The 230,686-nt window shown below is 71.7% G+C and carries 163 protein-coding genes, 2 tRNA genes and 4 pseudogenes (2 of these 169 only partly in view); 96 read left to right on the plus strand and 73 right to left on the minus strand.

Going from position 1 to position 230,686, the window contains the following annotated elements; all coding sequences use genetic code 11:
- From AB5J54_RS33415 to AB5J54_RS33430, 4 genes are all read left to right on the plus strand, one after another.
- On the plus strand, positions 1-2,007 hold the 3' portion of the coding sequence (locus AB5J54_RS33415) for an aminotransferase class I/II-fold pyridoxal phosphate-dependent enzyme (RefSeq protein ID WP_369147651.1). The gene continues 384 nt to the left of window position 1, outside the view; only the last 2,007 of its 2,391 coding nucleotides appear in the window; the start codon falls outside the window, past its left edge; the stop codon is at positions 2,005-2,007.
- A gap of 191 nt (positions 2,008-2,198) precedes the next feature.
- Positions 2,199-2,995 (plus strand): IS5 family transposase gene (locus tag AB5J54_RS33420; protein WP_369149544.1). Its coding sequence is split into 2 segments (ribosomal slippage): positions 2,199-2,532 and positions 2,532-2,995, totalling 798 coding nucleotides; the frame shifts between segments, so codons are not numbered across the junction.
- A gap of 142 nt (positions 2,996-3,137) precedes the next feature.
- A complete protein-coding gene (locus tag AB5J54_RS33425; protein WP_369147652.1) occupies positions 3,138-3,353 on the plus strand; it encodes a hypothetical protein in 216 nt (71 codons plus the stop codon).
- 267 nt (positions 3,354-3,620) lie between these two features.
- Positions 3,621-4,445: an IS5 family transposase gene (locus tag AB5J54_RS33430; RefSeq protein ID WP_369147653.1), complete on the plus strand. Its 825-nt coding sequence runs from the start codon at positions 3,621-3,623 to the stop codon at positions 4,443-4,445.
- A 284-nt stretch (positions 4,446-4,729) separates the two neighbouring features.
- Here the strand turns inward: AB5J54_RS33430 and AB5J54_RS33435 are convergent, their stop codons facing one another.
- Positions 4,730-5,533, minus strand: coding sequence for an alpha/beta fold hydrolase (locus AB5J54_RS33435; protein ID WP_369147654.1), 804 nt, complete (start codon positions 5,531-5,533; stop codon positions 4,730-4,732).
- 1,410 nt (positions 5,534-6,943) lie between these two features.
- Here AB5J54_RS33435 and AB5J54_RS33440 point away from each other — a divergent pair.
- The 8 genes from AB5J54_RS33440 (at position 6,944) to AB5J54_RS33475 (ending at position 47,758) form a co-directional block, all read left to right on the plus strand.
- A complete protein-coding gene (locus AB5J54_RS33440; RefSeq protein WP_369147655.1) occupies positions 6,944-7,936 on the plus strand; it encodes a transcriptional regulator in 993 nt (330 codons plus the stop codon).
- Between the two features lie 895 nt (positions 7,937-8,831).
- Positions 8,832-9,041, plus strand: coding sequence for a hypothetical protein (locus AB5J54_RS33445; RefSeq protein ID WP_369147656.1), 210 nt, complete (start codon positions 8,832-8,834; stop codon positions 9,039-9,041).
- Positions 9,038-10,795 carry an acyl-CoA dehydrogenase family protein gene (locus AB5J54_RS33450; RefSeq protein WP_369147657.1) on the plus strand — a complete coding sequence of 586 codons (1,758 nt, stop codon included), beginning with the start codon at positions 9,038-9,040 and terminating at the stop codon, positions 10,793-10,795. Before AB5J54_RS33445 ends, AB5J54_RS33450 begins: the two co-directional genes overlap by 4 nt.
- On the plus strand, positions 10,785-12,458 hold the full coding sequence (locus tag AB5J54_RS33455) for an acyl-CoA dehydrogenase (protein WP_369147659.1): 1,674 nt from the start codon (positions 10,785-10,787) through the stop codon (positions 12,456-12,458). The genes AB5J54_RS33450 and AB5J54_RS33455 overlap by 11 nt, the downstream gene beginning before the upstream one ends.
- Positions 12,459-12,507: 49 nt before the next feature.
- On the plus strand, positions 12,508-12,753 hold the full coding sequence (locus AB5J54_RS33460; protein WP_369147660.1) for an acyl carrier protein: 246 nt from the start codon (positions 12,508-12,510) through the stop codon (positions 12,751-12,753).
- A 173-nt stretch (positions 12,754-12,926) separates the two neighbouring features.
- Positions 12,927-29,012, plus strand: coding sequence for an amino acid adenylation domain-containing protein (locus AB5J54_RS33465; RefSeq protein ID WP_369147661.1), 16,086 nt, complete (start codon positions 12,927-12,929; stop codon positions 29,010-29,012).
- Positions 29,012-40,639 carry an amino acid adenylation domain-containing protein gene (locus tag AB5J54_RS33470; RefSeq protein ID WP_369147662.1) on the plus strand — a complete coding sequence of 3,876 codons (11,628 nt, stop codon included), beginning with the start codon at positions 29,012-29,014 and terminating at the stop codon, positions 40,637-40,639. The genes AB5J54_RS33465 and AB5J54_RS33470 overlap by 1 nt, the downstream gene beginning before the upstream one ends.
- A 3-nt stretch (positions 40,640-40,642) precedes the next feature.
- Positions 40,643-47,758 carry an amino acid adenylation domain-containing protein gene (locus AB5J54_RS33475; RefSeq protein WP_369147663.1) on the plus strand — a complete coding sequence of 2,372 codons (7,116 nt, stop codon included), beginning with the start codon at positions 40,643-40,645 and terminating at the stop codon, positions 47,756-47,758.
- A 379-nt stretch (positions 47,759-48,137) separates the two neighbouring features.
- Here AB5J54_RS33475 and AB5J54_RS33480 read toward each other — a convergent pair whose 3' ends face one another.
- The 4 genes from AB5J54_RS33480 to AB5J54_RS33495 all read right to left on the minus strand — a co-directional run bounded on the left by AB5J54_RS33480 (position 48,138) and on the right by AB5J54_RS33495 (position 53,060).
- Entirely contained in the window at positions 48,138-48,908 is a 771-nt protein-coding gene (locus tag AB5J54_RS33480) for a thioesterase II family protein (protein WP_369147664.1), read from the minus strand.
- Positions 48,909-48,935: 27 nt separating this feature from the next.
- Positions 48,936-50,747 (minus strand): amino acid adenylation domain-containing protein, encoded by a 1,812-nt coding sequence (locus AB5J54_RS33485; protein WP_369147665.1) that lies wholly within the window; start codon positions 50,745-50,747, stop codon positions 48,936-48,938.
- Between the two features lie 78 nt (positions 50,748-50,825).
- Entirely contained in the window at positions 50,826-52,010 is a 1,185-nt protein-coding gene (locus tag AB5J54_RS33490; protein WP_369147666.1) for a TauD/TfdA family dioxygenase, read from the minus strand.
- Positions 52,011-52,121: 111 nt separating this feature from the next.
- Positions 52,122-53,060, minus strand: coding sequence for a TauD/TfdA family dioxygenase (locus tag AB5J54_RS33495; protein ID WP_369147667.1), 939 nt, complete (start codon positions 53,058-53,060; stop codon positions 52,122-52,124).
- A 491-nt stretch (positions 53,061-53,551) separates the two neighbouring features.
- On the opposite strand from AB5J54_RS33495, the gene AB5J54_RS33500 reads away from it, so the two are divergent.
- The 3 genes from AB5J54_RS33500 (at position 53,552) to AB5J54_RS33510 (ending at position 56,738) form a co-directional block, all read left to right on the plus strand.
- The gene (locus tag AB5J54_RS33500; protein ID WP_369147668.1) at positions 53,552-53,833 is read left to right on the plus strand and encodes an acyl carrier protein; all 282 of its coding nucleotides are present in this window, start codon (positions 53,552-53,554) and stop codon (positions 53,831-53,833) included.
- A gap of 819 nt (positions 53,834-54,652) precedes the next feature.
- Positions 54,653-56,434 carry a fatty acyl-AMP ligase gene (locus AB5J54_RS33505; RefSeq protein ID WP_369147669.1) on the plus strand — a complete coding sequence of 594 codons (1,782 nt, stop codon included), beginning with the start codon at positions 54,653-54,655 and terminating at the stop codon, positions 56,432-56,434.
- 46 nt (positions 56,435-56,480) lie between these two features.
- Positions 56,481-56,738, plus strand: coding sequence for a phosphopantetheine-binding protein (locus AB5J54_RS33510; RefSeq protein ID WP_369147670.1), 258 nt, complete (start codon positions 56,481-56,483; stop codon positions 56,736-56,738).
- Here AB5J54_RS33510 and AB5J54_RS33515 read toward each other — a convergent pair.
- Positions 56,669-56,977 (minus strand): hypothetical protein, encoded by a 309-nt coding sequence (locus AB5J54_RS33515; protein ID WP_369149632.1) that lies wholly within the window; start codon positions 56,975-56,977, stop codon positions 56,669-56,671. The genes AB5J54_RS33510 and AB5J54_RS33515 overlap by 70 nt on opposite strands.
- A 558-nt stretch (positions 56,978-57,535) precedes the next feature.
- Between AB5J54_RS33515 and AB5J54_RS33520 the strand changes: the two genes are divergently transcribed.
- From AB5J54_RS33520 to AB5J54_RS33540, 5 genes are all read left to right on the plus strand, one after another.
- A complete protein-coding gene (locus tag AB5J54_RS33520) occupies positions 57,536-58,339 on the plus strand; it encodes an alpha/beta fold hydrolase (protein ID WP_369147671.1) in 804 nt (267 codons plus the stop codon).
- Positions 58,340-58,384: 45 nt separating this feature from the next.
- Positions 58,385-60,358, plus strand: coding sequence for an ABC transporter ATP-binding protein (locus AB5J54_RS33525; protein WP_369147672.1), 1,974 nt, complete (start codon positions 58,385-58,387; stop codon positions 60,356-60,358).
- Positions 60,359-60,423: 65 nt separating this feature from the next.
- Positions 60,424-61,269 (plus strand): 4-hydroxyphenylpyruvate dioxygenase, encoded by an 846-nt coding sequence (locus AB5J54_RS33530; protein ID WP_369147673.1) that lies wholly within the window; start codon positions 60,424-60,426, stop codon positions 61,267-61,269.
- A gap of 55 nt (positions 61,270-61,324) precedes the next feature.
- Entirely contained in the window at positions 61,325-62,407 is a 1,083-nt protein-coding gene (locus tag AB5J54_RS33535) for a prephenate dehydrogenase (RefSeq protein ID WP_369147674.1), read from the plus strand.
- A gap of 359 nt (positions 62,408-62,766) precedes the next feature.
- Positions 62,767-63,309, plus strand: coding sequence for a hypothetical protein (locus tag AB5J54_RS33540; protein ID WP_369147675.1), 543 nt, complete (start codon positions 62,767-62,769; stop codon positions 63,307-63,309).
- Positions 63,310-63,938: 629 nt separating this feature from the next.
- Here AB5J54_RS33540 and AB5J54_RS33545 read toward each other — a convergent pair.
- Positions 63,939-64,154 carry a hypothetical protein gene (locus tag AB5J54_RS33545; protein WP_369147676.1) on the minus strand — a complete coding sequence of 72 codons (216 nt, stop codon included), beginning with the start codon at positions 64,152-64,154 and terminating at the stop codon, positions 63,939-63,941.
- 15 nt (positions 64,155-64,169) lie between these two features.
- Here AB5J54_RS33545 and AB5J54_RS33550 point away from each other — a divergent pair, with 15 nt between their 5' ends.
- The 10 genes from AB5J54_RS33550 to AB5J54_RS33595 all read left to right on the plus strand — a co-directional run bounded on the left by AB5J54_RS33550 (position 64,170) and on the right by AB5J54_RS33595 (position 72,059).
- A complete protein-coding gene (locus tag AB5J54_RS33550) occupies positions 64,170-64,877 on the plus strand; it encodes a helix-turn-helix domain-containing protein (RefSeq protein ID WP_369147677.1) in 708 nt (235 codons plus the stop codon).
- A gap of 319 nt (positions 64,878-65,196) precedes the next feature.
- A complete protein-coding gene (locus AB5J54_RS33555) occupies positions 65,197-65,331 on the plus strand; it encodes a hypothetical protein (protein WP_369147678.1) in 135 nt (44 codons plus the stop codon).
- Between the two features lie 712 nt (positions 65,332-66,043).
- A complete protein-coding gene (gene hppD / locus AB5J54_RS33560) occupies positions 66,044-67,075 on the plus strand; it encodes a 4-hydroxyphenylpyruvate dioxygenase (protein ID WP_369147679.1) in 1,032 nt (343 codons plus the stop codon).
- A 20-nt stretch (positions 67,076-67,095) separates the two neighbouring features.
- Positions 67,096-68,331: an alpha-hydroxy acid oxidase gene (locus tag AB5J54_RS33565; RefSeq protein ID WP_369147680.1), complete on the plus strand. Its 1,236-nt coding sequence runs from the start codon at positions 67,096-67,098 to the stop codon at positions 68,329-68,331.
- A complete protein-coding gene (locus AB5J54_RS33570) occupies positions 68,324-69,133 on the plus strand; it encodes a 4'-phosphopantetheinyl transferase superfamily protein (protein ID WP_369147681.1) in 810 nt (269 codons plus the stop codon). The genes AB5J54_RS33565 and AB5J54_RS33570 overlap by 8 nt, the downstream gene beginning before the upstream one ends.
- 28 nt (positions 69,134-69,161) lie before the next feature.
- The gene (locus AB5J54_RS33575; protein WP_369147682.1) at positions 69,162-69,530 is read left to right on the plus strand and encodes a hypothetical protein; all 369 of its coding nucleotides are present in this window, start codon (positions 69,162-69,164) and stop codon (positions 69,528-69,530) included.
- 1 nt (position 69,531) lies between these two features.
- Positions 69,532-70,032: a flavin reductase family protein gene (locus tag AB5J54_RS33580; protein ID WP_369147683.1), complete on the plus strand. Its 501-nt coding sequence runs from the start codon at positions 69,532-69,534 to the stop codon at positions 70,030-70,032.
- Positions 70,033-70,062: 30 nt separating this feature from the next.
- On the plus strand, positions 70,063-70,248 hold the full coding sequence (locus tag AB5J54_RS33585) for a hypothetical protein (RefSeq protein WP_369147684.1): 186 nt from the start codon (positions 70,063-70,065) through the stop codon (positions 70,246-70,248).
- A 162-nt stretch (positions 70,249-70,410) separates the two neighbouring features.
- A complete protein-coding gene (locus tag AB5J54_RS33590; RefSeq protein ID WP_369147685.1) occupies positions 70,411-70,995 on the plus strand; it encodes a TerD family protein in 585 nt (194 codons plus the stop codon).
- Positions 70,996-71,012: 17 nt separating this feature from the next.
- Positions 71,013-72,059, plus strand: a complete 1,047-nt coding sequence (locus tag AB5J54_RS33595; protein ID WP_369147686.1) for a hypothetical protein — start codon at positions 71,013-71,015, stop codon at positions 72,057-72,059.
- 15 nt (positions 72,060-72,074) lie between these two features.
- Here the strand turns inward: AB5J54_RS33595 and AB5J54_RS33600 are convergent.
- The 4 genes and pseudogenes from AB5J54_RS33600 to AB5J54_RS33615 form a co-directional block, all read right to left on the minus strand.
- Positions 72,075-72,955, minus strand: a pseudogene (locus tag AB5J54_RS33600) (IS5 family transposase).
- 194 nt (positions 72,956-73,149) lie between these two features.
- The gene (locus tag AB5J54_RS33605; RefSeq protein WP_369147687.1) at positions 73,150-73,695 is read right to left on the minus strand and encodes a hypothetical protein; all 546 of its coding nucleotides are present in this window, start codon (positions 73,693-73,695) and stop codon (positions 73,150-73,152) included.
- A 201-nt stretch (positions 73,696-73,896) separates the two neighbouring features.
- Positions 73,897-74,271, minus strand: a complete 375-nt coding sequence (locus tag AB5J54_RS33610; RefSeq protein WP_369147689.1) for a hypothetical protein — start codon at positions 74,269-74,271, stop codon at positions 73,897-73,899.
- The gene (locus tag AB5J54_RS33615; protein ID WP_369147690.1) at positions 74,271-74,423 is read right to left on the minus strand and encodes a hypothetical protein; all 153 of its coding nucleotides are present in this window, start codon (positions 74,421-74,423) and stop codon (positions 74,271-74,273) included. Before AB5J54_RS33615 ends, AB5J54_RS33610 begins: the two co-directional genes overlap by 1 nt.
- Positions 74,424-74,707: 284 nt before the next feature.
- Here AB5J54_RS33615 and AB5J54_RS33620 point away from each other — a divergent pair.
- The 3 genes and pseudogenes from AB5J54_RS33620 to AB5J54_RS33630 form a co-directional block, all read left to right on the plus strand.
- Positions 74,708-74,887: pseudogene (locus AB5J54_RS33620) on the plus strand (sporulation protein); the annotation flags it as partial.
- 248 nt (positions 74,888-75,135) lie between these two features.
- Positions 75,136-75,591, plus strand: coding sequence for a tellurite resistance TerB family protein (locus AB5J54_RS33625; protein WP_369147691.1), 456 nt, complete (start codon positions 75,136-75,138; stop codon positions 75,589-75,591).
- Positions 75,592-75,613: 22 nt separating this feature from the next.
- On the plus strand, positions 75,614-75,877 hold the full coding sequence (locus AB5J54_RS33630) for a GlsB/YeaQ/YmgE family stress response membrane protein (protein WP_369147693.1): 264 nt from the start codon (positions 75,614-75,616) through the stop codon (positions 75,875-75,877).
- A gap of 59 nt (positions 75,878-75,936) precedes the next feature.
- Here the strand turns inward: AB5J54_RS33630 and AB5J54_RS33635 are convergent, their stop codons facing one another.
- The 3 genes from AB5J54_RS33635 to AB5J54_RS33645 all read right to left on the minus strand — a co-directional run bounded on the left by AB5J54_RS33635 (position 75,937) and on the right by AB5J54_RS33645 (position 77,660).
- Positions 75,937-76,869 (minus strand): M56 family metallopeptidase, encoded by a 933-nt coding sequence (locus tag AB5J54_RS33635; protein ID WP_369147694.1) that lies wholly within the window; start codon positions 76,867-76,869, stop codon positions 75,937-75,939.
- 5 nt (positions 76,870-76,874) lie between these two features.
- Entirely contained in the window at positions 76,875-77,270 is a 396-nt protein-coding gene (locus AB5J54_RS33640; protein ID WP_369147695.1) for a BlaI/MecI/CopY family transcriptional regulator, read from the minus strand.
- A gap of 147 nt (positions 77,271-77,417) precedes the next feature.
- Positions 77,418-77,660 carry a twin-arginine translocase TatA/TatE family subunit gene (locus tag AB5J54_RS33645; protein WP_369147696.1) on the minus strand — a complete coding sequence of 81 codons (243 nt, stop codon included), beginning with the start codon at positions 77,658-77,660 and terminating at the stop codon, positions 77,418-77,420.
- Between the two features lie 282 nt (positions 77,661-77,942).
- Between AB5J54_RS33645 and AB5J54_RS33650 the strand changes: the two genes are divergently transcribed.
- On the plus strand, positions 77,943-80,495 hold the full coding sequence (locus AB5J54_RS33650; RefSeq protein ID WP_369147697.1) for a discoidin domain-containing protein: 2,553 nt from the start codon (positions 77,943-77,945) through the stop codon (positions 80,493-80,495).
- A gap of 91 nt (positions 80,496-80,586) precedes the next feature.
- On the opposite strand, the gene AB5J54_RS33655 is transcribed toward AB5J54_RS33650, so the two are convergent.
- Complete coding sequence (locus tag AB5J54_RS33655) at positions 80,587-82,935, minus strand: macro domain-containing protein (RefSeq protein ID WP_369147698.1); 2,349 nt, start codon at positions 82,933-82,935, stop codon at positions 80,587-80,589.
- 132 nt (positions 82,936-83,067) lie between these two features.
- Between AB5J54_RS33655 and AB5J54_RS33660 the strand changes: the two genes are divergently transcribed.
- Together AB5J54_RS33660 and AB5J54_RS33665 are read left to right on the plus strand one after the other, a co-directional pair.
- The gene (locus tag AB5J54_RS33660) at positions 83,068-83,625 is read left to right on the plus strand and encodes a PadR family transcriptional regulator (protein ID WP_369147699.1); all 558 of its coding nucleotides are present in this window, start codon (positions 83,068-83,070) and stop codon (positions 83,623-83,625) included.
- Between the two features lie 42 nt (positions 83,626-83,667).
- Positions 83,668-85,392, plus strand: coding sequence for an acyl-CoA dehydrogenase family protein (locus AB5J54_RS33665; protein ID WP_369147700.1), 1,725 nt, complete (start codon positions 83,668-83,670; stop codon positions 85,390-85,392).
- A 7-nt stretch (positions 85,393-85,399) separates the two neighbouring features.
- Here the strand turns inward: AB5J54_RS33665 and AB5J54_RS33670 are convergent, their stop codons facing one another.
- Both AB5J54_RS33670 and AB5J54_RS33675 read right to left on the minus strand, forming a co-directional pair.
- Positions 85,400-85,693, minus strand: a complete 294-nt coding sequence (locus AB5J54_RS33670) for an SCO0607 family lipoprotein (RefSeq protein WP_369147701.1) — start codon at positions 85,691-85,693, stop codon at positions 85,400-85,402.
- Positions 85,694-85,839: 146 nt separating this feature from the next.
- Positions 85,840-86,706 (minus strand): serine protease, encoded by an 867-nt coding sequence (locus AB5J54_RS33675; protein ID WP_369147702.1) that lies wholly within the window; start codon positions 86,704-86,706, stop codon positions 85,840-85,842.
- A 252-nt stretch (positions 86,707-86,958) separates the two neighbouring features.
- Between AB5J54_RS33675 and AB5J54_RS33680 the strand changes: the two genes are divergently transcribed.
- The 9 genes from AB5J54_RS33680 to AB5J54_RS33720 all read left to right on the plus strand — a co-directional run bounded on the left by AB5J54_RS33680 (position 86,959) and on the right by AB5J54_RS33720 (position 96,053).
- Positions 86,959-87,237: a polyprenyl synthetase gene (locus AB5J54_RS33680; RefSeq protein WP_369147703.1), complete on the plus strand. Its 279-nt coding sequence runs from the start codon at positions 86,959-86,961 to the stop codon at positions 87,235-87,237.
- Entirely contained in the window at positions 87,230-88,282 is a 1,053-nt protein-coding gene (locus tag AB5J54_RS33685) for a polyprenyl synthetase family protein (RefSeq protein WP_369147704.1), read from the plus strand. Before AB5J54_RS33680 ends, AB5J54_RS33685 begins: the two co-directional genes overlap by 8 nt.
- A gap of 22 nt (positions 88,283-88,304) precedes the next feature.
- A complete protein-coding gene (locus AB5J54_RS33690; protein ID WP_369147705.1) occupies positions 88,305-89,468 on the plus strand; it encodes an oxygenase MpaB family protein in 1,164 nt (387 codons plus the stop codon).
- Positions 89,469-89,576: 108 nt separating this feature from the next.
- Positions 89,577-89,661, plus strand: a tRNA-Leu gene (locus AB5J54_RS33695).
- An 83-nt stretch (positions 89,662-89,744) separates the two neighbouring features.
- On the plus strand, positions 89,745-90,254 hold the full coding sequence (locus AB5J54_RS33700; protein WP_369147706.1) for a hypothetical protein: 510 nt from the start codon (positions 89,745-89,747) through the stop codon (positions 90,252-90,254).
- 90 nt (positions 90,255-90,344) lie between these two features.
- Complete coding sequence (locus tag AB5J54_RS33705; protein WP_369147707.1) at positions 90,345-92,162, plus strand: ABC transporter ATP-binding protein; 1,818 nt, start codon at positions 90,345-90,347, stop codon at positions 92,160-92,162.
- A gap of 126 nt (positions 92,163-92,288) precedes the next feature.
- Positions 92,289-94,337 (plus strand): DNA helicase RecQ, encoded by a 2,049-nt coding sequence (recQ, locus tag AB5J54_RS33710; protein WP_369147708.1) that lies wholly within the window; start codon positions 92,289-92,291, stop codon positions 94,335-94,337.
- A gap of 171 nt (positions 94,338-94,508) precedes the next feature.
- Positions 94,509-95,474: a hypothetical protein gene (locus tag AB5J54_RS33715; protein WP_369147709.1), complete on the plus strand. Its 966-nt coding sequence runs from the start codon at positions 94,509-94,511 to the stop codon at positions 95,472-95,474.
- Between the two features lie 69 nt (positions 95,475-95,543).
- Positions 95,544-96,053 (plus strand): hypothetical protein, encoded by a 510-nt coding sequence (locus AB5J54_RS33720; RefSeq protein WP_369147710.1) that lies wholly within the window; start codon positions 95,544-95,546, stop codon positions 96,051-96,053.
- A 4-nt stretch (positions 96,054-96,057) separates the two neighbouring features.
- Here the strand turns inward: AB5J54_RS33720 and AB5J54_RS33725 are convergent, their stop codons facing one another.
- Complete coding sequence (locus AB5J54_RS33725) at positions 96,058-97,359, minus strand: YhgE/Pip domain-containing protein (protein ID WP_369147711.1); 1,302 nt, start codon at positions 97,357-97,359, stop codon at positions 96,058-96,060.
- 188 nt (positions 97,360-97,547) lie between these two features.
- On the opposite strand from AB5J54_RS33725, the gene AB5J54_RS33730 reads away from it, so the two are divergent.
- On the plus strand, positions 97,548-100,064 hold the full coding sequence (locus tag AB5J54_RS33730) for an ATP-dependent Clp protease ATP-binding subunit (RefSeq protein WP_369147712.1): 2,517 nt from the start codon (positions 97,548-97,550) through the stop codon (positions 100,062-100,064).
- Between the two features lie 60 nt (positions 100,065-100,124).
- Here AB5J54_RS33730 and AB5J54_RS33735 read toward each other — a convergent pair whose 3' ends face one another.
- From AB5J54_RS33735 to AB5J54_RS33745, 3 genes are read right to left on the minus strand one after another with little or no spacing between them, the layout of a single operon-like run.
- The gene (locus AB5J54_RS33735; RefSeq protein ID WP_369147713.1) at positions 100,125-101,054 is read right to left on the minus strand and encodes a LysR family transcriptional regulator; all 930 of its coding nucleotides are present in this window, start codon (positions 101,052-101,054) and stop codon (positions 100,125-100,127) included.
- A 48-nt stretch (positions 101,055-101,102) separates the two neighbouring features.
- On the minus strand, positions 101,103-101,945 hold the full coding sequence (gene fdhD / locus AB5J54_RS33740; protein WP_369147714.1) for a formate dehydrogenase accessory sulfurtransferase FdhD: 843 nt from the start codon (positions 101,943-101,945) through the stop codon (positions 101,103-101,105).
- Complete coding sequence (locus AB5J54_RS33745) at positions 101,933-104,251, minus strand: FdhF/YdeP family oxidoreductase (protein WP_369147715.1); 2,319 nt, start codon at positions 104,249-104,251, stop codon at positions 101,933-101,935. Before AB5J54_RS33745 ends, fdhD begins: the two co-directional genes overlap by 13 nt.
- Before the next feature lie 178 nt (positions 104,252-104,429).
- On the opposite strand from AB5J54_RS33745, the gene AB5J54_RS33750 reads away from it, so the two are divergent.
- Entirely contained in the window at positions 104,430-106,199 is a 1,770-nt protein-coding gene (locus AB5J54_RS33750) for an FUSC family protein (RefSeq protein ID WP_369147716.1), read from the plus strand.
- Positions 106,200-106,206: 7 nt separating this feature from the next.
- Here AB5J54_RS33750 and AB5J54_RS33755 read toward each other — a convergent pair whose 3' ends face one another.
- Entirely contained in the window at positions 106,207-108,528 is a 2,322-nt protein-coding gene (locus AB5J54_RS33755) for an FdhF/YdeP family oxidoreductase (protein WP_369147717.1), read from the minus strand.
- A gap of 207 nt (positions 108,529-108,735) precedes the next feature.
- Here AB5J54_RS33755 and AB5J54_RS33760 point away from each other — a divergent pair, with 207 nt between their 5' ends.
- The 3 genes from AB5J54_RS33760 to AB5J54_RS33770 are packed head-to-tail and all read left to right on the plus strand — an operon-like array spanning position 108,736 to position 111,179.
- Positions 108,736-109,725 carry a Dyp-type peroxidase gene (locus AB5J54_RS33760; RefSeq protein ID WP_369147718.1) on the plus strand — a complete coding sequence of 330 codons (990 nt, stop codon included), beginning with the start codon at positions 108,736-108,738 and terminating at the stop codon, positions 109,723-109,725.
- Positions 109,722-110,537: a family 1 encapsulin nanocompartment shell protein gene (locus AB5J54_RS33765; protein ID WP_369147719.1), complete on the plus strand. Its 816-nt coding sequence runs from the start codon at positions 109,722-109,724 to the stop codon at positions 110,535-110,537. The genes AB5J54_RS33760 and AB5J54_RS33765 overlap by 4 nt, the downstream gene beginning before the upstream one ends.
- 3 nt (positions 110,538-110,540) lie before the next feature.
- Complete coding sequence (locus AB5J54_RS33770; RefSeq protein WP_369147720.1) at positions 110,541-111,179, plus strand: DUF1345 domain-containing protein; 639 nt, start codon at positions 110,541-110,543, stop codon at positions 111,177-111,179.
- Between the two features lie 4 nt (positions 111,180-111,183).
- Here the strand turns inward: AB5J54_RS33770 and AB5J54_RS33775 are convergent, their stop codons facing one another.
- From AB5J54_RS33775 to AB5J54_RS33785, 3 genes are all read right to left on the minus strand, one after another.
- Positions 111,184-112,002 carry a hypothetical protein gene (locus AB5J54_RS33775; protein WP_369147721.1) on the minus strand — a complete coding sequence of 273 codons (819 nt, stop codon included), beginning with the start codon at positions 112,000-112,002 and terminating at the stop codon, positions 111,184-111,186.
- A 4-nt stretch (positions 112,003-112,006) separates the two neighbouring features.
- Positions 112,007-112,471: a GreA/GreB family elongation factor gene (locus tag AB5J54_RS33780; RefSeq protein ID WP_369147722.1), complete on the minus strand. Its 465-nt coding sequence runs from the start codon at positions 112,469-112,471 to the stop codon at positions 112,007-112,009.
- Between the two features lie 101 nt (positions 112,472-112,572).
- A complete protein-coding gene (locus tag AB5J54_RS33785; protein WP_369147723.1) occupies positions 112,573-113,817 on the minus strand; it encodes a serine hydrolase domain-containing protein in 1,245 nt (414 codons plus the stop codon).
- Between the two features lie 134 nt (positions 113,818-113,951).
- On the opposite strand from AB5J54_RS33785, the gene AB5J54_RS33790 reads away from it, so the two are divergent.
- The gene (locus AB5J54_RS33790; protein WP_369147724.1) at positions 113,952-114,602 is read left to right on the plus strand and encodes a 1,4-alpha-glucan branching protein; all 651 of its coding nucleotides are present in this window, start codon (positions 113,952-113,954) and stop codon (positions 114,600-114,602) included.
- 7 nt (positions 114,603-114,609) lie between these two features.
- On the opposite strand, the gene AB5J54_RS33795 is transcribed toward AB5J54_RS33790, so the two are convergent.
- The 3 genes from AB5J54_RS33795 to AB5J54_RS33805 all read right to left on the minus strand — a co-directional run bounded on the left by AB5J54_RS33795 (position 114,610) and on the right by AB5J54_RS33805 (position 122,110).
- Positions 114,610-115,683, minus strand: a complete 1,074-nt coding sequence (locus AB5J54_RS33795) for a serine protease (RefSeq protein WP_369147725.1) — start codon at positions 115,681-115,683, stop codon at positions 114,610-114,612.
- Positions 115,684-115,689: 6 nt separating this feature from the next.
- Positions 115,690-121,047: a trypsin-like peptidase domain-containing protein gene (locus AB5J54_RS33800; protein WP_369147726.1), complete on the minus strand. Its 5,358-nt coding sequence runs from the start codon at positions 121,045-121,047 to the stop codon at positions 115,690-115,692.
- Positions 121,048-121,216: 169 nt separating this feature from the next.
- On the minus strand, positions 121,217-122,110 hold the full coding sequence (locus AB5J54_RS33805) for a DNA/RNA non-specific endonuclease (RefSeq protein ID WP_369147727.1): 894 nt from the start codon (positions 122,108-122,110) through the stop codon (positions 121,217-121,219).
- 172 nt (positions 122,111-122,282) lie between these two features.
- Between AB5J54_RS33805 and AB5J54_RS33810 the strand changes: the two genes are divergently transcribed.
- Both AB5J54_RS33810 and rox read left to right on the plus strand, forming a co-directional pair.
- Positions 122,283-123,092, plus strand: a complete 810-nt coding sequence (locus tag AB5J54_RS33810) for a caspase domain-containing protein (RefSeq protein ID WP_369147728.1) — start codon at positions 122,283-122,285, stop codon at positions 123,090-123,092.
- Positions 123,093-123,250: 158 nt separating this feature from the next.
- Positions 123,251-124,678 carry a rifampin monooxygenase gene (rox, locus tag AB5J54_RS33815; protein ID WP_369147729.1) on the plus strand — a complete coding sequence of 476 codons (1,428 nt, stop codon included), beginning with the start codon at positions 123,251-123,253 and terminating at the stop codon, positions 124,676-124,678.
- Between the two features lie 182 nt (positions 124,679-124,860).
- Here rox and AB5J54_RS33820 read toward each other — a convergent pair whose 3' ends face one another.
- The 7 genes from AB5J54_RS33820 to AB5J54_RS33850 form a co-directional block, all read right to left on the minus strand.
- Complete coding sequence (locus tag AB5J54_RS33820) at positions 124,861-127,845, minus strand: AAA family ATPase (RefSeq protein WP_369147730.1); 2,985 nt, start codon at positions 127,843-127,845, stop codon at positions 124,861-124,863.
- Positions 127,846-128,071: 226 nt separating this feature from the next.
- Positions 128,072-129,769 carry a S8 family serine peptidase gene (locus AB5J54_RS33825; protein WP_369149545.1) on the minus strand — a complete coding sequence of 566 codons (1,698 nt, stop codon included), beginning with the start codon at positions 129,767-129,769 and terminating at the stop codon, positions 128,072-128,074.
- 465 nt (positions 129,770-130,234) lie between these two features.
- Positions 130,235-131,101 carry a GNAT family N-acetyltransferase gene (locus AB5J54_RS33830; RefSeq protein ID WP_369147731.1) on the minus strand — a complete coding sequence of 289 codons (867 nt, stop codon included), beginning with the start codon at positions 131,099-131,101 and terminating at the stop codon, positions 130,235-130,237.
- Between the two features lie 274 nt (positions 131,102-131,375).
- A complete protein-coding gene (locus AB5J54_RS33835; RefSeq protein WP_369147732.1) occupies positions 131,376-132,275 on the minus strand; it encodes a hypothetical protein in 900 nt (299 codons plus the stop codon).
- Entirely contained in the window at positions 132,272-133,282 is a 1,011-nt protein-coding gene (locus AB5J54_RS33840) for an SPFH domain-containing protein (protein WP_369147733.1), read from the minus strand. The genes AB5J54_RS33835 and AB5J54_RS33840 overlap by 4 nt, the downstream gene beginning before the upstream one ends.
- A gap of 81 nt (positions 133,283-133,363) precedes the next feature.
- Positions 133,364-134,422, minus strand: coding sequence for a DMT family transporter (locus AB5J54_RS33845; RefSeq protein WP_369147734.1), 1,059 nt, complete (start codon positions 134,420-134,422; stop codon positions 133,364-133,366).
- Entirely contained in the window at positions 134,419-135,312 is an 894-nt protein-coding gene (locus AB5J54_RS33850) for a phosphatase PAP2 family protein (protein ID WP_369147735.1), read from the minus strand. Before AB5J54_RS33850 ends, AB5J54_RS33845 begins: the two co-directional genes overlap by 4 nt.
- Before the next feature lie 150 nt (positions 135,313-135,462).
- Between AB5J54_RS33850 and AB5J54_RS33855 the strand changes: the two genes are divergently transcribed.
- Both AB5J54_RS33855 and AB5J54_RS33860 read left to right on the plus strand, forming a co-directional pair.
- On the plus strand, positions 135,463-136,065 hold the full coding sequence (locus tag AB5J54_RS33855; RefSeq protein WP_369147736.1) for a TetR/AcrR family transcriptional regulator: 603 nt from the start codon (positions 135,463-135,465) through the stop codon (positions 136,063-136,065).
- A gap of 150 nt (positions 136,066-136,215) precedes the next feature.
- The gene (locus AB5J54_RS33860; protein ID WP_369147737.1) at positions 136,216-136,584 is read left to right on the plus strand and encodes a DUF488 domain-containing protein; all 369 of its coding nucleotides are present in this window, start codon (positions 136,216-136,218) and stop codon (positions 136,582-136,584) included.
- On the opposite strand, the gene AB5J54_RS33865 is transcribed toward AB5J54_RS33860, so the two are convergent.
- Complete coding sequence (locus AB5J54_RS33865) at positions 136,573-137,028, minus strand: DUF309 domain-containing protein (RefSeq protein WP_369149546.1); 456 nt, start codon at positions 137,026-137,028, stop codon at positions 136,573-136,575. The two genes, AB5J54_RS33860 and AB5J54_RS33865, sit on opposite strands and share 12 nt — an antisense overlap.
- Before the next feature lie 290 nt (positions 137,029-137,318).
- On the opposite strand from AB5J54_RS33865, the gene AB5J54_RS33870 reads away from it, so the two are divergent.
- Both AB5J54_RS33870 and AB5J54_RS33875 read left to right on the plus strand, forming a co-directional pair.
- Entirely contained in the window at positions 137,319-140,003 is a 2,685-nt protein-coding gene (locus AB5J54_RS33870; RefSeq protein WP_369149547.1) for an AAA family ATPase, read from the plus strand.
- Between the two features lie 53 nt (positions 140,004-140,056).
- A tRNA-Pro gene (locus tag AB5J54_RS33875) sits at positions 140,057-140,130 on the plus strand.
- Between the two features lie 411 nt (positions 140,131-140,541).
- Here the strand turns inward: AB5J54_RS33875 and AB5J54_RS33880 are convergent.
- Positions 140,542-140,805, minus strand: a complete 264-nt coding sequence (locus tag AB5J54_RS33880) for a hypothetical protein (RefSeq protein WP_351858973.1) — start codon at positions 140,803-140,805, stop codon at positions 140,542-140,544.
- 430 nt (positions 140,806-141,235) lie between these two features.
- Positions 141,236-145,253: pseudogene (locus tag AB5J54_RS33885) on the minus strand (DUF6531 domain-containing protein); the annotation flags it as partial.
- Between the two features lie 716 nt (positions 145,254-145,969).
- Here AB5J54_RS33885 and AB5J54_RS33890 point away from each other — a divergent pair.
- The 7 genes from AB5J54_RS33890 (at position 145,970) to AB5J54_RS33920 (ending at position 154,326) form a co-directional block, all read left to right on the plus strand.
- Positions 145,970-147,469, plus strand: a complete 1,500-nt coding sequence (locus tag AB5J54_RS33890; protein ID WP_369147738.1) for a globin domain-containing protein — start codon at positions 145,970-145,972, stop codon at positions 147,467-147,469.
- A 74-nt stretch (positions 147,470-147,543) separates the two neighbouring features.
- Positions 147,544-148,269 carry a pyridoxamine 5'-phosphate oxidase family protein gene (locus tag AB5J54_RS33895; protein WP_369149548.1) on the plus strand — a complete coding sequence of 242 codons (726 nt, stop codon included), beginning with the start codon at positions 147,544-147,546 and terminating at the stop codon, positions 148,267-148,269.
- A 146-nt stretch (positions 148,270-148,415) separates the two neighbouring features.
- A complete protein-coding gene (locus AB5J54_RS33900; protein ID WP_369147739.1) occupies positions 148,416-149,120 on the plus strand; it encodes a PQQ-binding-like beta-propeller repeat protein in 705 nt (234 codons plus the stop codon).
- 129 nt (positions 149,121-149,249) lie between these two features.
- Positions 149,250-151,679 carry a WD40/YVTN/BNR-like repeat-containing protein gene (locus AB5J54_RS33905; protein WP_369147740.1) on the plus strand — a complete coding sequence of 810 codons (2,430 nt, stop codon included), beginning with the start codon at positions 149,250-149,252 and terminating at the stop codon, positions 151,677-151,679.
- Positions 151,680-151,707: 28 nt separating this feature from the next.
- On the plus strand, positions 151,708-151,947 hold the full coding sequence (locus AB5J54_RS33910) for an ABC transporter permease (protein ID WP_369147741.1): 240 nt from the start codon (positions 151,708-151,710) through the stop codon (positions 151,945-151,947).
- Positions 151,948-152,056: 109 nt separating this feature from the next.
- Positions 152,057-152,548, plus strand: a complete 492-nt coding sequence (locus AB5J54_RS33915) for a hypothetical protein (RefSeq protein ID WP_369147742.1) — start codon at positions 152,057-152,059, stop codon at positions 152,546-152,548.
- 125 nt (positions 152,549-152,673) lie between these two features.
- The gene (locus AB5J54_RS33920; protein ID WP_369147743.1) at positions 152,674-154,326 is read left to right on the plus strand and encodes an NB-ARC domain-containing protein; all 1,653 of its coding nucleotides are present in this window, start codon (positions 152,674-152,676) and stop codon (positions 154,324-154,326) included.
- Positions 154,327-154,370: 44 nt separating this feature from the next.
- Here AB5J54_RS33920 and AB5J54_RS33925 read toward each other — a convergent pair whose 3' ends face one another.
- The 4 genes from AB5J54_RS33925 to AB5J54_RS33940 form a co-directional block, all read right to left on the minus strand.
- Positions 154,371-155,783, minus strand: a complete 1,413-nt coding sequence (locus AB5J54_RS33925) for a cytosine permease (protein ID WP_369147744.1) — start codon at positions 155,781-155,783, stop codon at positions 154,371-154,373.
- 194 nt (positions 155,784-155,977) lie between these two features.
- Positions 155,978-157,246: an MFS transporter gene (locus AB5J54_RS33930; protein ID WP_369147745.1), complete on the minus strand. Its 1,269-nt coding sequence runs from the start codon at positions 157,244-157,246 to the stop codon at positions 155,978-155,980.
- A 14-nt stretch (positions 157,247-157,260) separates the two neighbouring features.
- Positions 157,261-158,658 carry a GH1 family beta-glucosidase gene (locus tag AB5J54_RS33935; protein ID WP_369147746.1) on the minus strand — a complete coding sequence of 466 codons (1,398 nt, stop codon included), beginning with the start codon at positions 158,656-158,658 and terminating at the stop codon, positions 157,261-157,263.
- A 126-nt stretch (positions 158,659-158,784) separates the two neighbouring features.
- On the minus strand, positions 158,785-159,456 hold the full coding sequence (locus tag AB5J54_RS33940) for a TetR/AcrR family transcriptional regulator (protein WP_369147747.1): 672 nt from the start codon (positions 159,454-159,456) through the stop codon (positions 158,785-158,787).
- Between the two features lie 91 nt (positions 159,457-159,547).
- On the opposite strand from AB5J54_RS33940, the gene AB5J54_RS33945 reads away from it, so the two are divergent.
- Genes AB5J54_RS33945 through AB5J54_RS33955 form a run of 3 tightly spaced genes read left to right on the plus strand, consistent with a single transcriptional unit; the run spans position 159,548 to position 161,467 of the window.
- Complete coding sequence (locus AB5J54_RS33945; protein WP_369147748.1) at positions 159,548-160,168, plus strand: hypothetical protein; 621 nt, start codon at positions 159,548-159,550, stop codon at positions 160,166-160,168.
- Positions 160,169-160,214: 46 nt separating this feature from the next.
- Complete coding sequence (locus AB5J54_RS33950; protein ID WP_369147749.1) at positions 160,215-160,868, plus strand: helix-turn-helix transcriptional regulator; 654 nt, start codon at positions 160,215-160,217, stop codon at positions 160,866-160,868.
- Between the two features lie 32 nt (positions 160,869-160,900).
- Complete coding sequence (locus AB5J54_RS33955) at positions 160,901-161,467, plus strand: DUF3291 domain-containing protein (RefSeq protein WP_369147750.1); 567 nt, start codon at positions 160,901-160,903, stop codon at positions 161,465-161,467.
- Between the two features lie 22 nt (positions 161,468-161,489).
- On the opposite strand, the gene AB5J54_RS33960 is transcribed toward AB5J54_RS33955, so the two are convergent.
- The 8 genes from AB5J54_RS33960 to AB5J54_RS33995 all read right to left on the minus strand — a co-directional run bounded on the left by AB5J54_RS33960 (position 161,490) and on the right by AB5J54_RS33995 (position 171,082).
- Positions 161,490-162,722, minus strand: a complete 1,233-nt coding sequence (locus tag AB5J54_RS33960; protein WP_369147751.1) for a serine hydrolase domain-containing protein — start codon at positions 162,720-162,722, stop codon at positions 161,490-161,492.
- Positions 162,723-162,896: 174 nt separating this feature from the next.
- Entirely contained in the window at positions 162,897-163,592 is a 696-nt protein-coding gene (locus AB5J54_RS33965) for an alpha/beta hydrolase (protein ID WP_369147752.1), read from the minus strand.
- Between the two features lie 19 nt (positions 163,593-163,611).
- On the minus strand, positions 163,612-164,409 hold the full coding sequence (locus tag AB5J54_RS33970; protein WP_369147753.1) for an alpha/beta fold hydrolase: 798 nt from the start codon (positions 164,407-164,409) through the stop codon (positions 163,612-163,614).
- Positions 164,410-164,596: 187 nt separating this feature from the next.
- Positions 164,597-165,118, minus strand: coding sequence for an EF-hand domain-containing protein (locus AB5J54_RS33975; protein ID WP_369147754.1), 522 nt, complete (start codon positions 165,116-165,118; stop codon positions 164,597-164,599).
- Positions 165,119-165,223: 105 nt separating this feature from the next.
- Positions 165,224-166,042 (minus strand): SDR family NAD(P)-dependent oxidoreductase, encoded by an 819-nt coding sequence (locus AB5J54_RS33980; protein ID WP_369147755.1) that lies wholly within the window; start codon positions 166,040-166,042, stop codon positions 165,224-165,226.
- A gap of 120 nt (positions 166,043-166,162) precedes the next feature.
- On the minus strand, positions 166,163-168,346 hold the full coding sequence (gene katG / locus AB5J54_RS33985; RefSeq protein WP_369147756.1) for a catalase/peroxidase HPI: 2,184 nt from the start codon (positions 168,344-168,346) through the stop codon (positions 166,163-166,165).
- Between the two features lie 150 nt (positions 168,347-168,496).
- Entirely contained in the window at positions 168,497-170,398 is a 1,902-nt protein-coding gene (locus tag AB5J54_RS33990) for a transketolase (RefSeq protein WP_369147757.1), read from the minus strand.
- Between the two features lie 45 nt (positions 170,399-170,443).
- The gene (locus AB5J54_RS33995) at positions 170,444-171,082 is read right to left on the minus strand and encodes an endonuclease (RefSeq protein ID WP_369147758.1); all 639 of its coding nucleotides are present in this window, start codon (positions 171,080-171,082) and stop codon (positions 170,444-170,446) included.
- Positions 171,083-171,355: 273 nt separating this feature from the next.
- Here AB5J54_RS33995 and AB5J54_RS34000 point away from each other — a divergent pair, with 273 nt between their 5' ends.
- From AB5J54_RS34000 to AB5J54_RS34015, 4 genes are all read left to right on the plus strand, one after another.
- The gene (locus AB5J54_RS34000) at positions 171,356-171,607 is read left to right on the plus strand and encodes a DUF6213 family protein (protein ID WP_369147759.1); all 252 of its coding nucleotides are present in this window, start codon (positions 171,356-171,358) and stop codon (positions 171,605-171,607) included.
- Between the two features lie 6 nt (positions 171,608-171,613).
- Complete coding sequence (locus tag AB5J54_RS34005; RefSeq protein ID WP_369147760.1) at positions 171,614-171,835, plus strand: hypothetical protein; 222 nt, start codon at positions 171,614-171,616, stop codon at positions 171,833-171,835.
- Positions 171,836-171,852: 17 nt separating this feature from the next.
- Positions 171,853-172,776 carry a Ku protein gene (locus tag AB5J54_RS34010; protein ID WP_369147761.1) on the plus strand — a complete coding sequence of 308 codons (924 nt, stop codon included), beginning with the start codon at positions 171,853-171,855 and terminating at the stop codon, positions 172,774-172,776.
- Positions 172,777-172,938: 162 nt separating this feature from the next.
- A complete protein-coding gene (locus AB5J54_RS34015; RefSeq protein ID WP_369147762.1) occupies positions 172,939-175,269 on the plus strand; it encodes a SpoIIE family protein phosphatase in 2,331 nt (776 codons plus the stop codon).
- 16 nt (positions 175,270-175,285) lie between these two features.
- On the opposite strand, the gene AB5J54_RS34020 is transcribed toward AB5J54_RS34015, so the two are convergent.
- From AB5J54_RS34020 to AB5J54_RS34030, 3 genes are all read right to left on the minus strand, one after another.
- The gene (locus AB5J54_RS34020; RefSeq protein ID WP_369147763.1) at positions 175,286-178,249 is read right to left on the minus strand and encodes a HAMP domain-containing protein; all 2,964 of its coding nucleotides are present in this window, start codon (positions 178,247-178,249) and stop codon (positions 175,286-175,288) included.
- A gap of 62 nt (positions 178,250-178,311) precedes the next feature.
- Complete coding sequence (locus AB5J54_RS34025) at positions 178,312-178,761, minus strand: ATP-binding protein (protein WP_369147764.1); 450 nt, start codon at positions 178,759-178,761, stop codon at positions 178,312-178,314.
- 71 nt (positions 178,762-178,832) lie between these two features.
- Positions 178,833-179,222 carry an STAS domain-containing protein gene (locus AB5J54_RS34030; protein ID WP_369147765.1) on the minus strand — a complete coding sequence of 130 codons (390 nt, stop codon included), beginning with the start codon at positions 179,220-179,222 and terminating at the stop codon, positions 178,833-178,835.
- Positions 179,223-179,384: 162 nt separating this feature from the next.
- Between AB5J54_RS34030 and AB5J54_RS34035 the strand changes: the two genes are divergently transcribed.
- Positions 179,385-179,798: a hypothetical protein gene (locus AB5J54_RS34035; RefSeq protein ID WP_369147766.1), complete on the plus strand. Its 414-nt coding sequence runs from the start codon at positions 179,385-179,387 to the stop codon at positions 179,796-179,798.
- Positions 179,799-179,800: 2 nt separating this feature from the next.
- Here the strand turns inward: AB5J54_RS34035 and AB5J54_RS34040 are convergent, their stop codons facing one another.
- Complete coding sequence (locus tag AB5J54_RS34040; protein WP_369147767.1) at positions 179,801-180,769, minus strand: SigB/SigF/SigG family RNA polymerase sigma factor; 969 nt, start codon at positions 180,767-180,769, stop codon at positions 179,801-179,803.
- Positions 180,770-180,954: 185 nt separating this feature from the next.
- Here AB5J54_RS34040 and AB5J54_RS34045 point away from each other — a divergent pair, with 185 nt between their 5' ends.
- Complete coding sequence (locus tag AB5J54_RS34045; RefSeq protein ID WP_369147768.1) at positions 180,955-181,296, plus strand: DUF3040 domain-containing protein; 342 nt, start codon at positions 180,955-180,957, stop codon at positions 181,294-181,296.
- 140 nt (positions 181,297-181,436) lie between these two features.
- On the opposite strand, the gene AB5J54_RS34050 is transcribed toward AB5J54_RS34045, so the two are convergent.
- The gene (locus AB5J54_RS34050; RefSeq protein ID WP_369147769.1) at positions 181,437-181,592 is read right to left on the minus strand and encodes a hydrophobic protein; all 156 of its coding nucleotides are present in this window, start codon (positions 181,590-181,592) and stop codon (positions 181,437-181,439) included.
- Between the two features lie 213 nt (positions 181,593-181,805).
- On the opposite strand from AB5J54_RS34050, the gene AB5J54_RS34055 reads away from it, so the two are divergent.
- The 4 genes from AB5J54_RS34055 (at position 181,806) to AB5J54_RS34070 (ending at position 186,056) form a co-directional block, all read left to right on the plus strand.
- Complete coding sequence (locus AB5J54_RS34055; RefSeq protein WP_369147770.1) at positions 181,806-182,372, plus strand: type 1 glutamine amidotransferase domain-containing protein; 567 nt, start codon at positions 181,806-181,808, stop codon at positions 182,370-182,372.
- 137 nt (positions 182,373-182,509) lie between these two features.
- Positions 182,510-183,304, plus strand: a complete 795-nt coding sequence (locus AB5J54_RS34060; protein ID WP_369147771.1) for a polysaccharide deacetylase family protein — start codon at positions 182,510-182,512, stop codon at positions 183,302-183,304.
- Between the two features lie 67 nt (positions 183,305-183,371).
- A complete protein-coding gene (locus AB5J54_RS34065) occupies positions 183,372-185,549 on the plus strand; it encodes a hypothetical protein (protein ID WP_369147772.1) in 2,178 nt (725 codons plus the stop codon).
- A 201-nt stretch (positions 185,550-185,750) separates the two neighbouring features.
- Positions 185,751-186,056, plus strand: a complete 306-nt coding sequence (locus tag AB5J54_RS34070; RefSeq protein ID WP_369147773.1) for a hypothetical protein — start codon at positions 185,751-185,753, stop codon at positions 186,054-186,056.
- A 65-nt stretch (positions 186,057-186,121) separates the two neighbouring features.
- On the opposite strand, the gene AB5J54_RS34075 is transcribed toward AB5J54_RS34070, so the two are convergent.
- Positions 186,122-186,613, minus strand: coding sequence for a carboxymuconolactone decarboxylase family protein (locus AB5J54_RS34075; RefSeq protein WP_369147774.1), 492 nt, complete (start codon positions 186,611-186,613; stop codon positions 186,122-186,124).
- Positions 186,614-186,731: 118 nt separating this feature from the next.
- On the opposite strand from AB5J54_RS34075, the gene AB5J54_RS34080 reads away from it, so the two are divergent.
- Positions 186,732-187,655, plus strand: a complete 924-nt coding sequence (locus AB5J54_RS34080; protein WP_369147775.1) for a pirin family protein — start codon at positions 186,732-186,734, stop codon at positions 187,653-187,655.
- A 127-nt stretch (positions 187,656-187,782) separates the two neighbouring features.
- Here AB5J54_RS34080 and AB5J54_RS34085 read toward each other — a convergent pair whose 3' ends face one another.
- Genes AB5J54_RS34085 through AB5J54_RS34095 form a run of 3 tightly spaced genes read right to left on the minus strand, consistent with a single transcriptional unit; the run spans position 187,783 to position 190,251 of the window.
- Positions 187,783-188,376: a hypothetical protein gene (locus tag AB5J54_RS34085; RefSeq protein ID WP_369147776.1), complete on the minus strand. Its 594-nt coding sequence runs from the start codon at positions 188,374-188,376 to the stop codon at positions 187,783-187,785.
- 5 nt (positions 188,377-188,381) lie between these two features.
- On the minus strand, positions 188,382-189,869 hold the full coding sequence (locus tag AB5J54_RS34090) for a hypothetical protein (RefSeq protein ID WP_369147778.1): 1,488 nt from the start codon (positions 189,867-189,869) through the stop codon (positions 188,382-188,384).
- 13 nt (positions 189,870-189,882) lie between these two features.
- Complete coding sequence (locus tag AB5J54_RS34095; RefSeq protein ID WP_369147779.1) at positions 189,883-190,251, minus strand: hypothetical protein; 369 nt, start codon at positions 190,249-190,251, stop codon at positions 189,883-189,885.
- 431 nt (positions 190,252-190,682) lie between these two features.
- On the opposite strand from AB5J54_RS34095, the pseudogene AB5J54_RS34100 reads away from it, so the two are divergent.
- The 5 genes and pseudogenes from AB5J54_RS34100 to AB5J54_RS34120 form a co-directional block, all read left to right on the plus strand.
- Positions 190,683-190,853 (plus strand): annotated as a pseudogene (locus tag AB5J54_RS34100) (pirin family protein); the annotation flags it as partial.
- Positions 190,854-190,906: 53 nt separating this feature from the next.
- The gene (locus tag AB5J54_RS34105) at positions 190,907-191,251 is read left to right on the plus strand and encodes a GNAT family N-acetyltransferase (protein ID WP_369147780.1); all 345 of its coding nucleotides are present in this window, start codon (positions 190,907-190,909) and stop codon (positions 191,249-191,251) included.
- Positions 191,252-191,640: 389 nt separating this feature from the next.
- On the plus strand, positions 191,641-193,053 hold the full coding sequence (locus tag AB5J54_RS34110; protein WP_369147781.1) for a family 2B encapsulin nanocompartment shell protein: 1,413 nt from the start codon (positions 191,641-191,643) through the stop codon (positions 193,051-193,053).
- A 98-nt stretch (positions 193,054-193,151) separates the two neighbouring features.
- Complete coding sequence (locus AB5J54_RS34115) at positions 193,152-194,519, plus strand: family 2 encapsulin nanocompartment cargo protein terpene cyclase (RefSeq protein WP_369147782.1); 1,368 nt, start codon at positions 193,152-193,154, stop codon at positions 194,517-194,519.
- Between the two features lie 15 nt (positions 194,520-194,534).
- Positions 194,535-195,419 (plus strand): geranyl diphosphate 2-C-methyltransferase, encoded by an 885-nt coding sequence (locus tag AB5J54_RS34120; RefSeq protein WP_369147783.1) that lies wholly within the window; start codon positions 194,535-194,537, stop codon positions 195,417-195,419.
- Between the two features lie 57 nt (positions 195,420-195,476).
- On the opposite strand, the gene AB5J54_RS34125 is transcribed toward AB5J54_RS34120, so the two are convergent.
- The gene (locus tag AB5J54_RS34125; protein WP_369147785.1) at positions 195,477-196,988 is read right to left on the minus strand and encodes an MFS transporter; all 1,512 of its coding nucleotides are present in this window, start codon (positions 196,986-196,988) and stop codon (positions 195,477-195,479) included.
- A gap of 155 nt (positions 196,989-197,143) precedes the next feature.
- Here AB5J54_RS34125 and AB5J54_RS34130 point away from each other — a divergent pair, with 155 nt between their 5' ends.
- On the plus strand, positions 197,144-197,587 hold the full coding sequence (locus AB5J54_RS34130) for a MarR family winged helix-turn-helix transcriptional regulator (protein WP_369147786.1): 444 nt from the start codon (positions 197,144-197,146) through the stop codon (positions 197,585-197,587).
- A gap of 32 nt (positions 197,588-197,619) precedes the next feature.
- On the opposite strand, the gene meaB is transcribed toward AB5J54_RS34130, so the two are convergent.
- From meaB to AB5J54_RS34145, 3 genes are read right to left on the minus strand one after another with little or no spacing between them, the layout of a single operon-like run.
- Positions 197,620-198,642 (minus strand): methylmalonyl Co-A mutase-associated GTPase MeaB, encoded by a 1,023-nt coding sequence (meaB, locus tag AB5J54_RS34135; RefSeq protein ID WP_369147787.1) that lies wholly within the window; start codon positions 198,640-198,642, stop codon positions 197,620-197,622.
- The gene (gene scpA, locus AB5J54_RS34140) at positions 198,639-200,813 is read right to left on the minus strand and encodes a methylmalonyl-CoA mutase (protein WP_369147788.1); all 2,175 of its coding nucleotides are present in this window, start codon (positions 200,811-200,813) and stop codon (positions 198,639-198,641) included. The genes meaB and scpA overlap by 4 nt, the downstream gene beginning before the upstream one ends.
- Positions 200,813-202,624: a methylmalonyl-CoA mutase family protein gene (locus AB5J54_RS34145; RefSeq protein WP_369147789.1), complete on the minus strand. Its 1,812-nt coding sequence runs from the start codon at positions 202,622-202,624 to the stop codon at positions 200,813-200,815. The genes scpA and AB5J54_RS34145 overlap by 1 nt, the downstream gene beginning before the upstream one ends.
- Before the next feature lie 150 nt (positions 202,625-202,774).
- On the opposite strand from AB5J54_RS34145, the gene AB5J54_RS34150 reads away from it, so the two are divergent.
- Positions 202,775-203,482, plus strand: coding sequence for a DUF2470 domain-containing protein (locus AB5J54_RS34150; RefSeq protein WP_369147790.1), 708 nt, complete (start codon positions 202,775-202,777; stop codon positions 203,480-203,482).
- 130 nt (positions 203,483-203,612) lie between these two features.
- Positions 203,613-205,895: an MMPL family transporter gene (locus AB5J54_RS34155; protein WP_369147791.1), complete on the plus strand. Its 2,283-nt coding sequence runs from the start codon at positions 203,613-203,615 to the stop codon at positions 205,893-205,895.
- Between the two features lie 86 nt (positions 205,896-205,981).
- On the opposite strand, the gene AB5J54_RS34160 is transcribed toward AB5J54_RS34155, so the two are convergent.
- Positions 205,982-206,908, minus strand: a complete 927-nt coding sequence (locus AB5J54_RS34160) for an LLM class F420-dependent oxidoreductase (protein WP_369147792.1) — start codon at positions 206,906-206,908, stop codon at positions 205,982-205,984.
- Between the two features lie 77 nt (positions 206,909-206,985).
- Between AB5J54_RS34160 and AB5J54_RS34165 the strand changes: the two genes are divergently transcribed.
- Positions 206,986-207,501, plus strand: a complete 516-nt coding sequence (locus AB5J54_RS34165; RefSeq protein ID WP_369147793.1) for an HD domain-containing protein — start codon at positions 206,986-206,988, stop codon at positions 207,499-207,501.
- A gap of 52 nt (positions 207,502-207,553) precedes the next feature.
- Here AB5J54_RS34165 and AB5J54_RS34170 read toward each other — a convergent pair whose 3' ends face one another.
- On the minus strand, positions 207,554-208,516 hold the full coding sequence (locus AB5J54_RS34170; RefSeq protein ID WP_369147794.1) for a glycerophosphodiester phosphodiesterase: 963 nt from the start codon (positions 208,514-208,516) through the stop codon (positions 207,554-207,556).
- Between the two features lie 220 nt (positions 208,517-208,736).
- Here AB5J54_RS34170 and AB5J54_RS34175 point away from each other — a divergent pair, with 220 nt between their 5' ends.
- Positions 208,737-209,465 carry an IclR family transcriptional regulator gene (locus AB5J54_RS34175; RefSeq protein ID WP_369147795.1) on the plus strand — a complete coding sequence of 243 codons (729 nt, stop codon included), beginning with the start codon at positions 208,737-208,739 and terminating at the stop codon, positions 209,463-209,465.
- A 167-nt stretch (positions 209,466-209,632) separates the two neighbouring features.
- Positions 209,633-210,103 carry a hypothetical protein gene (locus tag AB5J54_RS34180; protein ID WP_369147796.1) on the plus strand — a complete coding sequence of 157 codons (471 nt, stop codon included), beginning with the start codon at positions 209,633-209,635 and terminating at the stop codon, positions 210,101-210,103.
- 65 nt (positions 210,104-210,168) lie between these two features.
- Here AB5J54_RS34180 and AB5J54_RS34185 read toward each other — a convergent pair whose 3' ends face one another.
- The 4 genes from AB5J54_RS34185 to AB5J54_RS34200 all read right to left on the minus strand — a co-directional run bounded on the left by AB5J54_RS34185 (position 210,169) and on the right by AB5J54_RS34200 (position 215,015).
- On the minus strand, positions 210,169-211,611 hold the full coding sequence (locus tag AB5J54_RS34185) for a GH1 family beta-glucosidase (protein WP_369147797.1): 1,443 nt from the start codon (positions 211,609-211,611) through the stop codon (positions 210,169-210,171).
- Positions 211,612-211,660: 49 nt separating this feature from the next.
- Positions 211,661-212,566 (minus strand): carbohydrate ABC transporter permease, encoded by a 906-nt coding sequence (locus AB5J54_RS34190; RefSeq protein ID WP_369147798.1) that lies wholly within the window; start codon positions 212,564-212,566, stop codon positions 211,661-211,663.
- A 4-nt stretch (positions 212,567-212,570) separates the two neighbouring features.
- Complete coding sequence (locus tag AB5J54_RS34195; protein ID WP_369147799.1) at positions 212,571-213,575, minus strand: carbohydrate ABC transporter permease; 1,005 nt, start codon at positions 213,573-213,575, stop codon at positions 212,571-212,573.
- 90 nt (positions 213,576-213,665) lie between these two features.
- Entirely contained in the window at positions 213,666-215,015 is a 1,350-nt protein-coding gene (locus tag AB5J54_RS34200) for an ABC transporter substrate-binding protein (protein WP_369147800.1), read from the minus strand.
- 352 nt (positions 215,016-215,367) lie between these two features.
- Between AB5J54_RS34200 and AB5J54_RS34205 the strand changes: the two genes are divergently transcribed.
- Positions 215,368-216,438: a LacI family DNA-binding transcriptional regulator gene (locus tag AB5J54_RS34205; RefSeq protein ID WP_369147801.1), complete on the plus strand. Its 1,071-nt coding sequence runs from the start codon at positions 215,368-215,370 to the stop codon at positions 216,436-216,438.
- 59 nt (positions 216,439-216,497) lie between these two features.
- Here the strand turns inward: AB5J54_RS34205 and AB5J54_RS34210 are convergent, their stop codons facing one another.
- Together AB5J54_RS34210 and AB5J54_RS34215 are read right to left on the minus strand one after the other, a co-directional pair.
- A complete protein-coding gene (locus AB5J54_RS34210; RefSeq protein ID WP_369147802.1) occupies positions 216,498-218,252 on the minus strand; it encodes a glycoside hydrolase family 6 protein in 1,755 nt (584 codons plus the stop codon).
- A 16-nt stretch (positions 218,253-218,268) separates the two neighbouring features.
- Positions 218,269-219,759: a cellulase family glycosylhydrolase gene (locus AB5J54_RS34215; protein WP_369147803.1), complete on the minus strand. Its 1,491-nt coding sequence runs from the start codon at positions 219,757-219,759 to the stop codon at positions 218,269-218,271.
- Positions 219,760-220,167: 408 nt separating this feature from the next.
- Here AB5J54_RS34215 and AB5J54_RS34220 point away from each other — a divergent pair, with 408 nt between their 5' ends.
- The 5 genes from AB5J54_RS34220 (at position 220,168) to AB5J54_RS34240 (ending at position 228,533) form a co-directional block, all read left to right on the plus strand.
- Positions 220,168-223,032 carry a glycoside hydrolase family 48 protein gene (locus tag AB5J54_RS34220; RefSeq protein WP_369149549.1) on the plus strand — a complete coding sequence of 955 codons (2,865 nt, stop codon included), beginning with the start codon at positions 220,168-220,170 and terminating at the stop codon, positions 223,030-223,032.
- A gap of 587 nt (positions 223,033-223,619) precedes the next feature.
- Entirely contained in the window at positions 223,620-225,134 is a 1,515-nt protein-coding gene (locus AB5J54_RS34225) for an alpha-N-arabinofuranosidase (protein WP_369147804.1), read from the plus strand.
- Between the two features lie 142 nt (positions 225,135-225,276).
- Positions 225,277-226,599, plus strand: a complete 1,323-nt coding sequence (locus AB5J54_RS34230; RefSeq protein ID WP_369147805.1) for an ammonium transporter — start codon at positions 225,277-225,279, stop codon at positions 226,597-226,599.
- Positions 226,596-226,934 carry a P-II family nitrogen regulator gene (locus AB5J54_RS34235; protein ID WP_369147806.1) on the plus strand — a complete coding sequence of 113 codons (339 nt, stop codon included), beginning with the start codon at positions 226,596-226,598 and terminating at the stop codon, positions 226,932-226,934. Before AB5J54_RS34230 ends, AB5J54_RS34235 begins: the two co-directional genes overlap by 4 nt.
- 291 nt (positions 226,935-227,225) lie before the next feature.
- Positions 227,226-228,533, plus strand: coding sequence for a chloride channel protein (locus AB5J54_RS34240; protein WP_369147807.1), 1,308 nt, complete (start codon positions 227,226-227,228; stop codon positions 228,531-228,533).
- 36 nt (positions 228,534-228,569) lie between these two features.
- Here AB5J54_RS34240 and AB5J54_RS34245 read toward each other — a convergent pair whose 3' ends face one another.
- Together AB5J54_RS34245 and AB5J54_RS34250 are read right to left on the minus strand one after the other, a co-directional pair.
- Positions 228,570-228,857, minus strand: coding sequence for an SHOCT domain-containing protein (locus AB5J54_RS34245; protein WP_369147808.1), 288 nt, complete (start codon positions 228,855-228,857; stop codon positions 228,570-228,572).
- A gap of 57 nt (positions 228,858-228,914) precedes the next feature.
- Positions 228,915-229,373 carry a DUF6325 family protein gene (locus AB5J54_RS34250; RefSeq protein ID WP_369147809.1) on the minus strand — a complete coding sequence of 153 codons (459 nt, stop codon included), beginning with the start codon at positions 229,371-229,373 and terminating at the stop codon, positions 228,915-228,917.
- A 283-nt stretch (positions 229,374-229,656) separates the two neighbouring features.
- Here AB5J54_RS34250 and AB5J54_RS34255 point away from each other — a divergent pair, with 283 nt between their 5' ends.
- Positions 229,657-230,686, plus strand: partial view of a LacI family DNA-binding transcriptional regulator gene (locus AB5J54_RS34255; protein ID WP_369147810.1) — the 5' portion only. It continues 26 nt past the right edge of the window; only the first 1,030 of its 1,056 coding nucleotides appear in the window; the start codon lies at positions 229,657-229,659; its stop codon lies beyond the right edge, outside the window.

A 230,686-nucleotide genomic window follows, 5' to 3' on the forward strand; every position in this document is an offset into this window, starting at 1 on the left:
CGGGACCGGGCGACCACCCGGCAGCTGGTGGAGCGGGCCGAGCGGGCCGGCTTCGAGGCGCTGGTGCTCACCGTCGACGCGCCGCGGCTCGGCCGTCGGCTGCGCGACCTGCGCAACGACTTCCGGCTGCCGGACGGGATGGTGCCCGCCAACCTCACCGGTGGCGACTTCGCCTCCCCGAGTGCCCACGCGCTCACCGAGTTCGACCCCGCGTTGGACTGGTCGGTGATCGGCTGGCTGCGGGAGATCAGCTCACTCCCGGTGCTGGTCAAGGGAGTGCTGAGCGCCGCCGACGCCCGGGCTGCGCTGCGCGCCGGAGTCGACGGCATCGTGGTCTCCAACCACGGTGGCCGCCAACTGGACGGCGCCCCCGCCACGTTGGACGCGCTGCCGGAGATCACGGCGGCCGTCGCCGGGGCCTGCCCGGTGATGGTCGACGGCGGCATCCGCCGTGGCGCCGACGTGCTGGCCGCCTTGGCACTGGGCGCCGACGCGATCCTGCTGGGCCGGCCGGTCCTGCACGGCCTCGCGGTCGGCGGCGAGCAGGGCGCCACCAACCTGTTGGAGCTCATCACGGAGGAGTTGGTCGAAGCCATGGCGCTCACCGGAACCCCGTCGGTCGCCGAGGCGACCGCTGCCCTGGTCGGCGCCGAGCCGGCCCAGCCGCCGCACCCCGCCCCGACCTCCCAGCCCGCCGGGCTGCTCAAGGCGGAGCTGCACCGCAGCGTCAGCGACCCGGTGCTGGACACCATGAACTTCCTCAACGAAGTCACCACCCGTTACCCGCAGGCGATCTCGTTCGCCCCCGGCCGCCCGTACGAAGGCTTCTTCGACACCGAGCAGATCTTCACCCATCTGCGGCGCTACCTGGACCACCTGGAGGCGCAGGGAGCGTCCCCCGATCAGGTGCGCTCCACGCTCTTCCAGTACGGCCCGACCAGCGGCCAGATCCGCGAGCTGATCGCGGATTCGCTCCGCAAGGACGAGAACACCGACGTCGCCCCCGAGTCCATCGTGGTCACGGTGGGGTGCCAAGAGGCGATGTTCCTCGCCGTGCGGGCGCTGATCTCCGGACCCGAGGACGTGCTCCTGGTCTCCAGCCCCTGCTACGTGGGGATCACCGGCGCGGCTCGACTGCTGGACGTCACCCCGACCGCCGTGGCCGAGCGTGAGTCCGGCTTCGACTGCGCCGATCTGGAAGCGGCCATCCTGGCCGAGCGGGCCCGCGGCCGCCGTCCCCGGGCGTTCTACGTGATCCCCGACCACTCCAACCCCTCCGGCACCACGATGCCGCTGCAGACCCGGCTCGACCTGCTCGACCTGGCGCAGCGCCACGACATCCTGCTGCTGGAGGACAGCCCGTACCGGATGGTCAGCCCGGGGCAGCAGTTGCCCACGCTGAAGTCCCTGGACCGCCACCGGCGGGTGGTACAGCTGGGATCGTTCTCCAAGACGCTCTTCCCCGGTGCCCGGGTCGGCTACATGGTGGCCGACCAGGCGGTGGTGGATGCCGACGGCCGCACCGGCCTGCTGGCCGACGAGCTCGCCAAGATCAAGAGCATGATCACGGTGAATACCTCGGCCGTGAGCCAGGCTGTGGTAGCAGGCATGCTGCTCGCGGCCGACGGTCGGACCTCCGAGCTGAACAGCGAGACCGCCGTCTACTACGGCGACGCGATGCGGGTCACCCTGGAGGAGCTCGCCAAGCAGTTCCCGGCCGCCGAGCGGGAGGCCCTCGGGGTGCGCTGGAACGAGCCCACCGGCGGCTTCTTCCTCAGCCTCACTGTGCCGTTCCAGGCCGACAACGCGGCGCTGAGCCGCTCGGCCGAGGAGTTCGGTGTGATCTGGACCCCGATGTCCTACTTCTATCCGGACGGCGGTGGCGAGCATGCCGTCCGGCTGTCCGTCAGCTACCTGACGCACCAGGAGATAGCCGACGGGATGGAGCGGTTGGCGCACTTCATCAAGTCCCAGTCCCAGTTCCAGTCCCATACGGCCCGCGGCTGAGCCGTCCGCGCCCGAACCCCGAGGGAGCTGCCCATGCCGGCCTGCCGCTGACCCCGGCCGAGCAGCCCACCGGGCCGTTGCCGGTCGAGGCGCCCGACAGGGCGGAGGAGACCTGGACCAGGTTCGTCCGGGACCGCCGCGGCTAAGAGGTCGCCTCATTTGGCCTGCTGAGTAGTCTGCGCCGTGTGGTGATGGTCGAACATTTGGTGCCGGACAAGCTGTGGGAGCTGTTCCAGCGGGTGGTCCCGCCCGCTCCGGCACGACCGCAGGGCGGCGGCAGACGCCGGTACGGAGACCGCGAAGTGCTGGCCGCGATCGTCTTCGTGGCCACAACAGGCTGCACCTGGCGGCAGCTGCCGCCGATCTTCGGTCCGTCGGGACCAACCGCACACCGGCGCTTCGCCGAGTGGAGTACCGTCCGGGTCTGGGCCAAGTTGCACCGCGTCATCCTCGATGAGCTGGGCTCGCGCGGCAGCCTGGACTGGTCGCGCTGCGCGCTTGACTCGGTGAACATGCGGGCCCTGAAAGGGGGGACCTGACAGGCCCGAATCCTGTCGACCGGGGCAAGAACGGCTCGAAGATCCACTTGATCAGCGAGCGGACCGGTCTGCCCATCTCCGTCGGGATCTCCGGCGCGAACCTTCACGACAGCCATGCGCTTGAGCCGCTGGTCCGCGGTATTCCCCCGATCCGTTCGCGTCGCGGCCCGCGACGCCGACGACCCGCCAAACTCCACGCGGACAAGGGATACGACTACGACCACCTGCGCCGATGGCTCCGCTCGCGCGGCATCCGCCACCGCATCGCCCGCAGAGGCGTCGAGTCCTCCACGCGGCTGGGTCGGCACCGCTGGACGATCGAGCGCACGATGTCATGGCTGGGCGGCTGCCGCCGCCTGCACCGCCGCTACGAGCGCAAGGCCGAACACTTCCTCGCTTTCACCGCCATCGCCTGCACCCTCATCTGCTACCGCCGCCAGAAGCCGTGACCATTGCACCAGGGGCTGCGGCAACATGGTGCAGGTGAGCGCATCATCTGAGCAGGTTCAGAACGCAGCCCGTCTCTGGCACGAACACCGTCATGCACCCTTCCCCGCCAGTCTGCGCGGTGCCGAGTTCGGGGGTACAGACATGGTGTTGCTCGACGCGGATACCGCCGGCTGCGTTCTTACGTGGCTGAACAACGGCGGCGCTCTCGACCCGAAGCGCACCCGCATCCTGCAGAGCTGCATCGAGGACCTGGACCGTGTCATCCCTCAGATCACCGAACTCACAGGAATCCAGTACTACGAGCGCCTGCGTCAGCTCGCCCTACTCGTATCCAGGGCTCTCTCCAGGACCAGATGAGACGACCTCTAAGTGAGCGTTTTACTCATGCTCATGCCAGTTTGATGCGATTCTGAATCGTCGGCCTCGTAGGGTGACCGCACCTTATCCACCGGAATGTGTCTCTTCTTGAAGGCTACGGGCCAGGGAAACAGCTCGGTCTGCCCCAGAACATCCTGTCTCGATTACGCAAGCACCAGTTCGCGGCATACCCGGGCGCATACCAACGCTCCCCATACCCCCGCACACGCCCTCCCCGGCAGCCACCAGCGCCAGTAATCCCACATCATGCGACCACCCCGGCCCTACCCCAGCGACCTGTCCGACGCGCGATGGGAACTGATCCGCCCCACCCTCGAAACCTGGCGCCAGGCCCGCGCCGGGATCCGCCGGCCCCACCACGACCTGCGGGCCCTGATGAACGCGATCCTCTACGTCGACCGCACCGGCATCCCCTGGCGCTATCTGCCCCACGACTTCCCACCCTGGCAGAGCGTCTACGGCTACTTCGCCCACTGGCAGAACGACGGCATCTTCGACCAACTCAACGGCCTCCTACGCGGCCTGCTCCGCCAGGCCGAAGGCCGCGAACCAGAACCCACCGCCTGCCTGCTCGACTCCCAGAGCATCAAGACCTCCGCCAACGTCCACCTCGCCGACCAGGGCATCGACCCCGCGAAAAAGATCCTCGGCCGCAAGCGGCACATCGCCACCGACACCCTCGGCCTCCTCCTCGCCGTTCTCGTCACCGCCGCCAGCGTCCACGACTCCGCCGCCGGCACCCGTCTCATCGACGACATCGCCGCCCGCCACCCCACCATCACCAAAGCCTGGGCCGACAACGGCTACAAGAACAAAGCCATCGAACACGCAGCCACCCGCGGCATCGACCTCGAGATCGTCCAACGCGACCCCCACACCCGCGGTTTCACCGTCCAACCCCGCCGCTGGGTCATCGAAAGAACCCTCGGCTGGCTCATGCACCACCGCCGCCTGGCCCGCGACTACGAAACCCACCCACACAGATCAGCAGCCATGATCCAAATCGCCGCCATCAGCCTCATGACGCGACGCCTCACCCAACAGAACACACCCAACTGGCGCGACACCTGACCACAAACGAAACAGACAACCGAGAATCAAACGCTCACTAAGACGACGTCCCCGGCCCCCTCACCCGCTTCGCCGGCACCGCGACCGCCGGGAGCGCCTCATGACGATCACCGGACTCCTCACCACGCCCTGGTTCCGCGCACCCCGTCGGGTCGTCCACAGCGAGCCCGGCCCCGTTGATCCACCAGGAGCTGGAGCGCACCACCACCATCGACCGGGTGCGCCCGGGCCGGCGGCCAAGCGGGCAGGCTCATCCGAGTTCTCCGCGTTGTCCGGGGTGCCCGTCAGTACTTGCCGAGGAATTCGGTGATCGCGGCGTTGACCGCCTCCGGTCGCTCCAGGTGCCCCAGGTGTCCGGCGTCGGGGATCTCGACGAAGTCGCAGCCGGGGATGGCGTCGGCCACCTCCGAGACCAGGTGGGGCGGGCAGATCAGGTCGTCGGCGAAACCGATCACCCGACACGGCACCGTGATCGCGCGCAGCGCCTTGCGTCGGTCGCCGGTCTGGGTGACCCAAGCCTGGCCGTCGGCGGTATTGCTGCCGCTGCCGGTCAGTTCGAAGATGTCCAGCCAGGAGCGGATGGCGTCGTCGTCGTTCAGCGAGGCGGGGGAGAGCATCTTCAGGACGGTGTGGACCGCCTCGTACTTGGACGGCAGTTGGACGCGATTCTCCCGCATCAGCTGGTCGCTCTCCTGCATCGCCCGGCGCATCGCGTCAGACCGGGCCCTTGCCGCCATGAGGACAGCCGAGCGCACCAGATGAGGTGCCTCGATGGCCAGTTCCTGGGCGATCATGGCGCCCATGGAGTACCCGACGATCCGGCACGGGCCGAGGTCCAGCGCCTCGATGAGCCCCTTGGTGTCAGCCACCATGTCGGCCAGCGAGTACTTGCCCTCCGGTGCGTCCGAGCCGCCGATGCCCCGGTTGTCGAAGACGACCGCCTGGTAGCCGGCCTGGATGACGGCGGGAGTCTGGTGCATCGTCCAGACACGGCCCGCGGCCCCCGAACCCATGATGAACAGGACGGGTTCGCCCTGGCCAGAGCGCTGGTACGAGAGGCGGATGCCGTTGGTGCTCACCTGAGGCATGGCGTCGGGACTCCTGAGCGAGAGGGAATCGAGGTGGAGGAGGCCCGCCGATACGGCTCCGCTGCACCCACCTTGGCACCGCGGCGCGCCGGTCATCAAACCAGGTTGTCTGCCCGGCGGTTCAGGGTGAGGGCGGTGGCCGGCCGGAAGCCGGGGTGGGTCGGTGGATGTGCAGGACGACGGCGGTGGCGGTGACCAGCCCACCGAGGTTCTAGGCGAAGCAGGAGAGACGGCAGACGAAGCCGTCGGACCAGGCGAGCCGGATGGACGAGTCCCACCCGCACATGTCGGACGGGGCGATCGCGTGGACCGCGGGATGGGGGACGAAGGCCGCCGCGGCCGGTCCGCGATGTTCAGCTGAGGCGGTGCCGCAGTTGAACGCACGAGTCGGCCGGGATGGCAAGGTGCGCCCGCTCAACAGCGGAGCGAGGCGGCAGGGCCCGCGGAACTCATCGCCGAGCACCCGCAGGGCACGTTGCGTGAGGTCGCCCGGCTCGCCTTGGTCTCGGCAGCGACGGTCAGCGGCGTGCGCAAGCGGCATCAGCTCGGTGCCCCCGCGGCGGACACCGGGAGCAGCCCCGATGGGGCCGGCTCGAACTGCGCGGCCCTGACGTCGGTCGGGCACCCGAGCTGCGTGGCGAGCGGCGGCCCCGGCTGGTACAGCCGGACCCGGCCGCACCTTTTCATGTTGCACCACAAAATCAGGGATCAAAAGAACTTCTCCATGTCTCGGAGTGCTTGACCGGAACGCCTCCCGCGCTTCGCTGGTTCGGATGCGCTCGGGAATCGGCGGGCACTCCCGCCTTCCGCAGGTCGCGTTGAACGCGTGATGTCGCTGAATGTGCCTTCGACCGCTTCGGGCGCTATACCTCCCCTCTGTGAGGTATGTACAGGGAAAAGGCCTGACCGAAGGGCGATGGGCATTCCGGGTGCGGGGAGGAAGAACTCGCCAAGGGTGCCTCAGGGCACGGGTGGCGCGATGCGCGTGGACACTCGATCGGATAACACCGCTGATTCTCCATCAGTTCATCCTTTGTTACCCGATCAAGGTGTAGTCGTGTTGCTCAAAACGTCATGGGTGGGTCCATTTCCCGTGCCGGAACGGACCGATGTCACGAGAGGGGTTCACGGGCTGCCTGCAGGAATGACGTTCATTCAGTGGCTGATTCAAGCCAATTGATGAGCCGTACACGCTCACTGGTTGTGCCCCCTCGACAGTTCATGGGGCGGAAGTCATGATCGAGTCACTGGAGTTTGGCTGGGACGTGACCTTGAGGGTCGGCTTCGAACCTTGGCGGTGATGCGCGGAGCGAGCCTGCGGGACCTGGTAGGCGCCTCGCCGGGACGCCCCTGTGGAGTGTCGACACGCGTCTGGGCCCAGCTCGAGCCGACAACCATCAGGGGGAGCACGTGAGGCTGACCGTTAAAGACCGGAAATCGACCGTCGTGGTGCCGGCCGCCGTGTTGCAGTTGGGAGAGTCACCGCGCACCGGCGGCCGGGACGAGGAGCACATCGCCAGGTTGGCCGAGTTGGACGGCCCGCTTCCGCCGATCCTGGTCGAGCGGCACACCATGCGCGTGATCGACGGGACCCACCGGCTGCTGGCCGCGGTCTCCAAGGGCCAACTGGCCATCGAGGTCGAGTTCTTCGACGGCAGTAGTGCGGATGCCTTCCTGAAGGCGGTCGAGGCGAACGTCACCCATGGTCTGCCACTCTCCCTGGCCGACCGGCGGGCAGCAGCCGAGCGGATCGTGATCTCGCACCCGCAGCTTTCCGACCGGGCGATCGCCCGGACCGCGGGGCTGGGTGCCAAGGCGGTGGCGGCGATTCGCCGCCGCGTGGCTGAGACCGCGGATGGACCGCAGTTGCAGGTGAGGGTCGGTCGGGACGGCAAGGTCCGTCCGCTGAACAGCCTGGAAGGGCGCCGTCGGGCCGCGGAGCTGCTGGCCGAGCGCCCGGAGGCCTCGCTGCGCGAGGTCGCCAGGCTGGCCGGGCTCTCCCCGGCGACGGTCAGCGATGTCCGGCGCCGGCTGGCGGCCGGGGAGGCGAAGGCCACCGAGCAGGCGGGCGACGGCGCCATGGGCGTGGTGCTCCCGGCCCAGCGGACCCGAGCGACCGTGGCCCAGCACATGCGGCTGATGCGGTCCGACCCGGCCATGGTGCTGGAGAAGCTACTGCGCGACCCGTCGCTGCGCCACAAGGAGGAAGGCCGCCAACTGCTGCGTCTGCTGCAGCAGAACGCGATGGGGGCCAGTGAATGGTCCGAGCTCACCGAGGTCGTGCCCACGCACTGCGGGGCCCTGGTGGTGAACCTTGCCCGGCAGTGCGCCGAGACCTGGCTGGAGTTCGCGCAGCAACTGGACGAGCGGGTTCGCGCGGTGGACCAGGCCGCGACCGGCTGACCGAGTAGTGCCGGGCCCGTCGTGGCGGTCGCACACGGGCCCGGCACAGACCGGCAGGGCAGCCGATGGGGCGCTGCTGTCATGCGGCGCGGGATCAGGACGAGCGACCGTTGGGGTAGGGCTGTTGCCGTAGGTGGCCGTGCCGCTCGTCCCGGCTGCGGACGGCCGCTCCGCCGGTCCCCACCTTGTGCAGGGAGTGCAAGCCGCGTTGACGCGTACGTCACCGGGCCCGATTGGCCCGGTCGGCGGAGCCCGGTCGTCACGGGCAGACAACTCACGCTCGTCGACGCGCTGTTCAAGTGCCATGGGGATGCGGACCGAGGTGCGGCAGGCTGGCGAGTACCGCGAGACAGACCTCTCCATCCTCTTGGCAGAGCGCCACCGAACGACGGTGACGTCGCCACACAGGTGGGATGAAGCAGCCTGTCCAGGCTGCTTCGAAGAGCACCTCCGAGTCGGGCAGCCGCCCACGTATCCGATGGCAACGGGCCGCCAAGGCCGCGTTGTTCACAAGTGATGGTTTGGCATCGGCTTGAGCGAGGCGGTCCCGCTCGCCGGCGATCGGATGTTCAACCGACGGTGTGCGGCAGTTGGACACCCGCGCGCATTCGTCCGGGACCGAGCACCCTTGCATTCCAGCACCCCGCACCATCTGGGTGTTCAGGGTCACCGTGCGCTCTCGCACTTACCGAGCGACGAGGGCTGGGGCATAGTGGTCGGCGGGCCCCGCCATGATCCATTACGCCGACGCAACCGATGCCGCTGATGTGCGCTTCGCGAGCAGTCCGGCCTGGACGGCGACGCGAGGCGGCCGCATCTCGGCTGAGGAAGTCGGAACGGTGCGCCGCATCTCGGAACAACAGTGACTGACGGAGCAGCAGCCTAGGGGAACAGCATGGATTTCGATCTCGGCGGCTACCAGAGCCTGGGAGCTGCCTTCGACACGCGGATCACGCGTCACCCGGAGAAAGCCGCTCTCACCGTCACCCGTGGCACCGCCGAGGAAGACAACGGGAGCCTCGGCTTCACGGAGCCGGTGCGGCTCGCCCCGCCCCGCGAACTGGACCCCGAGGTGCGGCGCCCGGCGGCGGGAGACCTCAGGTGACCACCACTCGCACGGGCGCCGGGATCGCGGCCGCCCTGGACGAAGCCCTGGGCCCGCTCGACGAGACGGCCCGCCGGTCCGTGGAACTCGACGCGAACGATCAGTTCCCCGAGGACTTCTGTGCCCGCCTCGATGGGTTGGGCCTGTCGGCCTACTACGTGCCGACCGAGTGGGGCGGCGCGCTGTCCGACCACGAGGAGATGATCCGGCTCTGGCGCATCGTCGCTCGCCGTGACATCAGTGCACTGACGGCCCACGCCAAGACGTACCTGGGCGTGGCCCCGATCTGGATCGCCGGCAACCCGGAGCAGGCCAGGGCCACCGCTGACGCGGTGATGTCAGGTTCGCCGGTGGCTTGGGCGCTGTCCGAGCCGGAGCACGGTGCCGACCTGTTGAGCGGTTCCGTCACCGCCACGGCGGAGCCCGACGGCTACCGTGTCGACGGCGTGAAGTGGCCGATCAACAACGCCACCCGCTCTGGCCATGTCACTCTGCTCGCGCGTACCGGCCGGGACGGCTCCGGGCGTGGCCAGAGCCTCTTCTTCGTCGACAAGTCGGTGCTGCAGGCAGGTACTTGGCGGACACTGCCCAAGGTGCTGACGCACGGCATCCGCGGGATCGACATCTCCGGCATCGAGTTCGACGGTGCGCTGCTGCCGGCCGACGCATTGATCGGCCCGGAGGGAAGCGGGCTGGAGACGGTGCTGCTCGCGCTCCAGTTCACCCGGACGATGTGCACCGCACTCTCCCTCGGCGCCGGTGAGCACGCGCTGCGACTCGCGGCCCGGTTCGTGGGGGCGCGCATCATCCAGAAGCGCCCGCTGGCCGAACGGCCGTTCCCGGCCTCGGTCCTGGCCCGCAGCGCCGCGCTGCTGACGGCTACGGAAGCGACCGCGCTGGTCGCCGCCCGTTCGATCCACAGCCTCACCGCGGAGATGAGCGTGACCTCGGCGGCCGCCAAGGCACTCGCGCCCACACTGGTCGATGCCACGCTGGGGGAGCTCGCCGAACTGCTCGGCGCACGTTCCTTCCTCTCCGATGTGTACGAGTACGGCGCGTTCCAGAAGGTGTGGCGCGACCACCAGATCGTGGCGGTGTTCGACGGCAGTACCCCGGTGAACCGCGCCGCCCTGGTGCAGCAGTTCCCCAAGCTTGTCCGTGGCTTCGCCACCGGCACTGTCGATGCGGCCGGACTGGCGGAAGCCGTCTCGATCGGCAGTCCGGTCCGTCCCGTGGACCGGGGCGCACTGACCATGCTGTCCCGGCAGGGATGCTCCGTCGTGCAGGCACTGCCCGCACTCGTCGAGTCGATCGGCAGCCGGCCCGCCCCCACCGGGCTCGCCGACCAGGCCGTCGCACTGGGCGCCATGGCCGACCACCTGCACAGCCAGATGGCCGCCGTGGCGCCCGCCGCCCGTCCCGCCATGGCCGCGTACGAGCTGGCTGCCGCCTACGAGCTCTGCTACGCGGGTGCGGCCTGCCTGCACCTGTGGGCCACGGGTGAATCCGAGCACGCGGCGGAGCCGCTGTGGCAGGACGGCCTCTGGGTGCGGGCGGCGCTGCGCGCCCTGCTGGCCAGGCTCGCCACGGTACTGCGCGTTCCGGTGCCGGCCTCCGGGCCCGGCGACGACCGGCTCGACGCCGCACTGGCCGGTCTCGTCGTCGACGCCGCGAACACCGGTGCCCCCATCACCCCGTTCGGAGCGCCGGCGCCCCGAACGCTTCAGCAGGGGAAGGACTCACGTGAGCGCTGAGAAGTTGGACGCACTGTTCGGCGACCCACGGGACTCGGACAACCCGGTCGGTTACGCCGCCGTCCTCGCCGCCGATGAGCGGCACGAGATGCTCGCCGAGGGCGAACGCCTGCTGGAGGCCTACGGCATGAACGCCGAGTTCGTGCCGGCCGCGTACGGTGGCCGACTGGTGCGGGCCGACCGGCTTGCCGAAGTGCAGCGGGAGCTGTGGCGACGCGACCCCTGCCTCGGCCTCGGCTACGGCTTCAGCTCCCTCCTCGGATCGGTCAACATCTGGTCCGCCGGCACGCACGAGCAGCGCACGAAGGCAGCCGAGATCCTGCTGGGGGGAGGCCGGATCGCGGCCGCCTTCCACGAACTCGACCACGGCAACGACTTCGCGCACGCCGAGTGCGCTGCCGTTCCGAGCGACGACGGCTGGCTGCTGACCGGGCGCAAGGAGATCGTCACCAATCTCCGCCGTGCCGAGGCCATGGTGCTCTTCGCACGGACCAGTGAGGTCGCGGGCAGCCGCAGCCACAGCCAGTTCTTCGTCACCCGCGGCGAGTTGCCGGCCGACCGCGTGCTGGACCTGCCGCGGTTCCCCAGCTCCGGCATGAACGGAGTACAACTCGGCGGACTGCGGTTCTCCGACTGCCCGATCCCCGGCAACGCGATGCTCGGCCGGCCCGGCCAGGGCATCGAGAACGCCCTCCGCGCCTACCAGCTCAGCCGAGTGGTGCTCCCAGCCATCCTCGTCGGGCCGTTGGACACCGCGCTGCGTCTGGCGCTGGAGTGCGTGCACGAGCGGCGCCTGTACGGTGGCTTCGCCGCCGACCTGCCCTATGTGCGCGCCGCCCTCGCACGCGCCTACGCCGACCTGCTGGCCGTCGACGCCTTCTGTGGCGTCGGACTCCGGGCGCTGCACCTGGCCCCGGAGGCCACGCTGCTCTACGCACCGGCGGTGAAGTACCTGACGTCACGGATCGTGCTGGACGCCTTCGAGGATCTGCGTGCGGTCATGGGCGCCCAGGGCTACCTCCGCGAGGGCTCCTACGCGATGTTCCAGAAGCTCGTCAGGGACGCCGCTCCGGCCACCTTCGCCCACATCTCGCGCTCCGCCTGCCTGGTGCTGATCCTGCCGCAGCTGCCCCGGCTGGCGCGGAAGTCCTGGCTGGCCGACCCGGCCGCCCCTCAGCAGCTGTTCGACCTCGGCGCGGATCTGCCGCCGCTGGACTTCGACCAGCTCGCCGTCGGCATGCTGTCCGGCGACGGGCTGATCGGCGTGCTGGCCGAGACCGCCGAGCGCGAGTCGGCCGCCACCCCGGTCGGTCGGTTCGCCGTGCGCTTCAGGGACGAGGTGCTCGCACTGCGCGACCAGTGCGCCGCACTGGCTCCCTCGGACCTCACGATCGGGGCCTCTCCGGAGGCCTACGCGGTGGCCGACCGGTACACGGTGCTGCTCGCCGCCGCCGCCGCGCTCGCGGTCTGGCGCAGCGACGACCGTCAGCAGGAGGCGGTGCTCCTGGGGATCCTCGACCGGCTCTCCGGACGCCTCGGTGGCGTCCCGGTGCTCACTCCGGACGAGCGCGCGAGTGCAGAGCAGGCGCTGTTCGACATCGCTGTCGAGCGCTTCCAGGACGGGCGGCTCCTCGACCTGTCCGCACGTCATGTTTCCGGCTGAGAGAGGGACTTCGATGACTGATCGGGGAGTGGGTGTGCCGGTGTCGGGTGTGGACATCGAGCGGTGGTTGATGGAGCGGGTGTCCTATTACCTGGAGACGCCGGTGGGGGAGATCGATCCGGGTGTCTCGCTCGCCGAGTACGGGTTGGAGTCGGTGTACGCCTTCGCGCTGTGCGGGGACATCGAGGACACGTGGGGTGTGACCGTGGAGCCGACCCTGGTGTGGGATGTCGACACGGTTGCGGCTCTGACCGTTCACCTGGCCGGCCTGGTGGCCGATCTGCCGTCGGCCTGACGGTTCTTCTGGGCCTTCAAGGCCCGCAGGTCTCTTAGTGCACGTGTGTTTACCGGCGGCGGGGTCCGACGGGGTCCTGGGTCGGTCCGGTTGATTCGCGCGGTCCCGGTGCCGTGGTTCAGCGTCCTGCCTTTGTTCTTCCAGAGTGTGTCGATCGATTGAGGGATACGAGAATGGGTGCCTCCGCACAGGGTCCGTGGGATCTGATGTCCGGCCAGCTGGGGGTCTGGTACGCGCAGCAGCTCGCGCCTGACAATCCGGCGTACAACATCGGCGACTGCACGGAGATCCACGGCGAACTCGACGCGGATCTCTTCGTGCGTGCGCTGCGCCGCACGGTGCAGGAGGCGGAGGCTTTCCGTCTGCGCCTGTGTGTGGAGGGCGGGACGCCGCGGCAGTTCCTGGGGGAGGCCGGGGAGGTTCCGGTTCACGTGGCGGATCTCCGGGGGGAGGCTGATCCGCGTGCGGTGGCGCAGGAGTGGATCCAGGCTGATCTGGACACGCCGGTGGAGCTGGTGGGCGGGGCGCTGTCGGGGCATGCGTTCTTCGTGCTCGGGTCGGATCGCTTCCTGTGGTACCAGCGTGCTCATCACATCGTTCTCGACGGCAATGGTCTGTCGCAGTTCGCTGAGCGGCTGTCCCAGGTGTACGGGGTGCTTCGGGCGGGTGGGGATCCGGCCGAGAGTGCCTTGCGGTCGGTGTCGGAGCTGATCGAGACCGACGAGGTCTACCGGGATTCGCAGGAGCGTGACCGGGACCGGCGGTTCTGGCTGGAGGCGTTCTCGGACCAGGAGGAGGAGACGGCGTCCGAGGGGCCGCAGGGGCGGCGCCTCGCCGGCCGGCCGGTGACCCACCAGCAGGATCTCGGAGACGACGCGACCGCTCGGCTGCGGGCTGCCGCGAAGCGGCTTCGGGTCAGCTTCGCCGGTTTGGTGATCGCCGCGTCGGCCGTCTACCAGCACCGGTCCACCGGGGCGCAGGACGTCGTGCTCGGAGTGTCGGCCAGCGGCCGCACGAGCATGCGTGAGGTGGGCATCCCCGGCATGACATCGAACATCATGCCGATCAGGCTCAGGGTCCGTCCGGGCACGTCCGTCGAGGAGCTCGCGCGGCAGACGCAGCGAGCGGTCCACAGCGGTCTGCGTCATCAGCGCTACCAGTACCCGGACCTGCTCAGGGACCTGAAGCGGGTCGGCGGCACCCCGCTGTACGACATGATCGTCGACGTCATGGTGGCCGACCGCCGGATCGCGTTCGGCGACTGCGCGATCACCTGGACCGCCCTCTCCAGCGGGCCTGCCGAGGGCCTGAAGATCGACGTGTTCAGCAAGGTGGCCGAGGGCGGGGTGCAGACCCTCATCGAGATGAACCGCGAGCACCACGACGCCGAAGCGGCGTCGTCGGTGAGCCGCCGGTTCCTGGCCGTGCTGGACTGGTTCAGCAGTGCTCCGGCCACCGCCTCGGTCAGCACCGTCGACCTGCTCGACCCGGCTGAGCGACGGCTGGTGCTGGAGACCTGGAACGACACCGTGGTTCCCGGCGAGGCCCTGCCGGTACCGCAGCGGTTCGCGGCCCAGGTGGCCGCGACGCCGCAGGCGGTTGCCGTGGTGGCCGACGGCTCGGCGGTGTGCTACGCTGAACTGGACGCGCGAGCGAACCGGTTGGCGCACCACCTCCTCGCCCAGGGAGTCGGTGCGGAGTCGCCGGTGGGTCTGTGCCTGCCGCGCGGCCTGCAGGCGATCGAGGCGATCCTGGCGGTGTGGAAGGCGGGGGCGGCGTACGTGCCGCTGGACCCGGCGTACCCGGCGGAGCGGCTCGGCCAGATGCTGGCCGACAGCGGGGCCGGCCACGTGCTGGGCGAAGCGGCGCTGATCGAGGAGCTGGCGGCCCAGGGCGTGCGCACGATCGCCCTGGATGACCCGACGGTGCTGGCCGAGCTGGACGCACGACCCACCGCGGCGCCGGAACTCGACGTGATCGCCGACCAGTTGGCCTATGTGATCTACACCTCCGGCTCGACCGGCAAGCCCAAGGGCGTGGCCGTGACGCACCGCGGGCTCGCGAACTACGTGGCCTCGGTGCCAGGACACGTCGGCTTCGGTACGCCGGGCGGTAGGTATGCGCTGCTGCAGCCCACGGTGACGGACCTCGGTAACACCGTGGTGTTCGCGAGCCTGACGACCGGCGGTGAACTGCACATCCTGCAGGAGGGCGCGGTGACCGATCCGTCAGCCGTGGCCCAGTACCTGGCGGAGAACCGCATCGACTTCGTGAAGGTGGTGCCCTCGCACCTGGCGGCGCTGGGCGCGGCAGCCGGCCTGGCCGCTCTGATGCCGGCCGGGGCGCTGGTGCTGGGCGGCGAGGCGGCGTCGCCGACGCTGGTCGCCGGTCTGCTCGAAGTGGCCGGTGACCGTGGTGTGTTCAACCACTACGGGCCCACCGAGACGACCATCGGCGTGGTGGCCGGCCGACTCGACCGGAAGCCGGTTGCCGCGGGCGTGGTGCCGCTCGGGGTGCCGGTGGCCAACACCCGTGCCTACGTGCTGGACGGGTCGCTGAGCCCCGTTCCGGTCGGTGCGACGGGTGAGCTGTACGTGGCCGGTCCGCAGGTGGCGCGCGGGTATGTGGGGCGCGCCGGTCTGACCGCGGAGCGGTTCGTGGCCTGCCCGTTCGGCCCGGCCGGCGAGCGGATGTACGCGACGGGCGACCTGGTGCGGTGGACCACCGACGGCGAACTGGTGCACCTGGGCCGTACGGACGAGCAGGTGAAGGTGCGCGGCTTCCGGGTGGAGCCGGGTGAGGTGCAAGCGGTGCTGGCCGCGTACGAGTCGGTGGCACAGGCCGCCGTCGTCGTCCGCGAGGACTTCCCGGGCGACAAGCGCCTGGTGGCCTACGTCGTTCCCGCCGCCGCCGCGCGGACGGTTGACGCCGCGCGACTGAGTGAGCTCGTGTTCGTGTACCTGGCCGAGCGGCTGCCGGGGTACCTGGTGCCCTCCGCCGTGGTGGTGCTGGACGAGCTGCCCCTGACGGCCAACGGCAAGCTGAACCGCGCCGGCCTGCCTGCTCCGGACTATCTGTCCTCCACCGCCAAAGCCGTCGGCCGCGGTCCGGCGACGGTGCACGAGGAGATCCTCTGCGGTGTGTTCGCGCAGGTGCTGGGGGTGGCAAGGGTCGGCGTCGACGACGACTTCTTCGCTCTGGGCGGACACTCGCTGCTGGCGATCCGGCTGATCAGCCGGATCCGGACGGTCCTGAACGTCGAGTTGCCGATCCAGGTGTTCTTCGAGGTGCCGTCGCCGGCCGGGGTCGCGGCCTGGCTGGCCGAAACGGCGGTCACCGAAGGGCGTGCCGCGCTGGTGCCGGCGGAGCGGCCGGAGCGGGTGCCGCTGTCGTTCGCGCAGCGCCGCCTGTGGTTCCTGGGGCAGCTGGAGGGTCCGAGCGTCACCTACAACGCCTCGGTGGCGCTGCGACTGAGCGGAGACTTGGACCAGCAGGCACTGGCGGCCGCGTTCAAGGACGTGATCGGGCGGCACGAGGTGCTGCGCACGGTCCTGCCGGCGGTGGATGGTGAGCCGTATCAGCGTGTCCTGTCGGTGGAGGCGTGCGGGTTCGAGCTCGCGGTGGTCGAGGTGGCGCCGGAAGAGCTGGACGGCGCGGTGGCCGAGGCCTCGGGTTACGCGTTCGACCTGTCGGCGGAGATCCCGCTGCGGGCGACGGTGTTCGCGGTGGCGCCCCAGGAGCACGTGCTGGTGGTGCTCGTGCACCACATCGCGGGTGATGGTTGGTCGACGGGGCCCATGCTGCGGGATGTGTCGGCGGCGTACGCGGCACGGCTGGGCGGTGCGGCGCCGGAGTGGGAGCCGTTGCCGGTGCAGTACGCGGATTACGCGTTGTGGCAGCGGGAGCTGCTCGGCGACGAGAACGATCCGCAGAGCGTGATCTCGGGGCAGGTCGCGTACTGGCGCGAGGCGTTGGCGGGGGCGCCGGAGGAGCTGGAGCTGCCGACCGATCACCGGCGCCCGGCTGTCGCCTCGTACCGTGGGCACGAGGTGCCGCTGGACGCCCCGGCCGAGCTGCATGCGCGGGTGCGGGAGGTGGCGCGTGAGCGGGGGGTGACCCTGTTCATGGTGCTGCAGGCGGCGTTGGCGGTCACCCTGAACCGGATCGGCGCGGGCGCGGACATCCCGATCGGGTCGCCGGTCGCCGGGCGCACCGACGAGGCGCTCAACGACCTGGTCGGGTTCTTCGTCAACACCTTGGTGGTGCGGACCGACCTGTCCGGCGACCCGACCTTCGACGAGGTATTGGAGCGGGTCCGGGAGACCAGCCTGGGGGCGTTCGCGCACCAGGACGTGCCGTTCGAGAAGCTGGTCGAGGAGCTGTCGCCGACCCGGTCGATGGCACGCCAGCCGCTGTTCCAGGTCGTGCTCACCCTGCAGAACACGGAATCGGCACAGCTGGAGCTGCCCGGTCTGCGCGCCGACCGGATGCCCACCGGTCTGGTGCTCGGCAAGTTCGACCTGGACCTGAACCTGAGCGAGGCGTTCGACGCCGACGGTGCGCCGGCCGGCTTGCGGGGTGTGCTCCTGGCGGCGGCGGACTTGTTCGATGCGCAGTCCGTGCGGCGGATCGCGGGCTGGTTGCTCCAGGTTCTGGAGACGGTGACGGCGCAGCCGGAGACGCGGTTGAGTGCCGTGGACGTGATGGGCGCGGATGAGCGTCGCCTGCTCCTGGAGGAGTGGAACGAGACGCCGGTTGAGGTGGCGTCGTCGACGTTGCCGGAGCTGTTCGCTGCGCAGGTGGTGCGGACGCCGGATGCGGTGGCGCTGGTCTTCGAGGGCGTCGAGCTGTCGTACGCGGAGTTGGATGCGCGGGCGAACCGGCTGGCGCGGCTGCTGGTCGGGCGAGGTGTGGGCCCGGAATCGGTGGTCGCGGTGCTGATGGAGCGCGGCGTGGAGCTGGTGGTGGCGCTGCTGGCGGTCGTGAAGGCGGGGGGCGCGTATCTGCCGGTCGATCCGGCGTATCCGGATGACCGGATCGGGTTCACGCTGGGTGATGCGGGTGCGCGCCTGGTGCTGACCTCGGCCGAACTGGCCGGTCGGCTGGGTGGGTTCGGTGTCGAGGTGGCGGCGCTGGACGAGCCGTCGGTGGTGGAGGAGTTGGCGTCGCTCGATGACGCGGCGGTGGAGGGTGTCGTGTCGCCGGGGCATCCGGCGTATGTGATCTACACCTCCGGGTCGACGGGTCGGCCCAAGGGTGTGGTGGTGACGCATGCCAATGTGACCGGGTTGTTCGCGCAGACCGGGCCGCTGTTCGGCGGCTTCGGGGCGGACGATGTGTGGTCGTGCTTCCATTCGTTCGCGTTCGATTTCTCGGTGTGGGAGTTGTGGGGTGCGCTGCTGCACGGGGGTCGGGTGGTGGTGGTCCCGCATGGGGTGTCGCGGTCGCCGCAGGAGTTCCTGGCGCTGATCGAGCGCGAGCGGGTGACGGTGCTGAGTCAGACGCCGTCGGCGTTCTACCAGCTGGCGGCCGTGGAGGAGCAGCGGCCCGGCGCGGTGGCCTCGGTGCGTGCGGTGGTGTTCGGTGGCGAGGCGCTGGACCCGGACCGGCTGAGCGGCTGGTGGGGGCGTCACGGTGATGGTGGTCCGCGGTTGGTGAACATGTATGGCATCACCGAGACCACGGTGCATGTGACGTTCCGCGAGCTGTCCTCGGGTGAGGGCGGGTCGGGCAGTGTGATCGGGCGCGGTATTCCGGGTCTGGGTGTGTATGTGCTGGACGAGTTCCTGCGGCCGGTTCCGGTGGGCGTGACGGGTGAGATGTATGTCGCGGGCGGGCAGTTGGCGCGGGGGTATCTGGGTCGTCCGGGGTTGACCGGGGAGCGGTTCGTGGCGTCGCCGTTCGGGGTGCCGGGTGGGCGGTTGTACCGCACGGGTGACCGGGCGAAGTGGTCGGGCGACGGCGAGTTGGTGTTCGCGGGTCGTGCGGACGAGCAGGTGAAGATCCGTGGTTTCCGGATCGAGCCGGGTGAGGTGCAGGCCGTCCTGGCCGCACACCCGGGCCTGGAGCAGGCCGTGGTGCTGGTCCGTGAGGACGTGCCGGGTGACAAGCGCCTGGTGGCGTACGTCATCCCGGACGGTGACAGTGACGAACTCGCCTCGTCTGTCCGTGAGTTCGTCGCTGAGCGGTTGCCGGCGTACATGGTTCCGTCGGCGGTCGTGGTGCTGGACGGGCTGCCACTGACGGTGAACGGCAAGGTGGACCGCAAGGCGCTGCCGGCGCCGGAGTACGCGGCGGGTGCGGGTCGGGCGCCGGCGACGGTGCAGGAGGAGTTGTTGTGCCAGGCGTTCGCGCAGACTCTGGGTCTGCCGGCGGTGGGTGTGGACGACGACTTCTTCTCGCTGGGTGGACACTCGTTGCTGGCGATGCGGCTGCTGAGTCGGATCCGTTCGGTGCTGGGTGTGGAGTTGGCGGTCCGTGAGCTGTTCGAGGCGCCGACGCCGGCGAGCCTGGCGGGACGGCTTGGGCAGGCCCGCGAGGGCCGGTTGGCACTGCGTGCGATGGAGCGTCCGGAGCGGGTGCGGTTGTCGTTCGCGCAGCGTCGTCTGTGGTTCCTCGGTGAGTTGGAGGGTGCGAGCGCGACCTACAACACTCCGATGGCTCTGCGCCTGTCCGGGGAGGTGGACCGGGAGGCCCTCGCGGAGGCGCTGCGGGATGTCATCGGGCGGCACGAGGTGCTGCGGACGGTGTTCCCGGCAGTCGATGGTGAGCCGTACCAGCGGGTTCTCGCTGTGGAGGAGTGCGGGTTCGAGCTCTCGACGGTCGAGGTGGCGTCGGAGGGGCTGGAGGACGCACTGGCTGAGGCGGGCCGGTATGCGTTCGACTTCTCGTCCGAGATTCCGCTGCGGGCGACGCTGTTCGCGGTGAGTTCGGTCGAGCATGTGCTGGTGCTGCTGTCGCATCACATCGCCATGGACGGCTGGTCGAGTGCTCCGCTGGTGCGGGACCTGTCGGCGGCGTATGCGGCGCGGTTGGGTGGCGTGGCTCCGGTGTGGGAGTCGCTGCCGGTGCAGTATGCGGATTTCGCTCTGTGGCAGCGGAAGTTGCTGGGTGACGAGCGGGATCCGTCGAGTGTGCTGTCGCGCCAGGTGGATTACTGGCGTGAGGCGCTGGCCGGAGCTCCGGAGGAGCTGCCGCTGCCGTTCGATCGGCCGCGTCCGGCGGTCGCCTCGCACCGTGCCCACACCGTGGAGCTGGATGTTCCGGCCGAACTGCACGGGCGCTTGGTGGAGTTGGCGCGTGAGCGTGGGGTGACCATGTTCATGGTGCTGCAGGCGGCTGTTGCGGTGACGCTCAGCCGACTGGGTGCGGGGGCCGACATCCCGATCGGGTCGGCGATCGCCGGGCGTACGGATGAGGCGTTGAACGATCTGGTCGGGTGCTTCGTCAACACGGTTGTCGTGCGGACGGATCTGTCGGGGGACCCGACGTTCGAGGAGGTTCTCGGGCGGGTGCGCGAGGCGGGGTTGAGCGCGCTGGAGAACCAGGATGTGCCGTTCGAGAAGCTGGTGGAGGAGTTGGCGCCGGCGCGCTCGCTGGCCCGGCACCCGCTGTTCCAGGTCGTCCTGACCCTTCAGAACACCGGCTTGATCGCGGATGGCGGTGCGCTGGACCTGCCTGGCCTGGGGGCCGAACCGTTGCTGCTGGGCCGGGCGATGGCGAAGTTCGACCTCGATGTGATCCTGGGTGAGGCGTTCGGTGCGCAGGGCGCGCCGGCGGGGATCCGAGGCATGCTGACGGCGGCGGCGGATCTGTTCGATGAGGGTGTCGCCGGTCGGGTCGCGGGCTCTCTGGTGCGGGTGCTGACGGCGATGGCCGATGACCCGCGGACCCGGGTCGACACGGTGGGTGTGCTCGGTGCGGACGAGCGTCGCCGGGTGCTGTCGGAGTGGAACGACACCGGTGCTGCCGGATCCGGGTTGATGGTTCCGCAGGTGTTCGAGGCACAGGTGGCGCGGACGCCGGATGCGGTGGCCGTGGTGTCCGGTGGTGTGTCGGTGTCGTATGCGGAGTTGGATGCGCGGGCCAACCGCCTTGCCCACTATCTGGTCAGCCAGGGTGTGGGTCCGGAGTCGGTGGTGGGGTTGGCGTTGCCGCGCGGTGTGGAGATGATCGCCGGGATTCTGGCGGTGTGGAAGGCGGGGGCGGGTTATCTGCCGGTGGACGTGTCCCAGCCGGCGGAGCGGGTCGCGTTCACGGTGAAGGATTCGCGGGCGCAGTTGGTGTTGACCACTGATGAGGTGCTGGAGGACCTGCCGTCGGTGGGTGTGCGTCTGGTGGCGGTGGACGGCACGTTGACGGCGATGCAGCTGTCGGCGGCGCCGACCACCACGCCTGGCGTGGCGGTGGATCCGCGGTCGCTGGCGTATGTGATCTACACCTCCGGTTCGACGGGGCGTCCGAAGGGCGTGGCCGTGACGCACGGGGGTCTGGCGAACTACGTCTCCTCGGTGCCGGCCCGGGTCGGCTTCGAGGGTGGTAGGTATGCGCTGTTGCAGGCGCAGGCGACCGACCTGGGGAACACGGTGCTGTTCGCGAGCCTGCTGTCGGGTGGTGAGCTGCATGTCCTGGACGAGGAGGCGGTCACCGATCCGCGTCTGGTCGCGGACTATCTGGCCGAGCACGGGATCGACTTCTTGAAGGTGGTGCCCTCGCACCTGGCGGCGCTGGGTGCGGTGGGTGGTTTGGAGCGTGTGCTGCCGGGTCGGTCGGTGGTGCTGGGTGGTGAGGCCGCCTCGCCGGCGTGGGTGGCGGAGCTGCTGGCGGCTGCCGGTGAGCGGGATGTGTTCAACCATTACGGTCCGACGGAGACCACGATCGGTGTGGCGACCACCCGTCTGACGTCGGGTGGGGCGGTGCCGGTGGGTTCGCCGGCGGCCAACACCCGCTTCTACGTGCTGGACGAGCGCCTCGAACCGGTGCCGGTGGGTGTGGCGGGTGAGTTGTATGTGGCGGGTGCGCAGCTGGCGCGCGGCTATGTGCGCCGTCCTGGCTTGACCGCGGAGCGATTCGTCGCCGACCCGTACGGGCCGGCGGGCGGCCGGCTGTACCGCACGGGTGACCGCGCGAAGTGGTCGGGTGAGGGCGAGATCGTGTTCCTGGGCCGTGCGGACGAGCAGGTGAAGATCCGTGGTTTCCGGATCGAGCCGGGTGAGGTGGCCAGTGCCCTGACGGCTCACCCGCTGATCGCCCAGGCGGCCGTGATCGCCCGTGAGGACACCCCGGGGGACAAGCGCCTGGTCGCCTATGTGGTCGCGGACGACCCGGAGGATGTGGACGAGACACTCGCGGACGGGGTGCGGACGTTCGTCGCCGCCCGGTTGCCGGAGCACATGGTGCCCTCCGCTGTGGTGGTGTTGGACGCCCTGCCGCTGACGGGCAACGGGAAGTTGGACCGCAAGGCGCTGCCCGCGCCGGACTTCGCGTCGGTCGGTGGGGTGTCGAGCCGTGGGCCGGCATCGGTGCAGGAGGAGATCCTGTGCGAGGCGTTCGCCGAGGTCCTCGGGCTGGAGAGCGTCGGCGTCGATGACGACTTCTTCGCCTTGGGTGGACATTCGCTGTTGGCTGTGTCGTTGGTGGAGATGCTGCGGGCGCGCGGGGTCTCGGTGTCGGTGAAGGCGCTGTTCCAGACGTCGACCCCGGCGGGCCTGGCGGTCGAGGTGGGTGCGGAGCAGGTCGTCGTGCCGGCGAACCTCATCCCCGAGGACGCCACGGAGATCACCCCGGAGATGCTGCCGCTGGTGGAGCTGACCGAGGCCGAGCTCGAGTTGATCGTGGCGAAGGTGCCCGGTGGCGCCGCGAACGTCGCGGACGTCTACCCGCTGGCCCCGCTCCAGGAGGGCATCCTCTTCCACCACTTGATGAAGGCCGGGCGTGAGGGTGAGCGGGATGTGTATGCCGGGCCGACGGTGCTCGGGTTCGACTCCCGCACGCGGCTCGACTCCTTCCTGAACGCGTTGCAGCGGGTGATCGACCGGCACGACGTGTACCGCACGGCGATCGTGTGGGAGGGGCTGCGCGAGCCCGTCCAGGTCGTGGCCCGACACGCCGAACTGCCGGTCCGGGAGGTCGTGCTGGACCCGCAGGGTGCGGACGCGACGCAGCAGCTGCTGTCCATCGGCGGCGCCTGGATGGAGCTGGACCGTGCTCCGCTGATGGACGTGCACATCGCCGCCGAACCGAAGGGCGACGGCTGGCTGGCCCTGCTGCGCGTCCACCACCTGGTGCGGGATGACACCACGACGGACGCGCTGCTGGGGGAGGTGCGTGCCTTCCTGACAGGGCGGGGCGAGTCGCTGTCCAAGGGGCTGCCGTTCCGCGACTTCGTCGTCCAGGCCCGCCTCGGTGTGCCGCGCGCGGAGCATGAGCGGTACTTCGCCGGGCTGCTGGGCGACGTCACCGAGACCACCGCCCCGTTCGGCCTGCTGGACGTGCACGGAGACGGCACGACCGCGGTGTCGGTGCGTTCCTCGGTGGAGGCTGAGCTCACGCTTCGACTGCGGGCCGTCGCGCGCCGGATGGCCGTGAGTCCGGCGACGGTGTTCCACCTGGCGTGGGCGCGGGTGCTGGCCGCGGTGAGCGGTCGTGAGGACGTGGTGTTCGGCACGGTGCTGTTCGGCCGGATGAACGCCGGGGCCGGTGCCGACCGGCTCCAGGGTCCGTGCCTCAACACGCTCCCGGTGCGGGTGCGGGTCGGCACCTCCGCCGTGGGCGAGGCGCTGGCCGGGATGCGGCAGCAGTTGGCCGAGCTGCTGGTGCACGAGCACGCGCCGCTGGTGCTCGCGCAGCAGGCGAGCGGTGTGGCGGGCGGCAGCCCGCTGTTCACCGCCCTCTTCAACTACCGCAACGGCCGCGGCGGTACGACGGAGCTCGGCGCGGATCTGGGCACCGGGTTGGAGGAAGTGCGGATCCTTGCCGCCGAAGGGCGCACCAACTACCCCCTGGTCGCGAACGTCGATGATGACGGGAACGGGTTCAGCCTGACCATCGACGCGGTGGCGCCGGCCGATGCGGAGCAGGTGGGCACGATGCTGCACACCTGCCTCCTCCAGCTCGTGACCGCGTTGGAGGAGGATCCGCAGGCGCGGTTCGCGGCGCTCGACGTGCTGGCTGCGGATGAGCGCCGGCTGGTGGTGGAGAAGTGGAACGACACGGCGGTCGAGGTCGAGGCGTCGACGTTGCCGGGGTTGTTCGCTGCGCAGGTGGCGCGGACGCCGGATGCGGTGGCGCTGGTCTTCGAGGGCGTCGAGCTGTCGTACGCGGAGTTGGACGCGCGGGCGAACCGGCTGGCGCGGCTGCTGATCGGCCGGGGTGTGGGCCCGGAGTCGGTGGTCGCGGTGCTGATGGAGCGCGGCGTGGAGCTGGTGGTGTCGCTGCTGGCCGTGCTGAAGGCCGGTGGCGCTTACCTGCCGGTGGATCCGGAGTATCCGGCCGGTCGTATCGAGGCCGTCCTCGCCGATGCCGGGCCGGTGTGCGTGCTCAGCACCACCGCCCTGACCGGGGTGGTGCCGGATGGCGTGGCCCGGGTTGCAGTCGACGATCCCGCGGTGGTCGCGGAGTCGGCGGGTCTGTCGGCGCAGGCTCCCGTGGTGGGGGTGCTGCCCGGGCATCCCGCGTATGTGATCTTCACGTCGGGCTCCACCGGGCGTCCGAAGGGCGTTGCGGTGCCGCATGCGGGGATCGTGAACCGTCTGGCGTGGATGCAGGAGCTCTCCGGGCTGTCGGCCGGGGATCGGGTGCTGCAGAAGACGCCGTTCGGGTTCGACGTCAGCGTGTGGGAGTTCTTCTGGCCGCTGGTGCAGGGTGCGGCGCTGGTGCTCGCCCGTCCGGGTGGGCACCGGGAGCCGGCCTACCTGGCCGAGTTGATTCAGCGCCAGAACATCACGGTGACGCACTTCGTGCCGTCGATGCTGGAGACGTTCCTGCGCGAGCCGGCGGCCGCCGACTGCACCGGGCTGCGGTCGGTGTTCTGCAGTGGTGAGGCGCTGCCGGCGCCGCTGCGGGACCGGTTCCTCGAACTGCTGGACGGCGTCCCGCTGTTCAACCTGTACGGGCCCACGGAGGCGTCCGTCGACGTCACGGCCGCGCGCTGTGCCGTCAGCGACGGTGCGGTGGTGCCGATCGGTGGGCCGGTGGCCAACACCCGGGTGTATGTGCTGGACGGTTCGCTGTCCCCGGTGCCGGTGGGTGTCGAGGGTGAGCTGTATCTGGCGGGTGTGCAGCTGGCGCGCGGATATGTGGGTCGTGCCGGGCTGACCGCGGAGCGGTTCGTGGCCTGCCCGTTCACCGAGAGCGGGAGGATGTACCGCACGGGTGACCGGGTCCGCTGGAACGCCGACGGCGAGCTGGTGTATCTGGGCCGTGCGGACGAGCAGGTGAAGATACGCGGCTTCCGGATCGAGCCCGGCGAGGTCCAGGCCGTCTTGGCCGCCCACCCTGCCGTGGCCCAGGTCGCGGTTGTCGCTCGTGAGGACGTCCCGGGTGACATCCGCCTGGTGGCGTACGCCGTTCCGGCCGGATCGGACACGCCGTCGGCCGAACTCGTCTCCCTGGTGCGGGAGTTCGCGGGTGACCGGCTGCCGTCCTACATGGTTCCTTCGGCGGTCGTGCTGCTGGACGCGTTGCCGATGACGGTCAACGGCAAGCTGGACCGCAAGGCCCTGCCCGTCCCCGAGTTCGCCGCCGGTGCGGGCCGGGCACCGGCCAGCGTGCGGGAGGAGATCCTCTGCGAGGCGTTCGCCGAGGTCCTCGGCTTGCCGGCGGTCGGGGTCGATGACGACTTCTTCACGCTGGGCGGCCATTCGCTGCTGGCGGTGGCCCTGGTGGAACGTCTGCGAGTGCGGGGTGTGTCCGTGGCGGTGCGGGCGCTCTTCGAGACGCCGACGGTGGCCGGGCTGGCAGCCGCACAGGCCTCCGAGGGGGTCGTGGTGCCGGCGAACCTCATTCCCGTCGACGCGCGGGAGATCACGCCGGAGATGCTGCCCCTGGTGGACTTGGACGCCACCGAGATCGAGCGGATCGTGGCCACGGTGGAGGGCGGTGCGGCCAATGTGGCGGATGTGTACCCGCTGGCTCCGCTCCAGGAGGGCATGCTCTTCCACCACGTGATGGCGGATCAGGGCGCCGAGGCGGATGTGTACATGCGTCCGTCGGTGTTGGGGTTCGACTCGCGGGAGCGGGTGGACGCGTTCCTGGACGCGCTGCGGGAGGTGATCGACCGGCATGACGTCTACCGCACGGCGTTCGTGTGGGAGGGGCTGCGCGAGCCGGTGCAGGTGGTGTTGCGTCGGGTGGAGCTGCCGGTACAGGAGGTCGTTCTGGACCCGCAGGGCCCTGACCCGGTGGAGCAGTTGGCGGCCGTCGGCGGTTCGTGGATGGATCTGACCCGGGCGCCCCTGATGACGGTCCACCTCGCGGCGGAGCCCGGCGGTGACCGCTGGCTGGCACTGCTGCGAACCCACCACCTGGTGCAGGACCACACCTCCGTGGACGTGCTGTTCGGGGAGCTTCGGGCGTTCATGTCCGGTCGGGGCGACGCGCTGCCGGCGCCGCTGCCGTTCCGCGACTTCGTCGCGCAGGCCCGCCTGGGCACGCCGCGCGAGGAGCACGAGCGGTACTTCGCCGAGTTGCTCGGCGACGTCACCGAGACGACGGCGCCGTTCGGTGTGCTGGACGCGTACGGCGACGGCAGTACCACCCACCAGGCACGCCTGGTGGTGGACGATGAACTGTCCGTCCGCATACGTGAGTTGGCGCGGCGCGAGGGCGTCAGTGCGGCCACCGTCCTCCACCTGGCGTGGGCGCGGGTGCTGGGTGTGGTCAGCGGCCGTGACGACGTGGTGTTCGGCACGGTGCTGTTCGGCCGGATGAACTCCGGGGCGGGTGCCGATCGGGTGCCGGGCCTGTTCCTCAACACGCTGCCGGTGCGGGTGCGGTTGGACGAGCAGAGCGTGGGTGGGGCGCTGTCCGGGATGCGGCGCCAGTTGGCGGGGCTGCTGGTGCACGAGCACGCGCCGCTGTCACTGGCGCAGCAGGCGAGCGGGATGACGGGCGGCAGCCCGCTGTTCACCTCGATCTTCAACTACCGGCACAATCAGGCCGCCGCGCGGAACTTCGACTCGGGCTTCGAGGGCGTCGGCGTGCTCTCCACGCGGGACCTGACCAACTACCCCCTGAGCATTGCCGTCGACGACGATCAGACGAGGTTCGGCCTGACCGTCGACGCGGTGGCCTCGATCGACCCGCAGCAGGTGGGGTCGCTGTTGCACACCTGCCTGCGCAATCTGGTCGCGGCCCTGGAGGATGCTCCGGAGCAGACGCGGCTGGGAGAGGTCGGCGTCCTCGGTGAGGCGGAGCGGGAGCGGCTCCTGACCGACTGGAACGACACGTGTGTTGCTCCTCCTGCGCTGTCGGTGGCGGAGGTGTTTGCGGCGCAGGTGGCGCGGACGCCGGATGCGGTGGCGGTGGTGTGCGGGGACGTGGAGCTGTCGTACGCGGAGTTGGATGTGCGGGCCGCTGCGTTGGCCGGTGTGCTGCGGGATCACGGGGTCGGCGCGGAGTCGCTGGTCGGTGTGGTGATGGACCGCTCGGTCGAGCTGCTGGTGGCGTTGCTGGCGGTGGTGAAGGCGGGTGGTGCGTATCTGCCGGTGGATGTGGAGTATCCGTCGGAGCGGATCGCGTTCGTGTTCGAGGACGCGGCGCCGGTGTGTGTGCTGACCACGCGGGACGCTGCCTCGCGGGTGCCGGGGTCGGTGGAAGCGCCGGTGCTGGTGGTTGACGGTGAGCAGGTGCCGGCCGGGTCGGCTCTGGTGGGTGATGTGGGCGTGGGCCTGGAGTGCCCGGTGTATGTGATGTACACCTCGGGTTCGACGGGTGTGCCCAAGGGTGTGGTGACCACACAGCGGGATCTGGCGGAGCTGGCGTCGGCTTCGCATTGGGGTGTGGGTTCGGGGGATCGGGTGCTGTTCCAGGCCCCGCACGCCTTCGATGCCTCCTCGTACGAGGTGTGGGTGGCGTTGCTGTCCGGTGCGACGGTGGTGGTGGCGCCGACGGGTCCGGTGGATGCGGGGGTGCTGCGGTCGCTGCTGGTCGACCACGCGGTGTCGCACGTGCATGTGACGGCGGGTCTGTTCCGGGTGATCGCGGAGCAGGATCCGCAGTGCTTCGCGGGCGTGCGTGAGGTGTTGACGGGTGGCGATGTGGTGCCGCTCGGGGCGGTGCACCGCGTGCTGGAGGCCAACGCGGGTGTGGTGGTGCGGCACCTGTACGGGCCGACGGAGGTGACGCTGTGCGCCACCCAGCACGAGGTGGGCTCGCCGGAGGCGCTGGGTGAGGTGCTGCCGATCGGTGGCCCGCTGGACGGCACCCGGGTCTATGTGCTGGACGAGTGCTTGGCTCCGGTGCCGGTGGGCGTGGCGGGTGAACTGTATGTCGCGGGCGCGGGGTTGGCGCGGGGCTATCTGAACCGCCCGGGCCTGACGGGTGAGCGGTTCGTCGCGGACCCGTTCGGTGTGGCGGGCGGCCGGTTGTATCGCACGGGTGACCGTGTGAAGTGGTCGGCGGATGGTCGGCTGGTGTTCGCGGGCCGTGCGGATGAGCAGGTGAAGATCCGCGGGTTCCGGGTGGAGCCGGCCGAGGTGGAGTCGGTGGTGGCCGCGCACCCGCAGGTGGCGCAGGCCGCGGTGATCGCACGTGAGGGCGTGCCGGGTGACAAGCGCCTGGTGGCGTACGTCGTCGGGTCCGGCGACAGCACCGAACTGGCCACCGGGGTGCGTGAGTTCGTGGCCGGGCGGTTGCCGTCCTACATGGTTCCGTCGGCGGTGGTGGTGCTTGAGGAGTTGCCGCTGACGGTGAACGGCAAGCTGGACCGCAAGGCCCTGCCCGCCCCCGAGTACGCCGCCGGCGCGGGCCGCGCACCGGCCACGGTGCAGGAGGAGCTGCTGTGCCAGGCGTTCGCGCAGGTCCTGGGACTCGACCGGGTCGGCGTGGAGGACGACTTCTTCGCCATGGGCGGCCACTCCCTGCTGGCGACCCGACTGGTCAGTGAGGTGCGGGAGTTGCTGCGAGCCGAACTGCCCATCCGGGCGGTGTTCGAGGCACGGACGCCGGAAAGGCTCGCCGGCTGGCTCGACAGTCAGATCAAGAACCAGAGCATGGCTAGGCCCACTCTGCGGCCGATGCGTAAGCAGGAGGACAACTGATGATTCCCTTGTCGTTTGCGCAGCGTCGGCTGTGGTTCCTGAATCAGTTGGAGGGTCCGAGTGCGACCTACAACATTCCGATGGCGCTGCGGCTGACCGGTGAAGTCGATCGGGACGCCCTCGCCGAGGCGTTGCGGGACGTGGTGGGGCGGCACGAGGTGCTGCGCACCGTCTTCCTGGCCGAGAACGGGGAGCCGTACCAGCAGGTCCTCAAGGTCGAGGACTGCGGGTTCGAGCTTGCGGTCGAGGCGGTTTCCCAGGAGTCGCTGGCCGGCGCCGTGAGCGGGGCGGTCGAGTACGCGTTCGATCTTTCCGCCGAAATCCCCCTGCGGGCCACGCTGTTCACGGTGAGCCAGGACGAGCATGCGCTGGTGGTGGTGGTTCACCACATCGCCGGGGACGGCTGGTCGACGGCGCCGCTGGCGCGGGACGTGTCGGTGGCGTATGCGGCGCGGGCCGCCGGGCGGGCACCGGAGTGGGAGCCGCTGCCGGTGCAGTATGCGGACTACGTGCTGTGGCAGCGGGAGTTGCTCGGCGACGAGCAGAACCCGGAGAGCGTGCTCTCCCGGCAGCTGGCGTACTGGCGCAAGACGCTGGCCGGGGCGCCGGCCGAACTGGAGCTGCCGACCGATCGGCCACGTCCCGCCGTGGCCAGTCATCAGGGCCATGCGATGGCAGTCGAGCTGCCGGCCGACGTGCACGAGCGTCTGGTGAAGGTCACCAGGGAGCGGGGGGTGACCCTGTTCATGGTGGTGCAGGCCGCGCTGGCGGTCACACTCAACCGATTGGGTGCGGGGAACGACATCCCGATCGGGGCGGCGATCGCCGGACGCACCGAGAAGGCCTTGGAGGACCTGGTCGGGTTCTTCGTGAACACGCTGGTGATGCGGACGGACCTGTCCGGTGACCCGACCTTCGACGAGGTGCTGGAGCGGGTGCGGGAGACCAGCCTGCGCGCGTTCGAGCATCAGGACGTGCCGTTCGAGAAGCTGGTGGAGGAGTTGTCGCCGGTCCGGTCGATGGCCCGGAACCCGCTCTTCCAGGTCATGCTCACGGTGCAGAACACGGCTTCGGCGGCGTTGGATCTGTCCGGGGCGGGCTCGCTGCCTTCGGCTCTGGCGTCGTCAGCGGGTCTGGGGGCGTCGAAGTTCGACCTGGAAGTGAGTCTTGGTGAGGTCTTTGATGCCCAGGGCAAGCCGGCGGGCATCCGGGGAAGGCTGATCGCGGCTGCGGATCTGTTCGATGCGGGGACGGCGGAGCGTTTCGCGGGTTGGCTGCTGCGGGTCGTCGAGACGGTTGTCGCTGAGCCGCAGACGCGCTTGTCGGCCGTGGACCTGCTCGATCCGGCTGAGCGTCGTCTGCTCCTGGAGGAGTGGAACGACACGGCGGTCGAGGTCGAGCCGTCGACGTTGACGGCGTTGTTCGCGGCGCAGGTGGCGGAGACGCCGGATGCGGTGGCGGTGGTGGCCGAGGGTGTCGAGCTGTCGTACGCGGAGCTGGATGCCCGTGCCAATGCGGTGGCGCGGCGGCTGGTCGAACTGGGTGTGGGCGCGGAGCGCGGTGTCGCGGTGCTGATGGAGCGCTCGGCGGATCTGGTGGTGGCGCTGCTCGCGGTGGTGAAGGCGGGCGGTTACTACGTTCCGCTGGACGCCCGGTATCCGCTGGCGCACCGCCGGACGATCGTCGAGGAGACGGGTGCCTCGGTCGTCCTCACCGATGCCGAGCTGCGGGACCAGGCGGCCGAGCTGGGTCTGGCGGTGCTGGAGGTGTCCGGCGCGGGCGTCGCGGAGCCGTTGGAGATCTCCTGCGATGGGGAGGCGCTGGCGTATGTGATGTACACCTCCGGTTCGACCGGTCGCCCCAAGGGTGTGGCGGTGACGCATGCGGACGTGGCGGCGCTGGCGCGGGACCGGCGGTTCGCGGGTGCGGGGATGGAGCGGGTGCTGCTGCATTCGCCGTACTCCTTCGACGCGTCGACGATGGAGCTGTGGGTTCCGTTGCTGACGGGGCGCCGGGTCGTGGTGATGCCGGCGGGTGATGTCTCGGCGGTGTCGATCGCCGGGGTGGTCTCGTCGTTCGGGGTCACGGCGCTGTGGCTGACGGCGGGGCTGTTCGCCGTGGTGGCGGAGGAGGACCCGGGGTGTCTGGCCGGGGTGCGTGAGGTGTGGGCGGGTGGTGACGTGCTGTCGCCGGTGGCCGTGGCCCGGGTGCGGGCGGCCTGCCCGGACATCGTGGTGGTGAACGGGTACGGGCCGACCGAGGCGACCACGTTCGTCGCCACGCACACCGCGGTGGACGGTGAGGGCGCGCTGCCGATCGGGCGCCCGCTCGACAACATGCGTGCCTACGTGCTGGACGCGGCGCTGCGCCCGGTGCCGGTGGGTGTGGCTGGTGAGCTGTATGTGGCGGGCGCGGGTCTGGCCCGCGGTTATCTGGGCCGTGCGGGGCTGACGGCCGAGCGGTTCGTGGCCGATCCGTACGGGCCGGCGGGTGGCCGGCTGTACCGCACGGGTGACCTGGCGCGGTGGAGCGCCGGCGGCGAGCTGGAGTACGCGGGTCGTGCGGACGAGCAGGTGAAGCTGCGCGGTTTCCGGATCGAGCCGGGTGAGGTGCAGGCCGTCCTGGCCGGGCACCCCGGCCTGGAGCAGGCCGTGGTCCTGGTCCGCGAGGACGTGCCGGGCGACAAGCGCCTGGTCGCGTACGCGGTTCCGGCCGACATCGACGCCAGTGCGGACGAACTCGTCAGCATCCTGCGGGAGTTCGCGAGTGAGCGCCTGCCCCAGTACATGGTTCCGTCGGCTGTGGTGGTGCTGGAGGAGCTGCCGCTGACGGTGAACGGCAAGGTGGACCGCAAGGCCTTGCCCGCACCGGAGTATGCGGCGGGTGAAGGTCGCGCGCCCGCGACGGTGCAGGAGGAGCTTCTGTGCCAGGCGTTCGCCGAGGTCCTGGGACTCGATCGAGTCGGTGTCGATGACGACTTCTTCGCCCTGGGCGGTCACTCGCTCCTTGTGGTTTCCCTGGTGGCGAACCTCCGTGCGCGGGGTGTCTCTGTCTCGGTGAAGGCCCTGTTCCAGACGCCGACACCGGCCGGGCTGGCCGGCGCTGCCGGGCCGGTCCAGGTGGTGGTGCCGCCGAACCTGATTCCCGTCGACGCGCGGGAGATCACGCCGGACATGCTGCCGATGGTGGAGCTCACCGAGGCGGAGATCGAGCTGGTCGTGGCCACGGTCGAGGGCGGTGCGGCCAATGTGGCCGACGCCTACCCGCTCGCCCCGCTCCAGGAGGGTCTCCTCTTCCATCACCTGATGGCGGATCAGGGCGCAGGGACGGATGTCTACGTACTGCCGTCGGTGTTGGGGTTCGACTCGCGGGAGCGCGTGGACGCGTTCCTGGAGGCACTGCAATGGGTGATCGACCGGCATGACATCTGCCGCACGGCGTTCGTGTGGGAGGGCCTGGCCGAGCCGGTGCAGGTGGTGTCACGTCGGGTGGAGCTGCCGGTCCAGGAAGTCGTGCTGGACGCGCAGGGCCCCGACCCGGTGGAGCAGTTGAGGGCTGTTGCCGGTTCGTGGATGGATCTGACCCGGGCGCCCCTGATGACGGTCCACATCGCGGCGGAGCCCGGCGGTGACCGCTGGCTGGCACTGCTGCGAACCCACCACATGGTGCAGGACCACACCTCGCTGGACGTACTGTTCGGGGAGGTGCGGGCCTTCATGTCCGGCCGTGCCGACACGTTGCCGGAGCCGCTGCCGTTCCGCGACTTCGTCGCCCAGGCCCGCCTCGGTACGCCACGCGAGGAGCACGAGCGGTACTTCGCCGAGCTGCTCGGCGACGTCACCGAGACGACGGCGCCCTTCGGTGTGCTGGATCTGCACGGTGACGGCACCGCCGCGGTGCGCTGCCAGGTTCCCCTCGATGCCGAGGTGGCCGGCCGGGTGCGTGAGGTGGCGCGGCGGCAGGGCGTGAGTGCGGCGACGGTGTTCCACCTGGCGTGGGCGCGGGTGCTGGCCGCGGTGAGCGGTCGTGAGGACGTGGTGTTCGGTACGGTGCTGTTCGGCCGGATGAACGCGGGCGCCGGTTCGGACCGGGTGCCCGGTCTGTTCATGAACACCCTGCCGGTGCGCGTACGGGTCGACTCGCAGAGCGCGGGTGAGGCGCTGGACGGCATGCGGGGCCAGTTGGCCGAGTTGCTGGTGCACGAGCACGCGCCGCTTTCGCTGGCGCAGCAGGCGAGTGGGGTCACCGGCGGTAGCCCGCTGTTCACCTCGATCCTCAACTACCGCCACGGCCAGGCACCGGCGGCGGGGACCGGTCCCCGCCTCGAGGGCGTCGGGCTGCTGACCGTGAGCGACCACACCAACTACCCCGTGAGCGTGTCCGTCGACGACCTCGGGAGTGGCTTCAGCCTGATCGTCGAAGCGGTGGCACCGGCCGATGCGGAGCGGATCTGCGCGCTGCTGCAGGCCGCCGTCACGAACCTGACAGCCGTCTTGGAGGAGGCTCCGCAGTCGCGGTTCGCGGCGGTGGGGGTGCTGGGCGAGGCTGAGCACCGTCAGGTTGTCGAGGAGTGGAACGACACGGCGGTCGAGGTCGAGGCGTCGACGTTGCCGGGGTTGTTCGCTGCGCAGGTGGCGCGGACGCCGGATGCGGTGGCGCTGGTCTTCGAGGGCGTCGAGCTGTCGTACGCGGAGTTGGACGCGCGGGCGAACCGGCTGGCGCGGCTGCTGATCGGCCGGGGTGTGGGCCCGGAGTCGGTGGTCGCGGTGCTGATGGAGCGCGGCGTGGAGCTGGTGGTGTCGCTGCTGGCGGTGGCGAAGGCCGGTGGCGCTTACCTGCCGGTGGATCCGGAGTATCCGGTGGAGCGGATCGCCTATGTGCTGGATGACGCGGCGCCGGTGTGTGTCCTGACGACGGAGCGGTGTGCACGGGTGCTGCCGGACTCGGTTGACGGGCCGGTGCTGGTGCTGGACTCCGCCGAACTGCGCTCCGAGTGCTCGGGCTTCGAGGAGGCGCCCCTCACGGATGCCGATCTGGTGGTGCCGCTGCTGCCGGCCCATCCGGTGTACGTGATTCACACGTCGGGTTCGACCGGGCGTCCCAAGGGCGTCGTGGTCACTCACCAGGCGCTGGTGAACCACTTGCGCGCGGCCGGGCAGCGGGTTCCGTTGGGGGCCGGCGACCGTCTGCTGGCTGTGACGACGGTGTCCTTCGACATCGCGGCGCTGGAGCTGTTCCTGCCGTTGGTGTGCGGGGCGGCCGTGGTGCTCGCCGAGCGGGAGACGGTACGTGACGCGGCGGCGTTGCGGGAGTTGGTCGACGCGGGCGGGGTGACTGCTGTTCAGGCCGTTCCGTCGCTGTGGCGGACCCTGCTGTCCGGTGAGTCCGACTGGCCGCGCGGGGTACGGGTGCTGGTCGGCGGTGAGGCGCTGCCCGAGGAGTTGGCGGACCGGCTTCGGGAGCTGGGCCTGTGGGCGGTGAACCTGTACGGTCCGACCGAGGCCACGGTCTGGGCGACCTCGGCCGAGGTCGGCGAGGGTCCGGTGACCATCGGGCGTCCCTTCGCCAACATGCGTGCCTACGTGCTGGACGGGTTCCTGCAGCCGGTCCCGGCGGGGGTGGCGGGCGAGTTGTACCTGGCGGGCGCGCAGTTGGCCCGGGGGTACCTGGGCCGGCCCGGCTTGAGCGCCGAGCGGTTCACCGCCGCGCCGTTCGGGCCGAGGGGTGAGCGGATGTACCGCACGGGCGACCTGGCCCGCTGGCGCGCGGACGGGACGCTGGAGTGCCTGGGCCGGGTCGACACGCAGGTCAAGGTGCGTGGCTTCCGGATCGAACTGGGCGAGATCGAGGCTGCGCTGGAGCGTCACGAACTGGTGGCGCAGGCGGCGGTGACGGTCAACGAGAACGGTGCGGGGGATCAGCGGCTTGCCGGGTACGTCGTGCCCCGGGCCGGGGTGCGGGTGGACGCGGCGGACCTGCGGGCCCACCTCGCCGCCAGCCTGCCGGAGTACATGGTTCCGTCGGCTGTCATGGTGTTGGAGGAGATGCCGCTGACGGCGAACGGCAAGGTGGACCGCAAGGCCCTGCCCGCACCGGACTACACGGGCCCGGCCGTCGCGGGCCGGGCACCGACGACGGTGCAGGAGGAGCTGCTGTGCCAGGCGTTCGCGCAGGTGCTGAGGCTGCCCGCGGTCGGTGTGGAGGATGACTTCTTCGCGCTGGGTGGTCATTCGCTGCTGGCGATGAAGCTGGTGATCCGGGTGCGCACGGTGCTCGGCGTGGAGTTGCCCCTGCGGATGCTGTACGAGCGTCCGACGCCGGCCGCGGTCGCGGCGTGGATGGGCGAGGCCGGCGAGGGCCGTGCGGCGTTGGTGCCGGTGGTGCGTCCGGAGCGGGTGCCGCTGTCGTTCGCGCAGCGCCGGCTGTGGTTCCTGGGGCAGCTGGAGGGTCCGAGCGCCACCTACAACATTCCGATGGCGCTGCGGTTGACCGGAGAGTTGGACCGCGGGGCCATGGCTGAGGCGCTGCGGGACGTGACCGGGCGGCACGAGGTGCTGCGCACGGTCCTGCCGGCCGCGGACGGTGAGCCGTTCCAGCGGGTGCTGTCGCTGGAGGAGTGCGGCTTCGAGCTGTCGGTGGTCGAGGTGGCACCGCAGGAGCTGGATGCGGCGGTGACGGAGGCGATCGGGTACGCGTTCGACCTGACGTCGGAGATCCCGCTCCGGGCGACGCTGTTCGCGCTCGGCGAGGCCGACCACGTGCTGGTGGTGGTGGTTCACCACGTCGCCGGGGACGGCTGGTCGACGGCGCCGCTGGCGCGGGACCTGTCGGTGGCGTATGCGGCGCGGGTCGCGGGGCGGCTGCCGGACTGGGCGGCGCTGCCGGTGCAGTACGCGGACTATGCGTTGTGGCAGCGTGAGCTGCTCGGGAGTGAGGACGATCCGGGCAGTGTGCTGTCCGGGCAGGTGGCGTACTGGCGCGAGGCGTTGGCCGGGGTCCCGGAGGAGCTCGTCCTGCCCACTGACCTGGCGCGGCCCGCGACACCCACCCACCGCGGTCACACGGTGGGGCTGGACATCTCCGCAGGGCTGCACGAGGGCCTGCTGTCGGTGGCCCGGGAGCAGGGGGCGACCTTGTTCATGGTGCTGCAGGCGGCGTTGGCGGTCACCCTGAACCGGATCGGTGCGGGCACGGACATCCCGATCGGTGCGGCGATCGCCGGGCGCACCGACGAGGCGCTCAACGACCTGGTCGGGTTCTTCGTCAACACGTTGGTGATCCGTACCGACCTGTCCGGTGACCCGACCTTCGGTGAGGTGGTCGAGCGGGTCCGGGAGACGGGCCTGCGCGCGTACGAGAACCAGGATGTGCCGTTCGAGAAGCTGGTGGAGGAGTTGGCGCCGGCGCGTTCGCTGGCCAGTCACCCGCTGTTCCAGGTCATGCTCACCCTGCAGAACACCGCCGCGGCCTCCGGCGACGGCCGGTCCGAGCTGGAGCAGCTGGAGCTGCCGGGGCTGCAGGTCGGCCGGCAGGCCGCCGGAACGGGGTTGGCGAAGTTCGACCTGAGCATGTCGCTCGGGGAGGTCTTCGACGCCCAGGGCGCTCCGGCGGGCCTGCGTGGTGTCATGGTTGCGGCAGCCGACTTGTTCGACGCGAACACGGCCGAGCGGATCGCGGTCTGGCTGGTGCGCGTCCTTGAGACGGTCACGGCCGAGCCGCGGACCCGGCTTGCGGCGGTGGCCGTGCTGGGTGAGGACGAGCGGGAGCGGATCCTGACGCGCGGGCGAACCGCTCGTCAGGTGCAGACCGTGCTGGCCACGCAGCCCGCCGTGGCTCAGCTGGCGGTCATCGAGCGCGAGCACGATGCGGACGACGGCCAGGCATCCCGGACGGGAGGCGGCGGGAGCCTGGTCGCCTATGTCGTACCCGCCGACTCCGGCGCTGACAACGCAGCGTTGGCGGACGCGGTCCGGCAGTTCGCCGGCGACCGCCTGGCCGAGCAGCTGGTGCCCTCCGTGGTGGTGCTGGACACGCTGCCGCTGACGTCGGACGGGGCACTGGACCTCGCGGCCCTGCCCACACCGGACGACTCCGGCACCGCGGATAGGGACGTCCGGGTGAGCCGTGGACCGGCAACGGTGCAGGAGGAGATCCTGTGCGCCGCGTTCGCACACGCCCTGGGGCTGGAGAGCGTCGGCGTGGAGGACAACTTCTTCGCCCTGGGGGGTCACTCCCTGCTGGCGGTGTCGCTGGTGGAGTACCTGCGGGTCCGGGGTGTGTCGATCTCCATCCGCACCCTGCTGCGCAACCCCACGCCGGCCGAGCTGGCCGGCGCTGCCGGGCCGGTCCAGGTGGTGGTGCCGCCGAACCTGATTCCCGTCGACGCGCGGGAGATCACGCCGGAGATGCTGCCGCTGGTGGAGCTCACCGAGGCGGAGATCGAGTCGGTCGTGGCCACGGTGGAGGGCGGTGCGGCCAATGTGGCGGATGTGTACCCGCTGGCTCCGCTCCAGGAGGGCATGCTCTTCCACCACGTGATGGCGGATCAGGGCGCCGAGGCGGATGTGTACATGCGTCCGTCGGTGTTGGGGTTCGACTCGCGGGAGCGGGTGGACGCGTTCCTTGCCGCGCTGCGGGAGGTGATCGACCGGCATGACGTCTACCGCACGGCGTTCGTGTGGGAGGGGCTGCGCGAGCCGGTGCAGGTGGTGTTGCGTCGGGTGGAGCTGCCGGTCCAGGAGGTCGTTCTGGACCCGCAGGGCCCGGACCCGGTGGAGCAGTTGGCGGCCGTCGGCGGTTCGTGGATGGATCTGACCCGGGCGCCCCTGATGACGGTCCACCTCGCGGCGGAGCCCGGCGGTGACCGCTGGCTGGCACTGCTGCGCATGCACCACCTGGTGGGGGACCACACCTCACGGGACGTGCTGCTCGGGGAACTTCACGCAATCGTGTCCGGCCGTGCCGACGCGTTGCCGGAGCCGCTGCCGTTCCGCGACTTCGTCGCGCAGGCCCGCCTGGGCACGCCGCGCGAGGAGCACGAGCGGTACTTCGCCGAGCTGCTCGGGGACGTCACCGAGACGACGGCCCCGTTCGGACTGCTGGATGTGCATGGCGACGGCACCGGCGCGATGCACTGCCAGGTTCCTCTCGATACCGAGGTGGCCGGCCGGGTCCGTGAGGTGGCGCGGCGGCAGGGCGTGAGCCCGGCCACGGTGTTCCACCTGGCGTGGGCCCGGGTGCTGGCATCGCTGTCGGGCCGTGACGACGTGGTGTTCGGCACGGTGCTGTTCGGCCGGATGAACGCGGGCGCCGGTTCGGACCGGGTGCCCGGTCTGTTCATGAACACCCTGCCGGTGCGCGTACGGGTGGACTCGCAGAGCGCGGGTGAGGCGCTGGACGGCATGCGGGGCCAGTTGGCCGAGTTGCTGGTGCACGAGCACGCGCCGCTTTCGCTGGCGCAGCAGGCGAGCGGGATGACGGGCGGTAGCCCGCTGTTCACGTCGATCTTCAACTACCGGCACAGCGAGGTCGCTGCACAGGGCAGTGGCCCCGGCCTCGAGGGCGTCGGGGTGCTGACCGCGAGCGACCCCACCAACTACCCCGTCAGCGTGGCCGTCGACGACATGGGCAGTGGCTTCTTCCTGACCGCCAAAGCGGTGGCACCGGCCGATGCGGAGCGGATCTGCGCGCTGTTGCAGGCCGCCGTCACGAACCTGACTGCCGCTTTGGAGGAGGCGCCGCAGACGCGGTTGTCGGTGGTGGGGGTGCTGGGTGACGTGGAGCGTCGCTCGGTGATGGAGGAGTGGAACGACACGGCGGTCGACGTGGCGTCGTCGACGTTGCCGGGGTTGTTCGAGGAGCGGGTGAGGCTGGCTCCGGCTGCGGTGGCGGTGGTGGCTGACGGTGTCGAGGTGTCGTACGCGGAGCTGGATGCGCGGGCGAACCGGCTGGCACGCCATCTGATCGGCGCGGGGGTGGGGCCGGAGTCGGTGGTGGCGGTGTGCCTGGAACGCGGTGTGGACCTGATGGTCTCGTTGCTCGCGGTGGCGAAGGCGGGCGGCGCGTACATGCCGGTGGATCCGGAGTATCCGGCGGAGCGGATCGCGTACATGGTGCGGGACGCCGCTGCGGTGCTGGCTGTTGCGAGCCGGGCCACGGCCGGGCTGCCGGCGGGGTCGGTGCCGGTGGTGGTCCAGGACGATGCCGCGACGGTTGCGGAGCTGGCCGGGCTGTCGGGTGAGGGGGTGACGGATGCGGAGCGTCGGTCGCCGTTGCTCGCGGTGCATCCGGCGTACGTGATCTACACGTCCGGGTCGACGGGGCGTCCGAAGGGCGTACTGGTGTCGCATGCGGGTGTGGCGCACCAGGTGGCGGGACATGAGCGGTGGTTGGGGGTCGGTACCGGCTCGCGGGTGGGGCAGTTCGCCTCGGCGGGTTTCGACACCTTCGGCTGGGAATGGTTCATGGCGCTGCTGACGGGTGCCGCGCTGGTGGTCATTCCGCAGGACCGACGGCTGGGTGAGGCGTTGCCGGCGTTCCTGGCGGAGCAGCGGGTGACGCATGTGACGCTGCCGCCGGCGGTGTTGGCGACGCTGGACGCGCGTGCGGTGGATCGTGGCGTGGTGGTGGTGACGGCGGGTGAGGCGTGTCCGCCGGAGGTGATGGCGCGCTGGGCCGAGGGTCGCAGGATGTTCAACTCCTACGGCCCGACGGAGACGACGGTGGACGCCACGCTGTGGCAGTGCGATCCGGCGTCGTCGGTGGTGGCGATCGGCACGCCGGTGGTCAACACACGGGTGTACGTGCTGGACGAGTCTCTGCAGCCCGTACCGGTGGGTGTACCGGGCGAGTTGTACGTTGCGGGCGCGGGGCTGGCCCGCGGCTACCTGGGCCGTGCGGGGCTGACCGGGGAGCGGTTCGTGGCGAACCCGTTCGGCGCGCCGGGCGAGCGGTTCTACCGCACGGGTGACCGGGCGCGGTGGACGGCTGAGGGGCAGTTGGTCTTCGCGGGCCGAGCGGACGAGCAGGTGAAGATCCGTGGTTTCCGGATCGAGCCGGGTGAGGTCGAGTCGGTCGTGGTCGGGCATCCGCAGGTCGCGCAGGCGGCGGTGGTGGTGCGTGAGGACGTGCCGGGCGACAAGCGTCTGGTGGCCTACGTGGTGCCGGCCGTCGATGGCGCGGGCGAGGAGCTGGCCGCCGTGGTGGCTGCCTTCGCGGCCGAGTGGTTGCCGCAGTACATGGTCCCGGCCGCGGTCGTGGTCCTGGACGCGCTGCCGCTGACCGTCAACGGCAAGCTGGACCGCAAGGCCCTGCCGGCCCCCGACCTGGGCCCCGCGGCCGCCCACCGGCCCCCGACCACGCCACGCGAACAGCAACTCTGCGAGGCGTTCGCGCAGGTGCTGGGGGTTGCAGAGGTCGGGCTCGACGACGACTTCTTCGCCCTGGGCGGCCACTCGCTGCTGGCGGTGCGACTGGTCAGCCGGATCCGGAAGGCACTCGGCGTGGAACTGCCCATCCAGGCCCTCTTCGAGACACCGACGGTCGCCGGTGTGGCACAGCGGCTCGAATCGGCGAACAAGAAGGCACGGCCCGCCTTCCGGGCGATGCGCGGCAACAAGGAGTCCTGAACGATGATCCCGGTCTCATTCGCCCAGCAGCGGCTCTGGTTCCTGAGCGAGCTGGAGGGCCCGAACGCCACCTACAACATCCCGCAGGGCCTACGGCTCACCGGCACCCTCGACATCGCGGCGCTGGACGGCGCCCTGCACGACGTGGTGACCCGCCACGAGGTGCTGAGGACAGTGTTCCCGGCGGTCGACGGGCAGCCGTGGCAGAACATCCGGGACGCCGAGTCGGTGGGCTCGTTGCTGACCGTGGTCGACGCCACCGGCAAGACCGAGCCGGAGTTGACCGCCGAACTGGCCGAAGCCGCAAACTGCGTCTTCCGCCTCGCCGATGAACTCCCGCTGCGAGCCTGGCTGTTCTCGCGCGGCGAGGACGAACACGTGCTGCTGCTGGTGGTGCACCACATTGCCGGTGACGGCTGGTCGATGGGCCCGCTCGCCCGGGACGTCTCCAGCGCCTACCGGGCCCGCCTGGCCGGCACCGCGCCCGACTGGGACGAACTGCCCGGCCAATACGCCGACTACGCGCTCTGGCAGCGCGAACTGCTCGGCGAGGAGAACGACCCGGACAGCCTGCTCATCGAGCAACTCGCCTACTGGCGGCAGGCGCTGGCGGAGCTTCCCGAAGAGCTCGCGCTGCCCTTCGATCGGCCCCGCCCGCCCGTCGCCGGCCACCGCGGCGGCACCGTGGAGTTCCAGGTCCCCGCTGAACTCCACCGGGGAATCACCGAACTGGCCCACGCCAAGGGCTGCACCCCGTTCATGGTGCTGCAGGCGGCGCTCGCCGTGCTGCTGTCCGGGTTCGGCGCCGGCACCGACATTCCGATCGGCACCGCGGTCGCCGGCCGGATGGACGAGGGCCTCAACGACCTGGTGGGCTTCTTCGTCAACACCCTGGTACTGCGCACCGACCTGGCCGGCGCGCCGAGCTTCAACGAGCTGCTGGGCCGGGTGCGGGAGACCAGCCTGCGCGCGTTCGAGCATCAGGACGTGCCGTTCGAGCGGCTGGTGGAGGAGTTGTCGCCGGTCCGGTCGATGGCCCGTCACCCGCTCTTCCAGGTGATGCTCTCCTTGCAGAACAACGCCCAGCCCGTGCTGGACCTCCCGGGCCTCACCGCCGAGTCGGTGGCCGGCAGGCCGGCCCCGGCCAAGTTCGACCTCAACTTCACCTTCAGCGAGAAGTTCGGCACGGCAGGCGCCCCCGCAGGCCTGACGGCCGGCGTGGTCTTCGCCCGCGATCTGTTCGACGAGCAGACCGCCGAGCGGATCGGCAACGGCTTCGTCCGGGTACTGCGGGAGCTCCTGGCGGCACCGGAACGCCCGGTCACCGACGCCGAGTTGATGACCGAGGAGGAGCGCGAGCTGGTCCTGACGGGCTGGAACGACACGGCGGTCGGGGTCGAGCCGTCGACGTTGACGGCGTTGTTCGCGGCGCAGGTCGCGGCGACGCCGGATGCGGTGGCGGTGATGGCCGACGGTGTCGAGCTGTCGTACGCGGAGCTGGATGCACGGGCGAATGCGGTGGCGCGGCTCCTGGTTGAGCACGGCGTGCGCGCTGAGTCGGGTGTCGCGGTGCTGATGGAGCGCTCGGCAGATCTGGTGGTGGCGCTGCTGGGTGTGGTGAAGGCGGGCGGGTGCTATGCGCCGCTGGACAGCCGCTACCCGTTGGCGCATCGGCAGGCGATCGTGTCCGAGACGGGCGCGAAGGTGGTGCTCACCGATGCTGGACTGCGGGAGCAGGCCGAGGAGTTGGGCCTGACCATGCTGACGGTCGACGCGACGACTGCCGAGCCGGTCGACGCTCCGTGCTCCCCGCGCCAGTTGGCGTATGTGATGTACACCTCCGGCTCGACCGGTCGCCCCAAGGGTGTGGCGGTGACGCATGCGGACGTGGCGGCGCTGGCGCGGGACCGGCGGTTCGCGGGTGCGGGGATGGAGCGGGTGCTGCTGCATTCGCCGTACTCCTTCGACGCGTCGACGATGGAGCTGTGGGTTCCGTTGCTGACGGGGCGCCGGGTCGTGGTGATGCCGGCGGGTGATGTCTCGGCGGTGTCGCTCGCCGGGGTGGTCTCGTCGTTCGGGGTGACGGCGCTGTGGCTGACGGCGGGGCTGTTCGCCGTGGTGGCGGAGGAGGACCCGGGGTGTCTGGCCGGGGTGCGTGAGGTGTGGGCGGGTGGTGACGTGCTGTCGCCGGTGGCCGTGGCCCGGGTGCGGGCGGCTTGCCCGGACATCGTGGTGGTGAACGGGTACGGGCCGACCGAGGCGACCACGTTCGTCGCCACGCACACCGCGGTGGACGGTGAGGGCGCGCTGCCGATCGGGCGCCCGCTCGACAACATGCGTGCCTACGTGCTGGACGCCGCGCTGCGCCCGGTGCCGGTGGGTGTGGCTGGTGAGCTGTATGTGGCGGGCGCGGGTCTGGCCCGCGGTTATCTGGGCCGTGCGGGGCTGACGGCCGAGCGGTTCGTGGCCGATCCGTACGGGCCGGCGGGTGGCCGGCTGTACCGCACGGGTGACCTGGCGCGGTGGAGCGCCGGCGGCGAGCTGGAGTACGCGGGTCGTGCGGACGAGCAGGTGAAGATCCGTGGTCTCCGGATCGAGCCGGGTGAGGTGCAGGCCGTCCTGGCCGGGCACCCCGGCCTGGAGCAGGCCGTGGTCCTGGTCCGCGAGGACGTGCCGGGCGACAAGCGCCTGGTCGCGTACGTCGTGGCGGACGGCGACAGCGCCGAACTCGCCTCGTGCGTGCGTGAGTTCGTCTCTGAGCGGTTGCCGGCCTACATGGTGCCGTCGGCGGTCGTGCTGCTGGACGCGCTGCCGCTGACCGTCAACGGCAAGGTGGACCGCAAGGCCCTGCCCGCTCCGGACCATACGGGCCTGGCCGGCGCGGGCCGGGGGCCGAAGACGGTGCAGGAGGAGTTGCTGTGCCAGGCGTTCGCGCAGGTGCTGGGGCTGCCCGCGGTCGGTGTGGAGGATGACTTCTTCGCGCTGGGTGGTCATTCGCTGCTGGCGATGCGGTTGGTGAGCCGGGTGCGTGCGGTGCTGGGTGTGGAGCTGCCGTTGCGGGTGCTGTTCGAGCGTCCGACGCCGGCCGCGGTCGCGGCGTGGGTGGGTGAGGCCGGCGAGGGCCGTGCGGCGTTGGTGCCGGTGGTGCGTCCGGAGCGGGTGCCGCTGTCGTTCGCGCAGCGCCGGCTGTGGTTCCTGGGGCAGTTGGAGGGTCCGAGCGCGACCTACAACATTCCGCTGGCGCTGCGGTTGACCGGGGAGTTGGACCGGGAGGCCATGGCTGAGGCGCTGCGGGATGTGGTGGGTCGGCACGAGGTGCTGCGCACGGTTCTGCCGATGGCGGATGGTGAGCCGTTCCAGCGGGTGCTGTCGCTGGAGGAGTGCGGCTTCGAGCTGTCGGTGGTCGAGGTGGCGCCGCAGGAGCTGGATGCGGCGGTGGCGGAGGCGATCGGGTACGCGTTCGACCTGACGTCGGAGATCCCGCTTCGGGCGACGCTGTTCGCGCTCGGTGAGGCCGAGCACGTGCTGGTGGTGGTGGTTCACCACATCGCCGGGGACGGCTGGTCGACGGCGCCGTTGGCGCGGGATGCGTCGGTGGCGTATACCGCTCGGCTGGAGGGCCGGATGCCCGACTGGGCCGCGTTGCCGGTGCAGTACGCGGACTATGCGTTGTGGCAGCGGGAGCTGCTCGGGAGTGAGGACGATCCGGACAGTGTGCTGTCCGGTCAGGTGGCTTACTGGCGAGAGGCGTTGGCGGGGGTGCCGGAGGAGCTGGAGCTGCCGGTGGACCGCCCGCGCCCGGCGACGGCTTCGCACCGCGGCGAGAGTGCGGAGCTGGCCGTCTCCGCGCAGACGCACCAGCGACTGGCGGCGCTGGCCCGTGAGCGGGGGGTGACCCTGTTCATGGTGCTGCAGGCGGCGTTGGCGGTCACCCTGAACCGGATCGGCGCGGGCGCGGACATCCCGATCGGGTCGCCGGTCGCCGGGCGCACCGACGAGGCGCTGAACGACCTGGTCGGGTTCTTCGTCAACACCTTGGTGGTGCGGACCGACCTGTCCGGCGACCCGACCTTCGACGAGGTGCTGGAGCGGGTCCGGGAGACCAGCCTGCGCGCGTTCGAGCATCAGGACGTGCCGTTCGAGAAGCTGGTCGAGGAGCTGTCGCCGACCCGGTCGATGGCACGCCAGCCGCTGTTCCAGGTCGTGCTCACCCTGCAGAACACGGCTTCGGCGGCGTTGGAGTTGCCTGGGGTGCGGCCTGGGGTGCTTGCCGCGGGTGCGCCGGCGGCGAAGTTCGACCTGGAAGTGAATGTCGGTGAGGTCGTTGATGCGCAGGGCAAGCCGGCGGGCATCCGGGGGAGGTTGATCGCGGCTGCGGATCTGTTCGATGCGGGGACGGTGGAGCGTTTCGCGGGTTGGCTGCTGCGGGTCGTCGAGACGGTTGTCGCTGAGCCGCAGACGCGATTGTCGGCCGTGGACGTGCTCGATCCGGCTGAGCGTCGTCTGCTCCTGGAGGAGTGGAACGACACGGCGGTCGAGGTCGAGGCGTCGACGTTGACGGCGTTGTTCGCGGCGCAGGTGGCGGAGACGCCGGATGCGGTGGCGGTGGTGGCCGAGGGTGTCGAACTGACCTACGCGGAGCTTGACGCGCGGGCGAACCGGCTGGCGCACTATCTGCGGTTGCAGGGTGTGGGTGCGGAGTCGTTGGTGGGGCTGTGTCTGCCCCGTGGTGTGGAGATGGTCCTCGCGGTGTTGGGGGTGTGGAAGGCGGGGGCGGCGTATGTGCCGTTGGATCCTGAGTATCCGGCGGAGCGGGTGGCATACATGGTGCGGGACAGTGGTGCGTCGGTGCTGGTGGGTGTGGAGCAGGTGCTGGCCCAGCTGCCGGTGGGGCGGGTTCGCACGATCGCTGTGGATGAGCCGTTGGTGGCGAGCGCTCTGGCGGGTCAGCCCGTGACGGCACCTGAGGGCGAGGTGCTGCCCGGGCAGTTGGCGTATGTGATCTATACGTCGGGGTCGACGGGGCGGCCGAAGGGTGTGGCGGTCACACATGGTGGGTTGGCGAACTATGTGCGGTGGGCGGTCGGGGCGTATGGCATGGAGGGGGGTGGTGGCGCGCCGTTGCACTCGTCGTTGTCGTTCGATTTGACGGTGACAAGCGTGATGGTGCCGTTGGTGTCGGGTTCGGCCGTGGTGGCGAGTGCGGCTGGTGGTGTCGAGGGTCTGGCTGACCTGCTCGGTGGCCGCGGTGGGTTCGGGTTGGTGAAGGCGGTGCCGGGTCATCTGCCGCTCCTGGCCGAGTTGGTGTCGGACGAGCAGGCGGCGGGTTCGACGCGTCGTCTGGTGGTGGGTGGTGAGGCGCTGCACGGTGCTGATGTGCGGGCGTGGTTGGCGCGGGTTCCGGGTTCGGTGGTGGTGAACGAGTACGGGCCGACCGAGACGGTGGTGGGTTGCTGCGTCTTCGAGCTCACCGCGGGCCAGGACATCGCCGATGCGGTGCCGATCGGTCGTCCGATCGCCAACACACGTCTGTATGTGCTGGACGGGTTCCTGCAGCCGGTTCCGGTGGGTGTGGCGGGTGAGTTGTACATCGCGGGTGCGCAGTTGGCCCGCGGGTACCTGGGTCGTGCCGGTCTGACGGCTGAACGTTTCGTGGCCTGCCCGTTCGCCGAAAGCGGGAGGATGTACCGCACGGGTGACCGGGTCCGCTGGAACGCCGACGGCGAGCTGGTGTATCTGGGTCGTGCGGACGAGCAGGTGAAGATCCGTGGTTTCCGGATCGAGCCGGGTGAGGTCGAGTCGGTGGTGGTCGGGCATCCGCAGGTCGCGCAGGCGGCGGTGGTGGTCCGTGAGGACCTGCCGGGCGACAAGCGTCTGGTGGCCTACATGGTGCCGGCCGTCGATGGTACGGGCGAGGAACTGGCGCCCGTGGTGGCTGATTTCGCTGCCGAGTGGTTGCCGCAGTACATGGTCCCGGCCGCGGTCGTGGTCCTGGACGCGCTGCCGCTGACCGTCAACGGCAAGCTGGACCGCAAGGCCCTGCCGGCCCCGCAGTATGCCGTGAGTGCGAAGGCTCCCGACGGCGCCGGCTCGCTCAGTGCCCTCGAACAGACCGTGTGCGAGGCGTTCGCGAAGGTACTGGGGTTGGAGAGCGTCGGGCTCGACGACGACTTCTTCGCCCTGGGCGGGCACTCGATGCTGGCGGTGTCACTGGTGGAGGAGCTGCGGTCGCGTGGTGTGTCGGTGTCGGTGCGCGACGCGATCACCCGCCCGACAGTGGCGGGACTGCTCAGCAGGCTGTCCTTGTCGTCGGTCAAGGACGCGCTCGGCGGCATGCTTTCCATCCGGCCGAGCGGCAGCAAGCCGCCGTTCTTCTTCGTGCATCCCGGAAGCGGGTCGAGCTGGTGCTACCTGCCGCTTGCCCGGCACATCCCGCAGGAGTATCCGCTCTACGGGCTGCAGGCCGACGGGCTCGACGGCACGAGTGAACTCGCGCTCTCTGCTGTGGAGATGGCCGCGGCATACATTGAGCAGATGCGTTCCGTGCAGCCCAGTGGCCCCTACCATCTGGTGGGTTACTCGTTCGGGGGGACGACGGCGCATGAGATCGCGGCGCAACTCCAGGCTGCGGGTGAGCAGGTGGCCGCGCTGGTCATTCTGGACACCTATCCGGCGGAGCAGGACGCGGATCCCGCCGCGATCGGCGGGACATCCCGCAACGCCGGGGAGGCGGACCGGTCCGACGACCCGGCGAGCTCGTCGACGTCCGGCGAGAACGATGTGCGCGCCCGGAGAGTCCAGGAGATCCGGGCGGACATGGGCGCTGTCCTCGGCGGGATCTCGGACGAGGAGCTGAGCCGCGTCCTGCGCGTCTTCGAGAACAACAGCCGGCTGCGGGTGGAGCACCGGACCGGTCGGTTCGACGGGGATGCCCTGGTGGTGGTCGCGGCGGAGGGCAAGGCGACCGATGTGCCGTGGGCGCGGCGGTGGGAGCCGTACATCACCGGGGAGATCACCGAGGTGAGCCTTCCCTTCGCGCACGCCGACATGATGCGGCCACACACGCTGGGCCAGGTGTGGGCCGCCGTCGAGGGGTGGCTGGGCTCGGGCCGGTCGTAGCGGTCTCCTACGGGCGCAGCGGTAGGCATGCCGCAGGCGAAGGGGAGGGCCGTCATCCGCACCGCGGGTGGCGGCCCTCCCGTTTCCCCTTGCCGTCCTCACGGACAGGCGGCCGGTCATGGCCGGCGCGAAACGACACGAGCTGATGCACTGGAGAGCGGAATGCCGGGAAACCGGCCTGCGCTCGTGCGGCAATGCCCCGCGGTGGGCTGGGGCTCTGGTCCGGGCCGAGCCTGGTCACGCCCGCGTCAGAGCCCAGGTCGCGGCCGGGTCGTCGGACGGCGCGGGCCCGGGGCCGGCGGGAACGCCGAAGCGCGGGTGCCGAGGCTGTGATCCAGCCTCGGCACCCGCGCTGTTGATGCGAGAGCCCCCGGGGGACTCAGCGGGAGCTGAAAGCCCCGGAGACGGCCGGGATGTAGGTCGGAATCCTCCTCCAGACCTCCGGCGTGTAGAAGTGGCCGCCGGGCAGGACGTCGTGCCGGAAGTCACCGGTCGTGAGGTCCCGCCAGTGCTCGCCGGCGTGGGGCTCGATCACCGTGTCCGTCTCGCCGGTCAGGACCTGCAGCGGCACACTGACCTTCGAGCCGGGAACGTAGTGGAAGGTGTCCCGGACCCGGACGTCGGCCCGCATCAGCTCGACCGCGAGTTCCCGCAGGTCCGGGTCGTTGACGACGTGCTCGGGCAACATGCCGTGCATGGTCATCCAGCCGAGCAGCTGCTCGTCGGTGTCCTGCTGAGTCGGGGACCCGTCCTGGGCGATCAGTCCGCGGTCGGGCGCGTTGGCGGAGGACACCACGAGCGCCTCGGGCGCGGGGCCGCCGAGCTGCTCGATGCGCACGTTGACGTCGAAGGCCATCCAGCCGCCCATGCTGTGGCCGAAGAGCACATAGGGGCCCTCGGCCGCGGCGGAGAGCACGGCCTGGGTGGTGTCGTCGGCGAGGGCGTCCCAGGTCTGGGCGAAGTCCTCCATGAAGCGGCCTTCCCGGCCCGGGTAGCAGATGGCGGCGAGGTCGACGTCCGCCGGGAGCATGCCGCCCCACTGGTGGTACTGCCCGGTGCCGCCGCCGCAGAAGCCGAGGCAGATCAGGGTGCGGGCGGCGTTCTCGGTTCGGCGGGATCGGACGACGATGAGGTCCTGGGCGGTAGCCATGGGCGGGAATCCTTGTGATGTGATGGGTCAGGGCGTCTCGGGAGCAGCGGCGAGCTTGGCCTCGACGTACCCGGCCAGGTCGCGCAACTGCGGGTGCTGGTACACCTCTTTGGTCCGCACGGCGAGGCCGAGCTCGCGCTTCAGCCGGCTGATGACGCGCAGCGCGACGAGCGAGTGGCCGCCCAGTGCGAAGAAGTTGTCGTCGGCGCTGATCCGGTCCCGGCCCAGGACCTCCGACCAGACCTCGGCGAGCAGCTTCTCGACCGTTCCCCGGGGCTCGACGAACTGCTCGGCGGGTGCCGCGTGCGGCGCGGGCAGTGCCTCCCAGTCGACCTTGCCGTTGACGGTCAGCGGAATGGCGTCGACCGCCACGAAGACCGAAGGGACCATGAACTCGGGGAGCACTGCCGCGCAGTGGTCGCGCAACTCCGCGCCGGTCGGGGGCTCGTCGGCGACGTAGTAGGCCACCAGCTGGTCACCGAGCGCGGGGTCCCGGTAGCCGGTCAGCACTGCGGTGGTCACCCCGGGGTGCGAGGAGACCGCGGCCTCGACCTCGCCGAGTTCGATCCGGTAGCCGCGGATCTTGACCTGGCGGTCGACCCGGCCGATGAAGTCCAGCGAACCGTCGGCTCGCAGGCGGACCTGGTCCCCGGTGCGGTACATCCTCCCCCCTCGTCCGCCGCCGGGCAGGAAGGGCCCGTTGCCGTTCGCCGCGAACGGGTCGGCGACGAAGCGCTCGGCGGTCAGGGCCGGCCGGTCGAGGTAGCCCAGGGCCAGGCCCTCGCCTGCCAAGTACAGCTCGCCCGTCTCACCGGGAGCGGTCACCTGCCGGAGGTCGTCGCCGACCACGTACGCCCGGGTGCCCGGCAGCGGGTGGCCGATGTGCGCTTCCCCACCGGTGATCCAGGCACTGGTGGCGTCCACGGTGCACTCGGTCGGACCGTAGAGGTTCACCGCTTCGAGGACCCCGTTCGCGGTCGCCTTGGATATCTCCTCCCAGGTCCGCTCCGGCACCGGCTCCCCGCCCATGAACAGACGCGGCAGCGGGCTGTCGGCACCGCTGTCCAGCAGGCAGGTCCGCACCAGCTCCCAGAGGGAGGGGGTGAGGTCGAGGTCCTGGATGCCGTACGCGTCGAGCAGGGTCCGGAGCTGGACGGGATCGGTGCGCTGCTCCTCGTCGAGGATGGCGATGGTGTCGCCACGGCAGATCCGCGCCCACTGCTTCACCGAGGAATCGAAGGAGACACTGGCGTTCCAGCCGACGACCCGAGGCTCTTCGGCGTAGACGCCGGCCCGCTCAAGGGCCGTGACCAGGTCTGCGACGGACCCCCGCCCGACCTGGACGCCCTTGGGCCGACCGGTTGAGCCCGAGGTGTAGATCACGTACGCCGGGTCGAGCGGATGGGCGGCCACCGGATTCGCGTCGGCGGCCTCGGGGTCGCCGGCCACGGAGTCCGGGGCGACGATGTCGAGGCCGGATGCCCACAGGGCGTGGCTCGGCGCCCCCACCAGTACCCGGATGCCGGCGTCCTTGGCCATGAACTCCAGGCGCTCGACCGGGTAGCGAGGGTCCAGCGGGAGGTAGGCCGCACCCGCCCGCCACACCGCGAGCAGCGATACGACCAGCTGGGTGTTGCGCGGCAGGCTGACCCCCACCAGGTCGCCCACGCCGATGCCGCGGGAGGCCAGGGCACCGGCGAGCTGCGCGGTTCGCCGGTCGAGCTCGGCGAAGGTGAGCTCACCGTCGGTGCCCCGTACGGCGATCCGGTCCGGGGCGTGCTGTGCGATAGCGCGGAAGCGTGTCACCAGGTCAACCGGCTTCTGGGCGAGGTCAGTCACGAGAACGAGCTCCTTGTGCACAGGAATGGGGCATGGCGCGGCCATCGGACCGACCTGGTCTGACGGCGCCGTTCAGGTTCAGGCGAACGCGGGCGCGGGCTCCACGGTCGGCCGGCACTCGGAGAGCTCGACCGGGTCGCCCATGGCCACCACGATCTTCCGGTCGCCGCGGAACGGATCCCGGCCGTGTGCGGTCAGGATGTTGTCGACCAGCATCACGTCGCCCGGCTGCCAGGTCTCGCGCACCGTGGCCGCGTCATAGGCCGCCTGGATGGCCTGGAGGTCCTCGTTGCTCAGCGCGGCCCCGTCACCGAACTCGGTGTTGAACGGAAGACCGTCGCGTCCGAACTCATCGACCAGCGCCTCCCGCAGGTCCTCCTCCAGCGCCCACTCGTTCCAGAAGAGCAGGTGGTTGAACCACACCTCCTCGCCGCTCGACGGGTGGGTGATGATGCCGGGACGGATCTGGCTGGTCCTCAGGGTGCCGTCGTCGTACCACTGGTGGCCGATGAGGTTGTCCGCGCAGTAGCGCGCGACCTCGGCGACGTCATCGGTGGCGAACGCGGTCTGCCAGTCGGTGGAAATGTGCTCGGAGTAGCTGCGCGAGAGTCGCCACCCGGCGGTCCGGATCTTCTCGACCACCTGATCGGGGAGCGCGTCGAGGACCTTCCGGCAGTCCGCGACGGGTGTCGCTCCGCCCTGCGACGGTGCGATCAGGCAGCCGAACAGCAACCGGCCGGGGAAGGTCAGCGTGTAGCTGTTCTCGTTGTGCATCCGGATCGACTGCGCGGCGGGTAGGTCCGTCGAGGAGAAGACATCGTCGCCGAGCCGGCTGCGGGGAGTGGTCTTCTCCCGGTACGGCGTCCGCTCGCTGATGAGCGCGTCTCGGATCTGCGCGAAGTCCTCGATGGTCGCCATCGGCAGGCCACGCAGATAGATCGCGCCGTATTCCTTCAGAGCCGCGGCCAGTTGCGGGCGGACATCTTCGAGCCACGCGCGGACCTGTGTCATCTCGGTGAGACCGGCGACCTGCGTGATGGCCGGCTTGCCCTCGACGACCTGCCATTTCAGCGTACGTGACATTGCATCAGGTCCTTTCCAGTTCCTTGGACCGGTTGGATGATAGGAGGATCGGTCGCGCCACGTTAAGGCGTTCAACGGGCTGACCGGCTTGCCGTTGCTGCAGGCCGCGAGATCGAGGGGATCACCGACCGCGAGCTCGAGGCGCTGACCCTGAGGGTGCAGCGCGCCATCGCCGCCCATGAGCCGAAGATCGTCCCGTCGCCCGAGTGTCGCCCCGGTCGCCGCCGACCGAACCGGGAGCCCTGGTCCACCGGCTCCGGACCAGGGCTCCCGCGTTCCTGCCCGGTGCTCTCAGCGCGACATGGCGACCAGGACCCGGCGGCTTCCGGCGAACGCCCTGCGCCCGTGTGCGACGGCGACGTTGTCGATGACCAGGACGTCGCCCTGCCGCCAGTCGACGTCAACGGCCAGCGCCAGTCCCTTCTCGCGGATCTCGAGCACGTACTCGTCGGGGATGGGGGAGCCGTCGGCGAAGGTCACCGACTGCGGCAGCTCGTCCGCGGGGACGATGGCCGCGAGCTCGCGCATGGTCTCCTCGCCCAGCGTCGCGGGGTGCCACTGGTCCGCCTGGTTGAACCAGACCTCCTCACCGGTGACCGGGTGCCGGAGCGTCGAGGGCCGGACCTGACGCGTCCGCAGCGCATTGCCGGCGGTCCACTCCCAGCTCACCCCCGCTTCGGCCAGCAGCTTCTCGACCTCCGCCCGGTCGTCCGTCTCGAACGTCGCCTGCCAGCTCTTGCCGAAGCCCCTGCCACCGTGCAGGTACTGCCGGTAGCAGACACCGCCGCCGAAGTCCGCACGGATCCGTTCGTCGATTGCCGCCAGCCAGGAGGCGCCGTGCAGCAGCGGGGTGGCGCCTCCCGTGGTGGCCGGCTGTACGCAGCAGAAGAGCAGCCGGGAGGGCCAGGCGTGGGCGTAGGAAAGCTCGCTGTGCATGGAGATCGCGTACTCGGGCGGGTACTCCGTCGAGGTGTAGACGTTGTCGGAGACCTTGGTCCTGGGCGTGTTGCCGTGCACGTACGCGAGGCGCTCGGGCAGCAGGGCGGGCATCACGTCCGCCAAGGACGCCTCGGTGACGTCGAAACCCTGGAACAGCAGGGCCTGGTGACGGCCCAGCAGGTCGGCGACGTCGACCGAGTCGAGGTACTCCATCAGTCCCCGGGTGGTCGCGCCGGCGCCGGTGCTCGCGGGCGTGAACCGTTGCGGTGCCCAGCCCTGCTGAACGCTCATGGGGGATATCTCCTTGGTGGTTGGGAGGTTGGGCGTCGAGTTGTTCCACCTGCGGGGCGCCACAGTTGGACGCACCGGTTCGGTTCGGCCGCCTGCCGGGAGCGTCGGCCGTGCCCATGGATCGGGGCGCATGTTCGGCGTCGTTCAACCGGCGCGTCACCGCAGTTGAACGGTGGCCGTGGTGAGCGTCAAGGATTGATCAGTCGTGCGGGCCTGCACCATAGTGAAGCGAGGCGGCATGGTGAAACTGGGTCCCTTGGGCGCCTGGGGGCCGGTGCGGGTGGCCTGACACGGCTTGTCGGTGGAGTCCCGTCCAGGAGCCTGATCGAGGCGACGAAGGAGTAGCGCTTCTTCTGTTGGCGGAGTTCTGGCCCGTACGGCGCGAAGTGCCGGTTCGAGCAGGCGCTGCTCCATCTCGAGGTCCCACGCATCCAGGGGCCGTTGACTATGAACTGAGATTTCATCATATACCGGCTGAGAGAGGGACTTCGATGACTGATCGGACAGTGGATGTGCGGGTGTCGGGTGTGGACATCGAGCGGTGGTTGATGGAGCGGGTGTCCTATTACCTGGAGACGCCGGTGGAGGAGATCGATCCGGGTGTCTCGCTCGCCGAGTACGGGTTGGAGTCGGTGTACGCCTTCGCGCTGTGCGGGGACATCGAGGACACGTGGGGTGTGACCGTGGAGCCGACCCTGGTGTGGGACGTCGACACGGTTGCGGCTCTGACCGTTCACCTGGCCGGCCTGGTGGCCGATCTGCCGTCGGCCTGAAGGGACTTCGGGGCCTCGACGCCTTTGCGGTCGACCAGAGCCCTGGCCGCGGGTCACCCGCAGTCCCCGGCACGTGTGTTCAACGGTGGTCGCGCGGCGGTTGAACGGTGCTCAGGACAAAGGGAGTCGTTCGGCTGCCTCACCGGACAGGCACGACATCGTCATCGGCCCGCCCGTCGTCGGACGCACCGGACCGTGTGAACTCGCCGTCCCCGGCATGACCTCCGACAACCTGCTGCTGCTGCGGATCGAGCGTCAGGGGTGATGCGGCACGAGCCGCGGTCGGTCCCCGAACGCCGTGTTTGCTGCCGCGGATTGCTCCGAGGCTCGCTCCGGTGATCGCCCAACCGGTCGGCAGACCGCTTCCGCGCCCGCATCCCCGCGACGGAGGCCACGGCCCTGCAGTCGTCCGATGGAAGGACACATGGGCTCCGCCCCGTCGCCTAGTGTGAGACCGCCGCGCTCCCGGCAAACCCCCGTGCCGGGGGCGCGGCATGCACCTCCGCCGGCCCTCGTCCAACTGACGCACGGCGATGGTTGAACACCCGTGCTGATCACCGGCACCGGGTTGAACGCCCGCACCATTCCTGGCGGCTGGGGCATAGTGGTCCGCGCCGCCAGGAACCGACGGAGTTCGGCGAGGCCGGATGTCAGGACGTCAGGAAGCCTGTACCGGATCGAGGGGACCGCGGGCAGATCCGCGGCCGGACCGCCTGATCGCGACAGTCGAGAACGACACCACTCAGCCGCGCGGCGCGCGCCGCCGTGCATGTCCGCGCGCCGCCCGGAGCGACGCAGCGCCAAGCCCAAGGGGAAGCAATGGCCTTCGAGCTGACCGGCTACCGGAACCTCGGCGACGCGTTCGCCGCGCGCGTCGCCCAACACCCCGACAAGACCGCGATCACCATCTACCGCGACTCCGCCGAGGCCGCGCACGAAAGCCTCAGCTACGCCGAACTCGCCCGCCGGGCCGGCCTGCGCGCCGCCGACCTGGCGCAGCAACTGGCTCCCGGCGAGCGCGTCCTCATCGCGCTGTCCACCGGCACCGAGTTCGTCGAGCTCTACCTCGCCTGCCTGCTGGCCGGTGTCACCGCCGTGCCCGCCCCGCCGGCGACCGGCTCCAGCAGCGCCGCCCAGCGCGTCGCCGCGATCGCCGCGGACTGCACTCCGGGACTGGTGTTCGCCGACGCCGGGGACCTCGACACGCTCGCCGAGCGCTTCCACGCGCAAGGCCTGGGTCGCGTCCCCGTCCGGGCCGCCGCCCCTGTGCCGGCCGGTGAGGTGCCCCCCGCCGCGCTCCGAGGCCGCCACGCCGACCATGACTCGCTCGCCGTCCTCCAGTACAGCTCCGGCTCCACCGGCACCCCGAAGGGCGTGATGCTCGCTCACGGGAACGTCCTGGCGAACCTCGCGGCCCAGTACTCCGTCGTGGGCCTGAACGGCGACGACTCGTTCGGCAGCTGGATGCCGCTGCACCACGACTTCGGTCTCTTCGTTCAGCTCAGCGGCGCACTCTTCTGCGGCGCGACATCGGTCCTGATGCCGCCGACGGTGTTCGCCCGCAGGCCCGTCGAGTGGTTCCGGATGATGAGCGAACTCCGGACCACCGCCACCTCCGCCCCCAACTTCGCGTACGGCATCGCGCTGCGCCTCATCAAGGACGAACACCTCGAAGGGCTCGACCTGTCAGCGCTGCGCTTCCTGATCAACGGTTCCGAGCCGATCCATGCCCCCACCATCGCCGCGTTCACCAAGCGATTCGCGCAGATCGGCCTGCGTCCCGAAGCCGTCGCGGCCGGCTACGGCATGGCCGAGGTCACCGTCTACGCCAGCGGCACCCCCATCACGCGCGAGCCGACCGTCCTGGTCGCCGACGCCCAGCGCCTCGCTGACGCGGACCACCCCGCGCTGGTTCGCGCCCGTGACGGCCGCGGCAAGGAGATCACCGGCGTCGGAAGCCCCGAGGCCTTTGACGCCCTGATCGTCGACCCCGCCACCCTGCGCCCCTTGTCCGCCGGCGAGGTCGGCGAGATCTGGCTGCGCGGCGACAGCGTCGGCCACGGCTACTGGGGCAAACCCGACCTCACCGCCCGTGTCTTCCAGGCCCGCCCCGCCGGCGCCGACGACGCCGAACCCGGCTGGCTGCGCACCGGCGACCTGGGTGCCCTGGTGGACGGCGAGCTGTTCATCACCGGTCGGCTCAAGGAGGTGATGATCGTCCACGGCCGCAACTTCTACCCGCACGACCTCGAACACGAGGCGCGCGCCGCCCACCCCGCGCTGGAGCGGTTCGTCGGCGCCGCCTTCGGCGTCCAGGCCCCCGACGAGCGGATCGTGATGGTGCACGAGGTCAGCCCGACCGTATCGGCCGAGGAACTGCGCGCCGCGGCGGCGGCCGTCATCCGCCGCCTCACCGTCGCCACCGGCGCGCCGGTCCGCAACGTCCTGCTGGTGCGGCGCGGCAGCGTCGACCGCACCACCAGTGGCAAGATCCAGCGCGCCGCGATGCGCGACCGCTTCCTGGCCGGCGAGATCACTGCCCTGCACACCGAACTCGAACCGGCGGTACGGCAGTTGATCGCAGGGCCCGAAACCCTGTGACGCCCACCCGCGCCGGCACCGCACGCGGGATCGTGAACCGGTCGGCGTGGACGCAGGCCGACTACGGGCTCACGGGCGCGGATCGGGTGCTGCGGAAGACACCGTTCTCGGCGGTCACTCGCTGCTGGTCACGCGACGGGTGGGCCGACTGCGCGGCGACCTCGGAGTGAACCTGCCGATGCCGACCCTGTCCGAGATGCCGACCCCGGCCGGGCCCGCCGCCTGGCCTGCCGATCAGACCGCAGGCCCGAAGAAGGCCAGGCCCGCGCTGCGACCGATGCGCATGCAGGAGGAGTCCCGGTGATACCGCTGTGGCGCGGCCGGCTTCGGTCTTGGGTTCGCTGAGGGCCGCAGGGACGCCGCGGCCTCATCGGGGGTCCAGCAGAGGCGTACGGCGGCGCGGGGTTCGGCGGGTACGGAGTGCTTGGCCGGGTTGTAGCGCAGCCGCCACGTCCGCATCGCGTGGTTCACGGCGCCTCGCGGCATGGCCACCGCGTGGTGAGCGGTGGTGCGCCCGCGGCCGGCGGCGAGCTGCGTGCTCACCCAGGCGTCGATGTGCTACCACCGCGTACGTCCACCGGCCATGCGTGGCGTCGGCCGCCGGCCGCGGACACCACGCATCCAACTGCTGCCCCTGCTCCCGTCCTTGCGCCCGCACCTGCGGTACAACCGACCGCGGTGGGGACGCTGCGACCTGGGACTCCTCCGCGTGGAGCAGGGCAGAGCGACCGGCCGGGACACACGCTGGGCGCACGCCGCGAGGGTGATCACGTGGCGCGTTCGGTGAGGAGGGCAGCTTGATCGCACGGAATCGGCCCCCACGCCCACCCCTTCACATGGACGGAAGGACGTCGCCAGGCGTGTGCTCAACTGCGGCCCCGCGGCGGTTGGACACCGCGGGGCAGGTGTCCGCGGTCGGCGACGCTTGATCGCCGCAGCGCTGCGATGCCATCGTGAGCCGCGGCGCAGCAGGGGCGAGCCCCGCACCACAGTCCGTCCTGGAAGCACAGCTGGAACGAGGTCACCGGCGAAGCGGCCACCCGGGACCGCTCCCGCGCCGCGCGGGGCGGGTGTGTCGCCCCCTACGAGAAGGGGCTCGTCATGCCATTCGTGAGCACCAACGGCATCCGGCTCTCCTACCAGCGGTCGGGGAGCGGTGTGCCCGTCCTGCTGATCATGGGGTCCTCGGCCTCGGGCCGGGTGTGGACCCTGCACCAGACACCGGCCCTGAATCGTGCCGGGTATGAGACGGTCGCCTTCGACAACCGGGGCGTTCCCCCGTCCGACGCGCCTGGGGGCGACTACGCGCTCGCCGACCTGGTGGCCGACACCAAGGGCCTCATCGAGCGGCTCGAGCTGGGACCCTGCCACCTTGTGGGAACCTCGTTGGGCTCCATGGTCGCCCAGGAGCTGGCGCTCGCCGCGCCCGAACTGGTCCGTTCGGCGGTGCTGATCGCCAGCAGGGCCCGGTCGGACACCTTCCGGCGGGCCCAGCTCGCCGCGGACAAGGCGCTGCGGGAGAGCGGGGTGCGGTTGCCCGCCGACTACGAGGCGGTCAAGACGGTCGCCGAGATGTTCTCGCCGGCGACGCTCAACGACGACGCCGCCGTCGGCCCGATGCTGGAACTCTTCGAGCTGGCCGGAGGCGGGAACACCGCCGCGGGGCAGGCGGCGGTCGTCGAGCGGCTCGGCGACCGCCGGGAGGCGCTGGGCGGCATCACCGTGCCGTGCCGGGCCATCGCGTTCGCCGACGACCTGATCTGCCCGCCCCACCTGGTCGCCGAGGTGGCCGACGCCATCCCCGGCTGCGACTTCGTGGAGATACCGGACTGCGGCCACCTGGGCTACCTGGAACGCCCGTCCGAGGTCAACGCGGCCGTCATCGAGTTCTTCGACAAGTACTGAGCACGCGGCGGCGCGCCATGCGCGGCTGCATGAGAAGCGAGGCGGATGTCCGTGTCGATGATGGGTGGCGGAGGCCCGGCCCTGGGCCCGGCAGGGCTGCGGCTGGACGATGAGTCGATCACCCGGCAACGGGTCAGACCGGGCATGGTGCGCCGGATCATCCCGTATACGAAGAAGTTCCGCTGGTCGCTGCTGCTGCTGGTGCTGACCACGGTCGTCAACGCGGGCGCCGCGGTCGCCACCCCGCTGATATTGAAAATGATCATCGACGACGGCATCGAGCCGGGGGACCGCTCGGTCGTGGTGGGGCTGTGCCTGGCGGTCGCCGGACTGGCGGTGGTCGACGGCGCGGCGGTGTACGTCCAGAGCTGGTGCTCGGGCCGGGTCGGCGAGGGCATCGTCTACGAGCTGCGCACCCAGGTCTTCGCCCATGTGCAGGAGCAGCCCCTGGCCTTCTTCACCCGGGCACAGACCGGTGCGCTGGTCAGCCGGCTCAACGCCGACGTCATCGGTGCCCGGCAAGCGGTCACCACCTTGCTGTCCCAGTCGGTCTCCACGCTCCTGACGCTGGTCCTCGTGCTCGGTGCGATGTTCTACCTGTCGTGGCAGATCACCGTCGCCGCGCTGGTGATGATTCCGCTCTTCCTCGTGCCGGTTCGGCTCATCGCCCGCCGCCTGCAACGGCTCACCCGGGAGACGATGCAGCTCGACGCCGAGATGAGCTCGATGATGAACGAGCGCTTCAACGTCTCCGGGGCGATGCTCGCCAAGCTCTACGGTCGCTCGACGGACGAGAAGGCGATGTTCGCGGGCAAGGCCGCCCGGGTGCGGGACGTCGCCGCGGTCGGCGTGGTGTGGGGACGGCTCCTGTTCATCATCGTCGGCGTCCTCGCCGCCATGACCACGGCTCTCGTCTACGGCCTCGGAGGCGTCCTCGCCATCGACGGGACGCTGGAGATCGGCACCCTGGTGGCCATGGTGACGCTGCTGCTTCGGCTGTACGGGCCGATCAACCAGCTGACGACCATGCAGTCGACCGCGATGATCGCCCTGGTCAGCTTCGACCGGGTGTTCGAGGTGCTGGATCTGAAGCCCATCGTCAGCCAAAGCCCCACGGCGCACGCGCTGCCCGCCGCCGATTCCGCGCCCGACATCGAGTTCGACCACGTCTCCTTCCGGTATCCCGTCGCGAACGAGGTCTCCCTCGCCTCCCTGGAGACCATCGCGCTGCGCAGGCCGGAACGCGCTGACAACGGCCTCACCCTGGACGGACTGACCTTCCGCGCTCCTGCCGGCAAGCTCACCGCCCTGGTCGGCCCGTCAGGAGCGGGCAAGACCACCCTCACCCACCTGGTGCCGCGCCTCTACGACCCCAACGAGGGCCGGGTGCGCATCGGCGGCCACGACATCCGCGACCTGACCCTCCAGTCGCTGCGGGACACCGTCGGCGTGGTCACCCAGGACGCGCACCTCTTCCACGACACACTGCGCGCCAACCTGCTCTACGCCCGGCCCGACGCCGACGAGAAGGACCTGACGGAGGCGTGCCGGGCGGCCCTGATCTGGGACACCGTCCAGGCGCTCCCCGACGGCCTCGACACCGTGGTCGGCGACCGGGGGTACCGGCTGTCCGGCGGGGAGAAGCAGCGCATCGCCCTCGCCCGGCTGCTGCTGAAGGCACCGGCCGTCGTCGTCCTCGACGAGGCCACCGCCCATCTCGACTCCGAGTCGGAGGCCGCCATCCAGCGAGCTCTGAAGACCGCGCTGGCCGGCCGTACGTCACTCGTGATAGCCCACCGCCTGTCCACCATCCGCGAGGCCGATCAGATCCTCGTGGTCGAGGCCGGCCGAATCCGTGAGCGCGGAACCCACGCGGAGCTGATCAGCCAGGGCGGGCTGTACGCCGACCTGTACCGCACCCAGTTCGCCGAGCAGGCGACCGAGGACACCGACGTCGCGGCCGGGGTGCCCCAGCCCGCTCTCGTGCCGCCCGTTCAAGTGCCGCACGGCCACAGTTGAACAGCCGACCCCCCGGAGCGCCCGGCCCGCCGGCCTCCGCCCCACCGCTCGCAGGAAGGACAGGCATGGCAGCGCGCGACATCGCCTACGTCGAGCTGTACGCCAAGGACAAGCAGCAGACCGCCCACTCCTTCGTCTCGCTGGGCTTCACCTGCGTGGCGGACTCGGTGGCGCCGGACCGCAGTTCCCTGCTGCTTCGGCAGGGCGCCGCCCACCTCGTCATCACTTCGGGTCCCGCGACCTGGAAGTTCCTGGACACGCACGGGGAGGGCGTCGCGGACATCGCCCTGCTCTGTGCCGATGTCACGGCGACGACGCAGCGGGCCGTACGGGCCGGCGCCGGCCTGACCGGTTCCACACGCGGCAACCCGATCCTGTCCGGGCCCGGTGGCCTCACCCACACCCTGCTGCCGGCCACGCGGACCGCGAACCTGTTGCCGGCGGGCCACCGCTGGGTCGAACTGCCCCAGGACCTCGGGCCGTCGACTGAAGAGAACTGGCGGCTGGACCGGGTGAGCATCGCGGTCGACGGGCCGGATCCGGAGGCCTACCTCCCCCTCTACGTGGACGCCCTGGGGTTCGTCCGGCAGCGGCCGGGAAACGCGTCCGGGGCTGCGCAGGAACCGTCAGCCGTCCTCCTGGACAACGCCGACGGCGGCACGACCCTCACCCTCTTCCGGCATCAACCGCGCCCTCTGACAGGGGAGTCCACCTCGCACGCGGGGGACGATGACAGGCCCGGCGTGCGGCAGCTGTCCTTCCTGGTCGATGACATCGCCGCCGCACGCCCTCCCCGCCTGAGCGGCGCCCTCTCCATCGAACTCCGCCAGCGGGGCGGGTCCGGCGGCGATGCCGTACAGGTCCTGGCCCCGCGGAAAGCGGGGAACCACCACCGGCTGACCGCCGGTTGATCCCGCCCGCCGCCTTTGACACCGGCCCGGACCGCCGGAGAAGGAAGTAGCTGTCATGCGCTCCGCAGTTGTGGTCGGCACCGGACTCATCGGAACATCCGTCGCGCTCGCGCTCAGCGCCCGGGGCGTGGCGGTGCACCTGCGGGACGCGGACCCCGAGGCGGCCGGCATCGCCGCCTCCCTGGGCGCAGGGACCGTGGAGGCCCCGGCCGCGGCTGTCGACCTGGCCGTGCTGGCGGTGCCTCCCGCCCTGGTCGGCAGCGTCCTGGCCGACGCCCAGGCGGCCGGGACCGCCCACCACTACACCGACGTGGCGAGCGTCAAGGCGGAGCCGCGGGAGGACGTCGTCGTGCTCGGCTGCGACACCGCCCGCTACATCGGCGGTCATCCCATGGCCGGCGGAGAGGTCAGCGGACCCACAGCCGCCCGCGCCGACCTGTTCGAAGGCTGCACCTGGGTGCTCACACCGACGCCGGACACCGGTACGGAGACGCTCAACACCGCCCTGGAGCTGGTGGCGACCTGCGGGGGCACCCCCGTCGTGATGGCGGCCGCCGAGCACGACCGCGCGGTCGGCCTCGTCTCCCACGCCCCGCACGTCGTGGCGGCGTTGGTCGCCCAACGCCTTGCGAAGGCGGGGGAACGGGCGGTGAGCCTCGCCGGGCCGGGCGTCCGGGACCTCACCCGGATCGCGGGCGGTGACCCGGACCTATGGGTCGACATCCTCTCGGCCAACGCGGGTGTCGTCGCCGACATCTTGGAAGAGCTGGGCTCCGACCTGGGGGACGCTGTGGCCGCCCTGCGCGCCATGGCGGCCACGGACGAGGCCAAACGCGAAGCCGGCCGACAGTGCGTCGACGCCCTGCTGCGCGAGGGCAGGTCGGGCCGTCGGCGCATCGCCGGCAAGCACGGCATCCGGCCCGCCCGCTACCGGACGCTCGGAGTGGTCGTGGGCGACCAACCCGGCCAGCTGGCCCGGCTGTTCGCCGACGCCGACCGATCCGGCGTCAATATCGAGGACATCCATCTGGAACACTCCACGGGTCGGCTCACCGGCGTCGTCCGGCTGAGCGTCGACCAGCGCGTCGCACCTGCCCTGGAGGACGCGCTCCACTCCCAGGGGTGGCGCATTCAGTGAGGGTCTCGGCCCATGGGCGTACGTCGACGGGATGAAACGACACCGGACCACGGGCAGTGGGATGATCCGATGTGGACGCGCCGGGCCAACAGCCGGTCCTGGCCTCGTACCGTCAGACCCCGTCGGTCGGGAACACCGCGGCAGGGCTGGACGGACCGGAAGGATTGATGTGGCGTGGCACCCCAGCGAAACCCAGCCCGTCGTACGACCGACAGACCGCCGGTCGGGCGGCCGTGATCCGCGGCGAGCGTGACCGGGGCCGACTGCTACGGCGCGCCCTCTCCCAGGGGCGGCCGCTGCATCGGCACTCCGCTCCGCAGTCCGCCGTCGCGCCGTGGGCGGCGGCATGGTGGAACCTGATGCACCCCGAGGCCGCGGGGCTGGTCGGGGTGGTGCGCCCGGGGGCCGTCTGCCTGGTCGTGGGTAGTGCCTGCGACATCTGCACGGGGGCGCTGTCGGTGCTCGTCGGCGCCGGCGGCCAGGTGCACTGTCTCGATTCGCCGGACCGGCCCGCCCGGGCTGCGACGTTGGCCTCGATGCTGGGCGGAGCCGACGTTGTCGTGCACCGGTCCACGGACGGGGTGGACGCCGTGTGCGCGCGGGCGGAACTGCCCAAGGTCGACTTCATCAAGGCCGACGTCCGGAAAGCCCAACCAGGTCTGTTGTTGGACGCCTTCGTCACGCTGCTGCGCGACCGGCCGGCCCTGCTGCTGCGCATCGGCCCCGGGGAACCGGTCCGCCGGGGCCGATGCGAGCCGGACATCGTCAGCAGCCTCACTCGTTCCCTGGCGTACGAGGTGTACCGCTGGCAGGGAGGGGACTGGCGGCCGGTCACGTCCGCCGTGCGGGACGAGGGAAAGTACCTGTTCAAAACCTGTGAGATTCGGACGGGCCCACCGTGAAATCTGGATCGTCGGTCCAAAAGACTGCCGGCGGCACGGAGCGCCACTGTCCAAGCGGAAAGGGCTCCTCAAGAATTGGTATGGATCCGTAAGGATTTCGCTGATCGAGGCTTGAGGGCTCGACAATGACATGCGGTACGCATGATCATTGCTGGTAACCAACCGGAAACATTGTGGAGCGGGGCGGGGGCGATGATCTCGGTGAAAGGTGCTGGTGATCCCGGGCGTCAGGCCCGGAGAGGGTAGTCGCCGGGTCGATTCTTGGCGCTTTGACCTGCATCATGAGTAGTTTCCTACTCAAGCGCAATGTGACCGGAACCCTTTGTTTCGTCTGATCCTCACGGCCGACCCAGTGCTTACTGCCGATGGTCGGGACGGCGTGGCCCGGCGGTGAGGTGAAATTCCCCTGCCCTGAGATCCTGCGAGTGTCAGGTCTTGGGCAGTCAACCAACGGGGTGAGTAGATTGCATCAGCCAGTCCCAGCCAGAGTCCTTCACGCTGTCGTCAACCCTCCATCGGCCACCGATGCCCACAGCACGGGCACCGGTGGCGATGGATCCGGAACATCGGAGTCCGGATCGCCGCCGCCCCAGGAGCGGCCAAGTCCCGAGTCTGTACCCATATCGACTCTATTGCCCGGTATTTCGCCCCGGTCCGAAGGGCCGGACACGGAACACGTCGCTCGCCTCGCCGAAATCGAAGACGCTCTTCCGCCCATTCTCGTCGACCGCCGCACCTTGCGGGTGATCGACGGAATGCATCGTCTGATGGCCGCCTTCCTTCGAGGCGACCAGATGATCAGTGTCGAATTTTTCGAGGGCAGCACCGAGGATGCGTTCCTGCATGCGGTGCAGGCGAACGTGACGCATGGTCTTCCCCTGTCGCAGGCCGACCGTCGGGCCGCCGCGGCCAAGATCGTCGCCTCGCACCCGCACCTGTCCGATCGGGCCATCGCACGTGCCGCTGGCCTGGGTGCCAAGATGGTGGCCGGCATCCGCCGCCAGGCCGGCGGGGTGGTGCAGCTGCACGCCAGGGTCGGCAGGGACGGCAAGGTCCGCCCGCTCAGCAGTGATGAAGGACGCAGACGGGCGGCGGAACTGATCGCCGAGCGACCGGACGCCTCCCTGCGGGAGATCGCGCGGCTGGCGGGGATCTCCCCGGCGACGGTCAGCGACGTCCGCAGGCGCCTGCGGGCCGGCGAGCCCCCGGTGGTCTCCGGCGAGCAGCCGGCGCAGGGGGGCAAGGCGACCGACGTACCCACGCGGGTGCGAAGGCTGCGCGGCGAGCGCAAGGAGGAACTGCTCGACGCCGATCCCATCGCCGTGCTGGAGAAGCTGCTGCGCGACCCCTCCCTGCGGCACAAGGAGGAGGGCAGGAACCTGCTGCGCCTGCTGCATCAGAACGCCATCGGGATGCGCCAGCACTTAGAACTCACCGCCGCGGTCCCACCGCACTGCGGCGCGCTGGTGGTGAACCTCGCCCGGCAGTACGCGGAGACGTGGCTGGAGTTCGCCCAGAACCTCGACGAGAAGGTGCAGTCGGCCCGCCGTCCCGCCGCGGGAGAGTGACGGGATCAGTGCGCTCCGCTGTCGGGGCCTACGGAGACGACTCTCGGAGGCTGGTGTGGTCGCCGGTCGTGTGGTGAGGTTTCGACGGTGCTCGAGGCTATGGGTTCATCGCCCCGGACAGCGGTGAGGAGGACGCCTTTCTGCACGTCAACGACCCCTCATTCCCGAGGCCTGCCTGAGGTCCGGCCTCGCCGTTGAATTCGATGTCGACGTCGGTGACAGGGGGCCGAAAGCGTCCTCGGTACGGCTGGCCGAGGGGGCCGAATTACCTGCTCCGGTGGCACGGAACTCGGCGGGAGAGAGCGTTATCGACGACGTCGTGCGCGAGGACGAGTTCACCGTGGAACTGACTGAACTCCTGCTCCGCACATCATCGCTGACGGCTGCTCAGATTGTCGAGATAAGGCGAGAGCTGACGGCGTTCGTCAAGAAGCAAGGCTGGGTCGAGGGCTGAGCTCAGTCGCCTGACATCGGCGGCTCGACCCGGCCCCGAACGGGAAGAAATTCGGCGCGTCGGTCCTACGGGAGGTTTTCTTACGGCACGGGGACACTCGCCCGGTCCCCACCACCGACGCCGCCACCCCCCACGTGGGGGCCGACCTCCCGAGACCGGAGCGGGACCCGGACGGAAGACCGTGGTCCAAGGCGGTGGCCGCGCTGCGCGTCGTTCAAGTGAGGGCCGGCCGCGGTTGAACGCCAGACGCGGCCGGGACGGCCGGATGTGCCCCCTGGACGCCGCCGGGCCCGGCTGCGGGCGGCGGAACTCATCGGTCCCGGCTCATCGCCGCGGTGCCACCGCACTGGCGCCCTCATCGCGCGACTCGCGCACCGGTGCGCCAGGAAATGGAGCGCTTTTGCCGCAGGAACTGGAGGAGTGAGTCGACGGGGCAGTGCGCGCCGAGCGCCGGCGGCCGGCCGGGATTTGCCGGCCGCCCACGCCGTTGATTAACGGCGCCACTCCCGAGATAGTGGTCGGGTATTCCTCTTGAGCGATCCCATTCTTCGGTCAATTGAGACCCGGAAGCGCGCCGTATCTTACTGTCGACCGTCGGTCCGATCCGCCGAGCATGAGGGACGAAGCCGCTCCGATTGATTTCACGGCACAGGAATGACCGCTGCTCGGGCGGGCCGCTCCTGGCCATTCTGCTTTCGAGAGGGTCCTCACCATGACAGTGCGCGACATCGCCTATGTCGAACTGCTCACCAGCGATGAACAGGACACCGTCGACTATTTCCAGGCGGCGATGGGTTTCCGTCAGGTGGCCAGGTCCACGGAGCCCGAACGAAGCTCGGTGTTCCTGCGGCAGGGAGACGTACGCATTGTCGTCTCCTCGGGCCCGGCGACCTGGAAGTTCCTGGACGCCCATGGCGACGGCGTCGCGGACATCGCCCTGCGCTGCGACGACCTCGTACGTACCCGGGACGCGGCAGCGGCGGCCGGGGCGAGGATCGTCACGTCGGGAACGGGAAGCCGCACGGTGGTCTCGGGATTCGGGGACGTCTGCCACACCCTGCTGCCCGCAGCCGAAAACGCCGGTTCGGTCCTGCCCGACGACCGTCCCTGGATATCCGAGCCCACCCCGGGCACACGGCAGTCCCGCCCCGACCCCATCCGTCTGCTCGACCACGTCGCCGTCTGCCTGGAGGGCGGCACCGTGGAGGAGTACGCCGACCTCTACCGGGACGCCTTCGGGTTCTCCCGCTACTCCTCGGAGTACGTGGACGTCGGAGGACAGGCCATGGACTCCATCGTCGTCCGCAGCGCGTCGGGCCGTGTCACCTTCACCCTCGTCGCACCGGACCCCCGCCTGGGGTCCGGACAGCTCGACGCCTACCTGGAACGCAACGCGGGCCCGGGCGTCCAGCACCTGGCGTTCCTCGTCGACGACATCGTGCCCACCGTGCACGCATTCCGTGGCCGGGGCGTGGAGTTCCTGAACACGCCTGCCAGTTACTACGACATGCTCCTCGAACGGCACGATGGGCTGCACTCGGAGATCGATGCTCTGCGGGCCGCCCACGTTCTCGCCGACCGGGACGAATGGGGCTATCTGCTCCAGCTGTTCAGCCGCTCGCCCTACGAGCGCAACACCCTCTTCTTCGAACTCATCCAGCGACGCGGCTCCCGCGGATTCGGCAGCTCCAACATCAGGGCCCTCTACGAGGCCGTGGAGCGCGACCGGCTGAACGCCGAATGACCGGCGCGGCTCCGGGACCGGTGGCCGAGGACGCTTTCACCCTGCACGACTTCGCCCCTCTCGCTCGCGCCCGGCAGGCCCCGGAGACCTGGGACCTCCTGGAGGGGGGCGCGGGCGACGAGTGGACGCGGCGCGCCAACACCGAGGCGTACGACCGCCTCCAGCTGCATCCCGGCGTCCTCACCGGCGCCGGTACTGACGGCACCGCGACCCGTGTTCTCCGCCGGACCTGGGCCGCGCCGACCGCGATCGCGCCCATGGCCCACCGCACGAAGACCGCCACCCGGGACCTCGTCGGCCGGGCCGAACGCGCCGGCTTCGAGGCCCTCGTGCTCACCGTGGACGCACCCAGGCCGGGGCGCCGGCTGCGGGACCTGCGCAACGGCTTGAGGCTCCCCGTCGGGATCGCGCCGGCGAACCTCACGGGTGACGGCTTCGGCTCGCCCGGCGATCACGCCCTCACCGACTTCGACGCGTCCCTGGACCGGTCGGTCGTCACCTGGCTGCGCTCCGTCAGCGTGCTGCCCGTCCTGGTCAAGGGCGTGCTCACCGCCGCCGACGCGCGGCATGCGGTGGAGGCGGGCGTCGACGGCATGGTGGTCTCCCACCACGGTGGGCGGCAGCTCGGCGGCGCTCCCGCGACGCTCACTGTGCTGCCCGAGGTCGTGGCCGCCGTCGACCGGACCTGCCCCGTGCTCGTCGACGGGGGAGTGCGGCGTGGCAGGGGCGTCCTCACGGCGCCGGCGGTGGGTGCGGACGCCACACTGGTGGGCCGTCCCGCCCTGCACGCCCTGGCGGCCGACCCGGAGCGCGGTGTGGCCCGAATGCGCGGAACGCACAGCGTGCCGATGCGCTTCACGGGGGCGGTGCCGCACAACCACGTCATGGGCAGGCACGGCGACTTCCGCCGGGTCACGGTCGACGTCCTCGCGCCCCTGGCCCACCGCGGCTGGAGCGCCTGCCGGCTGGGCACCGCGGCCGGGGCCCTTTCCCGCACCCTGCGGCTGCTGCGCGGCGCCGAGGAACTCCGCCGCCGCAACCTCAAGAGCGAGCTGCTGCTGACCCGGCTGTCCCGGGCCCGCCGGCGCATCGACACCGTGCGGGCGATGCGCCACGACCACCTGCGCCACCAGCCGCTCGGCCTGGAGCGCGCCCTGCGCGATCTGCGGTCTGCCCCGCTGAACCACGGCAACGACCGGCTGCATCTGGCCAACGGCTCGCGCAGCCTGCTGGACCAGGAGACCACCCTTGCCTGACACCGCCCCTCTCCCGTCGGCCGCCGCGCCCCCCACCCGGCGCCAGTCGGGCGTCCGATCCGCCGGTCCGCCCGGTCCGCCCGGTGCGCCCTGGGCCCGCCTGTGGACACCGGCTCCCGGCGTCGTCGTCGCCCTGGCACCCGTGGACGCCGTGCTGGCGACGCCCGCGGCCGTGTGGCGACTGCGCCCCGAGGAGTACCGTTCGGCCGCCGGCATGGCGGCCTGGCGGGCCCGCGAGCACCTGGCCGGCCGGGCACTGCTGCGGCTGCTGCTCGCCGAGGTCGCCGGCGAGGAGGACGCCCGCGCCCCGGTGGTCCCCGAGCCGGCCGGCCGGCCCCGGCTGCCCGGTTCCCCGGACACCGGGGTGAGCATCTCGCACAGCGGCCCCTATGCGGCCGCCGCCGTGGCCACCGGACTGGACGTCGGCGTCGACGCCCAGGTGCCCCGGCCTCCCTTGGCCGCCCTGCTGCGCCGCTGCTGCGCACCCGGGACGGCGGCGCACCTGGCGAACCTGCCGCCCGAGCGGGCCGCCCTCGCCTTCGCCCGGATCTGGAGCGTCCAGGAGGCGTGCGTGAAGGCGCGTGGCACCGGCCTGTCCGGCGCGCCCTGGCGGGTGCGCGTCGACCCGGGCAGCCAGGCCGGCACCTCGGGGGCGCTGCACTGGCGACGACCGCCCTGGCACGACGCGGCCGACGCCGAACCAGTCGCCCTGGCCTGCGCCTTCGGACCGCCCGAGGCACACCCCGCGCATCCGGCGGACGCCCCCCGCAGCGGCCGGGACTCGGCGTCCCGAACGTCCTGACCACCACGCCCGTCCTGCGGAGGAGCCGATGCGTACCGATGCCACCCGACCCCCCGGCCGGGGACCGAGCTGCTCCACGGAGAACCTCGCCGGCCACCTGGCCGCGCGGGCCCCCGCCCGCGCCCGTCTGACCGCCCGCTCGGTGCGGCTCGCGGTCACCCCGGCCACCGGCTCCTTCTCGCACCACGACCGAGCCCTGAACAACCTGCCCGGCGGGCGCAGGCTCGCGTACCGGGGCGCTCCCGACGCCCTCGTCCACCTCGGCCGCCTCGACAACCCCGTCCCGGCCACCCTCAACACCGCCCGCCCAGCCGTGTCCGGCCCGCCCCGCCCCACCCCCAAGGGCCCGCCCGCCACAGGCACCCACCGCACCCGCCTCCTGGAAGGAACCTGGTGACGTGACCGCGCCCACCACCCCCACCACGCTGCCCGACCGTGAGGAGTTCCGCTCCGCCATGGCGCAGCTCGCCACCGGCGTCGCGGTCATCACCACCGCCGGACCCGACGGCCCGGTCGGCTGCACCGCCAACGCGGTGCTCTCCCTGTCCACCGAACCGCCCTCGGTGCTCGTCTCGCTCGCCACCAGCGGCCGCACCGTACGGCACGCCCGCACATACGGAGGCTTCGCGGTCAACATCCTCAGCTGGCAGCAAAGGGATCTGATGCACCGTTTCGCCCGGCTGCCCGCAGCGGAACGTTTCGACGGGGTCCCCCACCGGGACGAGCAGGGCTGCCCGGTCCTGGCGGCGACCGCCGCAACCGTGGTGTGCCGCCTCGACCAGGCGCCCACCGTGCTCGATCACACCCTGCTGATCGGCCGGGTCCTGTGGACCGCGCAGGACCCCACCGCCCCGGCCCTGGTGCTCTACCAGCGCCAGCAGCACGCCGTAGGCGGCTGACCCGGCCACGCCACCCGTGATCTGGTCGCCATGGACCACCCCGACTGCCACGGCAGAGTCGCCGATCTCGCGGGCCGGCTCCAGCGAGCCCTCTCCATGTGCCGCGCGCCCGCCGCACTCGACGCTGCCTTCGCGCCCGTCATGCCGTCGGTGACGACCGCACGGCTGCGCCTCCTCCTCACCTCCGTGCACGCCCACTTCGCCGGACAGCACTGACCCGGGAGCCGCCGCCATGCCCATCGGGTGTTCGGGACCGCACCTGGGGGCCGGCGAGCAGCGCCCGCCGTGAAGGCTCTTGCGGTTCCACCCATTTCGAGGAACCGTCACGTCCTCCAGCACACTCTGAGGGTGGGAGAACCTTCGACAGAGGAAGCGCGCATGATCACGCTGACCAAGGAAGACGGCCCGGCAGACCTGGACGGAGTGACTCACCTGTCCATAGGCGTCTCCTGGGACCCCACCGCCGGCAGCTCCGGCGGTGTGCTGGGCAAGCTGAGGCGTAAGACCGGCACCGACCTCGACCTGATCGCCGTCGCGATGCAGGGCGGGGACCCCGTGCGCCTCGCGGGGCTCGACTCGCTCGACCCCATGGGCAACGGCTCGCTGATCCACAGCGGTGACAACCAGACCGGACACGGGGACGGCGACGACGAGACGGTCACCGTGGAGTTCGCGCGGATCCCGGCGAACATCACGTCGATCGTGTTCGTCGCCGCCGCGTACAAGAAGGGCAGCTCGTTCCAGAAGGCGCGCAACATCAGCTTCAAGGTGTACGACGCGACCGGGGGAAGCTCTCAGCAGGTCGCCGACGTCTGGCCCAGCCTGCTGACCCAGGACAACGGCTGCGCGGTGGCCAAGGCGCTGCGCGTCGGCGACGCGTGGAAGCTCGAAGTGATCAACGTGACGGGGAAGATCAAGCAGGGCGACGAGCACGCCCTGATGCGCTTCGCGGTCAGCAAGTAACGGGTACGGGGGTTGTGGTGAGCCAGGTGCTCTATGGCGAGCGTTCGTGGAATCCGCTGGCTCGGAGGGTCGAGCTGACCGAGGAGGAGTTGCGCAGGGGCGGCAGGATCACGTCCCTGACCGAGCTGAACCTGGGCGCCATGGCTGAGGCGTATCAGCGGGGGAACTGGCTCGGTGGCGGAGGGACCGAACGGCCACTGGCGCGGCTGGCGCAGGGGCCCGGTGTCGTGCCGGTGACCCGCGTCACCGGCACCAGTACGCCGGTGCGAGTGCGGCAGGCCGCTGACTTCGCCGAGCAGCTGGGGGAGCTGGCTGTGCGGCTGAGCGGCGGGCCGGAGGGTGTGGGCGCACTGGCCCGCAGGGCCTGGACCGAAGGCGTCCCGCTGTGGATCGCGCGGCGGTACGCCGAGGGCCCCGCGGGGCCGATCGCGGTTGCGGTGGACCGGCGCCTGGTCCGCGTGGACGTGTGGGGGCCCCAGGCTCCGGTCGTACGGCTGCGGGCACCACAGGGCTTCCAGCGCGATTCGAACGACCCGGCGAAGGGATTGCGCCTGACCGTCGGCGACGATCCCGCCAGCCTCAGGCTGACGAAGAAGCTGCGCAAGTCGAAGAGCTCCGTGGAGGTGGAACTTTCGGGCCGACGGTGGCTGCTGCGGAGGTCCACCACGATGAGTTCCTGGCTACTGCGCGACGAACAGCCCGTCGCCCTGCTGTCACGTCCACCCCGGCGGCAGACCGTCGAGCCGGGATCGGTCCTGCTCCCTCTTGCCCCCGTGCGACACGAGAGCCGGGACCCGCTGGACGCGGTCATGGCACACGTCTTCGCGGTCGCGTTCGGCCTCGGGGACACGACGGGCCTGGCGCGTTTCCGGTCGGCGCGGCGCCGGACGGATGGCGGTGATCCGGTCGTCACCGACACTGACTGGGACCGCTCCTGGTTCAGCAACCTGGGCAGTGGCAGCGACGACAACGAACCCGGCGGAGGAGACGGCTGGGGCTCGGACGGCGGCGATTCGGGCGACTCCGGTGGCGGCGATGGAGGGGGAGACGGCGGGGGCGACTAGGACTTGTCCGGCCGATCATGTACGGAGCCAGATGACGAGGGTTGCGGCAGTCGCGGTCCCTAGGAAGACGTAGCCGCGCTTGTCGTAGCGGGTGGCTACTGCTCTGGCGTGCTTGAGCCGGTTGATCGCCCGCTCGACGGTGTTGCGTTCCTTGTACCGCTCTTCGTCGAAGCCGGGTGGCCGTCCGCCGCGTGACCCTTTGCGCAGGCGGGCGGCCTGACTGTCGGTCTTCTCCGGAATCGTGTGCCGGATGCTCCGGCGCCGCAGATACTCGCGGCATGGGCCGTTGCTGTAGGCCTTGTCGGCGGCGAGGCTGTCAGGCTTCTTGCGTGGCCTGCCGGGCCAGATGCGCGGGACTCGGATCTTCTCCAGCACGGGCTTGAACTGGGTGCAGTCCGCGCTCAGGTGGAGTTTGGTGGTGAACCCGCCGCGCGAGCGGCCCAGGCCTTCACCTCCTGCACCGCCTCCACCAGGCGGGCGGCGAGGCTCTGCCATGGTGTTTCGCCCTGGTGTTCTGCCGCTGCGTCCCCCTTTGAGGCGGGAGTCGGCGGTGGTTCTGTGCGGGCGCCGACGGCGTGCTGATGTGCCCGCACGATGGTGGAATCGATCGAGATGTCCCAGTCGATCTCCCCGGCAGCGTCGGCCTCGGCCTGGACTTGCTGGAGCAGGCGTTCCCAGGTTCCGTCGGCCGACCACAGGCGATGGCGTTCATAGACGGTCTTCCACGGGCCGAACCGTTCGGGCAGGTCACGCCACTGAACGCCGGTCCGCACCCGGTGCAGAATCCCGTCGATCACCTGCCGGTGATCCCGCCACCTGCCACAACGCCTGTTGCTGACCGGCAGGAACGGCCGCAGCCGTTCCCACTCGGCATCCGTCAGATCTCCCCGCCCCATGTCCACATCAACGACACAACGGCGGAGTAGTCACATGATCGGCCGGACAAGTCCAAGCCTCCTCGACGGTCCTCACCGAGCCAGCAGCCGAAGCAGTACCGGCACAGCAGCTCCGGGAGTATGCGTCAGGGAGAAAGCAGAATCCCATGGATGCGATGTCGACAGGATTCTGTGCCGACTGGGCGGAATGACCTTCAGCTGTGCTGGTCGCAGTCCTTGGCCATCAATGCCTTTGCTTGGCCGCTGTCGACAGGGATGAGCTGGACCTGGTCGATCGAGTAGTCGAAGGTGTATCCGAGCGTGATCATATCACTCGAGATCGAAAGCGCGCCTGATCCCGGGTCGGTGCCCGTCTGATCAGAGCCGTTGACATCGTTCCAGAGCACGCTGGTCCGGCCGTCGTTGATTGTGCCGGTCGACACGACCTGGTACTGCCCTTTGTCGGTTCTACCGTCTTTGACGATCGCGCGGTGTTTGATGTCGTCGAGGGCCATCGTGGTCAGCTTGCACTGCAGGTCGCCAGCAGAGACGTCGATGTACGTGATCTCGTGACCGTCGATGGCTGCAATCTCCCCGCGGGCCCCATCGGTGATGGAGATGTAGGCACCGTCGAAGCTGGAGGCCTGGCTGCTGCTGGGGCCCTTCGAGGAAGCAGCGTCACTACTCGCGCCGCAGCCCGTGAGCATCAGTGCGCCCGGGGCCAGAGCCGCGATGGATGCGGCTATCCCGGCCCGCGTCACATATGTGGTCCTTGTGGAGTTCACAGTGTTCTCCCTTCGTTCGTTCTGTATGGTCGGCCGGCGTCAGCTCTGCGGTGGCTGGGGCGCCGGCAGCAGCACTGCCAGTACTGCTGGTTGCTATATCAGAGGTGCCACGCAAACAGCAGAATATCTGTCAGAGTCAGCCTTCATAGCCACCCTTGAGTGGTCGAAACTCAGTCGTCAGACGTCTTCGGGGAAGTTGTCGAGCCGCTGCGCCGTCAACGCCAGTGCGACCTCTGCCTGATTGAGCGCGTGCTCGCCGTCCCGGATTCGGTACTGCAAACACAGGACGGGCTGGGCATCCGCTTCCTGCAGCGTCAGGTCGCCGAGCTCACGCAGCTCCGCGTGCGCACCTTGCAGCTGCTCCTCATGATGCGCAGCCCGGACCCGGAGACGGGCGACCCGCTCCTTCCACCAGTTCACCCGCGCCTCGCGGTCGAGCGTGGTCTTCCCCTCCAGCCAGGCACGCAGCTCAGCCTGGTCGACGTCATTCGGCAGCCCGGTGGCGAGGGGCCCATCAGGTTCCGGCATGTCGATGGGGACTTGCGACAGCATCACTGCGGGAGTCGTCTCGAGCACGTAAGCGCAGAGATCGGGTGGTCGAGCATCAAGAGCACGTAGGCCAGCTCGTCGATGGTCAGCTCGCGCAGCTGGCGGTAGTGGGTGATGGCGTCGGACACGGCAAGGGACGTGGGAACCCTCGTCATCTGGCTCCGTACATGATCGGCCGGACAAGTCCTAGCCGGTCGCACCGCGTTCCCCGGCTGCGCTTTCGTCCCGTCCCGTCCCGTCCCGCCCCGAGACCGGACGCCGAGCGTGATCCTGTCAGCAGGAGAAGGGGCGTGGGAGTCCGCGGTGTTCAGCGGCGGACCCGCGGACGGGGTTCGGGTGCGCGTCGTCGGGCGGCCTGGTGTCGTTCAGGTGACCTACCCCTGCGAGGTGTTGACCGGGAAGCCGGGCGTGCAGGCGGCCGGCTTGTTCGTCTACCGGCGTGATGGGCGTACGCACCGAACTCGGCGTGGCCGGTTCGCGCGACAAGGGTGGCATGGACCTGCTGGCCGTCCGGCCGCTGCCCACGCAGGAGGCGGTCCTGGAGGCTCTCGGCCAGTTGGGCTTCGGTTTCAAGTCGGCCGACCTGGAGCTCGGTCGCATCGGCGGCACCGGGCAGCAGGGTCTGCGGCCTCGGCGCCCGTGGGTCCTGACGGCCGTGCCGCGGTGGCGGCAGGGGGTGCCGGCCGTCGTGGCATCCGGCGTGTGGGCTTGGTTCGGTGTCCCGGGGCCGGGTACACGGATCCTGGCGCGGCGGTCGATCGCGACCGCCCCTGATAGCTTCTACATTGATGTAGAAGAAGGAGGTGTCCGGGCAGGCGGTGTGTCCGCCACCCGCTTCGGACTCTCCCTGAACCGATGGAGTGGTCGATGGCCCTGTGGGACCGCATCAAGGAGTCCGCATCGACGATGCAGACCCAGTTGAACGCCAAGAAGAACGACCTGAAGTCCGGTGCCTTCCGCGACGCGAGCATGGCGATGTGCGCGCTCGTCGCCGCCGCCGACGGAACGATCGACCCGGCCGAGCGGCAGCGCGTGGCACAGCTGATCGCCACCAACGAGGTACTGCGGAACTTCGACGCGACCGATCTCCAGCGCCGCTTCGACGAGAACCTGAACAAGCTCACCGCCGATTTCGACTTCGGCAAGGTCAGCGTGCTCCAGGAGATCGCCAAGGCGAAGAAGAAGCCGGCCGAGGCACGTGCCGTCATCCAGATCGGCATCGTGATCGGTGGCGCCGACGGCGACTTCGACAAGACCGAGCAGGCTGTGGTGCGCGAGGCGTGCTTCACGCTCGACCTGCCGCCGCACGAGTTCGACCTGTAGTCAGGTCGGGAGGAGAACCGACATGGAGATATCCGGTGTGATCAGCGCCATCGTCATCGGCGTCGTCATCGGAACGCTGGGCCGGCTCGTGCTGCCCGGTCGCCAGCGGATCGGCGTGCTGTGGACCATCGCCGTCGGTGTCGTCGCCGCCTTCATCGGCACAGCGATCGCCGCTGCGCTCGGTGTCGCCGACACGAAGGGCGTGGACTGGATCGAATGGCTCATCCAGATCGCCCTGGCGGCCTTCGGCGTGGCGGCGCTGGAGCGCCTCAAGTCGCGTGGCTGATCGCGACCGACCGGTGCGGGGGAGCGGCCGCCACCGCCGCCCCCGTCCCGCGGACCCTCCTACATGGGCGTGGCCGCATGGAGGATGACCGCGAGAGTGATGGCTGCGTTCGCCGACGACAGGGCCGAGGCGGTGATGCCCGCTGCGGCCGTCCAGGCGGCCAGACTCACCTTGGTGAAGACGGGCGGCCAGATCCGCGCCGTCGGTGCCGGGCCCAGCAGCGCCGCCACCCGGCGCGGAACGGGCCCCGCCGGCGCGGCGAAGTGCGCGAGAGTGGCGACGGGCGAACCCTGGGAGACCAAGGCCGACTTGCCGATCGCCAGGGCCACGGTCCGCCGATCGCCCACCGTGTTCGCCGCTTCTTCGTCCGCCCACCGCTCGGCGGTGAACGTGACCGCCGTGCGCAGTGGCCGTAGGACGGGGTTGGCACGCGCGGCGAGCTGTACGGCGAGAAGGAACCGGTGATGGCGCCCCGCGAGGTGGGCTCGTTCATGGGCGAAGAGCGCGCGTCGCTCCGGGGCGGTGAGTCCCGCCAGCATGCCGGTGGTGACGACCACGCGGTCGCGGCGGCCAGGCAGCGCGTACGCGTACGGCGCCGGGTCCGGCAGCACGGCCACCGGCCTCGTCGGCAGGCCGGCCAGGGCGCGCTCGGCCCGCCTGCGCACGGCCAGATGGCGCCACGCCGTCCTCGCGCACGAGACCAGTACGGCGACCAGCGCCGGAATCGCGGCCTTGCCGGCGACCTCGTCGTACGGGACGGCCGCGCGTACCTCCGGGTCGGACCAGCCGTCGGGCAGGGGATTGCCGGGTAGCTGGGCCGTGCCCACCACCATGAGCAGCCCCAGGCACAACGTGCTGCACACGGCGAAGACTCCGGCGACGCCGCTCAGGAGCCATGTGGCGGTTCTGGGGTGCAGATGCCTCTCGGCCAGCCGGGCGATCGGCCATGCGGTCAGGGGCAGTACCAGCGGAAGGAAGACGAAGACTCCCACGCGTGTCAGCTCTCTCCTGACGGCGGTTCCGACAGCAGTGAACGCAGCAGCCGCTCGTCGTCGGGCGACAGCGTGGTCACGAAGCTCGTGAGGACCGCCTCGCGGTTCTGTTCGGCGTCCAGGACCCTGCGCATCCGCAGAGCGGCGAGCCCGGCCTCGTCGGCCAGAGCGGTCCACTCGAAGGACCGTCCGGCCCGCTCACGGACGACGGCGCCTTTGACGTGCAGCCGCGTCAGGATCGTGATCACCGTGGTGTAGGCGAGGTCGCCGCCCAGCGCCTCCTGGACCTGGCCGGCGGTCAGCGCGCCCGCGCTCTCGCGCAGGACGGCGAGCACCTGCGTCTCCAGCTCTCCCTGGCCACGCCTGCGTCCGGACTGCCGCCCTCGGCCCTCGTCCGCCATGCCGTCGACCTCCCTCGATGCCCGCCTACCGTGACGAAGCGGCCCATCGTACCGATGCGTCACGTCCCGGCCGGTCGGCGTTCTGCCCGCGTCCGCCCGGCGGCAAGCTCCGGCCGGGATGGCGCTTCGGCCGTCGAAGGCGTCGTGTCACGGATGCGGCGTCCGCGGGGCGCCGGGCCCGGGGGCATCGCCCTGGTGTGCCGTCGGCCGGGTGACCTGGTACGTGGCCTGCGGCTCGGCTGTCTGGCCGTCGGCCTTCATCGCCGTGGTCTCGCTCTTGAGGATCCGGGCGGCCTTGCCCGCGTTGCGGGCCAACTCGGGCAGCTTCTTGGCGCCGAGCAGCACGATGACGACGATGAGGAGGATGGCGATCTCGCTGATGCCGAACATGTCTCTCCCGTTCAAGAGGGTGGACCGGGTCTTCAATCTACAGCGGCGTAGAGGATGGCGGGGGTCCGGGCGCCCCAGTTCGCCGGTGACCGGCTTGTCCAGGAGTGGCGTCCCCGCCCTCTTCCGGGCCGCCCCCTCCTCGCCCGTCTGCCCCGCGTCGACGTGGGTGTCGTGTCGCGGTCTCGGTCCAGGCCAACTGTGGTGTTTGCCGATCGAGTTGGACCGTTCTGACCTATGTTCTAGGGGCCCGCGACGGTTTCACGGTTCGCCCAGGAGGTCCGATTGCCGCCCAGACGCATACGCGCCCTTGCCGGAGCGTTTCGCCGCTCCCCCCTGCTCATAGCCTTCGCCCTCGGCTCGCTGCTCGTCGGGCTCACCCCCTTGCTCGGAGTGGCGAGTACGGGGGTCGGCGGCCGGGGTCCGGCGCCCCGGCCGACGCCGGGGGCCGGCGACCAGCAGGCGGCGCAGCAGTCGCCCCATCACGGCGTGGCCCCGGCGAACGCCATGGAGCCGGCGGCTCCCGCGCTCGACCGGACCGGATGGACCGCCACGGCGAGCGACGAGGAGACCACCGGCGAGAACGGCCGCGCGGGCAACGTCCTTGACGGGGACACCGCCACCATCTGGCACAGCAGCTATTCCGGGACCCCGGTCCCGCTGCCGCACAGCATCACCGTCGACATGCACCGCACGGCGGTGGTCTCGGGGCTCGTCTACCAGCCCCGCACCGCCGGGACCAACGGGCGCATCGGTGAGTACAGCATCTCCCTGAGCGCCGACGGCCAGAACTGGGGCAGCCCGGTCGCCACCGGCACTCTCGCCGACGACGCCGGCGCCAAGACCCTCGGCTTCGCCCCGCAGGGCGCGCGGTTCGTCCGGCTCACCGCCGTCACCGAGGCCGGCAACCGCGGCCCGTGGAGCTCCGCCGCGGAGCTCAACCTCCTCGGCGACCCCGGAACCCCGGCGGCCACCGTCGATCTGCCCCGCAACGGATGGACGGCCGTCGCGAGCGACCAGGAGACCCTCAAGGAGAACGGCCGCGCGGCCAACGTCCTCGACGGAGACCCCGCCACCCACTGGCACAGCAGGTACTCCGGGACCCCGGCCCCGCTGCCGCACAGCATCACCATCGACATGCACCGCACGAGGGCCGTCGCCGCCCTCGTCTACCAGCCTCGCAAGGACAGCGCCAACGGCCGCGCGGGCGCGTACACCATCACCACCAGCACCGACGGCACCACCTTCGGCGCAGCGGTCGCCACGGGCACCTGGCGCGACGACGACACCGTCAAGACCGCCACCTTCACCCGCGCGACCAACGCCCGCTACATACGCCTGACCGTGACCCGCGAGGCCGGCGACCGCGGGCCCTGGACCTCCGCCGCCGAGATACGCCTGAGCGGACCGGCCGGCCCGGCAGCCCACGGCTCCTGGAGCCGGATCACCGGCTTCCCCCTGGTACCGGTGGCCAGCGCCGTCCTGCCCGGCGACAAACTCCTGGCCTGGTCGGCGTACGCCGTCGACCGATTCGGCGGCAACAACGGCTACACCCAGACCGCGATCCTGGACCTCAAGACGGGCCGGGTCACCCAGCGCCGCATCGACAACACCGGCCACGACATGTTCTGCCCGGGCATAGCGATGCTCGCCGACGGCCGGGTCCTGGTCACCGGCGGCAGCAACGCGGAGAAGGCGAGCATCTACGACCCGGCCACCGACACCTGGTCCGCGACCACGAACATGAACATCGCCCGCGGCTACCAGGCCATGACCCTGCTCTCCACCGGCGAGGCCTTCGTCCTCGGCGGATCCTGGAGCGGAGCCGCCGGCGACAAGGCCGGCGAGGTCTGGTCCCCGGACACCCGCACCTGGCGCAAGCTCCCCGGTGTCCAGGCCGCCCCGGCGCTGACGGCCGACCCGCGCGGCGCCTACCGCGCCGACAACCACATGTGGCTGTACGCCACCTCGGGCGGCAAGGTGCTCCAGCTGGGCCCGAGCAAGCGGATGAACTGGATCACCACCGGCGGGAACGGGAGCATCACCTCCGCCGGCACCCGGGCCGACAGCCAGGACGCCATGAACGGCAACGCCGTCGCGTACGACATCGGCAAGGTGCTCACCCTGGGCGGCGCGCCCGCGTACGAGAAGTCGTCCGCCACCCGGCGCGCGTACACCGTGAGCATCGACGGCGGTCAGGTCCGGACCGCGCGCACGGGCGACATGCGCTACGCCCGTGCCTACAGCAACAGCGTCGTCCTGCCCGACGGCAAGGTCGCCGTGTTCGGCGGGGAGTCGTACCCCGTGCCGTTCAGCGACGCCACGTCCGTGCTGACCCCCGAGCTGTGGGACCCGGTGACCGGACGCTTCAGCCCGCTCGCCACCATGGCCATCCCGCGCAACTACCACAGCGTCGCGAACCTGCTGCCCGACGGACGGATCTTCTCCGGCGGCGGCGGCCTGTGCGGCGACTGCGCCACCAACCACGCCGACGGGGCCGTGTTCACCCCGCCGTACCTGCTCAACGCCGACGGCTCGCCCAAGCCGCGTCCCGCCTTCACCGGGGACGTGCCGCCCCGGGCCGCCGCCGGCACCTCGCTCACCGTGACCACCGACAAGCCGGTGGCCTCCTTCGTCCTGATACGGGCCGCGGCCGCGACCCACTCCACGGACAACGACCAGCGGCGGGTCCCGCTGGCCTCCACGGCCACGGCACCCGGCACGTACACGGTGTCCGTCCCGGCCGACAAGGGCGTGGTCCTGCCGGGCACCTACATGCTCTTCGCCCTGGACGCCCAAGGGGTGCCGAGCATCGCCCGGTTCATCACCGTCTCCTGAGGAGCCGTCTCCTGAGGAGCCGCGGGGCAGGGGCCGTCCCGGAGCGATCCGGGACGGCCCCTGCCCGTATGCGGGTTTCGCCGACCCGTGTCTACGACACCTGCCCCTGGCCCTCCAGTTCCGTCAGGCGGACCGTGCACAGGCCGCCGCGCTCGGTCTTCACGTCCGTCACCTTCAGCTGGGTGCCCGGGGTGAGGATGTACTCCTCCTCGCCCGTGAACGCGGAGAAGCGGCGGATCCCCACCGCACGCGCCGGCGTCACCTCGAACAGGGTGCGGCGGCCGCGGCTGCCGAGGAAGCCCCGGGCCACGCCCGGCTCGGACGTGCAGGACGAGACGCCCCACCAGGTCACCGTGCGCCCCAGCGGGTACTGGGAACGCAGGTCGAGGGCCACGCCCCGCCACAGCGGCCGTGTCTGCGCCGGCAGCTCGGCCACGGCCGAGAACAGCAGACGCAGGTACGGCAGGTACGGGGTCAGCCTCTCCCGGTCCGGGGACCTCAGCACGGCGTTGATCTCGCGGTAGAACGCCGACTCGCACGTGTACAGGTACAGCGCGGAGATCGCGTCGGCCGACAGGCCGCCCGAGACCTCCGGCTGCGCCGCCTTCGTCTCCGCGAACCGGGTCGACCGCTCGACGTACCGGTCCAGATTCGCCAGCACCCGCGTCACCGGCTCGACGGCCTTCCGGAAGTCCATCAGCGGGGTGTCGAAGACTCCGGTGATCGGCGGCAGGACGAGGCCCTCGTCCTTGACGCTCGTGAGCCGCTCCAGATAGAGCTGGTGCAGCTCCATCGTCGACGCGATGAACGCGCCCATCCGCTCGGAGCCCGCGGTGTCGGTCGCGTGCTGGTCCCAGCCCTTGCTCGGCAGCCAGTCGACCGGCTCCGCCCCCACCGCCGCCAGGGCGTCGTTCACCTGGGCGAAATGGTCGCCTTCGCAGAAGATGTCCCCCTGCGCCGCCGGATTCGCGTGGTCCAGGTGCCGGACCTCGACCCCCGGGTACTTCTTCTCAAGGCGCTGGACGACCCGCTTCAGGCTCCTGGCGTGCGCGCCCCACCAGGCGAAGACCACCCCGCGGTCCTCCCCCTCGGCGTCCTGCTTCGCCCGGAGGATCTCCTCGACGATCTGCTCGGCCACGGGCCGCCAGAAGGAGGTGTGCTGATCGGTCGGCACCGCACCGTCCGCGCTCGCCGTCAGTGAGGCGTTCAGCAGGAGCACGCCCTGGGTGAGCATCGCCTGGAACCACTCCGGCGGCTGGACCGTGTCCTCCTTCTTCAGCAGCGCCCGGACGTCGGCGATCGGCGTCTTCTTGGCGATGCCGTACTTCCACATCGCGGCCGCCTTGATGATGCAGCGGATGCTGACCACCCGGCCGAACTGACTGTCCTTCCAGTCGTGGAAGGTGTTGTCGAACATCGCGATGCCCGTCGCGCTCTCCGCCCGCGGATACGGGTTCTGCCCGAAGGCGACCACCTTCCACTTGTGCGGCGGATGCGGCTTCAGCGCCTGGAAGGTCAGCTCCCGCACCGGAACCACCTCGGGGCTCCGCTTCGGGCCGATGAAGGCCCCGGCCCCCGGCTGCGCCTCGATCACCGGGCCGAGCAGCGGCAGCCACGGCTCACCACCGCCCTTGAACAGCTCGGCAAGACCCAGGGGGTCGCCCGAGGGCGCGGGGGAGGGCGTCTGGGCCGGGACCTCGGCCGGGACCTGGGCCGGGCCCTGAGCCGGGGCCGGGACCTGAGCCGGGGCCGGGGCCGGGGTCGAGGCCGGGACCTGGGCCTGGGCGGCCGGTGCCGGCGTCTTGATCCGCACCCGCTGCGTCGGGCCCGCGCCCTCGATGTCGTCCAGCTGGCCCAGTACCGCCGCCCGCAACTCCTCGTAGTCCGCGAACCCGTGGTCGTGGAACAGGGTGTAGCCCGTCCACATCAGATTCGCGCACACCTGCGCGGGCACCTGGCCCGTCCGCGCGCCCATTCCGACGAGCGCCACCGACCGGATGCTGCCGGGCTTCGCCAGGTTCTGCAGGTGCACCGCCTGGAACGCGGCCGCGCACGCCAGCGCCACGTTCATCGTGTCGCTGACGTTCTGCGAGGACTGCCGCATGGTCGGCGTCGAGATCAGATACCGCGGCACGGCCGCCCCGGACGGGACGCACACCGCGCTGCCCACCGGCAGGCTCCCGCCGAACCGCTCCCGGATCGCCCGCTGCACCCGCACCTGGACCCCGGCGCCGAGGTGCCGCTTGACGACGGCGTCCACCCCTCCGTCCATCCGGCCCCGCGCATTGGTGGGGGACACCCACGCGTCGACATCCACGTCGAGAACGGAACCCCGCCGGATCTCGACCTCCGGCGTGTCCGCGAACGCGGACTTCCAGGCCGCCACCACCTCGTCGTTGACATCGACGAGAACGACCTTCAACGCACGCTCGACACCCACGAATTCCCCCTCCTCGTGCCCTCTTCCGAACGTTCTCGAAGCTATCGCGCACCACTGACAACGCCCGTGAGCCGTGTCTCACCGCCCCCGTCCGCCTTGCTATGCAACTCGTTGCATAGCAAGATCTGGCGCATGGCGCTCGACCACGCGATCCTCGTCTCCCTGCTCGAGAAGCCCGGATCCGGCTACGAGCTGGCCCGGCGCTTCGAGCGGTCCATCGGATACTTCTGGACCGCCACCCACCAGCAGATCTACCGCGTGCTCAAGCGCATGGAGGGCGACGGCTGGGTGGACGTCCGGGACGTGCCGCAGCAGGGCCGCCCGGACAAGAAGGAGTACTCCGTCGCCGGGCCCGGCCGGGAGGCGCTCTCCGCGTGGCTGGCCGCACCGATCGAGCCCGAGAGCGTGCGGCACGACCTCGCGGTGAAGATCCGCGGTGCCGCCTTCGACGATCCGGCCGCGCTGATCGGCGAGGTCGAGCGGCACCGGCAGGCGCACACCGACCGCCTGGAGCACTACCTCGCGGGCGAGGCCCGGGACTTCCCGGAGTCCGGCGCCGACGGTCCGCTCGACGCCGAGCGGGAGCTCCAGCACGCCGTGCTCCGCGGCGGCATCGCGTACGAGCGGATGATGATCGCCTGGCTCGACGACGTCCTCGCCACGCTCGCCCGGTTCGACGCCGGGCGCTGAACCGAGCCGTACCCACCCCTCGACCCCTGGAAGGCGGACGTCATGGCCGACCCGCTGCTGTTCAACCCGCACACCTACGACCCCGCCCACTTCGACCCGGAGACCCGCCGGCTGCTGCGCGCCACCGTCGACTGGTTCGAGGCGCGCGGCAAGCGCCGGATCATCGAGGACTACCGGACCCGGGCCTGGCTCGGCGACTTCCTCGCCTTCGCCGCGGAGGAAGGGCTCTTCGCGACCTTCCTCACGCCGTCCTCCGCCGCCGGTGCGGACGAGGGCGACAAGCGCTGGGACACCGCCCGCATCGCCGCCCTCAACGAGATCCTCGGCTTCTACGGCCTGGACTACTGGTACGCCTGGCAGGTCACCATTCTCGGCCTCGGCCCGGTCTGGCAGAGCGACAACGCCGCCGCCCGCGCCCGCGCCGCCGAACTCCTCTCCCAGGGGGAGGTGTTCGCCTTCGGCCTCTCCGAGAAGTCCCACGGCGCCGACATCTACTCCACCGACATGCTCCTGGAGCCCGACGGCTCGGGCGGCTTCCGCGCCACCGGCTCCAAGTACTACATCGGCAACGGCAACGCCGCCGGGCTCGTCTCCGTCTTCGGGCGCCGCACCGACGTGGAAGGCCCCGACGGATACGTCTTCTTCGCCGCCGACAGCCGCCACCCGGCGTACCACCTCGTCAAGAACGTCGTCGACTCCTCGAAGTACGTGAGCGAGTTCCGCCTGGAGGACTACCCGGTCGCGGCCGAGGACGTCCTCCACACCGGCCGTGCCGCCTTCGACGCCGCCCTCAACACGGTCAACGTCGGCAAGTTCAACCTGTGCACCGCCTCGATCGGCATCTGCGAGCACGCGATGTACGAGGCCGTCACCCACGCGCAGAACCGCATCCTGTACGGCCGGCCGGTCACCGTCTTCCCGCACGTGCGGCGCGAGTTGACCGACGCGTACGTCCGGCTGGTCGGCATGAAGCTGTTCAGCGACCGGGCCGTCGACTACTTCCGCACGGCGGGACCCGACGACCGCCGCTACCTGCTCTTCAACCCGATGACGAAGATGAAGGTGACCACGGAGGGCGAGAAGGTCATCGACCTGATGTGGGACGTCATCGCCGCGAAGGGCTTCGAGAAGGACAACTACTTCGCCGAGGCGGCCGTGGAGATCCGCGGTCTGCCGAAGCTGGAGGGCACGGTCCACGTCAACCTGGCGCTGATCCTGAAGTTCATGCGCAACCACCTCCTCGACCCGGTCGGGTACGAGCCCGTCCCGACCCGGCTGGACGCCTCCGACGACACGTTCCTCTTCCGTCAGGGGCCGGCCCGCGGTCTCGGCTCGGTCCGCTTCCACGACTGGCGCCCGGCCTACGACACGTACGCGCACGTGGCCAACGTCTCCCGCTTCCGCGAACAGGCCGACGCGCTCTGCGAGTTCGTGCTCAAGTCCGCACCCGACGAGGAGCAGAGCCGCGACCTGGATCTCCTCCTCGCCGTCGGCCAGCTCTTCGCGCTCGTCGTCCACGGGCAGCTGGTCCTGGAGCAGGCGGCCCTGACCGGTCTCGACGAGGACGTCCTCGACGAGCTGTTCGCCGTCCTCGTCCGCGACTTCTCCGCGCACGCGGTCGAGCTGCACGGCAAGGACTCCGCGACCGAGCAGCAGCAGCTCTGGGCGCTCGGCGCCGTCCGCCGCCCCGTCGTCGACGAGGCGCGCTCGGAGCGGGTCTGGCAGCGCGTCGAGGCGCTGTCGGGGGCGTACGAGATGAATCCCTGAGGATTCGTCAGTTCGGCACGACCCGGCCGTCCTTGTCCACGACGACGGTGTCCCAGTAGCGGTCCCATTCGTCGCCCACGTACTCGGGCACCTGGCCGGCCGGGTAGCGGACCCAGCCCTCCGGCGGCTCCTGGCCGTCGGCCACGCAGTCCCCGCCGGTGGAGTTGCCGACGGCCTTGACCGGGTAGCTGCCGGAGCCGCACACGCGGTCCTGGATCGAGCAGCCCGTCAGGAGGAGGGTCGCGGTCAGGCCCGCGACGGCAAGGACGGGGAGGGTGCGGCGGGTCTGCTTGGTGGTCACTTTCATTGCCTCTCTCGCTGGTGATCAACAGTCTCGGCGAGCGAGGGCGCCTGGTGATGAGTACGCGTACTCACCTGGTGGTGAGTCGTGGACACCGTCTCCGCGGACCGGCCGGACCGGGCCGGCCCGCGGAGGCGGCGGGGCCGTTACGGCTTGGGCAGGGCGCAGCCGGCGCGGTTCAGGTCGATCACGTTGCCGGGGCCGATGCAGGGAACGATCGTGTACGTCTCCTGGGCGTAGTTGATGCCCTGGCGGACGGTCACGGTGCCGTTCTCGTCGACCTCGCACGGGTTGTTCACGGTGCAGCTCTCACCGCTCTCGTTGCCCGTGTTGTTGACGGCGACGACCTTGCCGGTGGCCGTGTCGATCACGGGCGAGCCGGAGGTGCCGCCGATGGTGTTGCACGAGGAGGTGTAGCGGACCGAGTCCTTCCAGGTCCACCCGCCCTCCTTCAGGCGGTAGACGAAGCCGTCGACGTTGCAGTTGTAGATCCGCTTCCAGTACCCCGAGACCACGCTGATCGAGGAACCCTGGGTCGGGTGGGCGTCGTTGAGGGTGAGGGCGCTGATGCCGTACGTGCTCTGTATCTGCGCGTACGTCTTGGTCAGCTGGTAGATCGAGATGTCCGTGTCCGTCATCGTGCCGTACGCGATCTTGCTCGCGCGCAGCGTCCCGACCCCGGTGCCGGCCGAGTTGAGCAGCGTGAACGAGCGGCTGGACCGCCGGTCCTTGATGACCTGGCCCGCCGTCGGCATGCCGGTCTCCAGGCAGTGGCCGTTGGAGAGGACCAGCGCGGGGTCGGACGGCAGGGAGCTGGGCGTGCGGACGACGGAGCCGGAACAGTTGCTGAGCGCGACCGTTCCCGCGAAGTCGACGGCGGCCACGGCCTGTGGCTGCGCTGCGGCGACCGGTGCCTGGGCGACCGTCTCCCGGGGTGCGGAGGCCGCGGCCGGGACTGCCGCCGCTCCTGTCAGGAGCAGGGCGAGCAGGGCGCCGGCGAGAGGCTTCTTCATGTGGGGGTTCCCCTCTGAATGAACCGTTCGGATGGACCGTCGAAGGACGGTGCAACCGAGAATCCTTCGGTTGTCATGTGCATTCTTGGAAGGGAGTCGTCCAAGTGGCAAGAGGGCGTGCGGGGTTGGGAGGGACGCGCGTGTCCACCCTTCCGCGAAATGATCACTCGTTCGTGAGTTCCGGCGTCGTCCCCGCACGTCCGGCGCGAGTCTGGAAGGAGTGACGTCGACGCTGTCGGGTGGGGAGTGGACATGACGCGAGAGACGGGATCCCGCGGGGGCCTGGACGAGCGGGCGGTGTTGGTGGCGGCGGGCCTCGCCGATCTGGCGGTGAGCACGCTGGGGTCGGGCCTCGGACTCGTACGGGGCCTGCTGAGGCGCTCGGACGCCGCCGAGGTGGCGGCCGAGGCGGAGCGGGACCTGGAGGCGCGCGGCCGGCTCGCACTCGACCGGTACCTCTCCCCGCCCCCCGCCCACCTGGAGGTTCTCGCCCGGAACGTGCTGGCGCGACGGGCCGGCGACGGTGGCTGAGCGGTGGGAGTCGGCCGCGTTCAAGACGCGCGTCGACGACGTGCTCCGGAGCTACGTCGCGGGGGAGGCCGCCGAACTCACCGCGGTCGACCCGGCGCTGGGCCCGGTGGCCCAGCAGCTGGAGTCGACCGTCGCCGACGGCAAGCGGCTGCGGGCGGCGTTCTGCTACTGGGGCTGGCGCGCGGTCGGACAGCCCGACAGCGACGCCCTCGTGCGGGCGGCGTCCGCCATGGAACTCGTGCACGCGGCCGCCGTCGTGCACGACGACCTGATCGACGACAGCCCCCTGCGCCACGGCCGGCCCACCGCACACCTGGCCCTGCGCGCCGCCGTGGAACACCACCCGCGGCCCGCCGCTGGAGCCCGCTCGCTCGCGATGCTCCTCGGCGACCTGCTCATGTCGCTCGCCGGGCAGCTCTTCGTCACCAGCGGCCTGCCCGCCGCCTACCTCGGCCGGGCCCGCCCGCTCTGGGCGTCCCTCGCACGCGACCTCGTCGCCGGTGAGTGCCTGGAGATCCTGCGCACCGGCGCCGCCCCGGACACGACGGCCTCGCTGAAGGTGATCCGCTACAAGACCGCCAAGTACACCGTCGAGCAGCCGCTGCTGATCGGCGGCGCCCTGGCCGGGGCGGGCGGACGGCTGCGCGAGGGCTACTCCGCGTACGGGGTGCCGCTGGGCGAGGCGTTCCAGCTGAGGGACGACCTGCTGGGCCTCTTCGGCGACCCGGAGACCACCGGCAAGGCCGGCGCAGACGACGTCCGCGGCAACCGGCCCACGACCCTGCTCGCCGAGACCTGGCGGCTCGCCGGCGAGGAGGAGCGCGGGCGGCTGCGCGAGCTGCTCGCCCGGCGCGAGCCCGACGGGGACGCCCTGGAGGCCGTACGCGAGGTGATGCGGCGTCTGGAAGCGCCCGAGCGTGTCGAGGTCATGATCACCGAGCGGGTCGGGGACGCCCTCCGCGCCCTCGACGAGCTGAACCTGCCCGCCGCCCCCGCCGCCGCGCTCACCGCCCTGGCGCACTCGGCCGCCGTCCGCCGTTCCTGACGCAGAACAAGGAGCCCTGCCCATGAGCATCACCGAGGCGTCGATGGACGCCCTGCGGCGGAGCGGCGACGAACTCGCCGACGCCACGGTCGCCACCCTCTTCGAACGCGGGGAGGTCGGCACCTTCAACACCCTCATGCGGTACGTGTCCACCGCGGGATCCCCGCTGCCGGACGGGCTGCCCGAGGTCGCCCGGGAGTACCTCCACGCCACCAGTGCCCCGCCGTCCTGGGTGGACTGGGCGGAGATGGAGAAGGCCCGGCTGTTCTTCATCGACAACAACGTGCACATCTCCACCGCGCTGTCCTTCGCCTCCATGCCCGCCTGCTACCTGGTCCCGCACGTGGCGAAGCTGCTGTCGGCGACGCACGGTCTGAAGTACCCCTCGAAGCGGATGGCGGAGACCGGACAGTTCACCGTCCACCTCATGCAGCCCGACGCCTTCGAGGCGGGCAGCCGCTTCATCCCCGCCGCGCAGAAGGTCCGCCTGCTGCACGCCTCCATCCGGCACCACCTCAGGCGCGAGAACCGCTGGGACGTCGAGGCCCTGGGGGTGCCGATCTGCCAGGAGGACATGATCGGCGGGCAGATGTTCTTCTCGATGCTGGTCCTCGACAGCCTGCACCGCCTCGGCATCCACATGTCCGCCGAGGGAGCCGACGCCTACTCCTACGCCTGGCGCGTGGTTGGCGCGATGCTGGGCGTCGACCAGGAGGCCGTGCCCAAGACGCTCGACGAGGCCCGTCGCTTCCTCGACCTGTACATGATCCGCCACATGGGGCCGTCCCCCGAGGGCGTCCATCTGACCCGGCAGCTGATCGACCTCTACGAGGAGGTCGTGCCCGGCACCTTCTTCGACCCGATCGTCTCCGCCCTCATCCGCTACCTGGTCGGCGACACCTGCGGGGACTGGCTCGACGTGCCCCGCACCCCCTGGGACACCGTCGTGAAGTCCGTCCCCCATCTCCTCGGCGTCCTGGAGACCATCGAGGACCGCTCCCCGCTCGGCGCCTGGGCCCTGGACCGGCTCGGCCACCTCACCACCGTCCTCGAACTGTCCTCCCTCACCCGCGGCCGCGTCATGCACTACGCCATCCCCGAACACCTCAGGAAGGACTACGGCCTGCCGTCGGGACCGCCCCGCACCCGCCGCTGGAGCCCGCCGGCCTCGACGGTCTCCCCGTGATGCGCCCGGCACCCCGCTGACCACCGGAAACGCGGGTGAAGAGCACTCCGGAAGCCTGGTAGATTGTTCTCTGTCGCCGCGGGGGAAACCCCAAACGACAATCACCCGGTCCGGGTGGCGGAATGGCAGACGCGCTAGCTTGAGGTGCTAGTGCCCTTTATCGGGCGTGGGGGTTCAAGTCCCCCCTCGGACACAGGAAACGCACCATGTGGTGGTCGGGATCATCCCGGCCACCACATGGTGTTTCCGTGTGTCGTCACGGGGAACGGGGGGCCGATGATTCCGGGGGATCCGCGTCGTACGGCGGTCGGAGTCCTGCTGCTGGTCGCGCTCGTCGGCGGGTGCGCCGGAGCCGCCGAGCCGCCGAGCCGCACGGCCTCGCAACAGCCGCCGGAGGTGAAGGTCGAGCGGGACCGGAAGCCGGTGGAGGAGCGGTTCCCGCAGTTCGGGAACTTCACCGGCGTCGAATGGGCGGCGGTCCCCCTCGGAACGGCGGATTCCCGGGTTCCCGGGCCCACCGACATCCGGATCTCCGGGGTGGCGACCCTCGCGAAGGCGGACGTCCAGCGGCTCCTGAAGGAGTACGACTGGGTGGCCGCCGAGGTGCCGCCGGACGTCCTCGGCGGTATCGCGCCCAAGGTGCCGAAGGGCGCGGAATGGCGGACGAGCGAGGAGTTCACCTCCGAGGTCACCCGGAACGTCTACACCGGCTCGTTCCATCTGGATCCCCGGGCCGGAGTCATGGTCTTCGACGCCGTCAATCCGTCGCCGGCGAAAGGCTCTTGACCGGCCCCGGGCGAAAATGCTTGGACCCCGGAAGCACCGGCGCGGCAGACTCCTTTTGGTCACCTTCGGTACGACTGCACAGGGTTGGTCATGGGATCACCTGAATCGCGCGAAGGTTTGCCGAACAAAGGTTCGGTACTCCTCGCCGTCCGCTTCTACGCACGAGAACTGGTCCGCCTCCGATGGCTGGCCGCTCCCGCCCTGCTCCTGCCGGCGCTCGGCAACATCGGCGTCCACTACATCGCCCCGCTCGTCGTCGCCAAGCTCGTCGGCCGCATCGCCGGCGACGGCACCGGCACGGGGCTCGACGCACTGCTTCCGTACGTCCTCGTCTTCGCCGGGGTCCTGCTGCTCGCGGAGGCCCTGACGCGCCTCGGGCTGCACTGCCTCAACCGCGTCGACGCCCGCGGCATCGAGAACCTGTACGTCATCGGCATGGACGAACTCTTCGCCAAGGACGCGGCGTTCTTCCACGACAACTTCGCCGGCTCGCTCACCAAACGCGTCCTCGGTTTCGCCTCCCGCTTCGAGGAGTGCGTCGACACCCTGACCTTCTCCGTCATGGGCAACTTCGTCCCGCTGCTCTTCGCCTCGGTGGTGCTCTGGCAGTACGACCCGCTGCTCGTCGTCGGACTCCTGCTCCTCATCGCCGTCACCGGCGTGGGCGTCGTCCCGCTGATCCGCCGCCGGCAGGCGCTCGTCGCCCAGCGCGAACGGGCGATCGCCCGGGTCTCCGGCCACGTCGCCGACAGCCTCACCAACATGGACACCGTCCGCTCCTTCGGCGCCGAGAAGCGCGAGGCCGCCGAACACCGCTCCCGCGTCGCGGAGTCGCGGAAGCTCACCCTGCGCTCCTGGGACTACGGCAACCTGCGCATCGACACGCTCATCGCCCCGATGTCCATCCTGACGAACGTCCTGGGACTCGTCCTCGCCGTCGCCCTCGGCGGGGGAGAGCACGGCGTGGAGGCCGTCATCGTCGCCTTCACCTACTACGCCAACGCGACCCGGATCATGTTCGAGTTCAACCAGATCTACCGGCGCCTGGAGAGCTCGATGACGGAGGCCGCGCAGTTCACGGAACTCCTCCTCGAAGGGCCGACCGTCCTCGACCCCGAATCCCCGGAACCCCTCAGGCCCGAGGACGCCCGGGTGCGGTTCGAGAAGGTGAGCTTCGCCCACGCGGGCGCGAAGCCGCTCTTCGAGGACCTCGACCTGGACGTGCCCAGCGGCGCGAAGATCGGATTCGTGGGCCGGTCCGGCGGCGGCAAGACCACGCTCACCCGGCTGCTCCTCCGGATGACCGACATCGACGGTGGCCGGATCACCATCGGCGGCCAGGACATCAGCAGGCTCCGGCAGACCGAACTGCGCAGCATGATCGCGTACGTGCCGCAGGACCCCGCCATGTTCCACCGCACCCTCCGGGAGAACATCGCCTTCGCCCGGCCGGACGCCACCGACGCCGAGATCCGGCGCGCGGCCGAGGCGGCACACGTCACCGAGTTCGCGGACGCGCTCCCCGAAGGCTTCGACACCATGGTCGGCGAGCGCGGTGTGAAGCTGTCCGGCGGCCAGCGCCAGCGGGTCGCCCTCGCCCGGGCGATCCTGCGCGACGCGCCGATCCTCCTCCTCGACGAGGCGACCAGCGCCCTGGACTCCGAGAGCGAGGTCCTCGTCCAGGACGCGCTGTGGAGGCTCATGGACGGACGGACCGCGCTCGTGGTGGCCCACCGGCTGTCCACGGTGGCCACGATGGACCGGCTCGTCGTCCTCGACCGCGGACGGATCGTCGAGCAGGGCACCCACCAGGAGCTGCTCACCGCCGAGGGCGCGTACGCGAGGCTGTGGCAGCACCAGTCGGGCGGCTTCCTCGACGACAGCCCGGCGGGGGCGGTCGTGCTCTGACGGAGGACCTCGCGGGAGCCGGTGTGCAGGCCCCCGCGGGGGTCGGTGCGCGCCGCCCCCGCGGGGTTGTCCACAGGTTGTCGCGGGCGGGGCCGGGGTGTCGGTGCGGGCGGCTAGGCTTCAGAAATGGTCCTTTCCGACGCCTCTGCCGCTCCTGACGCCACCGCCGAGATCTCCGACGCCGCTCGGGTGCTCCACCGTGTCTTCGGCTACAGCTCCTTCCGCGGGGAGCAGCAGGAGATCATCGAGCAGGTCGTCGGCGGCGGCGACGCGCTCGTCCTGATGCCGACGGGCGGCGGCAAGTCGCTCTGCTACCAGATCCCGGCCCTGGTCAGAGCGGGCACGGGCGTCGTGATCTCGCCCCTCATCGCCCTCATGCAGGACCAGGTGGACGCACTGCGGGCCCTCGGCGTGCGGGCCGGCTTCCTGAACTCGACCCAGGACCCGTACGAGCGGCAGGCCGTCGAGCAGGCGTTCCTGGCGGACGAGCTGGACCTGCTCTACCTGGCCCCGGAGCGGCTGCGCACGGAGGGCACCCAGCGGCTGCTCGACCGGGCCACGGTGTCGCTCTTCGCGATCGACGAGGCACACTGCGTCGCCCAGTGGGGCCACGACTTCCGGCCCGACTACCTCGCCCTCTCCATGCTCCACGAGCGGTGGCCGAAGGTGCCGCGGATCGCGCTGACGGCGACGGCCACCGAGGCCACCCACGCCGAGATCGCGAAGCGGCTCGGCCTGGAGGACGCCCGGCACTTCGTCGCCGGCTTCGACCGGCCGAACATCCAGTACCGCATCGTCCCGAAGAACAACCCGCTCAAGCAGCTCCTGGAGCTGATCAGGACCGAGCACGACGGGGACGCCGGCGTCGTCTACTGCCTGTCGCGGGCCTCGGTGGAGAAGACGGCGGCCGCCCTCGTGGAGCAGGGCATCGACGCCGTCCCGTACCACGCCGGCATGGACGCCCGGGCGCGCGCGGCGAACCAGGCCCGCTTCCTGCGGGAGGACGGGGTCGTCGTCGTGGCGACCATCGCCTTCGGCATGGGCATCGACAAGCCGGACGTACGGTTCGTGGCCCATCTCGACCTGCCCAAGTCGGTCGAGGGCTACTACCAGGAGACCGGCCGCGCCGGCCGTGACGGGGAGCCGGCCACGGCCTGGCTGGCGTACGGCCTCCAGGACGTCGTCCAGCAGCGCAAGATGATCGACGGCTCCGAGGGCGACGAGACGCACCGCCGCTCCCTGGCCATGCACCTGGACGCCATGCTCGCCCTCTGCGAGACCGTCGACTGCCGCCGTGTGCGGCTCCTGGAGTACTTCGGCCAGTCCGGCAAGCCGTGCGGGAACTGTGACACCTGCCTGACGCCCGGAGAGTCCTGGGACGGGACCGTCGCCGCGCAGAAGCTGCTGTCCACGGTGTGGCGGCTCGCCAAGGAGCGGCGCCAGAAGTTCGGCGCCGGGCAGATCATCGACATCCTCCAGGGCAAGAAGACGGCCAAGGTCATCCAGTTCGACCACGACCAGCTGTCGGTGTTCGGCGTCGGGTCGGACCTGGGCACTGCCGAGTGGCGCGGGGTCGTGCGCCAGCTCCTCGCGCAGCGGCTGCTCGCGGTGGAGGGCGACTACGGGACGCTCGTGCTGACCGAGGACAGCGGCGAGGTCCTCGGCGGACGCCGCCAGGTCCCGATGCGCAAGGAGAAGGCGGCCGCCCCCGCCCGCAAGGAGTCCGGGGCCCGCGCCGGCAAGGGCGCCCGCGTGCCGGTCGATCTTCCCGCGGCCGCCGCGCCGGTCTTCGAGGCCCTCCGTGCCTGGCGGGCCGCGACGGCCCGCGAGCAGGGCGTGCCGGCGTACGTCGTCTTCCACGACGCGACGCTGCGCGAGATCGCGACCCGGATGCCCACCACCGTCGAGGAGCTCGGCACCGTCGGCGGCGTCGGCGAGGCCAAGCTCACCAAGTACGCCGAGGGCGTCCTCGACACTCTCGCCCAGGCCGGCGGCGCCGGCACGGGCACGGCATCCGCATCGGCGGCTCCGGCTTCCCCGCCCGCCGCTGCCCCTGCCGCTGTCCCCGCCGCTGCCCCTGCCGCGCCGCCGGAGTACGACGCCGGGCCGTCCTACGACGAGGAGCCGCCGTTCGACCCGGACGAGTTCGAACCGCCGTGGGACAAGGACGAGTAGCCCGGGGCACCCCGCTGTGACGGAGGCCGTGACGGAGAGATCCGGCACGGCCTCCGTTCCTGTCTCCACGGGCTCCGGAGGTGGCTCTGACCTGCTGTGACGGCCGGGTATCCTGCTCTCCGTCCGATCCAAGCCCCCACCGGGCCCGGTCATGTGAGGATCCCTCAGTCGATGGCGAGTGACAGCCACAGAACCCTGCGGACAGGCGCGGCCCTCGCCGTCACCGCCCTCGCCCTGACCGGGTGTTCGACCGGGAAGCCGACGGGGATCGCCGGGCCGACGCCCGCTGCCGCCGTCGCCCCGCGCTCCGCCGCCGACGCCTCGGCCTGGACGCTGCCCATGCAGGCGTACCACCCGACGACCGAGCAGTCCCGGACCCTCGCCCGCGCGGAGCGGAAGCTGGTCGGCCAGTGCCTCCAGGGGTTCGGGATAGCCTGGAAGCCGGCCCCGGAGCTGCCCGCGATCGGCCCGAGGAACATGCTCGACTGGCGGTACGGCATCCACGACGCCGGGATGTCCGCGAAGTTCGGCTACCAGGTGGACCCGGCCCAACAGGCCCGGTACGACGCGGCGTTGCGCGAAGCCGACGCCCGGCCGCAGCTCTCCGCCGATGCCCAGGTGGTCCTGGGCGGCACCGACCTGCCCGCCGAACTCCTGCAGAACGCCGGCCCCGAGGCCCGGCGCGGTTTCTACGGCGGGCGGAAGATACCGGAGGGCGGCTGCTTCGGCGAGGCCCGCCGGACCCTGGGCGGTTCGGCCCAGGGCGCCTCCCCGCTGGTGCAGCGGCTCACGAACGAGTCGTACCCCGCGTCCATGGCGGACCCGCTGGTGAAAGCGGTGTTCGGACGCTGGTCCGCCTGTATGAAGGCCAAGGGCTTCACGTACCCGGCTCCCATGGCCGCCAACGACGACCCCCGCTTCCGGCCGAGCCCCGGGGGTGCGTCCCGCGCCGAGATCGACACGGCGCTCGCCGACATCGACTGCCGGGCCACGCACCGGGTCGCGGAGACCTGGCACGAAGCGGAGACCCGGATCCAGCGCGCCGCGATCGCGCGCGACGCCACGGTGCTCGCGGCGGACCGCCGCGCCCTCGACACCAGCCTGCGCAAGGCGGCGGACGTCCTCGCCCGCCCCTGACCCTCAGACCTTCTGTCCCTTTTTGTTGCTGTTTCTGCTTCTGTTTCGACGATCACTGTGGAGACCCTTGTGAAGACCTCGACCACCGCACGCCGCGGCCGCCTGCGCACCGCCTTCGTCGCCGCCGCGATGGGCGCCTCCGTCCTCTCCGGCACGGGCATGGCCCACGCGGAGGGCGACCCCACCGCGTACATCACCAGCGACGAGGACACCATCATGTCGAGCCAGAAGTGCGCCGGCTCGTCGGAGGAGTTCCGCTTCCGTCTCTACTACAGCCCCAACTACTCGGGTGCCTGGGTCAACATCGGCCACAACATCTACGACATGCTGGCCCTCAAGATGCCGTACACCACGGCCATGCCGCTCCGCTTCTGCGCCAACACCGGCTCGGGCAGCGGCCAGGTCGCCGGCAACAACGCGGCCTCCGCCTACAACTGGTACGACGGCTACTCCGCCAACGTGTACTACAGCGCCGGCTACAAGGGCGCCTACGACCACGTCGGCAGCCGGTCCGGCGTCTCCACGCTGGTGAACACCCGGAACGACAACCGCTCCATCAACTTCAGCGTCTCCTGGTAGTCGCTCACTCGGGCTGCGGCGTGAGGCGCCGCAGCCCCCTGCGGTCGTAGTAGTGCGTCATGGCGAAGCCGAACGCCAGGGCCAGCACCGTACCGACCGCGATCATGATCCAGCCGCGGGCGAGGCCCGCGTCGGCCCGGGCGTCGAAGTACAGGATGGACCGGACGCCCGAGCTGAGCTGGTGCATCGGCTCGAAGACGCCCAGGAAGCGGTAGAACGCCGGGGTCGCCTCCAGGGGGACGGTCGCCCCTGAGGAGGGGAGGGCCAGCGCGATGAAGACGAACATGGACACGAGCTGGCCGATGCCGCCGAAGGCGGCGTTGATGGCCTGGACGCCCAGGCCGACGGCGACCGTCGCGCAGTAGGAGAAGATCCACAGCATCGGCAGGTGATCGGCGTCCATGCCCAGGACCGTGATCGTGGCGATCATGACGAGCGTGGTGGTCAGAAGCGCGATCCCGGCGGTCATCAGCATCTTCAGGACGAGCGTCTGGGTGCGGCTGATCGGGACGGTCGGCCGGCGGGTGTGCCAGGGGCCGAGCTCGCTGTCGGCGTAGCCGAGCGCGGTGTCGACGCCGGCGTTGACGAGGTTTCCGCCGATGAAGCCGCCCAGGACCAGCAGCAGCGTGTAGTAGAAGGCGGTCAGACCCAGGCCGCTGTGCCGGCCGATCGGATGGCCGACGCGGGTGGTGACCGCGACGGGATCGGTCAGGAGCAGCCGCGTGGTCGGTACGTCGGCGGTGGCCGAGAGCTGCTTTCCGATGGCCAGCGAGGCCTGGTGCGCCGCGCCCTGGTTGATCTGGGCCGCCAGTGACGAGCCCAGGCTGCCGAGACCGGGATTGGTGAGGACGGTGAGGGTCGGGCGGACCGTCGCACGGTTCGTGGTCAGTGCCGCGACGGACGCGGTGAAGTCCTTCGGCACGACGAGGGCGCCGAAGACCTTGCCCGACGCCAGCGCGTCCTGCGCCGCCGCGCTGTCGAGCCGCCGCCAGTCGATGGTGGTCTTCGAGGACCCGACCGCGGCGACCGTGTCGGTGATCTGCTTCCCCAGCGTCTCCGACTGTCCGGGCAGCGGGCGGCCCTCGTCCTCGTCGACCAGGGCGATGGGCAGCCGGTCGAGGTGGTCGCTCGGGCTGAGGATGCCTCCCATGTAGAGGAGCGAGAGGAGCAGCGACACCAGGCAGCACAGGACGGTCGGTACGAGCCACAGCTTGCCGTGCCGTACGAGCGCGGAGGCACGCACCTGAGGGCCGGGGCCGGGCTCGGGCTCGGGCTCCGGGGCGTTCGGGGGGATCGCGGAGGTCATGGGGCCATCGTCGGCGCCCCGGGCCGCGAACCGGGCATTTCGGTCGTCCAGGTGGTGGGTGTGTCGGGCGCCCGGGGCGTGCCGGGGCGATGCGGCCGTGGCCCCACCGCCGGTCCCGCTCCGATTGCGGAGGAGTGGGCGCCGGGTTTGAGTGGGGACGACCCCCTTTCGCGCTTCCAGGAGCTGCCATGTCGATGGCGTTCGGTTCACCCTTCGGTTCGTCGGATCCGTTCAGCGACCTGTTCGACCGCTTCTTCGGCATGTCGCCCGCGTCCTCGCCCCCCGCGGTGCAGCGCGTGCCCATCGGACGGCTGCTGACCGAGTCCGCCCACGAACTGCTGAACACGGCCGCCCGCAAGGCCGACGCGGACGGCAGCTCCGACCTCGACACGGAACACCTGCTGTGGGCGGCGACCCAGGTCGAGCCGACCCGCCGGCTGCTCTCCCAGGGCGGCGTGAACCCCGACAGGCTCGCCGAGCAGCTCGCGGAGGTCCTGCCCCGCGAGTCCGCCGAGCCGTCAGCCGAGCCCGGACTCACCCCGGCCGCCAAGCGGACCCTCGCGACCGCCCATGCCTACTCGCAGGCGGCGGGGGTCTCGTACATCGGCCCCGAGCACATCCTCGGCGCCCTCCTCGGCGACACCGCCTCCGGCGCCTCCCGCTTCCTGCGGGCGGAGGACCTGGACGCGAAGAAGCTGCGCGGCCTCACCGACCAGGCGGCCCGCCCGGAGCAGGGCGGCGCCCCCGCCGCCGCGAAACAGCCGGCCACGACCCTCGACGAGTACGGCCGCGACCTGACGGAGGAGGCGAAGGCGGGGAAGCTCGACCCGGTCGTCGGGCGGGCCGAGGAGATCGAGCAGACCATCGAGATCCTCTCCCGCCGCTCCAAGAACAACCCCGTGCTCATCGGCGAGCCCGGCGTCGGCAAGACCGCCATCGTGGAGGGCCTGGCCCAGCGGATCGTGGCGGGCGAGGTGCCCGACACCCTGAAGGACAAGCGGGTCGTGTCGCTCGACCTGTCCGGGATGGTGGCGGGCGCGCAGTACCGGGGGCAGTTCGAGGAACGCCTGAAGAAGGTCATCGAGGACGTCCAGCAGGCCGAGGGGGAGATCATCCTCTTCATCGACGAGCTGCACACCGTCGTCGGCGCGGGCGCCACCGGCGAGGGCTCGATGGACGCGGGCAACATGCTCAAGCCCGCCCTCGCCCGCGGCGAACTGCACGTCGTGGGCGCCACCACCATCGACGAGTACCGCAAGCACATCGAGAAGGACGCCGCGCTCGAACGCCGCTTCCAGCCCGTCCTCATCCCGGAGCCGACCGTCGAGGAGACCGTGCAGATCCTCGAAGGACTCCGTGACGCGTACGAGGCCCACCACCAGGTCCGCTTCGCCGACGGCGCCCTCGCGGCGGCCGCGGAGCTCTCCGACCGCTACATCAGCGACCGGTTCCTGCCCGACAAGGCCATCGACCTGATGGACCAGGCCGGCGCGCGCGTACGGCTTCGCAGCGGCGGCCGCTCCACCGAGGTCGTCAGCCGCGAGGACAGGCTCGCGAAGCTGCGCCGGGAGAAGGACCAGGCCGTCGCCGCCGAGGACTTCGAGAGGGCCAAGGAGCTCAAGGAGCAGATCGCCGAGGTCGACGGGGAGCTCGCCGGGATCGAGGAGCGCCGCGAGGGCGTCGTCTCGGTCACGGCCGCCGACATCGCCGACATCGTCTCCCGCCGTACCGGCATCCCCGTCTCACAGCTCACCGCCGGCGAGAAGGAGAAGCTGCTCAGGCTGGAGGAGGAGATGCACGCCCGGATCGTCGGCCAGGACGAGGCGGTCACCGCGGTCTCCGAGGCCGTGCGCCGCAACCGGGCGGGCATGGGCGACCCGAACCGCCCCGTCGGCTCCTTCCTCTTCCTGGGGCCCACGGGCGTCGGCAAGACGGAACTCGCCAAGACCCTCGCCGAGCTGCTCTTCGGCGCCGAGGACCGCATGATCCGCTTCGACATGAGCGAGTTCCAGGAGAAGCACACCGTCGCCCGGCTCGTCGGCGCGCCTCCCGGCTACGTCGGTTACGAGGAGGCCGGCCAGCTCACCGAGAAGGTCCGGCGCCACCCGTACAGCGTCGTGCTCTTCGACGAGATCGAGAAGGGGCACCCCGACGTCTTCAACACGCTGCTCCAGATCCTCGACGACGGGCGCCTCACGGACGGCCAGGGCCGCACGGTCGACTTCCGGCACTGCGTCGTCATCATGACGTCCAACATCGGCGCCCACCGCATCCTCGCCCACGAGGGCGACGCGGCCGAGCTGAAGGACGAACTGATGGAGGACCTGCGGGGACGGTTCCTGCCCGAGTTCCTCAACCGCATCGACGACATCATCGTCTTCCACAGCCTCACCGAGGAGGACCTGTCGGAGATCGTCGACCACCTCCTCGACCGCAGCAAGCACCGCGTCCGCGCGCAGGGCATCACCCTGGAGGTCACCGAAGCGGCGAAGAAGCTCCTCGTCGCCCACGGCTACCAGCCGGCGTTCGGCGCCCGGCCGCTGCGCCGCACGATCCAGACGGAGCTCGACAACCGCGTCGCGTCCCTGCTGCTCAGCGGCGAGGCCGATCCCGGCGACACGATCGTCGCGGACGTCGTCGAGGACTCGCTGCACTGTACGGTCCGCAAGCACGAGGCCGCGGAGAGCGGCGCCGCGGCGGCCTGACGGCCGCCGTCCACGAACGGGGAACGGGGCCGTCCCGAGCGGTCCCGTTCCCTCCTCTCCTCACCGCGGTACGGAGTCTCCCGGGAGGCGGTCCAGGGCGGCGGCGACATCGGTGCGGCCCGCGACCTCCCTCAGCGCCCGGGCCATCACGGACTCCGGCTCCCGCACGACCGTCACCAGACCGACCGGTACCGACCGCGCCGGCTCGGTCATCGGCACCGCCCGCATGCCGTGCGGCACCCCGAAGACGTGCAGCCAGGCGTGCGGCACGATGCCCGCCCAGTGGCCGGTCCGCACATGCGCGAAGAGCGCCGCCACCGAGTCCGTCTCCACCCGCGGCGAGGGCCGCACCCCGGCCTCGGCGAACACCTCGTCGAGGACCTGGCGCCCCTGCATGGTGCCGTTCAGCAGACAGAGCGGCAGCCGCGAGGCCTCCGCCCAGGTCGCCGTCGTCCGGTGCGCCGGGGCGTCGGCGGCGCCGGTGAGGAGCACGTACCGCTCCTCGTACAGCGACACCGCCCGGACGTTCTCCGGGAGCCCCTTGTGCAGATACGTCACCCCGGCGTCGATCTCGAAGTCCCGCAGCTGCCGGAGGACGTCCTCCGACCGCAGGTCCGTCGCCACCTCCACGGTCACCAGCGGATGCGCCAGACAGAACGGCTCCGTGAGGAGTGCGACGGCGCCCGACGCGGTCGGCACCGAACCGATCCGTATCCGGCCGCTCAGACCCGTGCGCAGGGCACCGACCTCGCTCTTCATGGCATCACGGTCGGCCAGGAGCCGCTGCGCCCACACCACGATGCGCTCGCCCTCGGGCGTGAGGCCCTCGTACCGGCGGCCGCGCAGGACCAGCGGGACGCCGAGCTCGTCCTCCAGCTTCCGGATCGCCTCGGAGAGGGCGGGCTGGGAGACGTGGCAGGCCTGGGCGGCGCGGGCGAAGTGGCGCTCCCGCGAGAGGGACACCAGGTACTCGAGTTGACGGAACAGCACGTCACGGGTCTACCCGACCGCCCGCCGCGACGCCAGTCGCCACCACCGTCACCCCGAGCCCAGGCGCTCGCCCTCCAGCCGGTCGTCGCCGCAGTACACGTTCATCGAGGTCCCACGCAGGAAGCCGACCAGGGTGAGACCGCTCTCCGCGGCGAGGTCCACGGCCAGCGAGGAGGGCGCGGACACGGCCGCGAGCAGCGGGATCCCGGCCATCACCGCCTTCTGCACCAGCTCGAAGGAGGCCCGGCCGCTCACCAACAGCACCGTCCCGCGCAGCGGCAGGAGACCCGAGCGCAGGGCGTGCCCGACGACCTTGTCGACGGCGTTGTGCCGGCCGACGTCCTCCCGCAGGCACAGCAGCTCGCCCTCGGCCGAGAACAGTCCGGCCGCGTGCAGCCCGCCGGTGCTGTCGAAGACCTTCTGGGCCGCCCGCAGCCGGTCGGGGAGGGCCGACAGGACTGCGAGGCCGACGCGCAGCGGGTCCTCGGCGACGGACCAGGCGGCCGTCGTCCGGACCGCGTCGAGGCTCGCCTTGCCGCACAGACCGCAGGAGGAGGTCGTGTAGAAGTTCCGCTCCAGGGAGGCGTCGGGGGCGGGCACCCCGGGGGCGAGGACGACGTCCACCACGTTGTACGTGTTGCCTCCGTCGGAGGTGGCGCCCGCGCAGTACCGGATCCCGGCGACGTCCCCGGCGGAGCGCACCACGCCCTCGCTCACCAGGAATCCGGCCGCCAGGTCGAAGTCGTCGCCCGGGGTCCGCATCGTCACGGTCAGCGGGCGCCCGCCGACCCGGATCTCCATCGGCTCCTCGGCGGCCAGGGTGTCGGGGCGGTACGCCGACGCGCCCTCCCGGACGCGCAGCACGCGCCGCCGCCGGGTCACGCGTCCCATGCCCGGCTCCTCTCCGCCGCGGGGGTACGGGCCGGTTCCAGGCGGATCAGGACGCCCTTGGACGTCGGGCAGTTGCTGATGTCGGCGACGCTGTCCAGCGGCACCAGGACGTTGGTCTCGGGATAGTAGGCCGCCGCGGAACCCCGGCTCGCAGGGTACGCGACCACCCGGAAGCCCTCCGCGCGCCGCTCCCGCCCGTCGTGCCAGACGCTCACCAGGTCCACGAGCTCGCGGTCGGCGAGGCCGAGGGCTTCGAGGTCGGCCGGGTTGACGAGGACGACCCGGCGGGCGTCGTGGATGCCGCGGTAGCGGTCGTTCGGCGCGTACCAGACGGTGTTCCACTGGTCGTGCGAGCGCAGGGTCTGCAGCAGCAGGTGTCCCTCGGGGACGTGCGGCATCGTGAACGCGTTGCGGGTGAAGACGGCCTTGCCGCTCGGGGTGCGGAAGACCCCGTGGTTCACCGGGTTGGGCAGGTGGAAGCCGCCCGGCCGGGCCACGCGCGCGTTGAAGTCCTCGAAGCCGGGCACGACCCGGGAGATCCGGTCCCGGACGGTGCCGTAGTCGCGCTCGAACTCCTCCCAGGGGAGGGCCGGTTCGTCCCCGAGGGTCCTGCGGGCCAGCCGCGCGACGATCGCGACCTCGCTGAGCAGGTCGGGGGAGGCCGGCGGCAGCTTGCCCCGGGAGGCGTGGACGTCGCTCATGGAGTCCTCGACGGTCACGAACTGCTCGACGCCGTCCTGCACGTCACGGTCGCTGCGGCCGAGCGTCGGCAGGATCAGGGCGGTCTCGCCGCAGACCGTGTGGGAGCGGTTGAGCTTGGTGGAGACGTGCGCGGTGAGCCGGCAGCCCCGCATCGCCTCCTCGGTGACCGCGCTGTCGGGGGTGGCCCGTACGAAGTTCCCGGCGACGCCCAGGAAGACCTTCGCGCGCCCCTCGCGCATGGCACGGATGGCGTTCACCGCGTCCAGGCCGTGGTGGGTCGGCGGGGTGAAGCCGAACTCGCGCTCCAGGGCGTCGAGGAAGGCCTGCGGCATCCGCTCCCACACGCCCATCGTGCGGTCGCCCTGGACGTTGCTGTGGCCGCGCACCGGGCAGACGCCCGCGCCGGGCCTGCCGATGTTGCCGCGGGCCATCAGGAAGTTGACGATCTCGCGGATCGTGGGCACGCCGTGCTTGTGCTGGGTGACGCCCATCGCCCAGCACACGATGATCCGCTCGCTCGCGAGGACCCGCTCGAAGAGCTCCTGGATCTCCCCGCGGTCGAGGCCGGTCGCCGCCAGGATGTCGTCCCAGGAGACCTTCCGGGCGTGCTCGGCGAAGTCGGCGAAGCCGATGCTGTGCGTACGGATGAACGCGTGGTCGAGCACGGTGCCGGGCGCGGCGTCCTCGGCCTCCAGGAGCAGCCGGTTCAGAGCCTGGAAGAGGGCGAGGTCGCCGCCGGCCCGGATGTGCAGGAACTGGTCGGCGATCGGCGTGCCGCGGCCGATGATCCCCCGGGCCTTCTGCGGGTGCTTGAAGCGCATGAGCCCGGCCTCGGGCAGCGTGTTGACGGCCACGACCCGTCCGCCGTTCCGCTTGGTCTCCTCCAGGGCCGACAGCATCCGGGGGTGGTTGGTGCCCGGGTTCTGCCCGACGACGAACACCAGGTCCGAGTGGTGGATGTCGTCGAGGGAGACACTGCCCTTGCCGATGCCCAGCGTCTCCGACAGGGCGGAACCGCTGGACTCGTGGCACATGTTGGAGCAGTCCGGCAGGTTGTTCGTGCCGTAGGCGCGCGCGAAGAGCTGGAGGAGGAACGCGGCCTCGTTGTTCAGCCGGCCGGAGACGTAGAAGAGGGCCTCGTCGGGGGAGCCGAGGGCCGTGAGCTCGTCGGCGAGCAGACCGAACGCCTCGTCCCAGCCGATCGGCTCGTAATGCGTCGCACCGGGCCGCTTCACCATCGGCTCGGTGAGCCGGCCCTGCTGATTGAGCCAGTAGTCGGACATGCCGTCGAGTTCCGCGATCGAGTGCTCGCGGAAGAAGTCCCGGGTGACGCGCCGCGAGGTCGCCTCGTCGTTGATGTGCTTGGCGCCGTTCTCGCAGTACTCGTTCCTGTGGCGCTTGCCCGGCGCGGGCTCCGGCCAGGCACAGCCCGGGCAGTCGATGCCCTCGGGCTGGTTGATGTTGAGCAGGGTCAGCGCGGTGCGCCGCGGGGACGTCTGGCCCAGCGAGTACTCCAGCGCGTGCGTCACGGCGGGAAGCCCCGTCGCCCACGTCTTCGGCGGGGTGACCTTCAGGTCGTCGACCGGGTCCTCGATGCCGCTCATGCTCTGGTCCGCCTCGTTTCCTCGCGCCTGTCGGATTCTCGCCGCATTGCAGATTCGACCCGTTCCGGAGCGAAGTCAAAGAGATGTTTTCGATGAGCTGATAGGCGAGATCTATCGACCGCCTTTCCGGAAATGCTTCTTTGACTTTCGAAAGGAATTCCCCGAGGGTGATCGGGTCATGAATTCCAGTCGTCGGCGCCCGTCGGACGGACCGCGGCGCGGCGCCGCCCGTCTGGGGCGCGCGCTGTCCCCGAGGGGCGCTCTCGCCCTGCAGAGCGTGGACGGCGCCCTCTCCTTCGCCGTGCGGGCCGCGCTCGCCATGGCGCTGCCCGCGCTGCCGATGGCGCTCGCCGGCCATGCCGACCTGGCCGTCTACACGATGCTGGGCTCCTTCACCACCACGTTCGGCCGGAATCTGCCGTACGCGCGCCGCGCCCGCGTGCTCGCCGTCGTCGCCGTGGCGATGACCGCGTGCGTGGGCTGCGGCGCGGCGCTCGCCGCCTGGGCCCACCCCCGGGACGGGGGAGCGGGCGCCGCCGTGACGGTCGCGGCCACGGCCCTGGTGGCCGGTCTCGCCAAGTTCTCCTGCGACGCGGCCCGGCTCGGCGGACTCGGCGCGGTGCTGCTGCTGTTCTCCTTCGCGGTGGCGGCCAACGGCGCCTCGGCCCCCGCCGACGTCCTGCCGCAGGCCGGCCTCGCCGCGTGCGGCGCTGCCGTCGCCTGGGTCCTCGCCCTGGCCGGCCGGCTCGTGCACCCGGACCGCCCGCAACGGCTCGCCGTCGCCGCCGCCCTGCGCGAGCTCGCCGATCTGTGGGACGCGAGCGGCACCGGGCAGGGCGCCCGGCCCTTGCGGCACCGGGCGACCGCCGCCGTCCTCCAGGCGTACCGCACGCTCGGCGTCCTGCCGCCGTCGGGCGCCGACCGGGCCGGCCGGGGCGACACCTGCGTCCGGCTCACCGACCTCTCCTGGTCACTGCTCGTCGGTTCCGCCCGCCGCGCGCCCGACGACCCCACCGGCCTGGCCCGGGCGCTGCGCCGCCAGGTCCGGCTGCTCCTCAGCCGCCGGCGGCGGGCCCCGCGCCTGCTGCCCGAGCTCGCGCTCCCCGTCCTGATCGCCCAGGCCGGCATGCTCGCCCGCCCGGGGGCGACCGGTCCGGGGCAGGGGACTTCGGCCCCGACCACCCTGCGCGCCACCGAACTCCGGGCCGCCGCCCTGGTGACGGGACCGGCCCACGGCCGCACGGCCGTCCTCCTCGTGCCCGCCCTGCGGATGGTCCTCGGCACCGGCATCGCGGGCGGGGCGGCCCTCCTCCTGGGCCTCGGGCACGGCTACTGGGCGGCGATCTCCGCCGCCGCCGTCCTCCACTCGATCAACGTCCGGACGGCGGCCCAGCGGGCCGTCCAGCGCACCCTGGGCACGGTCGCGGGCCTCCTGCTCGCCCTCGGCGTCCTCGCGCTCGGCCCCGAGCCGGTGGCGCTCGTCCTCGTGATCGTGCTGTTCGAGTTCCTCCTGGAGTACGTCGTCGCCCGCAACTACGGTCTCGGCGTCGTCTTCCTCACCCCGCTGGCCCTGCTCCTGACCGACCTGGCCGCACCCGCCCCGGCCGGTGCGCTCGTGCAGGACCGGGCGCTGAGCAGCGTGCTCGGGGTCGGCGTCGCGCTCGCCTGCGCGCTGATGGTGGTCCACGACCGTGCGGCGGTACGGGCGGAGCGCGCGCTCTCCGCCTGCGCGGCGGCCTCGGAGCAGGCCGAACGGGCCCTGCGCGACGGGGCCGTGCGGTCGTTCCCGCTCGTCCAGACGCGGCTCGCGGCGGCCGCGGTGGAGCTGCGGGAGGCGGACGACGCCGCGGCGGGCGAGCTGTGGCCGGCGGAGATCGACCCCACCGAGCTCGCCACCGCGGAACGGCGCGCCTACCTCCTCCTGGACCGGCTCGTCCGCCAGGGATGACCGGGCGTCAGGAAGCGGCTTCGATGGTCACCTTGACGTGCTTCATGATCGGCTGGTCGCTCTGGGTGCTGTAGTCGCCCAGGGCGCACAGCACGTTCATCTCCGGCATGTACCCGGCGGCGCAGCCGCGCGGGATGTCGTACGGCACGGCGAGGTAGCCCTTCAGATGCCGCCGGCTGCCGTCCTTCGCGGTGCTCGTGATGTCCACGTGGCCCATGTCGGCGATCCCGCGCTCGCGCATGTCCGCCCGGTTCATGAAGACCAGCGTGCGGCAGTTCTTGATGCCCCGGTAGCGGTCGTTGTCGGAGTAGATGGTGGTGTTCCACTGGTCGTGGGAGCGCATGGTGCCGAGTGCCAGGGTGCCGGGGGCGGGCACCACGTCGGGCAGCTCCGCGCTGGAGAACTCGGCGCGCCCGGACGGGGTGAGGAAGACCAGTTCGCGGGCGGGCTGCTTGATGCGGAAGCCGAGCGGCAGCCGCACGCGCCGGTTGAAGTCCTCGAAGCCGTCGAGCGCCCGGGCCATGGTGTCCCGGATGCGGTCGTAGTCCTCGATGTACCACTCCCAGGGGGTGGCGCTGTCGGGCAGCGCGGCGCGCGCCATGCCGGCGACGACGGCCGGCTCGGAGAGCAGGTGCGGCGAGGCGGGCTTCTTCATGCCGACGGACAGGTGCACCATGCTCATCGAGTCCTCGACGGAGGTGCTCTGGACGCCCTTGCGCTGGTGGTCCTTCTCGGTCCGGCCGAGGCAGGGGAGGATGAGCGCCTGCCGGCCGTGGACGACGTGACTGCGGTTCAGCTTGGTGCTGACCTGCACGGTGAGCTCGCAGGCGCGCAGCGCCGCGTAGGTGTACGGGGTGTCGGGGGCCGCGAGCGCGAAGTTGCCGCCCATGCCGACGAAGACGGTGATCTCGCCGTCGTGCATCGCCTTGATGCTCGCGACGGTGTCCTTGCCGTGCGCGCGCGGCGGTTCGATCGCGCAGACCTCGGCGAGCCGGTCGAGGAAGTCCGCGCTGGGGCGGTGGTCGATGCCGCAGGTGCGGTTGCCCTGGACGTTGCTGTGGCCGCGCACGGGGGAGGGGCCCGCGCCCTCCCGGCCGAGGTTGCCGCGGAGCAGCAGCAGGTTGACGATCTCCCGTACGGTGTCGACGCCGTGCTCGTGCTGGGTGATGCCGAGACACCAGCTGACGATGGAGCGGTCGGCCTCCCCGTACACGCGCGCGGCCTTGAGGATGTCGGCACGGCTCAGCCCGGACTGCCGTTCGAGCTCCTCCCACGGGGTGGCCTCGCACAGGGCGCGGTACTCCTCGAAGCCGGAGGTGTGCCGCTCGATGAACTCCCGGTCGAGGGCCTTCGGGTCGGTCGCCGACTGCTCCAGGATCGCCTTCGCCATGCCCCGTACGAGCGCCATGTCGCCGCCGATGCGCGGCTGGAGGTTCAGGGTGCTGGTCCTGGTGGTCTTGAAGAGGGCCATGTCCGTGAAGTCGTGCGGGACGATGGTGCGGGTGGCGGCCGCCTCGACGAGCGGGTTGACGTGCACGATCTGTGCGCCGCGGTGGTGGGCCTCGGCGAGGGCGGTGAGCATCCGGGGCGCGTTCGACGCGGCGTTCACGCCGAAGATGAACAGCGCGTCGGCGGTCTCCCAGTCCTGGAGGTCGACCGTGCCCTTGCCGGTGCCCAGGGAGGCCTGGAGGGCGCGGCCGCTGGCCTCGTGGCACATGTTGGAGCAGTCGGGCAGGTTGTTCGTGCCCAGCTCGCGGGCCATCAGCTGGTAGAGGAACGTGGCCTCGTTGCCGAGCCGGCCGGACGTGTAGAACGCGGCCCGGTTCGGGTCGTCGAGGCCGCGCAGGGTCCGGCCGACGAGCTCGAAGGCGTCCTTCCAGCTGATCGGCACGTAGTGGTCCGACTCCGGGTCGTAGACCATCGGTTCGGTGAGGCGGCCCTCGTTCTCCAGGTCGTAGTCGCTCCACCCGGCCAGCTCGGTCACCGAGTGGGCGGCGAAGAACTCGCGTCCGACCCGCTTGCGGGTCATCTCCCAGGTGACGTGCTTGATGCCGTTCTCGCAGATGTCCAGGTGGAGGCCCTTGGTGTCGTCGGGCCAGGCGCAGCCGGGACAGTCGAAGCCGGTGTTCTCGTGGTTCATCCGCATGATCGCGCGCGGTCCGTCGACGAGCGCGCCCTCGCGCACGAGGAAGCTCGTCACGCTCTTCGCGGCGCCCCAGCCGGCGGCCGGGTGGTGGTACGGGCGGAATTCCGGTTCGCCCTCGGGGGTCGGACCCACCCGCGGTTCGCGTTCGTCCTGGGCGGTCGTCTCGTCCTGGTCGGTACTCAAGGCGCTTCACCCTCTCGCCCTGCGGACGCATGGGCATGGTGGGACAAAAGAACCCCTTCGGGCAGGCTAAGCCCACCGTCCGGCGCCTGCCACCCGCCCCGGAGGGCGGCGGTGCGCCGGGCTGCGTACCGGATCATGCGCACCTACGCTGGCGCTGTCCCTTTCATCGCTTTCTTCCGCCTTACGCTGATCTTTCGTGGGAGCGCCATGGCCGTACCCCAGCCCGTCGTCGCACCGCCCTCGCGCGCGGCCGTCTTCCTGGTGGCCACCGTCAACCCGGGCGGCGAGGCCGCGGTGCGGGAGGCGCTCCAGGACCTGACGGGACTGACCCGTTCGGTGGCGTTCCGTGCCCCCGACTCGTACCTCACCTGCGTCGCCGGCATCGGCTCCGAGGGATGGGACCGGCTCGTCGGCGGCCCCCGCCCCCGCGAGCTGCACCCCTTCACGCCCCTGCAGGGCCCCCGCCACCGGGCCCCGGCCACCCCCGGCGACCTGCTCTTCCATCTGCGGGCCCGGCGCCTGGATCTCTGCTTCGAACTGGCCCGGCACATCGTGGCAGCCCTGGGCACCGCGGTGACCGTCGTCGACGAGGTGCACGGCTTCGCGTACTTCGACGACCGCGACCTGCTCGGCTTCGTCGACGGCAGCGAGAACCCCCAGGGCGTGACGGCCGCCGACGCGGTCCACATCGGTGACGAGGACCCGCACTTCCGCGACGGCAGCTATGTGCTCGTGCAGAAGTACGTGCACGACATGGCGGCCTGGGACGCGCTCACCGTCGAGCAGCAGGAGCACGTCATCGGGCGCGGCAAAGGGTCGAACATCGAACTGTCCGACGACGTCAAGCCCGCGGACTCGCACGTCGCACTGAACACGATCACCGACGAGAACGGCGTCCAGCAGCAGATCTTCCGCGCAAACATGCCCTTCGGGCGGATCGGCACCGGCGAGTTCGGCACCTACTTCATCGGCTACGCACGGACCCCGGCCGTCACCGAACGCATGCTCCGCAACATGTTCCTCGGCGATCCCCCCGGCACCACGGACCGCATCCTCGACGTCTCCCGTGCCGTGACCGGCGGCCTCTTCTTCGTGCCGAGCGCAGACCTCCTCGACGACCTCCCCGCCCCGCCGGCCGCCGCAGCCCCCGGGGAGACCCTGGGCATCGGCAGCCTGAAAGGAGCCCTGGCCCCATGACGCCCCCCGAGTCCAGCAGCAACCTCCACCGCGAACTCGCCCCGATCACCGCCGCCGCGTGGGCCGAGATCGAGGAGGAGGCCCGCCGCACCTTCCGCCGCAACGTCGCGGGCCGCCGCGTCGTCGACGTCCCCGACCCGGCCGGCCCCGAGCTCTCCGCCGTCGGCACCGGCCACCTCTCCGGCCTGACGTCCCCCGCACCCGGCGTCACGGCGCGGCTGCGCGAGGTGCGGCCCCTCGTCGAACTCAGGGTGCCCTTCACCGTCGACCGGACCGCCGTCGACGACGTCGAGCGCGGCTCGAAGGACTCCGACTGGCAGCCCGTCAAGGACGCGGCCCGCGCCCTGGCGCTCATCGAGGACCGCATGGTCTTCGAGGGGTACGAGGCCGCCGGGGTCGACGGGCTGCGCGGCCGCAGCTCCAACCCGGTCCTGCGGCTGCCGACCGAACCCCGCGACTATCCGGACGCGGTCAGCCGGGCCCTCACCGCCCTGCGGCTCGCCGGAGTCGACGGACCGTACGCCCTGCTGCTCGGCGCCGACCAGTACCGGGCCGTCAGCGAGACCTCCGACCACGGCTACCCGATCGCGGCCCACCTCGCCCGGATGCTCGACGGCTCCCCCATCTGGGCGCCCGCCCTCGACGGCGGCTTCGTCCTCTCCACCCGGGGCGGCGACTTCGAACTGCGCCTCGGCCAGGACGTGGCGATCGGCTACACCTCGCACGACGCGGACAGCGTCGAGCTGTACCTCCAGGAGACCCTGACGTTCCTGGCCTACACGGACGAGGCAGTCGTCGTCCTGGAGGCCTGAGCCGTGCTCCGGTGGCTGTTCGGCGCCGTGCCCCGGCTGGCCGCGTCGGCGCTCGTCGGCGCGGCGACCGGCGCCGGCGTCGCCGCCGTGACCGACACACCGCTGGGCGTCCTCACCGGCATCGCCACGGCCGAGACCCTCTTCGTCCTCAGCGGCTGGATCGCCCTGTGGCCCATGGACGCCGCCACGACCCATCGGAACGTCCGACGCGAGGAGTTCCGGCCCCTGGTCGAGGAGCTCCTCGTCGTGGCGGCCTCCCTGGGCGGGCTCGTCGCCATCGTCGTGCTCCTCCTGGTCGGCCACACCGACCTCAGCCACGCGGCGGCCGCGACGGCGCTGTGCGGCGTCTTCATGGCGTGGGCGGCGCTCCACCTCACGTACGCCACCCGGTACGCGTACCTCTACTACGCGTTGAAGCCCGGCGGCGGGATCGACTTCAACTCCCAGACCCCGCCGAAGTACAGCGACTTCCTCTACTTCAGCTTCAACCTCGGCATGACCTACCAGGTCTCCGACACGAACGTCTCCAGCCCCACGGTCCGCTCGGTCGTCCTGCGGCACTGCCTGCTCTCGTACGTCTTCGGCGCGAGCATCCTGGCCACCACCATCAACCTGGTCTCCGGGATCGTCACGGGCGGCTGACCCGTCAGCTCCGCCACCACGGCTCGCGCACGTAGCGGCTCTCCTCGCCGGTGCAGCCGAGGCCGTTGGAGATCTGCTCGGAGTCCAGGTTCCAGCCGACGACGCCGTCGCCCTTGCGGCTCAGCTCGATCAGCCGGTCGTTCTCGGTCCGCGTGCCGTCCGTGACCTCGCACGCGACGATCCCCGTCCATGCCTGTCCGTCGACCGCCGACACGAACGCCAGGAACGGCAGCACGAGCACCGTCAGCGACAGCGCCACCCACTGCTCCACCGCGGCGGCCCTCCGCAGCCAGGACGGCGGCCGGTAGTCGGGCTCACCGGGTGCCGCCCGGTCCTGCTCGTGCCGGTGGTGCGGCCGGCGCCGGCCCGTGCGGTACTCCACGACCACGCCCTGCCGCAGCGCGAAGGCGGCGAGCCCGGTGGCGAGCCCCCACCACGGCCCGAAGAAGCACGCGTCGATGACGCCCACGGCGACCGGGTTGACGAGGGTGAGCGCCGCCCGCCGGACGGCCCGCGCCGTCCCGCCCCCGAGGGGGACCGCCCCCCGCGCGGCGAACACGGCGAAGACCACCCGGGAGACGACGACGCCGAGCACCGACCCGAGGAGGGGGTCCGTGATCACCATGCCGATCAGGATGTCCGGCCAGTTCGCCGGCTCCATGCCGACGAGGACGTCACGGACGGCGTCGCCTCCGCCGACCGTGTAGGCCAGCTTCGTGACCGGCACCGCGACGGCCAGCGCGACCAGGACGGTGTGCCCGGGGCCGCCCTTCCGGTCGGTCTCCCGGATCTGGGCCAGAGCGGGGGAGGGGGTCTCCGGCACGCCGTCAGCCGAGGGAGACCACGACCGCGGTCGTCCGGCCCTCGGGTGTGTCGTACGTGACGGTGTCGCCGGCCCGGTGGCCGAGCAGGGCCTTGCCGAGCGGGCTGTCGGCGGTGACCAGGGTGGCGTCCAGGGCGTTCGCGAGCTCGCCGATCTGGACGGTCGACTCGGCGCCGTCCGCGAACCGCACGGTCACGCTGCTGCCCACCCCGACCGCGTCGGTGGACGGCGGCCCCGCGACCGATCCTTCCTTCAGCCGCCCCTCGATCTCGTCGATGCGGGTGGCGAGCCGGTCCAGTTCGTCGGCGCGCTGCAGCTCGTCGGCCTGGTCGGCCCGGTCGCCGACCTCGTCGCCACCGCCGCCCCGCAGCGTGACCGCGACGGCCTCGCGTTCGGTGCGCAGATCGGCGAGCTCGCGCTCGAGCGCCTCACGGGCGACGGCGCTGAGGGGCTCGGGTCCACCGGTCATTGCTGCTCCCGATTCTGCGAAGGCACGCACGGGTGCCGGGGGATCATTCAGGACAATCCGGAGATTAACAGGCAGGTGGGGGGACCGGTGGGGGACGCGCGTCAGCTTCCGCTCGGACTCGGCTTGGGCTCCGTCACCGGGATGTCGAAGACGTGATCCGGGGTCACGATCCGGGTGATGGCCTGGCCGAAGAGCGTGCTGGGCTCGTTGTTGTCGTGCAGCACGTCCGTGTTGAGGAGGACCACCAGGGTGGCTTTGGCCTCCGGCAGATAGATCGTGAGCGACTCGTAGCCCGGCAGGGAACCGTTGTGGCCGATCCAGCCCTGGATGTCGAAGATGCCGAGGCCGTAGCCCGCGCCGGGGATGCCCGAGGGGTACGTCTTCAGCCGCTCGGCCTGCGTCTTCGGCGTCAGGAGCGTGCCGGTCGCGACCACCCGGGCCCAGGTGCGCAGGTCCTGGAGGTCGGAGATCATCGCGCCGGCCGCCCAGCCCCAGGAGGGGTTCCAGTCGGTGGAGTCCTCCAGCTTGCCCGAGGCGGTCTGCTCGGTGTAGCCGTGGGCGTGCGGGCTCGGGAACGCCGCGTCCGTCGGGAACACCGTGTGGCGCAGCCCCGCCGGCTCGATCACGTTCTTACGGACGAACTGGTCGAGGGGTGTCCCGCTGACCTTCTCCACCACGAGACCGAGCAGGATCAGATTCGTGTTGCAGTAGTCGAACTCGGCGCCCGGCTGGAACTGGATCGGGTGCTTGAACGCGTAGGCGAGCAACTCCTGCGGGGTGAAGGGCCGGTAGGGATCGGAGGTGAGGGCCTTGTAGAAGCCCTCGTCCGCCGAGTAGTTGAACAGGCCGCTGCGCATGGACGCCAGGTTCCGCAGGGTGATGCGGTCGCCGTTCGGCACGCCGTCCACGTACTTCGAGATCGGGTCGTCGATGCTCACCTTGCCCTGGTCGACCAGTTCGAGCAGGGCGGTCACCGTGAACGTCTTGGTCTCGCTGCCGATCCGCATGTAGAGCCCAGGGTTCATGGGCTGCCCCGTGGCCTTGTCGGCGACGCCGAAGGAGCGGATGTACGTGCCCTTCCCGGGTGCCGAGAGACCGACCGTGACGCCCGGGACGCCCGTCTCCTTCATCACGTCCTGGACCGCCCGGTCGAGGCGGGCGGCGACGGCCGGGGTGAGCTCTTCGAACCCGGAGTCCGCCGAGGGGGAGGGAGCCGCCGCCACGAGGGCGGCGGGGCCCGGTGGTTCGGCGGCGAAGGCCGCACCCGCGCCCACGGGGGCGACGAGAATTCCCAGGGCCGCGAAGGCCGCGCAGACGCGCCGGTTCCGTGTGTGCGAGTACCTCACGGCGGGCCTCCTGCCGGCCGGGGACAACACTCCACCTCCAGGCTAGGTCGGCGTGGACGCCCCCGCATCGCGGCCCGGACCGTCTGTTAGGTTGCGGTTCCTCGCCACCGGGGTCAGAGAGGGAGAAGCGCACGATGGCCGTCATCCACCACACCACGATGCAGCCCACGAAGCTGGAACTGCTCACCGAGTGGCTGCCCGGCCGCGCCTGGTACGCCGGCGGAGCCGAGGTGCCGAGCCCGGCCAAGGCGGGCGGCTTCCGGATCGACGACCCCGCGGGCGAGGTCGGCATCGAGTTCATGGCGGTCGCCGACGGCGCCGGGCCGGACGCGGTCACCTACCTGGTCCCGATGACCTACCGGGGCGCGCCCCTGGAGGGCGCCGAGCACGCCCTCATCGGCACCTCCGAGCACGGTGTCCTCGGCACGCGCTGGATCTACGACGGCACCCACGACCCGGTGCTCGTCGCCGAGTTGTACGCCCTGCTCGCCGGCCGCACCGAGGCCCAGGCCCAGTCCGTCGACAACACGACCGACCCGACCGTCGCCGCCTCGCTCGACCCCGCCGGGACCGGCGCGGAGCTCGTACGGGTCACGGAGGGCCCCGACCGCACCGACGTGGAGGTACGGGAGACCGGTACGGCCGCACCGCTGACGCTCCGGATCCGGCGCGTCCTGCACTCCGGTGCGGACGGCGGACCGGGCCGCGGCCGGGTCACGGCCGAGTGGCGCCTCGCCGACGGGACCACCGCCCGCGGCGCGTACGTCGTGGCTCTCGCCGACTAGCTGCTCCTCAGACCCAGTTGACCTCCGCCTTCGCGAGCAGCGGGTCGTCCACCAGCTCCCACAGCGGGACGGCGAAGTTGCCCGTGCGGTAGCGGCCGCCGAAGTGCAGCCCGAGGACCCGGTGGTCGGTGAGGTCGAACACCGGCGAGCCGCTGTTGCCGCCGAGCGTCGAGCAGTCGTGCTTCATCACGAGACCGCCGGGGGTGAAGTCGGTCGCCGCGCCCGGCTGGAGCCGCTTCACGTTGTAGACGTCCATGAAGATCCGGCGCATCGACTCGGGCTCGTTGCGCCGGCCGTCCCAGGCCGGGTAGCCGATCACGTACACCTGGCGGCCGGGCAGGTCCGCCGGCCCGTCCGCCGCCACGGCGAGCGGCGTCGGCAGGCCGCCCTCCGCCGAGGGCTCGACGCGGAGCAGCGCCATGTCGACGTCCGGGTGGATGCCGATGACGTCGGTGATCTCGTACGGCACCGAGGCCCCGGGCGGCTCGCCCTCGACGGGCAGCTCCTCCGCCGGGTCGACCCGCGCCGACATCCCGAACTCCAGGGACCAGCGCTCGCCCTCGAACCGGCTGAACTCCGCCGCCACGTGACGGTTCGTCATCACCGTGCGCGGACCGACCAGGAACGCCGTGCCGATCCAGTCCAGACTGGGATGCCCGGTGACCTCGACCCGGCCGACCCGCAGGATCGAGTCCCGGATCGCGGGCCGCTGCGGCTCCAGGACCGACCACTCGTCCCGCTGCGGCGCGAAGTCCTGGCGCTGGACCAGGATCGCCGGTCGGCCCTCCAGGAGGACGATCGCCTCCACACCGAAGGTCTCGTCCCCGTCGAGCTCGTCCTCCCGGTGCGCGGCCAGTTTCTCCAGACCGGAGACCCCGGCCTCCAGGACGCGGGCCCGCTCCTCGCGGGCGAAGCGGGAGATCTCGGCCGCCGGCGCCACGTCGGCCGGGAGTTCGAGCGCGGACTCGGCGATCTCCGCCTCCAGTTCCGCGCGCACCCGCGCGGCGACCTCCTGCAGATCGTCGAAGATCCGCTCGGCGCCGGTCGCCACCGGCGACACGCTCCGTGGTCCGTTCGGCATGGTCGTTCACCTCGGCTTCGCGTTCGCTTCCCCCCGGGCCGGCCGCCCGGACTGGGCCGCCGTGATCTCCTCGTACAACTCCGGCCGGGACTCCCTGAGATGGGCCAGGATGCCGCTCATCTGGGTGCCCACGTTCACGAACTTCGTCCGGGCGCCCTGGAACTCGACCTCGTCCACCTTCCGCGTCCCCCGGTGCAGCCCCACGACCGTCCAGTCGTCGAGGCAGACCGGGGAGCCGGAGGAACCGCCCCGGGTGTCGGTGAAGTACAGGATGTCGTGCTCGTCCGCCCGGTAGACCAGGTTGTTCCGCAGCGCGACGCGCTTCGGCAGCCCGCCCGGGTGCTGGATGATGTTGACCGGGACCCGCTGCCGCTCCCGGACGAGCAGCGGCCGGGTGGCGACCCGGAGCGTGGGGCGCTCCTCCTGGCCGGCGGCGAGCCGCACGATCGCGTAGTCCAGCTCCGCGTCCCAGGCCGCCAGCTCGCCCGCCGTCGCCTCCGGCGCGGCCGCCGTGTCCTCGACGAAGTCGAAGCGGGAGCGCGACATGACCGCCTGGAGCCGCAGGTCCTCGTCGCTGACGTACGGCCGGACGCCCGACTCCCACGAACGGGCCATCACCACATGGTGGTTGGTGATCAGCAGTCCCGGGGCGATCATCCAGCCGGTGCCGCCGTGCGGGTACGAGGGCAGGAGCGGCGCGCCCGACTCGTACGGCGGGATCCGCAGCAGCGCCACGGACGAGCCGGCCCGGATGCCGCCGTGCAGGAACTCGTACGGCACGGTGTCGTCCTGGAGGACGATCTCCTCCTTCATCTCCCCGGGCATCATCTCCGCCGGGAGCTCCGCCTCGCCGGTGATCGCGCGGGCCACGGCGTCCAGGGCGCCCTGGAGGACGGCGCGCGGGCCCTGCTGGTGGGTCTGCTCGATCGCGTTGTGCAGCCAGATCTCCAGCGGCACCAGACCGTCGAGGAGCCGCTCGACCTGGTTCATCGCGTTGAGGTCGGCGTGCGCCTGCTCCAGCGGGTCGTCCAGCGGTTCGAGGGTGGCCGTGAAGTAGCCCGGGATGCCCCTGAGCAGGGCGGGGCGCAGGGCCCGGTCGGCGAGCCCCGCCTCCAGGGCGGCGTTGCGGACCCGGACCAGCTCCTCCTGCGGCAGGAACGGCACCTTGCGGAGCGCGGCCCCGGCGGCGTTCGGCGGCGGGCGCGTCCACAGGCCGGTGCGGGGTCCCTGCTCCGGGCCGTGTCCGACGGGGACGGTTCCCGGCGGGGCGGGTGCGTACGGGCCGGGTGCGTACGGGGCGGTGCCGCGCGGCGGCGGGCTCGCGTCCATCGCGGAGGCCACCCCGAGCAGCAGGTCCCCGCTGCCGTCCCGGAGCGTCAGCGCCTGCCGGGCCACGCTGTCCAGGGTGCCGCGCCGCCGTGCCTCCCGCAGGTCCCGCTCGATCTCCTCCAGGTCCGGACGGGCGGCACCGGAGGAGGGCTCCGCGCCGGCGGCGGACTCCAGGATGCGGGTCAGCGGCACGCGGAGGCCGGGCTCGTCGGTGAGCGTGGCGTCGATCCAGCGGGCCAGTTCGCCGACCACCGCGTCCTCGTCCGCCGGGAGCCCCACGAGCCGCAGCGTGTGCTCCAGGAGCCTCGGGTCCGCCCGGTACGCCGTGGCCGCCGCCGTACGCGCCAGGGAGGGCTGCCGGGCCAGGTCCGCGTCCGGCATTCCGCGCAGGGTCCGGGCGAGCCGCTTCTCCGTGGGCGCGGCGTCGCCGTCCGCGAGCGCCGCGAGCCGCGAGCGGGCGACCAGCACGCCCAGCGACTCGAAGCGCAGCCCGAGGCCCGCGGCGATCTCCTCGGCCTCCTGGAGGTCCCGGTCCGCCTCCGCGAACGCGCCCGAGTCCTGGGCCAGCCGCGCCGACAGCTGGAGCAGTTCGAGCTGGGTCTCCGCGCAGCCCGCCTCCTCCGCCCGGTCCACGGCCCGCTGGGCGCCCTCGCGTGCCTCCACTGTCCGCCCCGAGCGGGCGAGCGTCTCGGCGAGCAGCGCGTGCAGCCTGCTGCACGGCGTCCACGGCCGGCGCTCCTCAAGGCGCTGCGCGGCGGTCTCCACGTATCCCTGGGTGAGCAGGTCCTCGACCTCGCGCGCGGCGATCCGCTCCCAGTCCTCCTGGTCGGCCTCGGTCATGATCTGGTCGGGCACGTGCCCGCCGATCCGGCCGAGGAGGAACGCCGCCGAGCGGTGCGACATCTCGCGGTGCGTCGACCCGCCCAGGTAGGGAGCGGCGTCCGAATCCCAACGGGCCTCCACGGTACGGGGGTTCTCGCCGAGCCGGAGCCGGTGGTAGATCTCCTCGGCGCGCTCCCTGGGCCCCTCGCGGTCCGCGTAGTACGCGACGGCCCGCCGGTCCACGGCCCGCATCAGATCGGTCCGGGCGCTGTCCGAGAGGCGCAGCATGATGGCCCGCAGATCCGTCCGGTGCCGGATGGCCTCGGGCCCCGCCGACTCCATGAGGTCGACCCGGGAGGTGAGCAGCCCGTAGAGCCGCCGGGCCTCGGCGGCGCTCGCGACGGTCAGCCCCGCGGGCCCGGCCAGGACCTCCCGGATCAGGTCGGGGGTGATGAAGCGGAGGGCCAGACCCGCCTGCACGAGGGCCCGGACGTCGTCCTCCGCGATGTGCTTGAGCAGTCGGTCGTACAGCGTGCCCTGGATCAGCATCTGGTCGACCTGCCGGTCGAAGTACCGGCGCCGGGACGGCAGTCCGCGCAGCAGCTCGCCGAGGGACGGCGAATCGGCGCCCAGGGCGACGGCCGTCCGGGCCGCGAGCTTGAGGCTCAGCGGATGACCGCCGATCCGGTCGACGAGGTCCTCCGCGAGCGGCTCGTCCACCACCCCGGAGGACATCAGCAGGTCCACGGAGGCCTCGTGGTCCAGCTCGGTCAGCTCCATCGTGCGCGGGGTCAGGACCCGGGCCGGGTGGTCGATGGGGGCCCGCCCGGAGACGACGAAGCGAAGGCGCGAGTAGGCCGCCCGCAGGGCCGTCCAGACGGCCCACATGCGGGCGATGACGGGCGAGCCCCGGTACTGGGCCTCCTCGAAGGAGTCGACCACCACGACCAGCGGCGGCGGCGATTCGCCCGGTGCCGGGCGGACCGCCTCGGCGACCAGGGACGCGACCCGGTGGGCGAGCTCCTGCTCGCGGGCGCTGGCCCGGGCGTGGAAGTCGGAGGAGTAGTCGCGGCCGAGCGTCGCCCGGGTGCCGGCCAGCTGGTACAGGTCGTCGAGCTCGTTGCGTTCGCCGCGCTGGAGCGCCGCCGTCCGCTCGCACTCGTCCGCCAGCTCCTCGAAGGCGGCGCGGTGGGCGGGGTGCTGGACGCCGAGCTGCCGGGCCATCTCCGCGAGCACCGTGGCCGGTTCGTGGATGGAGAGCGTCGGGCGCGCGAAGTCGATGTAGGCGAAGGGGAACCCGGTGGGGCCAACGGCGGCGAGCGCGTCGACGAGGAACTTGGCGAGCAGGGTGCTCTTGCCGATGCCGCCGACGCCGTGCAGCAGGACGGGCGGCTCCGCCGGCTCCTCGGGCAGCGCGACATAGGCGTGCAGGGAGTCGAGCTCGGTGATGCGTCCGTGGAACGTCCCCTGGACGAGCCGGCGCATCGGCTGGAGCAACCGGGCCCGCTCCAGGCGGTGCTGCACGTCGTCGACGTCGGGCAGTCCGGTCACGCCCCGGACGCGGCTCAGCCAGAGCGTGGCCTGGAGGGAGTCGGAGAGCACCTGGACCTCGTCGCGGGCGTTCGGACCGGGGCCCGGAGGCCCCGCACCCACCGGAGGCAGGTCCACCGGCGGCGGACCGGACCCCACCGGGGGCAGGCCGCCCGTCAGCAGGGCCAGTGCCATGCGCTCCGGCCCCGGGCCCTCGGGGCGCAGGCCGATGTTGGCGCGGAGGGCGCGCAGCGCGGCCTCCGGGCCGTCCAGGCCCGCCAGGGCCGCGTCCCGGATCTCGGGCTTGAGCGTCCACACGGTGGCCCCGGGGGCCGGCAGGGCCGTGCAGTCGTCGACGAGCTCAAGGACGGCCCGCCCGGTGGCCTGCTCCTCGCCCGGGAGCCGCAGCCGCGCGGGGTCGAACTCCTGGAGCAGGGACGCGGCCTCGCGGTAGGACCTGCGCAGATCGGGCAGCGCGGCGGCGGGGGCGGCGAGGCTGGTGCGCAGGGCGTCCCGCAGCACATGACCCGCCTCGCCCGGCGGCGGTGCCGTCGGAGGGAGCGCCCGGTGCAGCCGTACGACGTCCTCCACGGCCGTGCACAACCGGCGCATGTAACTCTCTTCGCCCTCCGGCGAGTCGACGGCCCGCAGCACCTCCGCCACGGCCGTCTCCGTGAGCTCACGGACGGCCGACTCACCCCCGTCCGGAGCCGTGTCGGTGAAGAACTCCCCGAAGAACTCCCGGAGATCGTTCTCGTCGGCGATGCGGGTCGTGTCGCGGCACTCGTTCTTCCGGATCTCGTACGGGAGCTGCCGCATCGTCGTCGCGTAGCCGAGCAGCACCAGACGCGGAACGGTGTCGGCCCGCACCGGGGTGTGCTCGTAGATCGCCCGCGCCAGGACACCGATGCAGTCCCACACGTCCGAGTGCGGATCGAGCCGGTCGCATTCGTCGATGACCAGCCAGAAGCGCTGCTCGGCGGCGGTGGCGCGGGCGACGATCCGATGCGCGGCGTCCTCGAAGGAGGGCAGTGGATCGTTCAACCGTGTGGGATTCAGCGGGACCCGGTCGGCCTCCGGCCCCGCCACGAAGGCCGAGAGCCGCTCCATCAGGCGCGCCGCCGTGGACGTGCGGGAGAGCGTGACCCGGACCGGACGGAAGTCGCAGTGCTGGCCGAGGTGGCGGATCAGCTCGTACGTGTAGGACCGCCCGCTGTCCGGGGGCCCGTCGACGACGAGGACCGTCTGCTCCGGGTCGGCCAGGAACTCCCGGAGCTTCCGGCGCAACTCGCGCCGGCCCAGGAAGACCTCCGTGCCGTGCTTCAGGAGCGTGCTGTCGAAAGGATCCCGCGGGGAGCGGCGCAGCTGCTCGTCGTCCCGCAGCCGGGTCAGCAGGTTCCGGGCCTCGGCGCCCTGCTCGAAGCCGCGCGGGTCGTCGATCGCGGCCAGCGCGTCGAGACCCGCGAGCACGGAGAGCAGCCGCCGCTGATGGGCGATGTCGCGGCGGGCCGCCTCGACGACGAGCAGGGCGTTCCGCTGAGGGTCCGGGGTGAGCGGCAGGTCCTCGACGAATCCGGCCGGCAGGCCCGCGCGGAGCAGCCGCGCCCGTGGTTCGGGGGAGTCGAGGAGGTGGTCCCGCACCCAGCTGGCGACGAGGCCCCACTCCGTCTCGGTGAGCGGCATACCGCACCTGCCCGGCGCTCTTCGCGCAGCGCCGGTCGCTCCGGCGCCGGACCTGACGAGATCAGTCGTGACCGGACGTCACCGGTCGAGGCCAGACGAACTGGCTGATCCCTCTCATCGTTTCACCGGCCGGGAACCGTCGCAATCGCTGCGCGGGGACCCGTCGGCGTCAGGGGTGGAGCACGATGTCCTCGTACGACTCCAGGCGCCGCCAGCGGTCCTCCGGCGCGCGCGTGGGCGGCATCACGTCCACGTCCGGCAGCGGTCCGAACTCCAGCTCGGTGATCTCCGCGACGTCCGAGACGGGCACCTGGTACGTGCGGAACGGGCCCAGCGGCGGCGGCGCCCCGGCCTTCGCCCCCGCCAGGGCCCGTTCCGCGTCACGGCTCAGGTCGGGGCTCTGGTCCAGGACGTACGCGGCGGCGGCGAGCGCCCCGTCCTGGACGAAGGCGGCCACCTTCCAGAACCGCAGCGGCACCTGCACCCCGCGGTACGGCGGATCGGAGTCCTGGAGCACCGGGCCCGTGAGCACGGTCAGCTTCCGGTCGTACTCGGCGGCGTGGTCGAGCAGATAGTTCTCCAGGCCCTGCCAGAGCTGTTTGCCCTGGTTGAAGACGTCCGCCTGGGGAGCGGCATTGGTGAAGTGGAAGGTGTCCGTATTGGCCAGGGACGCCACCGCCGAGGCGCCCCAGACCGGGTCGAGCCGGCGGACCAGATGACCCCGGTCGAGGCTGTTGTTCCGGTAGACGTCGTCGCCGGCCTGCTGCTCCTCCGGCAGCCGGGGGTCGTACTCCCAGACGTCCTCGCGGGGCACGTCCTCCAGGAGCTGCGCGCCCTCGATGCAGACCGCGGTGGAGGCCGCGAGCCGCCGGTCGGGCCGGAAGACCACGGTGAAGTGGGTGTACGGCAGGATCACCGTCTCGATCGTGTCCCGGACCGGGAGCGCGAGCGGGACGACGGGGCCGAGAAAGGCCTCGTCGTAGCCGGTGCGGCCGGTGAGGGAGGCCAGGCGCTCGGCGGCGGGCGCCCGGCCGGGAGGGAGCGGTACATCGGAAGGGTTCATACGATGTAAGTACCGCGTGGAGAGGGTCGCGCTCGGCGTCGGACCGCAGGCCACTCGATCAGCCGCCCCCGGCACCCCGCCCCGGGCAGCCGTCCCCGGCGTCCCCGCCGCCGTCCCCCGCCCCGGCATCCCCCGTCCCGGCATCCCTCCGCTCCGCACGAGGAGGCACCCCATGGCCACCGGACTCTCCCTGCACGTCGGACTGAACGCCGTCGACCCCGCCCGGTACGAGGGCTGGGACGGCACCCTGAACGCCTGCGAGAACGACGCCCACGACATGGCGCGGCTCGCCAGGACCGCCGGATTCGAGGCCACCACCCTGCTCACCCCGGACGGCACGGTCGCCAACATCACCTCCGTGCTCGGCGAAGCCGCCGCCCGCCTGGTCCCCGGCGACATCCTGCTCTTCACCTATTCGGGCCACGGCGGTCAGGTCCCCGACGTCACGGGCTCCGACGACGAGCCGGACGCGCTCGACGAGACCCTCGTGTTCTACGACCGCCAGTTCCTCGACGACGAGGTCCAGGACGCCTTCCGCGCCTTCGCCGACGGCGTACGGATCGTCGCCCTCTTCGACTGCTGCCACAGCGGCAGCAGCATCGAACTGCCCGGCGGCGCCGCGGAGGAGACCGCCGGCCGCTACATGCCGGAGCCGTGGCAGCGACGGCTCTACGAGCGCGACCGGCCCTACCTCGAAGACCTCCAGCGGAGCCTGGCGAAGGACGCCTCCGCCGACGGGACGGTCCCGGACGCACTCCTCGTCTCGGCCTGCCAGGACAACCAGGTCGCCGCCGACGGCGACGTCAACGGCGCCTTCACCGGGGCCCTGCTCCGGGTGTGGGACGAGGGCGCCTTCCGCGGCGACTACCGCACCTTCCACCGGGGCATCCAGCGCCTGCTGCCCCCCACCCAGAGCCCGAACCTCTTCCTGACCGGCACCCCGGCGCCGGACTTCCTGGCCCAGAAGCCGTTCACCGTCTGAGGCGGGCACCGGTCCCGGGAAAACAGAAAGGCAAGGAGGGACGACCTCTCCTTGCCACTCTCAAGATATAGCGCACAGGGGGCCTTGCGGCAAGGCCCCCTTCGTCCTGCAGAATCACCGCTCGAAGCTTTTGAACTGCGGAAATACGGGGCGTACTGATGATTGACGTGATCGTGGTCGGCGGCGGACCGACCGGACTGATGCTCGCGAGCGAACTGCGCCTGCACGACGTGCGGGTGGTCGTCCTCGAGAAGCTCGCCGAGCCGACCAAGGAGTCCCGGGGGCAGGGCCTGCACGCGCGCAGCGTCGAGATGATGGACCAGCGGGGCCTCCTGGAGCGCTTCCGGGCGGTCAGCGAGCCGTTCTCGGTCGGCGGCCTCTTCGGCGGCGTGATGAAGGCATGGCCCGAGCAGCTCGACACGGCCCACCCGTACGGCCTCGCCACGCCGCAGCCGGTCACCGAGCGGCTGCTCAACGAGCGCGCGCTCGAACTCGGCACGGAGATCCGGCGCGGCAGCGAGGTGGTCGGGATCGGCCAGGACGAGGACGGGGTGACCGTCACGCTCGCGGACGGCACCGAGCTGCGCTCGCGCTACCTCGCCGCGTGCGACGGAGGCCGCAGCACGGTGCGCAAGCTGCTCGGCGTCGGCTTCCCCGGCGAGCCCGCCACGGTCGAGACGCTCCTCGGCGACATGGAGGTGACCGCGGACCCGGAGACGATCGCCGCCGTCACCGCGGAGGTCCAGAAGACCCAGCTGCGGTTCGGTCTCAAGCCCCTCGAGGACGGCGCGTGCCGCGTCATCGTGCCCGCCGAGGGGGTGGCCGAGGACCGCACGACCCCGCCGACCCTCGACGACTTCAAGACGCAGCTGAAGGCCTTCGCCGGCACCGACTTCGGGGTGCACTCGCCGCGCTGGCTGTCCCGCTTCGGCGACGCCACCCGGCAGGCCGAGCGCTACCGGGTCGGCCGGGTGTTCCTCGCCGGCGACGCCGCGCACATCCACCCGCCCACCGGCGGCCAGGGCCTCAACCTCGGCGTCCAGGACGCCTTCAACCTCGGCTGGAAGCTGGCCGCCGCGGTCGCCGGCTGGGCCCCGGAAGGGCTGCTCGACACGTACGAGGCCGAACGCCACCCGGTCGGAGCCCGCGTCGTGCGGAACACCCGCGCGCAGATGACCCTCCTCGGCAGCGACCCCGGGGCGACCGCGCTGCGGGAACTGTTCTCGAAGCTGATGGACTTCGAGGAGGTGAACCGGTACATCACCGGCATGATCACCGCGGTCGACGTCCGCTACGACCTCGGGGAGGGCCATGAACTCCTCGGCCGGCGGCTGCGGGACCTGACGCTGAAGCAGGGGCGCCTGTACGAGCTGACGCACGGCGGCCGCGGACTGCTGCTCGACCGGACGGGCCGGCTCTCGGCCGAGGGCTGGGCGGACCGGGTCGACCACGTCGTCGACGGCAGCGAGGAACTCGACGCGCCCGCCGTGCTGTTGCGGCCGGACGGCCACGTCGTCTGGGTCGGCGAGGACCAGGAGGACCTCCTCGGCCGCCTGACGGAGTGGTTCGGCGCCGCGAAGGCCTGAGGCACACCACGGTGTCCCGAAGGGCGGGGTCCGGTCTTCCCGGACCCCGCCCTTCGGGCGCTCCGGCGCGGGCCTGTCGTGGCTCGGGCTCGGGGTGGTGGCGGGGTGTCGGGGTCCGGCCGGCCGGGCCGGTCGTGCGGGTGCCGGGCCGCCGGACGGCGGGTGCGGCGTACACCGTGGACCTACGGCCGCAGCGCCGTCGCCAGCTGGGCGCGGGAGCGGACGTCGAGTTTCTGGTAGATGCGGGTCAGCCGCGCCTCCACCGTCTTCACGCTCAGGTACAGCTTCGCCGCCGCCTCCTGGTTGCTCGCGCCCTGGCCCACCAGGCGGGCGAGCCGCAGCTCCGCCTCCGTGAGCGAGGAGAGCGCCGACACCGACTCCTCGCCCCCCGTGCCGGGACCGGCCGCCTCGCCCGCCGGCGTCTCGCTCGCGAGCGCCAGCCACGGAGCCGCACCCGCCCGCTCGAAGACGGAGGCCGCCTCGTGCAGGGCGCTCTGGGCCGCCGACCTGCGCCGGCGGCGCCGCTCGACCCGCGCCAAGGCGATCAGCGCCCGCCCCTGCTCCAGCGGCAGCCCGGCCCGCCCGAAGCTCCCGGCCGTACGGGTGAGGAGCTCGGCCGCCTCGTCCGTCCGGCCCTCCGCCGCCAGGCACAGGGCGTACGCCCGGTCGCAGCCCAGCAGGACCGTGGACCGGCCGAGCCGCTCCGCCACCGGCCGTACCTCCGCGAGGACCGCCAGGGCCTCGTCGCCCGCGTCGTGCGCGAGCAGCGCCTCGGCGAGCTCCTCGTGCCAGCGCAGCATCGACGGGTCCACCGTCGACTGGGCGCGCTCGTCGGCCTGGACCCGCCGCAGCGTCTCCAGGGCCGCGGCGACCTCGCCGGTGATCAGCTGGACGCGGCCGAGCGCGTACCGGCTGCGCGAGAGGAAGACGCGGTCGCCCTCCTCCTCCGAGGCCTGCACGCTGCGGCGGGCATAGCTCGCCGCCCGCGCGAAGCTGCCGCCCGCGGTCTCCGCGAGCGCCAGGGTGTACCAGGCGGGGCCGGGGGAGAGCCCGGCCTCCAGGGTGAGCGCGAGGGCCTGCCCGGCGTGCGCGAGGGCGGCCGCGCAGGCGCCCCTGCGGGACTCGATCGCGGCCAGGGTCGAGAACAGCTCGATGGTGTCCTCCACCGAGCCGCGCCGCTGCACCAGGGGAAGCAGCGCGTTCAGCTCGTCCCGCGCGTCGTCCAGCCGGTCGTCGAAGAGGGCGTGGCGGATCGTCAGGATCTGCGCGGCGTTGCGGATCCCGAGCGGGCGCTCGGCCCGCTCCAGGGCACGGGCCTGGCCGAGTACGGTCTCGGCGTCCGGAGAGCCGAGGGCCCGCTCCATCCGCGCCTGCACGGTCAGGGCCTGCGCCGCGAGCCGGGGATCGCCCATCGAGGCGGCCAGCGCCGCCGATTCGACCGCGGCCGTCCGCGAGCGCTCCGGATCGCCGTCCGCGAGCACGTACTTGACGGCGAGCCGCAGCTGCACGGCGGCCCGCAGGGCGGTGTCGCCCTCGGAGTCCTCCATGGCGTGGACGTACATCTCGTCGAGCCCGGTGAGCCCCTGACCCGCGGTGTCGAGCACGGCCAGCCGCGCCCTGACCCGGTCGGAGGGCACCGCGTCCCGGGCCAGCAGATCCGTCGCGGCCCGCATCGCGAGGTCCGCGCGGGCCGCGCGGGCGGCCTCCTCGGCCGCGTCGACGAGCCGTGTGATCCGCCGCGTCCCGTGCCGGCCGGGCGTCGACTCGGCCGCGAGCAGGGCCAGTTCGGCGGCGAGCGCGCTGTTCCCGCGCCGCCGGGCCAGATCGGCGGCGGCCGCGACCTCGGCGGCCAGCTCCTCGTCCGGCCGCTCGGTGGCCAGCGCCCGGTGCCGTACCGCCTCGACCGGGTCGTCCACCACCTCCGCGAGCGCCGCGTGCCCGGCGCTCCGCTCGGCCCAGCAGGCGTCGTGCACCAGGGTGGAGGGCAGCAGTCCGGCGGTGAAGGTCACCGAGCCGTCCTCGGACAGCGACACCAGATCGGCCCGCTCGGCCGCCGCGAGGTCCGCCTCGGCGGTGGGCCGCCCGGCGCGCCGCACCAGCGTGGCCGAGGGGCGCAGCGCGAGCGCGGCGAGCAGCAGCGTCTCGCGTACGGCGGGGGGCGCGGCGCCCAGGAGCTGGCGGGCGAGGTCGCGGGCCCGCCCGGAGAGCGTCAGCGCCTCGGCGTGGTGCACCGGGGTCCGCGCGTCGGCGAGGGAGCGGCCGACGGCGAGCGCGAGCCGCGGATTGCCGCCGCTGGCGCGGTGGATGCGGCCGGCCATCCGGGAGGGCAGCCGGTGGTGGATGAGGAGTTCGGCGATCTCGTCGGCGTGCAGCGGAGGGACGCGCAGCACGTCCGCCTCCGAGGGCACCCAGAGGTGTGCGGCGTGCGGGTCCTCGTGGCGGTGGCTCTCGCGGTACGGCGCGTGGGCCTCGGCGTACGGCTCGGGGGTCTCCACGGCCACCACGCGCAGCGCGGGCGGGGCCAGATGGAGGGCGAACCGGAGCAGGTCCGCGCTGTCCGCGTCGACGTGCTGCACGCCGTCGACGACGAGCAGGACGGGGCCGCGGCAGGTGAGGGCGCGCAGGATCCGGGCGATGCCGAGGCGCAGGGCGATCGGGTCCCAGCCGCCCGCGTCGATCGGCGCCTCGCGGCAGAGCATGGCGACGGCGGTGCGCTGGGGTCCGGGCAGCTGGTCGAAGACGCCGGAGGCGAGCACGCCCGAGTCGAGGACTCCGGAGGCGAGCACGCCCGAAGCGAGGGTGTCCGCGTCGAGCGCGCCGGCGCCGGGTCCGCCGGCGGGGGACTGTCCGGGCGGGTGCACCGCGGCCGGTCCGGGGACGGGCCGGCCGGTGCCGAGGCCCGGCCAGGTCACGGTCGCCGCCACCGAGGCCACGAGCGCCGCCGCGGCGGCCCCGGGTATCTCACGGTCGGACGGCAGGGTCGCGAGCCACAGCACGGTCTCGCCGCGTGCCTCGGCGCGGGCGGCCTCGGCGAGGGCGACCTCGGTCTTGCCAACGCCGGCGGGTCCGGTGAGCAGGGCGCGGCCGCGCGTGTGGAGGGCCCGTTCGAGCCGGGTGAGGAGTTCCTCACGGCCCACCGGGGCAGGGCTCTGTGGAGCTGTCGTCACTGTCCACCACCTCCGGCCCCTCGGGGCCCGGCCCATGGACCCCGTGCGCAGAGGATACGGAGCCCACCGGCACAGTCCAGGCCCCTTGTCCGGCATTCGGACAGAGGGCCTGGCGGGCGGGCACGTCCCCAACGCCAGGACGCGCCAGTGGTGTAGACCACGGGCGCGTCGCTGACCAGCAATGATGCTGATGTGGGGGGTGGTTCAGAGGTGGTGCGGTGGTGCGTCAGAAGGTGAGGCTCCACGAGTCGATGTAGCCGGTGTCACCCGAGGCCACATCGCGGACCTGGAGCTTCCAGGTGCCGTTGGCGACCTCGCTCGACGCGTCGACCGTGTACGTCGCGATGACGTTGTCGGCGCTGTCCGAGGAGGAGGAGGCCTTCAGGTTGCGCACCGTGCCGTCGGGGGCGACCAGGTCGATGACCAGGTCCCCGCGCCAGGTGTGCTTGATGTCCACGCCGACCTTGAGGGCGGCGGGGGCGTTGCCGGTGCGGCCGGTGACGGCGATCGAGGACGTCACGGTGGTGTTGTCCGGGATCTGCACGTCCGTCGCGTTGGTGAAGACGGTGCCGGTCGGCGGGGTGGTGTTGAGGACCGCGTCCACGGACTTCGCGGTGTCGGCGATGCCGGTGCCGCAGCCGCCGGTGCAGGTGCCGGGCAGCGGGCGGGCGTTGGCCTTGATCGTGGACTCGATGTCGGCCGGGGTGAGGGTGCTCTTGGCCGACTTCAGCAGGGCGGCGAGGCCGGCGATGTGCGGCGCCGCCATCGAAGTGCCCTGGTAGGGCTTGTACGTCTCGGTCGACTGGACCGTGAGGCCCGAGTTCAGCGTGGAGTAGATCGCGTTCTCGGGGGTGGTGACGGTGCCGGGCGTGTCGGTGGCGTTGCGGGTCTCGCCACCGGGGGCGGCCACGTCCACGATGGTGCCGTAGTTGGAGTAGTACGACCGGGAGCCGGCGCGGTTGGTCGACGCCACGGTGATGACGTTGGAGCAGTTCGCCGGGGTGAAGCCGGAGGCGTTGGCGTTGCTGTTGCCCGCGGCGACGACGACCGTGGTGCCGCGCGAGACGGCGCCGTTGATCGCGGTCTGGTAGACGCTCGGGCAGGTGGAGCTGGCGCCGCCCAGGCTCATGTTGATGACCTTGGCCGGGGTCGGGTTGGCCGGGATGCCCGGCACGGTGCCGCCGGAGGCCCAGGTGATCGCGTCGGCGATGTCGGAGGACGAGCCGCCGCACTTGCCGAGCACGCGCACGGGCTGGATCTTCGCGTTGTACGCGATGCCCGCGATGCCCTTGGTGTTGTTCGTGACGGCGGCGATGGTGCCGGCCACGTGGGTGCCGTGCCAGGAGGAGTTGGAGGCCGTGGAGCCGGTGCCGCACTCGCCGGCGGTGGCGTTCCAGTCGCCCTCGTCCTTCGAGTCCGCGTCGCGGCCGTTGCCGTCGCGGGCGTCGGTGGAGTCCGAGATGAAGTCGTAACCGGCGATGACGTTGGTCGCCAGGTCCGAGTGGGCGGCGTAGCCGGTGTCGATGACGGCGACGGTGACGCCGGAACCGGTCGTCTTGTCCCAGGCTGCGGGAACGTTCATGCCACCGGTGGGCTCGAAGAGGTCCCACTGCTTGGCGTAGTCGGTGTCGTCCGGGGTGACAGCCATCGCGTAGGCGCGGATGTCGGGCTCGACCGAGGCGACCGACGGGTCGGCGCGGAAGGCGTCCATGACCTCGGTCACGTCCTGCTTGGTGGCCTGGCCGCCCAGGTTCACCAGGGCGGCACCGCCGGCGAGGCGGCGCTCGAAGGAGAGCTTCTCGCCCGTCTGCGCGGCCTTCTCGGCCGTGTCGCTCTTCGCGGCGGTGTTGGAGCCGGCCTCGGCGGTCCGGGTCTTGTAGGTGACGATCACCTTCTCGACGGGGGCGTTGGGAAGCGCCCGCATCGCCTGCGAAGCCGGGACCGGCTTCGGGGTGGCTGCGACCGGGGCGGCGGCGAACGCCCCGGAAGTCATGGCAGCGGCACCGAGGATCGCGGCGCTCGCGACCACGGATATGACTCTCCGCCTGGAACCGTTCAAGGTGTGGCCCTTTCGAGTACGACGTAACTGCGGAGCAGTGGCGGCGGCGCGGGACGTACGGGGCGAAGTGGGGTCGCGTCCGGCCGTTCCCTGGGCTTGGGGGGCCCGTGCGCCGCCACCGGCGCGACGGCCCGGGTCAAGGCCGCCGCCGGCGGACAGCACCCTCCGCATGCACCTGTCAGGGTGCGCTCGGGGGATGATATCTGCCGGTGCGGAGGACAGTAGGGAACGGGGGGGGTAACCCGATACGGGGAAAACCCTTGTCACCCCTCAAGGGGTGGCGGGGGTCCGGGGAGGGTGCCCTCCGCGGGGCCGTACGGGGGTGGCGGATCAGCCGAGTTCGAGGGTGGTGACGCCGAACACGCGCTCACGGGCCACCGGCCGGACCGGGCCCGTGTACATCCTGGCGGTCTCGAACGTCGGCTCCAGACCGCGCTCCTGGGCCAGCCGGGCCGCCGCGGGGTTCGCCTCCGGCATGTCGACCGCGATCCGGTCCGCGCCGAACTCCCTCGCCTCGGCGGCGAGCCCGTCGAGGAGGGCGGCCGCGTCGGCCGGGGTGTCCGCGAACAGCGGGCCCACACGCGCCTCGTCCTCGGCGGGACGAACCACGCCGAACCCGGTCATACGCCCGTCGACGACCCGGGCCAGTGCCCGGTGGCCGGGGGTGGTGAGCCAGGTGTCCAGGAACCGGGGCCGGTCGGCGTGGTGGCAGAGGTTGTCGTACGCGGCGAGGGCCGCCCGGTCCACGCGCTCGGCGGCGACCAGGCCGGCCACCGGGCGGTCGGGGGCGGGGACCTCGCCCGCGTACCGGGCGGTGCGGTAGGCCGTGGCGAAGCCGGAGCGCCGATAGTTGTCCTGCTGCGAGGGCACCCCGTCGAGCCCGACGGACCGGCCGCCCGCGTGGGCCAGGGCGGCCCGCCAGGTGGCCAGGCCGTGGCCGAGACCGCGGAGTTCGGGGCGGACGAGGTAGAAGCCGAGGAAGGCGTAGTCGTCGTCGTAGGTGACGACGGAGATGGCGGAGACCGGTTCCCCGTCGACCCGGCCGAGGAAGAAGCCGGAGGGGTCCTGGGCGAAGAACGCCGGAATGTCGGAAAGCCCCGGATTCCAGCCTTCCTCGGCCGCCCAGGACCGCACGAGCGCCCACTCCTGGGGGGTGGCGGACGAGACGGACAGCGGGCCGGGGGCGGCTGAGGTCATGGGGGTGTCCTTCGACGGCCGGGGCGGGTGCCCGGGGGTCGGAACCCGGGCAAAGCGCGCCGAGCATAACGCCGTGCGGTGCCCTGCCGACCGCCGACCGACCGATTCCGGCCGCCGCCCCTGTTGTGGGCATGCGCTCCGCCGGGGCGGCGCCCACCCCCCCCGTTGTGGGCATGCGTTCCTCCCCCAGACTTCGTCCGGGAGGTGCCCCCAGGGCGGAACTTTGCCCACACGGCGGTGGGGTGCGCGCCCACAACGGGGGCGGCGGGCCAAGTCAGTGGATCAGGTGGAGGCGGGAGGGGGCGACCGTGAGGTGGACCGTCTGGCCCCAGGTCAGTTCCAGCGCGTCCGATTCGACCCCGTCCCCGAAGGCGACCAGACGGTCCGACTCGACCGTGAGCCGCAGGCCCCGGCCCGCGTCCAGGAGGCCCTCGACGCGGGTCGTGCCGGTCGTCGGGGACGGCCAGGCCTCGCGGACGAACCAGGCGAGCCGCGCGTCCGCGGGCGCCGGCAGGGCGAGCGCGCTGGAGCGCTGCTCCCACAGGGAGCGGAGCCAGCCCGTCGCACCCGTGCCGGTGCCGACCAGCACCCCCGAGGACGCCTGCGGCTCGGGCGCGACGTCCGTGCCGTCGAGCGCGAGGGTGTAGCGGGCGGTCTGGTGGCCCGGCGGACCGACGTAGATCTCGTTCAGCGCGAGGAGCCGCTGCGCGTCGTCGGTGACGGCCTGGACCATCGTCAGCTCGTCGACCGCCGCCCCGGCCCCCGCCGCGTACGGCAGCAGCCGCCGCGCCCGGTCCGGCCGGTGCCGGACCAGGACGCCCGGGTTGCGTCCGGGGTCGGCGTCGATGCCGATGACGGGCTGGCCGGTCAGGTACTTCGCCGCGTTGGCGACCAGACCGTCCTGTCCGACCACCACCACGACGTCCTCGGGCCCGAACAGGAACCGGTCCAGGTCGGCGCGCTCGACCCGCGTCTGGCGCCACGTCAGCGGAACCGCGCCCGCCACCTCGGCGAGCGCCCGCCGGGTCCGCTCGTGCCGCTCGCGCACGGCGTCGACCGAGCGGCCGCGCGCGGAGAGGAAGAACGCGGCCTGCCCGTGCGTACCGTGCCGGGCGAGCAGCTCCTCGTACTCCGTGGTCCGGTGCACGAGCACCGCGCGCGGCGCGAGGCTCACGGCCGCGCCCCGCCCTCGCCGCCCAGCTTGGCGAGCAGCCCGGTCAGCACGTCCGGGGAGAGCGTGAGGTGCTCGATGCGCGGCAGGTTCTCCGCGGCCCGGGTCACGGCCAGGGCCTGCAGGACGGCCGGGTCGGCCTCCGCGTGCGCCCGCAGCCACGCGGACTGCGCTCCGGCGCGCGCCTCGCCGACCTCCCGTGCGGCCTCCGCCTCGGCCCGGGCCAGCCTGACCTTCCGTACGGCCTCGGCCTCGGCCCGTACCGCGTCGGCGGCCGCGTTCTCCTCGGCCTCGCGGCGCGCGTTCGTGCCGCGCTGCTCGACGAGCCGTTCCTCCTGCCGGGCGAGCTCGATCTGGCTGGCGAGCTCGTTCTCGGCGATGGCGCGTTCCCGCTCGACGGCGACCGCCCGGCGCTCGTAGGTGGCCCGGTCGGCCTCCTGCTGGATCTGCTCGCGGGCGGGGGTGCGCAGGGCGCGCTCGACCTCCGGCTCGGGGCGGATCGCCACCACCCGGACCGCGACGACCTCGATGCCGGTGTCCGGCAGGCGCGGTTCGGCGGCGAGCCCGGCCGCGACGCGGTCCCGTACCGCCGCCACGCCGTCGACGAGCGCGGCGGCGAGCGTGGTGCGGGCGAGGACGTCGAGGGCGTGCTGCTGGGCGGTCTCGGTGAGGAGGGTGGCGAGCTGTTCCAGCGGGGCGCCGCGCCACGCGCCCGTGTCGGGGTCGATGGAGAAGTCGAGCCGGGTGGCCGCCGCGCCCGGGTCGCCGATCCGGTACGTGACGGTGGACTGCACGCTCACGTCCTGGAAGTCGGCGGTGCGGGCGTGGAACGCCATCGCGAGCTCGCGGTCGTTCACCGGCACCTCGGAGAGCGCGGCGGTGAGCGGCCGGAACCAGAAGCTCAGCCCTTCGCCGTCGTGGACGAGCCTGCCGCGGCGCTGGTGGCGGATGTGGGCGGTGGGCGCGGAGCGCAGATGGCGCCAGCCGGCCCGCCGGGTGATGTCGGCCATGGGAACCCCCTTGTCGTCATGTGGACGATAGGGGGATTCCCTGGTTGTCGTCAAGGTGACGAATAGGGGGCGTGCGTCGTCTCAGCCCGCGACGGGCGCGGGTGCCGGCTCGGCCTCCGGCGCGGTGAGGCCCGGGAAGGCCGGGATCACGGTCGGCTCCGGCGCGGACGCGGGAGCCGGAACCGTCAGCGGGGTCGTGCCCTGCGGAGACACGGGTGCGGGAGCGGGAGCCGCCACCGTCACCGGCGCCGGTTCCTGCGTGCCGCCCTTCGTCAGCAGCACGACCCCCCGCGCCGCGATCAGCGACGCGCCGGCCGCGACCAGCCAGCCCCAGGCGCCCGCCCGGAAGGTCTCGCCGAGCAGGGCCACGCCGATCACCGCGGCGGCCGCCGGGTTCGAGAGGTTGACGACGGCCAGCGGGGCCGCGAGTCCGCCCCGGTACGCGGCCTGGGAGAGCAGCAGGCCGCCGCTGGCGAAGCCGGATATCAGGACGGCGAGGAGTGCGGTCTGCCACCAGGTCGGCTCGGCGCCGGGCAGGTCGAGCGCGAGCGCGGCCGTGAGCGTCTGGGTGAGCGCCGAGGCGACGCCCGAGGCGATCCCGGAGGCCGTCGCGTGGCCGAGTCCGCGCGCGGCCGGACCGCCGGTCCCGCGCTGCTCGCGCCCGTGCAGCCGCCCGGAGGCCAGTACGGCGATCAGGAGTGCCGTCGCCGCGGCCACGATCAGGGACTCGCGCAGACTGAGCGCCTCGCCGGGGGCCGTGGGCCCGGTGACGGCGACGAGCCCGACGAGCCCGCCCAGGGTCCACAGGGCTCCGCGCCATTCGGTACGGGTCACCCGGCGCCGCGCGCAGTACGCGCCCAGCGGCAGCGCCGCCACCAGCGTCAGGGCGCCCAGCGGCTGAACGAGCGTCAGCGGCCCGTAGTGCAGGGCGGCCACGTGGGCGAGGGCGCCGGCGGCGTTGAGCCCGACCGCCCACCACCACTGCCCGCGCGCGAGGAGGGCGCGCAGCGCGCCGCGGCCGTCGGGAGCGGCGGGGGAGGCGGCGGCGAGCCGGGACTGGGCGACGGCGGCGAGCGCGTACCCGGCGGCGGAGACGAGGGAGAGGAGCACCGCGAGCGCGGTGCCGGCGGCGGGGTTCATCGCAGGGCTCCGACAGGGAGGGGGGCCGCGCCGAGCGGGCGGGACACGGGTGGGGGTGCCGTCCGCCGGCCGGGGGCGCGGACGGCGAGCAGCGCGAGGCCGAGGAGGACGGCGGCGGCGAGCGCGTCGAACCAGTAGTGGTTGGCGGTGCCGATGATGACGAGCAGGGTGAGCGCCGGGTGCAGCAGCCAGAGCACCCGCCGGCGGGACCGGGTGGCGGCGATCAGGCCGATCGCGACCATCAGGGCCCAGCCGAAGTGGAGCGACGGCATGGCGGCGAACTGGTTCGCCATCGAGTCCGTCTCCGGCGTCGCCCCGTAGACGGAGGGGCCGTAGACGCGGGCCGTGTCGACGAGTCCGGACGCGGCGAGCATCCGGGGCGGGGCGAGCGGCATCAGCAGGTGCAGCGCGAGCGCGGCGCCGGTGGTGAGGGCCAGTACCCGGCGGGACCACAGGTAGTGCGCGGGGCGGCGCCAGTACAGCCAGACCAGGAAGGCGACGGTGGCCGGGAAGTGCACGGCCGCGTAGTACGTGTTGGCCGCCCGGATCAGCGGTTCGCCGTGCAGGAGCAGCTGCTGGATCGTTCCCTCGCCCGGCAGGTGGATCGCGCGCTCGGCGTCCCAGACGCGGTCGGCGTTCCGGAAGGCGCGGGTCTCGTGGCCGTTGGCGAAGAGCCGGCCGAACTTGTAGACGAGGAACAGTGCGGTGACGAGGAGCAGCTCGCGCAGGAGCGGGGGTCTGGCGGACCCGGGCCCGGGCTCCGGTTCCTGTTCCGGCTCGGCGGCGGCTTCCGGGTCGCCGGTCCCGCCCCGGGCGGCGGGTGCGGGGGTAGGAGGCGTCCCCCGTCCTGCAGGACGTGGTTCGCGTATCCCGCGTATCCCGACAGCCATCGCGCGGCCCTCTAATCCGTCAAATCGCCAACAAACGGAGTGAGCCTAGATCCGATTTCATCGAGACGCAAGCGTCTCGATACGTTTGCGTCTCGATTGTGCACCCCCTACTCTCGTATGTGCAGAGACAGAGGTGTCCGGGAGGGATCGATGTCCACACAGGCCGCGACCGCCGCCGCCCGTCGCAGCAAGATCACGCCGGAGCGCGAGACGGAGCTCTACGACGCCGTGCTCTGCCTCCTGCGCGAGGGCGGCTACGACTCGGTGACCATGGAGGGCGTCGCCGCCCGCACCAAGTGCGGCAAGGCCACGCTCTACCGGCAGTGGGGCACCAAGCCCCAGCTCGTGACCGCCGCGCTCGCCCAGCGCCGCTGCACCGTCTTCACCGGCATCGACACCGGCACCCTCGCCGGCGACCTGCGCGAGGCCGCCCGGGTCGCCGCCTCCCACCGCGAGCGGGACGCCGAGCTCATGGAGGCCGTCGCGCAGGCCTACATCCAGCACCCCGACCTGCGGGCCGCGCTCCGCGAGACGGTGATCGCCCCCGAGATCGCGGCCATCGACGCGGTCGTGGCGCGGGCGGTCGAGCGCGGCGAGGTCGCCGCCGGCAACCCGGCGATCGGATTCGTCGCGCCCTGCTTCCTGGGCATGCTCCGCATCGAGCGGCTCTTCGAGGAGCGCTTCGCGGACGCGTCGACGATGCGGACCTTCGTCGACGCGGTCCTGCTCCCGGCCCTGGGCGTCGAGGGCTGAGCGCGGGGGCGGAGCATGGGGGGCTGGCTCGCCCCGCCCCGCACGTACGGACTGCGCCCCGCCCCGCGCGTACGGACCGCGCCCACGGACTGCGCCCCGCCCCGCGCGTCGGGCGCCGTGAGAGCCGGTTCCGTCCCGCACCCTTGAGGCATGGCCGCGAGCACCACCCCCGCCGTCCGTGTCCGCCGCGTCTACGAGGACCCCTCACCCGACGACGGGGTACGCGTCCTCGTCGACCGGCTCTGGCCGCGCGGCCTCAAGAAGACGGACGCCCACATCGACGAGTGGCCCAAGGCGCTCACCCCGTCCACCGAACTCCGCCACTGGTACCACGGCCCCGAGGGCGAGTACGAGGAGTTCTGCCGCCGTTACGAGGCCGAGCTCGACGCCCCGGAAGCCGCCGCGGCCCTCGACCGGCTCCGCGACCTGGCCGCCCGGGAGACCGTCACCCTCCTGACCTCAGCGAAGGACCCGTCCGTGAGCCACACGTCGGTACTGCGGCGGGCCCTAGAGGCGTAGCCGGGGCGCCTCCGCGGCGGCGTCGAGCGCGCTCCCGCCCTCCGTACGGTCCGCCAACTCCCGCGCCCACACCACCAGTCCGCCGACATCGATCCCGTACGCACCGGGAACCGCGCTCCCGCCGGCCAGGCGGTCGGCGCCACGGCGCAACAGCCGGGCCCCGCCCGCCGTGTTGCCGCGCGCCGCGTGCGTCAGGCCGACCGCGAGCTGCGCGAGCCCCTGCCACAGGTCCCGCTCCGCCGCAGGTCCGGACTTCCAGGCGTCCTCGAAGACCTCGTGCGCGTGGAAGGGCATCCCGGCGTCGAGCAGCCGCTGTGCCTCGCGCACGCTCTCCTCGGGCGCGCGGACGACACCCTCGGGCTGCCGGGGCACCCCCTCCGCCCCGTACGGCAGCGGCCGACCGAGCCCGTCGCGCGGCCGGGCGCTGCGCGCACGCCCCTCCACGTCACGGTCCCTGCCGCGCTCACCGCCCCGCGCAGCGCCCCGCGCACCGCCCCGCGCGCCGTCGTCGTCACCTGTTGTCCGGTTCACCCGTCCATTGTCGCCCCTCGGACGATCACGAGCGCTAGGCTCGTCTGTCCGGCGCTGTTCCGGTCCGCGCGGGTGGTGGTGCCGGTAGCGTCATGACCAACAGTTCGTGTGTGGGGAGTGAGTCACCGGTGCCGACGGATCCCGAACAGTCGCCGCCCGCAACGCCGTTCGCCTCGCGCGTCTCCGACGCGGAGCGCGGCGGTCTGCTGGAACGCGGCCCGGAGCTCGCCGCGGCCGCCCACGCCGTCGACGAACTCGTCGCCGGAGCCGCCGCGGGCGGCTCGGGTCGCGGCGGGATACTCGTCTACCGGGGCGAGCCGGGCATAGGCAAGACCGCGCTCCTCGCCGAGATACACCGCACCGCCCGGGACCGCTGCACCGTCCTGACCGCCCGGGGCGGCGAAACCCTCACCTCCGTCCCCTTCCACCTCACCCGGCAACTGCTCCAGCCCGCCCTGGACGGCTTCGCCGCCGACGAGGTGGGGCAGCTCTTCGGCGACCACTTCGACCTGCTCGCCCCGGCGCTCGGGCTCGCCGCGCCCACACTGGACGCGCCCGCCGACCCGCAGGGCGTGCTGATCGGCCTCGCCCGGCTCCTGGACCGCCTCGCCGACCGGCTGCGGGACCGGCCCCCGGTGCTGCTCGTGGACGACGTCCACTGGGCCGACGCCGAATCCCTGGCCTGGCTCGACGCGTTCACCCGCACCCGGCGCGACCGCCGGCTGCCCGTACTCGTCGTCCTCGCCCACCGCCCGTTCGTGCGGGAGCCGCAGGGCCCCGGCGGGGCCGCGACGCTCGCCGCGCTCGCGGACCGCGCCGTCCTCACCCTGGGCCTGAACGCCCTCACCTCGGGGGCCACCGCCGAGCTCGCCCGGGACACGCTCGGCGGGCACGCCGACGAGCCCTTCTGCCGCGAGCTGTGGTCGGTCACCTCCGGCAACCCGTACGAGACGGTCGAGCTGCTCGCCAACGCCCGCGACCGGATGCTCGAACCCGTCGCCGGCTCCGCGGCCCTCCTCCGCGACCTCGGCGCCGGCGCCCGCGGCGGCGGACTCGTCGCCCGCATCGAGGAGCTCGGCTCCGGCCCGACCCGCCTCGCCTGGGCGACGGCCGGCCTCGGCACGGACAGCACGCCCGAACTCCTCGAAGCCCTCACCGGCCTGAGCGCCAAGCAGGTCGCCGAGGACACCGAACTCCTCCGGGCCGCACGGATCGTGACGGCGCCGACGACCGGCCGGAACGGACTCGCCCTCGTGCCCGTCCCGCCCCTGGAGTTCGCGCATCCCCTCATCGCCACCGCCGTGTACGGCTCGGTGCCCCCGGGCGTACGGACCGCCCTGCACGGACGCGCGGCCTGGGCGCTCACCCAGGCCGGCCACGGACCGGCCGCCGTCTCCCGCCACCTCCTCGAAGTCCACCCGGACGACGACGAGGACGTCGTGAGCCGCCTGCGGGCCGCCGCCGTCGAACACCTCGCCGTCGGAGCCCCCGACGCGGCCCGCCGCTGCCTGGAGCGGGCCCTCATCGAACCGCCCGGCCCCGACACGTACGCCAGGGTCCTCTACGAACTCGGCTGCGCCTCCCTGCTCACCGCGCCCGCCGCCACCGTCCGGCACCTGCGCTCCGCGCTCGACCTGCCCGGCCTCGACGACGAACTGCGCATCGACGCGACGTTCCGGCTCACCCAGGCCCTCGCGCACAACAACGAACTCCAGGAGGCCGCGCGGGCCGCCGCCGTCGAATACGGCCGGACGCCGCCCGGCACCGGCCGACGACGGCTCCAGGCCGCGCACTTCATGTACGAGGGGTTCCAGGCGGCCGAAGTGGACGGCCACGACCGCTCCCGCCGCCTCGCCGAGCTCACCGCCGGCTTCACCGGAGCCGACAACTCCGAACGGGCCCTCATCACCGTCCGCGGCTTCGACGCGATGATGCGCGGGGAACCCGCCGCCGAGGTCGTACGCCTCTGCGACCTCGCCCTGGTCGACGGGGCGCCCGCCCGCGGCCTCGGCTGGACCGACCCCGAATGGGGCTTCGAGATCCCGGCCCTCACCGGCATCGCGTACGCGTTCGCCGACCGTCCCGACCGGGCGGAGGCCCTCTTCACCGAGGCGGTCCGGGCCTTCGAGATCTCCGGCTGGAGCGGCGCCCACCTCGCCTTCGCCCACACCCTCCTGGGCCTGGTCCACCGGCGCCGCGGCAACCTGCCCCGCGCCCAGCACCACCTGGAGGAAGGTCTCCGGCTCGCCGACCGCGTCGGCGACGGCCTGCCCGTCCACTGGGACACCGCCTGCCTCCTCGTCGACACCCTCGTCGCCCGGGGCCGTACCGCCGAGGCCCGCCTCGTCGCCGACCGGTACGCCTTCGGCCCGCCCTGGCCCGGCGCGATCGTGCTGCCCGACGGCCCCAGCGTCCTCGGTCGGCTGCTGCTCGCCGAAGGCCGGGTCGACGAGGCCGTGTCCACCCTGGAGGGCGCCGCCGAGGCCCTGACCGGCCGGGGCCGCCACCACATCGTCTGGGCCCCCTGGCCGCTCGACCTCGCCCGTGCGCTCGCGCCCACCGACCCGGACCGCGCCGCCGGGATCGCCCGCGAGGCCCTCACCCACGCGGAACGCCTCGGCACGCACACCGCCCTCGGCGAGGCCCTCCGCTGCCTGTCCCTCTTCGTCGACCCGCCGGAGTCCCAGCGCCTGCTGGAACGGGCCGTCGAACACCTCGCGGCGTCGCCGTCCCGCTACGAGGAAGCCCGCGCCCGCCTCGACCTCGCCCACGCCACCGGCTCGGCCACGACCCTCGCCGAAGCCACCGCCCTGGCCGCCACCTGCGGCGCAGACCTCCCCACTCCGGACGCCGTGACAGCCCGTGCGTCATCCCACCCCCGGGAGTGAGGTAATGTTTTCCCTGCACGGCGACGCGGGAGAAACCCCGCGGAGACGCGCATCGGGACGTGGCGCAGCTTGGTAGCGCACTTGACTGGGGGTCAAGGGGTCGCAGGTTCAAATCCTGTCGTCCCGACTCGAAAGAGTCGCAGGTCAGGGGCCGTTTCAGAGCAATCTGAAACGGCCCCTGATCGTTTTTGGGGACCATTGATTGGGTGTCCCTGCAGCCACAACGCTGGTGGACACGGCCGCGGCCGACGCTGGTACACGTGGCAATCGCCTTCAGGAGGCGGAGGAGGAATCCTGCAGAGACCGCCACGGCGTCGGTCGGCACAGGCCCGGCCGGCTTTCCGGTGGACTGCTCATCCTGGGAGGCCTTGCGCAGATACCGGGCCCAGCTCGTTCGACGCGAAGGTAGGCGGCCGGTGGCGGTGCACGAGGTGGTGGACGCACTGGCGGGCGCGGCGGCGGAGGCCACCGCCAACGAGGGCGGCGGCCTCACGGTCCGGGTACGGTTCGCAGCCGACGGCTGACTCCCGGATGCCGGTCAGCCGTCGCCGCGGAGCCGGCGCCCGATCTCGATGTCATCCTCCAGCGCGCTCAGCCGCGGCGGGGTCCTGGAAGCGTCCAGGACCACCACGTGGAGCCGGTCGCCCTCGGCCGGGGGCGGCGCCTCCTCCGACCACCACGAGGGGTGCTTGGCCTGGTCGATGAACCCGTCCCCGCCTTCCGCGGTTTCGATCGTCACGAACGACCCCACCATGGTCACCACCTTGATCACCACGTCGAACTCTTCGTGATTCCTGACCACGTCATCACCCCTTCTCACCATACGGAATCCATGTCCGCTTCATCACCAGCTCGTTGAACCGGTCGAGCTTGTCCACCGGAATCGTCCACTCGATGCGGGGCGCCCCGTCCTTCCCCTTGGTGTCGTACACCTTCATGTACTCGGAACCGGTGAACTCCTTCAGGAAGTCCGGGTGCATGTCGTACCGCACCATGCCATTCGCGAAGTTGACCCCGCCGTTCGGGCTCCAATACTCGGCGGCCACGTCCCGCTCACCGAAGTAGATCTTTCCGTCGGTGAGGTAGCCGCCGCCCATGTCCACGCCCGGCTGATGGTTCGCGGGGTTCGGGCCGTGCTCCTTCTCGTACTCCTTGTCCTTGTGCTTGGGCGTCCGGTAGATCGGGAAGGTCGGGCACTCCGGGGCCAGGCCCAGGTGGTCCGTCCAGGTGTGCGGGTTGTGGACGTACGTGAAGGGGTTCGCGGCCGGGGCCAGGCCCAGCGGGTCGGAGGTGAGGTAGCGCGCCACCTCGGGGTCGTAGTGCCGGAAGTGGTTGTAGTTGAGGCCCGTCTCCGGGTCGAAGTACTGACCCGGGAATCGCAGCGGGGTGTAGGCGACGCTGTCCGCCGCCCAGGTCGTCGTGCCCCACAGGGTCGTGCGGGTACGCCAGGCCGTTTCGCCGTTCTCGTCGAGCAGTTCCCTCGGTGTGCCCACGAGATCGGTGACGATCGCGAAGAAGCGGCGGTCGACCTCGTCCTGACCGGCGAGGTGCTCGGTCTGGGCGACGGGACGTGTCCCCTGGTGGTCCCAGGTGAGGGCGACCGGACGGGGCAGCTCGGCCGAGGTGGTCACCTGCTCGCACAGGAGCAGGCCGTCCCAGGTGAAGTCGGTGCGCTCGACCACCTCGCCCACGTCGTCCAGCCGCTGTTTGGCGACCCGCCGCCCGAACGGGTCGTAGAGGTAGCGCCAGCGCGTCCCCTCCGGGGTGACGGCCCCCACGAGCCGGTCCTCGGCGTCCCAGGTGTAGCGCCAGCTCTCCACCTTGCCGGAGAGGTGCGCCTTCCGGCGCAGGGTGACCCGACCCTGGCCGTCGTGCTCGTAGCGCACCCGGCCGGCGTGTTCGACCCGGGTGCCGGTGTAGGAACGCGCGCCCGTCGCCTCATGACCGGGGTGGGAACGGGGCCAGTCGGCCTCGGTCTGGTTGCCCGCCTCGTCGTAGGCGTACCGCTCGCTCCAGCCCTCCGCGTGGACCGCCGTGACCCGGCCGACGGCATCCAGGTCGAAGGTACGCCGTCCCGTGTGCTGGTCGTCCGTGTACGTGAGGGTGTGGTCGGCGCGGTAGCCGTAGTCGCGGCGGTGGAGGCTCCGGCCGGCCGCGTCCCGTACCGACTGGGTCGTCAGACGGCCCAGCTCGTCGTAGGCGTGCGCGAGGGTGAAGGCACCTCCGAAGTCCCGGGTGGTCTCGCGTCCGGCCGCGTCGTAGCCGAAGTCGATCGTGCGCCCAGCCGTGGTCAGCCGGGTGCGGTTGCCTGCTGCGTCGAACACCCACCGGCTCGTCACCCCGACGGGCGTGGTGCGACCCGTACGGCGGCCCAGGGCGTCGTACGCGTGCGTCAGCGTCCGCCCGTTGACGGACTCCGCGGTCGGCCGACCCCACTCGTCCCGGGTCATGGACAGGGTGACACCGGGAGCGGTGGCCGCGACGAGCCGACCGCACAGGTCGTAGTCGAAGGCCGTGACCTGCCCGTCGGCGTCCTTCCGGACGATCCGACCGAGAGCGTCGTGCTCGTAACGGACCTGCTGACCCAGCGCATTGGTACGGCTGGTCGTGCGGCCCACCGCGTCGTACGTGTACCCGACGGAGCGGCCGTCGAAGTCGGTCTCGCCGGCCAGCCGGCCCGCCGCGTCGTAGGAGTAGTTCCAGGTCATTCCCTGGGGGTTGACCACCTGGGTGAGACGCCGCTCGGTGTCGTGCACGAACTCGTGGCGCACGCCGTCCGGAGCGGTACGCGAGCGCATGAGGTCGAAGTGCGTGTACGTGAACCGTGCGACGCCGCCCAGCGCGTCGGTGTGGGTCAGGCAGTTGCCCTCCCCGTCGTACGTCCAACTCTGCTCCGACCCGTCGGCCTCGACCCGTCGGGCGAGCAGACCTTCGGTCGTCCACTCGAAGGAGATCGTGTTCCCGAGGGGCCCCTCCACGGCGACGGTCCGCCCGAAGGCGTCGCGCCAATAGCGCGTGACGGCGCCCAGGGGATCGGTGACCGCCAGGGGCAGACCGTGCGGATCACGGTCGAAAGTCGTGGTGTGGCCCAGGGTGTCCGTCACCGCCACGGGCGCGCCCGACCCGTCGTACACGAAAGTGGTCGTGGCGCCGTGCTCGTCGGTCGACCGGATGCGGTTGCCCCGCGCGTCGTACTCCTGGCGCAGCTCCATGCCGTCCGGAAGCACGGTGGTCAGCGGCAGATCGAGGTCGTTGTAGACGCAGGAGAGCGCGGTCCCGTCGGGGTTGCGCACGGCGGTCAGGTTCCCGCGCTCGTCCCAGTCGAGACGGGTGGTGTGGCCCAGCGCGTCCGTACGGCTGAGCAGGTTGTCGTGGCGGTCCCAGCTCTGATGGACGGTGTTGCCGAGCGGGTCGGTCGTCGCGACGACCTGGAGGTGCTCGTTGAAGTGGTGGACCGTGGTGGCGCCGGTGGAGTCGGTGTAGCGCGTCACCCGACTCTCCGGGTCGTACGTGAAGGTGGAGGAGAGGAAGCCGTCCGGGCCGATGGTGCGGACGACGCGGCCCGCGTCGTCGTACGCGTACCGGAACGTGGAGTCGTTGCGGTCGGTCCAGGATGTGATCCGGTCGTCCGCGTCGTAGCCGAACCTCAGTGCCAGACCGGAGGAGTTGGTGACCGCGTCGAGGTTGCCGCGCTCGTCGTAGCCGTACGTCAGCAGCGTGACCGGACCGTCGGGGCCGCGCAGCGCCAGGCCGGTGACGCGCTGCGCCTCGCTGCTGACCTGGACGGTGTATCCGCCGGTGTGGGTGACGGCGGTGGGAGAGCCGTCGGGGCGGCGGGAGAAGACGACGCGGTTGTCGTTGCGGTCGCGGATCTCGGCGAGCCAGTAGCCGATCGACGAGCGGTAGGGGCTGCCGGTGAAGGTACGGGTCAGGCCGGAGTGCGGGTCGCTGACCGTGTACATGGTCTCGTCCTCGTGCTGCCCACCGTGGACGAGGGGCAGCCGATCGCCCTCCATGGGCAGCACGGGCTCACCGCCGGGCCGCGGCAGCTCCGGGTAGACGAGCAGGGAGCCGTCCTCGCGGGCCCAGACCGCGCCCGTGCCGAGCGGGTCGAGTTCGAGCCGCTCGTCCAGGCTGGAGGCCCAGCTGCGGCCGAACCACTGGCCGTGGCGGTACTCCGACAGATGGGTCCGGCGCAGCACCAGCGGCAGGACGCCGGGCAGCGACAGGTCCGTCTGCGGCAGGGTCATCTCGCCGGTCACGACGTCGACCGGGTCGTTCTCGCACACCGTCTTGTCGAGGGAGATGGCGTGGCGACGCGGCTCGTCGCGCGCCCCGCAGCGGTTCGGGCCGGTTCCGGTCGGAGCCGCTGTGCTTGCTGTTCGGCCCGTCGTTGACCGTGTTCTTCCGGTCCTTGCCCCGGTCCTCGTCCTGCTTCCTCTCCCTGGCGAGGCGTGCGCGGATGTCGTCGTCGTTGTCCTTGTGGTCGGTGGAGATCCGCTTGACGGCCTTGGGCAGGGTTTCGCCGACGTGATCGCCCATGGTCTTGGCGGACTTCACCAGGGCGCCCATGGCCTTCTCGATGACGGGGTCCAGGGCGTCGGCGATGTCGTCGCGGCCCTTGTTGCGGCCCTGAGCCGACTTGGCCTTGGTGAGCTTGCCGGTGGTCTTGCCGTGGATACCGACGCTCACGCCGTTCAGCTTCGTACTGGCGTTGTCGTGCTCGTCGTGCTCGATGTGGAAGCCCTTGCCCCCGGCGCGACCGCCACCGCCACCACCTCCGGCGGAGGCGAGGTTCAAACCCTCCTTCGCGCCCTGGACACCCTCGTTGAAGCCGTCCTTGCCGGCCTGCTTCGTCTGGTCGAGGTTCACACCGTTCTGGACGCCCAAGGCGTCCATGCTGACCTGGACCACCAGATCGGCGGCCATGTTCTCCAGTGCCGCCACGGCCGGTTCGGTCATCACCCCGACGATGTGACCGACCGCCTCTTCCATCGCACCCGTGATGAGCTTCAGCAGCTGCTTCTTCGTGAACGCGATCGCGCCGGCACCCAGCAGCGCTGACAGGCCACCGGTCACCGGTATCAGCGCCATCGCCAGCCCCGTCTGACCGGCCAGGACGCCGAGCTCCGCGACCGCCTTCCACTTCATGGCCTCGATCGCGCCCGCCGCCATGTCCAGCGAGCCCGCGATCGTGCGGGCTGCGGAGACCATGTCCTTCAGGTGTTTGCCCTTGACCTTGCCCCAGTGCACGTGACAGCCATGATGGAAAATCCCCCGTGTGCAAGCCTGTTCGCAGAATGCAAGTGCGAACACCTTGTCATGGGAGGCCGCAGTCGAACAACGCGACTTCTCCCTCGGCCGGCTCGGCTGCCCGCCGCGGCGGTGGCGGGCAGCTTGGCCTACTTCCGCGCCGCTGTGGACGGTCAATGCGGACATCCGCTCCAGCACCGTGAACCTCACGCCCGAGGGCCGGCCGGTGGTGCTGGTGTGGTTCTGGGGCCGGCGGCCCCGCCGCCGACAGCCGTCCGTCCAGATTGCCAGGCCCGCTGCTGACGCGCTTTCCCGTGGAGGTCGGCTTGTCCACCGTGTCCGACCAGGTCTGCCACACGGTGTGCGCGGCAGCGAACGTGCTGGGTGACCTGTCAGGGACCAGCGCACCCGCTCGGTTGTGTGGGAGACCGCACGGGGTGCTCGTGAAGACCGCCCCGTGAATGTGGAGGCGGTCTGGGGACTCCGTGAGTCTTCCGTCGGTGAATCGTGCGCGGAGCCGGTCCTGCGGGAGTGCGGGACCGGCCCGACTCATCAGTAACCACGCTCTGACCAGCAGGAACAAAGATCCGCCCGGCTGGGTGCAGAGCCGGTGGTGTGTTCGAACGGCAGAGGTATGGTCGGCCGCGTTCGCCTGACCCGGCGAATGAGGAGGACGCAAGACCGACCGCAGACGTTCGAGGCGAGGCAGACCGATGGAAGTTCCGGCCCGCACCGATGGGGGCGTGGGCAACGGAGGTTGGTTCACGCGAAGCCCGGGCAACACGACTCCGGCACCGACTCCGGCACCCGCACCGACTCCGGCACCCGCACCGGCACCCGCACCGGCACCCGCACCCGCACCGACTCCGGCACCCGCACCGGCACCCGCACCGGCACCCGCACCGGCACCCGCACCCGCACCGACTCCGGCACCCGCACCGGCACCCGCACCCGCACCCGCACCGACTCCGGCACGGCCGAACCCCCACGTGCCCGGCCCCCGCTCCGTACCGCCGAGCGGCCACGGGACCGCGGCGCGCTCCGTGCCGCCGCAGCGGGTCCCTTCGGCGCCGCGCGCCGCGGACAGCGACACGTCCGACGCGGCGCTGCTGCGCCGGACGATGGCCGAGATCGAGCCCATCGCCGACACGGTCACCTCGTACTTCTACGCGCTGCTCTTCCTCCACCACCCCCACCTGCGGGCGCTCTTCCCCGCGGCGATGGACACCCAGCGCGACCGGCTCTTCAAGGCGCTGCTCACCGCCGCCACCCACGCCGACGACCCCGTCACCCTGACCGCGTACCTCACCCAGCTCGGCCGCGGCCACCGGAAGTACGGCACCCGGCCCGAGCACTATCCGGCCGTCGGCGAGGCCCTGATCGGCGCCCTCGCCCGTTACGCCCCCTCGACCTGGGGGCCCTGGACCGAAGCCGCCTGGGTCGGGGCCTACACGGCCATCTCCCAGATCATGATCGACGCGGCGACCGAGGACGAGCTGCGCGCGCCCGCCTGGTGGCAGGCGGAGGTCGTCGCCCATGAGGCGCGTACGAAGGACATCGCGGTCGTCACGGTCCGGCCCGACCAGCCGTACCCCTTCCTCGCCGGGCAGTACACCGCCCTGGAGACCCCCTGGTGGCCCCGGGTGTGGAGGCACTACTCCTTCGCCTCCGCCCCGCGCTCCGACGGCCTGCTCTCCTTCCACGTCAAGGCCGTGCCGGCGGGCTGGGTCTCCAACGCCCTGGTCCACCGCGCCCGTCCGGGGGACGTCCTCCGGCTCGGACCGCCCACCGGCTCCATGACGGTGGACCACACCACCGACAGCGGGCTGCTCTGCCTCGGCGGCGGTACCGGGATCGCGCCCATCAAGGCCCTGGTGGAGGACGTGGTGCAGCACGGCCGGCACCGCTCCGTCGACGTGTTCTACGGCGCCCGCCGCAATGACGACCTGTACGACTTCGACACCATGCTGAGGCTGCAGCAGTCGCACTCCTGGCTCTCCGTCCGACCGGTCGTCGACGACGGTCCCGTCGGCCTGCCCGGCGGACTCCCCGAGGCGGTACGGGAGTACGGCTCGTGGCAGACCCACGACGTGTACCTGTCCGGCCCGCCCGGCATGATCCGACGCGGCGTCGACACCCTGCTCGGCATGGGCGTCCCCTCCCGCCGCATACGGCACGACTCCATCGAAGGACTGGTCGGGGCGACGACGTGAGCACTTTCGAACAGACGGCGCCGCTGCGCACCACCCGTCCGGGCAGCGACGGTGAACACCTCGTCCAGCAGCGCATGGGCACCATGGAGCGCGCCGACCGCTTCTACGCCGAGCAGGTCCTCGATCGACTCAACCCGCGGATGCGGGAGTTCGTGGCCCGGCAGGAGATGTTCTTCCTCGCCACCGCCGACCGGCACGGCGAGTGCGACAACACCTTCCGCGCCGGCCCGCCCGGTTTCCTCCACGTCCTGGACGACCGGACGCTCGCCTACCCCGAGTACCGGGGCAACGGCGTCCACGCCAGCCTGGGCAACATCGAGGAGAACCCGCACGTCGGCGTCCTCATGGTGGACTTCCTGCGGGACCGCATCGGTCTCCACGTCAACGGCCGGGCCGGGATCGTGGCCGACGAGGACATGCGCCGCGCCCACACCACGCTCGCGACCGACCCGGTGCCCGGCCGACGGTCCCTGGTCTGGGTGGTGATCACCGTCGAGGAGGCGTACATCCACTGCGCCAAGCACATCCCGCACCTGCAGCGGGTCCCCGCGCGCGGCGCGGGCCGCTCCTGGGGGACGGACGACGTGAAGCGCAAGGGCGGCGACTTCTTCGGAGCGGGCGCCGACGCACCGGCCCGCGGCCCGTTCCTGCCGCCGCCCCGCGCGAGCGCGGCGACCTGGCGCGCCGAAGCGGAACGGGCCCTGGCGAGGGCGACACGGCGAGCTGCCGGCCCGCGCTCCGCGACGGAATCCGGGTGCCAGAACTTCAGCGGCTGGTTCAGCAGACGCACCCCGGCCTGACGGCGGGGCTCCCGCTTGCCGCCCCTCCGGCAGCCGGTGAGAATGGTGAAGGACCTCCGCCTCGCGAACGGGGCGGGTCCGCAGCAACTGTCCCGCCACACCGAGAGTTGGTGATCGGGGGCCGGATGCCCAGGATCCCGCGCGGCGTGGCCGACGCGTCCGCAGGACGGGCCGTCGTACACGACCGCCAGGGCACACTCATCGCGCTGGACCTGGAAACCGGCGCGGTGTTGTGGCGTCATGGCCGGGCGTTGCGTCCCTGCGCGATCGTCGGCGGGAACGTGGTGGCGCTGCGCGTGGGTGCCTCGCCCGCGCTCGAGGTCGAACTCCTGGACGTGGGCGAGGGAACGGAACTCTGGACGTCGCCGGCCCTCGCGCTGCCGCCGTGGGCTCACCCGACCCTGCAGGACTCGCCCGAGTTCACCGTGGACACGGCGGAGGTTCAGGACCCGCTGGTGATCCGGTGGACCGCCCGGGCCCTGTACCGGGGCGGTGCGCCCCCCGGTCCCGAGGTGGCGGGGAGCCGGCCTCGCGAGGCGCACGGCGCCCTGCGGATCGACCTGGCGACTCCGTCGGTGGAGCCGCTGGCCGTCAGGGCGACCGAGGCGGACACGGAGGCGGACGCCGTGGCGGACACGGAGGTCCCGGCCCCGCCGCAACCGCCCCTCCCCGCCGACGTACTGGCGTACGGGCAGGTCGGCGGCCTCCGGATGGAACTCACCGTGCGCGCCGGCTCCGGCGGAGAGGACGCCGTCGTCCTGCGGGCGGTGGACGCCCGGACCGCCGCGGCCGTCTGGGAGGTGGTACTCGACGAGACGGCGGAGAGCCGCCCCCGCAGACTCCGCCCGTAGCCCTGCCGGACAGCCGCCGCCGGTACCCGGGCTCGTAGCCCCGTCCGGAGAGCCGCCACCCGTACCCGCGCTCGTGGCCAAGCTCCCGGCCACGCCGGAACAGAAACGTCTCGCACCCAGAGGTGCCTCATGACCATCTCGGACGAACAGCTCGCCCAGGCCAAGGACATCACCGTCGAGCAGGTGCGGCTGCTGCGCAGGAGCCGGGGCGCCACGAACGAGACTCTGGACGGCCTCCCCGTCAGGGCGGTGCGCCGGGCACTGCGCCGCCTCGACTACCCCGACCTCCCCAACGCCCGGCTGCTGTTCCGGTACGAGCAGGAGCGCGGCGACGACGGGACGGTGCCGCCGCACGCCCAGGGCACGGCCCGTGCCCAGACCCGCTCGCTGGTGCGGAGCACGGCCCCGGCCGCGGAGACGGCCGGCGTGCCGACCGGTCGTCACCGCGGCGCGCGTGCGGACCGGCCGGCGCCGACCGCCGGGATGACGCTCGCCCAGTGGGAGTGGCTCGGCCCCGGGAACATCGGCGGCCGCACCCGCGCCGTCGTGGTCGACCCCGGCCACCCGAACAAGATGTGGGCCGCGAGCGCCGGCGGCGGCGTGTGGATCACCCGCAACGGCGGCGCGAAGTGGGCGCCCGTGGACGACTTCCTCGGCAACCTCGCGTGCGCGTGCATGACGATGGACCCCTCGGACCCGTCGACGATCTACGTGGGGACCGGCGAGGGCTTCTCCAACGTCGACGCCCTCCGCGGCAACGGCATCTTCCGCACCACCGACGCCACCACCTGGGCGCCCCTGCCGGCGACGCAGACCCAGGACTTCCGCGCCGTGACCCGGATCGCGGTCTCCTCGACGGGCGCCGTGGTCCTCGCGGCCACCGACACCGGACTGTTCCGCAGCTCCGACCCGGCACGGGCGACGTGGACCCGGGTCCTGGGCATCCCGCTCGGCCAGGTCGTGTTCGACCCGGGCGACGACGACAAGGCGGTCGCCGGCGCGCTCGACGCGGGCGAGGCCTGGTTCAGTGCCGACGGCGGGCTCACCTGGCAGGCCTCGACGCACGGCCCGTGGTCGGGCCGGGTCGAACTCGCCTACGCGGTGAAGGACCCGGAGATCGTGTACGCCTCGGTGCAGGCGCAGACCGGCCAGATCTGGCGGTCCACCGACGGCGGCAAGACGTATCAGAGAAGGAAGATCAAGACGCCGAGCGGCAAGGTGGCCGACTATCTCGCCGACCAGGGCTGGTACAGCAACGCGATCTGGGCCGGGGACCCGACGGACGCGGACCTGATCGTCACCGGCGGGGTCGATCTGTGGCGCAGTACGGACGGCGGCGACCACCTGGCCGAGATCAGCACCTGGTGGGACCCGGGCTCGGCGCACGCCGATCACCACGCGATCGTCTCGCACCCCTCGTACGACGGGGTGCACAACAGGACCGTGTTCTTCGGCAACGACGGCGGGGTGTTCAAGGCGGCGGACCTGGCGGTGGTGGGGTCGGAGCCGAAGGCGCCGTTCGTCGACGGCTGGACCGAGCTGGACAACAACTACGGCGTCACGCAGTTCTTCGGCGGCGCCGGCAACACCGTCAGCGGAAAGATCATCGGGGGTGCGCAGGACAACGGCACGCTCGTCTTCGACCCCGCGACGGGGACGGAGGGGTGGCGGGAGTTTCAGGGCGGTGACGGCGGCTGGTGCGCCTGCGACCCGACCGACCCGGACGTCCTCTACGGCGAGTACGTCTTCCTCAACATCCACCGCAACGACGACGGCGGCGCCACCGACGATCCGGACCGCTACATCAGCGGCCAGTTCTGGAACCCGGCGCTTCCCGGCTGGGACTGGAAGCCGGTGCCGTTCCGGATTCCCGACGCCAAGAACCAGCAGGCGCTCTTCATCGCGCCGTTCGTCATGGATCCGGGCGACCCGCAGCGGCTGCTCGCCGGCGGTCTCTCGCTGTGGCGGACGAACGACGCGAAGGCGCCGAACACCCCGACCTCGGGTCCCAGCTGGCAGTCGATCAAGCCCAGCGCGGGGTCGCTGATCAGCGCGCTCGCCGTGGCCCCGGCCGATTCCGACGTGGTGTGGGTGGGCCATCGCAACGGCATGCTCTTCCGCACCACCGACGGCACGGCCGCGACGCCGACCTGGGACCGTGTCGGAGTGATCGGCCCGGACCCGCTGCGACCGCAGCGGTACTGCACGAGCATCACCGCCCATCCGACGGACGTGAAGACCGCGTACGTCGCCTTCGGCGGTTTCGAGCCCGGCAACCTGTGGGTGACGAAGGACGGCGGCGCCCGCTGGACCGACCTCTCGCCCACGCTTCCCGCCGCTCCCGTACGGGCGCTCGCCGTGCATCCGCGGCGCCACGTGTTCCTGTACTGCGGCACCGAGGTCGGCCTGTTCGCCAGCGAGGACTCCGGGACGACGTGGTCACCGACGAACGAGGGCCCGACCAACTGCTCGGTGGACGACCTGTTCTGGATGGACGAGACGCTCGTCTGCGTGACCCACGGCCGCGGCATGTTCCGGATCGACCTGTCCTCGGTGTGACGGTCCGGCGAGGGTGAAGGTGAGCACGATGGTGCGCAACGTACGCCTGCGGGGCCGGATCGAGGCGATCGCGGCCTGCCTCAGCGGATTGCTGTTCCTCCTGACCGCGATCTGGCCCGACTGGATCGAACGGGTCTTCGAGGTCGAGCCCGACCAGGGCAGCGGAGCCCTGGAGTGGGTGATCGTCGGCGTCGCACTCTGCGCCACGATCATCTTCTCGCTGCTCGCACGCGCCGAGTACCGCAGGGCCCGGGCCGCGCAGGGTTGAGACGCGCCGGCGGGCCGCTGCCTCGCACCGGGCCGAGCTCGCTCGATCCCCGCGGGTTGTGCCGAGTCGGCCCCCAGGAGCTGTTCGTGCGCTACGGTCCGGACAACGGATGGCCGAGCGGACACTGGGCGAGGGAATGCTGGAAGAGGTCGTGACGGCACTGGCCGCGACGGGCGGTGCCGCCGTGGTGCAGGCGGCCGGAACGGACGCGTGGGGCGCCTTCAGGAACGCCGTGGCCCGATGGTTCGGCCGGGGCCGGCCGGAGCGGGAACAAGCCGAGATCGAGCGTCTCGACCGCACGGCCGCGGCGCTGGAAGCGGGCCACGAGGTCGACCACGCGCGCGAGGAAGGACTGTGGCAGGCCCGCTTCGAGGCTCTCTTCGAGAGCATGGACGAAGCCGGTCGTGCCCAGGCGGCCACCGAGCTGCGATCGCTGCTCGCGACCCACGTGCCCGTGGGCCCCGTGGTGGCGGCCGATCGGGCCGGGCTGTCCATCGGCGGAGACGTGGACGTCCGGGCCGACCGCGGATCGGTCGCAGCGCTCCGGATGGGGGACGTCGTCCTGGGGTCCCCTTCGAAGCCGGGCCCGGACGAGGGCTGACGGTCCCCGGCACCCCGCTACGCCCGAACGACCTCGCGGAACAGGCGGTCCACGCGCAGAACGGCAGCATCGCCGCCCGGCACATCGGACTCCTCCAGCTGCAGAACCCGCCGAGCCGCCCCGCCGTGTCCTGGCCGCACCAGGCCGGGGTGCTCCCTCCCGAGGCGGACTGTTTTCAGGAACGCGATGCGATCCATGCCCTGGACCTGGCCTCCGCCGACCAGGAGAGCCCAGGGGCCAGGGAACGGTGCCACATCCTCGTCGGCGGCGGTGGGGTGGGGAAGACGCAGGTGGCGGCCCGTCATGTCCGCCGGCTGTGGCGCGAGGGAGACCTCGACCTGCTGGTCTGGGTGAACGCGGCCGGCCCCGAGGCGATCACCGAGGCCTACGCACAGGCAGCCGCGAGCGTGCTCGGCACCCACCGCCGGGACCCGGGACAGGCCGCCCAGACCTTCCTCCGCTGGCTCGGGCAGGACCACGGCAAGCGCTGGCTGGTGGTACTGGACGATGTCACCCAGCCGGCCGATCTTCACGATCTGTGGCCACCGCAGGGCCCCGGTGGACGGACCCTGGTGACGACGCGCAACCGTGACGCCGCGTTCCTGGCGCGAGGACGCGCCCGGATCGAGGTCGGTCTCTTCACGCCCGAGGAGTCCCACGACTACCTGGCGGGCAAGCTCGCGGTTCACGGACGAGCCGACAGCACCGAGGAGATCCTCGCGCTCGCGGAGGACTTCGGACACCTCCCGCTCGCTCTCGCCCAAGCCGTGCCGTACATGGTCAACAAGCATCTGGACTGCGCCGCCTACCGCCGGCGCCTGGCCGACCGCAGACTCGTGCTGCACGACGTACTCGCGGACATCAGCGGCCTGCCCGACGGCCAACGGCACACGGTCGCCGCCGCCTGGTCCCTGTCCGTCGACCTGGCGGACCGGCTCAGCCCGCGAGGAGTCGCACGTCCCCTCCTCGAAATCGCGGCGCTGCTCGACCCCAACGGCATCCCCGCGCCGATCCTCGACGGATGGGCCGTCCTCGACTTCGTCAACCGGGACGGCGGGGCGGAGATCGACCCCCAGGACGTCACCTGCGCGCTGTGGAACCTCCATCAGCTGAGTCTCGTCGACCACACGCCCGGAATCCTCCACCGGACCGTGCGCGTCCACCAGCTCATTCAGCGGGCGGTCCGGGAGCCGCTGGAGCCCGGCCGGCGGTGGCGGCTCGCTCGAACCGCGGCCGACGCCCTCGCCGACGGATGGCCCGACCGTGAGCGCGATGCGGACCTGGCCCGGGCGCTGCGATCCAACACGGACGTCCTGCGGGAACATGCCGAACACGCCCTGCACCGGCCCGAGGTGCACACCGTGCTGTACCGCGCGGGCCACAGCCTCGGCGAGAACCGGCAGGTCGCGGCGGCCCGCGAGCACTTCGACCGCCTCGCCGCCACGGCCCGGCGCCATCTGGGCGGCGAGCACCCCGACACCCTCACCGCCCGTCTCGACCTCGCTGTGTGGAGCGGAAGGTCGGGCGACGCCAAGGCCGCCGCCGCACTGCTGGCCGAGCTCCTCATGCCCACCCTGCGAGTGCTGGGCGAGAGCCACCCGCAGAGTCTTACGGTCTGGCGACACCTCATCGACTGGCGGGAAGCGTCCGGCGACCGTCCCGGGGCGGCGACCGCCGCCGTCCGCTTCCTCGAGCACCTCAAGCGGGTGCTCGGGGCCGACCACCCGTTGACCCTCGCGCAGCAGGCGTCCGTTCGGCGGCGGCGCCACGATGCCTAGCAGAGGGCATTCCCGCGATGTCTCGCCCGTGAGGTGAGTACGGGTCAGCCGACGGGGGCCGTCATGCGGTTGTCGTCCTCGGGGGTGGCCGGGTGGACGGTTTCGGCGGGCGGGTCGGCCGTGCGGCGGACCCAGAGCCAGTACACGGCGCCGGTGACGACCAGGCCGACGATCCACGAGATGTCGGCGCCGTCGAGCTTCCTGGTGATCGCGCCGGTGTACAGCTTGGTGGCCAGGAACGGGATCTGGACGGCGACGCCCACGACGTAACAGGTCAGCGCGGTGACGTTCCAGCGCCCGTAGCGGCCCTCGGGGTCGTACAGCGCGGGGATGTCGACCCGTTCCCGGGAGACCAGGTAGTAGTCGACCAGGTTGATCGCGCTCCACGGGGTGAACACCATCAGGATCAGGAGCACGAAGTTCTTGAAGTTGTTCAGGAAGTCGGCGCTGGCGGCGAGGGCGATGACGATCGACACCGCGGTGAAGCCGACGATGTAGGCGGCACGGGCGGTCGCCGAGATCCGCGAGCGGCCGTCGAAGGCCGTGACGGTCGTCAGGATCGACATGAAACCGCCGTACGCGTTGAGGCAGTTGACGGTCAGCTTCCCGACCACGATCACCAGGTAGATGAGGAAGGCGAGTGCGGCAGGACCGGCCAGCTCGCCGAGGAAGCCCACCTGGTCGGTGAGGAAGGCCTTGCCCGCGACGGCCGCGGTGAGCGCGCCCAGCGTCATGGCCCACTGCGAGCCGATGACGGAACCGGCGAACGTCGACCAGAACGTCGCGCGCGTGCTGGTGTCGCGGGGCAGGTAGCGCGAGTAGTCGGCGACGTACGGGCCGAAGGTCAGCTGCCATCCGGCACCGAGCCCCACGGCGAGCAGGAAGGTCGCCGCCTCGAAGCCCTTGGTCCCGATGTGCGCGCCGACGTCGTACTGGGTGAACAGCCGCACGAGGAGATAGCCGAGGCCCAGCACCCCGGCGACGGTGGCGACGCGGCCGGCGGCGTGGATCAGCCGGTAGCCGGTGACGGCGACGACGGCCGTCAGGGCGCCGAAGACGAGGATGCCGACCTGTGTGTTGTCGATGTGCAGCAGCTCGGCGAGCGCCTGCCCGGCCAGCACGCTGCCGGTCGCGGCGAAGCCGAGGTACATGAGGATCACGAGCAGCAGCGGCAGGACCGCGCCGTGGACGCCGAACTGCGCGCGGCTGGAGATCATCTGCGGGACGCCGAGCCGGGGGCCCTGCGCGGAGTGCAGCGCCATCACGATGCCGCCGAGGACGTTGCCGATGAGCAGGGCGGGTATCGCCCACAGCGCGTCCGCGCCGAAGACGACGGACAGCGCGCCGTCGACGATGGCGGTGATCTGCATGTTGGCGCCGAACCACAGCGTGAACTGGCTGCGCGGCGTGCCGTGCCGCTCGGCGTCGGGAATGACCTCGATGGTGCGCCTCTCCATCGAGAGTCGTTCCCCGGAGGCGTGTTGGACCGGCATGGTGGAGACCTCTCCCCGCAGCGATTCCTGTGTATCCGGACGGACCGCGGCCGTTCACCCGCACCGCGGTGCGCCGAATCTCGCATAGAGGGAAACAGGGGGCAAGGGGCTGAATGGAGAATTTCAGAGAGTGGGACGGCCGTGCGCGGGGGGTGGTGTCAGGCCACGCCCCTGATGCGGTGGACGAGGAGGCCGCCGGCCAGGATCACCAGGGCCGCCGTGGCGTACAGGCCGGTGTAGCCGCCGAGGTGGGCGATGACCGGTGAGGCGAGCGCCGGGGCCAGGACCTGCGGGCCCGAGTTCGCGATGTTGATGACGCCGAGATCCTTCGCGCGGTCGGCGGCCTCGGGCAGGACCTGGGTGACCAGCGCCTGGTCGACGGCGAGATAGATGCCGTAGCCCGCGCCGAGCACGGCCGCGGCGGCGAGGGCGGACGGCCAGGTGTGGACCAGGGCGAGCAGCAGCGCGGCGGCCGCCATGACCAGGGAACAGACGACGACGAATCCCTTGCGGCGTCCCATGCGGTCGGACAGCACCCCCACGGGGATCGCCGTGAGCGCCGCGCAGAGGGTGTAGACCACGGTCAGGATCAGCACGCCGGTGCCGGGGTCGCCGTAGTGGACGGCGTCGGCGAGGAAGTAGAACAGGTAGAGCGTGCCCAGGGCGTTCCCGAGGTTGATCAGGAACCGGGTGAGCCACGCCCAGCCGAAGTCGGGGTGCTTCCGTGGGCTCACCCAGAACGAGCGGGCGAGGGTGCGGACGTCGACGGAGGGGCGCAGCTCCCGCGGCAGCGGCGGCTCGGCGTGGCGCAGGACGAACGGCAGGGCCAGTACGACCGTGAGTACGGCCAGCGTGGCGTAGCCGGAGCGGACGCCGGTCACGAGGAGGGCGGTGATGAGCGCGCCCAGGACCAGCCCGACCGACTGCATGAGGCCCGTCCAGCCGGAGACCACCGCGCGCTGCGTCAGCGGCACACGGTCGGCGATCGGAGTGGTGACCCCCGCCAGCATCGCGTTGAGGCCCGCCTGGGCGAGGCACCAGCCGACGGCGACGCCCGCCACCGTGTGCTGGGAGGCGGTGACCGCGAGGCCCGCCGCCCCGGCGAGGGCGCCGCCGAGGATCCAGGGCCGGCGCCGGCCGAACCGGCCGGTGGTCCGGTCCGACCACGCGCCGGCGATCGGGTTGGCGAGCACGGCGACGAGCGCGCCGAGACCGGTGACCAGCGACAGCGCGGTGTTCTTGTCGTGCGGGTCGATCTGCTCCAGCTGGAGCGGCAGCAGGATCTGGATGGGCGTCATGAAGGCCATGAAGACGGCCAGCGTGGAGAGCGAGAGGCTCGCCGTCCAGCCCGCCGTGACCGGGACGGTGGGCTCGGCGAGGACGGCGGCGACGGCGTCCTCGGCGGCCTCTTCCGGGGCGTGGGCCATGGTGGCTTCGCCGCTCAGGCCCTGGGGGAGGTGCTGACGCCGCGGTGGGAGGCGATCAGCTCGCGGTACCAGTCGAAGCTCGCCCGGGGCGTGCGGAGTCCCGTGGCGAAGTCGACCTCGACGAGGCCGAAACGCTGGTGGTAGCCCTCGGCCCACTCGAAGTTGTCGAGCAGCGACCAGGTGAAGTAGCCGCGTACGTCGACCCCTCGGTCCACGGCGTCCGCGACCGCCGTGATGTGTCCGGCGAGGTAGTCGATGCGTTCCTGGTCGTGCCGCCCGGCCGGCTGCGAGCAGCCGCTCTCGGTGATCCACACCGGCGGGAGGGCGTCGCCGTAGCGGTCCTTGAGGCCGGTGAGCAGATCCGTGAGTCCGTCGGGGACCACCGGCCAGCCGAACGCGGTCCGCCGGTACGCCTCCTGAGGATCGGTCAGGTCGAAGGGGAGCCCCGCGGCGGGATCGGCCGGGGCGGTCACCCAGGTCGGGTTGTAGTAGTTGACGCCCAGTCCGTCCAGCGGTGCGGAGATGGTCGCGAGATCGCCCTCGCGCACCACGCCTCCCCAGCTCGGGTCGGCCATGCCGTACGCGGAGAGGTCGGGACAACTGCCCAGCAGAATCGGGTCGTTGAAGAGGCGGTTGTGCAGCACGTCGTACGCCGTGGCCGCCGCTTCGTCCTCGTCGGTGCGGGCGTCCGGGCGCAGCCGTACGGGCGTGCAGTTGTTGGCGATGAGCACCTGCCCGTCCGGGACGGCCGCCCGCAGCGCCGCGGTCGCCAGGCCGTGGCCGAGCAGCTGGTGGTGCGCGACGGGCAGTGCGTCGAGCAGCAGGGCCCGGCCCGGGGCGTGGACGCCGAAGCCGTAGCCGAAGGACATGTGCACGAACGGCTCGTTCAGGGTGATCCACCGCTTGACCCGGTCACCGAGCCGGTCCGCCACCACCGCCGCGTACTCGGCGAACCGGTGCGCGGTCGTGCGGTTCAGCCAGCCGCCCTCGTCCTCCAGGGCCTGCGGCAGGTCCCAGTGGAAGAGGGTGGGCGTCGGCTCGATCCCGGCGTCCAGCAGCGCGTCGACCAGCCGGTCGTAGAAGTCGAGGCCGCGCGGCTCGACCTTGCCCGCACCGGCCGGCAGGACGCGCGGCCAGGAGACCGAGAACCGGTACGCGTCGAGTCCGAGCCGCCGCATCAGCGCGACGTCCTCGTCGGACCGGTGGTAGTGGTCGCAGGCGACGTCGCCGGTGTGGCCGTCGCGGACGGCCCCGGGGCGCCGTACGAAGGTGTCCCAGATCGAGGGCCCCTTGCCGTCCTCCTCGGCCGCGCCTTCGATCTGGTACGCGGCGGTCGAGGCGCCCCAGACGAAATCGGCCGGGAGGCCCGGGATTCGAGTGGGATCGGTGGGACCGGTGGGGCTGGAGGTCACGGGTACCTGCCTTCTGCTGGCTCGCCGTCCGATGCGGGCGCGCCGTCTGTGCCGGCTCGCCGTCCGAGGTGGGCCGCACCGTAACATGAACACTCGTTCACGTTCTATGCATCGGACGGGCCGGAATCACCCCTTCTCCGAGGCCTCCTCCGCGGTCAGCCGACCGTGCAGGTCCTCCCAGTAGCGATCGAGCATCCGCTTGAGCTCGTCCACGGTCTCCAGATCCGGCTCGCCCTCGCCCTTGAACACCTCGTGCAGCACGGCGTTCGCCGCCCACACCACCATCCGCGTCGCCCGCCGTACCCGCTCGCCGCCGGGAGCGCCGGTCAGGTGCTCCACGATGCGCCGCAGGCCCTCCGCGATGAGCGCGTTGCTCGCCTCGTCGGCCCGCGCGAGCTCGGGGCTGAGGTGCCGTCCGGCCCACAGCGCCATGCCGCCCGGCTGGGACCGGAACAGCTCGCTGTAGACGTCGACCATCGTGCCGACCAGATCGGTCAGTTCGCCCTCGACGGCCCGTCCGACGAGCTCGTCGATGGCGGCCGCGAACCCCTCCAGGTACCGCCGGCCGAGCGCGTCCACCACGGCGCCCTTGTCCGGATAGAACTGGTAGATGCTGCCGACCGGCACGGCCGCCTCCTCGGCGATCCGCCGCATCGTCAGCGCCTCGTACCCCTCCTGGGACAGGAGCCGGTCGGCCGCGCCGAGGATCGCCTCGACCCTGGCCCGGCTGCGTGCCTGCTGGGGCTGCCTCCGCAGCCGCGGCCGGGGGTCCGGCCCCGGCTTCCTCGTCTCCGTCACCACACGCTCCCGGTCGTCGGACGTCCGAACGTAGCAGCAGGCAGACTGATGCCCCCGCGTGCCTCGGCGCGGTCGACGATCAGGGGGCGGCATGGCCTACGACGGTGCGTTCCTGTGGGGTCCGGCGAACTTCTCCGGCCGCCCGCCCGGGCGGCTCCTGGCGGAAGGTGCCCTGGTGGGCCTGGCGACCGCCGGTGTGATCGCGGGCGCCGCGGTCGCGGGAGCGTCGACCGGGTTCGGCGTGCCGGGGACCGTGGCCGGAGTCGTGGCGGCCCTGGGCTCCGCCGCGTATCTCCTCGCGACGAACGCGGGCCGTGCCCTGGTCGGGGCGGTCGCCCTCCTCGGCGGCTTCCTCGCCTGGTGGCTGCCGGGCCAGGCCGCGCAGGCCGTCCTGGCGGCGCGGGGCGTGAGCCGTCCGGTGGTGGTGACCGAGGTCCATGTCCACCGGTACGAAGGGCGGGACCACGTCGCGTACTCCTGCGCGGTACGGCTGCCCGACGGCACTCCGGTGTCGGCCGAGGCCTGGCGCGGCTGCGGCGCGGGCGTGCGGCCGGGGCGCCGTCTGACGATGGTCTTCGACCCCGACGGGGCCGTCCCGCCGACCGACCGCGTCCTTCCCTCCTCCGCGGCCGTGGGCTTCGCCGGGCCGGCGGCGGCGAGTCTGGGACTCGCGGCGCTGTGCGGCGTCGCGGTGGTCAGGTCCAGGCCCTGAGGGGCGCTCTTCTATCGCTTATCCGCGTTGTTTCTAGACTGGTCCCGTGGAGGACATCGACGCGATCGCGCTGCTGCAGGATCCTGTACGGCGCCGCCTGTACGAGTACGTGGTGGCCCAGGGCCGCGAGGTCGGCCGCAACGAGGCCGCCGAGGCCATCGGGGTGGCGCGCACCCTCGCCGCGCACCATCTGGACAAGCTGACCGGGGCCGGGCTCCTGGAGAGCGGCAGTCGCCGGCTCTCGGGGCGCTCCGGGCCGGGGGCGGGCCGTCCGGCCAAGGTGTACACCCGGGCGCGGGGCGAGCGGTCGGTGTCGCTGCCCGCCCGCGACTACCGCACGGCCGCCGAGCTGCTCGCCGAGGCCGCCGAGCAGGCCGGGCTCGACGCCGGCCTCTGCGCGGCCGCCCGCCGCCGGGGTGAGGCCCTGCGCGATGGGGCGGGGCCCTGCGGCGGCCTCGACGAGGCGAGGGAGACGCTGGCGGCCCGCGGCTACGAGCCCTTCCTCGAAGGTGATGCCGTGCGTATGCGCAACTGTCCCTTCCATGCCGTCGCCGAGAGCTTCCCGCCGCTCGTCTGCGGCATGAACCTCGCCCTCCTCGAAGGGCTGCTCGGTACGGAGGGGGCCGTACACGCGCGCATGGACGCCCGGCCGGGGGAGTGCTGCGTGGTGGTCGAAGCTTCTAAAAACAATGTCGATTGACATAGAAAACGGGCTCGTGCTGGGATGAGGTCATGACCGCATCCCGGCACCCCGCCCACCTCGCCCAGCTCAACGTCGCCACGCTCCGGTACCCCCTCGACGACCCGCGCGTGGCGCCGTTCGTCGAGATGCTCGATCCGGTCAACGCCGCCGCCGACGGGACGCCCGGCTTCGTGTGGCGGCTCGTGGAGGACGGGGAGGGCGACGCCACCGGGCTGCGGCCGCTGGGCGACGACGTCATCGTCAACCTGTCGGTGTGGGAGAGCCAGGAGGCCCTGTGGGACTTCGCCTACCGCAGCGGACATCTGGAGGTCATGCGCAAGCGCCGTGACTGGTTCCACCGGCACGTCGAGGCGCACCTGGTGCTCTGGTGGGTCCCCGCCGGGCACGTCCCGACCGTCGGCGAGGCCGTGGAGCGACTGGCGGATCTGCGGGCGCACGGGCCCTCGCCGCGCGCCTTCACCTTCGCCTCGTCCTACACCGCAGCGGAAGCCGCGGCCGAAGCGGAAGCCGCGAGCGAAGCCGAAGCCGCCACGGCCGCAGTCACCGTCGCCGAGGCCGCCGAGCACGCGCCGGACGGGGACTCGGCGACGGTCTGAGGCGGACCGTCCGCGACGGCGGTCAGCCGAAGTCGGGGATCGGGTGCGACGGGGCCAGTGCGGCGGCGATCCGCTGGGTGATCACGTGCGCCGTGTGCCCGGCGGCGGCGTCGGGGCCGTTCGTGGTCGAGACCGCGATGGACAGCCGCTCCGACGGCAGATACGCCTGGGACGCCGAGTATCCGAAGAACAGCGGATGCTGGGACACCCAGTCGCCGAGCACCAGGAGGCCGAGCCCGTAGTGGGTGGCCTCGGTCTGCGCGATGCAGACCGTCGCCGGGCACTTCTTGGTGGCGTGGCCCAGGCCGACCGTTCCCGGGTTCAGCAACTCCCGGTAGGAGGAGGGCGAGAGCAGCCGGCCCGAGCCGATGCCGGCGGCCGAGCTCGCCAGGTCGCAGATGTCCGTGGTCTCCACCGCGCCGGGAGCGGTCGTCCACGAGGGGTTCCAGAAGGTGGACTCCTCGTACGTCCCCCGGTCCGAGGTGAAAGCGTGCAGGACGGGTTCCGGGATGTCGGGGGTGAAGGAGTTGCTGGTCTCGCGCAGGCGGAGCGGGTCCAGGACCTGCCGCTGCAGCAGGACGTCGAGCCGGGTGCCGGTGATCTTCTCCAGGGCGGCGCCGAGCAGGACGAAGTTGGCGTGCGAGTAGCTCCAGTTGGTGCCCGGCTCGTACCACCGCTGCTGGCTCGTCGAGAGCCGCACGAGTTCGTCGGCCGTCCACTGGCGAAAGGGGTCGGCGACGACGGCCTGCTGGAACGCGGGGAGTCTCACGTAGTCGACGAGACCGGTGGTGGACGCGGCCAGCATGCGCAGGGTGATCCGGTCGCCGTCCTTGAGGCCGGGCAGCCAGCGGGCGACGGGGTCGTCGAGCCGGACCTTGCCCTGGTCGACGAGACGCAGCAGCGCCGTGCCCATGTAGGCGATCGCGATGTTGCCGTTCCGGAAGTGCATGGCGGGCGTCGCCGGTACCCCCGTCATCGACTCGCCGAGCGCGGTGGTGACGACCTCGCGGCCGTCGACGGTGACCCGCAGGATCACGGACTTGAGGCCCATGTCCGCCTTGGCCTGCTCGGCGATCCGCAGGATGTCTCGGGCCGGTCCGCGATCGGGCACCCGGGAGGCGACGCAGGGACGGCGGTGGCCGGGGTCGCCCGCCGGGCCCGCGGCCGCCGTGGCGGGGGCGCCGAGGGCGAGGAGCGCGGCGAGGGCGGCGGCCGCGGCACGGCGCGGGGGGAGGGGGGAGCGGGGTCGTCTCATGGCCGGAGTATTGGCCGGTGGCGCCCGTACGACCGTGGAGGCGCCGTCGAACCGCGCGAACATCACCCGTCAGGCCCGCGCGAGGACATCGGGCCGGCGGTACGGCGCCGACGGCACCGCGCCGACGTTGCCGACGCGGTGGAACGCGTCAGCGACGTCGGCGCGGTGGGCCGGTCAGCCGGCGGTGGCGTTCGCGGCGTCCTCGATCAGATTGACGACGGCCTCGGCCCGGGAGGCCAGGGAGGCGTGGCTCGCGTCGAGTTCGACGGTCTTGCGCGGGTTCATGCGCGCCGCCATCCGGCGCTCGTTGTCGGGGTGGATCATGCGGTCCTCGGTGGACACCTGGTACCAGACGGGCTTGTTGCGCCAGGCCGGTGCGGTGACGTTGTCGCCGAAGGTGGAGCCGAGTGGCGCCTTCTGGGTGACGGCCATGACGAGGGCCTCGTCGGGCGCGAGGTCCTGGGCGAAGCTCTCGTGGAACTTGTCCTGCTTGATCCAGAGGTAGCCGTCGGAGTCGGGTGCGATGTTCTCGAAGGCGGCGGGCGGCATCTCCTGGCTGATCCCGCCCGGGCTCTCGCCGGCGTCCGGCGCGAAGGCCGCGATGTAGACGAGGGCGGTGACGTTGGGCAGGTCGCCGGCCTCGGTGATGACGGCGCCGCCGTACGAGTGACCGACGAGGACGACGGGACCGTCGACCTGCTTGATCATCTTGCGGGTGCGCTCGGCGTCGTCGGCGAGCGAGGTGAGCGGGTTCTCGACGGCGTGGATCCTGTCGTAACCGCGCTTGTTCAGCTCGACGATGACGTTCGCCCAGTGGGCGGCGCCGCCCCAGAAACCGTGGACCAGGACGATGGTGGGCTTCTCGCTCATGACACTTCTTCCTTCGGCTTCAGCAGGTGGATTCCGCGGCCTCGTCGACGAGGCCGACGACGGTGTCGGGGTGGGACATCATGGCGACGTGCGAGGAGTCGATCTCCACGGTGCGGGAGCCCGCCCGCCGCGCCTCGAAGCGCTCCAGGTCCGGGGCGATCGCCTTGTCCTGCCGGGCCACGAGGAACCAGGACGGGATCGTCTTCCAGGCCGCCGCCCCGGCCTTCTCGGCGAAGCCCGCGGCCGTGATCGGACGCTGCTCGACCGCCATGAGCCGCGCCTGCCGCTCGGGCAGGTCGGCGGCGAAGACGCTGTGGAACCTGTCGTTCTGGATGTACAGGTCGACGCCGCTGCCCGTGTTGTCGGTGTACGGGACGGGGCGCACGGCCGTCCCGAGCTCGCTGCCGGCGAACTTGGTGGAGAGCTCGGCGGGGGACTCGCCCTTGTCGGGCATGAACGCCGCGACGTAGACGAGCGCCTTGACGTTCGGGTTGCCGGCCGCGGCGCCGCTGATGACGGCTCCGCCGTACGAGTGGCCGACCAGGACGATGGGGCCCTCGATGCTCTTCAGGACGCCGGCCGTGTACGTGGAGTCGTTGCTCAGGCCGCGCAGCGGGTTGGCGGGTGCGACGACCTGGTAGCCCTGGTGCCGGAGGCTCGCGGCGACCGCGTTCCAGCCGGAGGCGTCGGCGAAGGCGCCGTGCACGAGGACGACGGTCGGCTTGGCGTCGTGGGCTGCGGCGGTCGCGGGGGTGGCCGCGGCGGCGATGAGGAGGGCGAGTGCGCCGGCGGTGCGCCCGGAGGCGAGCGGGGACATGCGGGCTCCCTGAGGGGGTGGGGGGTATCGCTGGGAGCGAGTCTGCTGTGCCGCGTCGGGCGGGGCGCGGTCCGCGGTCCAAGGGGGTGAAGGCGCGGCACCGCCGCCGCCCGGCCGCAGAACGCGAGAAGCCCCCGGCGGCAGCGAGGGGCTTCATGGGGTGCCCGGAACGACCGGCACCGGCGGGTCAGTACAGGACGTCCCCCATGGCCGACCCGTCGCCCGTGACGTACGCGCGGATCGACGCCAGGTACTCCGCGCGGCCGACGCGTCCGTCCCCGTCGGCGTCCAGCGCGTCGAAGGCCGCGCCGGCGTTGTCGGCCCGGTTGCCGAGCGCCTCGCGCAGCAGGGTGAACTGCGACCGGTCCAGCTTGCCGTCCTGGTCGTCGTCGGCGAGGTCGAACAGGGCGCCCAGCGCGTACTGGCAGATGTTGTCGAACTTGTCCGCGTCCACCCAGGCGATGTACTCCTCGTAGGTCATCACGCCGTCGCCGTTGGCGTCCATCGCGGCCCAGGCGCGTTCGCCCGTGGCGCGTGCGGCGATGACCAGGGGGTCGTCGTCGGCGCGTCCGGTCGCCGCCTGGGCCCGGTCGATGCGGACGAAGTAGTCGTGCTTCGAGGCGACTCCGTCTCCGTCGGTGTCCAGCATCGCGTAGATGCGGGCCTTCGGGGTCACGGGGGCCTGTGGGGCGACCTGGGGGAGCGACATGCCGGATCTTCCTTCACATACGGGGACGTACCGCCGCCCATGATCGACGGCCGAGCCCCTCGCGCGCGGCCGACTCGCCCCCCGACCACCCGGACGAGTGGCCGCTCAGACCGCCCCCACCAGCTCGTGCGTCAGCTTCATCAGCCGCTCGCGCGCCTCGGTGTCGTACGCCTGCTCGTGGGCCCGTGTCTCGGTGAACCGGTCGAAGTAGCGGCCCGTGACGCCGGCCAGTTGCGGGTCGAGGAGCAGCCGCACGGTCGGGCGGACACCGTCCGCGGTGGTGGTGACCGGGGTGAGGCCGTAGGCGCGGACGCCTGGCGTGTCCATCAGGTGGGCCGGGTGGAGGGCGTTCACCGTGACGCCGGTGCCCTCCAGCTCGGCGCCCAGCTCGAAGGTCGCCATGATCATGGCCAGCTTGCTCCGGCAGTAGGCGAGCAGCCCCTCGTACTCCCGCTCCGTCATCACGTCGTCGAAGTCGATGGTCTGCTGACCGATCGAGGCGACGTTGACGACGCGCGCCGGAGCCGAGGCGGTGAGCAGCGGCAGCAGGGCGCGGGTGAGTGCGTAGGGCGCCAAGTGGTTGACCGCGAAGCGGAGTTCATGGCCCTGGGCGCTCAGCTCCCGGACGAGCGGCCGCGCGCCGCCGCCGGCCACCGCGTTGTGGATCAGGCCGTCGAGGTACGGCTCGTCGGCCCGGATCCGGGCGGCCATCGCGTGCACCTGGTCGAGGTCGGAGAGGTCGGCGAGATACGTACGGACCGTGGTGCCGGGGCCCGCGGCCCGGGCTTCGGCGGCCACGGCCTCCAGGCGTCCGGCGTTCCGGCCGTGCAGGAGGAGGGTGCCGCCGCGGGGCGCCAGGTCGAGGGCGAGCGCGCGCCCCATGCCCTGGGTGACGCCGGTGATCAAGGTGGTGGGGTGGGTCATGGCGACCACGCTGGCAGCACCCGGCGGCCCAGGGCAGTGTGTGTCACACCTGGTGTCGACACCACCAGGCTGCGGAGCCCGAGGGGCCGGCCGGACGAGCCGGCCGGCCCCTCGCCGTACTCAGCGCAGGTCGAACCGGTCCAGGTTCATCACCTTGTCCCACGCGGCCACGAAGTCCCGCGCGAACTTCTCTCCCGCGTCGGCCGCCGCGTACACCTCGGCGAGGGCCCGCAGCTGGGAGTGCGAGCCGAAGACGAGGTCGACGGGGGTGGCGGTCCACCGCACCTCGCCCGTGGCGCGGTCGCGGCCCTCGAAGACGTTCGCGTCGGACGTCGACGCCTTCCACTCCTTGCCCATGTCGAGGAGCCCGGTGAAGAAGTCGTTGGTGAGCGACTCCGGCCGGTCGGTGAAGGCCCCGTGCCCCGACCGGCCGAACCCGGTACCGAGCACCCGCATGCCGCCGACGAGCACCGTCATCTCGGGCGCCGTCAGCGTCAGCAGGTTGGCGCGGTCGAGGAGGAGGGTCTCCGGCGACAGCTTCTCTCCCGCCCGGAGGTAGTTGCGGAAGCCGTCCGCCCGGGGTTCGAGCACCGCGAAGGACTCCACGTCGGTCTGCTCCTGCGAGGCGTCCGTGCGCCCCGGCGTGAACGGGACCGTGAGCTCGAATCCGGCGTTCTTCGCGGCCCGCTCGACGGCCGCGCACCCGCCGAGCACGATCAGGTCGGCGAGCGAGATCTTCGGCCCGCCCGAGCCGTTGAAGTCCTCGCGGATCCCTTCGAGGGTCTCGATCGTCCGCGTCACCTCGGGCAGGTCGTTGACCTCCCAGTCCTTCTGCGGGGCGAGCCGGATCCGCGCCCCGTTGGCGCCGCCGCGCTTGTCGGTGCCGCGGAAGCTCGCGGCCGACGCCCAGGCGGTGGTGACGAGCTGGGAGACGGAGAGGCCCGAGTCGAGGATCCGGGCCTTGAGGGCCGTGACGTCCGCCTCGCCGACGAGCTCGTGGTCGACCGCGGGGACGGGGTCCTGCCAGAGCTGCGGCTCGGGGATCCACGGGCCGAGGTAGCGCGAGAGGGGGCCCATGTCGCGGTGCAGCAGCTTGTACCAGGCCTTGGCGAACGCGTCCGCGAGCTGGTCCGGGTTCTCGTGGAACCGCTTCGCGATCGGGGCGTAGACCGGGTCCATCCGCAGCGACAGGTCGGTCGTGAGCATCATCGGGGCGTGCCGCTTGGACGGGTCGTGCGCGTCGGGCACGGTGTCCTTCGCGGACGCGTCCTTGGGCGTCCACTGCTGGGCGCCCGCCGGGCTGGTCGTCAGCTCCCACTCGTACCGGAACAGATTGTCCAGATAGCCGTTGTCCCACTTCGTCGGCTCGGTGGTCCACGCCCCTTCGAGCCCGCTGGTGAGCGTGTCGGCGCCCTTGCCGCTGCCGTACGCGTTCCGCCAGCCGAGGGCCTGCTGCTCCATGGGGGCGGCCTCGGGCTCCGGGCCGATGTACTCCGGATCGACCGCGCCGTGGCACTTGCCGAAGGTGTGGCCGCCGACGATGAGCGCGACGGTCTCCTCGTCGTTCATCGCCATGCGCCCGAACGTCTCACGGATGTCCCGGGCGGCGGCCACCGGGTCCGGATTGCCGTTGGGGCCCTCCGGATTGACGTAGATCAGACCCATCTGCACGGCCCCGAAGGGTCCGGTGAGCTGCCGGTCGCCGCTGTAGCGCTCGTCACCGAGCCAGGTGTCCTCGGGGCCCCAGTAGATCTCCTCGGGCTCCCAGATGTCCGGACGCCCGAAGCCGAAGCCGAAGGTCTTGAACCCCATCGACTCCATGGCGCAGTTGCCGGCGAAGACCAGCAGATCGGCCCAGGAGATCTTCCGCCCGTACTTCTGCTTGACCGGCCAGAGCAGCCGGCGCGCCTTGTCGAGGCTCGCGTTGTCCGGCCAGCTGTTGAGCGGGGCGAACCGCTGGGCGCCGCGGCCGCCGCCACCCCGGCCGTCCGCGATGCGGTACGTGCCCGCCGCGTGCCAGCTCATCCGGATGAACAGGGGCCCGTAGTGGCCGTAGTCGGCGGGCCACCACTCCTGGGAGTCCGTCATGACGGCGAAGACGTCACGCTTCAGCGCGTCGACGTCGAGGCCGGCGAACTCCTTCGCGTAGTCGAACTCCTCGCCCATCGGATCGGAGAGGGGCGAATGCTGGTGCAGGACCTGGAGGTCCAGCTGGTTCGGCCACCAGTCCGTGTTGGTCTTGGGCCGGGTCTCGGTGGGGGTGGGGGAGGCGATCGCCGGGTTCTCGCTGTCGCTGCCGGGCACGTGGGTCCTTCTTCCGTTCTTTCCTGACGGTTTCGGCGTCCGTCATGCTCGCGCACGGCGGACCGCGCGCGGGCGATAACACGCAGAGCCCCGCGAACCTGCGGAAATGATCAGAAGGAAGGACTTTCCGCTGGTCGGTCCGACGGGCGCCTACCGTGCGACCAGTGCCCGGGCGGCCCGGGCGATGTGGGTACGGGAGATGCCGCACGCGTCGAGGAGTTCCTCGGTGGTGCCGGAGCCGGGCAGCTCCGTGACGGCGAGATGGCCGAAGCTGAGATGGGGGAAGGCGGGCCGCCCGGCGTCCGCCGCGAGCGCCGACAGGACGGCCTCGCCGAGCCCGCCCTCGGGATGGTGGTCCTCGACGACGAGGACGGCGCCGGTCTCCAGGGCCGCGCGCCTGAGGGTGCCCACGTCGACGGGCTTGACCGAGTACAGGTCGACGACCCTGGCCCGCACGCCCTCGTCGGCCAGCTCCTCGGCGGCCGCCAGGCACTCGTGCAGGGTGACACCGGCGCCGACGAGCGTGACCCGGTCGTCCGGGCTCTGGTGCAAGGTCTTCGACCCGCCGACGGGGAAGGTCTCGTCACCGTCGTAGAGGACCGGATAGGCCCCGCGGGTCGCGCGCAGGTAGGAGATCCCGTCCAGGTCGGCCATGGCCGCGGTCAGGGCGGCCGCGGAGGTGGCGTCGGAGGGATACAGCACCGTGGAGCCGAGGACCGCCCGCATCATCGCGAGGTCCTCCAGACCCATCTGCGAAGGGCCGTCCGCGCCGATCTCGACCCCGCAGTGCGTCCCGCACAGGGCCAGCGTGATCCGCGAGACGGCGGCCATGCGGATGAAGTCGTGCGCGCGCGTGAGGAAGGCGGCGAAGGTCGTGGCGTACGGACGGAAGCCGCGCACCGCCATGCCGACCGCGTCCGCGATCATCTGCTGCTCGGCGATGTACGTCTGGAAGTACCGCTCCGGGTGGGCCTTGCCGAAGTCCTCGGCGTGGGTCGAGTTCCCGACCTCGGCGTCCAGGGCGACGATCTCGGGCCGGGCGCCGACGGCGGCCAGGGCGGCACCGAAGGCCACCCGGGTGGCGACCTCGTCGCCGACCTCGTAACGGGGCAGCTCGACCGGCCCGGCCTGCCCGGCGCCGGGGCGGGTGGTCTCCTCCTCGGGCGGTCGCGGGCCGCGCACCCGCAGGTCCCGTACGCCGCCCAGTTCGGCGACGGCGCGTTCGGCCAGGCCCTCGGGCAGCGCCTTGCCGTGCCACCCCTCCTTGTCGGCGACCTCCGTCACGCCACGCCCCTTGACGGTCCTCGCGACGACGACGGTGGGCTCCCGCCCGTCGGCGGCCGTCGTGAGCGCCAGGTCGACCGCTTCGAGGTCGTGGCCGTCGACCACGATCGCCCGGCAGCCGAACGCCTCGACACGGCGGGCGTACGCCTCGGTGTCCCACTCCAGCTCGGTGGGGCCGCTCTGGCCGAGGCGGTTCACGTCCAACAGGACCACGAGGTTGGCGAGCCGGTGGTGCCCGGCCTTGTCGAGGGCCTCCCACACGGAACCCTCGGCCGTCTCGCTGTCCCCGCACAGCACCCACACCCGGCCGGACCGCCGCTCCAGGTCACGGATCGCGAGCGCCATCCCGACGGCGTAGCCGATGCCCTGGCCGAGGGAGCCGGTGGCCACGTCCACCCAGGGCAGCTCGGGGGTGGGATGGCCCTGGAGCCGGTGGCCGAAGCGGCGGTACGTCGTCATCAGCTCGTCGTCGCCGACCGCCCCCGCGGCCTTGAACATCGCGTACAGCAGGGGCGAGGCGTGCCCCTTGGAGAAGACGAGGCGGTCGGCGGCCGGGTCGTCGGGCGCCGACCAGTCGTAGCGGAGATGGCGGGCCATCAGGACCGCCATCAGATCGGCCGCCGACAGACTGGAGGTGGGGTGCCCGGAGCCCGCGGCCGTGCTGGCGCGCACCGAGTCCACCCGCAGCTGCTGGGCGAGCTCGAAGACCTCGGAGAGGTCGCTGTCGGGGCCGAGCGTGGTGGTGGGGGTGGTGGGTGCTGCGGTCATGACCGATTCCTTTCTGACCGGCTCCGTCCGTACCGCGCCCGGGCCTCACGCGGCCCGGAGGTCCTCCGCCGCCTCCCCCTTCAGCCCGGCGCGGACCAGGGCGGCCGCCAGGCGCGCCAGGTCCTTCGGCGGGACGTGGCGGGCGAGGCCCGCCGGGGTGTGCGGCAGGTCGAGGGCGGCGGCGGTCGAGAGGGTGCGTTCGTCGAAGTACGGGCGCAGCTCGGGCCAGACGGCCTGCGCCTCGCGGCAGAAGATGCCGGCGCCCACCGGGCCGATCCTGGGCACCTCCCGCAGCAGCGCGCGGAGTCTCTCCGGCTCGCCGGAGGCCTCCTCCCGGAGCCGTCGCAGGTCGCCGTGGTAGCGGTCGAGGACCAGCGTCGCGCCCTCGCCAAGGGCGGTGGCCGTGCTCTCGTCGTACCGGACGTAGTGCGCCCGGCCGAGCGCGTCCACCCGCGCCTGCCAGCTGGAGTCCGCCATGGCGCGGGGGGTCCGCATTCCGGCACCGAACAGCTCGCGGGCGGCGGCGGTGGCGGTCGAGGCCCTGATCCGGATCGAGCAGAGGACCGTGAGGACAAGGAGCTGGTACAGCGGGGCGGGCTTGTCCCGCAGAGTGATCCCGGCCTCGTCGGCGTAGGTCCGTCCGTGCTCGCGCAGCAGCCGCGCGATCGCCCGGTCGGCGTCCATCGGCTCCTCCTTCGCGGGCCCGTCCACTTCCAGCGTGAACCCTCTTCCGCCCGCCCGCCCCTCCGTCGGCCCGCGACCACCCGCCCGATCCGGGAGCCACGCGTACGGCACGCGGCGCCGGGTAGTCGTCGGAGGAGAGGACGGGACCCCGGCTCCGTCCGCCTCCCCGGGCCGAACGCGGCGGGCGTGTCCGACGTGCCCGGGGCGACGGACACGGCCCACTGACGGACGCCCCTTCCCGTACCGCGGAGGTCGGATCACATGAACGCCTCGATGTCCCTCGTACATGTCCCCGGAGGTCCTCTTCTGCTCCCCGCCGACGAGGTGACCATGCTCCTGCGGCGGCTCGCGACGCGCTGGCTGGACTCCGCCGACGACCGCGACTCCGGCCTCGAACCGGAGACCGTCGAGGCCCTGGTGGACTCGCTCACGGAGGTCGCGGACAGGATCGACGCCGAGTGCATCGCCCTCCTGCCGCCCAGTGCCGGGGAGGACGGCGGGAGCGACATGTGGGAAGGAAGGTGACCGGAGATGAGCGAGCAGCAGAGCCCACGACGCCCGGACGAACCACTGCCCCGGGACCGTGAGGACGAGCAGGCCGCCGCGGGAGACCCGCTGTCCGTTCCCGTCCCCGAGGAGGCCCGCGACCCGGGCGCCCCGGACACCGACGAGGCCGGCTCGGGCCCCCGGGCACGTCCCCGGGACGGCACGATCCACCCCGAGCACCCCGTGCCCGACGAACCGGCCGACTGAACGGAACGGTGAGGGCCATGGCACGGCCGGTGTGGCGGGGAAATCTGGCGTTCGGGCTGGTCAGCCTTCCGGTCGGGCTCTACACGGCCACCGACCGCCACACCATCCGCTTCCACCAGCTCCAGCGCGGCACCTCGGACCGTGTGCGCAACCGCCGGGTGAACGAGCGCACGGGCGAGGAGGTCGGCCTCGACGACATCGTGAAGGGCTTCGACGCCGGGGACGAGTACGTGCTCGTCGAACCGGGCGAACTCGACGACATCGCCCCCGGCCGCTCGAAGACGCTGGAGATCAGCGGCTTCGTCGACCTCGACGAGGTCGACCCGATCTTCTTCGACAAGACGTACTACCTCGGCCCGGTCGACCAGGAGCACGGCAAAGTCTACCGCCTGCTCGAACAGACTCTCTCCCGGGCGAACCGGGCCGGCATCGCCACGTTCGTCATGCGACAGCGCGAGTACCTCGTCGCCGTGAAGGCCGAGAACGGGCTGCTGACCTGCCACACCCTCCACTGGGCCGACGAGATCCGCGATCCCGCCGAGGAGATCGACAACCTCCCCGGCGAACCGAAGACCTCCGAGAAGGAACGCAGGACGGCCGAGCAGCTCATCGAGGCCATGACGATCGACTGGGACCCCGAGGACTACCAGGACACCTACCAGGAGAAGGTCGCCGCGCTGATCGAGGCCAAGCAGTCCGGCGAGACCGTGGAGAAGGCCGAACCGGCCGCCGAGGCCACCCACGTCATCGACCTCATGGAGGCCCTGCGCGCCAGCGTGAAGCACGCGCGCGGCGGGTCCGGGAACGAGCCCGAAACCGAGCCGAAGGGGGACCTCGGCGACCTCACGAAGTCCGAGCTGTACGAGAGGGCCGCGGACGCCGGGATCCGGGGCCGCTCCGGTATGACGCGCGACGAGCTCATCGAGGCCCTCGCGGCCTGAGACCGGACGCCGGGGCCCCCGGACCGCGCGGCCCGGGACGGACGCCCGGGACCCCCGGACCGCCCGGCTGTGAGCCGCCCGGCGGCCCGCCCTGCGAGTAAAATCCGGAGCGGATCCGAACGCGCGCTCCAGGCGTCCGCGTGAGGCGGATCGGAGGTCGTCTTGAGAGGTTCTCCACGATCCACCGGGCCGCCGCACGAGACCCGGGCCGATCCCGGATACGCCCCGCTCGCCGCCGAGAACCGGTGGCTGCGCGAGCAGCTCGTCCGGCGCCGTCTGCTCGATCTCGCCGCCGGAGCGCTCTCCGCACAGCTGCGGCTGCCCCCCTCCGAGGCGGCCGAGTACCTCGACGCCCTCGCGCAGGCGACCGGCCTGTCGGTGGAGGACCTCGCCGCGGACATCGTGAACGCGGCCGCCGGGGACGCCGTCCTCTCCCCGGGGGACGACCCCGCGGGGAGCCGGGGCTCCACGGTGGAACGGCCCGCCGAGAGCCGCCGGGCCCGCCGCACGGCAGCGGCGGCGGAGACCGCGGACACGCTCCGCGCGGCGGCACGCACCCTCCTGGAGGAAGGCCTCGCCCCGCTCGGCGCGGACAGCCTCTGGCTGTGGAGACGCGCCGACCTCGACTGTCTGCGGCTCGCCGGGTACGCGGGAGTGGGCGCCGCCGAGGCCGCGGCCTGGCAGTGGATTCCCCCCGCGGCCCCGGGCCCCTTCCGTTCCGTGCTCGACGAGGACGCACCGGTCTGGCTGGAGACGGGGCCGCCCCCCGGAGAACCGCTGCCGGGACCCACGGAGCACGCGGCCCGGGCCCTGCTCCCGCTCCACCGACGCGACCGGACGATCGGTCTCGCGCTCGTCGGCTGGCCGGAGCCCACGACGCTCGACGGGTCGGTACGGCGCGCCCTCGGCGGACTCATGGAAGTGGCGGGCACCGTCCTGGACACCGCCGACCCGGCACCGACCTCCGTCCCCGTCCTCGTGGACGTCCTCGACTCCCTCGCACAACCGGCGATGCTGCTCGACCTGCGCGACACGAGGAGCACCCACAGCACCCACGGCCCGGCGGGGGCGCCGGTCGTGCAGCACCTCAACGAGGAAGCGGCCACCACGCTCGGCGGCGCCTCCGTCGCGGGCGCGTCCTCCCTCGCCCACGCCTTCCCGCTCGTCCACGCCGACCTGACCCGCATGGCGCGCCGCGCCCTCGGCACCGGGCGCACCCAGCGCGCCGCCCGCCTCCCGGTGGCCGCCGGACCCGGAGAACCCCCACCCCTCATCGACGTACGCGTCCTGCCGGCCGGCGGGGAGCGCGCCCTGCTGCTGTGGCACACGGTCGGCGCCCCCGGCCTCGCCGCGGCCCGGGCGGTCGCCCGGCTGCAGAGCGTGGCCCCCTTCCAGGACAGCCTGACCGGCGGCGACACGGTGTGGTCGGGCGAGGCGTACGCCATCTTCGGCGTGGCCCCCGACGAGGCGCCGGTCCCGCTCACGGAGCTGCGCGAGCGCATCCGTCCGGACGACCGGGAGGCCCTCGCCGAGCTGCTGACGAACCTGACCGAACGGCAGACGGGCGGGCAGACCTTCCTGCGGGTCGTGCTCCCGGACGGGACCGTGCGCCATGTGCGCGTCGCGGCGGAGCCGCTCATCGCGGACGGAACCGTCACCGGCTTCGCCGGGGTGTACCAGGACGTGTCGGACAGCCGCAGGACCGAGGCCGCGCTGACCGCGACCTTCGACCACCTCACCGCGCTCCACGACCAGGCGGAGCTGCGCCACCAGATGGCGCTCCAGCTCCAGCAGGCGATCGTGCCCGAGGTGCCCGGGCTCCAGGAGATGCCCGGGAACCTCGTGGTGGCCGCCCGGTACCGGCCGGCCGCGGAGGAGTACCGGGTCGGCGGGGACTGGTACGACGTGCTCGCCCTCCCGAGCGGCAAGATCCTCGTGGCCGTCGGCGACATCGCGGGACACGGCATCGACTCCGTCACGGGCATGGTGGCCCTCCGCAACGCCCAGCGGGCGCTCGCCTTCACCGGCCACTCCCCCCGACGGCTCATGGAGTGGCTCAACGACGTGACCCTGCGCACCGGAGGCGGCACCACGGCGACCGCCGTCTGCGCGCTGTACGACCCCGAGGACGGCGGCCTGCTCTGGTCCAGCGCCGGCCACCTGCCGATGCTGCTGCTCAGGGGCGGCCGGGCGAAGCTCCTCGAACCGCCCCAGGACGTCCTGCTGGGGGCCGTGGCGTCCTTCGTCTACCACGAGCAGCGGATCGGGCTGCGCCCCGGGGACACGCTGCTGCTGTACACCGACGGCCTGATCGAGCGCCGCCACGACGGCCTCGACGAGGGTGTGGAGCGGCTGGCCGCCGAGGCGGAGCGGCTCGCGGGCCACGCGCCGGACACGCTCGTCGACGAGCTGCTCCGCAGGGCCGCCGGGGACACCGACGACGACACCAGCCTCGTCGCCGTACGGGTTCGGGGCCGGCCGCCGGACGGCTGACGCTCCGGATTCCGGCTCAACCCGCCAGCCAGGACCGGATCTTGGCGGTCAGCTCGGCCTCGTCGACAGGCTTGGAGACGTAGTCGTCGGCTCCCGCCTCCAGGGCGTCGGCCCGGTCGCCGGGCATCGCCTTCGCGGTGACCGCGATGACGGGGAGCCCGGTGCGGCCCGGCAGCTCCCGGATGGCCTGGATGGCCGTGTAGCCGTCCATCCCGGCCATCATGACGTCCATCAGGACGAGCCCGATCTCCTCGTGCGCGGCGAGCAGGTCGAGACCGGCCCGGCCGCCGTCGGCCGTGAGGACGCGCAGCCCGTGCCCTTCGAGGACCTCGGTCAGCGCGAACACGTTGCGGGCGTCGTCGTCCACGACAAGCACCGTCCGGCCCTTCATCCCGTCCGGACCGGCGGCCGTGCCCGGCAGGCCGGCGGGGGAGGAGCCGAGGTCCGGCACGGTCACGTCGACGGGGCCGCCACGGGGCGCCGGGGTCTCCGCGGCCCGCGGCGCGGGGAGGTAGAACGTGAAGGTGCTGCCGCCGCCGGGCACGCTCCGCGCCTGGATCGTCCCGCCGAGCAGTCCGGCCACCTCCCGGCTGATGGAGAGACCGAGGCCGGTGCCGCCGTAGCGGCGGGCGACCGTGCCGTCGCCCTGCTGGAAGGCCTCGAAGACGTGGTGCAGCTGCTCGTCGGGGATGCCGATGCCGGTGTCGGCGACCCGGAAGGCGAGGGCCTGCCCGCCGGCGCCCAGGCCCTGCGGAGTCTCCTCGGGGGACGCGTACTCGACGGTGAGGGTCACCCGGCCCTCGTCGGTGAACTTCAGCGCGTTGGACAGCAGGTTGCGCAGGATCTGGCGGATGCGCGCCTGGTCGCCGCGCAGCTCCTCGGGCACGCCGTCCGCGAGCGTGACGGAGAAGTCGAGGTGCCGTTCGTCGGCGACCGGACCGAAGGTGGACTCCAGGTCGTCCATCAGCCGGCGCAGCGGGAAGACCTCGTGCCGGACCTCCATCTTGCCGGACTCGACCTTCGACAGGTCGAGGATGTCGTTGATCAGCTGGAGGAGGTCGGAGCCGGCGGAGTGGATGACCTCGGCGTAGTCGATCTGTTTCTGCGTCAGGTTCCCCTCGGCGTTCTGGGTGAGCAACCGGGCCAGGATCAGCAGGCTGTTGAGCGGGGTCCGCAGCTCGTGGCTCATGTTGGCGAGGAACTCGGACTTGTACATGGAGGTGCGGGACAGCTGCTGGGCCCGCTCCTCCAGCTCCTGGCGGGCCTGCTCGATGACCAGGTTCTTGGACTCGATGTCCTTGTTGCGCTGGGCCAGGAGCGCCGCCTTCTCCTGCAACTCGGCGTTGGAGCGCCGGAGGTCCTGCTGCCCAGTCTGCAACTCCTTGGAACGGGAGCGGAGTTCGTCGGCGAGCTTCCGGTACTGACCGAGGAGTTCGTCCGTCCTGAGGTTGGCGACCAGGGAGCTGAGGACGGCGCCCACGCTGACGACGAACCGGTCGAGGAACTCCCGCCGGAGCGGGGTGAAGGGGTGGAGGGAGGCGAACTCGACGGCGCCGAGGACCTGTTCCTCGACCACGATCGGCAGGACGATCAGCGTGCTCGGCCGGCCGGACCCCACCCCGGAGGCGATGGTGGCGTACCCGTCGGGGACGTGCTCGACGAGGAGGGCGCGCCGGTCGCGGGCGGACTGCCCGACCAGGGACTGGCCGAGGCGGAACCGTCGGGGCGGGGAGTCCGGGTCGTCGGGGGACCCGTACGAGGCGGTCATGACGAGCTCGACGCCCTTCTCGCCCTCCTCGGCGAGGAAGAAGGCGCCGTACTGGGCGGCGACCAGCGGCGGCACCTCGGCCATGATCAGTTCGGCGATCTCGGGCAGGCTCCGGGTGCCCTGCACGAGGCCGGTGATCCGGGCGAGGTTGGTCTGGAGCCAGTCCTGTTCCTCGTTCGCCCGGGTGGTGGCGCGCAGCGACTCGACCATCGAGTTGATGTTGTCGCGCAGGTCCCTGACCTCGCCGGGCGCGTCGACCGTGATCGAGCGGGTCAGATCGCCCTCCGCGACGGCGCTGGTGACCTCGGCGATGGCGCGGACCTGGCGGGTCAGGTTCCCGGCGAGTTCGTTGACGTTCTCGGTGAGCCGCTTCCAGGTGCCGGAGACGCCCTCGACCTCGGCCTGGCCGCCGAGCTTGCCCTCCGTGCCGACCTCGCGGGCGACGCGGGTGACCTCGGCGGCGAAGGAGGACAGCTGGTCGACCATCGTGTTGATGGTGGTCTTCAGTTCGAGGATCTCGCCGCGCGCCGAGACGTCGATCCGGCTGGTCAGATCGCCCTGGGCGACGGACGTGGTGACCTGGGCGATGTTCCGTACCTGGTTGGTGAGGTTGTCGGCCATGGAGTTGACGTTGTCCGTGAGGTCCTTCCAGGTGCCGGAGACGCCGTGGACGGTGGCCTGGCCGCCGAGCTTGCCCTCCGTGCCGACCTCGCGGGCCACCCGGGTGACCTCCTCGGCGAAGGAGGACAGCCGGTCGACCATCGTGTTGATGGTCTCCTTCAGCTCCAGGATCTCGCCGCGCGCGTCCACGCGGATCTTCCGCGTGAGGTCACCGCCGGCGACGGCGGTGGCGACCTGGGCGATGGACCGCACCTGGGAGGTGAGGTTGTCGGCCATCGTGTTGACGTTGGACGTCAGCTCCCGCCACACCCCGCGCGCGCCCGGCTCACGGATCCGGCCGCCGAGCAGTCCCTGCCCGCCGACCTCGCCGGCGACGCGGGTGACCTCGGAGGTGACGAGCGAGAGCTGCCCGACCATGTCGTTGTAGACCCCGGCGATCTCCCCGAAGATGCCGCCGCCGGTGTCGGGGAGCCGCACGGAGAGATCGCCGTCCCGTACGGCGGTGAGACCGGCCAGCAGCCGCCGCAGGCCGTCCTCCCCGAGCTCGGCCTGCGGCACCGCCGCGTCGGATCGGGGGTCGCGCTCTGCCATGGGGACCTCGCACGGGGCGATCGTGCCGGGCGTGCGGGGCGGCCCCGCACCACCTCTCCACTCTAGGTCGGTCCGGGGCCCCGGGCCCGGCCCGGCACCTCCACCTCGAACCAGACGGCCTTGCCGCCGGCACGGGGGACGCAGCCCCAGGAGGCCGCGAGCCGTCCGAGGAGGTACAGACCGTGCCCGGAGGGGTGGCTCGCGTGGTGCCGGCCGTGGGGCCGGGGCCGTGCCGTGCTGGTGTCGCTGACCTCCACCCACAGCCGCCCCTCGGAGCGGTCGAGCCGCATCTCGTACGGGACGCCACCGTGCGTGAGCGCGTTGGTGACGACCTCGGAGACCAGCAGCAGCGCGTCGTCCGCGGCCGTCTGCCCGGGATCGCCCGCGGCCCCGAACCAGTCCGTCAGGGCCTGCCGCGCGAGGTCGCGGCACTCCCGCACCACCCCGTCACCGGCTGTCAGCTCGAACCGGCGTGTACGGGACGTGGGCGGCCGCATGCGCGGACTGGTCATGCGCTGCGACTTCCCGCCCCAGGGCCTTCGAACCCTGACGGGCGTGTCTTCCGGGGGCCGGCTTGCGCCTCTCAGGCCTCCGGGGCGGCGAGCGCGGCGTCGACGTCCTCGTACACCCGGAAGACCTTCAGCGCGCCGGTGATCTCGAAGATGCGGTCCACCGGCGACCGCAGCCCGGTGAGGTCCACGTGCCCGCCCGCGGCGAGCAGTCGCAGTCGCGCCCTCAGGAGGAGGTTCAGTCCGGTCGAGTCGCAGAACTGCAGTCCCGAACAGTCCACGACGACACGGCCGACCCCGGAATGCGTCTCCAGCGCGTCCCGGAGTGGTTCCGCCGTGTCGTGGTCGAGCTCGCCGTCGAGCGTCAGGACGACCGTGCCGGGGCCCCGCCCGGGCCGGGTCTCCACGCTCAGACGGTCGGCCCGCGAAACCCTGGGCGTTCCCGTCCGGCTCGCAGCCTCCATGGGGCCCGCCTCCTTGCTCCTCGCTCCGGGAACCTCCGTGACTCGGAAGCCCCTCATCAGTCTTCTGCCCGCTTTCACCCGTTTCTGACATGCGGATCGGGGGAAGCCGCCGCGACTACGGTTCCGGCGGCCGGGGTAGCCGCCCGGCTGAAGGAGGGCGTCATGGCGCTGTTCGAACTGCTGGAAGTGGCCCTCGCTCCGGACGAGCGGGGTGCCCGGGAGCCGTCCCCGGACCTGCGGGCGGCCGGGGAAGTGGAACTGCCGGAGGGCGCGACGGTCAGCCTCGCCCTCACCTTCCGCCTGGCGGAAGGGGTCGAGGGCCTGGTCTTCGAGGAGACGCGACGGTACGCGGGGGAGGTGATCGGGACCCAGCGGACGGCGCTCGGCGGATTCCGGGCGGGTGGACCGTATGAGATCCACCTGCCGCCCGAGCGGCTGCCCGTCGGGCGGGCGAACTGCGGGACGTACGAGGCGGAGGGCCGGTTCCTCGATGCGGAGGGGCGCGTCCTGGCCCGGGAGGACCACCGCTTCCGCCTCGTCCACCAGGCGGCCCCGGCGGAGCCCACCGCCGGGTGACGTCAGGGGCCCCCGTCCTGGAGGAGGCCGTTCCTGAGGTCGCCGAGGATGCGGGTGAGCAGCCGGGAGACGTGCATCTGGGACAGGCCGATCCGGTCGCCTATCTCCGCCTGGGTGAGTTCCTCGCCGAAGCGGAGCTCCAGGATGCGCCGGTCGCGGTCGTCGAGCCGGGAGAGCAGCGGCCGCAGCGCCGTGAGCGACTCGATGAGTTCGTACGAGGGTTCCGCGTCGGCCAGGTGACGGGGGCTCGCGCCGGGGGCGGAGTCCTCGTCGCCGGCGGGGACGTCCAGGGACCGGGCGGCGTAGCCGTGGGCCGCGAGCTGGCCCTCGGCGACCTCCTCCTCCGTGAGGTGCAGCTCCGCGGCGAGCTCCGCCCGGCTGGGGCGGCGGCCGAGGCTCTGCTCCAGGGCGTCGGCGGCCTTCGCGAGGTCGATCCGGAGCTCCTGGAGCCGGCGGGGGACGCGTACGGCCCAGCTGGTGTCCCGGAAGAAGCGCTTCATCTCGCCGACGATCGTCGGGAGGGCGAACGCGGAGAAGTCGACGGCGCGGTCGGGGTCGAAGCGGTTGATCGCCTTGATCAGGCCGATCGTGCCGACCTGGACGATGTCCTCGACGGGCTCCGCGCGGTTCCTGAACCTCCGGGCCGCGAACTTGACCAGGCTCAGGTTCAGCTCCACCAGGGTGTTGCGGACGTACGCGTACTCCGGCGTCCCCTCGTCCAGCGCCCGCAGTCGTGCGAACAGCGCCACGGACAGGGTCCGGGCGTCGTCCGTGGAGACGGTGGTGGGCCGGGTGGGCTCGGGGAGCCCGTCCAGCGCCCGGCGCCGCGTCGCCGCCCCCGCGGGGGCCGTGCCCACTCCGGTCCCGGGGTGCGGGCCGGGGGCAACGGTCGTGGTGGAAGAGACGGAAGAGACGGAAGAGACGGAAAGGGTGGAACGGGAGTGGTCGGAGCGGTCTCCGGCGGTGGACATGTGGGCTCCTTCGACGGTGGCGAGGGGCCTGCGTCGCTGCCGCGAGGGCGGTGGCGGGGGTCCGTCGGTCGAGCGTCCTTCAGTAAGGATGCCCGTCTTGGTGTGGTTTGACACAGTTCTCCGGGGAAGCCGCAGAATGACGGCGCGCCCGCGCCGACCGCGGGGGCCAGGAGGAGGTGTCCGCGATGGACGAGGCCGGGCTCTCGGCGTACGAGCGGCGCGTTCTGGCGGAGATCGAGGAAGAACTGGACCGGGACGAGTCGCTCGCGCGCCGACTGCGCACGATGCGGCGTGCTCCGCGCCCGCACGTGCCCTCGATGGCCGGACTCCGCCGTCACCTTTCCTTCCTCGGCCTTGCCGTGCTCGGTGCCACGACACTGGCCCTGCTCGTCCTCGCCGTCGTCACCGAGGCTCCGGTGCTCATCTGGGCGTTCGGCGCCGTGTGGCTGCTGACCCTGGTCGCCACGCTGATCCGGGTCGTCCGCCGGACTCGGCGCCGGGGGGTGGAACCACGGAAGAAGGAGTGAGCCACCGGACTCCGGGCCGGAAACGACGGGCCGGAATCGACGGGCCGGAAACGACGGCCGGAAACGACAGAGCGCCGAACGACGGACCGCCGCCCCGGACAGCGTCCGGGGCGGCGGGCATGCATGGTCCGGGGTCGGCCTCACCAGCGGTACCAGCGGCCGCTGCCGCTCCGCATGAGGAAGCCGAGCAGCCACAGCACCAGGACGGCGATGGCGACGTACCAGAGCACGTGGAGGGCGAATCCTCCGCCGAACAGCAGAAGAATCACGAGCAGGACGAGAAGAAGGGCAACCATGGCGGCACCTCCGCTGCCTTAGCGGCCCGGCCGGTCGGTGTCGGCACGGGAACTGGATACCAGCGCGGTTGCCCCCTTCCCCGGAGAACATGCGGAGAACGTGCGCGCCGTCCGACCGGACACCGAGACGGGGCGGCACACGAGGTTTGCGGAGCCCGTGCGGGGTGAGGCGCAGAAGTGGCGGGGGCCACGACACCGGAGAGGAGACCCATCGTGTCGCCCGAAGGAAAGCTCCACGGACAGCACGTCCTCGTCCTCACCACCAACTACGGGACGGAGCAGGACGAGCTGCGGAAGCCGGTGGCCGCGCTGCGGGAGAACGGAGCCCGGGTCACGGTCGCCGCACAGAAGGACGAGACCGTACGGACCCTCGTCTCCGACCGCCGTCCCGGCGCCGACGTCCAGCCGGACACGACCCTCGCGAAGGCGAGCGAGGACGAGTACGACGCCGTGATCGTGCCCGGCGGCACCCTGAACGCCGACCGCCTGCGCACCGACGCCGACGCGCGCCGCCTCGTCTCGGCCTTCGCCGGGGCCGGCAAACCGGTGGCCGCCATCTGCCACGGACCGTGGCTCCTCGTCGACAGCGGGCTCGCCAAGGGCCGCGAACTGACCTCGTACCCCTCGCTCCGACCCGACCTGGAGAACGCCGGAGGAACCTGGCTGGACCGCGAGGTCGTCGTCGACACCTCAGGACAGCACACCCTGATCACCTCCCGCAGGCCGCGTGACCTCGACGCCTTCGCGGCGGCGATCGTCCGTGCCCTCGCCGGAAGCTGACCGGAGGTCAGCGGCCCGCGCCCTGCCCCACCCCCTCCTCGTCCCGCCAATTGGTCGTGATTCGGTGAAACCTTCCAGCTCCTCGTACCGTCCTCTCACCAGGGAGAGGGTCGGAACCGACGGGGAGTGGGGATTCCATGGGGCAGGGCAAGTACACGGCGCACATAGCCGTGGTGGCTTCGGCAGTCGGGCTGAGCCTGGCGGTGTGGGGTGCCGCGGCGCTGATGGACAACGAGGCCGCCGCGAGGAACGGGAGCGCGCCGAGCGCGCAGGCGCCCGACGGGAAGGCGAAGCCGCCGGCACAGGTGCGGCCGCAGAAGGTGCCCGAGAGCATCGCGCACGCCGCCGAGGCGGGGGGCTCGGCCGTGAACATCACCATCGACGACGGCCCGGACCCGCGCTGGACGCCCCAGATGCTCGACATCCTCAAGCAGAACGACGTCAAGGCCGTGTTCTGCATGGTCGGCCCGATGGCCAAGCAGCACCCCGACATCGTCAAGCGGGTCGTCGCGGAGGGCCACAAACTCTGCGACCACACCGTGTCCCACGACACGACGATGGACAAGAAGTCCGTCGCGTACCAGAAGCAGCAGATCTTCGACGCGAAGAAGATGATCGAGGACGCGGCCGGGGGCGCGACGGTCGAGTACTACCGGGCGCCCGGCGGCGCGTTCACCCCGGACAGCCGGCGGCTCGCCGCCGCCGCGGGGATGCGGCCGCTCGGCTGGAACGTGGACACGAAGGACTTCGAGCAGCCGGGCACGGCCTCGATCGTCAACACCGTCAAGAACGAGCTGTCCAACGGGCCCACGATCCTCTTCCACGACGGCGGCGGCGACCGCGCCCAGACCGTCGCGGCCCTGCGGCAGGTGCTTCCGTGGCTCAAGGAGAACGGACACACCTTCAGCTTCCCCGTCCGCACCAGGCCCTGACCCCGTCGCCCCGCCACGGCCCGATATCCGCATGCACCGGGCCGTGCGGGAATGACAGCATGCCGGAATGCTCCACGCTCTCGAACGTCTGGTCGTCCGCCACACCCATCGCCTCCCCCTCCCGGCAGCACCCGTCGAGGGCGGAGACGGCGAGGTCGCCGCGCGGCGGTTCGACGCCGCTCTGATGTCGGTCGGGTTCAAGCTGTCGGCCGGACTGCTCGAAGGGCTGGGCCGGCTGCCGGAGGCGACGGTCGTCGCCGTCGCCGCCCGCACCCTCGGCACCGTGCGCGAGATCGTCGGCGACCACGTCCGGCACAACGCGTACTTCATCGACTTCCCGGCCAACGTGCCCGACACCTTCGACTTCTGGAGGCAGTGCGTCGCCGAGGCCCTCGACGACGACACCGCCCGCCCCGGGGTCCTGGAGCGGCTGCGCACCGGCGTGCTCGACCTCCTCGCCCTCCCCTCGTACGGCACCTACCGCCACACGTACGAGGAGATGCTCGCCGCCCACGACGAACTGATCGCCGCGGCGGGCGACCGGCTGACGGTCCTGCACCCCGCCGGCACGCTCGACGAGGAGACCACCGCCCTCTATCTGTCCCTGGCCGGAAGCACCACCCCGCTCGGCGACGAGCACCTGAGCGACCTCGCGCTCCTCGCCGCCCACCGGGTCGACGGTCCGCAGCCCGAGGCGATCCCGATCCGGGAGCACCGCGCCGTCGTCAACCGGGCCCGTCTCGACGCCGGCGCGGACCTCCTCCTGGACACCGTCACCGACGTCCTGCGCCTGGCCTGCGCCCTCTCCGACGGAGACGTGGCCCTGCGCGAGCCGACCCGGTTCCGCGCGCTGTCCCGGCCCGTGCGCCGCGCCCTGCTCTCCGGCCTCGACGCCGTCGTCGCCGAAGCGCCCGCGAAGCTCGCCGACGTCGCCGCGCACCGCGAGGCCTGGAAGCGCCTCGGCGAGCGGCTGCACCCGCACGAGTACCCCCGGTGGCCCGCCGCCGCCGAGGTCTTCGCCGTCGCCCGGGGAGAGCGGAAGGCGCCCTCCCTCGACAGCCGCGTCGAGGAACTCCTCGGCCGCGGCGACGTCACCGGCGCGGCCGAACTCCTGACGTCCGCGCCCGGCATGCTGCTGCGCGCCCTGGACCGGCTGCTGCGCGCGGCGGACGGCCCGAAGGAACGCGACGCCGTCCTCGCCGCGTTCGAGAGCGCCGTCCCCCGGGTCTCCGGCCGTGTCGTCCTCTCGCTCCGCGAGCACATCCAGAACCGCACGGGGACGGCGGGGGAGCGGCGGGTCTTCGTCAACCGGCTCGGCGCCGCCTGGGTCACCGCCGACACCCGCCCGCCGCTGCCGCCCGCGGTACGCGCGCGCGTGTGCGCCGTCCTCGACGCCGAGACGCGGCGCCGGCTCCCCGCCCCGGGGCACCTGCTCGTCGACCCCGCCGTCCTGGACGTGGCGCTCCCGCTCAGCGGCCGGGCGACCGCGGCGGGGATCGGCGTCCTGCCGCGCGGCTCCGTCTCGCCCGTCGAGGGCGAGCTGCTGCGCTTCTTCACGTACTGGAAGCAGACCGCGGAGCGGACGGACTACGACCTGTCGGCGCTGGTCCTGGACGAGGACTACGCGACCGTCACCTGGCTCTCGTACACGGCCCTCACCGCCGTCGAGGGCGCCCACTCCGGCGACGTCACCGACGCGCCCGACGGCGCCTCGGAGTTCATCGACCTGCGGCTCGGCGCGGTCCGCGGCAGCTACATCGTCCCGCAGGTGAACCTCTACTCCGGGGAGGGCTTCGAGCAGGTCGAGGAGTCGTTCTTCGGCTTCATGCTGCGCGAGACCGAGCAGCGGGGCCGCCCGTTCGAGCCGCGCACGGTCCGGATGAAGTCCGATCTGCGCGGGCCCGGCCGGGTCGCGCTGCCGCTCGCCTTCGAGCGGGGCGAGGACGGCGGCTGGCGCGCGCGGTGGCTGCACGTGTACCTGCGGGGCAACCCGTCGGAGAACCGGGTCGAGGAGAACCGCGTGTCGGTCGCGCTGCTGCTCCGGGGCCTGCTCGCCCGCACCCCGCTGACGGTCCGCCACCTCATCGACCTGATGGCCCCCGACGCCGCCGCCACGACCTGGTGGGACGGCTCGACGCCGCCCGAAGGACCCGTCACGTACATCGGTCTGGAGCGGCCCGCCGGTCTGCCGGCGGGCTCGCGCGTCCTCACTCCCGAAAATCTGCGCGACCTGATCCCGGCCTGACTGCTACGGTGATCACGGGCGAGGCCATGAAGGGGCTTCCTTCTCAAAACCAATTGAACTAGCCCCTTCGCTTTCCTCGCCCCCTTCTTCTCGACGGTGGGACCCCCCGCTCCCTCGGCGGTGGGACCCCCGTTCGGACGGTGCGAACGGTGAGAGCGCGGGCCGACCGTGTCCCTCGGCAGGCGCGCCCGTTGTGAGGGTGTGACCTCAACACGACGCATCTCCTCGATCCTCGCCGTCGCCGCCGCCTTCTCGTGTCTCGGCGCCTCCGCGGCGTCCGCCGCGACCGCCGCCGACACCACCGGACCGCTCGGACCCAAGGTGAACCCGGTCAGCGAGCTCGACGCCCTGACCATGACCGGCATCCCCGAGGAGTCCCGGGGGCAGTTCCCCGGCATCGCCGGCCAGCTGAACGGCCTGAGCCGGGTGAACGAACTGGGCAAGCTCCGACAGCTGACCGACCTGGCGGCCCCCGTCACCGGGGTGCTCCCGGAGATCTCCGCCTGACCGATCCGACGAACCCTCCCCGACGCGAAGGTCCGGTGCCCCGACGGCACCGGACCTTCGCCGTGTCAGGCCTTGGCGGAGGTCTCCCGTACGGGGTGCTTGCTGAGGATCGAGACCCGGTTGAAGGCGTTGATGGTGATCGCCACCCAGATCACCGCCGAGATCTCGTCCTCGTCCAGGGACGCGCGCGCCTCCTCGTAGGCGCGCTCCTGCGCGAGGGCGTCGGCGGGAGCGGTGGTGGCCTCCGCGAGAGCCAGGGCCGCGCGCTCCCGTGCCGTGAAGAGCGCGGTGTCGCGCCAGGCGGCGAGGACGCCCAGGCGGCGGGTCGTCTCGCCGGCGCGCAGGGCGGCCCGGGTGTGCACGTCGAGGCAGTACGCGCAGCCGTTGATCTGGGACACACGGAGGTTGACGAGCTCCACCAGGAGGCGGTCGAGCCCCGCGTCCGCGGCGGTCGCGCGGACGGCCTCCGCCGTCTGGACCAGGGCGTGATAGGCCTTGGGGCTCTGCTTGTCGACGTAGACCCGCCCGTCCGCAGGGGCTCCTGCCGTGTCGCTCACCGTGCGCTCCTTCCCGAGGCCCGATGGCCTCGTCCGCCGACCGTGCGTGTCACCGTCGCAGCAGCTATCATCGTCCATGATTGTTGAAAATGGAACTACTTCCATGGAGGGGTCGGCAATGAGCACCACGGAGATCGAGGTCCTGACCGCGCGGGACGTCCCGCTGGGCGGGCCGCGGGCCATGACCGTACGGCGTACGCTCCCGCAGCGGGCCCGCACGCTGATCGGGGCCTGGTGCTTCGCCGACCACTACGGCCCCGACGACGTCGCCGAGTCCGGCGGCATGGACGTCGCGCCCCACCCGCACATCGGGCTGCAGACCGTGAGCTGGCTGTTCAGCGGCGAGATCGAGCACCGCGACAGCCTGGGCAGCCACGCGTACGTACGCCCCGGAGAACTGAACCTCATGACGGGCGGCCACGGCATCAGCCACACCGAGGTCTCCACCGCCCGCACCACCGTCCTGCACGGCGTCCAGCTGTGGGTGGCCCTCCCCGAGGAGCACCGGAACACCGCGCGGGACTTCCAGCACCACGCCCCCGGGACCGTCCGCGTCGACGGAGCGGACATACGGGTCTTCCTCGGGTCGCTCGCCGGCTCGACCTCCCCGGTCCGCACCTTCACACCGCTCCTCGGCGCCGAACTGCTCGTCGACCCGGGCGCGACCGTCACCCTCCCGGTGGACCCCGCCTTCGAACACGGCCTGCTCGTCGACACCGGGGAGGTCCGCCTCGGCGGCACGCTCCTGCACCCGGCCGAACTGGGGTACGCCCCCACCGGGGCCGCCACCCTGACCCTGACGAACGAGACGGACGCCCCCGCCCGCGCGGTCCTGCTCGGCGGGACCCCGTTCGAGGAGGAGATCGTCATGTGGTGGAACTTCATCGGCCGCAGCCACGAGGACATCGCCGAGGCCCGCGAGGAGTGGGAGAAGGCCTCCGACCGCTTCGGCGAGGTCGAGGGCTACCCCGGCGACCGCCTCCCCGCCCCGGCCCTGCCCAACGCCCGGATCGCACCCCGCAGGAACCCCGCGCGTCGCTGACCTGGGGATTTCTCTGTCGATCCGATGCGGGGGCGCGGGTGCCCGACTGTGCCTCAGGCTGTCATCGCGACTGTGGGAGGGGTGTGCCGCAGCCCTCCCGCCCCCCAGCGGCGGGATGAACTACTGGTCATCGAGGCGGTGTCAGCCCCGGTTCGATCGTCGAGCGGAGGTAGATCCGGGTGGTGCCCGGTGCGTACTGGTGAGAGAACACCTTCACGCAGTGGGCGAGGTGCTCGGCGTCGGGCGAATCCACGTTGTCGGGGCAGAACCCGCCCGTCAGCATCCCTTCGACGAGCGTCTCGGGCTCCGGAAGCCCAAGATGCGTGAATCCGGCCGCCGGACGGTAGTTCGTCGGTTCGGGCTCCATGTTGGGGATCATGCGGGCGCCCTTGGGCGTCAACGGGGCCAGGTACGCCTTCGCTTCGCGCGTGGGCAGGGTGAAGCTCAGCAGCCCCGTGTCGTACCGCTCGCCGACCTTGTAACCGGCCCGCCGGTCCGCGGCGTTCTCCGGGACGCGCAGGCCGATCTGTTCACTCATCCACGCAGGCGTGGCTCCAGCCTCCCAACAGCAATCCTTTTCCTCCTTGACGGAGTCGGACAGCCACGTGTCCGCCAGGAGGTAGAACGCGCCGACTGCCACGACGACGCCCCCTACGAGCCCCGCGGCCACGACGAGCAGCCGACGCCTCGGGCGCGCGCCACCCGGCCGCGCGCTGTCCACACCCCTCACCTGCCGGTACCTGCCCGTCCCTCGCGCGTCTCCCGGCCGTTGTCCGTACGGCCTCCCTCGCGTCCCGGCTCGTCGGGTTCCGGCAGGGGACCGGTGTTCGATGCCGAGGAGCCGAGATCGTAGTGCTTGGCGGAGCTGCTTCCTGACATGTCGAACTCCTGCGCGAGACCGGTCGTGTGCAGTCGTGCCATCTGGCCGTCGGGGATGTCCATCACGCCGAAGATGTCCACGCCCTTGTTCTCGTCCCAGTTGTAGCGGTCCCAAGCGTTGGCCTGGTAGTCGAGGCCGACCTTGGGGTTGCCGTCGGCGTCCGGGACGACCGTGACGACGCCGGTGACGTTCGCCCTCGTGGAACCGACCGCGTAGAACCAGTTCGGGTTGCTCTCCTTGGTGAAGCTGTAGTCATTGATGTTGGGCGTTTCCACGGGGATCGACACCGGCTTCCCGCCGTTGGCCTTGAACTCGGCGAGCGCCATCTCCCGCCATCCGTCCTGGTACATCCTGATGTGCTGGTCGATGTGCTTTCTGAAGCCGTCGTCGTCGGCCATCATCTTGTCGACGGGCAGGTTCATGGGCGTGCCGTCGTTGTCGAGGTAGTGGTCCATGTGGCGGCCCGCGTCGACCAGGTCCATCGCGTCAGCGCCTTCCGTGATGCCCCGCATCTTCGCGAGAGTGGCCCACTCCTGGAAGCCCGGCTTCTCCACGTCGTACGGACCCGACCCCTTGTCCGGGGCGTTCTGCTTCATCGAGGGCGTGAGCAGCCCTGCCGCGACCAGGTTGTCCTCCTGCTTCGTCCACAACTCTGCCCTGGCTTCCGGGCTCAGCGAACGCCACAGGCGTACCAGTTCGGCACGCTGTTCGTCGTTCGCGCCCTTGCCGAGCGACGCGAGCTTCGTCGCGCGGGGCAGCTGGTCCTCGTCGAGCGAGGTGTACGCGGCATGGCCGGCGTTGTGTACATCGCCACCGTGGCTGCGTTTCAGGGCCCGGGTGGCGGCGGCATCGACCTCGGTGGCATGGGAGAGGAGACCGGTGAGGGCGTCCGCGTACCACCGCATCAGGTCCTTGGTGCGCTGCGTCGTCCCCTCCGGGGTGCACATCGCCTCCATGACCCGGACGGTGCCGCTTCCGCCGTCCGTCACCAGCAGTCCGGGGTCCTTCTCCGAGCCCCTGGCGGCTTCCTCGGTGAGGGCCTTCGCGCGCTTCTGGATGCTGACGAGCTCCGTGTGGGCGTCTGCGAGAACGGCGTGGATGCTGGTGGCCTCGGACTTGAGATCCGTGATCTCCTTCACGGCGCCGGCCACGAACTCCCTGGTGACGTCGGCATTGACGCCCTTCCATCGGGCCTGTTCCGACGTGCGCAGCAAGCCGTCCCTGGCGGCGGTCTCCAGCTTGGCGAGGCTGTCGGTCATGGCCTTCCAGTCGCCGACGGCGGTATCGAGCTTCCCGAGGTCCATGGTCATGAGATCGCTGTACGTGAGCGTCATCGGTCCGCCTCTTTCAGCGCACGTACGTGGAGATCTCGGAAACCGGGACGGCGGTGCCGTCGCGGTGCCGCAGCGAGTCCTCGATGTGTCTGTCGTTCTGTGCGTATGACCTCTTCGAGTAGTCGAGGTGGTTCGAGAGGTGTGCACACATCTGCAGGACCGTCTTCACCTGCGAGTCCCACACGGAGAGTGTGGTCAGTAGTTCACCGCCCATGGTCATGTGCCGCGAAGACAACTCACGGGCGGCCTGTGCCGTCGACCCGGCACCGCTCCTGTCGCTGCCGGCGCCCGCGATATCAGCCCCTTCACGTAACCGCTCATGCAGCAGATACGCCTCGTGCCCCACGGCACCCAGGTCGTCCTGTGTGACGACCAGGTTCATCGACCCCGACCCTGCACCTCCGGGACCGGCCGAGTTGAGCCGAGTACCTGCCGACTGTCTGTCCCGCGACGCGGATACGACGACAGCCCAATCGTCCTCGAACCCCATGACTCCCCCACACTTCTCGTCAACGGATCACCGAAGGACCCATGCTAGGCGGGATGTTGGTGTCATTGCACATGCTATGAGGTGACCGTTCCTGCGCGACGAGCCCGATGCGTATCCCGCTAGGAGACCCGAGGGAAGATCAATGGTGCTGGTTCACATCCGCACAGTACTGGTCCCGATAGGCGGCTTCCGCGTCCTGTGCCGCACCTATGCCTCGGGGGTAGGGCGAATGCTGTGCCTCGTCGGCACTCTGATGCCGACTTCTGCCGACTTTGGTGGACTGTAGTGCACCTGACCTGCGGATACGTCTACGGATAAAGTAGTGGTGGAACGTCATCGGCCGCAGCCACGAGGACATCGCCGAGGCCCGCGAGGAGTGGGAGAAGGCCTCCGACCGCTTCGGCGAGGTCGAGGGCTACCCCGGCGACCGCCTCCCGGCCCCGGCCCTGCCCAACGCCCGGATCGCACCCCGCAGGAACCCCGCGCGTCGCTGACGCGCGGCCGCTCACCGCTTCCGACCCTCACCTCTCAGCGAAAGGCACCTCCCATGACCGAGCAGACCGCCACCGCCCCCGTCGTCCGGCGCGTGGACGCCCGCCACCGGTACGAGATCCTCGTCGACGGCGAGCGCGCCGGCCTGACCGCCTACCGCGACCGCGACGACCGGCGCGTCTTCTTCCACACCGAGGTCGACGACGCCTACGCGGGCCAGGGCCTGGCCGCGATCCTCGTCGAGCAGGCCCTCACCGACGTCCGCGCCTCCGGGATGCGCATCGTCCCCGTCTGCCCCTACGTGGCGAAGTTCCTGAAGAAGCACGAGGAGTTCGCCGACATCACCGACCCGGTGACGCCCGAGATCCGCGAGTGGCTCGACGGACAGCTGCGGCGCTGACCACTCCCCGGAGCGGGCACCCGTCAACACGACGCACGCGGAGGCGAACGCTTCCCCCGGATGGCCAGGAGCGCGCGGCCGGGTCCGTGCGCCCCCTGGGCCGGAGGGCCGAACGGGCGACCGAACAGGCGGGCCCGCCGCGCTTCTCTGGCCGACTCTCGATCGGTTGGCCGGAAGCATGCTGGTCATCGAGTTAAACATCGTTTCGAGCAAGATCACTGCAAGGAGGTAATGCCCTCGGACTCTTCGAGCGAGGCGGGCTCGGCGGCCGTTACTGTCCTCACCGAGATCTGGACGGATTCCAGGATCTTCGCCCCCTTCATCTTCTTTCACCGGCTTTCAGCGTGCTCGTGCGCCGATCGCCGCCTTTGCGAAAGAGAGCTCGCTCGATGACCGTTGACGACCGCCCGGACGTACAGCTGGAGCCGCCCCGGCAGTCCAGTCTGAGCACCGCGGCCGCCCGCAACCTCGCCACCACGACCAAGTCCGCCCCGCAGATGCAGGAGATCAGCTCCCGCTGGCTGCTGCGGATGCTCCCCTGGGTGGAGACCAAGGGCGGCGCCTACCGGGTCAACCGCCGGCTCAGCTACACGGTCGGCGACGGACGCATCGAGTTCGTCCAGGACGGCTCCCGCGTCCGCGTCATCCCCCGCGAACTCGGCGAACTCGCCCTGCTGCGCGGCTTCGAGGACGTCGACGTGCTGAACGCCCTCGCCGACCGGTGCGTCCAGCGCGACTTCAGCGCCGGTGAGGTGCTCGTCCAGCGCGGCGCTCCCGCCGACCAGATCCATCTGATCGCCCACGGCCGCGTCAACCAGACCTCCGTCGGCAAGTACGGCGACGAGGTCGCGGTCGCCACGCTCGCCGACGGCGACCGCTTCGGTGAGAACGCCCTCCTCGACGGCGACGCCGGCTGGGACTACACCGCGACCGCCGAGACCTCCGGCACCCTGCTGACCCTCTCCCGCGCCGACTTCGCGAACATCCTCAACTCGGCGCCGAGCCTCCAGACCCACATCCGGGACTTCAGCTCGCTGCCGGACCAGCGGCAGAACAAGTACGGCGAGGCCGAGATCGCGATGTCGGCCGGCCACAAGGGCGAGGCCGACATCCCCGGCGCCTTCGTGGACTACGAGCTCAAGCCGCGCGAGTACGAACTCTCCGTCGCCCAGACCGTCCTCAAGGTCCACACCCGGGTCGCCGACCTCTACAACGGGCCGATGAACCAGACGGAGGAGCAGCTCAGGCTCACCATCGAGGCGCTGCGCGAGCGCCAGGAGCACGAGCTCATCAACAACCCGGAGTTCGGCCTGCTCCCCAACGCCGACTTCAAGCAGCGGATCCAGCCGCACTCCGGTCCGCCCACCCCGGACGACCTCGACGAGCTGCTCTGCCGTCGCCGCAGCACCAAGCTCTTCCTCGCCCACCCCCGGACGATCGCGGCGATCGGACGCGAGTGGAACCGGGCCGGGCTCTACCCGGACACCGTCGAGCTCCACGGGCACCGGGTGCCGGCCTGGCGCGGGGTCCCGATCCTTCCCTGCAACAAGATCCCCATCAGCAAGGAGAACACCAGCTCGATCCTCGCGATGCGTCTCGGCGAGGACAACCAGGGCGTCATCGGTCTGCGCCAGACCGGTCTCCCCGAGGAGTACGAGCCGGGCCTGTCCGTGCGGTTCATGGGCATCAGCGAGCAGGCGATCATGTCGTACCTCGTCACGACGTACTACTCCGCCGCCGTCCTGGTCCCGAACGCGCTCGGCGTACTGGAGAACGTGCAGATCGCGCGCAGGCGCGACTAGGGCCCCCTCCCCGCAGGCCACCCCCACCCGGACCAGCCGGGCCGGGCCCGCGTGCCCGGAATCCGGGACGGCCCACCCACCTCTCCAAGGAGTCACGGATGCCCGATCCCGGGCTTTCCCCTCTGCAGTCCAGCCTGCCCGGCGCCGCGGCCTCGTTCACCGCACGGGTCCTCGCCGACGCGGCGGCCCACGGCCACGCCGTACCCCACCTCCCCGTCGAAGCGCCGGCCCTCCCCACGGCCCCCCACCCGGAAGCTCCGGCCGCGGCACCTGCCGGGATCCCCGCCGGGATTCCCGCCGGGCCGCCCACCGGGCTTTCCGCCGCGGCTCCCTCCGCGGCTCCCGCGGTCGCCCCCGTCGCCGAGGCCCCGTCGGCCCCGCCCGACCCGGGCTGGGTGCCGCGCGGTCCCCGCGGGCTCGGTACGGCAGGGCTGTCCCTCATGCCGCGTACGGAGCCCCCGGTGGCGCCCGTCGCGGCGCCGGCGGACGCCCTGATCATCCCGGGTCTCTACTGGCATCCGGTGCCCGAGCCCGACCCGGTGCGGGTGGAGGAGGTCAGCCTCCGCATCAAGTCATGGGCGGTCGACGAGGTCCAGCTGTTCCCCGAGGACTGGGAGGGCCAGTTCGACGGGTTCTCCGTCGGGCGCTACATGGTCGCCTGCCACCCGGACGCCCCGACCGTCGACCACCTGATGATCGCCACCCGGCTGATGGTCGCCGAGAACGCGGTCGACGACATCTACTGCGAGGACCACGGCGGCTCGCCCATCGGCCTGGGCGGACGCCTCCTCCTCGCGCACACCGCCCTGGACCCGCTGCACTCGACGGCGGAGTACCAGCCGGCGTGGGCGGAGTCGCTCCACGCGGACGCGCCGCGGCGCGCCTACCGCTCCGCCATGGACTACTTCGTCCGGCAGGCGACCCCGTCCCAGGCCGACCGGTTCCGGCACGACATGGCCCGGCTGCACCTGGGCTACCTCGCCGAGGGCGCGTGGGCCGAGACGGACCACACGCCAGAGGTGTGGGAGTACCTGGCGATGCGGCAGTTCAACAACTTCCGGCCGTGTCCCACGATCACTGACACCGTCGGCGGCTACGAACTCCCCGCCGATCTGCACGCCCAGCCGGCGATGCAGCGGCTTCTGGCGCTCGCCGGCAACGCCAGCACCATCGTCAACGACCTGTACTCGTACACGAAGGAACTCGCCAGCCCCGGCCGGCACTTGAACCTGCCCGTGGTGATCGCCGACCGGGAGTCCCTCTCGGAGAAGGACGCGTACCTGAAGGCGGTCGAGGTCCACAACGAGATCATGCGCGACTTCGAGGCCGCGTCCGCCGAACTGGCCGTCGTCTGCCCCGTCCCGAGCGTGCTCCGCTTCCTGAAGGGAGTGGCCGTGTGGGTCGACGGCAACCACTACTGGCACCAGACCAATACGTACCGCTACAGCCTGCCCGATTTCTGGTAAGAACGGATTTCATCTGTGACCAACACCGAGCTCCCCACCGTCAACGGCACCACCGCGTTCGTTCCCGGCCCGGCGACGCCGTACCAGGGAGACATCGCCCGTTACTGGAACGCCGAGGCCAGGCCCGTGAACCTGCGCCTCGGTGACGTCGACGGGCTGTACCACCACCACTACGGCATCGGCGCCGTCGACCACGCCGCCCTCGGGGACGTCGAGGACAGCGAGTACGAGAAGAAGCTGATCACCGAGCTGCACCGTCTGGAGTCGGCGCAGGCCGAGGTCCTCCTGGACCACCTCGGCGCGATCGGCAGCGAGGACACCCTCGTCGACGCGGGCTGCGGCCGCGGCGGTTCGAGCGTCATGGCCCACCAGCGCTTCGGCTGCAAGGTCGAGGGCGTCACCCTCTCCTCCACGCAGGCCGAGTTCGGCAACAGGCGGGCCAAGGAGCTGGGCATCGACGACCACGTCCACGCCCAGGTGTGCAACATGCTCGACACCCCCTTCGAGAAGGGCAGCATCGCCGGCTCGTGGAACAACGAGTCGAGCATGTACGTCGACCTGGACGACCTGTTCGCCGAGCACTCCCGGTTCCTGAAGGTCGGCGGCCGCTACGTGACCATCACCGGCTGCTGGAACCCGAAGTACGGCCAGCCCTCGAAGTGGGTCTCGCAGATCAACGCGCACTTCGAGTGCAACATCCACTCGCGCCGTGAGTACCTGAAGGCGATGGCCGACAACCGCCTCGTCCCGCAGACCGTCATCGACCTGACGCCGGACACCCTGCCCTACTGGGAGCTGCGGGCCACCTCGTCGCTGGTCACCGGCATCGAGGAGGCGTTCATCGAGTCGTACAAGGACGGCTCCTTCCAGTACGTCCTGATCGCGGCCGACCGCGTCTGACCCGACGGCGGTACGGAAGAGGGGCGGGCCCGTCGTCCGACGGGCCCGCCCCTCTCGTCATGCCGCTGCCGTCTCCTTGTCGGAGGTCTCGGAGGTCTCGGCGACCTCGGCGGCCGGTGCGCTCACCCGCTCGGTACGGGGCGCCTGGCCGGTCCGCAGGCCGAGCCGGGCGATGACCGCGACCAGCGCGAAGGCGGCGGCGCCGATCCAGAAGGTGAGGGTGAAGCCGGACTCGGCCGGCAGGGCCGGGACGCCGGCGGGCAGGTGCTCGATCGTCTGCGAGGCCAGGATCGTGGTGACCACGGCGCTGCCGACGGCGCTGCCGGTGGAGCGGGAGATCGAGTTGATGCCGTTGGCGATGCCGCTCTGGTGGTGCGGGACGCTCGCCATGATGACGGCGGGCATGGCCGCGTAGCCGAAGCTGACGGCCGCGCCGACGATCACGCCGGCGCCGATCACCGAGGCGGTGTGGCCGTGGTCCAGGGCGAGCCAGCCGAAGCCGACGGCGCCGAGGGCGGCGGCCAGGGTGAGTGCCGTGCGCGGGCCGCGGTGGCGGACGAGCCGGCCGCCGATCGGCGAGGCGAGCAGGGAGACGATCGCGCCGGGCAGCAGGAACTCGACGGAGGCCCGCAGGATCGACGCGCCGAAGCCGTAGCCGGTGAGGGCCTCGGGCATCTGGACGAGGTAGGAGACGCCCAGGAAGTTCGCGAACATGCCGAAGCCGACGAGGATGCCGGCCAGGTTGGCCATGAGGACCGGCCGGTGCACGAACATCCGCATGTCGACGAGGGGCTCGCGGACCTTGAGCTCGGTGAAGACCCAGACGACGGTCATGACGGCCGCGGCGGCGAAGCTGCCCAGGGTGCGGCCGGAGGTCCAGCCCCACTCGTGGCCCTGCGAGATGGGCAGCAGGAGCAGCAGCAGGGTGGCGCCGAGGGTGAGCGCGCCGAGGAAGTCGGTGCGGCCGCCGGTCTTGTGGCGGGTCGCGGGGACCAGGAACACGACGGCGAGCAGGGCGATCGCGGCGAAGCCGGTGGCCATCCAGAAGGCGCTGCGGTAGTCGGCGTCGGAGCCGGAGGTGAGCAGTCCCGTGGCGACGAGCGCGAGACCGCTGCCGAACGCGAGGGTGCCGCTGACCAGGGACATCGCGCCGGGAAGCTTCTGCGGGCGGACCTCCTCGCGCAGCACGGACAGCGCCAGCGGGAAGATCGCGGTGGCGGCGCCCTGGAGGACGCGGCCGAGGATCAGCAGGGGCAGTGAGGTCGCCAGGGCGGCGACGACGGAGCCGGCGACCATGACGCCGAGGACGGCGACGAGGGTCGGCTTCTTGCCGTGCTGGTCGCCGAAGCGGCCGAGCAGCGGGGTGAAGACGGCGGCGGAGAGGAGGGTGGCGGTGGTGACCCAGCTGACGTTGGCGGCCGAGGTGCCCAGGTCGGCGCGGATGAGGCCCAGGATCGGGACCGGCAGGGTCTGCATCATCGACACGACCATGGCGGCGAGGCTCAGCGCGAAGACGACGAGCGTCTCGCGCCGGGGGTCGGCGGCGGGCGGGGTGGTCTCGTGACTCATGTGTGGGGACCTTCTCGGTGCTTCACGTCGTAGATGTTTGATGTCATCAAGTAATACGACGACGGTAGGCCCCGATACTTGAGGAGGTCAAGTGAATGCTTGAGGTCCTTAAGTAAACAATTGATAATGTCAAGGATCGTGAGTACGCTCGAACCATGAGCGCGACGACCCCCGAGACGACGCCCACCAAGCTCCAGCTGCTTGAGCTCCTCGCCGCCATCGGCACGGCCCAGTGGCGCGACTTCGCCGCGGCCGCGGCCCACCACGGGCTGACGTCCACGCAGGCCAAGGTGCTCGCCCAGCTGAACGGCCCGCTGCCGATGCGGGCCCTCGCGACCCTGCTCGTCTGCGACGCGTCGAACGTCACCGGGATCGTCGACCGCCTGGAGGGGCGCGGCCTGGTGCGCCGTGAGGCCGACGCCTCCGACCGGCGCGTGAAGAACGTCGTCGCGACCGACGAGGGCCGGGAGGTCATCCGGCGGGTCCGCGAGGAGATGCAGGCGACCCACGGCGCCCTCGACACGCTCGGCGCGGAGGACAGCGCCACCCTGTACGCCCTGCTCGCGCGGCTGCGGCCGGGCATGGAGAAGAACGCCTGACGGGAGACCCCGCCAGGCGTCCGTGAAAAGCCTCAGTCCCGGCGTTCCCCGAAGACCCTCAGGATCTCCTCGGCCGCCAGCGTCGCCGTCAGCTCGCCGTCCCTGACCCGCCGCTCCAGGGAGGGCGTGACGTCCTGGACCGCCGGGTCGGCGCTCAGCCGCCGCAGCAGCTCCTCGCGGACCATCGTCCAGGTCCAGTCGACCTGCTGGTCCTGCCGCTTGGCCGTGAGGCGGCCGGTCGAGTCGAGGAGCGCCCGGTGCTGCCGCAGCCGCTCCCAGACCTCGTCGAGCCCCGCCGACTCCCGGGCGCTGCAGCTCAGGACCGGCGGCGTCCAGATCGCGTCGGCGAGTGGGGTCTCCCCTGCTCGAACGGAGTTGAGAGCTTGGGGATGCATGAGCCGCAGTGCGCCCGCCAGCTCCCGCGCGGCGGCACGGGCGTCGCGCTCGTGCGGGCCGTCCGCCTTGTTGACGGCGACCACGTCGGCCAGCTCCAGTACGCCCTTCTTGATGCCCTGGAGCTGATCGCCCGTACGGGCCAGGGTGAGCAGCAGGAACGAGTCGACCATGTTCGCGACGGCGGTCTCGGACTGGCCGACGCCCACCGTCTCCACGAGCACCACGTCGTACCCCGCGGCCTCCATCACCACCATCGACTCCCGCGTCGCCTTCGCGACCCCGCCGAGCGTGCCGGCGCTGGGGGAGGGGCGGACGAAGGCCGCCGGGTCGACGGCGAGCCGCTCCATCCGGGTCTTGTCGCCGAGGATGGAGCCGCCGGTACGGGTCGACGACGGGTCGACGGCGAGCACCGCCACCCGGTGGCCGAGCCCGGTGAGCATCGTCCCGAACGCGTCGATGAAGGTCGACTTGCCGACCCCGGGCACCCCGCTGATCCCGATCCGCACCGCCTTTCCGCTGTGCGGCAGGAGCTCGGTGAGGAGCTCCTGCGCCAGCGCACGGTGCTGGGGGCGGGTCGACTCGACGAGGGTGATCGCGCGGGCGATCACCGCCCGCTTCCCGTCGAGCACGCCCTTCACATACGTGTCGAGACCGATCACAGCTCGTGTCCGAGGTCGGCCGCCAGCCGGGTCACCAGGTCGTGGGCCGCGTCGGGGATCACCGTCCCCGGCGGGAACACGGCCGCCGCGCCCATCTCCAGGAGCGTCGCCACGTCCTGCGGCGGGATGACGCCGCCGACCACGATCATGATGTCCTCGCGGCCCTCCGCCGCCAGCTCCTCCCGCAGCGCCGGCACGAGGGTCAGGTGACCCGCGGCCAGCGACGAGACCCCGACGATGTGCACGTCCGCCTCGACGGCCTGACGCGCCACCTCGGCCGGGGTCTGGAACAGCGGGCCGACGTCCACGTCGAAGCCCAGGTCGGCGAAGGCCGTGGCGATCACCTTCTGGCCGCGGTCGTGCCCGTCCTGGCCCATCTTGGCGACCAGGATGCGCGGCCGGCGCCCCTCGGCCTCGCCGAAGGCGTCGACCAGGGCCCGGGTGCGCTCCACGGAGGGGGACTCGCCTGTCTCGGTGCGGTACACACCGGAGATCGTACGGATCTGTGCCGAGTGACGGCCGTACACCTTCTCGAGCGCCTCCGAGATCTCGCCGACGGTCGCCTTCGCGCGGGCGGCGCGCACGGCGAGCTCCAGGAGGTTGCCGTCGGCGCCGGCGGCGCGGGTGAGCGCGTCGAGCGCGTCGCGGCAGGCGGTCTCGTCGCGCTCCTCGCGCAGCCGCCGCAGCTTCTCGATCTGCTGGGCGCGGACGGAGGAGTTGTCGACCTTGAGGACGTCGATCTGCTCGTCGGACGCCACCCGGTACTTGTTGACGCCGATCACCGGCTGCCGGCCGGAGTCGATCCGGGCCTGGGTGCGGGCCGCGGCCTCCTCCACGCGCAGCTTGGGGATGCCCGCGTCGATGGCCTTGGCCATGCCGCCGGCCTGCTCGACCTCCTGGATGTGCTGCCAGGCGCGGCGGGCCAGGTCGTAGGTGAGCTTCTCGACGTACGCGCTGCCGCCCCACGGGTCGATCGTCCGGCAGGTGCCCGACTCCTGCTGCAGGAGCAGCTGCGTGTTGCGCGCGATGCGGGCGGAGAAGTCGGTGGGCAGCGCGAGCGCCTCGTCGAGGGCGTTGGTGTGCAGCGACTGGGTGTGCCCCTGGGTGGCGGCCATCGCCTCGACGCAGGTCCGCGTGACGTTGTTGAACACGTCCTGCGCGGTCAGCGACCAGCCCGAGGTCTGCGAATGCGTCCGCAGGGACAGCGACTTGGCGTTCTGCGGGTCGAACTGCCTGACCAGCTTGGCCCAGAGCAGCCGGGCCGCGCGCAGCTTGGCGATCTCCATGAAGAAGTTCATGCCGATCGCCCAGAAGAACGACAGGCGCGGCGCGAACGCGTCCACGTCGAGCCCGGCCTCACGCCCCGCGCGGATGTACTCCACTCCGTCCGCGAGCGTGTACGCCAGCTCCAGGTCGGCCGTCGCGCCCGCCTCCTGGATGTGGTACCCGGAGATGGAGATGGAGTTGTAGCGCGGCATCCGCTGCGAGGTGTACGCGAAGATGTCGGAGATGATCCGCATCGACGGACCGGGCGGATAGATGTACGTGTTGCGGACCATGAACTCCTTGAGGATGTCGTTCTGGATGGTCCCGGCCAGCTTCTCGGGCGGTACGCCCTGCTCCTCGGCGGCCACGATGTACAGCGCGAGGACCGGAAGCACCGCGCCGTTCATCGTCATCGACACGGACATCTTGTCCAGCGGGATGCCGTCGAACAGCTGCCGCATGTCGTAGATCGAGTCGATGGCCACGCCGGCCATGCCGACGTCACCGGTGACGCGCGGGTGGTCGCTGTCGTAGCCGCGGTGGGTCGGCAGGTCGAAGGCGACCGACAGGCCCTTCTGGCCGGCGGCGAGGTTGCGCCGGTAGAAGGCGTTCGACTCCTCGGCCGTGGAGAAGCCGGCGTACTGACGGATCGTCCAGGGCTGGTTGACGTACATCGTCGGGTACGGGCCGCGCAGGTACGGGGCGATGCCCGGCAGGGTGTCCAGGAAGTCCAGGCCCTCCAGGTCCTGCCCGGTGTAGAGCGGCTTGACGCCGATGCCCTCCGGGGTCTCCCAGAGCAGGTCGTCACCGCCCGCCGCCTTCTTGACGGCCGCGCGCCAGTCGTCGGGCCCGCCGTCGGCGGCCTGTGCCCCGAGCTCGATCCCGGAGAAATCGGGGATGGACATCAGGACACTCCCATGCGGTCGAGGGCGGTGGAGAGCAGGGCGACGGCGTCGCAGCCGGCGAAGACGTACGAGTCGACACCGGAGTACGCCGCGGGGCGCCCGGCCAGGAGGACGTGCTCGGCCCCGGCCGCGCGCAGCTCCCCGGCGGCGGTCTCGGCCCGCTCCTCGTACAGCGCGTCGCTGGAGCAGAGGCAGGCCTCGCGGGCGCCGCTCTCCTCGAAGGTGCCCTCGGTGACGGCCTCGATGCCGCCCGCCTGGAAGAGGTTGGCGGCGAAGGTGAGCCGGGCCGTGTGCGCGGCCGCCGGGCCGAGCGCGGCCAGGTAGACGCGGGGCCGGGCGCCGGTCGCCGCGAGGTGGGCGTCGGAGCGGGCGCGCAGCGCCTCGTACGCCTCGTCGCGCCGGACGCGGGGGAGGCCGCCGGAGAGCGGCTCGGGCGCGGGGGCGCGGTCGACGGGCTTCTCCGCGAGGTGCGGGAACTCGCTCACGCCGGTGATGGGTTCGCGGCGGGTGGCGAGCTTCCTGCTCCGCGCCGCCCAGGTCTCGGCGAGCCGCTCGCCGACCGTGCCGGAGCGCAGCGCGGCCTCCTGGCCGCCGGCCCGCTCGATCGTCTGGAAGAACTCCCAGGCGGCGTGCGCGAGTTCGTCGGTGAGCCGCTCCACGTACCAGGAGCCGCCCGCCGGGTCGATGACCCGGGACAGGTGGGACTCCTCGATGAGGACGGTGGAGGTGTTGCGGGCGATGCGGCGGGCGAAGGCGTCCGGGAGGCCCAGCGCGTCGTCGAAGGGCAGCACGGTGACGCTGTCGGCGCCGCCCACGCCGGCGGCGAGCGTCGCGATGGTGGTGCGCAGCATGTTCACCCACGGGTCGCGGCGCGTCATCATCACCGTCGAGGTCACCGCGTGCTGGCGCTGCGCGCCCGCCTCCGGGGCGCCGCAGGCGTCCGCGACACGGGCCCACAGGCGGCGCGCGGCGCGCAGCTTCGCGATCGTCAGGAACTGGTCGGCGGTGGCGGCGTAGCGGAACTCCAGCTGTCCGCAGGCCTCGCCGACGCTCAGCCCGGCCTCGGTGAGACCGCGCAGGTAGGCGACGCCGGTCGCGAGGGAGCAGCCGAGCTCCTGCGCGGCCGAGCCGCCGGCCTCGTGGTACGGCAGGGCGTCCACGGTCAGGGCCCGCAGGCCCGGGTACGCGTCGGCGCAGCGGCGCGCGAGGCCGGCGACGGACGCCAGGTCGTAGGCCGGGCGGCCGGTGCGGGCCTCGTGGCCCAGCGGGTCCGCGCCCAGGTTGCCCCGGGCGGCCTCCGGGGCGACGCCCCGCTCCTCGTACAGCTTCAGCAGTCGCTCGGCGGCCGCCTCCGTCTCGTCGCCCGCGTCGAGGACGACGGGCGCGAGGTCGAGGTAGACGCCGGCGAGGGCGTTGTCGAGGGAGGACACCGGGATGCCGCTGCCGCCGACGCCGAGCCACAGGGAGGTGACGCCGTTCTCCAGGTCGGCGAGGACGGCCTCGTTGTCGGCCGTCAGGTGCCGCTGGCGCACGTCCCAGCCGCCCACGGTGTTGCCCTCGGCGCGTCCGCCGCGCACGAAGGGCGCGAAGCCGGGGAGGCCGGGGTCGGGCGCGGAGTCGCGCGCGGTGTACAGCGGGCGGGTGTCGAGGCCGTCCTCAAGGAGGGTGGACAGGGCGTCCTCGGCGGCGGCGCCGGAGACCTCCTTGCCCGACTTGCGCAGGACACCCGCCACGAGGTGTTGCCACTGCTCATGTGGCGCGTCTGGGAATTCGGACGCCAGGGAGAGCCCGTCGTCAGGCAGGACCGTCATGGCTCGGATGCTAGGGGAGATCGACAAAGGAGCAGGAGGGCGTACGACTGTGACCTTCTTCTCTTCGTGAAGATGAGTTAGGTTAGGCTTGCCTAAGTTTGACTGTCCTGAGTCCTGGTCTCCGTCGTCCTTCTCCCCGGGAGTACGTGCATGCGTCCCTTCAGCGCCCACGCCGCGCGGCCCACGCCCGCCGAACGCGTCCGCTCCATCCTGACCGCCGCCCACTCGATGACCGTCGTCACCGACGGAGTCCACCAGGAGGTCCACCTCCTCGACGGCACCGGACCGATGGGCCACCTCCACCTCCACGACCCCTCCGAGGACTGCCCCGCCGGACGCGCCGCCCGCATCCCCGTCCGCCTCGAACTCACCGACATCGCCCCCACCCCCGTCCGCCGCCGCATCCGCGCCCGCGTCACGCTGACGGGACTGCTCTCCGCCCCGTACACCTCGGAGGCCACCACCAGCACCTGCGTGGAGTTCGGCCAGGCCCTCCTCGAGGACGACGAGGGACGCACGTACGTCACCCTCGACGAGATCCGGGCCACCGACCCCGACCCGATGGCCACGGCCGAGGCGACCATGCTCACCCACCTCGTCGACCGCCACGCCCAACTCGTCCCGCTGCTCCTCCGCCTCGTCCGGCCGCGCCCCGAACGGGAACTGGTCCGCGCCCTGCCCCTCGCCCTCGACCGGTACGGCGTCACCCTGCGCCTCGAACACCGCGCCGGCCACGACCGGGACGCCCGGCTGCCGTTCCCCACCCCCCTCACCGACATGGACCAGGCCGGCCCCCGCATCCACGCGCTCCTCACCGCCGCCCGCCGCGCCTCCCACACGGACCACCTGCTCGCCTGAGCCCGCCGTCGAGGCGGCCTCCCGCCGAGATGCCGGAGCGCCCCGGCAAGCGCACCATGGACGGCGTAGGCCCGCGTGCAGCGGGTGCCGGAACCGCTCGGGGACTTCCCTATCCGGACACGGCCACGCCATGAACGCAGGAAGCCCGGCCACAGGCCGCCCAGCACCGTCCAGAGGCGTCCTCTACCGCACAGGTCACTGGTGCGCCCGCCACTTCATCATCGTCATCGCCCTCTGGCTGGCGGCCGTCGCGGGACTCCAGGTCCTCGACCGGGCCGTCGGCGGCGAGTACGAGGACAACTTCGCCCTCCCGGGCGTGCAGTCGGCCGAAGGACTCGACGTCCTCAAGGCGCACGATCCCGCCGCCGGCGGATACAGCGCCCAGGTCGTCCTGAACGACCCCTCCAAACCCCTCACGCAGGAGGCGTCCGCGGTCAACTCCGCCGTCGCCGCCCTCGCGAAGCTCCCGGACGTCATCGGCGCGCAGAACCCGCTCCCGCCGCCCGGGACGACACCGCCGCCGCTCCCGGCCGGGACGCCCAACGTGGGGCCGCTCTCCACGGACGGCAAGACCGCCTACATCACCGTCCGCTTCAGCGTGGCCCCCTCCACCCTGGGCACCGACTACCTGAACGGCGTCGACGCCGCCGTACAGCCCCTCCGTGACGCCGGCGTCGACGTCGAGTACGGCGGTTCGCTCGGCGAACTCGCCCGCCCGACCGCCGACGACCGCAGCAGCGAGGCCATCGGCTTCGCCGTCGCGATCGTCGTCCTCCTCATCGGCTTCGGCAGCGTGATCGGCGCCGTCATGCCACTGGTCACCGCACTGCTCGGAGCGGTCTGCGGGCTGGCCCTGCTCGGCCTGATGGCGGCCGCCTTCACCTTCGGGACCGTCTCGCCCACCCTGGCCACCATGATCGGCCTGGGCGTGGGCATCGACTACGCGCTGTTCCTCATCACCCGCCACCGCCAGAACCTCATGAACGGCCACGATCCCGCCGACGCGGCCGCCCTCGCGACCACCACCAGCGGCCGTGCGGTCCTCGTCTCCGGCTGCACCGTCATCATCGCCCTGTCCGGCCTCTGGGTCTCCGGCGTCACCTTCATCGGCAAACTCGGCCTCGCGGCCGCCTTCACGGTCGTCACCGCCGTCATCGCCGCACTCACCCTGGTCCCGGCCATGCTCGGACTCGTCGGCAGACGCATCGACCGGTACCACGTCCGCAAACCCGTCGCCGAGACCGACGCCGAGCCCGGAGCGCCCGCGCACGGCACCTGGCACCGCTACGCGCAACGGGTCGAGAAGCGCCCCTGGTGGTTCCTGACCGGCGGCGTCCTCGTCCTCCTCGTGCTGGCGTTCCCCCTGCTGTTCATCCAGCTCGGCCACATCGGCGACGGCGCCGACCCCGAGTCGTTCACCGACCGGCGGGCCTACGACCTGATCTCCACCGCCTTCGGCCCCGGCGCGAACGGGCCGCTCACGGTGGTCGTCGACCAGTCGGCCGTGCCGACCGCCGACCGGGCCGATCTCGGCACCAAGCTCAAGGACGCCCTGACGGGTGTCCCCGACGCCGCCTACATCACCCCGCTCCAGACCACCTCCGACGGGGACGTCCTCGTCGGCACCGCCTACTCCGTGGCCTCCCCCCAGGACGGCAAGACCACCGAACTGACCAACCACCTGGTCGACGACGTCCTCCCGCAGGCGGTGGCCGGCACCGACGCGCAGACCTACGTCACCGGGAACACGGCCGCCCAGGTCGACTTCCTGGACATCGTCTCCAGCCGGCTGCCGCTGATCATCGCCGTCGTGGTGGGGCTCGCCTTCCTCGTCATCCTCATCGTCTTCCGCGGAGTCCTGGTCGCGGTGAAGGCGGCCGTGCTCAACGTGCTCTCCATCGCCGCCTCGTACGGCGTCGTCGTGGCCGTGTTCCAGTGGGGCTGGGGCGGACCCGCCCTCGGAGTCAACGGCAAGGTGCCCATCGAGAGCTACGTGCCGATGATGATGTTCGCCATCGTCTTCGGCCTGAGCATGGACTACGAGATCTTCCTGCTCTCCCGCGTCCGCGAGGCCTGGCTCCGCACCGGGGACGCGAAGGCCAGCGTCGCCCACGCCCTGGAGATCACCGCCCGGGTCATCACCTGCGCCGCGCTCATCATGGTCAGCGTCTTCGCGGCCTTCATCGTCTCCGACAACATCGTCGTGAAGATGCTCGGCCTCGGCCTCGCCGCCAGCGTCCTCATCGACGCCACCGTGGTGCGCCTGCTGCTCGTGCCCGCCGTGATGACCCTCCTCGGCGGCCACGCCTGGTGGACCCCGCGCTGGCTCGACCGGATCCTGCCGCACCTGGACACCGAGGGCGATGAGGCGCTCCAGGCCGAGGAAGCGACCCAGAGCGCCGGAAGGAGGTAGGGGGCGGCACGCCCGCCGGAAGGACCGGGGCGGCGGACGGCGCCCCCACGCTCAGGACCGGGAGGCGGACGCCGCCTCCCGGGCTCTCAGCCCCGCGCCAGCTCGCCGAGCAGCTTCCAGGTCCGGCGGCGGTCGTCCTCACCGCCCAGGTCCGTCGAGGTGAACACCACCTCCGTCGCCCCCGCCTCGCGATAGCGGCGCACCCCCTCGGCGACGGCCTCCTCGTCCCCGATCAGGGCCAGTTCGGCCGCCCTCTCGGCTCCGGAGAGCTCGATCACGCGCTGGTACGAGGGGATCCGCTCGTACAGCTCGTGCGCCTCCGCCGCCCTCTCCCGTACACCCTCCGCGTCCGCCGTCACCACGCCCGGCACCAGCGCCACGATCCGCGGCGCCGGCCGGCCCGCCGCCTCGGCCGCCGCCGTCACCGCCGGGACGATGTGCTCGGCGAGCGCCCGCGGACCCGCGAGGAACGGCAGGATGCCGTCGGCGAGTTCACCGCTGACCCGCAGCGCCTGCGGACCCATCGCGGCCACCAGCACCGGCACCGGCGGCCGCGCCCCCGGAACGGCCGCCGAGTACGGGGTCGTCGCCGTCAGCAGCTCCCCGTGGAAGTCGGCCTCGCCCGTCTCCAGGAGCGGCCGCAGCGCGGTGAGGAACTCCCGCAGCAGCCCGATCGGCCGCTCGTACGGCAGGCCGAACGCGGTCTCCGTCAGATACCGGGTGCCGAGGGCGAGCCCGAGGTGGTAGCGGCCGCCGGTGGCGGCCTGGGCGGTCTGCGCCTGACTGGAGACGAGCAGCGGATGGCGGCCGAAGACCGGTATCGCCGAGGTCCCCACCTGAAGCCCGGGCACCTCGCGCCCGACGATCGCGGCGAGCGAGGGCGAGTCGTACGCGAAGGACTGGCCGAACCACGCCGAGTGCAGCCCCGCGTCGTACGCCTCTCTCGCGAGCCGTACCGTGTCGTCGATCGGAAGCTGCCGGGAGGTCGAACTGAGCGTCACTCCAAGAGTCATGCATCCGGCAACCGGCCGCGCCACGACCGGCATTCCCGATTCCGTGTGAACACCGTGTGGCAGGGATGATGGGGCACATGAAGACGCTCGCAGAAGTGGACGCACTGGCCGACCGCGCGCACGCCGGACAGGTCGACAAGACCGGCGTCCCCTACGTCGCGCACGTCCGCGCGGTCGCCGCCGGCCTGGAGCCGTTCGGCCCGCACCTGGCCATGGCCGGGCTCCTGCACGACGTCATCGAGGACACCGGGTGGACGGCCGGACGGCTGCGCGCCGCCGGGATCCCCGACGCGGTCGTCGCCCTCGTCGAAGCCGTCACCAACCACCCGGACACGCCCTACGGGGAGAAGCTCCGCCGCATCGCCGAGAACCCCGGCGCCACCCTCGTGAAGATCGCCGACAACGCGCACAACAGCCGCGCGGACCGGGCCGCGGCCCTGCCCCCCGCCCAGCGCGAACGGCTCGCCGCCAAGTACCGGGCGGCCCGGGCGGTCCTGTGGCCGGCGGCCGACCCCGCCGACATCGCGACGATCCTCCGGGTCGTCAACCCCGACCTGCTCGCCGAACTCACCGGGACGACCGGCCCGGCCTGACGGGCACGCGGACCCGGGACGGGCCCGAAGCCCGTCCCCGGCCGGACGGGTCTCAGGCCTGACGGCCCGCGACCCAGCCCGTCAGCTCCGTCGGGCGGTTGGTGATGATCCCGTCCACGCCCAGCTCGTCGAGGGCCTTCCAGCGGGCCGAGCTGTCGACCGTCCACACGTTCACGGCCACGCCCGCCGCATGCAGCTCGTCGAGCGCCGCCGGGCGCACGGAGAGACCCTTGTCCGACACGTTGTACGCGGCCAGGTGCAGGTCCTGGGCGACGGCGACCGGATCGGCGTCCAGGCTGTCGCGCAGCAGACCCAGCGGCAGCTCGGGCGCCAGCTCGTGGACCCACCGCAGGGAAGTGACCTCGAAGCTCTGGACGAAGACCCGGGCCGTCATGTTCTGGTCCCGGACCTCACGCACGATCCGCTCCACCTCGGCCTCGGTCTGCCGGCCCTTGATCTCCAGGAGCAGATTGCCGCCCCGCGTCCGCAGGTCCGTCAACTGGGCGGCCAGCGTCGGGACGCGCGCGCCGGCGAAGGCCGGGGCGAACCAGGAACCGGCGTCGAGGGCGTTCACCTGGTCGGAGGTCAACGAGCGGAGCGCGCCCGTGCCGTCCGTCGTCCGGTCGACGGTCGCGTCGTGAAGGACGTACGGCACGCCGTCCTTGCAGGGCTGGACGTCGTTCTCGATCCACTTGGTCCCGCCCCGCCGGGCGACCTCGTCGGCGACCAGTGTGTTCTCCGGCGCAGCGGACGAGGCGCCCCGGTGGGCGAAGACGGTCAGGGGAGCACCGGACAGCCGCATCCACCGGCTCGCCGCGGCCGCGCCCGAAGGCGCGTGCCGCTGGGTCGCCGCGAGCGTGGGCGAAGGCGCGTGCCGCGGTGCGCGCGGGGCCGACTCGGCGGCCAGGGCGGGCGAGGCGGAGAGGACCAGGGCCGTGGCGACCAGCGCTGCCGGGCCGTAACCGAGGCGCCTGAGGTTCCAGGACCGGGGCGCGCGGGGCGGGAGGTGGTTCATGGACGCAGAGCTTAGGGATGGACGGTGGCCGGGCCGGGGCCCCACACCGGACGGGACGTGACGAGTCGACAAAGCCCGGGCGCCGGCGGGTGACGCGACACGACACGACGTGCCGGGCAAGCCCCTTCGTCGAATCGTCCGGTCTGCGGCATCGTGGGTCATGTGCCCGCAGCCGCGCCATCGGGGGACCGCGGCCGGGCGTACCGAGTCAGGGGGACTCATGGACACCGGAACGGCACGGAGAACGGGCGGCGTCGCGGAGACGGCCGCGCCGCCCCGCCAGGAACGCGGACGGGGAGTGCTCGAAGGAGCGTTCGCCCTGCTCGACGCCCTCCGCAGGAACGGCGACGAGGCCGGAGTGACCGAACTCGCGCTCGCCTGCGGGGTGCCCAAGGGCAGCGTCCACCGGCTCCTCGACCAACTGGTCGGCCTCGGCGCCGTCGAACGCAGGGGCAACCGCTACCGCGTCGGCCCGCAGCTGTACCGCCTCGGCCAGGCCTGGGAACCGCACCCCGGACTGCGCACCGCCGCCCGCCTGCCCCTCCAGCGGCTGAGGGCCGTCACCGGCGCCAGCGTCGTCCTCACCGTGCTGCGCGAGGACATGGCCCTCACCGTGAGCTCGGTACCGGGCGAGCTGGAGCCGCTGCTCCCCGTACGCGACGGGATCGCCTTCCACCTCGACACCGCCGCGGGGAAGGCGCTGCGCGGACCGCTCGGGGGCGGGGCCGTGTTCGACCGCGAGGACGTCATGGAAGGGGTGTGCTGCGCCTCGCTGCCGGTCCGCGCCCCGGACGGCCGTACGGTCGCCGCGCTCGCCGGCATGGTCCCGGCCGGCCGCCGACTCGACGCGCTCGCCCAGGCCGTCGCCGAGGCGGGGGCAGCGGTCACCCGCGCGCTCGCCCGGGGCGGGCGGCGAAGACCGGTGCCGTCGGCCGCGCTCGTCCTGTAGTCCCTTGAATTCCGGGCCTGTTCCGCCCAGTGGAACGCGCGTAGAGCCGGGGCGGGCCCGCCGGGCACAGTAGGTGTCGTGCCGGGGGGAAACGGCACACCGGGGCCGCCGGGGAAGGCGGACCGGACACCATGTCACACGCGTGACCCGAAGTGTGGGGGGACCACATGCGCAAGAACCGAGTCGTCCGAACGGCCGCCACCGCCCTGCTCGGGCTCGGCAGCCTCGGCGCCTTCGCCGGCACCGCGCACGCCGAGCCGATCGACTACGTGAAGATCGAGCTGTTCGAACTGCACTGCCAGCAGAACAGCGAGGGCGACCACGACGAGGCCTACCTCAAGATCACCGACGCCAACGGCAACGCCGTCAAGGTCTGGCCCGGCAACGGCATCAAGTACCAGACCATGGGCACCGGTTACGTCCGCTCCATGGAGGACGGCAACGCCAACGCCGCGCTCATCCTCGGCAAGGAGCAGGCCCGCACCCTGACCCTGTGGGACTACGACTCCACCAGCAGCGACGACAAGCTGGGCGCCACGCTCGTCACCGGCAGCGAGGTCGGCGCCGAGACCCAGTGGCGCACCGTCGAGGGCTCCGGCGGCATCTACGTCATCGGCTACCGGGTCGTCGACATCTGATCGGGGACCGACACCCGGGGAAGGGCCGTGCCGGTCGCCGGCACGGCCCTTCCCCACGTCCGCCGTCAGTCCCCGTCGGGCGCGTGCAGCTCGCCCGAACGCGCCACCCGCGCGTACCAGCGGGCGCTGGACTTCGGGGTGCGCTCCAGGGTGTCGTAGTCCACCCGCACCGCGCCGAACCGCTTCGCATACCCGTACGCCCACTCGAAGTTGTCGAGCAGCGACCAGAGGAAGTAGCCGCGCACGTCCACCCCGTCCGACAGCGCCCGGTGCACCGCCTCCAGGTGCGCGTGCACATAGGCGGCGCGCTCCGGGTCGTGCACCGAACCGTCCGGGCCGACGACGTCCTCGTACGCCGCCCCGTTCTCGCTGATCACCAGCGGAAGACCGGGGTACGCGGCGGAGACCCGGGTCAGCAGGTCGTACAGCGCGCTCGGGTCGACCGCCCAGCCCATCGCCGTCGGCTCGCCCGGCGCCCGGTGGAAGGCGACCGCGTCCGCGCCGGGCCACGGCGAGTGCTCGCTGTTGCCGTGGCCGTCGTCCTGCGGCTTCTCCGCGCCCTCCGGCACGTGCGAGACGACCGTCGGCGTGTAGTAGTTGATCGCGAGGAGGTCCAGCGGCTGGTCGGCCGTCGCGGTGTCGCCGTCCCGGACGAAGGACCAGTCGGTCAGGTGAGCCGTGTCGGCGAGCAGGTCCTCCGGGTAGGCGCCCTCCAGCATCGGGCCCAGCCAGACCCGGTTGCCGACGGCGTCGATGCGGCGGGCCGCGTCCAGGTCCTCGGCCGAAGTGGTTAGCGGCCGGATCTCGTGCAGGTTCAGCGAGACCGCGAGCTGCCGGTCCGCCGGCAGCGAGTCGCGCAGGGCCTGGACCGCCAGACCGTGCCCGAGGTTGAGGTGGTGGGCCGCGCGCAGCGAGGCCACCGGGTCGGTGCGGCCCGGGGCGTGCACCCCGGAGCCGTACCCCAGGAAGGCGCTGCACCAGGGCTCGTTGAGCGTGGTCCACCGCTTCACCCGGTCGCCGACGGCGTCCGCGACGATCCCCGCGTACTCGGCGAAGCGCTCGGCGGTCGACCGCTCGGGCCAGCCGCCCGCGTCCTCCAGCTCCTGCGGCAGGTCCCAGTGGTAGAGGGTCAGGGCCGGCTCGATCCCGGCGGCGAGCAGCTCGTCGACGAGCCGGCGGTAGAAGTCGAGCCCCTGCTGGACGGCCGGGCCCCGGCCGGTGGGCTGGACACGGGACCAGGAGACGGAGAACCGGTAGGCGTTCAGGCCGAGTTCGGCCATGATCCCGACGTCCTCGCGGAACCGGTGGTAGTGGTCCACGGCCACGTCGCCGGTGTGGCCCTCGAAGACCTTGCCGGGCGTGTGCGAGAAGGTGTCCCAGATGGACGGGGTACGGCCGTCCTCCGCCGCCGCCCCCTCGATCTGGTACGCGGCGGTGGCGGCGCCCCACAGGAAGTCGGCGGGGAACGAGCGGACGGCGGTGAGCGGCCGGGTTTCGGGCGCGGTCATAGGAGAGGGCTCCCAACACGGGTACGGGGTGACGGAGACGGGTGGCCGGTCAGCTCTTCACGGCGCCGGCGGTGATGCCGCCGACGATGTGCTTGCCGAGGAAGGCGAAGACGAGCAGCAGCGGCACGGTGGAGATCAGGGCGCCGGTCAGCACCACGGCGTGGTCCACGGTGTGGTTGCCCGCGCCGAGGCCGGCGAGCGCCACCTGGAGGGTGGGACTGCCGTCCGGGGTGAGCGCGATGAACGGCCAGAAGAAGTCGTTCCAGGCCTGGACGAAGACCAGCATGCCGAGCACGGCCATCGCGGGCCTGGCCACCGGGAAGACGACGTGCCAGATGATCCGCAGGCTGTGCGCCCCGTCCATCCGGGCCGCCTCGACCAGTTCCACCGGCAGGGCCTCGACCAGGAACTGGCGCATGAAGAACACACCGAAGGCGGCGACCAGCGAGGGCAGCACGACCGACTGGAGCTGGTCGAACCAGCCGAGGTCCGTGATGATCTGGTACAGCGGGATCACGCTGAGCTGCGGCGGGATCGTCATCGTGGCGACCACGAGCGAGAGCAGCATGCCCCGGCCCCGGAAGGGCAGTTTGGCGAAGGCGAAGCCGGCGAGCGTGGAGAACAGCACGGTGGACAGCGCCACCAGGCTCGCCACGACCGTGGTGTTGACCAGCGCCTCGCCCATGTCGACCTGGTTCCAGGCGAAGCTGAGGTTGTCCAGGAGCCGCTTGCCGGGCAGCAGCGGCGCCGGGGCCTCCACGACCCGCTCCCCGGTGTGGGAGGCGGCGACCACGTTCCAGTACAGCGGGAACAGCGAGACGACGGCGGCGAGGACGAGCAGGACGTACGTCAGCGGACCCGCGTGGTGCTGCCGGCCGGCCGTCTGACGGAACCGGCGACCGGGCGCGGACGCGGCCGGGGGCGCCGGGCGGGGTGCTGCGAGTGTGCGGGCCATGAGGTCATCCCCCCAGCTTCTTGCGGTTGTGGCGGGAGACGAGCGCCTGCACGCCGCCGATCAGGAGGAGCAGCAGGAGCATGACCCAGGCGATCGCGGAGGCCTGCCCGAGCGCGCCGGTCACCCAGCCCTTCTCGTACATCAGCAGGCTCAGCGTCTGGAACTGGTTGCCGCTGCCGCCGCTGATCCCGACGCTGCCGCCGTAGAGCATCGGCTCACCGAAGAGCTGGGTGGCGCCGATGGTGGAGACGATGATCGTGAAGAGGATCGTCGGCCGGATCGACGGGATGGTGACGCTGATGAACTGCCGCCAGCGTGACGCCCCGTCGAGCGAGGCCGCCTCGTACAGGTCCTGCGGCACGGCCTGCATCGCGGCCAGGTAGATCAGCGCGTTGTAGCCGGTCCAGCGCCAGGTGACGATCACCGAGATCGCGATCTGCGCGGGCCACTTGGACGACTCCCAGTTCACCGGGTCGATGCCGATCCAGCCGAGCAGGCCGTTGATCATGCCGTAGTCGGTGTTGAACAGCTGGGCGAAGACCAGGGTCGCCGCCGCGATCGAGGTGGCGTACGGGGCGAGGATCGCGACCCGGAAGAAGCCGCGGCCGCGGAGCTTGTAGTTGAGCAGGTGCGCCAGGCCCAGGGCCATGAGCAGCTGCGGGACGGTGGAGATCACCCCGATGGTGAAGGTGTTCAGCAGCGCGTTCCAGAAGAACTCGCTGGTGGCGAGGTCGGTGTAGTTCTCCAGGCCCTTCCACGTCGGGTCTCCGCCGAGCTCGACCCGGTTCAGCGAGAGCCAGCCCGTGTAGAGCAGCGGGAAGAGGCCGAAGGCCGCGAAGGTGAGGAAGAAGGGGGCGATGAAGACGTACGGGATCGCCTTGATGTCCCAGCGGTAGAGCCTGCTGCGCAGGCCGCCGGGGGAGGGGCGGCGGCGCCGGGAGCCGGGGGAGGAGGGCGGTGCTGCGGGCGGCGGGGAGCCGGCCCGCTCCGCCCGGACGGAGGTGGCCACGGGGGCGTCCTTCCAGGTCGATGCGTGCGGTGGTGCGGACGGTGCCGGTCCGCCGCCCGGCAGGCGGCGGCGGACCGGCAGGCGCCCCCGCTACTGGTCGATCTTGTCGTCGACCAGCTTCTTGACGTTCTCCCAGGCCTTGGCCGGGTCGGTGCCGCGCTGCTCGATGTCGAGGATGCCGTTGTCGGTGAGGAAGGTCTTCACCTGGCCGTCGTAGCGGCTGATGGTGGCCGGGGTGATGCCGACCGCCGCGCCGGCGAAGATCTTGCCGACCGGGGTGTCGCCGAAGTACGGCAGCTTCGCCTCCTGGACCGCCGAGGAGAGGAGCGTGTCCTTGGACGAGGGGATGTTGCCGTTCACCGCGAACACCTTGGCGTGCTGCGCGGGCGCGGTCAGCCAGGCCGCCAGCTCGGCGGCCTCCTTGGTGTGCTTGCCGGACTTCGGTACGGCGAGGAAGGAGCCGCCCCAGTTGCCGGCGACCGGCGGCGCGGCGATGTCCCACTTGCCCTGGTTGGCGGGGCCGGCCTGGTCCTTGATGATGCCGGTCATCCAGCTCGGGCAGGCGACGGTGGCGAACTTCGAGTTCTTGAAGGCCGCGTTCCACGTGCCCTTCTCGTCGAACTGGCGCAGCTTGGCGGTCAGTCCGCCCTGGGCCGCCTTCACGGCGGTCTCCCAGGCCTGCTTCACGCCGGGGCTGTTCTCCCAGTCGAGCTCGCCGCTCGCGTTGGCGTACTGCACCGGGTCGCTGGAGACGACCGCGTTGAAGAGGCCGCTCGCCGAGTCGTGGAAGGCGGTGCCGGCGGGCGCCGCCGCCTTGTACTTCTCACCGGCGTCGAGGAACTTGGACCAGTCGCCGGCCCACAGCTTGGACACCTCCTCGCGGGTGGTGGGCAGCTTGGCCTTGGCGAAGAGGTCCTTGTTGTAGCAGATCGCCATCGGGCCGATGTCGGTGCCGAGGCCGATGACCTTTCCGTCGCCGGTCGTCGCCTGCTTGACCTTCCAGTCGAGGAAGTCGCCGAGGTTCGCGCCGCCCTCCTTGCCCAGGTCGACCCACTTGTTCGCCATGGCCGTGCCGGTCGCCTCGGCGATGTAGCCCACCTCGACGGCCTGGATGTCGGCGACGCCGCTGTTCTGCGTGAGGCGCAGCTTCAGCGTGTCCCAGTACTTCTGGCCGTCGGAGACGTTCGACTCCTCGATCTTGATGTTCGGGTGGAGCCGCTCGTACTCGGCGTAGAGCTTGGCGCCGGTCTTGTCGTCGTAGCCGAAGGAACCGAAGGTCCCGATCCGCAGCGTGATCTTCCCGGAGCCCTGGCCGCTCGTGCCGCCCTTGCCGCCGTCGTCGTCGCTGCCGCAACCGGTGAGCAGGGTCGTGCCGGTCACGACGACGGCGACCGCCGCGATCGCCGCACGGCGTCCGCGTCTGCTGCTGGAAGTGCGCATTCCACTCTCCTCGTCCAAGGTGGTGCTCTTTGTGCGCCAAGAGGCCCGGCCGGCTGATCGCGGCTCGGCGGCGCCTGCCAGACCCGATGCAAGGCTGTGTCGCTTCCCGTCGGGCCCGCTGGACCGGTGGGTCCGACGGTTCTGATGGGAGCGCTCCCACGTCGTTGCCGGAAGGTTGCTGCCTGGCGGGTGCGAGTGTCAAGACATGAACGCGGATTCGTTACCGGAAGGTTTTCCGGGGGTTTCGCGGCACCCTGCGGCCATCCAGCCGTCATCTCCTGAACGCGGGTGCGTGGCGCGGCGAGGTGTGGTGGGCTACCGTGGGAGCGCTCCCATTCCTCTGTGGGTGTCGATGAGCAGCGCGTGGTCCTACGAGGGGAGTTCGGGATTCGTGAACGGACGGCAGAGCGGCAGACCCACCCTGGAGCAGGTCGCGGCCAGGGCCGGGGTCGGCCGGGGCACGGTCTCCCGGGTGATCAACGGCTCCCCCCGGGTGAGCGAACAGACCAGAACGGCCGTCGCCCGCGCCGTCGCCGAACTCGGCTACGTACCCAACCAGGCCGCCCGCGCCCTGGCCGGCAGCCGTACCGACGCGGTCGCCCTCGTCATCCCCGAGGCCGAGGCCCGGCTCTTCGCCGAGCCGTACTTCCTCGACCTCATCCGTGGGGTCAGCGCCGAACTGGCCGAGGCCGACAAGCAGTTGCTGCTCACCCTGGTCCGCAGCGAGCAGGAGCGGCAGCGCTTCGAGCAGTACCTCGCCGCCCAGCGCGTCGACGGGGTGCTGCTCGCCTCGGTCCACGGCGACGACCCGCTGCCCGAGCGCATCAGGGAACTGGGCCTCCCGGTCGTGATGAACGGCCGCCGCACGGAGGCCGAGCCCGTGCCGTACGTGGACTCCGACAACATCGGCGCCGGACGCACGGCCGTCGCCCACCTGGTGGGGCGCGGCCGGAGCCGCATCGCGACCGTCACCGGACCCCTCGACATGTACGTGGCCCGGGCCCGGCTCGGCGGCTACCGGGCCGGTCTCACGGAGGCCGGCCTCGGCCCCGACGAGACGCTCGTCGCCAACGGCGACTTCACCGAGGAGGGCGGCCGGCGCGCCATGCGGGAGCTCCTCGACCGCAGCCCGGACCTGGACGCCGTCTTCGCCGCCTCCGACGTCATGGCGGCCGGCGCGCGCGGGGTGCTGCGGGAGGCGGGCCGCCGGGTGCCCGAGGACGTCGCGCTCGTCGGGGTCGACGACTCGCCGGTGGCGCGGCTCATGGACCCGCCCCTGACGAGCGTGCGGCAGCCCATCGAGGAGATGGGCCGCACGATGGCACGGATGCTCATCAGGGAGACCCACGAGAGCACCGGGGCTCCCGAGGAGGCGCGCCGGCACGTGCTGCCGACGGAGCTGATCGTGCGGGAGTCGAGCTGAGCGCGCGCGTACGGACGACCCCGGGGGATCCGGATCCCCCGGGGTCGCGCGGGGCGGGCCTACAGCGCCGGGTAGGCGTTCTTCAGGAGCTCCTGGAACTGGGCCGAGAACCACTTGCCCGCGAGCGGGGCGTCCGGCAGCGCGCCCGACATGCTGTTCCCGTTGCGGACGTTGCCCGTGTACGTCGGGTCGCACATCCGGTCGAAGCCCTTGCCCTCGTCGTTCGGGACCTCCTTGGAGGCGCCGTCGGACTCGCCCGGGGGCTTCATCCAGACGTACGCGTCGATGCCCGCGGCCGGGGCCGCCTGGGGCCGTTCGCCGAGGCCCGCGCCGGACTGGTTGCACCAGTTGCCGGGGTTGAGGCGACGGTCGTAGCGGCCGCCGTTGACGTAGGTGTCGACGCTGGTCGTGGCGCCCGGGCCGGTGGGCCGGGCGGTGCCGCCCCAGCCGTTGCGGGAGGTGTCGATCAGCATGCCGAGGTGGGCGTCGAAGCCGAGCGAGACCAGCTTGGCGCGCATGGCCTGGGCGTACGACAGCTCGTCGGTGTACCGGTTCCAGTCCACCCACTTGGACTGGCGTACGGAGACGCCGTTCACGCTGTCGTCGATGGTGAAGTGGTCCTCCTTCAGGGCGCTGTAGTTGGCGGTGTTGACGATGAAGCCGTGCACGTTGGAGAGCGTCGAGCCCTCCGCCGTGGCGGCCTGCTTGAAGAGTTCGGCGGAGGGGCCGAAGTTGTCGTCCCAGCCCAGCCAGCCGTGGTGGCCGGCGTCGATGTAGTTGTAGACGTTGGCGATCGCGCCGAGCTTCTTGAGCGCGTAGCCGACGCCGGTGATGTAGTTGCCGTTGGCCTTCATGACGTCGCAGTCGGGGGTGGCCGTGGGACGCCCGGAGACGTTGGTGACCAGGTTGGGCAGCGAGTCGATCTCGACGGTGGTGACGATCCTCAGGCCCGCGTACTTGGAGTCGGCGAGGATCGCGGCGATCGGGTCGATGTACTCGGTCTTGTAGCGGCCGATCTCCGTCGGGCCGAGTTCGCCGTTGGAGGCGAGGGCGGCACAGTCGCGGCCGGGCAGGTTGTAGATGACCAGCTGGACGACGAGCTCGCCGGATCCCTTCTGCTTCAGGGCCTCGTCGAGGTGGGCGCGCAGGCCCATGGAGCCGCTCGAACCGTTGACCACGGCGATCCGGTCCAGCCAGATGCCGGTGGGCTGGTTCGAGACCTTGGTGCCGCCGGGCTCGGCCGCGGCGTGGGCCGACCATTCGGGGTTCACGTACACCTTGGCGCCGGCGTAGGGGTTGTCCGCCTTGGTGCCGGCGGGCGGGGTGGTGGGCGGCGTGGTCGGCGGGGTCGTCGGGGGAGTGGTGGGCGGGGTGGTCGGCGGGTCGGTGGGCTGCGTGGCGGTGTTGCAGGTGACGCCGTTCAGCTTGAAGCCGGCCGGTACGGCATTGGTGCCGCTGTAGGAGCCGTTGAAGCCGAAGGAGGTCGAACCACCGGTCGCGAGCGCGCCGTTGTAGGACATGCTCTTGGCGGTGACGGCGGACCCGGACTGGGTGATGGTGGCGTTCCAGCCCTGGGTGACCTGCTGGTTGCCGGCGTAGGTCCACTCCAGGGTCCACGAGGACGTCGGGTCGCCGGTGTTCGTGACGACGACGTTGGCGCCGAAGCCGGTGTTCCACTGGTTGGTGATGCTGTAGTCGACCTTGCAGCCCGGGGTGGCTGCGCCGGCGCTGGTGCCGAAGACCGTGGCGGTGGCTCCGGTCGCGGTGACGAGGCCGAGGGCCGCCAGGAGGGCGGTGCGGCTGGTGCGGCTCATGGGGTGGGGGTTCCTCTCAGGAGGTGAGGGCGCGCAGATGGTCGCGCAGTCCGATGCCGAAAGCGGTGGGAGTGCCGTCGTACGAAGTGATCAGCGCGGGACCGGAGCTGCAGTTCCAGGTGTTCCAGGTCCAGCCCAGGTACGAGAGGCCGCGGTCGTCGAACCACTTCATGACGCGGTCGACGAACGCGTGTCCGCAGGTGTTCTCGCCGATCTCGCCCGCGAGGAGCGGCACTTGGGCGGCAACCGGGGCGAGGGTGGTGTTCCAGCACGTCTCGTCGGAGCAGGTGTTGAAGTTGTAGACGTGCCAGGCGGCGGCCAGATTGCTCGCCGGGTCGGTGGGGCGGTACGTGAGCCACTGGCTCAGGTCGTTGGAGTACGCCAGGCCCGGGACGAGGACGAGGTTCTTCGCCCCCGTGGCGCGGACGGCGTCCACCAGGTCCTGCATGCCGGCGACCTCGTATCCGATGCCGGGGCAGCTGCCGCCGTCACGCCAGCAGGTCCAGGCCTGTGCCGCCGTGGAGGTCGCCCGGTCCGGATAGGGCTCGTTGAACAGGTCGAAGGCGACGCGCCTGTCGTTCTTGAAGGTGTTCGCGACCGAGGTCCAGAACGCCGGGGTGTACTGGGCGTCGGGCATCGGCTTCTGGCAGGTGGCGTGCACGTCGGAGCAGCCGGACGAGTTCCCGGTGTACTGGCCGTGGGTCCAGTGCAGTTCGACCACGGGGGTCAGGCCGTGGGCGAGCACCTTGGCCACCAGGTCCTTGACGGCGGCGACGTAATGCGCGCCCCGGTACTCGGGCTTGATGTGGTCGAGGCCGAGCCAGCACTCCTCGTTGAGGGGGATGCGGACGGTGTCGGCCTTCCAGTCGGCGATGGCCTGGACGGAGGCGTCGTCGACCGGTCCGTCGAAGAAGCCGTAGCCCTGGACGCACATGAACTCGCCGCCGGAGCGGTTGACGCCGAGGAGGCGACGGGTGGCGCCGTTCTGGTCGGTGAACCTGTTGCCGGAGACGGTCAGTTCGGGCGCGCCGGGGACGGGGGTCGGGGGTGTGGTCGGTGGGGTCGTCGGCGGCGGCGTGGTCGGGGGAGTGGTGGGCGGGGTCGTCGGGGTGGTCGGCGTGGGGGTCGGTGCCGGCCCGTCCGTGGTGCAGGGCGTGCCGTTGAGCGTGAATGCGGTGGGAGCCGTGTTGGCTCCCGTCCATGACGCGATGAAGCCGCCCGAGACCTTCGCGCCCGTGCCGAGCGTGCCGTTCCAGCTCTCGTTGACGACCGTGACGGACGCCCCGGTCTGGGACCACGTGCCGCCCCAGCCCTGACTGACCACCTGGCCGGCCGGGAAGCCGAAGCCGAGGCTCCAACTGGTCAGCGCGGCACTGTTGTTGGTGATGGTCACGGCACCCCGGTAGCCGCCGGCCCACTGGCCGGCGACCGAGTACTCCACCGTGCAGGCGGGTGCGGCCGATGCTCCGGCGGCCGTACCCACGACGGCGAGAGCGGTGCTCGCCATCGTGAGCGCCGCTCCTGCGAGCAGCGCGGAAAGACGTGGGGGATGTCGCATGAGCGAGTCCTCACAGCGAGGGCACACCCCTGACGGTGTGCCGACTGGATGGAATCGCTCCCACTGGGTCGGGCAGACCGTAGCGTCAACAGCCGCCAAGGAAAAGAGGAGTTGGGTAAATTCCCCGGCTTTTGACTTCGACTTCCTCACACACCTTGACGGCGTGGTGCCCCAACTGCACAGTGGGAGCGCTCCCACTGGTTCAAAGCTTGACTGTCGCACCTTCGAGCTCTTCGCATCCCCACCTCCCGAGCCGCGAGGAGAACCATCCGCATGTCACGCCTTCGACCGAGAATCGGCCCGAGCATCCGACCCGGCATCCGTCCGAGAACGAGCCCGCGCCTGCGGCTGACCGCCCTGGCCGCATCGCTCTCCCTGCCCCTCGGCCTCACCGCCGTCGGTGCCCCCGCGGCCCAGGCCGCCGCCGTCCAGTGCAGCGTCGACTACAAGGCCAACGACTGGGGTTCGGGCTTCACCGCCGAACTCACGCTCACCAACCGGGCCGCCGAGCCCCTGAACGGCTGGACGCTGACGTACTCCTACGCCGGCGACCAGAAGCTCACCAACGGCTGGAGCGGCGTCTGGTCGCAGTCCGGCAGGAACGTCACGGTGACCAACACCTCCTGGAACGGCACCCTCGCCGCGGGCGCCGCCCTCACCACCGGCGCCCAGTTCACCTACAGCGGGACCAACGCGGCCCCCACCGGCTTCGCCGTCAACGGCACCACCTGCGCCGGCGCCCATCAGCCCCCGGTCGCGGTCCTGACCAGCCCGGCCCCGGGAGCCGTCTACACCGAGGGCGACGCGGTGCCGCTCGCCGCCACCGCCGCCGCGGCCGACGGCGCCACGGTCGGCAAGGTGGAGTTCTACAGCGACACCACCCTGCTCGGCACCGACACCACCGCGCCCTTCAGCTACAGCGCGGCCGGTCTCGCCACCGGCGCCCACTCCCTCTACGCCAAGGCCTACGACAGCCTCGGCGCCTCCGCCGAGTCGGCCCCCGTCGGCATCACGGTCGCCGCAGGCCCCGCGCTCGTCGCCTCCCCGAGCCGACTCGGCGTACGGCAGGGCGGCACCGGCACCTTCGACCTGAAGCTCTCCACCGCGCCCACCACCAACGTCGCGGTGAGCGTCGCCCGCACCTCCGGCAACACCAACCTCACCGCGACCCCGGCGAGCCTCACCTTCACCCCGGCGAACTGGAACACCGCCCAGAAGGTGACCGTCGCCGCCGCGGCCACCGGCACCGGCTCCGCCGTCTTCACCGCGACCGCCCCCGGCCACGCCAAGGCCGAGGTCACCGTCGCCCAGCTGGCCGCGAACTCCACGTACGACGCGCGCTTCCTCGACCTCCACGGGAAGATCACCGACCCGGCCAACGGCTACTTCTCGCCCGAGGGCATCCCGTACCACTCCGTCGAGACCCTGATCGTCGAGGCCCCCGACCACGGGCACGAGACGACCTCGGAGGCGTACAGCTACCTCATCTGGCTCCAGGCCATGTACGGCAAGATCACCGGCGACTGGACCAAGTTCAACGGCGCCTGGGACACCATGGAGAAATTCATGATCCCCACCCACGCCGACCAGCCCACCACCTCCTCCTACAACGCCTCCAAGCCGGCCACGTACGCCCCCGAGTGGGACCTTCCCTCGCAGTACCCGGCGAAGCTCGACTCCGGAGTCACCTCCGGCTCCGACCCGATCGCCGGCGAGCTCAAGAGCGCCTACGGCACCGACGACATCTACGGCATGCACTGGATCCAGGACGTCGACAACGTCTACGGCTACGGCAACGAGCCCGGGAAGTGCTCCGCGGGACCGACGGCGACCGGCCCCTCGTACATCAACACCTTCCAGCGCGGCCCGCAGGAGTCCGTCTGGGAGACCGTCACCCACCCCACCTGCGACAACTTCTCCTTCGGCGGCAAGAACGGCTATCTGGACCTCTTCACCGGTGACTCCTCCTACGCCAAGCAGTGGAAGTTCACCGACGCCCCCGACGCCGACGCCCGCGCCGTCCAGGCCGCCTACTGGGCCGACCTGTGGGCCAAGGAGCAGGGCAAGGGCGCCCAGGTGTCCGCGACCGTCGGCAAGGCCGCCAAGATGGGTGACTACCTGCGGTACGCCATGTTCGACAAGTACTTCAAGAAGGTCGGCGGCTGCGTCGGACCGACCGCCTGCCCGGCCGGCACCGGCAAGGACAGCGCCCACTACCTGCTGTCCTGGTACTACGCCTGGGGCGGCGCCACCGACACCTCCGCCGGCTGGTCCTGGCGCATCGGCTCCAGCCACAACCACAGCGGCTACCAGAACCCCCTCGCCGCCTACGCCCTGAGCTCGTACGCCCCGCTCAAGCCCAAGTCGGCGACGGGCGCGGCGGACTGGGCGACCAGCCTCGGCCGGCAGCTGGAGTTCTACCGCTGGCTCCAGTCGGACGAGGGCGCCATCGCGGGCGGCGCCACCAACAGCTGGCAGGGGCGCTACGCCACCCCGCCGGCCGGTACCCCCACCTTCCACGGCATGTACTACGACGAGAAGCCCGTCTACCACGACCCGGCGTCGAACCAGTGGTTCGGCTTCCAGGCCTGGTCGATGGAGCGGGTCGCCGAGTACTACCAGCAGACCGGCGACGCCAAGGCGAAGACCGTCCTCGACAAGTGGGTCTCCTGGGCCCTGTCGAAGACCACGATCAACCCCGACGGCACCTACCGCGTCCCCTCCACCCTCCAGTGGTCCGGCGCGCCCGACACCTGGAACGCGGCGAGCCCCGGCGCCAACGCCGGACTCCACGTCACCGTCGCCGACTACACCGACGACGTCGGTGTCGCCGCCGCCTACGCCAAGACGCTCACCTACTACGCGGCCAGGTCCGGCCACGCCGAGGCCAAGCGCGTCGCCAAGGCCCTCCTCGACGGCATGTGGGACCACCACCGGGACCCGCTGGGCATCGCCGTCCCGGAGACCCGCGCCGACTACAACCGCTTCGACGACCCCGTGTACGTGCCGAGCGGCTGGACCGGCAGCATGCCGAACGGCGACGTGGTGAACTCCTCGTCGACCTTCGCCTCGATCCGTTCCTTCTACAAGAACGACCCGGCCTGGCCGAAGGTCGAGGCCTACCTGGCGGGCGGCGCCGCGCCCGTCTTCACCTACCACCGGTTCTGGGCCCAGGCGGACATCGCCCTGGCCATGGGCTCGTACGCGGAGCTCCTCGAATAGCAGCCCGCCCCGCGAGAGCGGGCTCCGCGTACGACGAGGCCGGGCGGCCCCCTTCTCGGGGGTCCGCCCGGCCCACGGCTGCCGGGAGTCCGCTCAGCTCGGGGTGCCGACCTCCTCCACGCCGAGGTACATCACCGAGGGGTGGACGGGGTTGAAGGCGATGGCGGAGACGCCGTCGAAGGCGTTGTGGGTCCTGGTGACCCGTGCCCGTGGCCGCGTCGAGGCGGAAGAGGTCGGTGCCGTAGCCCATGAAGTGCGTGCCGTACTCGAAGTGGAGGACGTTCGGGTCGGCGCTGGAGCTCGCTGTTGCGGGTGGCGAGGAGCGTGTCTGCCGTACCGAGTGCGACGAGACCGTGCGTGTAGCTGACGGGCTTGAGCGTGCCGGTGGTGCCGGCGACGGTCGCTCCGCCGTCGGCGGCCGTGATGACGGCGGTACCGGTTCGCTTCATGGGTTGCCTCCCTTCGGGGTGGGGCGCACAGGCGCTTGTTGTCGACCCGTTGACGGCTCGGGTCTCCGCTCCTACGTTCTCGTTCGGACATACGGCTATTGGTCGATATTTCGAACGCCCCCAGTGAGAGGCAATCGCATGTCACTTCCCGAGCCCGCCGCCCGTTTCGCCCTCGACCCCGACTTCACCGTCGGCCCCGTCGACCCCCGTCTCTTCGGCTCCTTCGTCGAGCACCTCGGGCGCTGCGTCTACACCGGCCTCCACGAGCCCGGCCACCCCGCCGCCGACGAGGACGGGCTGCGCACCGACGTCCTGGAACTCGTCCGCGAGCTCGGCGTCACCGCCGTCCGCTACCCCGGCGGCAACTTCGTCTCCGGACACCGCTGGGAGGACGGGGTCGGCCCGGTCGAACAGCGGCCGCGCCGGCTCGACGTCGCCTGGCGGTCCACCGAGACCAACCGCTTCGGCCTGGGCGAGTTCATGGCCTTCCTGCGGAAGCTCGGCCCGCTGGCCGAGCCGATGATGGCGCTCAACCTCGGCACCCGGGGCATCACCGAGGCCATGGACCTCGTCGAGTACGCCAACCACCCCGGCGGCACCGAACTCTCCGACCTGCGCATCGCCCACGGCGACAAGGACCCCTTCGGCATCCGCCTGTGGTGCCTCGGCAACGAGATGGACGGCACCTGGCAGACCGGCCACAGGACGGCGGAGGAGTACGGCCGGCTCGCCGCCCGGACCGCACGGGCCCTGCGCCGGATCGACCCCGGGCTCGAACTCGTCGCCTGCGGCAGCTCCGGGCGCGGCATGCCGACCTTCGCCGCCTGGGAGGCCACCGTCCTCGCGGAGACGTACGAGGTCGTCGACCACGTCTCGCTGCACGCCTACTACGAGGAGACCGACGGCGACCGCGACTCCTTCCTCGCCTCCGCCGTCGACATGGAGGCCTTCATCGAGGAGGTCGTCGCCACCTGCGACCACGTCGGCGCCCGGCTGAAGTCCCCCAGGAAGCTCACCCTCTCCTTCGACGAGTGGAACGTCTGGTACCAGCGCCGGCCCCATCCGCACCCGGTGGAGGACTGGCAGGAGGCACCGCGTCTCCTGGAGGACGTCTACACCGTCACCGACGCCGTCGTCCTCGGCAGCCTCCTGATCGCCCTGCTGCGTCACGCCGACCGCGTCGCGGTCGCCTGCCTCGCCCAACTGGTCAACGTGATCGCCCCGATCATGACCGAGCCCGGCGGTCCCGCCTGGCGCCAGACGACCTTCTTCCCCTTCGCCCAGGCGTCCCGGTACGGCCGGGGGACCGTGCTCGACGTGCGCGTGACCTCGCCGACGTACCCCACGGACCGCTTCGGGGACGTCCCGCTGCTGCACGCCACGGCCGTGCGCGGCGAGGACGGCGCGGTGACGGTCTTCGCCGTCAACCGCGGCCGGAACGCGCCCCTGCCGCTGGAGGTGGCCCTGCGCGGTCTCGATCTGAGCCGGGTCGTGGAGCACAGTGCGCTCGCCGACGCGGACCCGGAGGCCCGCAACACCCTCGACGCACCGGAGCGGGTCGCGCCGCACGCGGTGGAGGGCACGCGCGTCGAGGACGGGGTGCTGAGGGCCGTCCTGGAGCCGATGTCCTGGAACGTCGTACGGCTGGTCTGACGAGCGGAGGAGGGCGGAGCGGGGTGCGACGTGAGGGTTCGGCAATACCCGCGTCATACGAAACACCGCGGAAACTTCCGTGTACGCATCGCGAAATGCGCCGCCACGAGGCTCTCCCCCAACCCGTAGGAGGAGACCTTCGATGCCCCTCGCCGCCGCACCCCGGCTCGACACCGGCGACACCGCCTGGCTGCTCGTCGCCACCGCGCTCGTTCTGCTCATGACCCCCGGTCTTGCCCTGTTCTACGGGGGCATGGTCCGTACGAAGAGCGTCCTCAACATGCTGATGATGAGCTTCGTGTCCATCGCCCTCGTCACGGTCGTCTGGCTGGTCGCGGGTTACTCGCTCGCGTTCGACGACGACGCCTTCGCCGGTCTGATCGGCGGCCTCGGGCACCTCGGTCTGGCGGGCATCGGTCCGGACACCCTCACCGGCACGGTTCCCACGTTCCTCTTCACCACCTTCCAGCTGACGTTCGCGATCATCACGGCGGCGCTGATCAGCGGCGCGGTCGCGGATCGCACCCGATTCGCGGGCTGGCTCGTCCTCGTGCCGGTGTGGACGCTGCTCGTATACGTTCCCGTGGCGCACTGGGTGTGGGGTCCCGGCGGCTGGATCGCCCACTCGCTGGGCGCCCTCGACTTCGCGGGCGGACTCGTCGTCGAAATCGCGTCGGGCGCCTCCGGCCTCGCGCTGTGCCTGGTGATCGGCCCGCGCATCGGCTTCAAGAAGGAGGCGATGCGGCCGCACAACCTGCCGATGGTGCTGCTCGGCGCCGGGCTCCTCTGGTTCGGCTGGCTCGGCTTCAACGGCGGTTCGGCGCTCGGTGCGAACGGCCTGGCCGCCGCGTCCCTCCTCAACACGCTCGTCGCCGGGTGCACCGGCCTGCTCGGCTGGCTCTTCGTCGAGCAGCGGCGCGACGGCCACCCGACCACGTTCGGCGCGGCGTCCGGCGCGGTCGCGGGGCTCGTGGCGATCACTCCGGCGTGCGGGGTCGTCGCGATGCCGGGGGCGGCGGCGGTCGGTCTCGCCGCGGGCGTCGTCTGCTCGTACGCGGTCGCCTGGAAGTTCCGCTTCGGGTACGACGACTCGCTCGACGTCGTGGGCGTGCACTTCGCCGGTGGTGTCGTCGGCACGCTGCTCATCGGCCTGTTCGCGACGTCGGAGATGACCGGCGGCAAGGAGGGGCTGTTCCACGGCGGCGGGCTCGCCCAGCTCGGTCGGCAGGCCCTCGCGGTGGCGGTCGTGGCGGCGTACACCTTCCTCGTCACGTACGGGATCGGCAAGGTGCTCGACCGGGTGATGGGGCTTCGGGCCTCCGCCGAGGAGGAGGTGACGGGACTCGACCAGACGGTGCACGCGGAGACCGCCTACGATCACGGCGTGCTCGGCCACGGCGGCTCGCCGCTGCACGCCGCGTCCCCCGTCACCTCGCTCGTCAAGGACAGGAAGCCCTCCGCATGAAGCTGATCACCGCGATCGTCAAGCCGTTCCGTCTTGACGAGGTGAAGAACGCGCTCCAGGAACTCGGCGTCAACGGGCTCACGGTCACCGAGGCGAGCGGCTACGGGCGCCAGCGCGGCCACACCGAGGTGTACCGGGGCGCCGAGTACCGGGTGGACCTGGTCCCCAAGGTCCGGATCGAAGTCGTCGTCGAGGACGTCGACGCGGACCCGGTCGTCGACGCCCTCGTCCGCGCCGCCCACACGGGCAAGATCGGCGACGGCAAGGTGTGGGTGGTGCCGGTGGAGACGGTGGTGCGCGTGCGCACGGGACAGCGCGGCCCGGACGCGCTCTGACACAGGGGCCGCGCCGGGGGACCGTTCCCGGCGCGAGAGACCTCTCCGGGGTCCGGCCGGAGGGACCTCTCCGGGGCCGTCGCGACGCCGAATCGACGCGCAGACGCATATCCGTGCCGCCCGCACGGTATATACGCCCGCATATGCGCCGCTATCGCCCCCCCCGTGCCTCACCGACCTGGCCTCCTGGGGTGGTGCCGAGTCGAGGAGGACCCCATCGCAGGAACCCCACCGCAGCCCTCGGCGGACGCTCCGGGAAGCCAGCCTCAGGAAGCCGACCTGCTGCGGACCATGCTGCGGCGACCCGAATACCGCAAGGGTCTGGTGTTCTCCGGGCTGATCGGCATTCCGGTGGCGCTCGTCGCCTTCTGGTTCCTCGTGCTGCTGCACGAGCTGGAGCAGTTCATCTGGACGGACTGGCCCAGGGACCTGGGCTGGAAGCAGGCCCCCTGGTGGTGGGGGCTCGCCCTGCTGCCGGTCGCCGGCCTTCTCGTCGGTCTGGTGGTCGCACGCCTTCCCGGCCGGGGCGGGCACATTCCGGCCGGCGGGCTGCACGCGGGAGGCATCTCGAAGGGGGCGCTGCCCGGTGTCGTCCTCGCCGCGGTGGCCGGTCTTCCGCTGGGCGCCGTCCTGGGGCCCGAGGCGCCGTTGATCGCCCTCGGCGGAGGGCTGGCGCTGTTCTTCGCCGGCCTGGTCCGGGCACCGCAGACGCAGGCGAGCACGGCGCTGCTCGGCGCCGCGGGGGCGGCAGCGGCCATTTCCGCGCTCTTCGGGAACCCGGTGGTCGGCGCCGTGCTGCTCATGGAAGTGGCCGGGGTGGGCGGACCCCAGCTGTTCGCGGTGATCCTTCCGGCCCTGCTGTCCAGCGGCGTGGGAGCGCTGATCTTCACCGGGTTCGTCCACTGGACGGGACTGGAGACGGGAAGCCTCGACATCGGTCTGCCCGCGCCGCCACCGCTCGACGCGGCGGATGTGCTGTGGGTACTCGTGGTGGCGCCCGCTGTCGCGTTCGTCGTCCACTGGACCCTCGTGGGCGGCCGGTTCGCGGCACGCTTCGTGGTGAGCCGGATCGTACGGAACACCGTTCTCTGCGCGACGGGCGCGGCGGTCTGCATCACGCTCTACGCCGTCACCACCGGCCGCTCGCCCGCGGACGCGGCCCTGTCCGGCGAGGCCACGCTGTCCGACCTGGCACATGATCCCCACGCGTGGTCGGTGGGCGCCCTCGTCGCGGTGCTGGTCTTCAAGGGTCTCGCGTACACGCTGTGTCTGGGCAGCCTCCGCGGTGGCCCCGTCTTTCCCGCCCTGTTCCTGGGCGGGGCGACCGGAGTCCTGCTGGCCCCGCTGCCGGGCCTGGGTCTGGTGCCGGCGATGGCGGTCGGGATGGCCGCCTCGGTGACCGCGGCCCTGCGACTGCCCGTGAGCAGTGTGATCCTGGTCGTGCTCCTGCTGGGTAACGTCGAGACGGTGGCCCTGGTGGTGCTGGCCACCGTCCTGTCCTTCGTCGTCACCGAGCTCCTGCCGCAGGGCCCTCGCATCCCCGCCTTCGGCGAGCGGCCGGCCGGGCGGGGCAACCGTCCCTCGCCCCGGCGGCCCTGAGCCACCCGGGGCGAGGCCGGGCCCTGCGCCTGCGGGTCAGGAGGCGAGGATCTTGCTCTTCTGAGCCGCGAACTCCTCCTCGGTCAGCACGCCTTGCTCCTTCAGCTGCCCGAGTTCCTTGAGCTGAGCGATCTTGTCGCTCATGTCGTCGGCCGGCGCGGCGGGTGCCGGCGCGGCGGCCGGTGGCGGTGCGTACTGCTGGGGCGCCGGCTCCTCCTGCCGGGCCCATCGGCCCGCCTGGCGTCGCGAGACCCTGTTGGAGACGGCGGTCGCCGTCCCGGCCACTACCGCGGTGCGTGCCACACCTCGAAGAAGTCCTGGCATGTCGGTCCTCCTCGGCCGCATTCGGGTGGATCGGCCTTCTCGGCCGTCCGGTCGGTGTCAGGCGGCGGCGGTGCCGCCCGTCCCCTCCTCGGCCTCCAGCGAGGCCAGCAGGGCCTGTACGGGAATGCGCCCGCCGGCCACGAGCTGCGCGCCGCCGCGCCGCAGTTCCCGCGCCAAGGGGGCGGCCCAGAGGTTCTCGTAGATGAGGATGCCGGCGGAGTTGCCCGGTTCGAGGGCCGCCCCCGCCTCGTCCAGGTCGTCCTGTCCGAGGAGCCCCGACGAGGAGCCCTCGAACACGGCCAGGTCCAACTCACCGTCGGCGTCGAAGTCCCGAAGTTCCATGCCGACGACACTGCCGTCGGCGTCCTTCCGGACGAACACGAGATCGAGAATGCGGACGATGCCTCTGTCCACCAGGTCGAGGAGCATCGGCAGCCCCTTGCCCGTCATGCGATTGCCGGGAAACTCGATGACCAGAAAGTCCACCGGTCCCATGTCCTCGAATTCGTCGCTCATGACCACTCCACACGCGGTTGGTGAGCACCTGACCGAACGCGCCCCCGTCCGTGTCGCATCTCCGCGGACGCGACCGGGGGCAGTCCCGATCCCATTCGAGCATCCGCCGGAGCGCTTCGCACCTCCACGGGACGCCCGTCCCCCGGGGTGTGGGCGAGCGCGCCCCCGGACACCGGAGTCTTCGCGGTCCGTCTGGACAGCTCAGCGAGCCGACGCCTAGGGTCAGGAGCCGAATCCTCGGGCGGTCGCCCGGAACACACGGGAACCGTCCAGGAGCACGCACGTGGTCACCCTCGCCGATGTCGCCCGCCACGCCGGCGTCTCGGCCAGCACCGTCAGCTACGTGCTCAGCGGGAAGCGCTCCATATCCGCCCCCACCCGCGAGCGCATCCAGCACAGCATCGACGCCCTCGGTTACCGGCCGCACGCCGGTGCCCGCGCGCTCGCCAGCAGCCAGACGAACATCCTCGCGCTGATGATGCCGCTCCGCACCGGCCTCTACGTCCCCGTGATGATGGAGATCGCGATGGCCGTCACCACCACCGCCCGCTCCCACGGCTACGACGTGCTGCTGCTCACCGGCGAGGAAGGCCCCGAGGCGGTGCGCCGCGTCGAGGGCAGCGCCGTCGCCGACGCCATGATCGTCATGGACGTCGGGCTCGACGACCCCCGGCTGCCCTGCCTCCAGGAGGCCGAGCGGCCCTCCGTCCTCATCGGCCTGCCCGCCGAGACGGCCGAGGCCGCCGACGCCACCGGACTCGACTGCGTCGACCTCGACTTCGAGGCCGCCGGAGCCCGCTGCGTCGAGCACCTCGCCGGCCTCGGCCACACCCGGATCGCCGTCCTCGGCGAACCTCCCGCCGTGTACGAGCGGGGTACGGGCTTCGCCACCCGCACCCTCACCGGACTGCGCGCCGCCGCCGGAACCCACGGCGTCGGACTGCTCCACCGCCCCGTCGACGGCACCTACGCGGCCGTCGCCGCCGCCGTCACCCGCGTCTTCGAGGAACGCCCCGGCACCACCGCCCTCGTCGTGCAGAACGAGGCCGCCGTCGAGCCCCTCCTCGCCTTCCTGCGCCATCAGGGCCGCGCCGTGCCCGAGGACGTCTCCGTCGTCGCCATCTGCCCCGACCAGGTCGCCGTGCACGCCTCCGTGCCGCTCACCTCGGTCTCCGTACCCGCCCGCCAGATGGGCCGCCTCGCCGTCGAGCGGCTCGTGGCGCGCCTCGCCGGTGAGGCCCCGCGCGGGACGGAGCTCATCGCGCCCCTCCTCACGGCCCGCGCGAGCACGGGCCCGGCCTTCCGCACCGAGG

The sequence above is a fragment of the Streptomyces sp. R44 genome, from assembly GCF_041053105.1.
Taxonomy (GTDB): Bacteria; Actinomycetota; Actinomycetes; order Streptomycetales; family Streptomycetaceae; genus Streptomyces.

What these genes read in the sequence shown, in the direction of transcription:
- AB5J54_RS33425 (WP_369147652.1), top strand. Translation starts at nt 3,138, where the DNA reads ATGGTGTTGCTCGACGCGGATACCGCCGGCTGCGTTCTTACGTGGCTG.
- AB5J54_RS33430 (WP_369147653.1), top strand. Translation starts at nt 3,621, where the DNA reads ATGCGACCACCCCGGCCCTACCCCAGCGACCTGTCCGACGCGCGATGG.
- AB5J54_RS33435 (WP_369147654.1), bottom strand. Translation starts at nt 5,533, where the DNA reads ATGCCTCAGGTGAGCACCAACGGCATCCGCCTCTCGTACCAGCGCTCT.
- AB5J54_RS33445 (WP_369147656.1), top strand. Translation starts at nt 8,832, where the DNA reads ATGGATTTCGATCTCGGCGGCTACCAGAGCCTGGGAGCTGCCTTCGAC.
- AB5J54_RS33465 (WP_369147661.1), top strand. Translation starts at nt 12,927, where the DNA reads ATGGGTGCCTCCGCACAGGGTCCGTGGGATCTGATGTCCGGCCAGCTG.
- AB5J54_RS33470 (WP_369147662.1), top strand. Translation starts at nt 29,012, where the DNA reads ATGATTCCCTTGTCGTTTGCGCAGCGTCGGCTGTGGTTCCTGAATCAG.
- AB5J54_RS33475 (WP_369147663.1), top strand. Translation starts at nt 40,643, where the DNA reads ATGATCCCGGTCTCATTCGCCCAGCAGCGGCTCTGGTTCCTGAGCGAG.
- AB5J54_RS33480 (WP_369147664.1), bottom strand. Translation starts at nt 48,908, where the DNA reads ATGGCTACCGCCCAGGACCTCATCGTCGTCCGATCCCGCCGAACCGAG.
- AB5J54_RS33490 (WP_369147666.1), bottom strand. Translation starts at nt 52,010, where the DNA reads ATGGGCGGCGATGGCGCGCTGCACCCTCAGGGTCAGCGCCTCGAGCTC.
- AB5J54_RS33495 (WP_369147667.1), bottom strand. Translation starts at nt 53,060, where the DNA reads ATGAGCGTTCAGCAGGGCTGGGCACCGCAACGGTTCACGCCCGCGAGC.
- AB5J54_RS33500 (WP_369147668.1), top strand. Translation starts at nt 53,552, where the DNA reads ATGACTGATCGGACAGTGGATGTGCGGGTGTCGGGTGTGGACATCGAG.
- AB5J54_RS33505 (WP_369147669.1), top strand. Translation starts at nt 54,653, where the DNA reads ATGGCCTTCGAGCTGACCGGCTACCGGAACCTCGGCGACGCGTTCGCC.
- AB5J54_RS33520 (WP_369147671.1), top strand. Translation starts at nt 57,536, where the DNA reads ATGCCATTCGTGAGCACCAACGGCATCCGGCTCTCCTACCAGCGGTCG.
- AB5J54_RS33525 (WP_369147672.1), top strand. Translation starts at nt 58,385, where the DNA reads ATGTCCGTGTCGATGATGGGTGGCGGAGGCCCGGCCCTGGGCCCGGCA.
- AB5J54_RS33530 (WP_369147673.1), top strand. Translation starts at nt 60,424, where the DNA reads ATGGCAGCGCGCGACATCGCCTACGTCGAGCTGTACGCCAAGGACAAG.
- AB5J54_RS33535 (WP_369147674.1), top strand. Translation starts at nt 61,325, where the DNA reads ATGCGCTCCGCAGTTGTGGTCGGCACCGGACTCATCGGAACATCCGTC.
- AB5J54_RS33540 (WP_369147675.1), top strand. Translation starts at nt 62,767, where the DNA reads ATGCACCCCGAGGCCGCGGGGCTGGTCGGGGTGGTGCGCCCGGGGGCC.
- AB5J54_RS33545 (WP_369147676.1), bottom strand. Translation starts at nt 64,154, where the DNA reads ATGCAGGAACGCATCCTCGGTGCTGCCCTCGAAAAATTCGACACTGAT.
- hppD (WP_369147679.1), top strand. Translation starts at nt 66,044, where the DNA reads ATGACAGTGCGCGACATCGCCTATGTCGAACTGCTCACCAGCGATGAA.
- AB5J54_RS33575 (WP_369147682.1), top strand. Translation starts at nt 69,162, where the DNA reads ATGCGTACCGATGCCACCCGACCCCCCGGCCGGGGACCGAGCTGCTCC.
- AB5J54_RS33585 (WP_369147684.1), top strand. Translation starts at nt 70,063, where the DNA reads ATGGACCACCCCGACTGCCACGGCAGAGTCGCCGATCTCGCGGGCCGG.
- AB5J54_RS33590 (WP_369147685.1), top strand. Translation starts at nt 70,411, where the DNA reads ATGATCACGCTGACCAAGGAAGACGGCCCGGCAGACCTGGACGGAGTG.
- AB5J54_RS33610 (WP_369147689.1), bottom strand. Translation starts at nt 74,271, where the DNA reads ATGCTGTCGCAAGTCCCCATCGACATGCCGGAACCTGATGGGCCCCTC.
- AB5J54_RS33615 (WP_369147690.1), bottom strand. Translation starts at nt 74,423, where the DNA reads ATGACGAGGGTTCCCACGTCCCTTGCCGTGTCCGACGCCATCACCCAC.
- AB5J54_RS33625 (WP_369147691.1), top strand. Translation starts at nt 75,136, where the DNA reads ATGGCCCTGTGGGACCGCATCAAGGAGTCCGCATCGACGATGCAGACC.
- AB5J54_RS33630 (WP_369147693.1), top strand. Translation starts at nt 75,614, where the DNA reads ATGGAGATATCCGGTGTGATCAGCGCCATCGTCATCGGCGTCGTCATC.
- AB5J54_RS33640 (WP_369147695.1), bottom strand. Translation starts at nt 77,270, where the DNA reads ATGGCGGACGAGGGCCGAGGGCGGCAGTCCGGACGCAGGCGTGGCCAG.
- AB5J54_RS33645 (WP_369147696.1), bottom strand. Translation starts at nt 77,660, where the DNA reads ATGTTCGGCATCAGCGAGATCGCCATCCTCCTCATCGTCGTCATCGTG.
- AB5J54_RS33660 (WP_369147699.1), top strand. Translation starts at nt 83,068, where the DNA reads ATGGCGCTCGACCACGCGATCCTCGTCTCCCTGCTCGAGAAGCCCGGA.
- AB5J54_RS33665 (WP_369147700.1), top strand. Translation starts at nt 83,668, where the DNA reads ATGGCCGACCCGCTGCTGTTCAACCCGCACACCTACGACCCCGCCCAC.
- AB5J54_RS33675 (WP_369147702.1), bottom strand. Translation starts at nt 86,706, where the DNA reads ATGAAGAAGCCTCTCGCCGGCGCCCTGCTCGCCCTGCTCCTGACAGGA.
- AB5J54_RS33680 (WP_369147703.1), top strand. Translation starts at nt 86,959, where the DNA reads ATGACGCGAGAGACGGGATCCCGCGGGGGCCTGGACGAGCGGGCGGTG.
- AB5J54_RS33690 (WP_369147705.1), top strand. Translation starts at nt 88,305, where the DNA reads ATGAGCATCACCGAGGCGTCGATGGACGCCCTGCGGCGGAGCGGCGAC.
- AB5J54_RS33700 (WP_369147706.1), top strand. Translation starts at nt 89,745, where the DNA reads ATGATTCCGGGGGATCCGCGTCGTACGGCGGTCGGAGTCCTGCTGCTG.
- AB5J54_RS33705 (WP_369147707.1), top strand. Translation starts at nt 90,345, where the DNA reads ATGGGATCACCTGAATCGCGCGAAGGTTTGCCGAACAAAGGTTCGGTA.
- recQ (WP_369147708.1), top strand. Translation starts at nt 92,289, where the DNA reads ATGGTCCTTTCCGACGCCTCTGCCGCTCCTGACGCCACCGCCGAGATC.
- AB5J54_RS33715 (WP_369147709.1), top strand. Translation starts at nt 94,509, where the DNA reads ATGGCGAGTGACAGCCACAGAACCCTGCGGACAGGCGCGGCCCTCGCC.
- AB5J54_RS33725 (WP_369147711.1), bottom strand. Translation starts at nt 97,359, where the DNA reads ATGACCTCCGCGATCCCCCCGAACGCCCCGGAGCCCGAGCCCGAGCCC.
- AB5J54_RS33730 (WP_369147712.1), top strand. Translation starts at nt 97,548, where the DNA reads ATGTCGATGGCGTTCGGTTCACCCTTCGGTTCGTCGGATCCGTTCAGC.
- fdhD (WP_369147714.1), bottom strand. Translation starts at nt 101,945, where the DNA reads ATGGGACGCGTGACCCGGCGGCGGCGCGTGCTGCGCGTCCGGGAGGGC.
- AB5J54_RS33745 (WP_369147715.1), bottom strand. Translation starts at nt 104,251, where the DNA reads ATGAGCGGCATCGAGGACCCGGTCGACGACCTGAAGGTCACCCCGCCG.
- AB5J54_RS33750 (WP_369147716.1), top strand. Translation starts at nt 104,430, where the DNA reads ATGAATTCCAGTCGTCGGCGCCCGTCGGACGGACCGCGGCGCGGCGCC.
- AB5J54_RS33760 (WP_369147718.1), top strand. Translation starts at nt 108,736, where the DNA reads ATGGCCGTACCCCAGCCCGTCGTCGCACCGCCCTCGCGCGCGGCCGTC.
- AB5J54_RS33765 (WP_369147719.1), top strand. Translation starts at nt 109,722, where the DNA reads ATGACGCCCCCCGAGTCCAGCAGCAACCTCCACCGCGAACTCGCCCCG.
- AB5J54_RS33780 (WP_369147722.1), bottom strand. Translation starts at nt 112,471, where the DNA reads ATGACCGGTGGACCCGAGCCCCTCAGCGCCGTCGCCCGTGAGGCGCTC.
- AB5J54_RS33790 (WP_369147724.1), top strand. Translation starts at nt 113,952, where the DNA reads ATGGCCGTCATCCACCACACCACGATGCAGCCCACGAAGCTGGAACTG.
- AB5J54_RS33795 (WP_369147725.1), bottom strand. Translation starts at nt 115,683, where the DNA reads ATGCCGAACGGACCACGGAGCGTGTCGCCGGTGGCGACCGGCGCCGAG.
- AB5J54_RS33800 (WP_369147726.1), bottom strand. Translation starts at nt 121,047, where the DNA reads ATGCCGCTCACCGAGACGGAGTGGGGCCTCGTCGCCAGCTGGGTGCGG.
- AB5J54_RS33805 (WP_369147727.1), bottom strand. Translation starts at nt 122,110, where the DNA reads ATGAACCCTTCCGATGTACCGCTCCCTCCCGGCCGGGCGCCCGCCGCC.
- AB5J54_RS33810 (WP_369147728.1), top strand. Translation starts at nt 122,283, where the DNA reads ATGGCCACCGGACTCTCCCTGCACGTCGGACTGAACGCCGTCGACCCC.
- rox (WP_369147729.1), top strand. Translation starts at nt 123,251, where the DNA reads ATGATTGACGTGATCGTGGTCGGCGGCGGACCGACCGGACTGATGCTC.
- AB5J54_RS33825 (WP_369149545.1), bottom strand. Translation starts at nt 129,769, where the DNA reads ATGCGGGCGCTTCCCAACGCCCCCGTCGAGAAGGTGATCGTCACCTAC.
- AB5J54_RS33830 (WP_369147731.1), bottom strand. Translation starts at nt 131,101, where the DNA reads ATGACCTCAGCCGCCCCCGGCCCGCTGTCCGTCTCGTCCGCCACCCCC.
- AB5J54_RS33840 (WP_369147733.1), bottom strand. Translation starts at nt 133,282, where the DNA reads ATGGCCGACATCACCCGGCGGGCCGGCTGGCGCCATCTGCGCTCCGCG.
- AB5J54_RS33845 (WP_369147734.1), bottom strand. Translation starts at nt 134,422, where the DNA reads ATGAACCCCGCCGCCGGCACCGCGCTCGCGGTGCTCCTCTCCCTCGTC.
- AB5J54_RS33850 (WP_369147735.1), bottom strand. Translation starts at nt 135,312, where the DNA reads ATGGCTGTCGGGATACGCGGGATACGCGAACCACGTCCTGCAGGACGG.
- AB5J54_RS33855 (WP_369147736.1), top strand. Translation starts at nt 135,463, where the DNA reads ATGTCCACACAGGCCGCGACCGCCGCCGCCCGTCGCAGCAAGATCACG.
- AB5J54_RS33860 (WP_369147737.1), top strand. Translation starts at nt 136,216, where the DNA reads ATGGCCGCGAGCACCACCCCCGCCGTCCGTGTCCGCCGCGTCTACGAG.
- AB5J54_RS33890 (WP_369147738.1), top strand. Translation starts at nt 145,970, where the DNA reads ATGGAAGTTCCGGCCCGCACCGATGGGGGCGTGGGCAACGGAGGTTGG.
- AB5J54_RS33895 (WP_369149548.1), top strand. Translation starts at nt 147,544, where the DNA reads ATGGGCACCATGGAGCGCGCCGACCGCTTCTACGCCGAGCAGGTCCTC.
- AB5J54_RS33905 (WP_369147740.1), top strand. Translation starts at nt 149,250, where the DNA reads ATGACCATCTCGGACGAACAGCTCGCCCAGGCCAAGGACATCACCGTC.
- AB5J54_RS33910 (WP_369147741.1), top strand. Translation starts at nt 151,708, where the DNA reads ATGGTGCGCAACGTACGCCTGCGGGGCCGGATCGAGGCGATCGCGGCC.
- AB5J54_RS33915 (WP_369147742.1), top strand. Translation starts at nt 152,057, where the DNA reads ATGGCCGAGCGGACACTGGGCGAGGGAATGCTGGAAGAGGTCGTGACG.
- AB5J54_RS33925 (WP_369147744.1), bottom strand. Translation starts at nt 155,783, where the DNA reads ATGGAGAGGCGCACCATCGAGGTCATTCCCGACGCCGAGCGGCACGGC.
- AB5J54_RS33930 (WP_369147745.1), bottom strand. Translation starts at nt 157,246, where the DNA reads ATGGCCCACGCCCCGGAAGAGGCCGCCGAGGACGCCGTCGCCGCCGTC.
- AB5J54_RS33945 (WP_369147748.1), top strand. Translation starts at nt 159,548, where the DNA reads ATGGCCTACGACGGTGCGTTCCTGTGGGGTCCGGCGAACTTCTCCGGC.
- AB5J54_RS33955 (WP_369147750.1), top strand. Translation starts at nt 160,901, where the DNA reads ATGACCGCATCCCGGCACCCCGCCCACCTCGCCCAGCTCAACGTCGCC.
- AB5J54_RS33960 (WP_369147751.1), bottom strand. Translation starts at nt 162,722, where the DNA reads ATGAGACGACCCCGCTCCCCCCTCCCCCCGCGCCGTGCCGCGGCCGCC.
- AB5J54_RS33965 (WP_369147752.1), bottom strand. Translation starts at nt 163,592, where the DNA reads ATGAGCGAGAAGCCCACCATCGTCCTGGTCCACGGTTTCTGGGGCGGC.
- AB5J54_RS33970 (WP_369147753.1), bottom strand. Translation starts at nt 164,409, where the DNA reads ATGTCCCCGCTCGCCTCCGGGCGCACCGCCGGCGCACTCGCCCTCCTC.
- AB5J54_RS33975 (WP_369147754.1), bottom strand. Translation starts at nt 165,118, where the DNA reads ATGTCGCTCCCCCAGGTCGCCCCACAGGCCCCCGTGACCCCGAAGGCC.
- AB5J54_RS33980 (WP_369147755.1), bottom strand. Translation starts at nt 166,042, where the DNA reads ATGACCCACCCCACCACCTTGATCACCGGCGTCACCCAGGGCATGGGG.
- AB5J54_RS33990 (WP_369147757.1), bottom strand. Translation starts at nt 170,398, where the DNA reads ATGACCGCAGCACCCACCACCCCCACCACCACGCTCGGCCCCGACAGC.
- AB5J54_RS33995 (WP_369147758.1), bottom strand. Translation starts at nt 171,082, where the DNA reads ATGGACGCCGACCGGGCGATCGCGCGGCTGCTGCGCGAGCACGGACGG.
- AB5J54_RS34000 (WP_369147759.1), top strand. Translation starts at nt 171,356, where the DNA reads ATGTCCCTCGTACATGTCCCCGGAGGTCCTCTTCTGCTCCCCGCCGAC.
- AB5J54_RS34005 (WP_369147760.1), top strand. Translation starts at nt 171,614, where the DNA reads ATGAGCGAGCAGCAGAGCCCACGACGCCCGGACGAACCACTGCCCCGG.
- AB5J54_RS34010 (WP_369147761.1), top strand. Translation starts at nt 171,853, where the DNA reads ATGGCACGGCCGGTGTGGCGGGGAAATCTGGCGTTCGGGCTGGTCAGC.
- AB5J54_RS34020 (WP_369147763.1), bottom strand. Translation starts at nt 178,249, where the DNA reads ATGGCAGAGCGCGACCCCCGATCCGACGCGGCGGTGCCGCAGGCCGAG.
- AB5J54_RS34025 (WP_369147764.1), bottom strand. Translation starts at nt 178,761, where the DNA reads ATGACCAGTCCGCGCATGCGGCCGCCCACGTCCCGTACACGCCGGTTC.
- AB5J54_RS34030 (WP_369147765.1), bottom strand. Translation starts at nt 179,222, where the DNA reads ATGGAGGCTGCGAGCCGGACGGGAACGCCCAGGGTTTCGCGGGCCGAC.
- AB5J54_RS34035 (WP_369147766.1), top strand. Translation starts at nt 179,385, where the DNA reads ATGGCGCTGTTCGAACTGCTGGAAGTGGCCCTCGCTCCGGACGAGCGG.
- AB5J54_RS34040 (WP_369147767.1), bottom strand. Translation starts at nt 180,769, where the DNA reads ATGTCCACCGCCGGAGACCGCTCCGACCACTCCCGTTCCACCCTTTCC.
- AB5J54_RS34045 (WP_369147768.1), top strand. Translation starts at nt 180,955, where the DNA reads ATGGACGAGGCCGGGCTCTCGGCGTACGAGCGGCGCGTTCTGGCGGAG.
- AB5J54_RS34050 (WP_369147769.1), bottom strand. Translation starts at nt 181,592, where the DNA reads ATGGTTGCCCTTCTTCTCGTCCTGCTCGTGATTCTTCTGCTGTTCGGC.
- AB5J54_RS34060 (WP_369147771.1), top strand. Translation starts at nt 182,510, where the DNA reads ATGGGGCAGGGCAAGTACACGGCGCACATAGCCGTGGTGGCTTCGGCA.
- AB5J54_RS34065 (WP_369147772.1), top strand. Translation starts at nt 183,372, where the DNA reads ATGCTCCACGCTCTCGAACGTCTGGTCGTCCGCCACACCCATCGCCTC.
- AB5J54_RS34080 (WP_369147775.1), top strand. Translation starts at nt 186,732, where the DNA reads ATGAGCACCACGGAGATCGAGGTCCTGACCGCGCGGGACGTCCCGCTG.
- AB5J54_RS34090 (WP_369147778.1), bottom strand. Translation starts at nt 189,869, where the DNA reads ATGACGCTCACGTACAGCGATCTCATGACCATGGACCTCGGGAAGCTC.
- AB5J54_RS34095 (WP_369147779.1), bottom strand. Translation starts at nt 190,251, where the DNA reads ATGAACCTGGTCGTCACACAGGACGACCTGGGTGCCGTGGGGCACGAG.
- AB5J54_RS34105 (WP_369147780.1), top strand. Translation starts at nt 190,907, where the DNA reads ATGACCGAGCAGACCGCCACCGCCCCCGTCGTCCGGCGCGTGGACGCC.
- AB5J54_RS34110 (WP_369147781.1), top strand. Translation starts at nt 191,641, where the DNA reads ATGACCGTTGACGACCGCCCGGACGTACAGCTGGAGCCGCCCCGGCAG.
- AB5J54_RS34115 (WP_369147782.1), top strand. Translation starts at nt 193,152, where the DNA reads ATGCCCGATCCCGGGCTTTCCCCTCTGCAGTCCAGCCTGCCCGGCGCC.
- AB5J54_RS34125 (WP_369147785.1), bottom strand. Translation starts at nt 196,988, where the DNA reads ATGAGTCACGAGACCACCCCGCCCGCCGCCGACCCCCGGCGCGAGACG.
- AB5J54_RS34130 (WP_369147786.1), top strand. Translation starts at nt 197,144, where the DNA reads ATGAGCGCGACGACCCCCGAGACGACGCCCACCAAGCTCCAGCTGCTT.
- scpA (WP_369147788.1), bottom strand. Translation starts at nt 200,813, where the DNA reads ATGTCCATCCCCGATTTCTCCGGGATCGAGCTCGGGGCACAGGCCGCC.
- AB5J54_RS34145 (WP_369147789.1), bottom strand. Translation starts at nt 202,624, where the DNA reads ATGACGGTCCTGCCTGACGACGGGCTCTCCCTGGCGTCCGAATTCCCA.
- AB5J54_RS34150 (WP_369147790.1), top strand. Translation starts at nt 202,775, where the DNA reads ATGCGTCCCTTCAGCGCCCACGCCGCGCGGCCCACGCCCGCCGAACGC.
- AB5J54_RS34155 (WP_369147791.1), top strand. Translation starts at nt 203,613, where the DNA reads ATGAACGCAGGAAGCCCGGCCACAGGCCGCCCAGCACCGTCCAGAGGC.
- AB5J54_RS34160 (WP_369147792.1), bottom strand. Translation starts at nt 206,908, where the DNA reads ATGACTCTTGGAGTGACGCTCAGTTCGACCTCCCGGCAGCTTCCGATC.
- AB5J54_RS34165 (WP_369147793.1), top strand. Translation starts at nt 206,986, where the DNA reads ATGAAGACGCTCGCAGAAGTGGACGCACTGGCCGACCGCGCGCACGCC.
- AB5J54_RS34170 (WP_369147794.1), bottom strand. Translation starts at nt 208,516, where the DNA reads ATGAACCACCTCCCGCCCCGCGCGCCCCGGTCCTGGAACCTCAGGCGC.
- AB5J54_RS34175 (WP_369147795.1), top strand. Translation starts at nt 208,737, where the DNA reads ATGGACACCGGAACGGCACGGAGAACGGGCGGCGTCGCGGAGACGGCC.
- AB5J54_RS34180 (WP_369147796.1), top strand. Translation starts at nt 209,633, where the DNA reads ATGCGCAAGAACCGAGTCGTCCGAACGGCCGCCACCGCCCTGCTCGGG.
- AB5J54_RS34185 (WP_369147797.1), bottom strand. Translation starts at nt 211,611, where the DNA reads ATGACCGCGCCCGAAACCCGGCCGCTCACCGCCGTCCGCTCGTTCCCC.
- AB5J54_RS34190 (WP_369147798.1), bottom strand. Translation starts at nt 212,566, where the DNA reads ATGGCCCGCACACTCGCAGCACCCCGCCCGGCGCCCCCGGCCGCGTCC.
- AB5J54_RS34200 (WP_369147800.1), bottom strand. Translation starts at nt 215,015, where the DNA reads ATGCGCACTTCCAGCAGCAGACGCGGACGCCGTGCGGCGATCGCGGCG.
- AB5J54_RS34205 (WP_369147801.1), top strand. Translation starts at nt 215,368, where the DNA reads ATGAGCAGCGCGTGGTCCTACGAGGGGAGTTCGGGATTCGTGAACGGA.
- AB5J54_RS34210 (WP_369147802.1), bottom strand. Translation starts at nt 218,252, where the DNA reads ATGAGCCGCACCAGCCGCACCGCCCTCCTGGCGGCCCTCGGCCTCGTC.
- AB5J54_RS34215 (WP_369147803.1), bottom strand. Translation starts at nt 219,759, where the DNA reads ATGGCGAGCACCGCTCTCGCCGTCGTGGGTACGGCCGCCGGAGCATCG.
- AB5J54_RS34225 (WP_369147804.1), top strand. Translation starts at nt 223,620, where the DNA reads ATGTCACTTCCCGAGCCCGCCGCCCGTTTCGCCCTCGACCCCGACTTC.
- AB5J54_RS34230 (WP_369147805.1), top strand. Translation starts at nt 225,277, where the DNA reads ATGCCCCTCGCCGCCGCACCCCGGCTCGACACCGGCGACACCGCCTGG.
- AB5J54_RS34235 (WP_369147806.1), top strand. Translation starts at nt 226,596, where the DNA reads ATGAAGCTGATCACCGCGATCGTCAAGCCGTTCCGTCTTGACGAGGTG.
- AB5J54_RS34240 (WP_369147807.1), top strand. Translation starts at nt 227,226, where the DNA reads ATGCTGCGGCGACCCGAATACCGCAAGGGTCTGGTGTTCTCCGGGCTG.
- AB5J54_RS34245 (WP_369147808.1), bottom strand. Translation starts at nt 228,857, where the DNA reads ATGCCAGGACTTCTTCGAGGTGTGGCACGCACCGCGGTAGTGGCCGGG.
- AB5J54_RS34250 (WP_369147809.1), bottom strand. Translation starts at nt 229,373, where the DNA reads ATGAGCGACGAATTCGAGGACATGGGACCGGTGGACTTTCTGGTCATC.